Genomic DNA, 221,713 nt, shown 5'->3' on the forward strand with positions numbered 1-221,713 from the left:
TCGCCGGCAGGCGTTGCGTTGAGGGGTGGCGGCAGTTGGGGTGAAAGCGCAGGGTGTCGGGTAGCGCGCAGGTAATGCCCCTTGCCCGAAGGTATGTCTCTGCAATCGTGCCACGAATGGGGAGAGTTTCCTTCCAGCATTCCAGGGCATGGGCCTCGATCTTCCTGGCCCGCGCTTCCTCCTCGGCACGGACCTTCTGCATGTCCTCTTCCGAGGGGCGAGCGAACCGGCTTTCTCCGCCGACGCCGATTAGATCGGCAACATGGTCCCGGCAATCCTTCCAGTCGTCGGCCGAAAAGGAATGGACGAGATACCCGTCACCAACGATGGTGACTGACAGGCTGCGGTCTTTAGCGGAGTGGCCGGGACCAGGTGCAAGCACCCGATCCCTGCCAGCTACGTCGCCGCCGAGCAGTTTTGCGAGGGTGGAGATATTCATTCGCCACCTCGCATTTGCGGGCCACCCTGATTGCGATAGGTCGCTGCAAGCCCCTCAAGACCAAGCGGCAGGAACTTCTCATGAGCTGCCGCCAGGGCTCTAGTGTAGGCGAGGTTCGCCGGCCCAACATTCCATTCGTCTTGATCCAGTTCGACGTGCCCGTTTTCATGGTCGATGAATGCGCAGAAGCCTTGCGCCATAGGGTGGGGAACGATTGTTACAATCTTGTCGCCCCGCACGGCCGTCGTAGTCGGTCGGTTGACCATCCCGAAGTTGTGAGTGTGCTTGACCATGCGGATCGCCGCGTCTTCGGAAAGGAAGGCCTTCGCCAATTCCTCCAAGTCCACCCATAGGAAGTCCGGCTCCTCGTGCGGGGGAGAGAAAAACGACACCTCATTGTCTTTTACTTGGGCCCTACCGAGGAAGCGGGCCTTGATAGGAAAATGCACATTCGCCATTACGCGGCCTCCTGCTGATCGGAAGCGCGCAGGATCTCCACCTTGGAACGCAGAACGTAGCGAGCATGGGTTCCCGCGAACGGGCCGCCGTGGTTTTCGTTGATGGTCTCGATCAGGAAGCCAAACCCGCGCAGCTTGAACACGTAATGTGCCCATCGCGGCCCGGGATGGTTGATCGGGGTGCATCCAGCCAAGCCGGCGTTGACGAGATTGCGCAAAGCCCATGCATCGCGGCCAACGACCGTGATGGGCGTTTCATCGGGAAGAATGCGGGCGGTGATGGTGAGCTTTTTCATACTGCCGTACCTCCGAGGCCGGAAAGGCGGCAGATGGTCAAAGCGTGCCAGTAGGACACGCGGCAACGGCGCATGACGGCGCGGGCTGCGAGCATTTCCGATTGAGTTTTCAGGGTGAATTCGGTAGAGTCCAGTTTGTCGATGCTGCTGCGAAATGCTTTGACATTCTGGACCCGGTTGGCGCTTGCCCGCGCCGCCGGGTTTATCGTTTTCATGATCGCCCCCTTACGCCGCGCGCTTCTGCTTGGCGGCTTCGAGAGCTGCAACAATTTCAGATTGGGGAAATCGGGTTATGCTGCCGATGCGAATGGGCTGAGGGAGCGTGCCGTCTTTTACCCGACGCCAGATGGTCCCGCGGTGCACCTGGAAGATATCGGCCACTTCCTGATCGGTAAGCAGACGCTCAACCGAAGGTGACTGCGACAAGGTGTTGTCCATTTGTGTTGCCTTCCGTGATTTGGTTCACGTGGCAACGGTGCGCGACTGCTAAGCCCTGATCAAATACATTGAAGCCGGAAATTAATGGAAACGAGCCAGATTAAGGTGCCTTTGCCGCTGTATTTTCCGGCGTAAATAGACCGCTATTTTCCGGCATAATTTCCGGCATCCGTTTTAGCATGTGACTGCGCGTCTTATACTCCGGTAGGTCGAGCGCCCTTTAGGTATTCCTGGGCGGTACTGCGGCTGATCTTTTCGCCGGGAAATGTCACAGCCACAAAATCGATGACCTCCTGAATAAGCGCCTCGCCCTTGATGCTCTCTCCCTTCCTAAGCCGGTAACCGAAGTAGTTCTGAACAACCGATCGGATCACGCCCCCCGCCTTCGCGGATCGGCCTGGCGGGCGCGGTAAAGAATGGGCACCTTCAGGCATATCGTCGCTGATTAACAAGCCGTGCGGATATGCGAGCACGGTGTAAGTGAGCGGCTCTATGGCAGGCTTAGGGAACAGGGCTAACAGATTTTGGGTTTTGATTTGTACGGCGAGAAACTCATCGGCGTTTGAGCGGAGCGTGCTCTTCTCCCAATCAAAGTGTCGTAAAGACCAGCGACGCGGCTCTATGTCGACAAATCGCCCGAATGGCCCGTCTTTGCTCCGCTCGCCTTCAGGAAAGCGAAGCCACCCAATCGCTTTGAGATCACCTTTCGATAACGACCGATATATCTCTGCCCTTGCGTCATCAACGCATGCATCGAAAGCACGCTCTTGTTCATCGTGCCACGCTGCTTCGAGCCGTTCGGCCTCGAACTTCTCTCGCGTTTCTTTCCTCCATGCCTCGCGCTCTTCCACGCTTTCACCCTCCAACGGGGGGGATTCCAATATCCGTTTAACGAATTCCTCGTCAGAAGCGGTCGGAGCGTTCTCATACCTCTTGTAATCAAGGCGGTGTCCGATCCAGGCGAATTCGGACTCGCTAAAGCCGCAGTCATAGATCGGCACATCACCGCTCCATTTGCTCTCCTCATCGAGCCGACCATCAACGTCTTCATCGCCGTAGTAAAACCGCGGAACTCGTCCAAGCGCCCGCCAATATGCTCCTTCCTGGATATAGCAGGTAGGAGGCCAATCGATCGCTGCGAACATCATGCTATTCAGCCCTTTACTATTTTGAGGATCTAACCGTTTTTCCCGGTGACGTGGTTCGTCCATCGCTCTAAGAGCTTCCGGCGCTGCTCGATGAAATCCGTCCGCCGATAGGCGCGTTCGACCTTCCCGCCGACTGTATGGCCAAGCATGGTCTCCGCTACGTCAAACGGGGTGTCGGTAGTCTCGGCTATCCAGTCGCGAAGGCTCGATCGGAAGCCATGCGGGCGGGCGTCCGTTTTCCGTCGCTCCATAAGCCGCGCCATGGTGGCGTCTGAAAGCACACCCTTCCGCACGCTCGGAAATAGGAAGCCGTCGCGGGCATGAGGCCGTGCCGCGTCGATGACGGCCAGCGCCTCGGGGACAAGCGGCACGCGGAAATCTGGCGTCCGATCCTTCCGCCCCTTCTGCGCTTCGCCGGGGATCGTCCAGACGTCGCCGTCGATCTGATCTTCATGAAGGAAGCGAAGCGGGCCGGAGCGAACGCCGGTAAGGATCAGGAGGCGCAAAGCGAGGTGGGTAATGGTCGGTTCGGCGAGCGAGACATAAAAGGCTGGCACCTCGATCCATGGCAACGCGGGGATGTTCTCCGCCTTGTGCCGCTGCTGACCAAGAAGAGCACGGGCTTTGTCTGTTGCCTGAAGGTCTACCTCCAGCCCGAGGGCCGCGGCATGGCGCATGACGATGGCGAGCCGGTTGAGCGCCTTTCGTGCCGTCTCCGCCTTCGCATGCCATATGGGGGCTATCACGTCTCGGATGGTGGTTTGGTCGATCTCAGCGACAGGGGTCTTGCCGAGCCGGGGCAGGATATGCAGCTCCAGAGGGCTAAACCAGCGCCCTGCCTTACCGTCACCCTTCAATTCAGCCTTGCGGCTTTCAAAGGCATCCTCGGCAACCTCTCGGAGAATATGGAGGCGCTTTTCTGCCTCCCGTCGCTCGCGCTCCCGTTCCTTGATCGGGTCCAGGCCCTTGGCCGCAACGCCCCGCCATTTGTCGGCCGCCTCTCGCGCATCCTTCAACGAAACGTCATTTGTCGATCCGAGACCCATTTCCCGGCGCCGGCCATAGATCGTGAACCGGAAGACCCACTTGCCTCCCCCGTCCGCCTTATGCAGCCAGAGACCGCCACCATCAGCGTATTTGCCTGGCGCGGCATTCTTCACCGAAAGAGCGGAAAGTTTGTTGAGCAAGCGCGCCAAGCTGGTCCCCCCTTCGGTCCACCTTTGGCCGAACGACGTAATGCGACACGATGCTACTCAGAATTCGAGAATGAAGCAAGAACACGCCGGGAGAGCCAGGCGGTTTGCGACGTAAAGTTAGAACGTGTTTTCGTGAGCTACGGCGCTTCAATGCCCGTAAGCGGCACCATTCACTCTCCATTGGTCAGTTTCGGTCCAAGCCTCCGCCCGTCAGGGCATGCGGCCTCACCCTTGTGTGCCTGTCTCAAGCGGCGTGGCGGAGATCTGTTTCTTCAGGCGCGTGGCGGCCATGGCGTAGCCGCCGGCGGCGCCGTCGATGAAATGCATGTGGTCGCGCTTGAGCGCTGTCGGCACGATGCAGGTCATCAATGCCGAATCCTGGCGGTGCAGGCCGAAGCGGCAGATGCCGGCGCTTGCGGCTTGCTCAAGCCGTGTCTCGATCTCGCGAAGCCTTTTCGGATCGATGTCGATGGTCATTTTCAGGCCGTCGTCGAACTTGCGGAAATCTGCGTTGCGGGCGACATCCTGCCGGTAGACCCGCGCATCGAAACCGCCAAGCTTCATGCCGAAACGATAGAGCGCGACCGTCAGAAAATATTGCCCCAGAATGAACAGCCGGTGCGAAAAGCGCTTGTCCTTCGGCGCAGTTTTCGTTTCCGCCGACAGGCCGGCCATCGACAGCCCGATCTGCGGCCCCTCCTGCGCGACGGGATGGCCCTCCCGCTCCTCGCCGGCGGCGAGCGCGACGATGTCGACGATCAGCGTCTGAAACGGCTCCAGGTTGCCGGGTGCGACGGGGACCGCGATGATCGAGACGATGTCGCCGTGGCGGGACCGGATCGGGTTCCAGCGGCAGGACAGGCCCGTCAGGTCCGGACGGGCGCCGGGCGACGCTGGCGGAACGGCGAAGAGGCCTTCCTTCATGCGCGCTTCGGCCCAGCTCGACCCACCGCCGGCAAACATCGCATAGGAAAGGTCCGGCGTGACCTGAAATCGGGCAATGCCGACTTCCCGACCGGCTGCGTTGATATCGGCCACGGGAACAAGCGCGGCGCGCAGCGTCAGCTTCAGTTCCTCGCCTACCCAGGCCTGCACCGCCGAAAGCGCGTCGTGCGCCTTCTCCACCCCCGATGGCGGCACGGCGACCACGGCGCCATCGCCACCGAAGACGAAGGGAAGGTCGCTGTTGCCCAGCGCATTCAGGATGGCCGAGATGACGCTGGCGCCGGCCATGTTGACCGCCTTGTAGCGGCCGGCCTCGATCGTGCCGGTGGAATCGACGATATCGGCCGTCGCCAAGGCCCAGTCGGCCGGCAAAGCCCGGTAGTTCCTGCTATCGGCAACGCCGGCGAAATCGACGAAAACGGGAAGCGTGCTGAAAAATGTTTCGCTGGACAGACTGGTCATGGTTTGAGGCTACCATATTCGCGCATGGCAGGCGACGGCTCGTGTCTTCGAGAATCGTGCCGAGGCAGTCACGAGCTTCCCCTTTCGACGTAGGCATTTGGAGTACTACCGACAATGGCCACAGGCAGGTGTACCATCGATGGAAGCGCACCCAATTGAGCGGATCGATCCCCTCCCAATGCTCAAGTATGCGGCACTTTTTGCTTCGCTAGCCTGTTTCGCTTGGAGAGGGTTTGACACATGCCAAGACATGGGGTTGCCAGGCTGACAGAGGATGGAGGCCGCATAGATGCGCTGGATGGACTGCGTGGCCTTGCGATACTGCTGGTCATGATATTCCATCTCACGCTCGTCTACCCATTCGGAGCAGCGGAGAAGTCCATTTTATATATGGCCGGAGGGATCGGATGGATCGGGGTAGACCTGTTTTTCGTCCTGTCCGGCTTCCTGATCACCGGTATTCTGATCGACACCAAGGATAACAGGAATTTCTTCAGCAACTTTTTCGCACGCCGTACCTTGCGGATATTCCCGCTCTATTACGCCACGCTAATCGTTGTCTTCCTGGTCATGCCGGCGGCAGGATACTTCAACACGCCGGAACTGAATTTTATCCGAGAGCATCAGGTGTTTTCCTGGACCTACATGACGAACTGGGGTTTCGTCGCTGCAGGCGGCGCCCGCTTTTTCAACGTCGAGTGGTTGACGCTGATACACTTCTGGTCTCTCGCCATCGAAGAGCAGTTCTATCTTATCTGGCCCTTTGCGGTCTATTTTCTCAACCGCAGAAAATTTGTCGGACTGTGCATCCTGCTGATGGGCGGCGCCGTTTGTGGGCGGCTTGCGGTGGCAGCGTTCGGGATCCCGCAGGGCGCGGCCTACACGCTCACGCCCTTCCGCATTGACACTTTGGTCACCGGTGCGCTCATCGCTGTGGCCATGAGAGACCGGACAGCGAAACAGCGTGTTTTTGCGGCGGCCCCATGGGCGGCGGTGATAGCGGCGACGTTGGTTCTTTTGGTTTTCATGCTGCGCGACGGCGTATGGTTCGCCGACCGCTGGATGCACACGCTGGGCTTTTCGGTTCTTGCCATCGGCTGGGGCGGTCTATTGGTTATGTGCCTCCCAGACTATCGAGGCGGGAGCATGGGACTGCTGTTCAAACCCCATTGGCTGCGCTTTTTCGGAAAATACAGCTACGGCCTCTACGTCATTCACCCCTTCGTGCTGGCACATTTTTCTCCGGCCCCCTTTGCGCGGCTTGGAATGCCGGAGCCGATTGCGGCCTGCCTCTACATCACGTGCGGCATTATCGCATTCGTCATTCCGGCCTGGCTTTCCTGGCACCTTCTCGAAAAACATTTCTTGAAACTGAAACGCTTCTTCGCAAGTGCGTCCGACACGGCCAGCCCGAAGAGAAACCTGGTGAGAACGTAGCGATCGAGAGTCGGCCCCGCTTTCCGCGAACAGGATCAGGTGCGGAAGCCCGCCCACGGGGCGGGCTCCTCTTGCTTATTCGCTTTCGTCGCATTCGGTGATTTCGCAGACGGATTCTTCCGTTGTGCGGTTGGCGCATTCGGTCAGTGCCTTTTCCCGGGCAGACCCTTCGTTGTCGTAGCTGTAGCTGTAGCCGTAGCTGCCCTCTTCGGAGACTGCGATGCAGCCCCAGGCGAGCGCCGGTGTGGTGGATGTGGCGAAAACGGTCGCCAGGACGAGGGCGGCGAGCCCTGTCCGCTGAACGGATGTCATGTTTTAGTCCCCCAAGAAACTGCGCAAGACGCGCAAGCGGAGACTATGGTTGCGGCCGTAAAATTTGCAAGCGGATGCAGGGGCTTCGCGCACGCAATCTGCTCTAAGTAGCCGGCTCAGCCGACATTGCGCTCCTGCTCGATGCGCGTCGCGGCCTCGGTGGTCGGGTCGAGGATGATCGGCGACGGCGGCGCCTCGGCGGCGTCGACTTCGCGAATCCATTCACGCCAGATGGCGACGAGGAGCGCCATGAGGACCGGGCCGATGAAGAGGCCGAGGAAGCCCATGGTCTTCACGCCGCCGATGAGGCCGAAGAAGGTGGGCAGGAAGGGCAGCTTGATCGGGCCGCCGACGAGGCGGGGGCGCAGCGTCTTGTCGACGATGAAGAGTTCCACCGAGCCCCAGATGAAGAGCGCGAGGCCGGCAACGGGCGAGCCGCTGGAGACCAGGTAGACCGAGACGAGGGTGAAGGAGAGCGGAGCGCCGCCGGGGAAGAGCGCCATGATGCCGGTGATCACGCCGAGCGTGACGGCGGACGGCACGCCGGCGATCCAGTAGGCGACGCCGAGCACGATGCCTTCGCCGATGGCGATCAGCGTCATGCCGGTCACAGTGGAGCTGATCGTCGCCGGCACGATGCGCGAAATGCGCTCCCAGCGCATCGGCAGGATGCGCTCGCCGAGGCGATCGACCTGGCCGGCGAAGGACTGGCCATCGCGGTAGATGAAGAACAGCGCGATCAGCATGAAGAGCATGGCGAGCAGCAGGCCGAAGGCCTTGCCGCCGGCGGCGAGCGCCACCCGGTAGATGTTGCCGATATTGGCGCCGCTGACGATCTGCGTCAGTTCGCCGATCGCGCCCGGATGATCGAGGAAGCGCGTCCATTGCATGTCGAGCCACCCACCGATGACCGGCAGCGCGCGGATCCAGTCCGGCGTCACGGCCCCGGTGCGGTTCGTCTCCACCGCCCAGCCGATCCAGTCGCGGATCTCGTGGAAGGCATAGGTCGAGGCGATCATGATCGGCCCGACGATGAAGGCGAGGATCAGCAGGATGGCGATGGAGGCCGCCAGCGTGCGGTTGCCGCCCACCTGCGCGAGCAGGCGCGCATAGAGCGGCCAGCTGGCAAAGGCGATGACGAGGGCGGCCAGCACCGGCACGACGAAGCCATGGAAGAAATAGATGCCGGCGAAGACGATGAGGACGAGGAGCCAGCGCGCCGCCGAGATCGGAGATATGAGCGCGACGCTGCTCGGGCGCGCCGCGCCGAGAAACCGGGGCTCACTTTTGCGATGTTCCGAATGCAGCAAACTCGTCCACTCCCATGAGGCCGGCAAGCGGCCGGACCATCTAGATAAGGTCTACTAGAAGAATGTTAAACATATACGCGGTTTTTAGGGCCGGGGCGCGATGAGACGCCGCAGTCCGCCGCAATTACCCGCCTTGTAAAAAAGCTGTGTGACGTTGCGCCGACTGATTGTTGACGTTTACGTCAATGTAAGTTAGCGATAGCCCTTGATGGCGCCCGCCAAAAGCATCATCTTGTCCGCATCGGATGGTTGGAGGAACCTTCGGTGCCGGCGGGACGGATGATGCCCGCGCGCAAGAGGAGGAGCATGCATGTCGGCCACAGTCCAGGACACTTCCACGCAACCGACCGGCCGTTTCTGGCTTGCCTCCTATCCGGAGGGCATGGCGGGCGAGATCGCGCCGCTCGGCCATGCGTCGATCGGCGCCCTCGTCGAAAGCTGCTGCGCCCGTTATGCCGATCGCCCCGCCTTTACCAGCATGGGCAAGACGCTGAGCTTCAAGGATTTCGAAGCGGCGTCGGCAAAGATCGCCGTCTGGCTGCAGGCGCAGGGATTGGAAAAGGGCGACCGCGTGGCGGTCATGATGCCGAACATCCTGCAGAACCCGGTGATCATCTTCGGCATCCTGCGCGCCGGCCTCGTCGTGGTCAACGTCAACCCGCTCTACACGCCGCGCGAGCTCGAACACCAGCTGAAGGATGCGGGCGCCAAGGCGCTGTTCGTGCTGGAGAATTTCGCAAGCACGGTGGCGCAAGTGGTTTCGCGCACGGCGGTGAAACATGTGGTTGTCACCACGATGGGCGACATGCTGGGGCTCAAGGGACTGATCGTCAATTTCGTCGTGCGCCGGGTGAAGAAACTGGTGCCGGCCTGGTCGCTGCCGGGGCATATTCCCTTCACGCAGGTGATGGCGGAGGGCGCACGCGGCGTGCTGAAGCCGGTCAGCGTTGCGCCCGACGACACGGCCTTCCTGCAATATACCGGCGGCACGACGGGCATTTCCAAGGGTGCCACGCTGACCCATTCCAATCTGCTCTCCAACATGGAGCAGATCAAGCTTTGGATCGAGCCGACCTTCCGGGTGAAGGCGCGGCCGGACCAACTCGTCTTCATCTGTGCGCTGCCGCTCTACCATATCTTCGCATTGACGGTGAACGGGCTGATGGGCATCGCGCTGGGCGGCCATAACGTGCTGATCGCCAATCCGCGCGATATACCGGCCTTCGTGAAGGAGCTGTCGAAGTATCGTGTCCACATCTTCCCCGGCCTCAACACGCTGTTCAACGCGCTGATGAACAATCCGGATTTTTCCAAGCTCGACCTCTCCGAACTGGTGCTGACGCTCGGCGGCGGCATGGCGGTGCAGCGGCCGGTCGCCGAACGCTGGCAGGCGATGACAGGCTGCGCCATCACCGAAGGCTACGGGCTGTCGGAAACCTCGCCGGTCGCCACGGCCAACCGCTTCGACAAGCCGGAATTTACCGGCACGATCGGCCTGCCGCTGCCCTCGACGGATATCGAGATTCGCGACGACGACGGCAACACGCTGGCGCTTGGTGGGATCGGCGAGATCTGCATTCGCGGGCCGCAGGTCATGGCCGGCTACTGGCAACGGCCGGACGAGACGGCGAAGGTGATGACGCCGGACGGCTTCTTCCGCTCCGGCGACATCGGCTTCATGTCGGCGGACGGTTTCACCAAGATCGTCGACCGCAAGAAGGACATGATCCTGGTCTCCGGCTTCAACGTCTTCCCGAACGAGGTGGAGGAAGTGGCGATGTCGCTGGCCGGCATCCTCGAATGCGCGGCGATCGGCGTGCCGGACGAACATTCCGGCGAGGCAGTGAAACTCTTCGTGGTGCGCCGCGACCCGGCGCTGACGGAGGCCGACGTGAAGGCGCATTGCGCGGCCAACCTCACCAACTACAAGCGGCCGCGCTTCATCGAGTTCCGCACCGAACTGCCGAAATCCAACGTCGGCAAGATTCTCCGCAAGGACCTTCGCGGCTAAACGGCGACGTGGGTTAAATCGATTTAGTTTTTTCGGGCAAGCCGCGTTTTCGGTCTTGATTTGCGCATGCCAAAGCGACTAGCTAACCGGCATCGTCCAAAGCCAAGGAAGACGCCGATGAACGCGCTTGTCGAAAAGCTGAAATCCATCGTTCGCGATACCAACGCCACAGACATAAGGGCCGCCTTTGCGGCCGATCCTGAGCGGTTCTCCCGCTACAACGCCAAACTCGACGACTTCCTCTTCGACTATTCGAAATGCGCGGTGAACGACGCCGTGCTCGACGGGCTGGAGGCGCTCGCCCGCAATGCCGGCGTCGAGACGAAGCGCGACGCGATGTTTGCCGGCGCGATCATCAACATCACGGAAGAGCGCGCGGTGCTACACACGGCGCTCCGCAACCGTTCCAACACGCCCGTGCTCGTCGAGGGCAAGGATGTGATGCCGGATGTGAACGGCGTGCTCGACGCCATGGGCGCGTTTGCAGATGGCATCCGCTCGGGTGTCCTGAAGGGTGCAACAGGCAAGAAGATCACCGACGTCGTCAATATCGGCATCGGCGGCTCGGATCTCGGCCCGGTCATGGCGACGCTGGCGCTCGCCCCCTTCCATGACGGCCCGCGGCTGCATTTCGTCTCCAACATCGATGGCGCGCATATTGCCGATACGCTGAAGCTGCTTGAGGCCGAGACGACGCTCGTCATCGTCGCCTCGAAGACCTTCACGACGATCGAGACGATGACCAATGCGGCGACGGCGCGCAAATTCATCGCCGATGCGCTGGGCGACGCCGCCGTCGGCAGCCATTTCTGCGCGGTTTCCACGGCGCTCGACAAGGTTTCGGCCTTCGGCATCGACGGGACACGCGTCTTCGGCTTCTGGGACTGGGTCGGCGGGCGTTATTCCATCTGGTCGGCGATCGGCCTGCCGCTGATGATCGCGATCGGCAAGGAAAACTTTGCCGAGTTCCTGGCCGGCGGCCATGCTATCGACAATCATTTCCGCGAGGCGCCGTTCCGCGAAAACATCCCGATGCTGCTCGGCCTCATCGGTTACTATCATCGCAACGTGCTCGGTTATCCGTCGCGCGCCATCCTGCCCTATGACCAGCGCCTGTCGCGTTTCCCGGCCTATCTCCAGCAGCTCGACATGGAATCGAACGGCAAGTCCGTGACGATGGATTCGACGCCGGTCGAGGGCCAGACCGGTCCGGTCGTCTGGGGCGAGCCCGGCACCAATGGCCAGCACGCCTTCTACCAGCTCATCCACCAGGGCACGACGGTCATTCCGGCCGAGTTCATGATTGCGGCGAACGGCCACGAGAAGGACCTGCGCCACCAGCACCAGCTGCTCATCGCCAATTGCCTGGCGCAGTCGGAAGCCCTGATGAAGGGCCGCACGCTGGCCGAGGCCAAGGCGCAGCTCACCTCCAAGGGCATGGACGAGACGAAGGCGGACAGGATCGCACCGCACCGCGTCTTCTCCGGCAACCGCCCGTCGATCACCATGGTCTATGACAGCCTGACGCCCTTTGCGCTCGGCCGGCTGATCGCGCTCTACGAGCACCGCGTCTTCGTGGAAGGCGCGCTGTTCAACATCAACTCGTTCGACCAGTGGGGCGTGGAACTCGGCAAGGAACTGGCGACGGGCCTGCTGCCGGTCGTCGAGGGCAAGGAAAGCGCGGAAGGCCACGATTCGTCGACGGCGGGCCTCGTTGCGGCCCTGCTGAAGGCCGCGAGCTAAAGCTCGTCAGGAGCGAAGGCTGAGACGACGTGCCGCGAATGCACCGCGCGGCACGCGGGTGAGGTTTCCGAGGAATTCGCGCGCGCAGGCGCTCCAGCTATAGGTCATGGCGCGGCCGCGGGCGACATCCTTCGGGATATCGAGCGCGGCCAGGGCCGCTTCCCGCAGGTTCTCCGACAGCGCGCCGCCTTCGCCGAGAACGTCCTTCGGGGCGGTGACCGGAAAGGCTGCGACCGGGACGCCGCTCGCCAGTGCTTCCAGCATGACATTGCCGAACGTATCCGTGCGGCTCGGGAAGACGAAGACGTCGGCCGAGGCATAGACGCTTGCCAGGTCCTCGCCGGTCTTGCGGCCGAGGAAATGCACGTCCGGATACCGCTGGCGCAGCATGGCAAGGTCCGGCCCGTCGCCGACGACGACCTTGCTGCCCGGCAGGTCGAGGCTGAGGAAGGCCGGCAGGTTCTTTTCCACCGCGACGCGGCCGACATTGAGGAAGATCGGCCGCGGCAGGCCGAGATCGCGGCGTTTTGCCGGATCGAACAGTTTCGTATCGACGCCGCGCGACCAGCGCTTGATGCGCACGAAGCCGCGCGCCGCCATTTCCGCGCCGAGCGACTTGGTCGCCACCATCATGCCGTCGCCAGCATTGTGGAAGCGGCGCAGCCACCAGTAGCTGACGCTTTCCGGAATGGGCAGGCGCGCGCTGATGAATTCGGGAAAACGCGTGTGATAGGCCGTGGTAAAGGGCAGCCGGCGCTCAAGGCAGGCGCTGCGCGCCGCCATACCGAGCGGGCCTTCGGTGGCGATGTGAATATAGTCGGGTGCGATCTTCTCGATCTCGGCCAGCACGCGGCGCTTCGAAGTGATGGCGAGCCGGATTTCCGGATAGGACGGCAGCGGCACCGTGGTGAATTCCTGCGGCGTCAGGAAGACGACGTCGATGCCCTCCTCCGCCATAGAGCGGGCGAGCTCTTCGAGCGTATGCACGACGCCGTTCAATTGCGGGCGCCAGGCATCCGTCACGACAAGAATGGTGGGAGCCCGGCCATTCGACCGGGCGGCGGCAAGCGAATCTGGAGCGGTGTGGTCGAGCATGGCCCCTTTGACCATGCTGCGATGACAGGCGAATGAAAGGGCACTTTCAGCCTGTTTTCGCCACCTTGCCCCACCCTCTGTCGTCATGCTCGGGCTTGACCCGAGGATCCATGCGGCACGCGCGGCGCTTGTGGCGTGGGTGCTCGGGTCAAGCCCGAGCATGACGGAGGAGAGGTTGCGGCCTGTGTCCTGCCGGCTCAGGCGAGCCCGATTTCCTTTGCCCAGGGCGGGTTTGCGCCAGCGCGCGAGACGGTGACGGCCGCGGCCTTGGCGCCGAGCACCAGCACCTTGGCGATCTGGTCCTGGTCGAGCTTCGCCACCTGTTCTTTGGTCAAGAGGTTCTGCATCTTCAGCGAGGCGAGCACGCCGGCATCGAACGTATCGCCGGCGCCGACCGTGTCGACCACGCTGACGCGCTCGCTCGGCACCGTGACCTTGTGGCTCGCGGTATAGCCGACGGCGCCTTCCGCGCCGCGCGTCACGACGACGAGTTTCGCGCCGTGGTGCAGCCAGTGGCGGGCGAGCGTCTCCTCGTCACCTTCGAGCCCGAACCAGGCGAGGTCCTCGTCGGAGAACTTCACGATGTCGGACATCGCCGCCATACGGCGGATGCGGGCCATATGGGCATCCTTGTCCTTGATGAAGCCGGGCCGGATGTTCGGGTCGAGCGAGATGACGCGTTTTTCGTGTTCGCGCGCCAGAAGCGCCTCGTAGGTCGAGCCGCAGGGTTCGGGGATCAGGCTGATCGCGCCAAAATGCAGCGCCTCGCAATCGTCGCCGAGGGCGGGAAGCTCGGCCTCGGTGATCATGCGGCCGGCGGTGCCCTCGTCGTAGAAGGCGTAGGTCGCATGGCCGTCGACGAGCTTGACGAAGGCGACGGTGGTCGGGCGCGACAGCGTTGCGCAATAGCTATAGTCGACGCCGCTTTCCTTCAGCGTGCCGCGCAGGATATCGCCCATCATGTCGTCGGAAAGGCCGGTGAAGAAGCCCGTCGGCACGCCGAGGCGGCCGAGCGCAATCGCCGTGTTGAAGATCGCCCCGCCGGCATAGGGGGCATAAGCATCCTCGCCGAGCGTCGACGTGCGCGGCAGCATGTCGATCAGCGCTTCACCACAACACAGGATCATCAGACTTCCTCCAACCGAACTTTCAATCGATTTAAACGATCATGGCGGAAAGCGCCAGAGCCTTTTCGCGAGCGCCTTTCAAGAGGTCGGCAGCTCCGCGACGCCGCCATGGGCGGCCGACCAGACGAGCGGCGCATCAAAGAAGGCGGCGACGGAGGCGAGCGTCGCGTCGTCGAACAGCTTTTCCTCGCGCGCGACCGCCAGCACGTCGCGCCAGGTGCCGATATGGTGCAGCTTGACGCCGCCATTGGCATAACGGGCTTCCGCTTCCTGGAAGATGCCGTAGTAGAACAGCGCCATGCCGTGATCCACCACGCCGCCGGCCGCGCGGATTGCGTCGATGAAGGTGAACATCGAGCCGCCGACGGTGACGAGGTCCTCGATGACCAGCACGCGCGCACCCTCCGGCATCACGCCCTCGATCTGCGCATTGCGGCCATGGCCCTTCGGCTTCTTGCGCACATAGACCATTGGCAGGCCAAGACGGTCTGCCAGCAGCGCGGCAAAGGGAATGCCCGCCGTCTCGCCGCCGGCGATCACGTCGAAGCGCTCGAAGCCGGCATCGCGGGTGATGGTGGCGGCCGCGAAATCCATGATGGCCGAGCGGATGCGCGGATAGGAGAGCAGCTTGCGGCAATCCATGTAGACCGGGGAGGCCATGCCGGAGGCGAGCTTGTAGGGCTCTTCCGGGCGGAAATGCACCGCCTTGATCTCCCACAGCATGCGGGCCATCAGCCCCGCCATCACGTTTTTGTCCGGAAAGGAATTGGAAAACATCGGCATCTCCCCACATGGCTGTCTTACCGTGCGCATAGCAGCAAGAGACGCGGCTTTCCAGCATGCTAGGCACGAAAAACCCTCCCCGGAGGCCGGGGAGGGTTTTTCTGGAGGATCAGAGTATGGTGGATGCTTAGGCGGCGACGGTCTTGCCGGCGGCCGAACGGGCGTCCAGCGAATAGGCGCCGGGGCCAAAGGCGGCGAGCACGAGGAAGCCGCCGGCGATCGTGATGTTCTTCCACATCATCAGGCCGTTGAAGAGGGTGAGCAGGCCGTTCGCGCCTTCCGGAAAGTCCGGAACGTTGATCGCACCGCTGTGGAACACGAGGGCCGTGAACACGCTGAAGGCGGCGAGAAGGTAAGCGGCGATGCGCGTCTGGAAGCCGACGAGCACGAAGAGGCCAGCGACGACTTCGAAGAGACCGGCGAGGTAGGCAAGCGCGGTCGCGGCCGGCAGGCCTGCACCGGCGATCATGCCGGCGGTGCCCGACGGATCGAGCAGCTTCGGATAACCGGCAGTGATGAACATGAGGGCGAGAAGAATGCGTCCGACGAGGACGACGACGTTCTGTTGCATGGAAAGCTCCTGAGGCTTTGGTCGTTTGCGTTGGCAGAGAGATATCAGTTTTCCGTCGTCAAACTAGACGGGCGATCGGGATACAGATCGTTCGCTTTTTGTGAACGATGCCTTGTTCCCGCCGGAACAGAACCCTCGCCCCGGCCATGCAACAAACGAGGCACGACACCCCGCCTCAGAAATCTCCAGCCGGAGCCCCGCATGCGCCACTATCTCCTCGCCCTCGCGCTCGCCGCCGCTTCCCTCGCCTTCACCGCGCCCGGCCATGCCGGCACGGCCTATGCGGACGGCTATTACGGCCACTACCAGCAGACCTGCATCACCAAGCGCATCCGCACGGAAGGCGCCTATGGCAAGACCGTCACCAAACGCGTGCGCATCTGCCAGTAGAAGACGGGACCGCCCCGGAACTCTCCGTTCTTTTCTGTTGCATGCGCCCCGCGGCTGGGCGAAGATTTGAGCCGAGCGGCGCGTCTTCGTTTCGTCAGCGGCGGTCGGGGGAAACCGGATATGAACGAGATCAACAAAAGCGGCGCGTTCTGGCGTTCCTTCCCGATTTTCGAGGGTTTTGGCAAGGATACGATCGGCGAGATCGCGGCCATCGCTTCGCTCCGCAAATGGACGGCGGGCACGGTGATCTTCCAGCGCGGCGACGAGGGCACCTACCTCATCGCTCTGGTTTCCGGCCGCATCAAGCTTTCGCTCATCACGCCGCAGGGCAAGGAACTGTCGCTGCGCCAGCTGGAGGCCGGCTCGGTGCTCGGCGAAATGGCGATCCTCGACGGCCAGCCGCGCTCTGCCGATGCCACCGCCGTCGTCGCGACCGAGGGCTACGTCATCTCCAAGCGCGATTTCCTGGAAGTCCTCACCCGCAACCCGACGGCTGCCCAGGCGATCATCCACTATCTCTGCACCAAGCTGCGCGAGACCACGGAGCAGCTCGAAACCATCGCGCTCTACGATCTCGAAGCCCGCGTTGCGCGCTTCTTCCTTGCGACGCTGCGCAACATCCATGGCGAGGACCTGCCGGAGAGCGCCAATCTCCAGCTTTCGCTGAGCCAGACGGAGATCGCAAGCATCGTCGGCGCCAGCCGGCCGAAGATCAACCGGTCGATCCTCGCGCTTCAGGAGGCGGGCGCCATCCGCCGCAACGAAGGCATCATCCATTGCCATATCGGCCGGTTGCAAACCATCGCCGAGCCGGATGACGACTAGGGGCATGATCGCCAAGAGATACAGACCGCTTGCCGCCGGCCTCGTGGCGAGCCTTGCCGGTGCGCTGGCGCTCTTCCTACTTGGCGAAACGGCGCTGGAGCGGCAGCGCGAATTCTATTTCGATGCGCTGACCCAGACCGTTCCGGTGGAGACGAGCGACCGGATCGTCGTCGTCGATATCGACCGCAAGGCCTTCCAGAGCGCGCCGGAAAAGGACTGGACGCGCACGCAGACGGCGACGCTGATCGAGCGGCTGGCCGCCGCCAAGCCGACGGCGATCGCCTTCGATTTCGTCTTCAGCACCGATTGCGCTGCAGACGAACCGGCGAATGCCGCGCTGGCGGGTGCCATCGGCAAGACGCCGACCATATTGGGTTTCCTTATCGGCGAAACACTCGACGGCGCGCCGCATCCGGTGCCGGCGCTCGCCTTGCAGCGGCCTGTCGATGTGCCGGAACTCTGGTTCATCGACGGCACGGAAAGCTCCTGCCCCTTCCTCCAGGACAAGGCGGCCGCCGCCGCCGCATCCTTCCTGGTCGGCGATGAAGACGCGGTGGTGCGCCGCGTGCAGGCCTATGCGATCGTCGGCAATGCGGCCTATCCGGCGCTCGGCGTCGAGGCGGCGCGGCTGGCGGCGGGCGCGCGCACGCCGGTGCTCGGCGGCACGCCGGCCTGGCTGCGCCACGATTCGCGCATCATGCGGCTTGATGAGGACGGCAGCCTGCGCTTCGTTGCGAGCAGCGCCGGCACCATTGGCGCGCGCACCTTTTCTGCGGCGGATATCGTGGCGGGCCGGGTGCCGGCGGACAAGATCGCCGGCAAGGTCGTGCTGATCGGCAGCAGCCTGCCCAATCTCGGCGGGCTGCGCACCAGCGCCTCCATGCCGCTGGAACCCTCCGTGCAGATCCATGCGGATGTGGCGAACGCCATCCTGACCGACCATATCCCGATGCGCGATGCCGGCCTCATACCGATCGAGGCGGGCTTCGCCTTTATCGCCGGCGCGGCGGTGGCACTCGCGGCGGCGCGGCTGCGCCCGCTCTGGGCGGCACTTGCTGGTCTCGGGCTGGTCGGCATCGTCTTCGGCGCGTCGGTCCTGCTTTATATGCGAACGGCGCTTTTGTCGGATGCGGTCGGCGTCACGCTGATCGTGGCGACGGCGGCGCTTGTCACCGGCCTCCTGCAGTTCACCCATGTGCGTAGGGCCGAAGCGACGGCCCGCCAGCGCTTTGCGCAATACCTGCCGCAGTCGGTCGTCTCGCGCTACATCGACAATCCGGACCTCGGTCGCGTGGCGGGCGAGGAGCGGCAAGTGACGGCTTTGTTCACCGATATCGAAGGCTTTTCCACGCTTGCGCAGAAGATCGGCCCGCATGACCTCGTCAGGCTGCTCGACATCTATTTTTCCGAGGTGAACGCGCTGGTCGCGCGCCATGGCGGCATGGTGGACAAGGTGGTGGGTGATGCCGTGCATGCGCTGTTCAACGCGCCGGACGATCTCGACCGCCATGTCGACAAGGCGCTCGCCTGCGCCGATGAAATCCGCACGTTGACGGAGGAGATGCGCCGCCGCCCGACCTTCCTCGACCGGGACTTCGGCCGCACGCGCATCGGCGTTGAGACGGGCATGGCGGTGCTGGGGGAAGTCGGCATCGGCGGCAAGCTCGACTATACCGCGCATGGCGATGCGGTGAATCTCGCCGCACGGCTACAGGATGCCAACAAGTTCCTGGGCACGCAGATCTGCGTTGGCCCGAATGCAGCCGGCGAAACCAGCCGGCCGCTGCGCCCCATCGGCAGCCACGAAATCCGTGGCTTCGGCACGATGGAACTCTTTACGTTGGATTAACGGATACCGGCGCTCGCATAGGCCTCGCGGATGCGGGCTTCGCCCCATTGCGTGATCTCGCCGGGTGCGGCCCCTACCGAGGCAATCTCGACGCCCTGGCCGGGTGCGACCTGCCGCGTGACGCCGCCGCCGGTGACGTCCACGAGGCCATGCTCGACGAAGACCGCGAAGGCGCTGCGGCTGGGACCTGCAAAGAATTTCGTGCCGCGCACGCCGATCATCCCGAAGGCGGTGCGCACCGTGAGGTCGATCTTGGCGAGACCTTCCGGACGGTCGAAGACCATCTGGCCGGTGCCGAGCTCGATGACGCCGCCCTGCCCGGCGATGAAAGTGTCGATCAGCAGTTCCGTCTCACTGCCGAGCAGCAGGCTCGTGTCGTCGCCGAGTTCGAGCGAGGCAAAGCTCTCCTTGCCGGTCTTCACGAAATCATGGTCCATCAGGCTCGCGCCGGCCTTCAGGCCTTCGAGGCGCTCCGCCTGCTTGCGCGTGACCTCGCCGGTGATCTGCACCGCCTTGCCGATGATCGCATTGGCCTGCGTGGCGCGAACGCCGATGCCGGTCAGCGCAAGCGCCGCGCCGGCGATGAAGAACCGGCGGCTGAGGGTGACCGGAGAGAAAGCGTTGAGCGTTCGCATGACATGCCTTTCGCGCGAGCACAAACCCGACGGATGGAATTGAACCAATACAGGCCGACGCGTCAATCGCGTTTGCCGCCTGACCTGCGAACCTTATGCGCCGCCCTGCCCCTCTCCCACTGTTCCCGCGGAAACAGCCTTGTTTCGCCGGTCCACTAAGGTGCGGTCATCCAACGAAGGGAGACGGATCATGATTTCGCGATCCACAGGAGTAAAGACGGCTGGCCGCGCCCTTTTCTTCGCGGTCCTGCTTTCGGGCGCCGCAGGCAGCGTCCAGGCCGACACGCTTTCGATCGAGGCCCGCTGCGATGCCAGCGCCGGCAGCCGCTACGACATGACCCGCAACACGGCCTTCGCGCCGGTTGCGCTAGAAGATATCGAGATCGGCGCGGCCCTTTCCGCCTGCCGCGAAGCCTATAATGCCGGCGGCGGTGCCCGCATGGCCTTCCAGCTCGCCCGCGCCTTGGAGCGCGCCGGCCAGGATCTCGAAGCCATGAAGCTCTATGCCGAGGCGTCGGCCCTCGGCCACACCGTTGCGATGGTGAACTACGGCGCCATGCTCGGCAAACGCGGCGATCCCACCGCTGAATTCAGCCATTACAAAAAGGCCGCGGAACTGGGCGACATGCTCGGCGCCTACAATCTCGGCGTCGCCTATCGCGACGGCATCGGCACAGAGATCAACGGCGCGGAAGCGGCCCGCTGGTTCGACAAGGCGGCGGCTGCCGGCGACGAGACGGCGGCCTTCAATCTCGGCGTGCTGCTCGACGATGGCAGCCTCGTCTCCGAGGACAATGCCCGGGCGGCGGCCTTCTACCGGCTGGCCGTCGAGGGCGGCAGCGTCGATGCGATGATCAATCTCGGCCTCATGTTGGAATCCGGCGAGGGCGTTTCGCAGGACCTTTCCGCCGCCGCCGGCTACTTCAAGCAGGCGGCCGACCGTGGCGACAGCTACGGCAAGCTGAAATTCGGCCTGATGCAGCAGAGCGGCACCGGCATCGTGAAGAATGTCGAGCAGGCCGTGAACAGCCTCGTCGCCGCCTTCGAGATGCGCGACGTCGATCTCGAAGTGATCCTGCGCGACGCGCCGGAAAAGCTCAGCGCCGATGCCCGCCTTGCCATCAAGCAGGTGCTGGCCCAGCGCAAGCTGATCGCCGGCGCCGAGAATGCCGAGATCGATCCGATCACGCTCGGCGCGATCGAGAAGCACTATGCCGAGAAATAAGGGTCAGCCGATCTCGCCCGCCTGCGGCCCCCAGGTGTCCGTCATCGCAAAACCGTTGGCGAGCGGGTCGGTCGGGTCGAGCGCGATCTGGTGCAGGCCGAAGGTCCAGCCGCGGCCGGTGATGGTGGGGATGATCGCCTTGCGGCCGGCAACCTCGGTTTCGGCCGCAAGCCCCACCTCGAATTCGGACCCGATGATCGAGCGCGAGCGGAACGTATCGCCCACTTTCGCAAGGCCACGGGCGTGCAGCGTGGCGAGGTTGGCGGAATTGCCGGTGCCGCAGGGCGAGCGGTCGACGCGGCCCGGCCACATCGTCGTGGCGGTGCGCACCAGGCCGTCCGGGTCGCGATCGCGGAACATCACATAGGCGATGCCGCTGATTTCCGGGATTTCCGGATGCACGACCTTCATCGATTTGTTGATCAGATCCTTCAGCGCCATGCCGGCATCGACGAGCGCGCGGGCATTGGCCTTCTCGATCTTCGTGCCGATCTGGTCGACATCGACCAGCGCATAGAAAATGCCGCCATAGGAAATGTCGAAGCGAACGCGGCCCCAGTGCGGCGTGTCGATCTCGACGTCCAGCGCCTCGACGAAGGAGGGCACCATGGTGAGCTTGACCTTCTCGCAGCGCCCGTCGCGGCAGGTCGCCGTCGCCTTGACGAGGCCGGCGGCGGTATCGAGGATCACCACCGTCTCCGGCTCCTTCATCTCGACGATGCCGGATTCGAGAAGCGCCGTGGTGACGCAGATGGAGTTGGAGCCGGACGAGGCGTGCGCCTGGTCCGCCTGCAGGATGATGAAGCCGGCATCGGCCTCCGGGCGCTTGGCCGGCACCAGCAGGTTGACCGAGCCGGTCGCCGCCGCCCGCGGCTCCAGGCAGAGGAAGCGGCGCAGGCTGTCATCGACCGTGTTGATATGGTTGAGCTGCTCGGCGATCGTGTTGCCAGGGATTTTCGGCACGCCGCCGATCGCCACCTTGCCGATCTCGCCTTCGCAATGAACGTCCAGCAACTGGATCGTGCGCTTCCATCTCATGTCGTCTCGCTCCGTCTTTGCCGGCCCGCCGGCGCTGTCGACTCTCTGATATATCAGATCGTCATCTGTTCCAACTGCTTTTCATGCGACAGCATTGCGCGCTACGAAATAGCGCCCGCAACGAGATCCTTTTCATGACCAAGCTCATTGTTTTCACCGACCTGCACATGGTGCCCGAGGGCACGACGATCATTGGCCTCGATCCTTACCAGCGGCTGCTCGCCGGCATCGAGCATGTCAACCGATACCATGCCGATGCCCACCGGGTCATCTTCACCGGCGACCTGACGCACCGCGCCGATACGATGTCCTACGAGCGGTTGCGCGAACTCATCTCCCTGCTCGTGCCGCCCGCCGCCATCACCATCGGCAACCATGATTATCGCGAGCGTTTCCTGGAAACCTTCACCTATGTGACGCCGGACGAAAACGGCTTCGTGCAGCAGGCGATCGACTTTGCCGATTGCCGCGTCGTGCTGCTCGACACGCTGTTCGCGCCGCCTTACGACTACCCCATGAGCCATGCCGGTTATCTCTGCGAGACGCGCCTCGCCTGGCTCGACCGCACGCTTTCCAGCGCTAACGGCCGACCGGTGCTCATCTTCATGCACCACCCGCCGCACAAGACGGGTTTTACCGGCATGGACGCGATCCGGCTCGGCAACGAGGACGCCTTCTACGAGCTCGTGCTGAAACACGGCAATGTCCGCCACATCTTCGCCGGCCATGTGCACCGCACGATCGGCGGCTCGCATCGCGGCATTCCCTTCTCGATCTTCAAGAGCCCGGTGCACCAGCAGCCGATGCCCTTCGACGCGCCGAACGCCTCGCTCTCGGTGGACGAGCCGGCCGCCTATGGCATCGTCGTGGTGACGGAAGAGGGGTTGCAGGTGCACCACGAGGATTACGAGATCGCGCGGCGCGATTCCGAGATTGCCTGAGGGCGCCGGTTAACGCGCGTTACACAATGTGAGACGCCCCGGCGCGGCCCTTGCGGAACCGCGCAGGGCCTATGCCGTTCTCTCCGCCGAAGGGGTGGGAAACCCAACTTTCGAAGGAGAAAGACATGCGCAAGATTCTCATGGCCGGTGCCGCCCTGGCACTCATCGGCGCCACGGTCGCCCATGCGGACGACGGCGACAAGGAAGTTCTCGGCGGTGCTGCCGGTGGCGCTGCGGGTGCTGCCGTCGGTGCCGTCGTCGGCGGCCCGGTCGGCGCCATCGTCGGCGGTGTGGCTGGCGTGGCGATCGGCGCGGAAGCCGCCGTTCCGGACGATGCCCGCGTCTATGTGATGGAAAACCCGACGCCGCCGGTGGTGCTGGAAGGCCAGGTCACCGCCGATACGCGTTTCGACGACACCGTGACGCTGACGCCGATCCCCGATCACCCGGACCTCGCCTATGTCTATGTCGACAACCGCCCGGTGATCGTGCGCACGGACAGCCGCCAGGTCGTCTACGCGCCTGAGGTCGAGACGACGGCGAGCATTTCGAGCGACATTCCGGAAGCGACCATCACCTATGTCGAGCGCCATCCACTCGATCCCGTCCTGCTGGAAGGCCCGGTCGAGGCCGGCGTCGTGATCCCTGAAACCGTGCAGATCGTCGAAGTGCCGGAAAACCCGAACTACGGCTACATCTATGTCGACGAGCGCCCTGTTCTCGTCGACCGCGGCACCCGCGAGGTCATCTGGGTCCGCTGATCCTTGCGGGATGAGTGGAGGGCGGCCCTTGCGGGGGCCGCCTTTTCCATGCGCGCTATTTATTGGCCCGTAGCGGTGACCGCCGTGTTTTCCACCGAGCTGCCGAAGCGCAGCCATTGGTCGTTGTAATTCTTGCGCGTCACCGGATCGAAGACGGCGATCGGCGTCGAGACCGCGATGCTGGCCGCACTGCCGACCGTCTGCGCCGTTCCGAGCGCCACGGCGCCCAGCCGGTCGCCGATGCCGACCTCGGAATCCGTGACGGTCTGGCCGGCGATCAGGCGATTGCCGATGAGCTGCACGACCTCCGGGCTTTCTGCAAACTTGCCGTGGTTCAGACTGTCGCCGGATTTCAACGCCGTCAGGTCGAGCACCGTGATGCCCTGCTTTTCCAGCATGGAGCGATAGGGCTCCTTCGACGGATCGATCTGGCCGAGCCGGTCGACATTGCCGGAAATGCGGCGCGACAGCGTCAGCGCCCGGTCGTCCTGCGAGACGAACAGTGTGAAGTTCGGCCGGTCGTTGCCGATCGCACGCAGCTGCTGGCCGAAGACGTCGACGTCGAGATCGGGTGACGCAAGGATGACCTGCTGGATCTTCTTCGGCACGCGCCCGTCGCGGATCGCCATCTGGCGCAGCGTCTCCACCGCAAGCCAAGTGCCCATGGAATGAGCCATGATCGTGATTTCACCCACCTGGGGCGAGTTCACGGCGGCACGCAGCAACTCCTCCAAAGCATCGCGCGAATAGTTGGTGCTTTCCTTGTCGTAGGAATAATCGAAGATGCTGGCGCGCGACGGCCAGGTGAAGATGATCGGTGCCGCATCGGTCTTCGAATCGTGCACGATCTGCGCGAAACGGTAAACGGCATCCTCATAACGATTGTTGAAGCCGTGCACGAAGATGAGCACGCGCCGGCTCTTCGGCAGGTTCGCACCGAGCCAGGCCTTGCCGGCCTTGGCGCTGTCGATCGGCGTCACGCTGACGGTGGTAAAATCCTTCAGTGGATCGGCGGGCAGTTTTTCCGGCCATTGCACCTGGCCGACCTTGCGCTTGTCATCCGCCGGAATGGAGACCGTGATCTCGCGCATCTGGAGATCGGAGCCGCGCTCACCGGAAAACAGCACGCCCGGCTGTTTCGACGGCGCGCGTGTGGTGGCGACGAGCAGGTCGACCTTCGAGACCCCCGCCGGCGGCTCGCCGCCCGGCAGCAGCACGCCTTCCGGCCGGCCGGCACAACCCGCCAACGCCAGCAGCCCGGCAATGATTACGCGACGCAATACGCGCGGCCTTTCGCGGTTCGTCATGCCCCGCTTCCTTCCGCTTTCCAGGTTTCGCCTGTGCGGCCTCAACCATTCGCCCCTGCTTAGCGGAGCGGCGGGCGGTTTTGAAGCGAAGCGATGCGGCGGCGGCCTTGCGGGCGGCATGAGCACGACAGGCCGTGGCATATCGGTCACGGCCGGCGACCTTTTCAGGCCTCTGGCGCCCCCAAAGCCCCCATCATCGGCCCCGGCCGACGCGGATGACGTTTTCCATGGCGCGCCGCGCACCGTCCTCGTCGCGACGGCGGATTTCCTCGACGATGCGCATGTGGCTGGCCGCGACATCGCCGATCTTGCCGCGATCGGCGGCCGGTGAGCTCAGCTTGAAGACGCCGGCCAGCGCCGCCTCGATAAGGCTGCCGATGGTGCGCATGAACGGATTGCGCGAGGCCTCCATGACGGCGAGATGGAAGCGCAGGTCGGCGAGCGCCAGGGTTTCCGGCGTGTGATCCGGATCGCCCATGGCGACGGCGAGCAGCATCATCTGATTGATATCCGCTTCCACCGCATGGCGGGCGGCAAGGGCGGCGGCATGCGGCTCGAAACCAAGGCGAATGTCGTTCAGGTGGATGAGGAAACCGTCATCGACGCCGACGGCGAAATGCCAGGTGAGGATGTCGCCGTCGAACAGGTTCCACTCGGCCTTCGGCATCACCCGCGTGCCGATGCGCGCCCGCGGCACGATGAGCCCCTTGGCGGCCAGCGTCTTCATCGCTTCGCGGAGCACCGTACGCGACACGCCGAAGCGCGCCTCCAGCTCCGCATCACCCGGCAGCGTCGCCCCGACCGCGAATTCGCCGGAAACGATCGCCTTGCCGAGCGCATCGACGACCTGCGAATGGCTGGAATGCGCCGCCGCACCGTTCATCATGGTTTCGAGCAGGCCCTTTTTGCGCACAGGTCCGCCCTCTTCGATGAAGGAAACTCCTCAGCAGTCCGCGTAAAACATCATATTATATTACTATCGTAAACCGCCAAATTCGCCCCCGTCCGCTTTCCGCCCTTGCGACAGACAAGCCTCAGGTAAGTCGGCGCCCGTAAGGAGGAGTGAAAGATTGCCGTCGCCTTGAGCGCAACGGGAACTCGCCAGGACAAAGGAACCATGCATGCTCAAGACCGTACGGCACGTCTTCCAGAACCCGTTCATCGCCAACGAATGCAATACGTTCGGCATCAATCCCGCACCGATTCCGACGAACATCTACGAGACCTACGGGCAATGTAACGAGGACTTCATCGTCGAATCGGTTCTGCGCGCGCAGATGCGCCGGGCCGGCCGGTCGATGGACTCGATCCGCTACATCGAAATCGGCGCCAACCACCCGTTCCAGACGAGCGCGACCTACCTACTCTACAAGCTCTACGGCGCCACGGGCGTGCTGGTGGAGGCGATCCCGTCGCTCGCCGAAACGCTGCAAAAGGCGCGCCCCAACGACACCGTTGTGAACTGCGCCATCAGCGTCTCGCACGAAAAAACGATCAAGCTGCACATCCACGAAAAGAACGAGCTGTCCTCCATTTCGACGGACCACATCTCGATGTTCCAGAATTTCGGCGGCACCGACAATATCGTCGAGTCGATCGAATGCGAGAACATGCACATCAACGACTTCCTGAAGAAGCACTACGGCACCCATTGCGACTATCTCTCGGTGGATGTGGAGGGCCTCGACGCCGCCGTGCTATCGGAAATGGACCACGTCTTCCAGCCCACCATCATCCAGTGCGAACACGAGGGCCGCTTCGAGGAATTCGTGCAGATCCTCAAGCCCCGCGGCTACGGCTTCCTCGCCCACACGGACGTGAACTCGATCTTCATCAAGACCACGGTGATCTGACACTCAACGCGACCAGCAATCGCGAGCGAGAACTGAGAAGGGTCCGGATTTCGGGCCCTTTTTCTTTTCTGCGTGACGTGGAGGCGCTGGCCAATATCAACATCGCGGGCATTCGGTGATTGTGGTGGGAAGGATCTAAGACCGGATTGTCCGATCTGGAAAAGAAATGGCGCACCCGAAGAGATTCGAACTCCTGACCCCCAGATTCGTAGTCTGGTGCTCTATCCAGCTGAGCTACGGGTGCGCTGGCAACAAGGCGTCTACTGCCCGGCTGCGAGGCGGTTCCTAAAGGGATCGCCGGCTTATTGCAAGCGGATTTCTGAGAAAAGATGTACTTTTTTCATCGTGCCGTCACATGCCGCCCGCAACGCCCGGGGGATCAGGCCCGGTGGCGGAAGGCGTCGAGGGGGACGGGGCGGTCGGGCAGCTCGATGCGGAACAGCGTGCCGGGCGTCGCCTTTTCCACAAGCGCGATCGTGCCGCCGTGGGCGAGCACCAGCTCGCGGGCGATCGCAAGGCCAAGGCCGGTGCCGCCCGAGCGCACGGAGCCGCGGAAGGCGGCGAAGAGGTTGTCGCGCGCCTTCGCGGGCATGCCGGGGCCGTTGTCGTCGATGGCGATCGACACCACGCTGCCGGTGCGAAGCCCCGTGACGAGCACGGTGCGGCGGTCGGCGGCGGTATCCTGCGCCAGAGCCTCCACCGCGTTGCGGCAGAGATTGTGGATGACGCGGAAGAGCTGCTCGCTATCGGCATCGACCTGCAGGCCGGGCTCGACCTGGAGCACGAATTCGATGTCGCCGCGCGCATCGATCGCCAGCACCTCGGAGACCTCCTGTACCAGCGGGCGCAGCGCTACGAAGCGGCGGCGCGGCTCCGGCTCGCGCATGCGGCCGTAGGAGAGCACCTCGTTCGTGTAACCCACCGCCCGGTCGATGCTGCGCAAGAGTTTTGGCGCGACGCGCTTAACCACCGGGTCGTCGACATCCGACAGGCGGTCGGACATCAGCTGGGCGGAGGACAGGATGTTGCGCATGTCGTGGTTGATCTTCGACACGGCGAGGCCGAGGTCGGCGAGGTTCTTCTGTTCCTTCAGCGTGCGTTGCAGCGTCTGCTGCATGGCCGCGAGGTGAATACCGGCCACCGCGATCTCGTCGCGCCCGCCGGAGGGTTTCAGCACACGGGCGGGGTTGGAAGGATCGGCAGCGAATTCCTGGATGTTCGCCGTCATGCGACGCATCGGGCGGATCAGCAGGCGGTTGAGCGCGAAGAAGATCGGGCTGGCGGTGACCAGCGAGATGATCATCGACAGGATGAAGACGTTGCGTGCATAGCCGAGCATGGCGCGGCGCAGCGCGCGTTCGTCGAGCAAGAGTTCGATGCGCGTGCTCGATTCGCCGACGGGGCCGTAGAAGCGGATGACGCGGTCGCCGCCGAAGATCAGCGTGTCGAAGGCGTCGTAGACGGCCGTCAGCGTCGAGACGTCGGAGAGGTCGTATTCCGCATCGATGCTCGGCGGCATCTCGACGGCGGCGACCATGCGCGAGGCGTCCTGCTTCTTCAGGATGATTGCCTTGGCGCCGGTCGCCATCAGCGTCTCCTGCTGCACGGCGCGCGGCAGTTCCTGGTCCGGCAGGCCTTCGATGACGACGCTGGCGGCTGCCGCCGTGTTCAGCCGGTCGCGCAGCCATTGCAGGCGCATATTGGCGACCGAGGGCACGAAGATCAGCACTTCGGCGATCATGACGAAGACGGCGGTCAGGAGGAGCAGCCTGCCCGAAAGCCCGGACAGGAAGCCGACCGCCGGCACCGGCGTCTCGGTCAAGGACGGCGTCCCGTCTCTGTCCACCATGACTCAACTCCTGGACACGCCGCAGAACGGCAAACGGCGTCGCCATCCGAGGATCGACGACGCATTTTCGGCATCAGCCAATAGCCAATCATAGGAGATTACGGCAATTTTTCCAACGCCGTTGCAGGCCGCAACAAAAAGCGCGGCGATCCAACGACCGCCGCGCCTGCGGTTCTACGGATCCCGCCAGGGAATCCGGCTATCGATCAGAATTCTTCCCAGTTCTCCTGGGCGACGGCCGCCGTTGCGGTGGCGCGGCTGCCGCCGAAGGCGCGGGTGACATTGCCGATCATGCGGCGGGCCGGTGATTCGACCGGGCGGGTATCGGCCCGGACCGGCGCCATGCGCTGCACGGTGTCGCCGGTGCGGAAGCGCCCCATGAGATCGGCCAGGCTATCGGCCTCGCTCTTCAGCTTGTGCGTGGCGGCGGAGGTTTCCTCCACCATCGCTGCATTGTGCTGGGTGACCTGGTCCATCTGGTTGATGGCGGTGCTGATTTCCTGCAGGCCCGTCGCCTGTTCGCGGGCGGCGGTGGCGATGGCGTGGATGCGGTCGTTGATGGTGACGACGCGGTTTTCGATGTCCGAAAGCGCCAAACCGGTTTCCTGCACATATTTCACGCCGACGGCCACTTCGCTGCCGGACTTGGTGATGAGACCCTTGATGTCCTTCGCCGCACTTGCGGCGCGCTGCGCCAGTTCGCGCACTTCCTGCGCGACGACGGCAAAGCCCTTGCCGGCCTCACCCGCGCGGGCTGCCTCGACGCCGGCGTTGAGCGCCAGCAGGTTGGTCTGGAAGGCGATCTCGTCGATGACCGAAATGATCTGGCTGATTTCGTTCGAGGCCTGCTCGATGCGGCTCATCGCGCCGATGGCGTTGCGCACGATATCTCCGGATTGCTTGGCGCTCTGCGTCGCCTCGCCGACCATGCTGGTCGCCTCGTTCGCCCGCTCCGTCGAATTCTTGACGGCGGCGGTGATCTCTTCCAGCGCGGCGGAGGTTTCTTCCAGGGCTGCGGCCTGCTGCTCGGTGCGCTTGGAGAGGTCGTCGGAAGCGGTGCGCAACTCGCCGGAATTGGCGTTGATCGCATCCGTCGAGGCGCGCACCTCGCGCATGGTGCGCTGGAGGGTGGCGAAGGTGGCGTTGACGTTCTGCTGCAACTCGGCGAAGGCGCCGCGGAACGAACCGTCCATGGTCTGCGTCAGGTCGCCTTCGGCCAGCGCGCCGATGACGCGGCGGGTTTCGGCAATGCCCTCCTCGACGCCGGCGACGAGCTCGTTGACGCTGCGGGCGAAGCGGTTGAGGTCTTCGTTCTGGTAGTCCTTGCCGATGCGCGAGGAGAAGTCGCCGGCGGCGGCGGCATGCACGACGGTGGCGATGGACGACTGGAGGTCGGCGCTCTTTTCGCGCAACACCTGTTCCTGGGCGTTGAGGTCGCGCACGGTGATAGCGTTCTGGCGGAAGATCGCGACGGCGCCGGCCATTTCGCCGATCTCGTCCTTGCGGCCGGCATAGGGCACTTCCGTGTCCAGGTCGCCGCCGGCAAGACGGTTCATCGTGTGTGTGACGTTCTGGATCGGGCGGCTCAGCTCGTTGGTCGCGATGTAGAAGGCCGCGCCGCCGCCGATGAGCAGGCCGGCGCCGACCGTGCCGAGCACCAGCGTCAGCATGAGGGTCTCGAAGGCGGCGATATCGGCCTTGATCGCGGTCAGGTTCTCGTTGTCCGTCTGGACGACGGCGTCGATTTCCTTCTGGAAGGCCTTGCGGTTGGCGCGGTTGAGCTCGTTGTTGCCCTGCTCGTTGGCAGCGGCGATCGAGACCGTCGTGCCGAGGCGGGCGGTTTCCGTGCGGAAGGTGCGGAATTCGGCGGAGCGCGCCACGACGGCGTCGAAGGCGGGCTTCTGCTCGGCGGGCACGATCGGCTGCCACTCCTTCAGCGTCTCGTCGATGCCGTTCAGTTCCTTGGCGATGCCTTCGGCGAATTTCTGCGCGCCTTCCATATCCTTGGAGGCGTAGATGCCGCGGGCTTCCATCACCACGGCAGTGACCTGGCGGTTCAGGTGCTCGCCGAGGAAGGCGCGGTCGGCGGCGTTCTCATACTGGTGGAGCTTCTCGCTGAATTCCGAGACCACATGCACGGCGATACCGCCGATGCAGACGGAGATGAGGCCCATCACGCCCACGATGAGGTAAATCTTGCCGCGTATCTTCACGTCGAACTCCAAAAGGCACGGATACAGGATCGACAAAACGGCACGCCCGTTCTGTCCGTGGATATGAACGGTAAACGCTAAAGGTTAATTAGATTTTGAGGGAACCCGCTCAAACAGGAGGCGAGTGAATTTCCGCTAATATTCTGAAGTACGGAATTCCTCAAGAAAATCAGGCGATTTTCCTTACGTAAGGTGAGGCAAACATGACGATCTGCACGTTGCGCTCAACCGCAGGTGGCTGGCGTTTTAACGATTGTGACAGTTAAGGCCGTGGTCCGCCGGCAATTGACTTTCCACCGGCTTTGCCCTTATAAGCCGCGCACGTCTGGAAACTGCCTTCCCGCGAGGGCCGGGCTGTGCCGGACTTTGAACGCTGCTTGCGTTAACGCAAACCCAAGAAGGGCCGCACACCGCGGTATTAAATAAATGACCAAGCGTACCTACCAACCCTCCAAGCTTGTTCGCAAGCGTCGTCACGGCTTCCGTGCCCGCATGGCTACCAAGGGCGGCCGCAAGGTTCTGTCCGCACGCCGTGCACGCGGCCGCGCAAGCCTCTCGGCCTAAGGCCGTGAATGCCCGGAACCGAGGCGACGGGCAATGACGAAAACTGTTAGACAATCTGCTGTCGGACGGCTGAAAAGCCGTCCGCAGTTTCTTTTTGTGCGCGAGGGAGAGAAGCGCAGGGGATCGCTGTTCCTTCTCGAAGTGCGCGACCGGCAGATGCCGGACGAACAGCCCCGCGTCGGCTTTACCGTTACCAAGAAACACGGCAATGCCGTGGAACGCAATCGCATGCGGCGGCGCCTGAAAGAGGCGGTGCGGCTATCCGCCGGGTTTGCAATGGAGCCCGGACACGACTATGTGGTTGTCGCCAGACGGGACGTGTTGCACGCGCCGTTCAAAACCCTTGTGGCCGGTCTCAAGGAGAGGATCGCGACAAGGCAGAAACAGAAGCAGCAGCAGCGCCCTGCTGCTCCCGGGAAAGAGTGATGGAAAACAACCGCAATTATTTCGTGGCGATCGCGCTGTCCGTGCTGATCCTCGTTGCCTGGCAGTTCCTCTATGTGAACCCGAAGCTTGAAAAGGACCGCGCCGCGCTCGAAGCGCAGCAGGCCCAGAGCGGGCAGACGACCACCGCCGGCGGCACGACCACGACGGGTACGGGCACGGCGACCGGAACGGGCACGGCGACGAGCGGCGCGCTGCCGGGCGGTGCCGCGACGGCCACCACGACCGAGACGCGCGAGGCAGCCCTTGCCAAGTCCGCCCGCGTCGAGATCGACACGCCTTCGCTTTCCGGCTCCATCGCGCTCACCGGTTCCCGCTTCGACGACTTGAAGCTCAAGGGCTTCCACCAGACTGTCGACAAGTCGAGCCCGATCATCACCCTGCTCAGCCCGGCCGAAGCCGAACACGGCTACTTTGCCGAAATCGGCTATGTCGGCAGCGAAACGACCGGCCAGGTTCCCGGCCCGCAGACGGTCTGGACGCAGGACGGCACCGGCAAGCTGACGCAGACCACCCCGGTCAAGCTCACCTATACCAACGACAAGAACATCACCTTCACCCGCACGATCTCGGTCGACGAACATTACATGTTCACGATCGCCGACAGCATCGAGAACCGCACGGAAGCGGCGATCGCGCTGTCGCCCTACGGCCGCTCGACGCGCTTCTTCAAGCCGACCGAACCCTCCGTCTACGTGCTGCACGAAGGCTTCATCGGCGTGCTCGGCAATCTCGGCCTGCATGAGGTGAAGTACACCACGACCGAGGAAGACACGACGGTAGCACCCGGCAAGGCGACCGGCGGTTGGCTCGGCATCACCGACAAATATTGGGCGACGGCCATCGTGCCGCCGCAGGCGACCCCCTACGAGACGCGCTTCTCCTACTTCAAGGACGGCCGCCCACGCTACCAGGCGGATTACCGCCAGGACGACATTTCCATTGCGCCCGGCCAGACGATCGAGGTGAAGAACCTGTTCTTCGGCGGCGCAAAGGAAGTGCCGATCATCGACCAGTACGAGACCTCCTATTCCATTCCGCAATTCGACCTGATGATCGACTGGGGCTGGTTCTGGTTCTTCACCAAGCCGATGTTCCAGCTGATGGACTTCTTCTTCCGCTACTTCGGCAATTTCGGCATCGCGATCCTGATCACCACGATCGTCGTCAAGGGCCTGTTCTTCCCGCTTGCCAACAAGCAGTACGCTTCCATGGCGAACATGAAGAAGATGCAGCCGAAGATGGAGGAGCTGAAGGCCAAGCACGGCGACGACCGCATGGCGCTGCAGCAGGCGACGATGCAGCTCTACAAGGAAGAGAAGATCAATCCGCTTGCGGGCTGCTGGCCGATCCTCCTGCAGATCCCGGTCTTCTTCGCGCTCTACAAGGTCATCTACGTCACGATCGAGATGCGGCATGCGCCGTTCTTCGGCTGGATCCAGGATCTTTCCGCGCCCGATCCGACGTCGCTGTTCAACCTGTTCGGCCTGCTGCCCTACGACGTGCCGCACTTCCTGATGATCGGCGTCTGGCCCATCATCATGGGCATCACGATGTTCCTGCAGATGCGCATGAACCCGACGCCGCCGGATCCGACCCAAGCGATGATCTTCACCTGGATGCCGCTGATCTTCACCTTCATGCTGGCGACCTTCCCGGCCGGCCTCGTGATCTACTGGGCCTGGAACAACACGCTTTCGATCATCCAGCAGGCGATCATCATGAAGCGCCAGGGCGTGAAGATCGAGCTCTTCGACAATCTCAAGGGATTGTTCGGGAAAAAAGCCGGATCACCCTGACGGCCCTTCCGACGTAACATCAGAAACCCCGGCCTCGCTCCGGGGTTTTCTTTTGCCGTTTTTTTATGCACGGCCCGCTTGCGACATCGCCTCGTCGCTGGCATGGAAGCGCCGCAGGCGCGGCTTCTGGCATGCTTGCGACAATCCCGAACCTGCGAGCGCCCCATGTCCGCCTCATCGCTTCCGCTCACCCCCACCGTTCCGGACAGCCGGGGGCAGGGGTATGGCGCCGCCCTGGTGCTCGGCTCCGCCGTCGTGTGGAGTTTCGGCGGCACGCTGGCGCGGTTTCTCACCATCGAGGACGGCTGGATCGTCGTCTTCTGGCGTTCGCTCTTCGCCGCCCTCTTCCTGCTCGGCTTCATGCTGGTGCGCGACGGGCCGCGCGGCACGGTGCAGCTCTTCAAGGGCATGGGCCTTGCCGGCGTCGCCGTCGGCGTCTGTTTCGCCGTCGCCTCCACCGCTTTCATCCTGGCGCTCGCCTATACGACGGTCGCAAACGTCGTGCTGATCCAGGCCGGCGTGCCGCTGATCGCGGCGCTGATGGCCTGGCTGCTCTTTCGTGAGCGGATCGCCCTCCACACCTGGATCGCGATTGCGGCCGTGATCGGCGGCGTCGCCATCATGGTCTCGGAATCGCTCGGCGGCAGTGTGTCGATGATGGGCGACGCGCTCGCCATCCTCATCGCCTTCGCCTTTGCCACGGCGACCATCATCACCCGCCGCTTCGCCCATGTGCGCATGACGCCCGCCGTCTTCCTCGGCACGGTCATCGCCTGCCTGACGGCGGCAAGCCAGGCCTCCGGCTTTGCCGTAACAGCAAGCGAGCTCGGCATCCTCATCGTCTTCGGCGCGCTCAATTTCGGCCTCGGTCTCGCGCTCTTCGTCACCGGCGCGCGCCTCATCCCGTCCGCCCTTGCGGCCCTGCTGGGCACGGCGGAGACCGTGCTGGGGCCTCTCTGGGTGGCCGTCATCCACGGCGAGATCCCTGGTCTGAGGACCGTCATCGGCGGCGTGATCGTGCTTGCGGCGCTGCTGTGTTATCTCGGCGTGGAACTCTGGCGCCAGCGCCGCGCTTGACTTTCGCGGCCAAAACCCGGAAGCGGGGGGCTGACAACAAAGGCGAGATTTATGACCGAGACGACATCCCCGGACGACAAGCCGCTGTTCGGCAGGCCGTGGATCTTCATCCGCGGCGTGCCGGCCATGAAGTTCCTGCCGCCGGAAGGCCCAGCCGAGGTCGCCTTTGCCGGGCGGTCGAATGTCGGGAAATCGTCGCTGATCAACGCGCTCGTCGGCCACAAGGGCCTGGCGCGCACCTCGAACACGCCCGGCCGTACGCAGGAACTCAACTATTTCGTCCCGGATGGCTTTTCGGGTGCGGAAGGCGACCTGCCGCCGATGGCGCTCGTCGACATGCCCGGCTACGGCTATGCGCAGGCGCCGAAGGAACAGGTCGACAACTGGACAAAGCTCGTCTTCGATTACCTGCGCGGACGCTCGACGCTGAAGCGCGTCTATGTGCTGATCGACAGCCGCCACGGCGTCAAGCCGAACGACGAGGAGGTCTTCGCGCTGCTCGACAAGGCCGCCGTCTCCTACCAGCTCGTGCTGACCAAGACCGACAAGACCAAGGATGTCGGCGTGCCGCGCCTCGTCGAGGAAACGCTGCTGAAGATCAAGAAGCGCCCGGCCGCCTATCCAGAGGTGCTGGCCACCTCATCAGAAAAGGGCCGCGGGCTCGATAGCCTGCGCAGCGCCATCATCACCGCCATCCAGCGCTAAGCTCAATCAAAACGAGCTGCACCAGAAGCAATAACCGGGCCGGTAACGCTGCCGGTCTGCGAGCCGCCGAAAGGTTCGACGCTGACGGCAAGCTGGGCGCCCTGCACGAGGCGGGTGCGCATCTCCGCCGGCACCGCGAGCTCGCCCTCGCCGGTCTGCGGCAGCACGCCGAGCGAGACCGGTGCCCTGCCCTCCTGCGTCAGCCAGAGTTCCAGCGACTTTTCCTTCTCCTTGCCGCCCGCGACGGGGGTGACGCGGATCGCGCCGCTCGTGTCGTCGTAGCGCGCCACCAGATTGACCGCGGCCCCCTCGCCCGTGAGATCCGCGACCAGCCGGCCGCCGCTCATCGGGCGCGGCGCCAGCAGCGCGCTCATCGAAAAGGCGAGCCCCGCGGTCACGGCGAAGGAGGCCAGGGCAAAGGCCCGCCAGAAGGCGAGCGAGCCCCAGCAGCCGCCGGCGACCTTGCCGGAAAACGCGGCATCGCGCATATCCGCGCCGAGCAGGCGCTGCTCCATCGGGGAGCGGGCGCGCGGCGGCAGGTGCAGCGCCTCGTAGTCATCGTTGAAGGTGGAGAGGTTTTCCTCCCAGCGGTTGACCATGGCGGCGAACTGGCGATCCTTCGCCAGCCGCGCCTCGACCTTGCGGCGGTCTTCGGCGGAAAGCACCCCGAGCACATATTCGCCGGCGATCACCTCGTCGCGGCGGGGGTCTCTCATGTCTTTGTCAGGCGCCGTCATCGGCTCGTGCACTCTCTCGATTTCGACCGGTTCAAGTCAGGCGCGGTCCTCGTCTTGCCTATATAAGCATGCAGGCGCGGTTTTGCTCATGAAACGAACGAGCAGCGCATCATATTCCCCATCGGCTTTCGTTGCCACCGATCCGGCATTGCGACGGGCCATCCATTCTTCTTTTTCTCCCCCTTGGCCGCAATGTGGCCGACGGATCATTCCATCGTCACAAAACATGCGTTAAACAGGCGCCCACCCATTCCCACGAGGCCGCCATGTCCCTATCCGAAAGCGAAACCCAAGCCCGCCTTCTCGCGCAAGCCCTGCCCTACATGCAGCGCTACGAGAACAAGACCATCGTGGTGAAATATGGCGGCCACGCCATGGGCAATGCGGAACTCGGCAAGGCTTTTGCGAGCGACGTGGCGCTGCTCAAGCAATCCGGCGTCAACCCGATCGTCGTGCATGGCGGCGGCCCGCAGATCGGCGCCATGCTGACCAAGATGGGCATCGAATCGAAATTCGAAGGGGGCCTGCGCGTCACCGACCAGAAGACAGTCGAGATCGTCGAGATGGTGCTCGCCGGTTCAATCAACAAGGAGATCGTGGCGCTCATCAACCAGACGGGCGAATGGGCGATCGGCCTTTGCGGCAAGGACGGCAACATGGTCTTCGCGGAGAAGGCCAAGAAGACCGTCATCGACCCGGACAGCAACATCGAGCGCATCCTCGATCTCGGCTTCGTCGGCGAAGTGGTGGAAGTCGACCGCACGCTGATCGACCTGCTCGCCAAATCCGAGATGATCCCGGTCATCGCTCCGGTCGCCCCCGGCCGTGACGGCCACACCTACAATATCAACGCCGATACCTTTGCGGGTGCCATTGCCGGCGCGCTGAACGCCACGCGCCTGCTGTTCCTCACCGATGTGCCGGGCGTGCTCGACAAAAACGGCCAGCTCATCAAGGAGCTTTCGGTCGCCCAGGCCCGCGAACTCATCAAGGACGGCACGATTTCCGGCGGCATGATCCCCAAGGTCGAGACCTGCATCGACGCCATCAAGGCAGGCGTTCAGGGCGTCGTCATCCTCAACGGCAAGACCGCCCATTCCGTGCTGCTCGAAATCTTCACCGAACACGGCGCCGGCACGCTGATCGTGCCCTGATCTACCAGAATAAGAGCCCGAGGATGCCGCAGACGATCAGCAGGCATCCCACCACTTCCGTGCGGTTCACCCGCTCGTGGAAGAGGAAATACGAGGCCATGAAGGTGAAGACCAGCTCGATCTGGCCGAGTGCCCGCACATAGGCGACCTGCTGGAGGCTCATCGCGGTGAACCAGCAGGCCGAACCCAGCACGCCGGCAATGCCGACCAGTGCCGACGAGCGCCAGCTTCTCAAGACCTGAACGATCTCGTTCTTGTCCTTCCACAACATCCAGACCAGCATGAAGGCGGTCTGGAAGGTCGTGACGCAGGCGAGCGTGACGGCGGCGTTCATGATCGGGCCGGGGCCATCCAGCGACAGGGACGCGCTGCGGTAAGCGACCGCCGAGACGCCGAAGACGGCGCCGGAGGCGATGCCGATCAGCGCGGTGCGGCTGCTCAGCGCCGCGAATGTATTGCGCCAGGAGAGCGGCGCGCGGGCGACCGAGATCAGCATCACGCCGATAACGCCGACCACGATGGCGATGACGGCGCCGAAAGTGATGCGCTCGCCGAGCAGCACGAAGCCGAAGATTGCCGCCTGCACCGGTTCCGTCTTGGAATAGGCCGTGCCGACGGCGAAATTCCGGAGCGAGAACAGGTAGACCAGCAGCATGGTGGCGAAGATCTGCGCGAGGCCGCCGATCACCGCCCAGAATGCGAAGGTCCAGTTGAGCACCGGGAAGGCGAAACCGACGATCCAGTGCAGCACCACCACATAGAGAATCGCCAGCGGAAAGCCGTAGCCGAAGCGCACGAAGCTCGCGCCGCGCGTACCGAGCTTGCCCTGAAGGTGCTTTTGCAGGGCCGAGCGCAGGTTTTGCAGGAAGGCGGCGGCGATGGTGATGGGGATCCAGAGTTCCATGTCCTGCCGCTAGCATGCGGGCCGGGCCAAATCCATCGCCAGCGCCGTCCGCCACGGAAAATTCCGTTTCCCTCGGCGGTGGCCCGTGTCATAAGACGGCCCATGACCGACCTTCCGAGCAAAGCCGACTTCGCCCATGTGCGTGACTGGGTCTTCGACCTGGACAACACGCTCTATCCGCATCACGTCGATCTCTTCGCCCAGATCGACAAGAACATGACGGCTTACGTCTCGGCGCTGCTCGGGCTTTCGCGCGAAGACGCGCGGGCCTTGCAGAAGCAATATTATTTCGAGCATGGCACGACGCTGCAGGGCCTGATGCTGCATCATGGCGTCGACCCGACGGACTTCCTCGAAAAGGCGCATGCCATCAACTATGAGGTCCTGGCGCCGGACGTCGACCTCGGCGAGGCGATCAAGTCCCTGCCGGGCCGCAAGTTCATCTTCACCAATGGCAGCGTGAAACATGCCGAGATGGCGGCGCGCGCGCTCGGCATCTTCGACCATTTCGACGACGTCTTCGATATCGTGGCGGCGGAATATGTGCCGAAGCCGGCGGGTGCGACCTATGACAAGTTCATGGCGCTGCACCGGGTGGACACGAACCATGCCGTGATGTTCGAGGACCTGCCGCGCAACCTGCTCGTGCCCAAGACGCTCGGCATGAAGACCGTGCTTTTGACCCCGCGCGACGAGCATCATGAATTCGCCGATGCCTGGGAAAAGCGCTCCGACGCGGACCAGCACATCGACTACATAACCTCGGACCTGACGGGTTTCCTCAAGGCGCTGCTCTAAATTTTTTGCCGCATTATCCGACGCCGAAGCGATGCCGCTTCGGCTGGAAATGCTCTAGACCGCCACATTCCGGACACGGAAAAAACCCTTATTCGTCAAAAGGTTGAATTACCAATTTGTAACTGGCGCAAGCCGGCGTTCTCCCTATCCTGCCATCAGGGACAAGATGGATAAAAGGAAACGACCATGGCTAGAAAAGAACTTCTTCTTAGCGCCGTTGCCGCCGGCTTTCTTCTTTCGGGCCTCACCGCCCCCGCTTTTGCCGCCAAGGGTGAAGGCAAGCATGGCCAGCGCGGCGCTGCCATGATCGAGCGCCTCGACGGCAACAAGGACGGCAAGGTCTCGCTCGACGAGTTCAAGACGAATGTTTCGGCGACCTTCAAGACCTTCGATGCCGACGGCAATGGCCAGGTGACGAAGGATGAGATCAAGGCCCGCCGCGATGCTTTCAAGCAGGCCCGCAAGGCCGTCCGCGATGCGGCCGATGCCGACAAGGACAAGGCGATCGAGGCGCTGCGCGCCGCAGGCCCCATCATGCTGCCGGGCGCCGGGCGCATGTTCGACCGGGCTGACACGAACAAGAACGGCACGCTCTCCGAGGCGGAGGTTCTTGCTTCCGCGCAAACCATCTTCGAACGCCGCGATCGCAACAAGGATGGCGCCCTCGATATGGCCGATGCCGGTCAGCAAAAGGGCAAGGGCCATCACGGCAAGAACCGCGAGGATCGCGCCGAACGCATGCTGAAGCGCCTCGACGCCAACAGCGACGGCAAGCTTTCGCAGGACGAGATGCTGACACGCGCCTCGCAGACCTTCGAGCGCTTCGACACGGACAAGAACGGCGAGGTGACGAAGGCCGAGGTCGATGCGAAGCGTGACGCCTTCCGCGATGCCCGCAAGGCATTCCGCGAGATCAAGATGACCGATGGCGAAGCCCGGCAGGAAGCCCGCAAGGCACTGCGCGACGCCCGCATGGACCGCATGGGCAGCCGCATGTTCGAGCGGGCCGATGCCGACAAGAACGGCACGCTGACCAAGGCGGAAATGGAAACCGCCGCGGTCACCATGTTCAAGCAGCGCGACGCCAACGGCGACGGTTTCATCACCGCCGACGAAATGGGCAGGCGCGGCAAATAATCAGCACGACCAACTCAAAACGCCCCGGTTGATTGCCGGGGCGTTTTTTTTGGAGGCCGTCCTCCCCACCACGTCATCCTCGGGCTTGACCCGAGGATCTATCGGCGTCTGCGGCGTGGATGCTCGGGTCAAGCCCGAGCATGACGGAGGAGAGGTGGCGGTCCGGCCAAGGCCGGTTCGTCTGTCTCAGCCGTGCGCCGCAGCGACGGCGACGCTTTCGGCTTCCAGCTTCTCGTAGAAATCCACGATGATGTTCCAGGCCTCGTCGGCCGTCTCGACGAACTGCATCAATTCGACATCCCCCGGCGCGATCGTGCCGAAGGCGGCGAGCGCGTCGAAATCGATGATCTTGTGCCAGAATTCCTTGCCGAACAGGATGAGCGGCACCAGCGCCATGCGCCCCGTCTGCATCAGCGTCACCGTCTCGAACAGCTCGTCCAGCGTGCCGAAGCCGCCGGGGAACACCGTAACCGCCTTGGCGCGCAGCAGGAAATGCATCTTGCGGATCGCGAAGTAGTGGAAGTTGAAGCTGAGCTCCGGCGTGACATAGGGGTTCGGCGCCTGCTCGTGCGGCAGCACGATGTTAAGGCCGATCGAGGGTGCGCCGACATCGGCCGCGCCCCTGTTGCCCGCCTCCATGACGCCCGGCCCGCCGCCGGTGACGACGACATATTCCTTGTAGTCCAGCTCGGCCGAGCGCTCGGAACACATGCGCGCGAATTTGCGGGCTTCCTCGTAGTAGACCGAGGCGGCTTCGAGATTGGCGCGCTGGGTCTCGTTGCGCGCCGCCCAGGCGTCCTGGCCGGGGGCGGGAATGCGCGCGCCGCCAAACATCACGACGGTCGACTTGATGCCGCGCTCGGCGAGCATCATCTCGACCTTGAGCAGTTCGAGCTGGAGGCGCACCGGGCGCAGCTCCTCGCGGCAGAGGAAATCGTCGTCGACATAGGCGAGGCGGTAAGCGGGGTTCGCCGATTGCGGCGTCTGCGGCACAACGGAGGCGCGGTGCTTGTCCTGCGCGCTGTCGGCCAACGGGTCCCAGACGCCGTCCTTGCGGCGCAGGTTCTTCTTCTTCAGTTTTGCCATGTCACTTTCCTGCTTTTCCGTCCTACGGGATTACCATTTCGCCCGTGCGACAGTATCTGCCGGAAAGGGGCTTCATCTTTCCCGGCACTTGCTCTAGAGCATTTTTTAGATTGATGAAATCAACCTTCCGGCATCCCGACCATCGAAAATAAGCGTCGAAGTTTAAGGAATTCCGATGAGCACGTCCAACCTGTCCGCCCTTTCCGCAACCATCGACCGCGCCTTCGAGGAACGGGACGGCATTTCCACCGGCACGCGCGGCGAAATCCGCGATGCGGTGGAGACCGCGCTGAACCTGCTCGACACCGGCAAGGTGCGCGTCGCCGAGCGTGGCGAGGATGGCAACTGGACGGTCAACCAGTGGCTCAAGAAGGCCGTGCTGCTCTCCTTCCGCCTCAACCCGATGGAGATCGTCAAGGGCGGCCCGGGCGAATCCTCCTGGTGGGACAAGGTGCCCTCCAAGTTCGACGGCTGGAGCGTCAACGAATTCGAGAAGGCCGGCTTCCGCGCCGTGCCGAACTGCGTCGTGCGCCGCTCGGCCTATATCGCGCCGAACGCCATCCTGATGCCCTCCTTCGTCAATCTCGGCGCCTATGTCGGCGAGGGCACGATGGTCGATACCTGGGCGACGGTCGGTTCCTGCGCGCAGATCGGCAAGCATGTGCACCTGTCCGGCGGCGTCGGCATCGGCGGCGTGCTGGAGCCGATGCAGGCCGGCCCGACCATCATCGAGGACAATTGCTTCATCGGCGCCCGCTCGGAAGTCGTCGAGGGCTGCATCGTGCGCGAAGGCTCCGTGCTCGGCATGGGCGTCTTCATCGGCAAGTCGACCAAGATCGTCGATCGCGCGACGGGCGACGTCAGCTACGGCGAAGTGCCGCCCTATTCCGTCGTCGTTGCGGGCTCCATGCCTTCGGATAAGACCATGCCGAACGGTCTGCCGGCCCCCGGCCTCTACTGCGCCGTCATCGTCAAGCGCGTCGATGCGCAGACCCGCTCGAAGACGGGCATCAACGAACTTCTGAGGGACTGAGCCATGGCAGCCGTCGAAGAGCAGAGGCCGAGCCTCGCCTGGCTCTTCTTCGGCTGGTCCGGCCGGGTGAGCCGGGCGCCCTTCGCGCTCGGCTGGGCCTTCTGGCTCATGCTGCTTTCGGCTTCGCTTGCCCGCATCATCATCGTGCCGAAGGAGGATCCGTCCTTCCTCCTTTGGTCCTTCGTCTTCATCGGCACGGCGATCGTCTCCACCGTTTCCTCCGTCCTGCTGACGGTCAAGCGGCTGCACGACATGAACCTGCCGGTGCCGCTGATCATCTGCCTGTTCATCCCCGCCATCTCCTTCTTCGCGCTCATCGCCTTCCTGGTCTGGCCCGGCACGAACGGGCCGAACGAATATGGCGACCAACCCAACCGCCCGAAGGACTGAGTGCGGCTCGTGACAGGTCCCGAGCGATCGGCTAAACCTCAAACCCACGTCTCCCCTCTCGCGTTGTGACCGCATGCCCATGACCTCTGCCGATCCGATCGCCAATCTCGCCACGCTCATCCGCTGCCCCTCCGTGACGCCCGCCGAAGGCGGCGCGCTGACGGCGCTTGCCGCCATGCTGGCGCCGCTCGGCTTCACCGTGGAGCGCATGACGGCCAGCGAGCCCGGCATGCCGGATATCGAGAACCTCTACGCCCGTATCGGCACGGAAGGCCCGCACCTGATGTTCGCCGGCCATACGGATGTCGTGCCCGTGGGCGATGCCGCCGCCTGGACGCATGACCCGTTCGGCGCCGATATTGCCGGTGGCGAGATGTTCGGCCGCGGTGCCGTCGACATGAAGGGCGGCATTGCCTGCTTCGTCGCGGCCGTCGCGCGCCAGATCGCGAAGAACGGGCCGCCGAAAGGTTCCGTCTCCTTCCTCATCACCGGCGACGAGGAAGGCCCGGCCGTCAACGGCACGATCAAGCTCTTGCAATGGGCGGCGACGCGCGGCGAACGCTGGGATGCCTGCCTGGTCGGCGAGCCGACCAATCCGGACCAGCTCGGCGACATGATCAAGATCGGCCGGCGCGGCTCCGTCTCCGGCACGATCGTCGTGCATGGCGTGCAGGGCCACGCCGCCTATCCGCATCTCGCCGACAATGCCGTGCGCGGCGTGATCGCGCTCACCGGCGCGCTGATGCATCCGCCCTTCGATGCCGGCACCGAAAGCTTCCAGCCGTCGAACCTCGAAGTGACGACGATCGACGTCGGCAATCGCGCCACCAACGTCGTCCCGTCGCAGGCAAGCGCCAGCTTCAACATCCGCTTCAACGACACATGGACCGCCGGTACCGTGATGGAGGAGATCGTGCGCCGGCTCGATGCCGCCGCGCTCGACGAGACGTTGCGCCCTGGTCGTGAACCCGTGCGATACGATATCAGATGGGCAGAGCGGCCGAGCCACGTCTTCCTGACGCGCAACAATCAGCTGATCGCCTCCATGTCCGGCGCCATCGAAGCTATTACCGGCCGCGCGCCAAAACTGTCGACCACCGGCGGCACCTCGGATGCACGCTATATCAAGGATTATTGCCCGGTGGTGGAATTCGGCCTTGTCGGCCAGACCATGCACATGGTGGACGAACGGGTGGCCGTCGCCGACCTCGAAACGCTGACCGTGATCTACCAGACCTTCATCGAACGCTGGTTCGGCGATGCCCGGGCTTGACGAGGTCCTGCACTACCTGACCGGTGTCTTCCTGCTTGTGCGACAAAAGCAGGACGGTTTCGGCTGGCTGGACCTGACGTTGCCCGGGCTTACGCGCTCCTTCTGGGCGATCGTCTGGTGTCTGCCGGCCTTCGCCGTCATCTGGGCCTCCTGGCGGCTCTATTATCTCGGCAGCATGCCGGCGGGAACGCCGGCGGGCGTCGCCTTCTTCGTCAAGCTGCTGGTGATCGACCTTGCGGGCTGGCTGCTGCCGCTGGTGCTGCTCGCCGCTGGCGCCCGGCCGCTCGGCTACGGCAAACAGCTCGGCGTCGTGGTGACGGCGAGCAACTGGATCGCCGTGCCCTTCGCCTACGCCGCCGCCGTCCCCTTCGCGATGACGCTCCTGCTGCCCGAAAGCGCGCCCTTTGCCGGCCTGCTGCTCTATGCGGTGTTCGGCGCCAGCGTCGTGCTGCAATTCCGCCTGGTCTGGATGTGCGTCGGCAAGCAGACGCTGCTCGCCGCCGCCATCACGGCGATCTTCGTGCTGCCGCCGATGATCGCCGGGCAGGAGTTGCAACGCATTCTGGGCACGCTGCCGGCTTAGTAGTCCACGGCCATGAAATAGAGCCCGTCCGGCGGCGCCACGGGGCCGCAGGCCTTGCGGTCGCGCGCTTCGAGGGCGGTGCGCACATCGTCCACCGTCCACTTGCCCTCGCCCGCGAGCTTCAGCGTGCCGGCGAAGGAGCGGATTTGGTTGTGCAGGAAACTCTGCGCCGAGACGCGCATCTCGATCAGATCGCCGCTGCGCGTCACTTCCAGCCTGTCAATGGTGCGGATCGGGCTGTTCGCCTGGCACTGGGCGGCGCGGAAGGTGGTGAAATCATGTTTGCCGACCAGCACCTGCCCCGCCGCATGCATCGCCTCGTGATCGAGGTCCTTCGCGACGAACCAGGCTCGGTTCGCCTCCAGCGCCAGCGGCGCCTTGCGCGAAATGATGCGGTAGAGATAGTGCCGCCGCTTGGCCGAGAACCGCGCGTCGAAATCCTCCGGCACCTCCGCCGCATCGAGGATCGCGACGCGCTCGCGCGCCATGCCGAGATGGGCGTTCAGCGCATTGCGCAACGTGTGTTCCTTCCACGAGCGCGAGAGGTCCGCATGAGCGACCTGTCCCATGGCATGCACGCCGGAATCCGTGCGCCCGGCGCCGCGGATCGAGACGGTCTCGCCCGTCAGCGACAGGATCGCCGCCTCGATGGCGCCCTGCACGGAGTGGCCGTTGTCCTGCCGCTGCCAGCCGACATAGGGCGTGCCGTCATATTCGACCAAGAGCCGATAGCGTGGCATCAGGCGATGACCTGACCGGGCGGGACCGGCGTGCCGCGCAGGAAATCCGCCGCATCCAGCGGCTTGCCGCCGGCCTTCTGCAAGCGCACGAGCCGTACCGCGTTACCGTCGCCGCAAACAATCGTCAGCCGGTCGTCAAGCACCGTGCCGGTGGCCTTGGTGGAGGTTTCATCCGCCCGCTCGCTCGCCAGAACCTTGACGCGCTCCGGCTTGCCGGCAACCGGCAGCTCGAACCAGGCGCCGGGGAACGGCGAGAGGCCGCGGATATGGTTGTGCACGTCGCGCGCGGCCCGCGAAAAATCGATGCGCGTCTCCGTCTTGTCGATCTTGGCGGCGTAGAGCACGCCCTCCTGCGCCTGCTCCGTCAGCGGCAGGTCGCCGGCTTCCAGCTTCGCCATGGCCTCCGCCATCAGCGCGCCGCCCGCCTGCATCAGCGCGTCGTGCAATTCACCGGCGGTCATGGTCTCGACGATCGCCACACGGGCCGTCAGCGCGACGGGGCCGGTGTCGAGGCCCTTGTCCATCTTCATGACCATCATGCCGGTTTCGCCATCGCCGGCCATGATCGCGCGCTGGATGGGGGCCGCACCCCGCCAACGCGGCAAAAGCGAGGCATGGCCGTTGTAGCAGCCGAGCCGCGTGCCATTGAGGATCGCCTCCGGCAGCAGCAGCCCGTAGGCGACGACGACCGCGACATCCGCGTTCAGCGCGCGAAAAGCGGCGCGATCGGTCTCTTCGCGAAAATTAACCGGCGTGAAGACGGGAATGCCGAGCCGTTCGGCGGCCTGGTGGACCGGAGACTTCACCAACTCCAGGCCACGGCGGCCGGCCGGGCGCGGCGGCTGCGAGTAGACGGCGACGACCTCTTGGCCAGCGCCGGCCAGCGCCTCAAGCGTGGCGACGGAGAAATCCGGTGTGCCCATGAAAATGATGCGTAGGGCCATCGGTCAGCCTCCGTGTGAAATGGTGCGAACCGGACCGTGATGCCCGGTCAGATCGCCTTGCTGCCGCGCAGCTTCGCCGCCTTGGTGAACTTGCGGATCACGATCTCGCGCTTCAGCTTGGAAATGTGGTCGATGAACAGCACGCCGTTCAGGTGGTCGATCTCATGTTGCAGGCAGGTGGCGAGCAGGCCGTCGGCTTCGGTCAGTTGTTCCTTGCCGTCGCGGTCCAGGTGCTTGACCGTGATCGCCGCGGGACGCTCGACCTCGGCATAATAATCCGGGATCGACAGGCAGCCTTCCTCGTAAACGGAACGCGCATCGGAGGACGCCACGACCTCCGGGTTGATGAAGACGAGCGGCGCCTTGTCCTCGCCGTCCTTCGACACGTCCAGCACGAGCATGCGGCGCGCGACGCCGATCTGGATCGCGGCAAGGCCGATGCCCGGCGCATCATACATGGTTTCCAGCATGTCGTCGGCGAGCTTCTTCACCTCGCTGTCCACGGTCTCGATAGGCTTCGAGACCTGGCGGAGGATCGGATCGGGGAGGATAATCAGCGGCTTGATGGTCATGCGCCTCCTTAGCGCGGTTTTTTTGCGCTTTCAATCGGATTTGCCCGCCTATACGCGCGCGACGCCGCCAATTTGTTCACGGTATGATCTGGTTTTCGCCGGAAAGCGTGCTATGGTCCGGGCATGATCGATCCCGCCTTTGACACGATGCTGACCTCCTTCCTCGCCCGCCTCGGCGGCACCGGGCCGGCGCTCGTGCTGCTGGCAGCGGTTCTTCTCTCCGTCTTCGGCCTGATCTCGGCCCGCCGCAGCCAGACGCGCCAGCGGGAAGCGGCGGTGATGGCGGAGTTGCGCTTTGCCGAGTTGATGAAGGCTCAGACGGAAATGCAGGGCCGCGTCGCCGCCATGGCGGAGGTTTTCGGCAGCAAACAGTCCGAGACCAACCAGGCGATCAATTCCCGCCTCGACGGGCTGACGCAGCGCCTCGGCCAGTCGATTTCCGAACAGACGCGCTCGACCCATGAAAACCTGCGGCGCCTGCAGGAGCGTCTCGCTGTCATCGACACGGCGCAGACCAACATCCAGTCGCTCGCCAAGGACGTGGTCGGCCTCCAGGCGATCCTCTCCAACAAGCAGACGCGCGGCGCCTTCGGCCAGTCGCGCATGGAGACGATCGTCGCGGATGCCATGCCGCACGGCGCCTATCAGTTCCAGGCGCAGCTTTCCAACGGCGTGCGCCCGGACTGCACGATCCGCATGCCGAACGGCCAGCCGCCGCTCGTGATCGATGCGAAATTCCCCCTGGAGGCCTGGAACGCCATGGCGGACGGACGCGCGCCGGAAGCCGCCAAGATCGCCGCCCAGCAGTTTCGCCGCGACATGGAGACCCATATCCGCGATATCGCCGAAAAATACCTGCTGCCCGGCGAAACGCAGGACACCGCCTTCCTCTTCGTGCCATCGGAATCGATCTTTGCCAGCATCCACGAGAATTTCGAAGGCGTGGTGCAGCGGGCGCACCGCGCGCGCATCGTCATCGTCTCGCCATCGCTGCTGATGCTCTCCGTGCAGGTGCTCCAGGCGCTGCTGAAGGACCAGCGCATGCGCGAGCAGGCCCATGTCATCCAGGGCGAGGTCGTGCGCCTGATGGACGACCTGACGCGGCTCGACGACCGGGTGCGCAAGCTGCACGGGCACTTCACATCGGCGCAGAAGGATGTCGACCTTATCCTCACCTCGACCGAAAAGCTCGCGCGGCGCGGTGCGCGCATCGGCGACATGGAATTCGAGGCGGTTTCGGGCGTTTCCCCGCCCGCGGAGAAGACTGTCGAGAGCCGGACGGGCCAACTGCGCCTGAGGGTAGTTGACGAGGACTGACCGCCTCGGGCAGTGTCCGGCGGAAACGACAAGGGGCACTTCTCATGATCACCGTCTTCGGCTCCATCAACATGGACCTCATCGCCACGCCAGACCGCCTGCCGAAGCCCGGCGAAACGGTGATGGGCACGAGCTTCACCACGGCTGCCGGCGGCAAGGGCGCCAACCAGGCGCTTGCCGCGCGCCGCGCCGGCGCCATCGTGCGCATGGCGGGTGCGGTCGGCGACGACCGGCTGGCGAGCCAGGCGCTCGCCCTTCTGGCCGATGCCGCCGTCGACCAAAACGGCGTGCGCGTCGCTGCGGAAGCGACCGGCACCGCGCATATCCTCGTTGCCGGCGATGGCGAGAACGTCATCGTGGTCGTGCCCGGTGCCAATGGCACGGTAACCGGCGAGGATGCCAAGCGGACGATCGGCGCGATGTCGCGCGGCGACTACCTGATGCTCCAGTTCGAAATCCCCGCAAGCGCCATCGAAGCGGCCCTCGTGGGCGCCAAGCAGAAGGGCGTCACCTCGATCATCAACATCGCGCCCTTTACCGGCGACGCCAAGCGCCTCGGCGCCATCGCGGATATTCTCGTGGCCAACGAGACGGAGTTCGACCTCTTCATCGGCAAGGGCGAGCTTTCGGACGAGGAACGGGAGGCGACGATGCGCGCGCTGCACGCCCAGAGCGGCCAGACGATCATCGTCACCCTTGGGGCCGACGGCGTCGTCGCCATCCGCAAGGGGGAAATCCACCGCGCCAAGGGCCTGGCCATAGAGCCGGTCGACACGGTGGGTGCGGGCGACACGTTCTGCGGCTATCTTGCCGCCTCGCTCGATGCCGGCCTCGCCTTCAAGGACGCGCTGCGCCGCGCGGCCGTCGCCGGCTCGCTCGCCTGCCTGAAGCCCGGCGCCCAGCCTTCCATCCCCTTCGCAAGCGCCGTCGACGCAGAAATCTAGGCCTTAGATTTCGCAAATGGCACAGCAGGCGTCGCATCCTTGCGACGCCTGCAAATTCAGCCGGTTGGGCCGATTTGTTGCCGGGAAATTTGGCTCTTTATTAATATTTTATGGGTTACTGAAGTCTTAGACAGCGTGCCTCGAAAGGCGCGTTCCGTCTCTGGCGCTGGTCGCGCGCCCCGCCCTCCATGATGGAGACCACCCCGCTTTCGAATGTGCTCCTTCGCGGCTGCCCGCGCCGCGGACGTTTCTGCTCGTGAGGATTTCATGTTCAATTTCAAGGCCAAGTCGCTCGCGACCAAGCTTATCGCCGTCACCGGCGGCACGATCGCCCTGGTGATGCTCGCCTCCAACACCGTGCTCATCAGCGAGACCCAGAGCCGTGTGGCCGATCTCGTCTATTCCGAAGCCGACACCCAGGCCAAGGCGATCGCCGCCGACATCGCCGCCGATATCGGCGCGCTGGCAGGTGCTGCCCGCGCCATGGGCGGCGTGATTGAGCAAGGCCATTCCTCCGGCCTGATGGACCGCAGGGAAGTCGTCAACATCCTCAAGGCGAACACCGAAAAGAACAGTTTTGCGCTCGGCAGCTGGTTTGCGGAAGAGCCAAACGCCTTCGACGGCAAGTCGAAGGAGACGCCCGCGCAGCTTGAAACCGGCACGTTCAAGGACGGTACGTTCAACCCCTACTGGACGAAACGCCAGGACGGCTCGATTTTGCTGTCGACCTTCGAATCCGACTACAAGGCCGAATGGTATTCGCTGGCCGCCAAGAGCGGCAAGGGCGCCATGAGCTCGCCTTATGCCGAAACCACGACGGGTGAAAACTTCACGATGGCGTCGATTGCCTACCCGGTCGTTTCCGGCGGCAAGTTCATCGGCGTCACGGGTGTCGATGTCTCGCTGAAGACGCTCTATGAGAAGCTCAGCAAGATGAACCCGTTCGGCACCGGCCGCGTCATGCTGCTTTCGCAGACCGGCAACTGGATCGTCGCGCCCAATGCCGATCTCCTCATGAAGCCCTATGAGGGTGAGGGTGTCGACATCGTCAAGGAGGCCCTTGCCACCGGTAAGGCCGGCCGCATCGAAAACCTCTCCTTCGACGAACTCGCCTCCTTCGACCGGCTGGTCTACCCGTTCGCGCTTCCCGACATCAACACGACCTGGCTCGTGCTGCTCGACGTTCCGCGCGCGGCGATCAACGCGCCGGTCAACGACCAGACCTATATGATGATCCTCGGCGGCCTGATTGTTCTCGGCGCCGTGCTGCTCGGCCTCTATTTCGCCGTGCGCATCTTCGTGCAGAAGCCGCTCGCCGGCCTCGTCTCGGATGTCGCGACGCTCAGCAACGGTGTCTACACCCAGCCGATCGCCGGCCAGGACCGTTCGGACGAAACGGGCTCCGTCGCCAAGGCGCTCGAAGGGTTCCGTCACCAGCTCGCCGATACCAAGCGCCTGGAAGCGGAAGCCAACAGCCAGCGCCAGCTCACGGAAGCCGAGCGTGGCCGTTCGGAAGCCGAACGCGCGGAATCGAGCGCCCTCCAGCGCGATATCGTCGGCCGCCTCGCCGATGGCCTCGCCCAGCTCTCCTCGGGCAACCTGAACTTCCGCCTCTCCGGCGATTTCCCCGGCGAGTACGGCAAGCTCAAGACCGACTTCAACTCGGCGATCGCCAGCCTCGAAGAGACGATCCAGACGGTCAACGCCTCGGTCGGCAATATCGGCGGCGGCACCGGTGAAATTTCCAAGGGCGCGGCCGATCTCTCGCACCGCACCGAGCAGCAGGCGGCAAGCCTCGAAGAGACCGCGGCGGCACTCGACCAGCTCACCTCGCAGGTCAATTCGAGCGCTGAAAACGCCCGCGTCGCCGCCAAGTCGGTGGAGACGGCGAGCAACGACGCAAGCAAGTCCGGCGAAGTGGTGCAGAAGGCGATCGACGCCATGCGCGGCATCGAAAAGTCCTCGACCGAGATTTCCAACATCATCGGCGTGATCGACGACATCGCCTTCCAGACCAACCTCTTGGCGCTCAACGCCGGCGTGGAAGCGGCGCGTGCCGGTGAAGCCGGCAAGGGCTTTGCCGTCGTCGCCCAGGAAGTGCGCGAGCTCGCCCAGCGCTCGGCCAATGCCGCCAAGGAGATCAAGACGCTGATCAACACCTCCGAGGTGCAGGTCCGCGAGGGTGTCGATCTCGTCGGGAAGGCCGGTGGCGCGCTTGAAAACATCGCCGACCAGGTCATCCAGATCAACGGCCTGATCCGCCAGATTTCCGGATCGGCCTCCGAACAGGCCGTCGGCCTCAAGGAGATCAACGCGGCCGTCAACCAGATGGACCAGGTGACCCAGCAGAACGCCGCGATGGTGGAAGAAACCACCGCCGCCAGCATGGCGCTGAACGACGAGGCCCAGATGCTGAAGTCGCTCGTCGCCCGCTTCCGCGCCGGTAATGGCGGCATGGCCGCCAGCCAGCCCATGCAGCAGTCGGTGCGACGCGACGTCCAGCCGCAGCGCGCCGCTTACCAGGCACCGCGCACAACGGCCCGTGCCGTGCCTCAGGTCGCCGGCAACACGGCGCTTGCACAGGACGACTGGCAAGAGTTCTGATCTTCACGACAGAGAAACGAAAGGCCGGCGTATCCGCCGGCCTTTTCGTTTGAAACGCTATTTCCGCTCGGTCGGCTGCGCCTGCAATCGTCCGCGGGAGCGCGAGCGGCTGGCGCTTGCCAGGCGCTGCGTGGCCTCCTTCAGTTCCAGTTCGGAAAAGAGGGCCTGGTATTCCGGCCGCAGCATCAACGCCTCCATCGAGAGCTCCGCCTTACCGGAGTCGAGCAGGCGTTCGAGGCCGGTCGTGCCGGGCTTGAAGACCAGTTCCTTCGCCGCCGCCACGCCGCCATTGAGCAGCACGAAGCGGCGCAGCAGCACCGGGCGGAAGCCGAGCGCGGAGAAACGGTCGTAGAGGCCCATCATCTCATTGTGGAAGCGGCCCTCTGCACCCGGCGCGGCATTGCGGGGACCGGGCATCAGAGGCGGCCGACGCGCTCGGTGAGCAGCGCGAAGAAGCCGTCGGCGTCGATGTCCTTCATGACACGGGCATTGTGCTTGCGGCCGGTGACCTGCCACCAGTCGACGACGGTCATGCCGACGGTAAGCGGCGAGACCACTTCCACCTCGACATTGCAGTCGCGGCCGGAGAAGAGTTCCGGCTTCAGGAGATAGGCGACGACCGTCGGATCGTGCAGCGGGCCGCCGTCGGAGCCGTATTTCTCGATGTCGAAGCGCTCGAAGAAATCGAGCATTTCGACCAGCGCTATCGCCGGACGGCTGCCGATGGCGCGCAGCTTGGCCACCCGGCTCTTCAGCGTCAGCACCTTGTGGGTCACGTCGAGCGGCATCATGACGATCGGGATGCCGGACTTGAAGACTGCGGCGGCGGCCTCGGGGTCGACATAGATGTTGAACTCGGCGGCCGGCGTGATGTTGCCGCCCTCGAAGAAGCCGCCGCCCATCATGACGAGTTCGCGCACGCGGCCGGCAATCTCCGGCGCCCGCTCAAGCGCGGTGGCAATGTTGGTGAGCGGACCGAGCGTGCAGAGCGTCACGGTGCCGGCGGGCTCGCGCTTCAGCGTCTCGATGAGGAAATCGACGGCATGCTGCTCCTGCAGCGGCATCTGCGGCTCATGCAGCTCCGGGCCGTCGAGGCCGGTCTTGCCGTGCACATGCTCGGCGGTGACGAGCGGGCGGGCGATCGGCTTGTCGGCGCCTGCGAAGACCTTGATGTCCGAACGAGAGCAGAATTCCAGGATGATGCGGGCATTGGTGGAGGTCCGCGAAAGCGGCACGTTGCCGGCGACGGTCGTGATGCCGAGGATCTCAAGTTCGGGGCTGCCGAGCGCCAGCATGATCGCGGCGGCGTCGTCCTGGCCGGGATCGGTGTCGATGATGATTTTGCGTGGCTCAGACATGCCGCTTGCGTCCCTTGTCTCTTCCTTTTTCCCGCCGACATTCGGCAGGCGAAGCGGCGACTATATTTGCGAAATCGCCGATCGCAAGCGTCTTGCGCCCCCGCGCCGCAATCACCATATTGCACCCGAAGGGATGCCGAGGTCGGGTCCCCTCACGGTCGCTTGAAGCCAAGGACTAGACGATGTCACGCATGACCCCTTTCACGAGCCCGCTGCTCCTGGGTTTCGACGCCATGGAAAAGACCCTTGAGCGTATCGCCAAGGGCAACGATGGCTATCCCCCCTACAATATCGAACGGCTGCGGCCGAACGGTGATACGGGCGCGCCGGAGCTTCTGCGCATCACACTCGCCGTCGCGGGTTTTTCGGAAGAAGAACTCGACGTGACGACGGAGGAAAACCAGCTCGTCATCCGCGGCCGCCAGGTCGACAGCGGCGAGCGGGATTATCTTTACCGCGGCATCGCGGCCCGCCAGTTCCAGCGCACCTTCGTGCTTGCCGACGGCATGCGCGTTTCGGGCGCCGAGCTGAAGAACGGCCTGCTCTCGGTCGATCTCGTGCGGCCGGAGCCGATCCGAATGGTAAAGAAAATTAACATTTCCGTATCAGACTAGATCATGAGCCGTTCCCGCGGGAACACCCGCCGGATCGTCTCGAGCGTAACCTGATCGCCTGACGCACCGATGGGCCATTGTGGCCGTGGGCGTCCGGTGGCCGGCAAGTGCCGGTATTGCCATGGAGGCAAAGATGGGACTGAAGACTGTAACCCCCAGTGTTTCGAAGGCAGATCTTGCGCATCTCGGCGCAGGCGAAGTCGGCTATATTCGCAAGATGAAGGCGGACGAAGTGTCGCGCGTCTTCCCGGAAGCCCCGGAAATCGACCCGAGCCTCGACCTCTGGGCGCTGTTCGGCGCCGACGGCACGCCGATCCTCTTGACCGACAACCGTTCGAGCACCTTCTACAAGGCGGCCGAGGACGACCTGCGCACCGTCAGCCTGCACTGATACCGGATTGAAACCTTCCGTCAGGACCGACGGAAGGTGAGATAGGCCGATCCGCGGCCCTCGCGCTTGGCTTTCGCCTCGTAGCGCGTGCCCGGCCAGCCGGCAAACGGCGTCAGCCAGTCGACCGCGTTTTCGGCGGTCCACACGAAAGCGGGATGCGCCCCGCAATGCATCAGCGTCCAGTTGACATAGGTGTCGATGTCGGACGCAAAGCAGAAGAGCCCGCCGGGCTTCAGCACCCGGGCAAAGCGGTCCAGATTGACCCTGGACACGAAGCGCCGCTTCCAATGTTTCTTCTTCGGCCACGGGTCCGGATAGAGCAGGTCGATCTGGTCGACAGACGCCGCCGGCAGCCAATCCAGAAGCACCGTCGCATCGTCATCATAGAGCCGGATGTTCTTCGCGCCCGTGTCCTCGACGCGGCCGATCAGCTTCGCCATGGAATTGACGAAGGGCTCGACGCCGATGAAGCCGGTCTCCGGCTGTTCCTGCGCGCGATGGATGAGGTGCTCGCCGCCGCCGAAGCCGATTTCGAGGCGCATGCGGGTCGGCTTGAAATCGTAAAGCGTCGTGATGTCCGCCGGGGCCGGGGTCGAAAGATCGACCTTCAGCTCCGGCAGCAATGTTTCGAGATGCTGCGCCTGCCGCTCCCGCAACGGTTTGCCCTTGCGGCGACCGAAGAAGGCTTCGCTCGCGCGGCTGGGGCGCTCTGCATCGCTCATGGTCGCCTCAGTGCTTCAGCGCATCCTTGAGGGCCTTGACGAGGTCGAGGCGCTCCCAGGAGAAGGAACCGTCACGGCCGGCCTTGCGACCGAAATGGCCATAGGCGGAGGTGCGGGCGTAGATCGGCTTGTTGAGGTCGAGATGGCGGCGGATACCCGACGGCGAGAGGTCCATGACCTTGCGGATCGCATCCTCGACGGCGTCTTCGCTGACCTTGCCCGTGCCGTGCAGGTCGACATAGACCGAGAGCGGCTGGGCGACGCCGATGGCGTAGGAGAGCTGGATCGTGCAGCGGTCGGCAAGGCCGGCGGCAACGACGTTCTTGGCGAGGTAGCGCGCGGCATAGGCGGCCGAACGGTCGACCTTGGTCGTGTCCTTGCCGGAGAAGGCGCCACCGCCGTGGGGTGCCGCACCGCCATAGGTGTCGACGATGATCTTGCGGCCGGTGAGGCCGGCGTCGCCATCCGGGCCGCCGATGACGAACTTGCCCGTCGGGTTGATGTACCAGACGCAGTCGTCGGCGATCTTCAGGTCGTGCAGCGCTTCGCGGATATAGGGTTCGACGACTTCGCGGACCTTCTTCGAATCCCAGCTTTCATCCAGATGCTGGGTGGACAGAACGATCGAGGCAACGTCGGCCGGCTTGCCGTCGACGTAGCGCACGGTGACCTGGCTCTTGGCGTCCGGGCCGAGCTTGCCGGCATCGCCCTCGCCCTTCTTGCGGGCGGTGGCGAGCAGCTGGAGGATGCGGTGCGAATAATAGAGCGGCGCCGGCATGAGTTCCGACGTTTCGCGGCAGGCGTAGCCGAACATGATGCCCTGATCGCCGGCACCCTCGTCGCCCTGCTTGTCGGAGGCGTTGTCGACGCCCTGGGCGATGTCGGCGGACTGCGAGTGCAGCAGCACGTCGATCTTCGCCGTCTTCCAGTGGAAGCCGTCCTGCTCGTAGCCGATGTCGCGGATCGCCTTGCGGGCGGCCGACTTGAACTTCGAGGGGTTGATGACGTCGTTGCCGTCCTTGTCCTTCTTGAGCAGGCTCGGCGGCAGGCGCACTTCACCGGCGATCACCACGCGGTTGGTCGTCGCAAGCGTCTCGCAGGCAATGCGGACCGACCACGGATCGACCTTCGACTTCACGGCTTCGCGGTAGACCAGATCGACGATTTCGTCGGAGATACGGTCGCACACCTTGTCCGGATGCCCCTCGGCGACGGACTCGCTGGTGAACAGATAGCTGCTGCGCATGCGGGAATTCCCCTCAAAGAAAATGGACTTCGACGTTGTTATTCAGTTCGCAGGGGAAAAACAAGCACAGAAGGACATAAGAATATGTTTATGTCTTGAACTTTCAGGCGCTATTCCGCCTGGGATACGCCAAAAATATGATGCCCCCTACGCACAAAAAGCGGCCCCGAAGGACCGCTCTTTCATCCACCGCCAGGAGAAACCGATTATTCGATCTCGGCTTCAGCGGCGAGTGCCTTGACCAGATCGACAAGCTTGCGGCGCACCTTGGGATCGCCGATCTTGACGAAAGCCCGGTTGAGCTGCAGGCCCTCGGAGGACGACAGGAAGTCGACCACGTAGTTGGAACTCGATGCCTCGGCGAAGCCGACCTGCGTGTCCGCGTGGTCGCCCGGCGCGTCCTCGAAGAAGAACGCGACCGGCACATTGAGAATGCTGGAAATGTTCTGCAGGCGGCTGGCGCCGACACGGTTCGTGCCCTTCTCGTATTTCTGGATCTGCTGGAAGGTGATGCCGAGGCTTTCGCCCAGCTTCTCCTGGCTCATGCCGAGCATGGTCCTGCGAAGCCTGATCCGGCTGCCGACATGAATATCGATCGGATTCGGCTTCTTTTTGTTTTCCATCATCACTGTGTGTCCTAACGCGCGGAAATGGCCCCACCCTGCCGGCAGCCTTAACGAAGACTTAACGTCACGTTGTATGCGCAACCCCTGAAGGTCGCGACAATACAGGAAAACGGCCGGCGGCGTGCACTATGCTATTTTAGGGGTTTTGGGTCAATTCACCCTGTTTCTAAAACCAATGCGAGAAATGCTCGCCGTCGCAAAGAGCATCGCCACTACAACCAGAAACGACCAGTTCTGCCACTTTGCCCGCTCGCCGGCGGCAAACCTGCCCGGAAGGGTTGCATCCACAAAGCCCGGGACATCATGCGCCATGCCCGAAAGCACCTGTCCCTTGGCATCGACGATGGCCGAAATGCCGTTGTTGGCCGCGCGAATCAGTGGCAGCCCCCTTTCGACGGCACGAAGGCGGGCCTGGTGGAAGTGCTGGTAAGGGCCTGGTGAGTTGCCGAACCAGCCGTCATTGGTGACGTTGAGCAGGGCGGCGGCCGTGTCAGCCGAGCCGTTGATCTCGGACGGGAAGATCGCCTCATAGCAGATCAGCGGATAAAAGCCCTTGCCGAGCGCCGTCAAGAGCGGGTGCTCGCGGGCCGCCGAGAAGCCGCCCGGCATGGCGACGGCGCTCACGCCGAGGCCCTCGAAGAAATCGGCAAACGGCATGTATTCGCCGAAGGGCACCAGATGCACCTTGTCGGCCGCCCCGATGATCTGGCCCTTGCCGTCGATCGTGTAGATCGAATTGTAGTAGCGCGGCGCCTTGCCGGTGCCGGCACTTTCCGTGCGCACTGCGCCGGCGATCAGCACCTGGTCGTCCTCCAGCACCTCGGCAATGCGCACCAGCGCATCCGGATTGTCCGTCAGGATGAAGGGGATCGAGGTTTCCGGCCAGACGACGATGCCGGGCCGCTTGCCGCCCTCTTCGGGTGCGGCGGCACTCAGCGACAGGTGGCGCTCGAAGATCTGCGCGCGCGCGGAATCGTCGAGCTTCATCGCCTGGTCGATCACCGGCTGGACGAGGCGGATGACGGTCGTCTCGTTCTCCGGCGTGGGCACCACATTGAGCGCATAGTAGCCGTAGCCGACATGGGCCGCGAAGAGCAGCGTGGCGAGCGTCAGCCCGACGACGCGGCCGCGCCGCGTGCCGAGAAGTGCAGGTGCTGCGAAGACGAAGACCGCGAGGGCATTGATGCCGGCAATGCCCAGAAAGCCGGCGGACTGCATGAGGAGCGGAACGGGCATGGCGCCATAACCGACGGCGTTCCAGGGAAAGCCGGTGAAAAGCGTGCCGCGCAGCCACTCGCCGATGCCGAAAGCGAAGGCGAGTGCCGCGATGCGCCCGATGCCATCCGACCAGAACAGGCGGGCGAGTGCGGCGGCGAAACCGTAATAGAGCGCGAGAAAGGCCGGCAGACCGAAGACGGCCAGCGGCAGCGCCCAGGCGAAATCGTCCGCCTCGACGAGCAGCGCATTGCCGAGCCACCACAGGCCGCCGACGAAATAACCGAAGCCGAAGAACCAGCCGATGCGGAAAGCGGGCGTCAGGCGCCGGATAAAGCCTGCGCCGGGAGCCGCGGTTGCGCCATCGAGCAGCCAGACGAACAGCGTGAAAGACACGAAAAGGGCGGCGAAGAAGCCGAAGGGCGGCAGCGCCAGAACCCCGATCAAGCCCGCAAGAAATGCCGCAAGCGCCCGTCTCGTCCCAGACAGGAGCATGACCGTGCCCGCGAGCCGCTCCATGCCGTCCCCTTTTTTTCCCCGAATCAGCCGGCGCCAGTCTTCCAAAAAATCAACGCCTTGTCCCGTTTTACGACGGAGCAAGGCGTGGGTCATTTCAAAAGACAGGATCGGGGCTGCCTATTCGGCATTCGCCCCATCGTTTTGTTGTTCCGGCACCTTCGGCCGATCGGCGCCAAGGGCCAGCGCCTCGCCCTCCGGCTTGCGCTCGCGGCGGCGGACGGAGCCGGCGCGCTTGCGCGTGACGCGCACCCGCTTGACGCGGCGCGGATCGGCATCGAGGACGTGGAATTCGAAGCCCGGCACCGCCTGCACCACCTCGCCGCGCACCGGAATGCGGCCGAGCGAGGCGAAGATCAGGCCGCCCAGCGTATCGGCGTCTTCGAGTTGATCGCGGATATCGAAATCCGAACCGATTACTTCGGCTAGCTCTTCGAGCTCGACACGGGCATCGGCGATGAACACATCGTCGCTGACGCGCTGGATCATCGCCTCGTCGTCGTCGTGTTCGTCCTCGATATCGCCGACGACCATCTCGACGATGTCCTCCAGTGAGGCAAGGCCGTCCGTGCCGCCATATTCGTCGATGACGAGAGCCATCTGCGTGCGGTCGGCCTGCATGCGCGCCATCAGGTCGGCGGCGAGCATGGAGGGCGGCACGAAGAGGACCTGGCGGATGATGCCGGCTTCGGCGACCGTCTTCGACAGGTCGACGCGGCCGAGGTCGAATTCCGCTTTCGGCGTGCGCGGCGGCTTTTCGCCATTGGCGGGCGCAGCCTTTACGCCGGTGCGGCGCTTGTTGCGGGCCTGTTTGGTGACATAGGCGAGAAGGTCGCGGATATGGACCATGCCGCGCGGATCGTCGAGGCTCTCATTATAGACCGGCATGCGCGAGCGGCCGGAATCCTCGAAGATCACCATCAGCTCGGCGATCGTGATGTCCTGGTCGACGGCCTCGATATCGGCACGCGGCACCATGACGTCCTCGACCCGCACCTCACGGAAACGAAGAATGTTGTGCAACATCGCCCGCTCTTCGGGCGCGAAGGCAGGTTCGCCTCCTTCGTCCTCCGTCATCAGGGCTGCTGCAAGGTCCTTGCGCAGGCTGGAGGCGCCGGTCATGCGCCAAAGCCGGGCGGCGCGGGACCAGAAGGATGATCGGCCCCCGCTTTCCTGCTTCGGCGCGCTGCTACTACTGCCCGCCTCGTCGCTTGAGGCGTCAGCCTCGGTCTTTTCCGTCGCTACCGACTGGTTTCTGAAGTCGCTCATTGGTCCAAACTATTCATCGGGGCCATCCCCGTATGGGTCAGATAGGCCAAGCTCGGCAAGAATGCGAGTCTCGAGCCCTTCCATTTTTTCCGCCTCGTCGTCTTCCATGTGATCATAGCCGAAGAGATGCAGAAATCCATGCACCAAGAGATGCGTGAGATGATCGTCGAAAGATTTGCCGAGTTCGCCCGCTTCGCGGCTCAGCGTCTCCTGCGCAAAGATGATGTCGCCGAGCATCGGCCCCGGCATTTTGCCGGGCGTCAGCGGGAAGGCAGGGAAGGACAGCACGTTGGTCGGCTTGTCCTGGCTGCGCCATTCGGCATTGATGCCGCGGATTTCGGCGTCGCTGGTGAAGACCAGCGAGACTTCCGGCGCGCCTGTCTTCGGGAATGGCTGCTTTTCCTCGCGCACTAGAAAGCTCGCCGCAGTGCCGAGCACACGTTCACTGGTCGCGCGCAAAACCTCTTCAGAGGGCCATGTGCCCTCTTCTATGGAAATCTGGATGTCGAGTTCGCTCATCGGACTTTTGGACCGCCTCAGCGGTCCATCTGCTCGCTTTCGTCCTGCACGGCCGTCTGGGCTTCATAGGCCCGGACGATGCGGGCGACCATCGGGTGGCGCACGACGTCGGCATCCTTGAAGCGGATGACCGAGACGCCCTCGACGCCCTTGAGGATCTGCAGGGCTTCGACGAGGCCGGACTTGACGCCGCGCGGCAGGTCGACCTGGCTCGGATCGCCGGTGACGATCATACGGCCGTTTTCGCCGAGACGCGTCAGGAACATCTTCATCTGCATCGAGGTCGTGTTCTGCGCCTCATCGAGGATGACGGCTGCGTTGGCGAGCGTACGGCCGCGCATGAAGGCGAGCGGTGCGATTTCGATGACGCCGGCGGTGATCGCCCGCTCCACCTTGTCGCCGGGCATCATGTCGTAGAGCGCGTCGTAGAGCGGCCGCAGATACGGATCGACCTTCTCCTTCATGTCGCCCGGCAGGAAGCCGAGGCGCTCGCCGGCTTCGACGGCCGGACGGGAGAGGACGATGCGGTCGACGGCGCCACGCTCCAGAAGCTGGGCGGCATGCGCCACGGCGAGATAGGTCTTGCCCGTGCCGGCCGGCCCGACGCCGAAGACCAGCTCCGAACGCTCCAGCGCGCGGATATAGGCATCCTGCATGGGCGTGCGGGCGGCGATGGTCTTCTTGCGGGTCGAAATCTGCGCCATGGTAAGCTTGGCCTTGCGCTCCATCGTCGGCAGCGAAAGCTGGTCGTCGGCTGCGATCGCCATGCGGATGGCGCCCTCGACATCGGAAAGCTCGATCGAGCCGCCGCTCTGCAGGCGTCCATAGAGGTAATCCAGCGCGCGGCGGGCCTGGTTGGTCGCCACCACGTCGCCGGAGATCGAGACGGAATTGCCGCGGGCGCGGGCATCGATGCCGAGGCGCTGCTCGATGAGCTTGAGATGCTGGTCGAACTGGCCGAAGAGCTCGCTTGCGTATCGATTGTTCTCGAAAGTCAGCACGAAGTGATTGGCGTCGGTCTGGGTCTTCGACTGGCGCGGCGATGACGTCATCAGTTCGTGTCCGTTCAAGCGGTCGTGCTCCTTGCGGTTAAGCCCGTCACCTCGATCGCTTCGGCGAAGAGGCTGTTGGGGCCGGCATCCGTGATTCGTACCCTGATAATGTCACCGATTTCCGACGCTTTTGCATCAACATTCACAGGCTGCAGCCAGGGCGACCGGCCGACGAGCTGTCCGGGCATGCGTCCGGGCTTCTCCAGGAGCAGGTCGATCTCCTTGCCGATGCAGGCGCGGGCGAAGTCGCGCTGCTGGCGAAACAGCAAAGCCTGCAATCTTTCAAGGCGTTCCGACTTCACGTCCTCCGCGACATGACCGTCCATCTCCGCGCCCGGCGTGCCGGGGCGGATGGAATATTTGAACGAAAATGCCTGTGCATAACCGACCGTCTCGATGAGGCGCATCGTGTCTTCGAAGTCCTGGTCGGTCTCGCCGGGGAAGCCGACGATGAAATCGCCCGAGATCGCAAGCTCCGGCTGGATGGCACGGATCCGCTCGATGAGGGCGATATATTCGGCCGCCGTATGGCGCCGGTTCATGGCCTTGAGGATGCGGTCGGAGCCGGACTGCACCGGCAGATGCAGGTAGGGCATCAGCTTGGGCAGGTCGCGATGCGCCTCGACGAGCCGGTCGTCCATGTCGCGCGGGTGGCTCGTCGTATAACGTAGCCGGGCGAGGCCCTCGATCGCGGCGAGGCGATAGAGCAGGTCGCCAAGGCCCCATTCGGCGCCGTCCGGGCCGAGGCCGTGCCAGGCGTTGACGTTCTGGCCGAGCAGCGTGATCTCGCGCACGCCGCCATCCACCAGGCGTTCCGCCTCCGCGACGATCTGCGAGACGGGGCGGGAGACTTCGGAGCCGCGCGTATAGGGCACGACGCAGAAGGTGCAGAACTTGTCGCAACCTTCCTGCACGGTGAGGAAGGCGGTGACGCCGCGGGCGCGGGTCTTCGCCTTTTCCGGCGGGGGCAGGTGCTCGAACTTGTCCTCGATTGCATAATCCGTCTCGACGACGCGCTCGCCGGCCTTGGCACGGCGCAGCGCGTCCGGCAGGCGGTGATAGGTCTGCGGGCCGATAACGAGATCGACGGCCGGCGCGCGGCGCAGGATTTCCTTGCCCTCGGCCTGGGCGACGCAGCCGGTGACACCGATCACCATCTCGAGGCCGTCCTTCGCGCGCGCCTTCTTCATGTCGCGCAGGCGCCCGAGCTCGGAATAGACCTTTTCCGCCGCCTTCTCGCGGATGTGACAGGTGTTGAGGAGGACGAGGTCCGCCTCTTCCAGCACGTCCGTCGCCTGGTAGCCGTCCTTCGAGAGCGCATCCGTCATGCGCTCGCTGTCATAGACGTTCATCTGACAGCCGTAGGTCTTCACGAAGACCTTGCGGGTGTTGCTCATGACAGGCGGAGAAAGGGTTTGTTCGCTCATGGCCGCTTCCATAGGGCAAAAAGCCCGGAAAATGAAGCCCCGTTGGCTCAGCGGCCGCGCAGGCGCGCGCCCAGCATGGCGCGGATGCGCGCCTCGACTTCGCGGCTCACCTGCTTGCGGTTGCTCGCCCGCGTGTAATCGACGCGCTCGCCGAAATCGACGTCGACATCCACCGCCCCTTCCCGCGCCACGCCGAGCAGATGCGGCAGGAGTTCGATATCGCCCGGCCAGGCGGCAAGCGGCCGGTGGAAGCGGCCCATCGCCATGCCGTGCACACCGGTATAGGCGATGGAGACCGGCTGGATATGCACGACGCCATTGGGAGCGTGCGGCACGGCGGAGGCGGCTGCGCCGAACAGCGAGGTCTTGATTTCCAGCAGGCGGTTGCCATCCGAGGTCGTGCCTTCCGGAAAGAGCACGACGATCTCGCCATCCGTCATGCGCCGCGCGATCTCGTTCACCTGGTCGCCGGTCTTCTGGCGCTGCTCGCGCTCCACGAAGATCGTCGCCTGCAAGCGCGCGAGCAAACCGAAGACCGGCCAGTCGCGCACCTCGGCCTTCGCAATATAGACGACGTCGGCGACCGAACCGAGCACCATGATGTCCTTCCACGAGGCGTGGTTTGCGGCGATCAGCAGCGGACGGCTGGGCTCCATCGTGCCATGCACGCGCACCTTCAGGCCGAGCACGCGGCAGGCGACGCGGTGCCAGAGGCGCGGGATGCGGCGGCGGATCTTCAGATTGAAGCGCAGGCCGACCAGCTGGATCGGCAGCAGGACCAGCGTGACCACGACGAGGGTTATGAGCGCGATGGCGAGGCGGAGCCAGGTGATCAAAGGATCACCGGCGCACGATCGGAAGCGGGCGTCACTCGCCCTCCTTGAGCGGCACGCCGTAGAGTTCCAGGCGGTGGTCGACGAGTCGGAAACCGTGCTCGCGCGCGATGCGCTCCTGCAAGGCCTCGATTTCCGGCGAATGGAACTCGATGACCTGGCCGTTCTTGAGGTCGATCAGGTGGTCGTGGTGTTCGTCCGGAACCGTCTCGTAGCGCGAGCGACCATCGCGAAAATCATGCCGCTCGATGATGCCGGCATCCTCGAACAGCTTGACCGTGCGGTAGACGGTCGAGATGGAGATGCGCGCATCGACCGCGGACGACCGGCGATAGAGCTCTTCCACGTCCGGATGGTCGGCCGAGCCCTCCAGCACGCGCGCGATGACGCGGCGCTGCTCGGTCATGCGCATGCCGCGCTCGACACAAAGTTCTTCCAGCGATTTCTCGACTTCCGTCATCGGACCCGCCCTTATTCGTTCAGCCGTCGGTACGGGAACTAGCGAAGATCGCGCCGCAAGACAAGCGCCGTGGACCGGCGGCCATCGGCCGCGGCATAATAGGCCTTGCGCTCGCCGACCTTGGCGAAGCCGAGCTTGGCATAGAGCCCGCGGGCAGCGACATTGCCCTCGTCGACTTCCAGGAAAATATCCTCCGCGCCGCGCATCTTCGCCTCGCGCAACGCCGCCTGCATCAGCCGCCAGCCAAGGCCGGCGCGCTCGAAACGCTGGTCGACGCCGATGGTCAGGATTTCCGCCTCGCCGGCCGTGGCGCGCACCAGCACGAAGCCGCCGGCCACGCGGCCGAGCGCACCTTCCTTCAGCGCCAGGAAGCCGAAGACCGGCTCCTGCGACAGCAGGGAATGGAATTCGCCATCGTTCCACGGCTGGGAAAAACGGGCGCGGTGCAGCACCGCGGCAAGGCCGGCATCGGCCGTTTCCAGCGGAAAGATGTCGAAGGCGGGTTTGCGGGTGAAATAGTCGGTGAGCGCCATGGCTCACGCCCTCCGGATCGCGAAACCTGCCTGCGGCTTGGCATCGGGACCGCGCAGATAAAGTGGCTTCGGCAGGTTTTCTGCCGGGTCGAGACGGGCGCCGAGCCGGGCAACGGTGGCGATGGACACGTTGTCAGCCCCTTGCTCGACGCCATCGCGCAGCAGGGCGGCGGCAGAGCCGGCAATCGCGCCGTCATGGCCGGCCGCCAGGCGACGCGCCTCCTCCACGGAGGCAATCGACGGCGGTGAAACCGCAGCGCCATCGGCGGCAAAAGCCTGCCAATAGACCTCGTCGCGCTTGGCATCCATCGCGACCAGCAGGGGCGTTCCCGCTCCCCGGTCGGCGGCAAGCGCCGCGAGGGTCGAGACGCCGACTGCGGGCACGCCGAGCGCCAGCGCCAGGCCGCGCGCGGCGGCCACGCCGACGCGGATGCCGGTGAAGGAGCCGGGACCGACGGTGACCGCGATGCGGTCGATGTCCTGCAAGGTCATGCCGGCGGCATCGAGCGCCGCATCGACGAAGTCCATCAGCCGCTCGGCATGGCCACGGCCGATATCGGCGCCGGCTGCGCCGAGGATCCTGTTCTCATCGGAATGATAAAGCGCCGCGTAACATCCTGTGCCCGCCGTATCGATCGCCAGAACGATCATGCCGGGCATCCAGGGTTCGCGGGGCAGGCTTTACATGACGGCTTCAACTTCCTGCACTTCCGGTACGAAATGGCGGAGAAGGTTCTGCACGCCGTGCTTCAACGTCGCCGTCGAGGATGGGCAACCCGAGCAGGCACCCTTCATGTTGAGGTAGACGACACCGTCGCGGAACCCCTTGAAGGTAATATCGCCGCCATCCTGCGCCACGGCCGGGCGCACGCGGGTGTCGAGCAGTTCCTTGATCGTCGCGACGATCGTCTCGTCGCCAGCCTCGAAGAACTCGCCCTCTTCCGGATCATCGCTGGCGCCGAGCGCGCCGCTCGCTACGACCGGCTGGCCGGACATGAAATGTTCCATGATGTTGCCGAGGATCGCCGGCTTCATATGCTGCCAGTCGGCATCGTCCTTGGTGACGGTGATGAAATCATAGCCGAGGAAAACGCCCTTGACGCCCGGCACGCCGAACAGGCGGGCGGCGAGCGGTGAAGCGGCGCGCGCTTCCGTCTCGTCGCGGAACTCGGCTGTGCCGCTCTCCAGCACCACCTTGCCCGGCAGGAACTTCAGGGTCGACGGGTTCGGCGTCGCTTCGGTCTGGATGAACATCTTTCTCTCCGTGCGGCCCGGCACTTCGGTCGGCCAGAATACTTAGAATGGTTCAAAAGAAGATAGGCGTTTCCGCACCCTTCTTCAAGACCAAAGGATCAGCTCAGAGCGTCCAGTTCCTCGTCGGATAGCTGGTCCGGAATGACCGTCACCGGGATCGGGAAGGCCTGTCCGCGGCTTGCCAGCGACGAGACCAGTGGCCCCGGCCCTTCCTTGGCGGACCCTGCGGCAAGAACGAGGATCGCGATGTCGCGGTCTTCCTCGATCAACCCGTTGATGGCTTCGCTCGCGACGCCCTCGCGGATGACCATTTCCGGCTCGATGCCGATCGATTCCCGCAGCGCCTGCGCCGCCTTCGTGAGCACGGATTCTGCTTCCTCGCGGGCTTCCGCCCGCATGATCTCCTCGACGCCCAGCCATTGCTGGAAGTCGCCGTTGGCGATCACATAGAGCAGGACCACGCCGCCATTGGAGTTCTTCGCCCGGCTTCCCGCATAGTGGACGGCGCGCTGGCATTCCGGCGTGTCGTCGATAACCGCCAGAAACTTCCGGCGGTGGCCTTCAAGGCGGGAAAGTCGTCGAGAAACCATGCGGCCCCCTTCTCTCAAAGACGTTTCAGGGCGACCTTACTGCACAAAACCGATGATGTCGCGAACTTCCTTCATCGTCTTTTCAGCGCGCGCACGCGCCCGTTCGCCGCCATCGCGCAGGATGCCGTCGATGTGGGTCGTGTCGTCCATGAGGCGGCGCATCTCGTCGGTGATCGGCGAGAGAACGGTGACCGAGAGGTCGATGAGCGCCGGCTTGAAGACGGAGAACTGCTGGCCGCCATATTCGGCAAGCACGTCCGCCTTGTTCTTGTCGGAGAGCGCGGCATAGATGCCGACGAGGTTGTCCGCCTCCGGCCGGCCCTTCAGTCCTTCGACTTCGCTCGGCAAGGCGTCCGGATCGGTCTTCGCCTTGCGGATCTTCTTGGAGATCGTATCGGCATCGTCGGTGAGGTTGATGCGCGAGAGATCGGAGGCGTCCGACTTCGACATCTTCTTCGTGCCGTCGCGCAGGCTCATGACGCGGGGCGCCGGGCCGCCGATCAGGGGCTCGACCATCGGGAAATAGGCGTGCACCGGCTCCTCGCCAACGACGGTATCGACGCCGGTGCCGGCCTTGCGGATATGGTCGCCGAAATCGATGTTGAACTTCTGCGCGATGTCGCGGGTCAGTTCCAGATGCTGCTTCTGGTCGTCGCCGACAGGCACATGGGTGGCGCGGTAGACGAGGATGTCGGCGGCCATCAGGCTCGGATAGGCGAGCAGGCCGAGCGAGACCTGTTCGGCATTCTTGCCGCCGGTCTTGTCCTTGAACTGGGTCATGCGCTCCATCCAGCCGATGCGCGCCACGCAGTTGAAGATCCAGGCGAGCTCGGAATGCTGCGGCACGGCCGACTGGTTGAAGACGATGTGCTTGGTCGGGTCGATGCCGGAGGCAATGAAGGCGGCGGCGATCGAGCGGATCTGGCCGCGCATGTCCTCATGCACGAGCTGTGCCGTCAGCGCATGCAGGTCGACAACGCAGTAGATGCAGTCGTTGTCGGCCTGCAACGCCACGAACTTGCGGATCGCGCCGAGATAGTTGCCGAGGTGGAGATTGCCGGTCGGCTGGACGCCGGAGAAGACGAGAGGCTTGAATGCGCTCATGACGGTGTTCCTTCAGGCGGGTGGAGGGCCTGATCCTGTTGCTGATCTGGTGGCGCTTATGCACGGCACCGCGGCATGGATCAAGAGGGGGAAACCCGCGCGTCCGCGCTCATCAGAAAGTCCTTATAAAAGACATGTTCCGGTCGTTCTGTCCCTGCGGGGATTTGAGGGGAGGCCGGTCCCGACCGGCCGTTTTGTGACGAAGGGGCGCAAAACGGGGAGAGCACCGTGCAAAAGAACGGTTCCATTCTGCTTGCCTGCGTGGTCGCGCTGACATCGATATTTGCGACCGAAACCCTGGCCAGCCGCATCCACAAACATGTCCTGCGAAACGACAAGGGGAGCGTGGCGAAGATCTACACCGTCCAGACCACGCGCGTGCGGCACCGATGTTTTCCAGGCAAGCTGAGAGCCGTGCTGTCCCATATCGCCCGCCAAGTCGGACGCCGGCCGCTCGTCACGTCAGGCCATCGCTCGAACGGCCGCCGCGGCTCCTACCACCGCAAATGCCTCGCCGCCGATATCCGCATTCCCGGTGTCTCCGTGAAGCGGATCATCGCCGCCGCACGCTCGGCGCCGGCCATCGGCGGCATCGGTACCTATTGCAACGGCATCGTCCATGTCGACGTGGGACCGCGGCGCAGCTGGCACTATTGCGGCGGGCTGGCGCGCCTCACGAAGCGCGCAAGACTCGCTACGCGCTGATTATTCCGGCGAGCCTTCTTCCGGTGGTGCGGCTTTCGCCTTGCGCTTGAGATTGCGCCGAAGCATGCCGAGATCCGCGCCGCCGATCAGGAAAGCGACGGAGAAGTAGACGACCATCGCGAAGGCCACGAGCAGGCCGAGCGCCAGAACCTGCTCATAGAGCGGCGAGGTCGGGGCGAGACGGTCGGCGAGATAGAGCGAGGCGTAGTTAAGCGCGACCGCCATGACGACGGTGGCGATCAGGAGCCGCGCGATGCGCCAGGCGAGCGCCTTTTCCAGCGGCCAGTGGCCGCGGCGAACCAGCGTCACGAAGAGCAGCAGCGCCGTCACCCATCCGGAGACGGCCTCCGCGGTGGCGATGCCGCGCTCGTGGAACAGCGGGAAAAGCGTGACGGCAAGAATACAGTTGAGGACGACCGAAAGCAGCGTAATGCGCATCGGCGTCTTGGTGTCCTCGCGGGCGAAGAAGCCGGGGTTCAACGCCTTGATCATCACGAAGCCCGGCAGGCCGAGGCCGTAGATGGCGAGCGTGCCTGCCACGATCGCCGTCGTCTCCGTGCCGAAGGCGCCGCGCTCGTAGAGCACGCGCACGATCTCGTCGGAGATGACCCAGAGGGCACCGGCGGCGGGCAGCGTCAGGAACAGCACGAATTCCATCGAGCGGTTCTGCAGGTTGCCGGCTTCGCGCTCCTGCCCGCCCTTCAGCGCGCGCGCAAGCTCCGGCAGCAGCACCACGCCCACGGCGATGCCGACGACGCCGAGGGGAAGCTGGTAGACGCGGTCGGCATATTGCAGCACGGAGATCGCGCCATCCTTGGTGGAGGCGATCATCTGGCCAATGATCTGGTTGATCTGGGTGATACCGCCGGTCACCGCCGCGGGAAAGGCGAGCCACAGCAGGCGCTTGACGTTCGGCGTCATGCGCGGGCGGCGAAAGCCGATCCTGATGCCGGCGTGACGCACGCCGGCGTAGAGCACGGCCATCTGAAGGAGGCCCGCGCCCAGCACGCCCCAGGAGAGATACCACGCCGTATCGAGCGGCGAGGCGCCTTGCCAGAGCGCCAGCCCAAGCGCGCCGATCAGCATGACATTGAGGAAAACGGGCGCCACGGCGGCGGCGAAGTAATGGTGCAGCGAATTCAGCATGCCCGACAGCATCGCCGTCAGCGACATGCACATGAGATAGGGGAACATGACGACGGCGAGCTTGACCGTGATGTCGAATTTTTCCGTGTCGCCCACGAAGCCCGGCGCGATGATCCAGGCGACGATGAACGGCATCATCAGCTCCATCGCGATGGTCAGCAACAGGAGCACGGAGAACAGCACGCCGAAAACCTCTTCGGAAAACCGCTTGGCGCCCTCGATGCCGCCGGCCTCGATCTCCTTGGCGAAGAGCGGCACGAAGGCGGCATTGAAGGCGCCCTCGGCGAAGAGGCGGCGAAACAGGTTCGGAAAGCGGAAGGCGGCGTAGAAGGCGTCGGCCATCGGCCCGGTGCCGAGCGCCGCCGCCATCAGCGTTTCGCGGGCGAAGCCGAGCACGCGGCTGCCGAGCGTCGCGCCGCCCACGGTCGCGAATTTCCTGACGAGACTCATTGTTCTGCCCTGATCCTTTTCGGCGTGGCCGCGGCGGCGGGCGCGATCATGCCGGGCGGCATGCGGTCGCGCACCTCGTCCGCCTCGTCCGCCATCACGGCCTTCAGCCGCGCGGCGATATTGGCGTGCCGGTTGTCATTGGTGACCTTCTGGCCGACCAGGTCGGTAACATAGAAGGTATCGATGACCTTCTCGCCGAAGGTGGTGATATGCGCGGACGTGATGTCGAGCGACAGGTCGGACAGCACCGCCGTCACCTCGGAGAGCAGGCCCGGACGGTCGAGGCACTCGATCTCGATGACGGTGAACTTGTTCGACAGCGTGTTGGAGATGGTGACGGCCGGCGATACGGTGAAGGTGCGGTTGCGCTTGCGGCTCTTGGTTCGCGTGGCGATGACTTCCGGCAGGCGCTTGCGGCCGGACAGCACGTCCTCGATCATCCGGCCGATCGTGCCGGCGCGGCGCGTTTCGTCCGCATCGTTCAGGAATTCGCGGTTGACGAGGATGGTGTCGAGCGCGCGGCCATCGGAGGTGGTGAAGATCTGTGCGTCGACGATGTTGGCCCCTGCCGCCGCGCAGGCGCCGGCAATCACGGTCAAAAGCCGCGGATGGTCGGGCGACAGCACGGTGATCTCGGTGATGGCGTGGAAGGAGTGCGTGCGCACCATGGTCGCGAGCGGCTTGCCCGCCTTGTCCGCCTCGCGGATGAAGGCCGCATGGCGCACCTGATCCTCCAGCGATACCGTCAGGAGGTAGGGGTCATAGTGCAGCTTGGTGGAGGCCTTGCGATCCTTCTGGCTCCATTCGGCGGGCAGCGCGTTGAACAGGATATCGCGCGCGGCCTGGGCACGCTCCTTGCGCGACAGTTCGGAGAAACCGCCGGAAATCAGCAGTTCCGTTTCGTAGTAGAGCGTGCGCAGCAACTGGCCCTTCCAGCCGTTCCACACGCCGGGGCCGACCGCGCGGATATCGCAGACCGTCAGCACCAAGAGCATCTTCAGCCGCTCCATCGACTGCACCTTTTCGGCGAAGTCGACGATGGTCTTGCGATCGTTGAGGTCGCGGGTCTGGGCGACCATCGACATGGTGAGGTGTTCCTCGATCAGCCAGACGACCAGCTCCGTCTGCTTCGGCGAAAGCCCGAAGCGCGGGCAGAGTTTGCGCGCGACCTTGGCGCCCGCCTCGGAATGGTCCTCCGGCCGGCCCTTGGCGATGTCGTGCAGGAGCACGGCGACATAGAGCGGGATGCGATCCTCGATGCCCGGCATGATCTGATGGGTCAGCGGATGCGCTTCTTTCTCGCGACCCTGGTCGATATTCGCGAGCACGCCCACGGCGCGGATCAGGTGTTCGTCGACCGTGTAGTGATGATACATGTTGAACTGCATCATCGCGACGATCTTGCCGAAATCCGGGATGAAGCGGCCGAGCACGCCCGCCTCGTTCATGCGGCGAAGGATCAGCGCCGGGTCGCGCGGCGAGGTGAGGATCGACAGGAAGAGCCGGTTCGCCTCCTCGTTTTCACGCAGCGCCGCATTGATCAGCTTCAGCGAACGCGTCATCTGCTTCAAGGCGTCGGGATGGAATTCCAGCCCGTTGATATCGGCGATGTGGAAGAGCCGGATGAGGTTCACCGGATCGCGCTTGAACACCTCCGGATCGGCGATGGTGATGCGGCCGCGATCCTCCAGGAAATCCAGCGTGCCGGCGATCTTGCGCGTGCGGCGGGTGAAGCGGCTGATGACGGCCGAAATGCCGGGCGCCTCCTTGGCCTGCTGGTCCTCCAGCGTGGCGCAGAAGATGCGCGTGAGGTCGCCCACGTCCTTCGCGACGAGGAAATAGTGCTTCATGAAGCGCTCGACGGCGGAGAGGCCCGGATGCGGCTGATAGCCGAGGCATTCGGCGATCTCGCGCTGGATGTCGAAGGACAGCCGCTCCTCCGCCTTGCCCGTCAGGAAGTGCATGTGGCAGCGCACGGCCCAGAGGAAATCGTCCGCCTTCTGGAACAGCTTGTATTCCTGGCGCGACAGCACGCCGAGCTTCACCAGCTCGGCCGGGTCGCGGATGTGGTAGAAATATTTGGCGATCCAGAACAGCGTGTGCAGGTCGCGAAGCCCGCCCTTGCCTTCCTTGACGTTCGGCTCGACGAGGTAGCGCGTATCGCCGGCCTTGCGGTGGCGCTCATCGCGTTCGGCGAGTTTCGCGGCGATGAATTCCGGGCCGGTGCCGCGCATGATCTCGCGGTCGAAGCGCACGCCGAGTTCCTCGAACAGCGCGACCGAGCCGCAGATATAGCGGGCTTCGAGGATCGCGGTGCGGATCGTCATGTCGCCCTTGGAGAGCTGGATGCACTCCTCCAGATTGCGCGTCGCGTGGCCGACTTTGAAGCCGAGATCCCACAGGATATAGAGCATGAATTCGATGGCCGGCTCGCTCCAGGCGGCCGGTTTTGCCGGCAAAAGGAAGAGCAGGTCGATATCCGAGCCCGGCGCCAGCGTGCCGCGGCCATAACCGCCGACGGCCGTCACCGTGATGCGCGCTCCGGGCGGTGCCTGGCCGGCGCTGAAGACGTGGTTCAGCGCAAAATCGTGCAGCACGGCGATCAACTGGTCCTGCAGCCAGGAAATGCGCGCGGCGCATTGCAGGCCGCTGCCATCGGCAAAGAGCAATTCGCGCGCCCGTTCGCGGCCGGCGGCGTTGACCACCTTGAATTCGGCCAGAAGCTCGCGGCGCAGGCGGTCGCGGTAATCGGCATTGGTGCTGGCGATGAATTCGCATTTGGCGCGCAGCGCCGGCACGTCGAGTAGGCCGGAATCGGCCGGTGCCAAGAGCTTGTGTTCCATCGGATGCCGGCCTGCGTCCCGCTTGTCCTCGATCGCCCGTTCGGTTCGCATGCGCTATAAACCCTTTCAGCGCGAGAAGACAGCCATCCTACACGCTAGCGATTGCCAAGTTCTTTCTTCAGCGCGTAGAGCGCATCGAGCGCCTCGCGCGGTGTCATATCGTCCGGGTTGAGGTCCTTCACAAGCCCCTCGACCTTGGACGGGGCGGAGCTGCGCTGAACCTCCTCGCGACGCACCGCGACCTGGAAGAGCGGCAGATCATCTATCAGCTGGCTTGCCGGATTCTTGCGGTCCGCATCTTCCAGCTTGGCGAGCACGTCTTTTGCACGCGCCACCACCGAGGCCGGCAGGCCGGCAAGCCGCGCCACCTGGATGCCGTAGGAGCGATCCGCGGCACCGGGGCCGACTTCATGCAGGAAGATCACGTCGCCGTCCCACTCCTTGACGCGCATTGTGGCGTTGGAAAGGCGGCCAAGCTTCTCCGAAAGCACGGTCAATTCATGGAAATGCGTGGCGAAAAGCCCGCGGCAGCGGTTCGCCTCGTGCAGGTGTTCCACGGCGGCCCAGGCGATGGAGAGGCCGTCGAAGGTCGCGGTTCCGCGGCCGATTTCGTCGAGGATGACGAGCGAACGATCGGTCGCCTGGTTGAGGATCGCCGCCGTCTCGACCATCTCCACCATGAAGGTCGAGCGGCCGCGGGCGAGATCGTCCGATGCACCGACGCGGGAGAACAGGCGATCGACGATGCCGATATGCGCGCTTTCGGCGGGCACATAGGCGCCCATCTGCGCGAGAATGGCGATGAGGGCGTTCTGGCGCAGGAAGGTCGACTTACCGCCCATGTTCGGGCCGGTGAGCAGCCAGATCGCGCCATGGCCTTTGCCGTCCGCCGGCGAGAGATCGCAGGAATTGGCGACGAAGGCGGCGGCCTGCTGGCGGCGCAGCGCCTGCTCGACGACCGGATGGCGCCCGCCGACGATGGCAAACATGGTGGAGCGGTCGACGATCGGCCGGCAATAGGCCTGCTCTTCGGCAAGCGCCGCAAGCCCCACCGACACATCCACGACCGCGAGCGCCCGCGCCGCCGCCTTGATGGGCTCCGCCTCCGCCACGACCGCCTCGACAAGGCCGTCGAAGGCGGCAAGCTCGATGGCGAGCGCCCGGTCGGCGGCGTTGGCGATCTTGGTTTCCAGTTCGGAGAGCACGGTCGTCGTGAAGCGCATGGCGCCGGCCATGGTCTGGCGGTGGATGAAACGCGCCTTCGCCTCGTCGCCATCGGTGAGCGCGGAAGCATTGCCGGCGGAAACCTCGATGAAATAGCCGAGCACATTGTTGTGCTTGATCTTCAGCGACTTGACGCCCGTCTCCTCGGTATATTGCAGCTGGAGCCCGGCAATGACGCGCCGCGACTGGTCGCGCAGCGCCCGCATCTCGTCGAGTTCGGCATTCGCCCCCTCGCGGATGAAGCCGCCGTCGCGCTTCAGGAGCGGCAACTCGTCGGCAAGCATCACCGCGAGGCGGTGCGAAAGATCGAGCGGCAGGTCGGCCACGGCCGTGCGGGCGGTGGCCAGTTCACCGTCAAGCGCCTCGGCTGCCATCGTCCGCGCGATTTCGGCGGAGGTGGACAGGCCTTGCAGGATCGCACCGAGATCGCGCGGGCCGCCGCGGCCGAGCGCAATACGGGACAGTGCGCGCGGCATGTCGGGAAGCCGCTTCAGCGTGGAACGCAGGTCCTCGCAAAAGGACGGGCGGTCGGCAAGGGTCGCAATCGAATCGAGCCGGGCGTTGATCGTGTCCGGATCGGTCAGCGGCGACATCAGCCGTTCGGCAAGCAGGCGCGCGCCGCCGCTCGTCACCGTGCGGTCGATGGCCTTCAAAAGGGTGCCGCTGCGCTCGCCGGAGAGCGTGCGCACCAGTTCGAGATTGGCGCGCGTGGCAGGGTCGATGAAGAGGGTGGAGGCCGAGCTTTCCCGCTCCGGCCGGCCGAGCGGCGGGCGTTCTGCGATCTGCGTCTTTTCCACATAGGCGACGGCGGCGGACGCCGCGGCCAGCTCGGCGCGCGAAAAGGTGCCGAAACCATCCAGCGTCGAAACGCCGAAATAGCGGGCGATGCGGCCTTCCGCGGTCGCACTGTCGAATAGCACCGCCGGCTGCGGCACCGCCACGCGGCCGACGACATCCAATACAGGCCGGAATTCCGGATCGTGGAAGAGCGTGTCCGGCACGATCAGCTCACGCGGGTCGATGCGCAGGATATCGGCGAGGAGCTGGCTCTGCGCGGTCTCCGACAGACGGAAAATGCCGGTCGAAATGTCGATCCAGGCGAGCGCCATGGCGGGTTCCGCCCCGCCGCGAATGCGGGCGACGGCCATCAGGTAATTGGCGTCCGACGGCGAGAGCAGCTTTTCTTCCGTCAGCGTGCCGGGCGTCACCAGCCGCACGACATCGCGCCGCACGACGGATTTCGAGCCGCGCTTCTTCGCCTCCGCCGGGTCCTCGACCTGTTCGCAGACCGCGACGCGGAAGCCGAGCGAAATCAGCCGTTGCAGGTAGTCGTCGGCGGCGTGGACGGGCACCCCGCACATGGGAATGTCGAGCCCCATATGCTGGCCGCGCCTTGTGAGCGTGATGCCGAGCGCGCGGGATGCCTCCACGGCGTCCTGGAAGAACAGCTCGTAGAAATCGCCCATGCGATAGAACAGCATGCTGTCCGGGTTGGCCGCCTTGATTTCGATATACTGCTCCATCATCGGCGTGGCCGATGCGCGGCTTTGGTCGGTGGCAAGGTCGGCCGTCGACAGGATATCGTTCTGGCGCGCGATCTGATCGTTCACGGAGAGTCTGTTCTTCCTAAAAAAGAGGTGTCACCCTAGCCATGCAGCGATATAGAAAACAACAGCTGTGAGCAGCTATGGGTCTATCGCCCACAGGAGTGTAAGGGGGGAGCATGCCGGGTACCGACAAAACCGATCGCCAGAGGGCAAGTGTCACGGACCAGGAGGCACTGGATTTCCACTCGTCCGGACGTCCGGGCAAGCTGGAAATCACGCCGACCAAGCCGATGGCGACGCAACGCGACCTTTCGCTCGCCTATTCGCCCGGCGTCGCGGTGCCGGTAAAGGCCATCGCCGCCGATCCGTCGACCGCCTATGACTACACAACGCGCGGCAACATGGTCGCCGTCATCTCGAACGGCACCGCCATCCTCGGCCTCGGCAATCTGGGCGCACTGGCTTCGAAGCCGGTGATGGAAGGCAAGTCCGTCCTCTTCAAGCGCTTCGCCGACGTCGATTCGATCGACCTCGAAGTCGACACGGAAAATGTCGACGAATTCATCAATTGCGTGCGCTACCTCGGCCCCTCCTTCGGCGGCATCAACCTCGAGGACATCAAGGCGCCCGACTGTTTCATCATCGAGCAGCGCCTGCGCGAGCTGATGGACATCCCCGTCTTCCACGACGACCAGCACGGCACCGCCATCATCGCCGCCGCCGGCCTGATCAACGCGCTGGCGCTGACCGGCCGCGACTTCAAGACGACCAAGCTCGTCTGCAACGGTGCCGGCGCTGCCGCCATCGCCTGCATCGAGCTCATCAAGTCGATGGGCTTTTCGCCGGAAAACGTCATCCTCTGCGATACCAAGGGCGTCATCTACCAGGGCCGCGAAGAGGGCATGAACCAGTGGAAATCGGCCCACGCCGTCAAGACTGACCGCCGCACGCTGACGGAGGCGATGGACGGCGCCGACGTGGTGTTCGGCCTTTCGGCCAAGGGTGCGCTGTCGGAAGAGATGATCCGCTCGATGGCGCCGCGGCCGATCATCTTCGCCATGGCCAATCCCGACCCGGAAATCACCCCGGAAGAGGTCGCCCGCATCCGTGACGACGCGATCGTCGCGACCGGCCGTTCGGACTATCCGAACCAGGTCAACAACGTGCTCGGCTTCCCCTATATCTTCCGCGGTGCGCTCGACGTGCGGGCCTCGACGATCAACGACGCGATGAAGATCGCGGCGGCCGAAGCCCTCGCCCACCTTGCCAAGGAAGATGTGCCGGACGACGTGGCGGCCGCCTATCAGGGCGTGCGCCCGCGCTTTGGCGCGCAGTACATCATCCCCGTGCCGTTCGATCCGCGGCTGATCTCGGCGATCCCGGTCGCCGTCGCCAAGGCGGCGATGGAGACGGGCGTCGCGCGCAAGCAGATCCCGGATCTCGACGCCTATGCCCGCGATCTTCGCGCCCGCCGCGACCCGATCGCCTCGACGCTCCAGCAGATCTATGCCCGGGTGCGCCGCCAGCCGAAGCGCGTCGTCTTCGCCGAGGGCGAAGAAGAGCAGATGATGCGCGCCGCCGTTTCCTATGCCAACCAGCAGCTCGGCACCGCCATCCTGCTCGGCCGCGAGGAGACCATCCGCGAAACGGCGGAACGGGCCGGCATCGATATCGACCGGGCAGGCATCGAGGTGCTGAATGCCCGCATCTCGAAGCGCAACAATGTCTATATCGACTATCTCTATGCCCGGCTTCAGCGGAAGGGTTTCCTCTTCCGTGATGCCCAGCGCCTGATCCACAACGACCGCAACCACTTCGCGGCCTGCATGGTGGCGCTCGGCGATGCGGACGGCATGGTGACGGGTCTCACCCGCAACTATTCCACCGCGCTGGAAGACGTGCGCCGCTGCATCGACGCCAAGCCCGGTCACCGGGTCATCGGCGCGTCGCTCGCGCTCTGCCGCGGCCGCGCCGTGTTGGTCGCCGATACCGCCGTGCACGACATGCCCTCCTCGGAGGAGCTGGCGGATATCGCGGAAGAAGCCGCCGGCCTCGCGCGCCGCCTCGGCTACGAGCCGCGTGTCGCCATGCTCGCCTATTCGACCTTCGGCCATCCCTCGGGCGAACGCTCCGAGCGGGTGCGCGAAGCGGTCAAGATCCTCGATCGCCGCCGCGTCGATTTCGAATATGACGGCGAGATGGCCGCCGATGTGGCGCTCAACCCGCGCATCATGGAGCAATATCCGTTCTGCCGCCTTTCCGGCCCCGGCAACGTGCTCGTCATGCCGGCGTTCCACTCGGCGGCGATCTCCACCAAGATGCTGCAGGAACTCGGCGGCGCCATGGTCATCGGCCCGCTGCTCGTCGGCCTCGACAAGTCGGTGCAGATCGTCTCGATGGGCGCGAAGGATTCCGACATCGTCAACATGGCGGCCCTTGCCGCCTACAATTCCGGCGTCTGACTGGAACGTGAAAAAGCCGCCCGTCCCGGAGGTCGGGAACGGGCGGCAAAATCAGACTATACTGATCTTCATCGAAATAGGTTTGAGCTTCCCGGATTGCTTAGCTGGCGAAACGTCCGGCATCCGCACCGTAATAATTGAGGTAGCGGCCGGAAATCTTGCCGATCGGCAGCACGATCAGCACATCCGTCGTGTTGAAGCCGTGGTCGACGACGGCACCCTCACCGACCGTCGCGCCAAGGCGCAGATAGCCCTTGACCAGCGGCGGCATGGCAGAGAGCGCACGGCGCGCATCGATGCCTTCCGACGGCATCAGGTCCATGGTGCGGAACAGTTCCGGCCGGGCGAACACGCTCCACTCTTCCTTCGCCAGCACATTGTGATGCAGGAAGGAGAGCGCCAGCGCATGTTCCTCCGGCACCGTGCCGTGGAACGAGGCGCAGCCGAACATCACGTCGATGCGGTGCCTCAGCGAATAGGCCCAGTTGCCCTGCCAAAGCAGCTCCACCGTGCGCTTGGTGCGGTAGGCGGGCAGCACGCAGGAGCGGCCGAGCTCCATGAAGCGTTTTCCGGGGTGACGCGCGATCAGCGAATCGACGTCGAATTCCGACTGGGAATAGAAGCCGCCCGAAACGGCCGCCACATCCTGGCGCAGCAGGCGGTAGGTGCCGACGATCTGCTCTTCCGCGTCGCCCTCGATCGAGGTGTCAAGCACGAGAAGGTGGTCGCAGACCATGTCCCAGGCATCGATGTCGCGCTTGCGGCGCACCGCATCCGGCGAGAGCTTTGCGTTCATCTCTTCCGCGAAGACCCGGTAGCGCACGGCCTGCGCCGCGTCGATTTCGGTGACCGAGCGGGCGATGCGCGTCTCGAGATTGCCGATGCGGCCGAGCACGTCCGTTCCCGACCGTCCCGCGACTGTAACGGTCTTCTGCGGGATCTCTGCCGGAGTGATGGTCTGGGCGAGGTCGAGCGTCATGGCAGTGTATCCGTTGGCGAAACTTCTGGGTTTTAACCACGATTCTGCAACAGGATAATGACGCAAGGCCCGCTTGAACAGATACCCCGGCCGCGGCAAGGTGACGTCATATAGCAGCGCGATGCGCGAGCCGGGCGATTTCCGCAATCAGAACAACGGGATCGGCGGGTTTCGCCAGAACGGCGTCGGCGCCGACCGAAAGCAGCTCCTCGCGCAGGCCGGCGCGGCTGTCGGCCGTCAGTACGACGACCGGCAGACGGGCATTGCCGTAGTCGCGCTGGACGATTCGCGCGATCATTTCCCTGCCGTCACCGCCGGGCATGCCGAGGTCGGTGACGAGAAGATCGGCCGCGAAGGGTCCGGCATCCGTGGCGCCGGCAAGCGCGGAAACGAGGCTCGGATAGTCGTGCACATGGCGCACGGTGTGGCCCGCGCGCTCCAGCACGGAACGCACCAGCATGGCGTTCACCGGGTCGTCTTCGGCGAGCAGGATGCGCGCACCCGTCGCGGCGGCGGGTGTCGCCTCGGGCGCCGGCTGCGGCGGTTCCTTCAGGATCGGGCGGTTGTCGTTGATCGCGTCGCGCACCTCGATGCCCTTCATGCGGCCGCGCAGCACCTCGACCAGCGAACGCTCGCGCAGCGGCCGGATGAGCCAGGAATCATACCCTTCGCCATTGCCGATCGCCCTGCCGCTGCGCTCTTCCGGATTGACGAGATAGATGCGGCGCGCGCGGCTGTCACGGAAATAGCCGAGATCGGCGAGTTCGCGGCGGAAGATGCCGGCAAGGCGATTGTCGACGATGATGTCGGTGAGCTCGGCCCTGCGGCCGGCGAGCCCCTGCGCGAGATCGAGCGCCTCGTCGACGGAGGTGGCGAGATGGCAGGCGCCGCCCAGGGCATCGATGGTGCGCACCAGCGCCTTGGCGGCCGGGCCGGCCGGCGCCAGCAGGAAGACCAGGCTGCCCTTCAGCACACCCTTGCGCGAGCCGCCATTGCCCGCCGTCTTGCGCGGATCGGCCGGCATGCGGATGGTGAAGGTGCTACCCTTGCCCTGCGTGCTTTCGAGCGTCAGCCCGCCGCCGGCCTCGTTCAGGATGCGCGCCGAGATGGCAAGGCCGAGGCCGGTTCCGCCGCTGCGCTGCGCGGCGCTGCCCGTCTGTTCGAATTCCTGGAAGATGCGCGCTTGTTCTTCGGCATTCATGCCGGGGCCGCTATCGGTGACGCGGATGACGATGACGCCACGGTCCATCGTGGTTTCGAGCGAGACGCCGCCCGTATGGGTGAATTTCACGGCATTGCCGACGACATTATAGAGCACCTGGCGCAGGCGCGGCGCGTCGTAGAGCATCAGGCCAGGCACCTCCGGCGAGACGAAGGAGCCGATCTCGATGCCCTTTTCATGGGCGCGCGGCGAGAGCATTTCGACGACGCTTTCCAGCATCGGCCGCACCGGCTCCTCCGACGGGCGCAGCTGGAATCGGCCGGCCTCTATGGTCGAGAAATCGAGCAGGTCGTCGACGAGCTGCACCAGCGCATGGCCGGACTGGCGCATGCCGGAAAGATAGTTCTTCTGCTCGGCCGTCAGCCGCGTCTGGCCGATCAGGTGCGACATGCCGAGAATGCCGGAGAGCGGGGTACGGATCTCGTGGCTGACGGTGGCGAGCAGGCGGGACTTCGCGGCGCTCGCCTCCTCGGCACGCTGGCGGGCACGCTCGCGCTCGCCTTCGGCGCGACGTTCTTCCGTCACGTCGCGGGCGATGGAATGCACCACGAGCTCGCCGGAAGCGGGATCGCGCACGGTGACGTCGTGCCAGGAATAGATGCGCTTACCCGCCGGGCGTTCCACGTCGACATCGTAGCGATGCGCCATCGCCTGCGAGCGGAAGGTGAGGCCGATCGCCTCGCAGGTCCGGCCTTCGACATCGGCGACTCCGGTCAACTCGCCGAGCACGGCATTGGCGCGCAGGATGCGGCCGTCGAGCGAGCGCATGACGACGATGTCGCCGAGCACGTCATGGATGGCGGAGAGGATTTCGGAGGTTTCGCTGCGCTCCCAGCTGCGGTCGCGATCGGCCTCGATGCCGGGAGCCGGATGGCGCGTCCAGAGGAGGAAAGCGGCACCGGCAAGGCCCGCAAGGCCGAGGCCGACGGCGGCGATGTAGAAGCCGGCCGTCATGCCGGTTGCCAGCACCAGCGCGCCCAGAAGCAGGCCGACGCCCCCGATCACGCTGCGGATCGTCGCGTGGTTTTCCGGCTCGGCGCGCTGTGCGGGGGCCTCCTGGCGAAGAAGATCCTGCGCCGCGTCCTGCTCGGAACGGACGTCGGCGGACCGGCGCGGTGCATCGGCAAATTCGGCCTTGAGCCGATCTTGTAGCTTGACGGGTTCGCTCATGAGGAACCGCTTACCACATGGACCGTTCAAATCGGCTTCAGCAAGTCGTTCGAATTTTAACGTTTCGCGCGGCGCAGCAGCAGGAGCTCGTCGAGGATGACCAGGGCGGCGCCGATGGTGATGAAACTGTCGGCGAGGTTGAACACCGCGAAGGACCAGGTCTCCGTGTAGAACAGGACATAGTCGATCACGTAGCCGAACAGCGCCCGGTCTATGAGATTGCCGAAGGCGCCGGCGATGATGAAGGCGTAGCCGGCATGGGCGAAGCCGCGCGCCTTGGGCGTCTGGCGCCAGAGCCAGACGACGAAGCCGACGACGAAGAGCCGGAGCGTGACGATGAACCAGCCCTCCATGCCCGACAGCATGGAGAAGGCGACGCCGTAATTGTAGGTGCGGTAGAGCGCCAGCATCGGCACGACATGCACCGCCTCCTGGAAGGGCAGCCAGGCCTCGACGGCGAATTTCACCGCCTGGTCAAGCAGAAGCGCCAGCACGATGACGACGATCACCGGCACCGGCCGGGACATCAGCGGAATGCGTTCTTCGTTCATGCGCGCGCATCCAGCGTCAGCAGATGGCGGCGCGCCTCGAAGAGCATAATGCCGGTGGCGATCGCGAGATTGAGCGAATCGGCACGGCCGGCCTGCGGGATGCGGGCGAGCGCATCGGCCTCGCGGGCAAGCTCTTCCGGCAGGCCGGATTGCTCGTTGCCCATGAGGAGCACGACAGGCTTCTTCTTGTAATCGATGGTGCGGTAGTCGACAGCACCGGCGAGATGGGTCGCGACGACCTGAACGCCGGCCGTCTTCTTCCAGGCGAGGAAATCGGAGGGGCTCGCTTTCACCAGCGGCACGGCGAAGACCGAGCCCATGGTGGCGCGCACGGTTTCCATCGAGAAGGGATCGGTGCTCTCGCCGACGAGGATGACGCCGCTGGCGCCGGCCGCATCCGCGGTGCGGATGATCGTGCCGAGATTGCCGGGGTCGCGCACGCGGTCGAGCGCGACATAGGTTTCGCCGGTCTGGGGCTTCAGGTCGCGAAGGCTCGTCCAGCGCTGGGCAAAGATGCCGACGACCATCTGCGGATTGTCGCGCCGGGTGATCGAGGAGAGCACCTTTTCGCTGACTTCCAGCACCAACCCGCCGCGCGCCACGGTCTTCGTCGCGCATTGCACGACCTGCGGCTTGTCCTTGACGTTCTTGGCATAGACCAGCATCTTGATCTCGAAGCCGAGTTCCAGCGCGTCGATGACGAGCTTCAGGCCTTCCGCCATGAAGCTCTTCGTCTCGTCGCGGTCCTTCTTGTTGGCGAGCGCCTTGATGTCCTTGATGATCGGGTTTGCGAGGCTCGTGACCTCCTTCACCTGCCCGACGCGGCGCGTTCCGTGCTGTTCGTGGCTCATGCGCTGATCCATCGGCTGAAAAGGGAGGTGGAGAGCGCGCGGCCGGTATTCTTGCCGTCGATGCCGCTCTCACGGATAACGAGTTCGCCGGATTCCACCGTGCCGCCGGCGCCGCGCATCGTCTCGCGCATCAGCTCGTGGATGGAATAGAAACTCGCTCGGATCGAATAGGCGGTCAGGACGAGGCCGATCGCCTTGGGCGACAGAATTTCGCGGCAGACATCGAGCATTAGCGGCAGGTGGTCGAAGAGATGCCAGACCTCGCCATTCGGGCCGCGGCCGAATTTCGGCGGGTCCGTCAGGATGATGTCGTATTTGCTGCCGCGGCGCTCCTCGCGCTGGATGAACTTCATCGCGTCTTCGCAGATCCAACGGATCGGAAGCTTTTCCATGCGCCCGAGTGCCTGGTTTTCCCGCCCCCAGCCGATCGCCTTCTTGGACGCATCGACATGGGTTACTTCCGCGCCGGCCGCGGCGGCGACCAGCGAGGCGACACCGGTATAACCGAAGAGGTTCAGTACCTTGACCGGCCGACCGGCCGTCTCGACCTTGTCCCTCATCCAGCTCCAGTGGGCGAGCTGTTCCGGAAAGACGCCGACATGGCGGAAGGCGGTGAAGCGGCCGTGAAAATCGACGTCGAGCAGCTTCATCGGCCAGGTCTCGCCGAGCGCTGCCTTGGGAAACCTCCAGCGCCCCATGCCGTCCTCTTCCGTATCGCCGGTGAAGAGGGCGTCGGCCTTGTCCCAGGCGCTGTCGGGCAGGCTGCGCTGCCAGAGCGCCTGCGCTTCCGGCCGCACGATGCGGTAGGGGCCGTATTGTTCGAGCTTCTCGCCGGCACCGCTGTCGATCAGGCGGTACTGGTCGGAGCCTGCGGTCTCCAGGATGACGGGCAGGCGCTCGGCCGGCTTCTCGCCCTCGCGGCGCATCAGCGGGCGGGCGGGCGCTTCCGGTGCCGGTCGCGGCTCCTTCTTGGGGGCGGGGGCCTTCATGGCCGGAGCCCTTTGCGCCTGCGCCTTGGCGGGCGCGGCGGAGCCGATCTTCGGCCGGCGGTGTCTGTCCTTCACGATGGATCGTCCGTCGTCGGTTGAAAACTTGCCGGCAGCGCCGGAAAACGAGCGGTCCCCATACCATCCCTCCCCCACTTGGCAAAGCGCTTTCCGATCTGCGATAAGTTGAGGCTATTCCTGGGAGGATCGATCATGGACATGTCCGGCGAAGAACGCATTGCGGCCCCGCGCGACGCCGTCTGGGCGGCACTGAACGATCCGGAGATCCTGAAGGCCTGCATTCCGGGCTGTCAGTCGCTCACCATGAAATCGCCGACCGAGCTGGAAGCGACCGTCAAGATCAAGATAGGCCCGGTTTCGGCAACCTTCAGCGGCGAAGTGACGCTTTCCAACCTCAACCCGCCGATGGGCTATACGATCTCCGGCGAGGGCAAGGGCGGCATTGCGGGTTTTGCCAAGGGCGGCGCGGATGTGCGGCTCATCGAGGACGGCGACGGCACGATCCTCGCTTATGACGTCAAGGCGCAGATCGGCGGCAAGCTCGCCCAGCTCGGCTCGCGGCTCATCGATTCGACGTCGAAGAAGCTTGCGACGCAGTTCTTCGCCGATCTCGGCGAGAAGCTGAACGGCGCCGCAGCCTAAGAGTTATTTCCCGGAAACCGGCACCACGGCCTGTGCGGCGATCGCCTTGTGCTTTTCCGCCTCGCTGTGCCACTTCACGGCTTCGCTCGCCTCGATGCGGGCGCGCTTGCGGTATTTGCCCTGGGTGAACCAGGTGGCGAACGAGCCGATCACCAGGCCCAGGATCACCGCGAGGAAGAGGTAGACGAAGAACGGCGCGGTGACGGAGAGCACGCTGTCCTCGGGCCGGAACGGATTGAGCGCCAGCGTCACCGCTTGCCGGTTCGCCACCGACAGCACGATCAGCACGATGGCGATCGGGATGAGGACGAGGATGTTGACTACTCTCTTGATCATGGCATCACCTGCTTTGGCGCGCGGCGCCGATCAGGCGCCTGCGCTTTAGAGTGTTTCCGCAATTCCTGAGGCAAAATCGCGGCACTCTTTTGCTGGACTTGCTTTAATCGTCCTGGTCGGCCTGGCCGGGATTAAGACGCTCGCGCAGCTCCTTGCCGGTCTTGAAGAAGGGAACCCACTTCTCCTCGACGAAAACCGCGTCGCCCGTGCGCGGGTTGCGCCCCGAACGCGAGGGGCGGTTCTTGACGGAGAAGGCGCCGAAGCCGCGCAGCTCCACCCGGTTTCCGCCGGCCAGCGCATCGGTGATCTCATCGAGCACCGCGTTGACGATGTTCTCGACATCACGGTGGTAGAGGTGGGGATTGCGCGCGGCGACAATCTGAACCAATTCCGACTTGATCACTGTGTCCCCCTCAAAAATTCTTGTTTTTCAATCACGATCAACCTGCCAAACCGAAACAAGACCGTCAAGAAACAACTTTTCGCCGGTCAGCTTTTCGATCGTCGGTTGAAGATCGAGCGGCAGCCCGAAGACGGAACGTGCAAAATCACGCGCGCTGCTGCCGATCCACGAAATCCCCGAGCGCTTCACCGCCTCGTAGTCGACGAAGGGCAGATCGGCGGGCACCTTGCGCTCATCGAGATAGGCGCGAATCTCCTCCGGGCCGCCGAGCTTGTCGACGAGCTTGGCGGCCAGCGCCTGGCGGCCGGTGAAGATGCTGCCGTCGGCAAGGCGCAGCACTTGGTCGCGCGGCAGCTTGCGGCGTTCGACGACGAGATCGACGAACCAGTCGTAGCTGTCCATCACCATCGCGCGGATCATCGTCTTCGCCTCTTCGCTTGCCGGGTGGAACGGCGAGGGCTCGGCCTTCAGCGGCGCCGATTTGATCTCTTCGAGCGAGACGCCGATCTTGTCCATCAGCTCCTTCATCTGCGGATACTGGAAGAGCACGCCGATCGAGCCGGTGATCGAACTTTCGCCGGCTATGATCGTGTCGCCGGCGGTCGCGATCATATAGCCGGCGGAGGCTGCGAGCGTGCGCACGTCCGAGACGACCGGCTTCTTTTCCGCCACCTTGCGCAGCGCTTTGAAGATGACCTCGCCGCCGTATGTGGTGCCGCCCGGCGACGAGATCGTCACGACGAGCGCTTTCGCCCGGTCGTTGCGGGCGATGCGGTCGAGGCGCTCCAGCAGCTCGGCATCGTCCTGGATGATGCCGGAAATGCTGACCCGCGCGATATGGTCGCGTGCGCCGCTGCCCGGCCAGCGCCAAGCGGCAGCCGCAAGAATGACGGCAAGCGCGATCAGGACGGCGACGACCCGCCAGAAGGTGAGCTTGCGGCGCAGTTGCCGGCGGTCGGCGATGGCGGAGTGATCCATTCCCTGTCCTCGATGCTGGCGCCCCTAGACTTTCAGGTGGCTTGCCGAAGGCCCTATCGATATGGCATTCCAGAAGCAAATGGCAATTCGTCGCTGAACTTTCTTGGGCAGACATTGTTTGTTCAGGAATAATCGCCATATGGGGCCCGTTATCCGAGGGTCCCTCGTTTCGCAGCGAAGGCCATATCGGCAAGATATTTAGCAGGTACAATGCTGGACACCGTGGCAGAAGCACCGATGGGTGCACAGGGCACAGGCGTATCCGCCGCGGCTTATCGCCTCGCGACGCGGCATTCCGCGCGCGTGCGCTTCCTGAAAGTCGCGCTGCCGGTCGCCGCCATCATCGTTGCGGTTGTCTTCGTGATCGTCTCGATCGTGCGCACCTATCTGCCCACCGAATTGCAGGTCGAAAGTGCCTCCATCGAAGACGGCAAGATCGTGATGCGCAATCCGGCAATCTCCGGGCGCAACAATGACGGCATCAGCTATTCGATGAAGGCCGAGCGGGCGCTGCAGGACATGAAGCAGCCGGACGTGCTGACACTGGAAAACATCAAGGCCAAGGTGCCGGTCAACGAGAGCACGATTGCCGAGGTCGTGGCCGCCACCGGCGTCTACGATCGGGGCAAGAACCTGCTCGACATGATCGCCCCCTTCACCATCAGCCTCAACACCGGCCTCGAAGCCGCCTTCCGCTCCGCCCATCTCGATATCGACGGCGGCAACATGTCGACGCAGGAGCCGGTTTCCATCCGCTCGCGCGAAGCATCCATTGTTGCGCAGTCGCTGAGAATGACGGATAAAGGCCGGATCGTCGTCTTCGAGGGCAAGGTCGTCGTCGACGTCGATCCTGCCGCCATCCGCAACCGAGAAAAGTAAGAGCGCCATGTTCGCCACTCTCTCCGCCCCGCTCCGGGCCGCCAGCATCTTCGTTCTTGCCACAAGCCTCACGCTGATCTCGGTTCCCGCGGGCGCCCAGCAGACGTCGAGCCGCATGAAGGGCATGCAGCTATCGAACGACCAGCCGATCCAGATCCAGAGCGACAAGCTTGAGATCCGCGACCAGGAGAACAAGGCCGAATTTTCCGGCAATGTGAAGGTCGTGCAGGGCACGACGACGCTTCAGGCGGGCAAGATGATCGTCTACTACGCCGCCGGCGGACAGGGTTCCGTGGCGAGCGGCGATGCGGATATCGAGAAGATCGACGTTTCGGAAAAGGTCTATCTCAAGTCCGGCACGCAGGAAGCGACCGCCGATACCGGCACGTTCAATCTCGTCAACGAGACGCTTCTGCTGAAGGGCGAGAAGGTCGTGCTGTCGGAAGGCAAGAACGTCTTCGTCGGCTGCCAGCTGCTCGTCACCATGCGCACCGGCGAGGCCAAGCTCGATGCCTGCGGCGGCCGCGTCATGATCCAGCTCGACCCGAAGTCGCGCAAGACCACGAATTGAGATAGCGTTCCCAGGTGTCTTCCTCTTTGCTCAACCGCCTGACGCGCCGTCCCAAGAAGGCTGCGCAGGAGCCCCAGCGTACCGCCGATCTTTCGCGCTACGAAGGGACCCTCATTGCCCGCGGGTTGACCAAGACCTATCGCGACCGGCGCGTCGTCAACGGCGTGTCGCTCGTCGTGCGCCGCGGCGAGGCTGTCGGCCTGCTCGGCCCGAACGGTGCGGGCAAGACGACCTGTTTCTACATGATCACCGGCCTCGTACCGGTCGATGAAGGCTCGATCGAGATCAACGGCAACGACGTCACGACCATGCCGATGTATCGCCGCGCCCGGCTCGGCGTCGGCTACCTGCCGCAGGAAGCCTCGATCTTTCGCGGGCTAACGGTCGAGGAGAACATCCGCGCGGTGCTCGAAGTGCACGACAAGGACAAGGCGCAGCGCGAGAAGAAGCTCGACAGCCTGCTTGCCGAATTCTCGATCTCGCATCTGAGAAAAGCGCCGGCCATCTCGCTGTCCGGCGGTGAACGCCGCCGCCTGGAAATCGCCCGCGCGCTCGCCACCGACCCGACCTTCATGCTGCTCGACGAACCCTTTGCCGGCGTCGATCCCATCTCGGTCGCCGACATCCAGGCGCTGGTGCGCCATCTCACCTCGCGCGGCATCGGCGTTCTCATCACCGACCACAATGTGCGCGAGACGCTCGGCCTCATCGACCGGGCCTATATCATCCATGCCGGCGAAGTGCTCACGCATGGCCGGGCGAACGATATCGTCGCCAATCCGGATGTACGCCGCCTCTATCTCGGCGACAATTTCAGCCTCTGACGCATAAAGCGCGGCTGGCGCTTGACCAAACTCCTCAAAAAAGCAATTTTTGGGCCAGTTGGAATTTGCACCCGTCCTGGACGGGTTTCCCGGGGAGTAGAGCGTCCGCATGGCACTCGCAGCCAGCCTTTTCCTGCGCCAAAGCCAGTCGCTGGTGATGACACCGCAGCTGATGCAGTCGATCCAGCTGTTGCAGATGACGCATCTGGAGCTGAACCAGTTCATCGAGCAGGAGCTGGAGAAAAATCCGCTGCTCGAAGTGGTTTCCGGCGACGAGGGCGCACGCGACGACGAGCGCGGCGCCGATGCCTATTCCTTGCCCAACGAGGACCGAACGCGTGCCGAAGATGTGGGCGGCGAGGAGGGCTTTCAGCCCGACCTCTACGATTCGGCGACGGCGAGTGCCGGAAGCGCATCCGACACGAGCGACGCCGGCCTCGACAACATGTTTCCCGACGATGCCGGGCCGCGCGCGGCCGATGCGCCGGAACTGCTCGGCCAGTGGAAATCCATGCCCGGCAGCGAGGGCGGCGAAGGTTATGACCTCGACGACTTCGTGGCGGGCCGCGAGACGCTGCGCGACGTTCTTGGCGCGCAGATCCCCTTCCTGCTTGCCGATCCGATCGACCGGCTGGTCGCCCAGCATCTCGTCGACCAGCTCGACGAAGCCGGCTACCTGCAAGGCAGCACCGCCGAGACGGCGCTCAGGCTCGGCAAGCCAGTGGCCGAGGTCGACCGTGTGCTCTACAGGCTCCAGGAGCTCGATCCGCCCGGCGTCTTCGCCCGCTCGCTCAGCGAATGCCTCGCCATCCAGCTGCGCGCCCGCGACCGCTTCGATCCGGCCATGGCGACGCTCATCGACAATCTCGAACTTCTCGCCCGGCGCGATTTCGCGACGCTGAAGAAGCTGTGCGGCGTCAACGAGGAAGACCTGCTCGACATGCTAGCGGAGATCCGCAAGCTCGACCCGAAGCCCGGCACGCGCTACGAGACGAGCGCTTCGGAGGCCGTGGTGCCGGATATCGTCGTGCGCGCAGCACCTGACGGCACCTGGCATGTCGAACTCAATGCCGACACCCTGCCGCGCGTGCTCGTCAACCGGGAATACTACGCCGCCGTCTCCAGCCGCACGAGCCGCGACAGCGAGGACCAGGGTTTCCTCAACGAATGCCTGCAGACGGCCAACTGGCTGACGCGCAGCCTCGACCAGCGCGCCCGCACCATCATGAAGGTGGCGACCGAGATCGTGCGCCAGCAGGACGCCTTCCTGATGCACGGCGTCGACCACCTGCGGCCGTTGAACCTGAAGACGATCGCCGAGGCGATCAAGATGCACGAATCGACGGTGAGCCGCGTCACCTCGAACAAGTTCATGCTGACGCCGCGCGGCCTGTTCGAGCTCAAATATTTCTTCACCGTGTCGATCGGCTCGGCCGAGGGCGGCGATTCGCATTCGGCCGAGAGCGTGCGCCACCGCATCCGCACGATGATTGCCCAGGAGCAGCCGGATGCCGTGCTGTCGGACGACGACATCGTCGACGTGCTGCGCAAGGGCGGCGTCGATCTCGCCCGCCGCACGGTCGCGAAATATCGCGAGGCGATGAACATCCCCTCCTCCGTGCAGCGCCGGCGCGAAAAACGGGCGCATGCGAAAGCGGCCGCCTCCTGAAACAAAGCCGGGAGAACCGGCGTTTCAGGACATGAGAAGTTAAGAATGCCTGAATCCGCCAATTGACTTCGCAGCTGGAACGGGCTAATGCGCGGCCCAATTCTGAAGAGAAGAAGGCCGGAATTCCAGATATATCCCCACTTTTCTGCCGTATGCGAGGCAAATTGCATCGCCTGCGTGAAACGCTTGGAACGTGGGTAAGGTTGGAATAGACTGTTGCGCGCAAATCACGAACGAGAGGAAACCTCCATGAGTGTGCGTGTATCCGGTAAACATATGGAAATCGGCGAAACTTTCCGTCAACGCATTGAAGACCAGGTCGGAGAGGCCGTAACCAAATATTTCGACGGAGGATATTCGAGCCAGGTCACCGTAGAGAAAGCGGGATCGCGGTATAGCGCCGACTGCAAGATCCACCTTGATACGGGAATGGCCTTGCAGGCGAATGGCGAAGCAAACGATCCCCTGGTGGCCTTCCAATCGGCTTCCGAACGGATCGAGAAACGCCTGCGCCGCTACAAGCGCAAACTCAAGGCACACCACAACGGCAATGGTCACGATGCCTTTGCAGAAGTGGCCTACACGGTGATGGATTCGGTCCCCGACGAAGAGGATGAACTTCCCGAGGACTACGCGCCGACCATCGTCGCGGAAAGCACGAAGAAACTGAGGACGATGTCCGTCGCAAGCGCCGTCATGGCGCTCGACATGACCGACGAACCGGTTCTTCTCTTCCGCAGCGCCGGATCGGAGCAGCTCAATATCGTCTACCGACGCAACGACGGAAATATTGGCTGGATCGATGCAGCCAATATCAAAGGCTGAGTGACGGGAGCGTGGTGCCGGAAAACGGCACCACGTTTCTTCAACCCCTTCACCCGCCTCACGAGGACAAAAGCATGGCATTGGCAGGTTTGCTGCAGCAAAGTGCGATTATTCCGGCGATGAAGGCCAATTCCAAGAAGCAGCTGCTTCAGGAACTGGCGACAAAAGCGGCAAAGATCACCGGGATTCCGGAGCGCGAGATCTTCGACGTCATTCTTCAGCGCGAGCGACTGGGCTCCACCGGCGTGGGCAATGGCATCGCCATCCCGCACGGCAAGCTGAAGGAGCTTTCGCAGATCACCGGCCTCTTCGCGAGGCTCGAGACCCCTGTGGACTTCGAGGCGTTGGACGACCAGCCGGTCGACCTCGTCTTCCTGCTTCTGGCCCCGGAAGGTGCCGGTGCGGACCATCTGAAGGCGCTGTCGCGCATCGCCCGCGTGCTGCGCGACCCGGCGATGGTGGCGAAGCTGCGCGCCTCCGACAGCGAGAGCGCCATCTACGCGTGCCTGAGCGAGGAACAGGCGTCGAACGCCGCCTGAACGATCTTCATCAATTCGCATAAAAAAACCGGCGGTTTTGCGACCGCCGGTTTTTCTTTTTGCGAAAGGGAACGATCAGGCCTGGGCGGCACTGGTCTCGCCTGCGGGCGCCTTGGGGCCGCCCTTGGAGACGCCGACCATGGCGGGGCGCAGCACGCGCTCGCCGATGACGAAACCGGCCTGCACGACCTGCACGACCGTGTTGTTGGCAATCTCCGGGTTCGGCACCTCGAACATCGCCTGGTGGAAGTTCGGATCGAACTTCTCGCCGACCGGTTCGAGCTTGCGCACGCCGTGGCGTTCGAGGGCTGCGAGCATGGAGCGCTCGGTCATCTCGACGCCTTCCACCAACGCCTTGAAGCCGGCATCGCCGCTTTCCAGCGCATCGGCCGGAATGGCGTCCAGCGCGCGGCGCAGGTTGTCGGACACGGCCAGCATGTCACGCGCAAAACCGGCGACGGAATAGGATTTTGCATCCTTCACGTCGCGCTCGGTGCGGCGGCGCAGGTTGTCCATCTCGGCGGCGAGGCGGAGATACCGGTCCCTGAGGTCGGCATTTTCCGTGCGCAGCGCGTCCACCGGATCTGGCTCCGCCGGGGCATCGGCCTCGATGGTCAGCTCTTCCAGGGCGGACGCTTCTGCGGTGACGTTGTCTTCTACCGCTTCGTCAGGTCCGTGTTTCTTGTTCTCGTCGGTCATGACGTACTCCGAATTGTATTTTAAGGTTTGCGCCCGATATCGAGCTTTGAGCCCGAAAAATCAAGGGCCGATGGCCGGATTGCCGGGGTTCAGCGCGAAAGCCGCGACATGAGCTGGGCCGTATAGTCCACCATCGGCACGATACGGGAATAGTTGAGCCGCGTTGGTCCGATGACGCCGACGGCGCCGACGATCTTTTCCTCGCTGTCGCGATAGGGCGCGACGATGAGCGAGGAGCCGGACAGCGAGAAGAGCTTGTTTTCCGAGCCGATGAAGATGCGCACGCCCGGGCCGGTCTCGGCCAGGTTGAGAAGCTCGATCAGACCGTCCTTGCGCTCCAGGTCGTCGAAGAGCATGCGCAGGCGATCGATATCTTCTGCGCCTGCAAGCCCTTCGAGCAGGTTCGCCCGGCCGCGCACGATGAGCCGTGTCGGCTTGCCCTCGTCGAAACCGCCGGACCAGACCATCAGCCCGCGCTCGACGAGGTCCTGCGACAGCTTGTCGAGCTCGACGCTGATCTCGCCGCGCAGGCGCTCCAGTTGCGCGCGCGCCTCGACCAGCGTGTTGCCGGCGAGATGGGCGTTGAGGAAATTGGCGGCCTCGGTGAGCTGCGAGCCGGTGACGCCCGCCGGCAGCTCGATGATGCGGTTTTCCACCTGGTCGTGATCGCCGACGAGCACGACGAGCGCCTTGGTCGGCTCCAGCCGGATGAACTCGACATGCTTGAGCACGGCGTCGTTCTTGGTGGTGATGACGAGGCCCGCGCCGCGCGACATGCCGGACAGCGCCTGGCTCGCCTCATTCATCAGGGTCTCGACGGCCGAATGTTTCTGGCCGTGCGGGCGCACATGGCGCTCGATCGAGGCGCGATCCTCCGCCGAAATATTGCCCACCTGCATGAAGGCATCGACGAAAAAGCGCAGACCCAGCTGCGTTGGCAGGCGCCCGGCGCTGATATGCGGCGAGTAGATAAGGCCGAGTTCTTCCAGGTCGCTCATCACATTGCGCACGGAGGCGGGCGAGAGCGACATCGGCAGGATGCGCGACAGGTTGCGCGAGCCGAGCGGCTCGCCGCTTTCCAGATAGCTTTCGACGATGCGACGGAAGATCTCACCCGAACGCTCGTCGAGCGCCGCCTGACTTTCAGGACCCGGAGATCTATTCAAAACCATCTTCTCGCTGCAAACCCTGTTATCCGACTGGAATATAGTGATTTCGCGGGTAAGCGCAAAACGGATTTTCCCTGGCGTCGCGGCATCGGCATTCCCTCGCCTGACGAACTGGTCTAAAGCACTTCCCACATATCTCAATGAGGAGTTCGCAATGCGGCCGTCCGGCAGAAAAACCGATCAGATGCGCAAGGTTTCCTTCGAGCGCAACATCTCCAAACATGCCGAAGGCTCCTGTCTCGTCAAGTTCGGCGACACGCATGTGCTCGTCACCGCCAGCCTGGAAGACAAGACGCCGCCGTGGCTGCGCAACAGCGGCAAGGGCTGGGTGACGGCCGAATACGGCATGCTGCCGCGCGCCACCGGCGACCGCATGCGCCGCGAAGCCGCCGCCGGCAAGCAGGGCGGCCGCACGCAGGAAATCCAGCGCCTCATCGGCCGGTCGCTGCGCGCCATCGTCGATCTCGAAGCGCTCGGCGAACGCCAGATCACCGTCGACTGCGACGTCATCCAGGCAGACGGCGGCACCCGCACCGCCTCCATCACCGGCGCCTTCATCGCGCTGCACGACTGCCTGAAGTGGATGGAAGCGCGCAACATGATCAAGGTCGAGAAGGTCCTGAAGGACCATGTCGCCGCGATCTCCTGCGGCATCTTCGCCGCTCAGTCGGTGATCGACCTCGATTATCTCGAGGATTCCGCCGCTGAGACGGATGCCAACTTCGTCATGACCGGCTCCGGCGGCATCGTCGAGATCCAGGGCACCGCCGAGGGCAAGCCGTTCACGGAAGAGGAATTCTCCTCCCTGATGGTGCTCGCCCGCAACGGCATTGCCGAACTGGTCGAGATGCAGAAGCAGGCGATCGCCTGAGATAGGTTTGCCCATGGCCGCCGCGCTCGAAGGGATACTCGAAACCGCGCTTTACGCGGACGACCTCGACGCGGCGGAAGCCTTTTACGGCGGCCTGCTGGGGCTGGAAAAGATCACGCGGCAGGCGAACCGCCACGTCTTCTTCCGCTGCGGCCCCGGCGTTCTGCTGATCTTCAATCCGCAGGAGACCGTCGTGCCGCCACCAGCCCATGCCTTTCCCGTGCCGGTGCACGGGGCGACGGGGCCTGGCCATGTCTGCTTCCGCGTTCCCGGGCCGGAGCTTGATTTCTGGGTGGAAAAGCTCGTAGAAGCCGGCATCACCATCGAAGCGGACTTCTGTTGGCCGAACGGCGCCCGCTCCATCTATTTCCGCGACCCCGCCGGCAACAGCCTCGAATGTGCCGAGCCCGGCCTCTGGAACATCGCTTAGGACCCTTATGCGCAAGCTCGACACCAAGACGATCGTCGTCGCCAGCCACAATGCGGGAAAGATCCGCGAGATCGAGGACCTGATCGGCCCCTTCGGCTTCTCCGCCAAGTCGGCCGCCGAATTGAACTTCGAGGAGCCGGACGAGACCGGCACGACCTTCGAGGAAAACGCGACAATCAAGGCCCTCGCCTCGGCCAAGGCCTCCGGCCTGCCCGCCCTTTCGGATGATTCCGGCCTCGTGGTCGATGCGCTCGACGGCGCGCCAGGCGTCTACACGGCGAACTGGGCGGAGACGGCGAACGGCACGCGCGACTTCGCCATGGCCATGGAGAAGGTGGAGAAGGCGCTGGCCGAAAAGGGCGTGAGCGAAGCCAAGGACCGCACGGCGCGTTTCGTCTCCGTGCTCTGCCTTGCCTGGCCGGACGGCCATACGGAACTCTTCCGCGGCGAGGTCGAAGGCCAGGTCGTCTGGCCACCGCGCGGGACGCAGGGTTTCGGTTATGACCCGGTCTTCCAGCCCGAGGGTTACGAGACGACCTTCGGCGAGATGAGCGCTGAGCAAAAACATGGCTGGAAGCCGGGTGACGCGGCAGCGCTGTCGCACCGCGCCCGCGCCTTCAAGATCTTCGTCGAAACCTGCCTGACGGCCTGAGGCGGGATGACGGCGGTGCCCCTCGACATCAGGCAGAGCTTTGGGCCGGACCTCGCCGAGCCCGGCTTCGGCATCTATGTGCACTGGCCGTTCTGTGCCGCCAAATGCCCCTATTGCGACTTCAACAGCCATGTGCGCCACCAGCCGGTCGACCAGCCGCGCTTCGTGCAGGCTTTTCTCACGGAAATGGCGACGATGCGCCGCCTCACCGGCTCACGCACGGTCACCAGCATCTTCATGGGCGGCGGCACGCCCTCGCTGATGGCGCCCGAGACGGTCGACGCGATCCTCAACGGCATCGCCCGCCACTGGCATGTGCCTGACGGCATCGAGATCACCATGGAGGCCAACCCGTCGAGCGTCGAGGCCGAACGTTTTCGCGGCTATCGGGCTGCCGGCGTCAACCGCGTCTCGCTCGGCGTGCAGGCGCTGAACGACCGGGATCTGAAATTCCTCGGCCGGCTGCATGACGTCGCCGATGCGCTGAAGGCGATCCGGCTGGCGCGCGACATCTTCCCGCGCATGTCTTTCGACCTCATCTATGCCCGCCCGAACCAGACGGTGGAGGAATGGGACCGCGAGCTCAAGGAGGCGGTCTCCTACGCCGTCGACCATCTCTCGCTCTACCAGCTCACGATCGAGGAGGGCACGCCCTTCTACGGCCTGCACAAGGCCGGCAAGCTTATCGTGCCGGACGGCGAACAGTCCGCCGTGCTTTACGAGGCGACGCAGGAGATCACCGAGCGCGAGGGCATGCCGGCCTACGAGGTCTCCAACCATGCCCGCCCCGGCTCCGAAAGCCGCCATAACCTCACCTACTGGCGTTATGGCGACTATGTCGGCATTGGCCCCGGCGCGCATGGGCGCCTGACGACCAGCGGTTCGAAGATCGCGACCGCGACGGAACGCAAGCCGGAAGGCTGGCTGTCCCTGGTCGAGGCCGGGGGCCACGGCATGGTCGACCAGGAATTGCTGGAGCGCGAGGCACAGTCGGACGAGCTGCTGCTGATGGGCCTGCGCCTGAAGGAGGGTGTTGACCTCGCCCGCTGGCAGAGCCTTTCCGGCCGCGACCTGGACCCGGACCGCGAACAGTTCCTCATCGAACACGGTTTCATCGAGCGGCTCGGCAATTCGCGGCTGCGCTGTACGCCGGCCGGCATGCTGATCCTCGACGCCGTCGTTGCCGATCTCGCCTGCTGATCAGAGCAATTCCAGCAAAAGTGCGCAGCGGTTTTGCGTCCGGAATTGCGTAAAAACAATGAGCTAGAGCGTTTTCGCGATTCGAAGAGAAGCGGAAACGCTCTAGCTTCCGGCATCCGAGCCGAGCGGCCGGCGCTTTTCCATGAAGAACCGAAAGAGACGTCCGTCGATCGCCGCAAGGCCGACGGCGATCAGCGCCATGCCGGCAAAGTGTTTTGGCGCCAGCATCTCGCCCAGCACCAGCGCGCCGAGCAGGATGGCGCTGACCGGAATCAGGAAGGTGACGAGCATCAGGTTCGTGGCGCCCGCCGTCGCGAGGATGCGGAAGAAGATGACATAGGCGAGTGCTGTGGCGAGGAAGGCGAGGCCGAACAGCGCCATCCAGGCTTCCGCCGAGGGCATGGCGAGCGTCCATGGCCGGTCGACGATCAAGGCGACCGGCAGCATCAGAGCCGCCGAGGTGGTGACCTGCCCGGCGGCCGGCAGCAGCGGCGGCAGGCCCATCCGGCGGAAGCGGCGCCCGAAAATGCCGGCGATCGAATAGGAGACGGCGCCGCCGAGCACGGCGAGCTGTGCCAGCACGTTCGTGCCGAGATCGGACAGCACCGAGGGGCCGATCATCAGGGCCACGCCCGCAAAACCCACCAGCACGCCGATGAGCCGGCTACCGGTCATCTTCTCGTCCTGCGTCAGCAGATGGGCGGCGATCACCGCGAAGAGCGGGGTCGTGGCGTTGAGGATCGAGGCGAGGCCGCTCGCAATATGCGTCTGGCCCCAGACGATCAGCGAAAAAGGGATGATGTTGTTGAGCACGCCCATGCCGAGAAAGGCGAGCCAGACTTCACGGCTCTTCGGAATGGCATGGCCGGAGAGCCGCACGATCGTCCAGAGCGCTATTGCCGCAAGCGCCACGCGCAGCGCGACGATGGTGAGCGTCGGCAGTTCGCGCACGAGGATGCCGTTGAACAGGAACGAGCCGCCCCAGAGCAGCGACAGGGCGATGAGCAAGGCCCATTCGCGGGCGGACATTTGATGGCTAGCCATGGCGGCCTCCTACGGGATTTTTTCTAAACCGAACGATGGGACCGAGTGCAAGAACTCGGCAGTTGCGCTATCATTCCGGTTATTTCCCTTTGGTACAAACGATCATATTTCGACAATTCAGCGAGGAAAACTAAACCATGAGCGGCCGTCTTCCCTCCCTGTCCGGCCTGCGCGCCTTCGAGGCGGCAGCGCGCCACCTGAGCGTGACGCTTGCCGCCGGCGAGCTCAACGTGACGCCCGGCGCCGTGAGCCTGCAGATCCGCGACCTCGAACAAGCGCTCGGCGTGCAGCTCTTCGAGCGGCGGCCGCGGCGGCTTTCGCTGACGGAGGATGGTGAGGGTTATTTCAAGGCGATGCGCTCGGCCTTCCGGCTGATGCGCGAGGCGACTGACGAGCTTCTCGCCCGCGCGCGTCCGGCGACGCTCTCGATCAGCTGTACGCCGACCTTCGCCGCCCAATGGCTCGTGCCGCGGCTGCCGCATTTCGAAGAACGATTTCCCGGTCTCGACATCCGCATCAGCGCCTCGAACCGCCTGGTCGATTTCGTGCGCGACGGGGTCGATATCGCGATCCGGCACGGGTTCGGCCGTTACGAGGGCCTCGTCAGCGAACGGCTGCTCGACGACAACCTCGTGCCCGTCATCGCGCCTGCGCTGCGCGAAACCCTGCCGCTCGACGAGCCCGCCGATCTCGCCAACCATATATTGATCCACGACGTGCACCGGCAGGACTGGCGGCTCTGGCTGGAGGCGATGGGGGTCACCGGCATCGACGCGATGCGCGGCCCCGTCTTCACCGACAGCAATGGCGCGATCGAGGCGGCCAAGGCGGGCGACGGGGTGGCGCTGGTGCGGCTTTCGCTGGTGGCCCGGGAAATCCAGGAGCGGCGGCTGGTCGCGCCCTTCTCGCGCGGCGTGTCGACGGGGCTTGCCTATTACATCGTCTATCCGCCGGGCGCGCTCGACCGGCCGGCCGTCACGGCGCTGCGCCAATGGCTGACCGACGAGGCACGGGCCGTGCGCGGAAGCTGACGCGCGGCGTCAATCCGGAAAGGTTTCCATCTGTTGCAGGTAGGGCGTGAAGCCCGCCCGCGCATAGGTGGCCTGCGCCTTCGCATGGTCGTTCGTATCGGTGTGCAGCCAGATACGCCGCGTCACCTTCCGCCACGCCGCCTTGAGCGCCGTATCCAGCAGGAATGGGCCGAGCCGCCGGCCATAGGCCGCCGGAAAGAGGCCGAAATGCACGAGTTCGATGTCCTGCTCGTTGGCGGCGTCGAATTCGCAGAGGCCGACTGGTTGCCCCTCCTCGCGCAGCACGAAGATGATCGTCGATGGGGCGGACAGGAGTTGCGCCAAGGCATCCTGCGGCATGCGCAGGCGCTGGTCCCAGGTCAACGGATCGCCGATAGCGCGATAGAGCGACAGATAGTCCTCTAGCGAAAGGCGCTCTGCGCGGACTTCCAGATTAGCGCCTGGGGCCGGTAGCGCCGGCCGGTCCGCTGGCGGCGTGCAAAGTTCCATATAGGTGACGAGCAGGTCCATGCCGGCGGTCTCATCCGTTCTGCCAAAAGCAGAACGCCGTGCGCGACCCGGAGGACGGCACAGCGTTCAGAGATGTCGAAGGGGCGTGAAGAACGCCCTATTCGTTGATCAGGCGCTTCAGGAGCTCGATCTCGTGGCTGAGCTTGGTGTCACCCGAGATCAGTTCCTCGATCTTGCGCACGGCGTGCAGCACGGTCGTGTGGTCGCGACCGCCGAAGCGGCGGCCGATCTCCGGGAAGGAGCGCGGCGTCAGCGTCTTGGACAGATACATGGCGATCTGGCGCGGCTTGACGATGACGCGCGTGCGGCGGTTCGAGACCAGTTCCTGGCGCGAGACATTGTAGTGTTTCGCCACCACGCGCTGGATGTCCTCGATGCGCACGCGGCGCGGTTCGCCGGCGGCGACAAGATGGCCGAGCAGTTCGTCGACGCGCTCGATCGTCAGGTTCGGCTCGAAGGAGCGACGGAAGAGCAGCTGGTTGAAGGCGCCTTCCAGCTCGCGGCCGCTGGCCGTGATGTTGCGCGCGACGTGGCTGAGGATCTCGACCGGAATATCGAGCGACTGGTCTTCCTGCTGGGCGGCCGCAAGGCGGCGCTTGAGGATTTCCAGGCGCATTTCGTAATCCGGCGCTTCCATTTCGATGGCGACGCCGCCCTGAAGACGCGAGCGAACCCGCGGATCGAGCGATTCCAACTCCCAGGGCGCGCGGTCGGCAGCCACCACGACCTGCTTGGCGGAATCGAGCAGCATGTTGAGCAGGTGGCAGAACTCGTTCTGGATCGAATTGCCCTGCAGGAACTGCATGTCGTCGATGATCAGGAGATCGATGTTGCGCAGCGTTTCCTTCAGCGACAGCGCGTCGTTGTCGCGGATGGCAGTCGCGAAGCGCCACATGAAATATTCGGCCGTCAGGTAGACGACGCGCGGATTGCGGGCGCTGGACAGCGCGCCGAGCGCGATCGCCTGGAGAAGGTGCGTCTTGCCGAGGCCGACGCTCGAATGCACGAAGAGCGGGTTGAAGCGCACGGCACCGGCGCCGGCTTCCGCGATCGTGCGGGCTGCGGCAAGGGCGACGCGGTTCGAGGTGCCCTCGACGAAGGCATCGAACGTATAACGCTGGTCGAGCGGCGAGCCGAAGAGCGGACCGGAATGCTGGCGCGGCTGGGCCGCGGCGGCAACGGAAGCGGCCGCACTGGCGACAGGCTGCGGGCCACCGGCCGGACGGCGCGACGACTGTACCTGCGGCGCGGGCTCGACGGCAATGGCCTCATCGACGGAACCCGGGCGAACGCCACGGGTCGCGGTGCGCACCAGGATCTCCACCTTGAGGATTTCGGCATCCTCCTGCTGGAACAGGCTGGTGATGAGATCGAGATAACGATTGTTGATCCACGACTTCAGGAACGTCGTCGGCACCGAAAGGCGCACCACGCTCTTGGAAACGGAATGGATCTTCAACCGGCCGAACCAGCTCGCGAAGACGTCCGGACCAACCTGCGCTTTGAGGCGCGCACTGACCCGTTCGAAAATCGCGTCCTGCTTCATATCGGATGGAACCCCCGCCGCCTGCACCCCTTCTGGTGGGAGCGCCTTTAGTGCATTTTCCCCGTTTGCGAATGCACCAGCTGTTCTGGTGGCCGTATTCACCTGCATCTTGCCGCCTTTCATGCTCAATTCGCCACGTCGGCATTCCTGCCGGCGCCTTTCATGTTTGCCATCTCCCGGCCGTGCCGAGCCAATCGCCCGGTCCGGGATCTGGTGCCCCGATTGAACCGGCCCCCTGCTCCGGCACAATCCTGTTTCCCAAACACAATTCAGGTCGGCACGATCCGGTGTCATACCCGATCCCGCGTTCCCGTCTGTGGCCTCGCCGTGCGCCCCCTCGTAGAGCGTCCAGCGGGCATGCCCTCCTCATCGGCAGCCGTCCTCACAGCTGCAACCGGCACAATCAATAGTCGCAAATACTCACTGCCAGAGTGCCAGGGGCACCTGGGGCAAGCGTTGCCGGTTTGATGATTTTACGAAGCGGAGCCGCTCCGTCACAGGGAACAAACAACCACCGCTGCCTTGTGAGACAGTCTTGTCGGCGATCATTTTCAGGCTTGTTTCCGTGCCCCCTGTGGAAAGCATTTAGGCAGGATCAGGTAGCAAGATCAATCACGAATTTTACGCAAAATTAAGGGGCGGGCGTTGACTCGCAGAGGGCTTCCTGACTCGGAATCAGCTTTCCCGTGGAGAATCTGTTAGGAATCAATGGCTTTGTTTTCGGGTTGTTTTCGGAAGGGCTGGAAAACGAAAAAAATAAAAATTCGCTTGACTCAAATTGCTGTCAAACTCCCGCAACGAAAGGGGGAGTAAGACCACCCAACCTCCCGCAAGTAACTGAATTTAAAGGAATTTTTTCGTCACTGTTTTGACAAGATCGAGCCTTGCACATTAACCATAGCAGGGTCGAAAAACCAAAGAAAAAGCCCGGTGCAAGCACCGGGCTTTTTCTAATATTGCATAGCTCGACGGGTCGATCAGGCCGACATCGTCTTTACGCGGCTCGCCAGACGCGAAACCTTGCGGGATGCTGTGTTGGAATGGAGCACCCCGCGGGTCGCGGCGCGCATCAGTTCCGGCTGGGCTGCCTTGAGGGCGGCGGCGGCCTGAACCTGGTCACCGGAGGCGATTGCCTCCTCGACCTTGCGGATGAAGTTGCGGACGCGCGAGCGGCGCGACTTGTTGACTGCGGTGCGCGCGGCGATCTTGCGGGTCGCCTTCTTTGCCGAGGTTGTATTGGCCATCTATGCCTCTCTTCAGAAATCTGACACAAACTCCGCCCTCGCCGTGCCGGGTCACTGCGACCTGTCATCAAAGCAATTCGGGAGCAATATCGGAAAACCTCAGAATTCGGCTTTCCAAACTGTGGGCGGCGTATAGCTGGAAACCGCGAAGACGTCAACGCGGATTCTGCAAGAAACGCCGGATCGCCCGATCAGCGGTGCTTGAACGCCGGCTTGCGCTTCTCCATGAAGGCCGCCATGCCCTCCTTCTGGTCCTCCGTTGCGAAGAGCGCGTGGAACAGCCGGCGCTCCGCGCGCATGCCTTCCGACAGCACCGTCTCATAGGCGCGGCTGACGGCCTCCTTGGCGATCATGACCGAGGGCAGCGAGAAGCTGGCGATCTTTTCCGCAGCGGCGAGCGCCTCCTCCAGAAGCTTCTCCGGCGCCACCACGCGGGCGACCAGGCCGGAGCGTTCGGCTTCCGCGGCATCCATCAGCCGGCCCGTCAGGCAGAGGTCCATCGCCTTCGCCTTGCCGATCGCGCGCGTCAGCCGCTGCGTGCCACCCATGCCGGGAATGACGGCAAGCGTGATTTCCGGCTGGCCGAACTTTGCCGTCTCCGAGGCGATGATGAAGTCGCACATCATGGCGAGCTCGCAGCCGCCGCCGAGCGCGAAGCCGCTGACGGCAGCGATCATCGGCTTGCGGCAACCGGCCACATCGTCCCAGCCGGCGGCGAGATCGGCCAGCACGGCCTCCGCAAAGCCGTAGGGCTGCATTTCCTTGATGTCCGCGCCGGCGGCGAAGGCCTTTTCCGAGCCGGTGATGACGATCGCGCCGATGCCTTCATCCGCCTCGAAGCCGGCGAGCACGCCCTTCAGCTCGCCGAGCAACTGGCTGTTCAGCGCGTTCAGCGCCTGCGGCCGGTTGAGCGTGATGAGGCCGACGCGCCCGCGCGTCTCCACCAGCAGGGTTTCGTAAGCCATGTCTCTCTCCTCTTATTGTATTATGATTTATTTCTGTCGCGCAACGCCGGACGGAAAACCGCTGCACACTTTTCCTGGCGTTGCTTTATTTCTGGCAGGCCGCGCAGTGGAAGGTCGACCGGCCGCTCTGCACGATGCGGCCGATAGTGCCTGTGCAGCCGGGGGTGCGGCAAGGCTCCTTCTCGCGGTCGTAAACGGAGAAGGAATGCTGGAAGTAACCGAGCGAGCCATCGGCACGGATATGGTCGCGCAGGGTGGAACCGCCGGCCGCGATCGCATCGGCGATCACCTCGCGGATCGCCTGCGTCAGCACGACGAGTTCCTTCTTCGGCTTGCCCGCCGCCGTCACCAGCGAACCGGCGAGCCGCTCCGGCGAAAGATGCGCGCGCCACAGCGCCTCGCAGACATAGATATTGCCGAGGCCGGCAATGTTCTTCTGGTCGAGCAGCGCCGCCTTCAGCGGCGTCTGGCGGCCGCGGAATTTTGCCGCGATATAATCGGCGTCCAGCGTGTTGCCGGTCGGCTCGGCGCCGAGATCGCGGAAGAAGGCATGGGCGGAAAGGTTTTCCCGGCGGGCGAGGTCCATGAAGCCGAAACGGCGCGGGTCGTTGTAGACGACGCGTCGCTCGCCCTCCGGCGTTTCCAGATGGAAGACGACGTGGTCGTGGCGCACATCCTTGCTGCGCGGCATGTGGAAATCGCCGGGCGCGTCCGTCTCCAGCGCCGGCCCCTCCACCCGGAACGAGCCGGACATGCCGAGATGGGCGATCACCACGTCGCCGCCGTCAAGGTCGATCAGCAGATATTTGGCACGCCGGCCGAGCGAGACGACGCGGCGATCCTTCAGCGCCTCGGAAAAGGCCGGCGGGAAGGGAAAGCGCAGATCCGGACGGCGCAGTTCCGCCTGGCGGATCAGTGCCCCTTCCATGACGGGCGCTAGACCGCGCCTCACCGTTTCCACTTCCGGCAATTCCGGCATATCTGTCTCCTTCGACTTAACCTTGAGCGCATTTGCCGCGGCCCGGCATTTCCCTCTCGGCAATCTATGTCCTATATACCCGGCAAAGCGGCGGACGCGGTGTTCAGATAGCGCGGCCCTTGCCAATTCGCTATGGTCTTTGCGGCAATTCGGCTGCGACAGACCGCCCATGGAGACGACGATGACGGAACAGCGCACATCCGCGGACGGCGGCATGGAAACCTCCTACGGCTTCCGCCAGGTGGCCGAAGGTGAAAAGCAGGCGCTGGTCAACGACGTCTTCCACAAGGTCGCCAAGCGCTACGACATCATGAACGACGTCATGTCCGCCGGCCTGCACCGGGCCTGGAAGGACGCGATGATCGCGAGCCTGAACCCGCGCAAGAATTCCTCTTACAAAGTGCTCGACGTTGCCGGCGGCACGGGCGACATCGCGTTCCGCATCGTGGAAGCCTCCGACCGCCTCGCGCACGCGACCGTGCTCGACATCAACGGCTCAATGCTGGGCGTCGGCGCCGACCGCGCGGCGAAGAAGGGACTTTCCGCCAATCTCGATTTCGTGGAAGCCAATGCCGAGGAACTGCCCTTCGAAAGCGGCAGCTTCGACGCCTATACGATCGCCTTCGGCATCCGCAACGTGCCGCGCATCGACGTGGCGCTGTCGGAAGCCTACCGCGTGCTGAAGCGTGGCGGGCGGCTGCTCGTGCTGGAATTCTCGGAGGTGGAGATGCCGCTGCTCGACAAATTCTACGAGACCTGGTCGTTCAAGGCGATCCCGCAATTCGGCAAGATGATCACCGGCGAGGCGGAGCCCTATCAGTATCTCGTGGAATCGATCCGCAAGTTCCCGAACCAGCAGGACTTTGCGACGATGATCCGCACGGCGGGCTTCTCCCGCGTCAGTTTCACCAATTATACCGGCGGTATCGCCGCGCTGCATTCGGGCTGGAAGCTCTGAGCATGAACCCGGTCTCTTCCAAGAATAGCCTTCCCGCATGAGCGTTTTCGGCGCCTATCTTCGCCTCGCCCGCGTGGGCTGGGTCCTCGTGCGCGAGGGTGTCGTCTCGGCGCTGCCGACGGAGGACATGCCGCCGCTTGCGCGCACGGCGCACGCCTTTGCTGGCCTGCTCGCCCGCCGCAAGGCGACGAAGGAAGAGCGCGGCGATCGCCTTGCCCGCGCCATCGAGCGCCTCGGCCCCTCCTATGTGAAGATGGGCCAGTTCCTGGCGACCCGTCCGGACGTCGTCGGCGCCGAGATCGCCGTTGACCTTTCGGCGCTGCAGGACCGCATGGCGACCTTTCCGCGCGTTGCCGCCGTGGCCACGGTCGAAGGCTCGCTCGGCCGCAAGCTCGACGACCTCTATGTCAGTTTCGACGACCCGATCGCCGCCGCCTCCATCGCGCAGGTCCATCCCGCGACGGTGCGCGATGCGAACGGCGAGCGCCGTGTCGCCGTAAAGGTCATCCGCCCCGGCGTGCGCCAGCGTTTTGCGCATGATCTCGAAGCGATGTACGCGGCCGCGCACCTTCAGGAAACGATCCTGCCCAACACGCGCCGGCTGAAGCCCATCGAGGTGACGCGCACGCTGGAGCAGACGACAAAGATCGAGATGGACCTTCGGCTGGAGGCGGCAGCACTCTCCGAACTCGGCGAGAACACCGGCGACGATCCCGGCTTCCGCGTGCCGACCGTCGACTGGGAGCGCACCGGCCGCGACGTCGTCACCATGGAGTGGATCGACGGCATCAAGATGTCGGATGTGGATGGCCTGCGCGCCGCCGGCCACGACCTGAACAAGCTCGCCGATACGCTGATCCAGTCGTTCCTGCGTCACACGCTGCGCGACGGCTTCTTCCACGCCGACATGCACCAGGGCAATCTCTTCGTCGACCCGCAAGGCGTCATCGTCGCGGTCGACATGGGCATCGTCGGACGGCTCGGCAAGAAGGAACGCCGCTTCCTCGCCGAGATCCTCTACGGCTTCATCACCCGCGACTACCAGCGCGTCGCCAACGTGCATTTCGAAGCGGGCTACGTGCCCTCGCACCATGACACGGCGAGCTTCGCCCAGGCGATCCGCGCCATCGGCGAGCCGATCCACGGGCAACCAGCCGAGACGATCTCGATGGCGAAGCTCCTGACGCTGCTCTTCGAGGTGACGGAACTCTTCGACATGGAGACCCGCACCGAGCTCGTCATGCTGCAAAAGACAATGGTGGTGGTGGAGGGCGTGTCGCGCACGCTCAATCCGCGCTTCAACATGTGGAAGGCCTCCGAGGGTGTCGTCGGCGACTGGATCCGGGACAATTTGGGGCCGAAACGCCTCCTGACGGACCTGCGCGACGGCGCCCATGCCGCCCTTCGACTTGCCGAGGCTGCACCGGAAATCGCCGCCAAGGCGGAGAAATTCTCGCAGGAACTCACGGCCATGACCGAAAAAGGCCTGCGTTTCGATGCGGAAACCGCCGAGGCGATCGGCCGTTCCGAGGCCCGCCACAGCCGATCCGGCCGGCTGGCGCTCTGGGTCATCGCCGCCACGCTCGTCTACATCGCCTGGAAACTCGGCTGATCCGGTTGCCTCCTTCGCGTTGACAACACCGGGAAATTGCATCCATATCGTCGCCTCCGAGGGTGGACGAAACCAGATCACATGCGTGCGTTGCAGCTGGGCGTGAGCGCCCTTGCGATCGTTGGAAGCTTTTTGCCGGCGTCCGCCGAGGTTTTTCCGCGCGGCTCCGTGGCGGACGGTGCCGTCGTCGACCGGAAATCCGGCGAGGAGGTTCGTTTCGTCGACATCGAGGCGTGGCGCGGCGTCGAGGTCAACCAGGACCTCATTGCCGGCGATACGCTGCGCACCAATGCCGTCGGCAGCCTTGCCATCCGTTTTTCCGACAACACGCTGGTGCGCATGGCGCGCGAGACGATCCTGCGCGTGCGCAAGATCGGCAGCACCTCCGACAGCGAACTCAACCTCGAAGGCGGCACGATCTGGGGCCGCGCGGAACGCGGCGGCACCGGCCTGACGGTTGACACGCCGGCAGCCGCCGCCGCCATTCGCGGGACCGACTGGACGCTGCGCGCCGAGGGCGACCGCACGGTACTGACGGTGCTCGAAGGCACGGTCGAGCTTTCCAACGCGCAAGGCACAGTGACCGTCGGCCAGGGCGAAGGCGCCGTCTCCACGATCGGCCAGGCGCCGCGCAAATATATCCTCGTCAATCTGGAAGAGCGCGAGCAGGTCCTGCTCTATGGCGAAATCCGCGGCGTCTTCAACGGCCTGCCGATCAGCGGCGAGGGAACGCGTGACGCGCGCGGCGAGCGGCTCGGCATTCTCGCCAGGCCCGAAGCCGGCCGCAGCCGCGAGGACTGGCTGAAGCTCGCGGAAACCGCGCTCGCCTATGACGGACGGGCAGCGGCAGCCGCCGCCCTCGCGCACCTGCCGCGCCCGCTGCCGGCAGCACTAGAGGCCCGTGCAACGCTGGTCGAGGCGATGATCGCCGGCCAGGCCACGCAGTATGACGAAGCAATCCGGCTCTTCCGCAAGGCCCTGCCGCAGCTTTCCGGCGAGCGGCGCACCATGGCGCGCTACGGCGAATGGATCGCGATCTCGCTGAAAGACCCGGACGCCCGGGTGAAGACCCCTTCGCTGAACCGCACGCCGGCAACCATCGGCGAGGCGATCGCGCAGGCGACCGTCGTCGCCCATATGCAGGGCCAGGTCGAGGCGATCGAGATCCTGAAAAATGCCGAACGGCGGTTTCCCGAAGAGGCCAGCCTGCCGGCGATGCGCGCCAGCCTCGCCTATGAACTCGATCGGCGCGACGAGGTGCGCGAGGCGCTGGCGCGCGCCCGGTCGCTCGATCCGAGCGACCCGTCCCACCTGCTGGTCAGCGCCCGCTTCCGCGCCACCGTTTCAAGCGATCTCGACGGCGCGCTGGCCGATCTGACGCAGGCCGTGGAGGCCGCGCCGGGCGACGACGCGGTCTGGAACGAGATCGGCATCATCCAGAGCGACCGCAACGCCATCGTCGAGGCGGATGCGGCGCACCGGCGCGCGATCGGCCTCAACCCGGAAAATGCCGTGCTGCATGCCAACCATGCGCGCTTCCTGATGGATCACGACCAGATGGCCGCCGCAAAGCGGGCGATCGATGCCGGCGAGGCTCTCGACCCGACCTCCTATGCCGTGCTCGCCGCCAAGGGCCGCTACCTCCTGCGCATGGGCAAGACGGCCGAGGGCGAAAAGACCCTGCAGGAGGCCGCCGCCGTCAACCCGACCGCCGGCGACGCGCTGATCGGCCTTGCGATCGCCAACTTTCAAAGCGGGGCGACAGAAGAGGCCGCACAGGCACTCGACAATGCCGATCGCTTCGACCGCGACAATCCGAGCGTCTCGCTGATGCGCGCCGGCATCGCCGTCGAGGAGTTCCGCGCCGACGACGCCATCCTCAACGCCCGCGAAGCGCTCCGCCGCCGCCACGCCCGCGGCGGGTATTACACCGGTTATGATGCCAACCGGCAGGTTTCGTCGGTGCTGGGCTCGACCCTCGACAATCTCGGCCTCAATGAGTGGAGCCAATATTACAAGGACCGCGCCTTCGACCCGTTCATCGCGACAAGCTATGACGACGAGCAAAGGGCGGGCCAGCTCAGCCCCTTCATCAGCGTTCCGCCGCTGGGGTTGTCCCGCTATCCTGCGGGCTCGATCTACCTGCCGACGAACCTGCAAAGCCTGATGCTCGACCCTTTGGCCGTCGCCGCCGAGGAACGCGTCAACTCCCTCGAACGCCGCAGCTTCATCGAGACGGCCCTGACCGCCGGTCTTTCCTCCGAAAGCGCGGAACTGGGCTGGAACGGCGACATCAACGTCAAGGGCACCAGCTACGGCGCCATTCCGCTGAGCTACAATCTCCAGGGCCAGATCGCCCGACCGGAGGGCGAGCGCGACAACGACACGAACGATTTCGAGGGCGGGGTCTTCGAACTGGGCCTGCGGCCGACCCTCGTCGACAATATCTACCTGTTCGGAAGCTCTTCACGTTCCGTGACGGGCTATCCCGGCCCCCTCTTCTCTCCCACGCCGGCAGACCAAAGCACCGGCAGAAACACGATGCTCGGCGGGGCCTGGAGCCATACGATCTCGGACAAGAACGTCATACAGGCCTTCGGCATGTTCGAGCATTCCAACACGTCCGACTATTTCGAAACGGCCGACGAGGTCGGTCCCTATAGTGTCGAAACCCCCTCACGCGGCGACACGAAGAGTTTTGGCCTCAGCCATCTCTTCGGCATCGGATCGCTCACCGTGCGCTATGGCGCGGAGGCGGTCGACTACAAGTCACGCACCGCCCAGATCTTTACCGACCTGACCAACGGCGAGATCTTCCGCCGGGACGACTATGCATCCGACGGCAAGGCGGCCCGCCTCTACGCCGATGCCACCTATGATTTTTCTCCCGACCTGCAAGCGCAGGGCGGTGCCTATTATTCGTGGTTCGATTCCGCCAGCGGCGTCTTCGAAACGGTGGATCCCCGCATCGGCATTGCCTGGGCGCCTGTCGAAAACCATTGGCTGCGCGCCTATTACCGGCGGGATACGCAATATCCCGTGACGCAGACCCTCTCTCCGGTCTCGACCGTGGGGCTCGTGCCGCTGCAACTGCCATCCTTCTACCAGGGGCAGGCGCGCACCGCGGCCGTGCGATGGGATGCGGAATGGAGCGAGCGGTTCTTCACCTCGCTCGAATACCAGAACCTCCACTTCGACAGCGTTTCGATCGGCATTCCCGGCTTCTTCAACTGGTTCGAGACCAGCCAAGGCGAAATCGACAGGATCAGCCTCAGCGCGAACTACTGGGTCGGCAACGGCCTTGGAATTTTCGGCTCCTTCACCTGGAACGAGAACAAGGACACGACGCCGGGGATCGGCAGCGACACCACGCTGCCGCTGGTGCCCGACTATGTCGGCCAGGTGGGCTTCACCTATGTCCACCCCTCGCGGTTCACGCTGAGCGTCGCACAGACATTCGTCGGGGAAAGGCTCGGCGGTCAGATCAGGGACGAAGCAGGGAATCTCCACCTGTTTGATCTCGACAGCTACTCGACGACGGACGCCGCCGTGACCTGGAAATCCGAGAGCGGCCATCTCGAAGTCGCCCTCCAGCTGCTCAATGCCTTCGATACCGATATCGACATGGCCTTCGATACGCCCGCCCCCGGCCGCACCTTCCTTGCCACGATGAAGGCGCGGTTCTGATCTCTCCCGCTTGACCGGGGCGGGGCCGGCGCTAGTCTTTCGGTCATGGCCGATGAACCGCTGAGCGTGACCCCACCGCAACCCTTTCTCGAACGGGCGCGCCGGCAGTTGCGCGGGCTCTATTTCGGGCGGGACCGGGAGGCGATCCGCTTCCAGGTCGCGATGCTGCTGATCGATATCGCGATCCTCTGCTTCTTCATCGCGGGTCCCTATCTCCGCACCGGGCCAGCCTATATCATCGTCGACTATGCCATTGCCCTGGTCATCGCCTTCGAACTCGCCGCGCGGGCGCTGATCGCGCCGAACCTGCGCTATTTTGCGATGCGCCCGATGACCTGGGTGGACATCATCGTGCTCGGCACGTTGCTCTTTCCGGGCCAGCTGCACAATTTCGCCTTCCTGCGCGTGCTGCGCATCTGGGCGATCAGCCAGAGCAAGCTCGTGACACTGCTGCTGCGCCGCTTCGGCTATGGCGACCTGGAAGATATCATCCAGGCCTGCGTGAACTTCCTCGTCTTCCTCTTCCTCGTCACCGGCTTCGTCTACAGCAACTTCTTCTACGGCGCGGATGGCTTCGAGGGCTTCGTCGACGCACTCTATTTCTCGGTCGCGACCGTCACGACGACCGGTTTCGGCGATATCGTGCTGCCCGGCACGCTCGGCAAGCTCACCTCCATCGTCACGATGATCATCGGTATTTCGCTCTTCGTGCGCCTCGCGCAGGCGATCTTCCGGCCATTCAAAGTGACCTTTCCCTGCCCTGAATGCGGCCTCTCGCGCCATGAAGCGGATGCCGTGCACTGCAAGGCCTGCGGCCATGTGCTGAACATTCCCGACGAAGGCGCATGAAATCGAAAACCACCCCGTCTTGGCCCGTTGCAGGCAGTTCACCTCCTGCCGTTAAGATGGTAATTTAGAAAAGCCGGAATAAACGGCGCAGTGCAGAGCAGACCGAATTCTCCAAGGGCCAGAGGGGAACGTCCCATGCGCAATATCATTCTATCCGCAGCCATCGCAGTCTTTTCCTTCGGCGCTTTCGCCGCACCGTCGCTCGCCGGCATCATGCCGGATGCAGCAGGCCTGCGGTCGATAAGCCTCGTCGAACCCGTGACGCACTATTACGGCCACAAGCCGAAGTGCTTCTGGAAGAAAATCAAGAAGTACGACTACTACGGCAATCTCGTCATCAAGAAGGTGAAGGTCTGCCATTAAGCCGCGTCTCTTGGCGAGGTAAGCCACGTCTCTTGACGTGGTGAGGCGGTATCCGGGGGGATCCGCCGCCGGGGCAGACTTGGAAATGCTGCTGCAACGGGGTAGGACGGGGTGACCGTCCTCGCCGGGGATGGTCGTGCGCTTTAAAAGCCCGGGACCCGCCATGCCGCTTGCAGGAAAACGCATCCTCCTCGTCATCTCCGGCGGCATCGCCGCCTACAAGAGCCTCGACCTGATCCGCCGCCTGCGCGAGCGCGGCGCGGAGGTTCGCCCGGTCATGACATCAGGCGCGCGCGAATTCGTGACGCCGCTCGCCGTCGGCGCGCTTTCGGCTGGCCATGTCTATACCGACCTCTTTTCGCGGGAGGACGAGCAGGATGTCGGGCATATCCGGCTGGCGCGCGATTGCGACCTCATCGTGATCGCCCCCGCCACGGCCGACCTGATGGCCAAGATGGCGAACGGCCTTGCCGACGACCTCGCCTCCACCGTGCTGCTCGCCACCGATCGCCCGGTGCTGCTGGCGCCCGCCATGAATCCGAAAATGTGGGCGCATCCGGCAACCCGGCGCAATGTCGAGACGCTGCGCAAGGACGGTCTGTCCTTCATCGGCCCCAATGCCGGTGAGATGGCGGAAGGCGGCGAGGCCGGTTTCGGCCGCATGGCGGAGCCGCTGGAAATCGTTGCGGCGGTGGAAGCCCTGTTCGACGGCGGCAAGAAGCCGCTCGCCGGCCGCACCGCCATCGTCACCTCCGGCCCGACCCATGAGCCGATCGACCCGGTGCGCTACATCGCCAACCGCTCCTCCGGCCGGCAGGGTCATGCCATTGCCGCAGCGCTCGCCCGGCTGGGTGCAAAGGTGACGCTCGTCTCCGGCCCCGTCACGCTGCCCGATCCAACGGGCGTCACGGTCGTCAAGGTGGAGCGGGCGGACGACATGTTGCAGGCGGTGCTGACCGCACTGCCGGCGGATATCGCGGTGATGGTCGCGGCCGTTGCCGACTGGCGGGTGGCGACGCCGAATGCGGAAAAGATCAAGAAGCAGCCAGGCGAAGGCCCGCCGCCGCTGATGCTCACGGAAAACCCGGATATCCTGAAGACCGTCGGCCACCACGCGAAACGGCCGAAAGTCGTCGTCGGCTTTGCTGCGGAGACGCAGGACGTCGAGAACAATGGCCGGGTGAAACTTCAGAAGAAGGGCGCCGACCTCATCGTCGCCAATGACGTTTCGCCGGAAACCGGCATCATGGGCGGCACGCGCAACAGCGTGAAGCTGATCACCGCCGCCGGCATCGAGGAATGGCCGGAGCTTTCCAAGGAAGACGTCGCCGGCCGCCTGGCCGACTGGATTGCCGAAAAGCTTACCTGACGAGGGCGAGCTTGGTGTCCATGCCGCTTGCCGGACGACCGGCGGGCGAGAAGATGCGCACGTCGACGCCGTTTTCGCCCAGCACCACAGCGCTACCGTCCGGAATTTCCACCCAGGCTTCCGTGTCGTCGTTCAGCGGCTCGGAGACAAGGCAGTAGCCGCCGGTCGCGCCCATCGGGGCGGCGTAGAGCGTGGGGGCCGCGTAGTCCGTCGCGTAGCGCACGGCATAGAGCTGGTCGCCATCGGTGAAGGCGGCCGTGAAGCGCACGAGCACGCGGCGCTCCAGATGGGCGGCCAGCCGCTCGACGAAGGCGATCGTCTCGGCCATGGCGCCGAGCGGGTCGCGCGCCAAGCCGAATTGCAGGGCGAGCAGGAAGAGCAGCTCCGAATCCGTCGAGCCCGTGCGGGCATTGTAGAGATCGTTGTCGAGCATGGTTTCGAGCGGCCGGCGCAGGTGCTCGAAATCGGCGATCTGGCCATTGTGCATGAAGGACCAGATGCCGTTGACGAAGGGATGGCAATTGTCGCGCCGCGTGCCGCCGCCGGTGGCGGCGCGCACATGGGCGAGGAACAGCGGCGAGCGCACCTGGCGGGCGATGCTGCGCAGGTTGCAATCGGACCAGGCGGGCAGGATATCGCGGTAGCGGCCGGGCTCCGGGCGCTCGCCATACCAGGCGATGCCGAAACCGTCGCCATTGGTCGCCGTCTTGGCGCGGGTGGCGCAATGGGATTGTTCGATCAGCGAGTGGGCGGGCGAGGACACCAGTTCCTCGAGGTACAGCGGTTCTCCGCGATAGGCTGCCCAACGGCACATGAGGCTATTCTCGCTTTCGAAGACCGGCGACGAACCGGCGTTTGACCAGACGCATTAACCATGGCACTGCCCTGATTTTCAACGCAAATGGGTAAAAATGCGTTAACGAATGTAAACGGGCCGAAACCATGCGTGTCATTCTGATGACAGGGCGCGAGGTTGGCAGTTTCTTGCGGAACAGGATGCCCTTGCGGTTGACGCTGCGGCATCGCGGCCTATCCTTTCCGATGAGAGAAGGATGCAGCATGAAAATCGACGGGCAGTGCCATTGCGGCTTCGTGACCTATGAGGCCGAGATCGACCCGGACAAGGTGGCGATCTGTCATTGCACGGATTGCCAGAGGCTGACCGGCTCGCCCTATCGCGTCACCGCCAGCGTGCCGCGCGACGCCCTGCGCCTCACCGCAAACCCGCCGAAACTCTACACCAAGAGCGCCGAAAGCGGCCGCAAGCGCCTGCTCTATTTCTGCCCGGAATGCGGCACGCCGCTCTTTTCGACCGGAACGGGCGAAGCGGCCGAGACCTGGGGCATCCGCTGGGGCAGCATCAACCAGCGCGCCGGCCTGAAACCGGTGCGCCAGATCTGGTGCACCTCCGCCACCGACTGGTTCGGCGAGACGGCCGCCCTTCCCGGCGTGCTGCGGGATTGATCATGGCAGCCGAGCGCTTCCAGATCTTCAGGACGGGCATCGACGGCATCGAGGCCGTCATCGCCGACAGCCGCCTGAGTTTTGCGCGCCACACGCATGAGACCTACGGCATCGGCGTGGTCGAACGCGGCGCGCAGAAATCGGCAAGCGGGCGCGGCATGGTCGAGGCCGAAGCCGGCAACACCATCACCGTCAACCCCGGCGAGGTGCATGACGGCGCGCCGCTGGGCGATGCCCCGCGCGCCTGGCGCATGCTCTACATGCAGCCGGCGATCGTTGCAGCTGCGGCGGAGCATATTTTCGAGGGCCGGCCGCGCGAGGAATTTTACGCGCCGGTGCTGGAGGACGGCCGCATTGCCGGGCTCGTTTCGGCGCTGCTCGCCTCCCTGCTCGACAAGCGTGCCGCTGCCCTCGCCCGGGACGAACGCCTCCTCCTGTTGCTCGCCGCCGCCTTGCAGGAGCGGGTGCCGCAGCGGGAAACCATCGCCTCATCGGCCATTGCGCAAGCCCGCAGCCGGCTGGACGAAGACCCAGCCGCCGCCGTCACGCTGGACGATCTTGCGGCGGATTGCGGGCTCGGCCGCTTCCGGCTGGTGCGCGATTTCGCCCGCAGCACGGGCCTGACGCCGCATGCCTATCTGCTCCAGCGCAGGACCGAGCGCGCGCGGCGGCTGATCGCGACGGGCACCTCGCTCGCCGAGGCCGCCATCGACGCGGGTTTTGCCGACCAGAGCCACATGACGCGCAATTTCACGCGCCGCTACGGCTATACGCCGGGCGCCTATCTCGCTGCGCGCGGCTGACTGCAATTTCGTTCAAGACCACGGCCTGCCTTCCGGTGTTCCCTGCCGCCTCTGGCGCATTATCCGACGCCGAAGCGATGCCGCTTCGGCTGGAAATGCTCTAGCCGCATGGAAACCGGACATGACCACAGAATTCCTCATCACCTCGCTCGTCGTCATCCTCCTGCCGGGCACCGGCGTGATCTATACGCTGGCGCTCGGCATCAGCGGCGGCTTTCGCGCCGGCCTGCTTGCCGCCTTCGGCTGCACGCTCGGCATCATCCCGCACATCGTCGCCTCCGTCGTCGGCCTGGCCGCGGTGCTGCATGCGAGCGCGCTCGCCTTCGAGGTGCTGCGTTATGTCGGTGTCGCCTACCTGCTGTTCATCGCCTGGAGCATGCTGAAGGACAGCAACGCGCTGGATTTCGGGCCGGACCAGGCGCCCGCCGAAAAGGCGCTTCGCATCGTTCGCAAGGGCATCCTCACCAATATCTTCAACCCGAAACTCTCGCTGTTCTTCCTCGCCTTCCTGCCGCAATTCGTGCCGGCGGAGGCGCCCGACGCCACGGCGCAGATGCTCTATCTCGGCGGCGTCTTCATGCTGCTGACCTTCCTCGTCTTCGCCCTCTATGGCGCGCTTGCCGCAGGGCTGCGCCAGCAGGTGCTGAGCCGGCCAAGGATCATGGTCTGGACGCAGCGCAGCTTCGCCGCCGCCCTCGGCCTGATGGGCTTGCGGCTGGCGCTGGCGGATCGCTAGTTCCAGAGCGCGTGGAAATGGTGCAGTGGTCCGTGGCCGGAGCCGACGGAGAGCGCATCGGACGTGCGCACCGCGCCGGCGATGAAACTCTTCGCCACCGCCGCGGCATCGGCAAGCGTGCGCCCCTTGCCGAGCTCCGCGGCAATCGCGCTCGACAGCGAGCAGCCGGTGCCGTGGGTGTTGCGCGTGAGCACGCGCACGCCCTCGAACCAGTGCAGCCGGTCTGGCGTTGCCAGCACATCCGGGCTTTCGGTTCCCGGCAGGTGCCCGCCCTTGAGCAGCACTGCCTTTGGCCCGAGCGCGAGGAGCCGCTTCGCTTGGTCCTCCATGCCCGCCCGGTCGGTCGCCTCGGCTTCGCCCAAGAGGGCGGCGGCTTCCGGCAGGTTGGGGGTCAGCACGGTGGCGCGCGGCAGCAGCCGGCGCGTGAGCGCTTCCACCGCCTCCCGTGCCAGCAGCGACGCACCGCCCTTGGCGACCATCACCGGATCGAGCACGACCGGCAGGCCGCGGCGCGACGACAGGCTGTTGGCAACAGCTTCCGCGATCTCCGCCGAGGCGATCATGCCGATCTTCACGGCATCGACGCGCACATCGCTGAACACATCCGCGACCTGCGCCGCGACGAAGGCCGGCGGCACGAGATGCACGCCGGAGACCCCTTGCGTGTTCTGCGCCGTCAGCGCGGTCAGAACAGCCATGCCATAGGTGCCGCGGGCCGCAAAGGTCTTGAGGTCGGCCTGGATGCCGGCGCCGCCCGAAGGGTCGGACCCTGCGATCGAGAGAATGTTTGCAATCGTGTCGGCCATCTCGCCTCCCTGCGACGGAGGCGGCCAACGGGCGGCAGCAAGCCGGCACCCGTTCGACTCCCTCCGCCGGCATGATCCGGTTCAGGTTCAAAGGGTGCTTCTCAGCCCGCTTGCGCGGACGCCCCCGTCTCGGGGCGGTTTTCGCAAATGATGTGGCACCTGTCACGCCGAAAGTGACAGGTGCGCGATCCGATCACGCCTTGGTGACGTGATACTCCTTGATGGCGACCATCTTGATGGCCGGATAGCGCTCCGACTCGTAGCGCAGCGAGAAGGAATCCTGCGCCAGGAACACCGGGTCGCCATCGAGGTCGCGGGCGATATCGCCCCGGCGCTGGGTGACGAACTTCTCGAGTTCGGCCGCGCTATCCGACGAAATCCAGCGGCAGACGGAGAAGCGCGACATTTCGAAGGAGACCGGCAGGCCGTATTCCCCCTGGAGCCGCTCCTTCAAGACGTCGAGCTGCAGCGCGCCGACGACGCCGACGATGGCGGGCGAACCATCTTCCGGCGAGAAGAGCTGCACGACGCCCTCTTCCGCCATCTGCTGGAGCGCTTCCTTCAGCTTCTTCGCCTTCATCGCGTCTTCCAGCCGCACGCGGCGCAGAATTTCCGGCGCGAAGTTCGGCACGCCTTCAAAGACCAGCGCCTCGCCTTCCGTCAACGTGTCGCCGATGCGGAGCGTGCCGTGGTTCGGGATGCCCACCACGTCGCCGGCATAGGCCGTATCGGCGAGCTGGCGCTGCGAGGCGAAGAAGAACTGCGGCGCGGACAGGCCGATCTGCTTGCCGGTGCGGGCGAGGCGCACCTTCATGCCGCGCTCCAGCATGCCGGAGCAGACACGGGCAAAGGCGATGCGGTCGCGGTGGTTCGGGTCCATGTTCGCCTGGATCTTGAAGACGAAGGCCGTCATCTTGTCCTCGGACGCATGGACCTTGCGCACATCCGCCACCTGGTCGCGCGGCGGCGGTGCGACGGCGCCGAGCGCGTTGATCAGATCGCGAACGCCGAAATTACGCAGCGCCGAGCCGAAGAAGACCGGCGTCAGGTGACCTTCGAGGAAAGCCTCGCGGTCGAACGGCCGGCAGGCCTCGCGGGCCAGCTCCAGCTCCTCGATGAATGCGGTGCGTTCGTTTTCCGGCAGGTTTTTCGCCACCACCGTCGCATCGTCGATCTTCGTCGGCTGCACCTGCGTATCCGAGCCACGGAAGGTGCGGTCGGCGAGATGATAGGAGCCGCAGAACGACTTCGACCGGCCGACGGGCCAGGTGATCGGCGCGGTATCGAGCGCCAGCTTCTCTTCCACCTCGTCCAAAATCTCGAACGGGTCGCGGCTCTCGCGGTCCATCTTGTTGACGAAGGTGATGATCGGGATGTCGCGCAGGCGGCAGACCTCGAACAGTTTCAACGTCCGCGGCTCGATACCCTTGGCGGCGTCGATGACCATGACCGCCGCATCCACCGCCGTCAACGTGCGGTAGGTGTCGTCCGCGAAGTCCTCGTGGCCGGGGGTGTCGAGAATGTTGAAGACGTTGCCGTCATATTCGAAGGTCATCACGGAGGTCACGACCGAGATGCCGCGTTCGCGTTCGATCTTCATCCAGTCCGAGCGGGTCTGGATGCGGTCCTTCTTCGCCTTCACTTCACCGGCGAGCTGGATGGCGCCGCCGAACAGAAGCAGCTTTTCGGTGAGGGTGGTTTTACCGGCGTCCGGGTGCGCGATGATCGCGAAGGTGCGGCGGCGGGAGACCGCCTCGGCAAGGGTTTCGGCCATTTTCTGCAATATCCTGTGAGTTGCCGCGGTCTTTACAGGCTCCGCCCGGAAGATGCAATTGACGGGATTGTGCGGTGGCCGGCTTATGGGCGCATGAACGCGCACGCCCCCACCCAGCCCACCCTTTCGCTCGTCCGCCTGCCGCATGGTGAGGGCATCGAGCTTCCCGCCTATGAGACATCGGGTGCCGCCGGCATGGACCTGCGCGCCGGCGTGGCCATGGATACGCCGCTGACGCTGGCACCGGGAAAACGCGCGCTCGTGCCGACCGGTTTTATCTTCGAAATCCCGCACGGCTACGAGGGGCAGATCCGCCCCCGCTCCGGCCTCGCCTTCAAGCACGGCATCACCTGCCTCAACACGCCGGGCACCGTGGACAGCGATTATCGCGGCGAGGTGAAGGTGCTGCTTGCCAATCTCGGTGAAGAGCCCTTCGTCATCGAGCGCGGCATGCGCATCGCGCAGATGGTGATTGCGCCAGTCACGCAAGTCGCCGTGCGCGAGACGACGGAAACCAGCGAAACCACCCGCGGCGCCGGCGGCTTCGGCTCCACGGGCGTGCGCTAACACCATGCCTGCCGACCGGCCGGGGCTGGTCTTCCGCTCCGACTATCTTGGCGACACCGCCGCCTGGCGCGCGCTTGCCGACCTGCTGGAAGACACATTCGGCATCGGGATCACCGCGCTCGACCGGCTGGGCGGGCCGGACCCGACCAGCGTGCCCTTCGCGTGGTTCGATGCGAACGGCACCTGCATCGCCAATATCAGCGTCTTCTCGCTGCCGCTCGTCATCAACGGCACCTTCGTGCGCGCCGCCGGCCTGCAATCCGGAGCCGTGCGGCCAAGCCATCGCGGCCAGGGGCTTTTTCGCGATGTGATGGAGGCGGCGCTCGACCATTGCGATGCGGAAGGGTTCGAAGCCGTCGCGCTGTTGACCGACAAGCCGGACCTCTACACGCGCCTTGGTTTCCGCACGCTGGCGCAGCATCGTTTTGCCGGCGCTGCACCCGTGGGTGGGCGCGTCAGCCCGGTTCGGCGGCTCGACATCGAGAGCGAAGCCGACATTGCCTTGCTTAGCCGGCTACTGGGTGCCCGCCGGCCGGTTTCCGACCGTTTCGCGCCGCTGCGGCAGCGGGAAATGTTCCTCTTCAACGCATCGCTGATGCCGGACCTGCGTCTCGACCTGATGGAAAAGCACGATGCCGTCATTGCCTGGCAGGCGGGCGAGGACGGTGGCTTTGAACTGCTGGATGTGGTCGGCGCAGGCATTCCCGCACTTGCCGATATTCTGGCGAGCCTGCGGGTCTCGCCGCCCCGGGTCACCGTGCACTTTGCCGCCGATCATCTGGGATGGGACGGCGAGGCCGTTGCGGATGGCGGCGACATGGTGCTCATGCTGCGCGCCGCGCCCGATCTGCGACCGGAGCGGTCCTTCGCATTGTCGCCGATGGCGGAGTTCTGATCAGCGGCGGGCTTCCATCGCCATGCGCAGCGCGAGCCCGGCCAGCACCGTCCCCATCAGCCAGCGCTGTATCAAAAGCCAGCGCGGGCGAGCGGCGAGGAGCGCGGCAATCGAGCCGGCCGAAACGGCGATCAGCGCGTTGACGCTGACGCTGATGGCAATCTGCGTGCCGCCGAGCACGAGCGATTGCAGGAAGACGCTGCCCTTTGCCGGGTCGATGAACTGCGGCAGCAGGGAGAGGTAGAGCACCGCGATCTTCGGGTTGAGCAGGCTCGTCAAAAGCCCCATCAGGAAGAGTTTCCGGTTGCCGTCGCGCGGCAGGGCCTTGACCTCGAAGGCGGAGCGGCCACCGGGGCGCAGCGCCTGCCAGGCGAGCCAGGCCAGGTAGAGCACGCCGGCAAGCCGCAGCGCATCATAGGCATAGGGCACCGCCATCACGAGTGCGGTGATGCCGAGCGCCGCCGACAGCATGTAGAAGACGAAGCCGAGCGCCACGCCGCAGAGCGACACGAGGCCGGCCGCCGGCCCCTGGCAGATCGAGCGAGAGACGAGATAGATCATGTTCGGCCCGGGGGTGAGCACCATGCCGAGCGCGATGAGGGCGAAGGCGGCAAGGCCGGTCAGGTCTGGCATGGCATGCTCTCCTTGGACGATCTGAAGAAGGACTATCCCGCAGCCGCGCTTGCGGCAAGGCGTCGGCCGCAAAACCATTGCCGCAGGATATCGGCAGCGCTAAAAGAGCGTCAGCCCAAGGAGCCTGCCATGACCATTGCCGTGCTGATCGCCTATTGCGGTGCGCTGTTCATCGCCGCCATCATTCCCGGTCCCGGGATCACGGCGATCGTCGCCCGCGCGCTCGGCTCCGGCTTCCGGCCGACCCTCTTCATGGGGCTCGGCCTCATCCTCGGCGACATGATCTATCTCACCGCGGTCATCCTCGGCCTCGCCTTCATCGCGCAGACCTTCACCACGACCTTCATGCTGATCAAGATCGCCGGCGCCCTCTATCTCGGCTATATCGCCTGGAAGCTCTGGACGACCGGCCTCTTGCCACAGAATATCGAGGCACGACGCTCGACCAGCATGACCATGTCCTTCCTGTCCGGCCTGTTCGTGACGCTCGGCAATCCGAAGACCATGCTGTTCTACGTGGCGCTCGTGCCGACGCTGGTCGACCTCGAAGCGATCGGCCTTGAGGAATATGGCGTGCTGCTCGCCGCGACCTTCGTCGTGCTGCTGATCGTGCTGGTGCCCTATATCGCGCTCGCCTCGCGCGCCCGGCTTCTGCTCAAGCAGCCGAAGGCGTTGCAGCGGATGAACCGCGTGGCTGCCGGCATTCTCGCCGGCACCGCCGCCTATATCGCGACCCGCGCGGCCTGAGGTTATCGATCCGGCTTTTCCCGGATCGGTATCCGAATATTCCGCTTCCAACGCTTTTGTCGCGAAATCCGGACTCGTCTCCGGCGGCATTCGCTCCTATCTTCTCCGGTAACGAGAACCGAGGGAGCCCCCGATGACCGACACCCGCAAGCCCGGCCGTGGCCGAATCTACGCCTCCATCACCGAGACGATTGGCGATACGCCCATCGTGCGGCTCGACAAGTTTGCCAAGGAGAAGGGCGTCGTCGCCAACCTTCTCGCCAAGCTCGAATTCTTCAACCCGATCGCTTCCGTCAAGGACCGCATCGGCGTCGCGATGATCGAGGCGCTGGAAGCGCAGGGCAAGATCACGCCCGGCAAGTCGACGCTGGTCGAGCCGACCTCGGGCAATACGGGCATCGCACTTGCCTTCGCCGCCGCCGCAAAGGGCTATCGCCTCATCCTCACCATGCCGGAGACCATGTCCGTCGAGCGCCGCAAGATGCTGGCGCTGCTCGGCGCCGAACTGGTGCTGACCGAGGGGCCGAAGGGCATGAAGGGCGCGATCGCCAAAGCCGAGGAACTGGCCGCAAGCATTCCGGACGCAATCATTCCCCAGCAGTTCGAAAACCCGGCCAACCCCGAAATCCACCGGAAGACGACGGCCGAAGAGATCTGGAACGACACGGAGGGCGCCGTCGACATCCTCGTTTCCGGCATCGGCACCGGCGGCACGATCACCGGCGCCGGCCAGGTGCTGAAGGCGAAGAAGCCCGGCTTCAAGGTCATCGCGGTCGAGCCGGCCGACAGCCCGGTCCTCTCCGGCGGCAATCCCGGTCCGCACAAGATCCAGGGTATCGGTGCCGGTTTTGCCCCGGCGATCCTCGATACCTCCGTCTATGACGAGGTCGTGCCCGTCACCAATGACGAGGCCTTCGAAAATGCCCGCCTCGTTGCGCGGCTCGAAGGCGTGCCGGTCGGAATCTCTTCCGGTGCCGCGCTGGCCGCCGCCGTAAAGGTGGGCAGCCGTCCGGAAAACGCCGGCAAGACCATCGTCGTCATCATCCCTTCCTTCGCCGAGCGCTATCTTTCGACGGCGCTTTTCGAAGGCCTCGGCGGCTGAGATCGGGCGGCCCGTTGCACCAGCGCGCAGCGGGCCTTTTCCCGTACGGGACAGCATGATCCATCACCTCTCCCTCGGCGTTTCCGACATTTTGCGCGCAGCGGCCTTCTATGACGCCGCGCTCGCGCCGCTCGGCTATGGCCGGGTCTGGTCGGATATCCGGCCCGGCGAAGCGGGCCAAGCCGTCGGCTACGGACCGCCCGGCGGTGGCGACAAGCTCGCCTTCAAGGAGCATGGCGATGCCGCCGTGGCACCGGGCGCCGGCTTCCATGTCGCCTTCGCCGCGCCGGACCGGCAGGCCGTGGATGCTTTCCACCAAGCAGCCCTTGCGGCCGGTGGGCGCGACAATGGTGCTCCGGGGCTTCGGCCCGACTATGGACCATCCTATTATGCTGCCTTCGTCGTCGATCCGGACGGGCACCGGATCGAAGCGGTTTTCAAAGGTCCCGCCTAGACGCTGCTCTTAGCGGTTGGCTGCGCTACTCAGCCGCCGCCGCGCAATCACGCCATTGCCGCCATTCGATCCCCGACAATGCGATAGGAAATCGCTTCCGCCAGGTGGATGCGGCCGACGATCGCGGCTTCGTCGAGATCGGCCAGCGTGCGGGCAACCTTGAGGATGCGATGGTAGCCGCGGGCGGAAAAGCGCATCTTTTCCGCGGCGTCGCGCAAGAGCTGGAGGCCGCCGGGGTCGGGTTCGGCGACCTTTTCGACGAGGGCCGTCGAGGCGCGGGCATTGCTCGTTACGCCACCCATGCCGAGGCGGGCGAAACGATCGATCTGCAAGGCCCGGGCGCGGGCGATGCGGCGGGCGACGGTGGCACTCGTCTCGGCCGCCATCGGGCGGATGAGGTCCGTCGCGGAGACGGCCGGCACGTCGATGCGGATATCGATGCGGTCCATCAGCGGGCCGGAGACGCGGGCCTGGTAGTCGCTCACGCAGCGCGGGCCGCGAGCGCATTGGCGGCCGGGTTCGCCTGCCATGCCGCAGCGGCAGGGGTTCATGGCGGCGACGAGCTGAACGGCGGCGGGGTAGCTGACGCGATGGTTGGCGCGGGCGATAATGCATTCGCCGGTCTCGAGCGGCTGGCGCAGCGCATCGAGTGCCTGCGGCGAGAATTCCGGCAGTTCGTCGAGAAAGAGCACGCCATTATGGGCAAGCGAGGCCTCTCCCGGCCGTGCCCGGGCGCCGCCGCCGACAAGAGCGGCCATGGTGGCGGAGTGGTGCGGCGTGCGGAAGGGCCGGCGATCCGACAGGCGGCCGCCGGAGAGCTGGCCGGCGATGGAATGGATCATCGAGACTTCGAGGAGCTCCGCCGGCGAGAGCGGCGGCAGGATGGCGGCAAGGCGCGCGGCGAGCATGGATTTTCCCGAACCGGGCGGACCGACCATCAGGAGATTGTGGTTGCCGGCGGCCGCCACTTCCAGTGCCCGCTTGGCGCTTTCCTGGCCGCGGATATCGGCGAGATCCGGCAGGTCGCCGGCCGGCGCCCGAATGGCAGGCGCGGGGCGCGACAGGACCTGCGTGCCCTTGAAGTGATTGACGAGCGCGATCAGGCTGCGCGGCGCGAGAATATCGAGGCCGCCGCCGGCCCAGGCGGCTTCCGCACCGTTTTCCGCCGGGCAGATTACGCCCTTGCCGAGTGCGTTTGCGCCCATGGCGGCGGGCAGCGCTCCGGCGACCGCGGCAATCGTGCCGTCAAGATTGAGTTCGCCGATGACGACATAGTCGTCCAGCGCGTCACCCGGCAGGGCGCCGAGCGCCATCATGAGGCCGAGCGCGATGGCGAGATCGTAGTGGCTGCCCTCTTTCGGCAGATCGGCGGGCGCGAGATTGACCGTCACCCGCTTCGGCGGCAGCGACAGGCCGGAGGCGTGCAGCGCGGCCTGCACCCGTTCCCGGCTTTCGGCGACCGCCTTGTCCGCCAGCCCGACGATCTGCATGCCGACCTTGCCGGGCGCCACCATGACCTGCACATCGACGGGCACGCCCTCGATGCCCTGAAACGCAATCGTACTGACCCGCGCCACCATGATGGACTCCGCTCGCCCTGGCCGAAAACGACCCTCGCAACCGCCCCTGGGTTGCAGCTGGAAATCTGGCATGGAATTCGGAATGAAACAAGAACAATTATAGAACTTACGAGAAGATTTTCCGCGTGCTGGTTGTGCGCGGTTGCATTTGCGGAACGAAGGCGGGACGTTCGCGAACGGAACGTCCCGCGCGCACCATTAGCGCTTCTTTTCGATGGCGTCCCAGAGCAGGGCGGCGATGTCGGCGCCGCCGAATTTCTTCACCTCGCGGATGCCGGTGGGCGAGGTGACGTTGATCTCGGTCATGTAATCGCCGATGACGTCGATGCCGACGAGGAGGAAGCCGCGCTCGCGCAGCGCGGGGCCGATGCGGGTGCAGATTTCCTTTTCGCGCGCCGTCAGCTCCGTCGGCTCGGGGCGGCCGCCGGCATGCATGTTGGAGCGCGCGTCGTGTTCGGCGGGCACGCGGTTGATGGCGCCGACGGGCTCGCCATCGACGAGGATGATGCGCTTGTCGCCCTTGCGCACGTCCGGCAGATATTGCTGGGCGATGAAGGGCTCGCGGAACATCTGGCCGAACATTTCCAGGAGCGACGAGAGGTTGCGGTCGTCCTTCGTCGAATGGAAGACGCCGGCGCCGCCATTGCCATAGAGCGGCTTCAGGATCATGTCGCCCATCTCGTCGCGGAAGCGGCGAATTTCGGCCGGATCACGGGTGATCAGCGTTGCCGGCATCAGGTCGGCGAATTCGGTGACGAAGATCTTCTCCGGCGAGTTGCGCACCCAGGCCGGATCGTTGACGACCAGCGTCTTGGGGTGGATGCGCTCGAGCAGGTGCGTCGAAGTGATGTAGGACATGTCGAAAGGCGGGTCCTGGCGCAGCAGCACCACATCCATGGTCGAGAGATCGACGCGCTCCGGGGTGCCGAGCGTGTAGTGGTCGCCCTTGACGTCGCGCAGCTCCATCGGCTCGACCGTGGCATAGACCGTGCCGTCGCGCAGGCTCAGGCGATCCGGCGTGTAGTGGAAGAGCTTGTAGCCGCGGCTTTGCGCCTCGATGCTCATGGCGAAGGTGGAATCGCCGGCGATATTGATGGTCGACACATGGTCCATCTGGACCGCGACGTTCTTGATCTTTGCCATGAAAAGTCCCCTCAGGAATGCCCGACACATTTAAGGTGCCCGAGGGGCGAGCGCAACGGGCGCGCAGCGCTCAGGCGAAACTGTCGATGCGGCAGGTGATGAGGTCGTGGTCGGATAGCGGCCGGCCGGCCGGCGAGAGCGAGGAGACGATGCGCGTATCCGACACCGAAAGGCCGCGCGACAGGAACCAGTCGAGCTTCATCGAACGCTCGGGCCATCGGGTGATGAGGCTGCGGCGCGTCGTCATGACGTCGAGCGGGCCGCCGTGGCGGGTGAAGCCGCGCTCGGCCGCGCGGGCGAAAAGGCCCTCGGCCTCGAAATCGCCGTCGGCGTGGTTGCCGGTGTTGAGATCGCCGCCGATGAGCATGGGGCGGCCGGGGAAGGCTTCTTCCAGCGCATCGATGAGGCCGACCATCTGGCGCTCGCGATAGGCGGCGGTGGTGGCGCTTTCGAAATGGGTGGAGGCCAGCACGAGCGGGCCGGATTCCGTGTTGATCACCGCGCCGATCGCCATGCGCTCGCCGAGCCGCGGCTGGTCGACCTCGCCCGTGAACCACAGGCGCTCGCCCGGGAGGCGCAGCAGGAAGGCCTCGTGCAGCGGCACGGTGGAGAGCAGGCTGTTGCCGTGCAGGCCGCGACGGTTGAACTGGTCCTTGCAGAATTCCAGCTCGGTATCGGAGCCGAGGCCGAGCTCGACGAATTCGACGCCGTAGAGATAGGCCATGCCGAGCTCTTCGGCGACTTCCGCGGTCGTGTGGCGCTGGCGGGTGCGGGCCATGCCGTCGTCCATCTCGGAGAGCAGCACGATCTCCGCGCCGGTGGCACCCAGATGTTCGGCGCTTTCCATTGGAAACAGGCAGCGCTCCAGGTTCCAGGCGGCGACCGTGAAGGGGAAGGGCAGCGGCTCGGCGCGCTCGGCGCTGCCGCCGGCCTCCACCGCATTCATGCAGGCGAGATCGGCCATATGGGCGTCATGCGCGGCGATGGATTTTTCGAGGCCTGCAATGGCGGCGCGTTCCATGCTGGTGGGAGCAGCAAGTCGATCGACGGTTTCGCGGATCATGATGCGGCGACCTCCATGGCGGGAATGCTGGCTGCGACGGCGCCCTCGCCCGACCAGTCGATGCGCTGGCCGCTCTTGCTGTCGAAGAAGTGCAGCTTGGCTGTGGCGATGGAGAGCGAGGCGGTTTCCGGCAGCGGGATTTCCGACGGGATGGCCGCGACGAGCGGCTGGTCGCCGACGACGCCGTGCACGAGGCGCTGCGAGCCCAGTTCCTCGACATAGTCGATGCGGAAAGGCAGGTCGCCCTTTGCGCCGTCGTGGATGTGCAGGTCTTCGGCGCGCAGACCCACGGTCACCGCGCCCTGCGTCGGCACCGTTGCACCGAGATCGATGAGGGCGGGGCCAAGCGCGAGCTTGCCGCCGTGCAGCTCGCCGCTGACGAGGTTCATGGCGGGCGAGCCGATGAAGCTCGCGACGAAGGTTGTGGCCGGGCGATGGTAGACGTCGAGCGGGCGGCCGATCTGCTCGATTTTCCCGCCGGAAAGCACGACGAGCCGGTCGGCGAGCGTCATGGCTTCGAGCTGGTCGTGGGTGACGTAGATCGACGTCGTGCCGACGCGGCGTTGCAGGCGCTTGATCTCGCCGCGCATGGAGACGCGCAGCTTGGCATCGAGGTTCGACAGCGGCTCGTCGAACAGGAAGGCCGAGGGCTTGCGCACGATGGCGCGGCCCATGGCAACACGTTGGCGCTGGCCGCCGGACAGCGCGCGAGGCTTTCGCTCCAGATAGGGCTGGAGTTCCAGCATGCGGGCGGCTTCCGCAACGCGGGCGTCGATCTCGGCCTTCGGCGTGCGGCGGTTTTTCAGGCCGTAGGCGAGGTTTTCGTAGACCGACATATGTGGGTAGAGCGCGTAGTTCTGGAAGACCATGGCGATGTCGCGGTCGGCCGGGTCGACCTCGTTGACGACGCGGTCGCCGATCGTCACGCTGCCCTCGCTGATCGCCTCCAACCCGGCGACCATGCGCAGGAGCGTCGACTTTCCGCAGCCGGACGGGCCGACGAGCACGATGAACTCGCCGTCGGCGATGTCGATCGAGACGGAACTGACCGCGGTCACGCCGCCATTGTAGATCTTGGATACGTCCTTGATACCGATCGATGCCATGGGACAGGCTCCTTATTTGTCGCTTTCGGTGAGGCCCTTGATGAACCACCGCTGGAAGATCATCACGATCATCACCGGCGGCAGCATGGCGAGGATCGCCAGCGCAAAGGCCTCGTTATAGTCGGGAATGTTGGAGCCGACCCAGACGAGCAGGATCTGCTTGATGCCGCGCACCAGCGTGAAGAAGCGCTCGTCCGTGGTCATCAGCGTGGGCCAGAGATACTGGTTCCAGCCATAGACGAACATGATGATGAAGATCGCCGCGATCATGGTGCGCGACAGCGGCACGAGAATGTCGATGAAGAACTTGAACGGCCCCGCACCATCGATGCGCGCGGCCTCCAGCAGTTCCTCCGGCACGGACTTGAAGAACTGGCGGAAGTAGAAGGTGCCGGTGGCAGACGCGAGCAGCGGCACGATGAGGCCGGTATAGGTGTTGGTGAGCGAAAGCTTGTTCATCACTTCATAGGAGGGAAGGATGCGCACTTCGAGCGGTAGCAGCAGCGTGGTGAAGATCATCCAGAAGAACAGCGTGCCGAGCTTGAAGCGGAAATAGACGATGGCGTAGGCGGCAAGCATCGACAGGATGATCTTGCCGGCGGCAAAGCCGACGCCGAGGATCAGCGAGTTCCAGATCATGCGCGCGCCGGTGATCTCGCCGGTAAAGCCGCCCTTGCGGGTGAGCACGGTGTTGTAGGTCTCGGTGAAATAGCCGCCCCAGGTGAGAGACAGGCCGTTGCGGTGGATGTCGGCCGCCTCGTGGGTAGAGGTCATGAAGGCCACCACCACGGGGGCCACCATGATGAAGACGCCGATCAGGAGAATGACGTGGTCGAGCAAACGGGTGCGGTACATGGCGGGCGCCCTCTCAATTGTAATGGACGCGCCGCTCGATGAAGCGGAACTGGAAGATGGTGAGCACGAAGACGACGATCATCAGGATGACGGATTGCGCCGAGGAACCACCGAGGTCGTTGCCGCGGAAGCCGTCCATGTAGACCTTGTAGACGAGCGTGATCGGGTTGTTGGCCGCCTTGTCCTTCACCATCACGTCGATGACGCCGAAGGTGTCGAACAGCGAATAGGTCATGTTGATGATGAGCAGGAAGAAGGCGGTGGGAGCGAGCAGCGGCAGCGTCATCGTCCAGAAGCGGCGCATGCCGGAGCGGCAATCGATGGCGGCGGCCTCGCGGATCGAGACCGGGATGCCCTGAAGGCCCGAGAGGATGAAGATGAAATTGTAGGGGATCTGCTTCCAGACCGACACGATGATCATGGCGATTGCCGTGTCGTTGTAGTTGAGCCCGACCTTCATGTCCCAGCCGAAGAAGGCCGCGAGCTTGACGAGCGGGCCGATATGCTGGTCGAAGAACATCATGCCCATGAGGCCGGCGACCGGCGGGGCGATGGCATAGACCCATATCAGCAGCGTCTTGTAGGTCGAGCTGCCCTTCAACACCGCATCCGCCTTCACCGCGAGCAGCATGCCGATGCCCAGCGACAGGAAGGTGACGAGCACCGTGAAGAGCACGGTGAAGCGGGCAATCGACTGGTACTGCACGGAGCCCAGCGCATCGGAGTAGTTGGAAAGGCCCACGAAGGTGGAGCCGAAGCCGAACGGGTCTTCGAGATAGAAGGACGACTGGATCGCCTGCACGGACGGCCAGTAGAAGAACACGAAGATGATCGCCATCTGCGGCGCGATAAAGAGATAGGGCAGATAGGGCGACGAGAATTGCACGCGCTTCATGGAGCCACCTTCATAGCGGCGTGCCGGGAGCAGGACGCCCCCGGCACGAATTTCAGCGGATGGCAGTATCAGCCGGCGGTCTTGGCGAAGCGGGCGAGCAGTTCGTTCGCTTCGGTCTCGATCGTCTTCAGGGCTTCTTCGACCGTGGTTTCGCCGGCGAAGATGCGGCCGTATTCACGCTCCATGATCTCGCGGATCTGCGGGTAGAAGCCGAGGCGGTAGCCCTTCGACCATTCGCCCGACGGCAGCATGAGCTGCTGGATGCCGACTTCGGCCGCCGGCTTCTCCTTGTAGTAGCCTTCGGACTTGGTGAGTTCGTAGGCAGCCGTGGTGATGGCGACGTAGCCGGTTGCCTCGTGGTAGAACTTCTGGATTTCCGGCGAGGTCAGGAACTGGAAGAAGTCGGCCGTGCACTTGTTTTCGGCTTCCGGCTTGCCGGACATGGCGAAGAGAGCAGCGCCGCCGATGAAGGTGTTGGTGCCAGCACCCTGGATGCTGTTCCAATAGGGCAGGAAGGTTGCCGAGAACGGCTTCTGCGCGGTCTTCTGGAGGCCGCCGAACGAACCCGAGGAGCCGATCCAGAAGGCGGCCTTGCCCTCTTCGAAGAGCTTCTGGTTGTCGTTCCAGCCGGCGCCGTAATAGCCGAAGTAGCCTTCGTCAGCCCAGGCCTTGAGCTTGGTGAACATCATGACGAGGTTCGGGTCCGTCATGTTGATCTTGGTGTCGACGACCGTGTCGTAACCGTTGTTGTTCGTCGCGAACTGGATGTTGTGGCGCGAGAAGAAGTTTTCCGTGAACTGCCAGGTCAGCTGCGACTGGACGAGCGGCAGGTAGCCGGCTTCCTTGAGCTTCGGCGCGATGGCCTCGAACTCTTCCCAGGTCTTCGGGGCTTCGACGCCGACCTTTTCGAGGGCTTCGGTGTTGACATACATGATCGGCGCCGAGGAGTTGAACGGCATGCCGACGAACTTGCCATCCGGCGCGGCGTAGAAGTAGCGCACGCCCTCGATGAAGGCTTCGCGGTCGAACTTGTAGCCGGCACCGTTGATCAGGTCTTCAGCCGGGATGACGGCGCCAGGCGCGTTGATGATCGTCGCCGCACCGGCGTCGAAGACCTGGAGGATGTTCGGCTGTTCGCCCGAACGGAAGGCGGCGATGCCGGAAGCCAGCGCCTCTTCGTAAGTGCCCTTGGAAACCGGCGTCAGCGCGCAGGCGGACTGCGCAGCGTTGAACTTCTGGGCGACTTCGTTGATGACTTCGCCATTGCGGCCGGCCATGCCGTGCCACCAGGTGATGTTGGTGGCGGCCATCGAGGCCGAAGCGGAAACGGCGAGTGCGAAACCTGCGAGGGAAAGCGGCTTGAACATGGGTTGCTCCTCTTCACCGGATTTGGTGTGAGGGGTGCACTAATGAGCGACCGTGACGGGCGCGTTACGGTTTCGTGTCAGTTTCGTTACATTTTCCTTTTGCTCAGAACGCATCCACAAGGTGTTTGGGAAAACGCCAGGGCCGCACGGCGACGATGTCATAGCGCAGCGACAGGCGATGGCCGTCCGGCTGGCGGGAAAGCCAGACTTCGCTCGCCGCACGGATGCGGTTCTGGGTGGTTGCGGTGACGGCGAAGACGGCGCTGTCGACATCGCGCCGGGCTTTCACTTCCACGCAGACGACGAGATCGCCGCGCCGCGCGATGATGTCGATCTCGCCGATCTTCGTTCTGTAGCGGATGGCGCGGATGCGATAGCCCTTGGCCATCAGGCAGAGCGCGGCGATATATTCGGAGACATGTCCGCGGCGGAAGGCTTTGAGCCGGTTCGGATCGGCCGCCTTATCCCGCATCGCCACCCTTCAGGTCGATGAGGCGCTGGTAGAGATCGCGGCGCGGCAGGCCGGTCTGGCGCGCCGCCTCGGTCGCCGCCTTGCCGGCCGACATGTCCTTCACGAGCGCCGTAAGCAGCCGGTCGACATCCGCAGCCTCGGGTGCGGCCGCCTCGCCCGGCGGGGCGATGACGAAGACGATCTCGCCCTTGACGGTGTGGCCGTCGCCATAGAAGGCGGCGAGGTCGCCGAGCGGGCCACGCCGGAATTCCTCGAAGGTCTTGGTGAGTTCGCGGCACACGCAGGCCGCCCGTCCCTCGCCCAGCACGTCAGCCGCGGCAGCGACGGTCGCCGCTATACGGTGCGGCGATTCAAAGAAGAGGAGCGTTGCCGGGACGCTTGCCAGCTCGGCGAGACGATCGCGTCGCGCCTTGTCCTTCGAGGGCAGGAATCCGGCGAAGAAAAAGGCATCGTTCGGCAGGCCGGAACCGACGAGGGCGGCGAGCGGGGCGGAGGCGCCGGGGATCGGCACGACACGGTGGCCGGCGTCGATGGCCATCAGCGCCAGGCGATAACCGGGATCGGAGACCAGCGGCGTACCGGCATCGGAGACTAGAGCCACGGATTTACCGGCTTCGAGCGCCGCAATGAGGCGCGGGCCGGCCTCGTCCGCATTGTGCTCGTGATAGGCATAGGGCCGGTTGACGATGCCGTAGCGATCGAGCAGCACGCGGGTAACGCGGGTGTCCTCGCAGGCGAGAACATCCGCACCGGCGAGCGTTTCCAGCGCGCGCAGCGTGATGTCCGAGAGATTGCCGATGGGGGTGGCGACCAGATAGAGCGCCGGCTCCTGCGGCCGGGCGGGGATCACGGCATTGTGCAGGCGAAAGGTTTTCGCACTTGCACCCGTCCCGCTTGCCGCACCTTCATCCCGCATCGTCCGTCACCTTTCCAGCCGCTGGACGGCCGCATTTCCCCTCCTTATGGGCGAGCGCCGATGCCCTCGCAAGGTCCGGCGGTTGACTATCCTGTGTCCGGCGCCGTTAGCACTTGCAATCGTCCGCCTGTTTCTGCCATTTTGCCCGTCCACATCCATCCGGCGCCTGCCGGAATTCCAAGGCAATGCCGCGCCGGTGCTCCGGCGTGCAAGCGGTCGAAAGCGATACATCCATGCGCATTACTCTCGAGCGGTCCAATCTCCTGAAGTCGCTGAACCACGTTCACCGCGTGGTCGAGCGCCGCAACACGATCCCGATCCTCTCGAACGTGCTCCTGCGCTCGGACGGCGCCAGCCTCGACATGAAGGCGACCGACCTCGACCTGGAAATCACCGAGGCGACGCCGGCGCAGGTCGAGCAGGCGGGTGCCACGACTGTTCCCGCGCATCTCCTCTACGACATCGTGCGCAAACTCTCCGACGGTTCGGAAGTGGCGCTCGCCACCAACGCCGATGGCTCCTCGATGACGGTCACCTCCGGCCGCTCGAAATTCTCGCTGCAATGCCTGCCGCAATCTGACTTCCCGGACCTCACCGCCGGCAGCTTTTCCCACACGTTCCGCCTCAAGGCGACGGACCTGAAGATGTTGATCGATCGCACGCAGTTCGCGATCTCGACGGAAGAGACCCGCTATTACCTGAACGGCATCTTCATCCACACGATCGAGAGCAACGGCGCGCTGAAGCTGCGGGCCGTCGCCACCGACGGCCACCGCCTCGCCCGCGCCGATGTCGAAGCGCCCTCGGGCTCGGAAGGCATGCCGGGCATAATCATTCCGCGCAAGACGGTCGGCGAACTCCAGAAGCTGGTCGACAATCCGGAGCTCGTCGTCACGGTCGAAGTGTCCGATGCGAAGATCCGCTTCACCATCGGCTCGATCGTGCTGACCTCGAAGCTCATCGACGGCACCTTTCCGGATTACCAGCGCGTGATCCCGACCAACAACGACAAGGAACTGAAGATCGATTGCCAGTCCTTCGCGCAGGCCGTCGACCGCGTTTCCACCATTTCCTCCGAGCGCGGCCGCGCCGTGAAGCTGGCGCTTGGCGAAGGTCAGCTGACGCTCACCGTCAACAACCCGGATTCGGGCAGTGCGACGGAAGAACTGGCGGTCGGCTACGACAACGATCCGCTAGAAATCGGCTTCAACGCCAAATACCTGCTCGACATCACCTCGCAGCTTTCCGGCACGGAAGCCGTGTTCATGCTGGCCGATCCGGGCTCGCCGACGCTGGTGCGCGATCTCGCCGGCGACGACGCGCTCTATGTGCTCATGCCGATGCGCGTATAGGCGGCCGGCAGCATCGGGAAACCGTTGTGGAACCCGCCGGCTATCCGGCGGGTTCTTTTTTACCTGGCAACGCCGCCTTCTTTGTTTTTACGCAATTCCGGACGCAAAACCGCTTCGCACTTTTGCTGGAACTGCTCTAGAAACTTGCGGGCGACGGCGCAATCAGACTTGTTTTTGACGCAAACCGCGTCACATATTCGCCATGGTCGAATGCGCGGACGGGAATGACGCCCGCCGCCGGCCGGAAAAGCGATACCATGAAGGGGGACGGCATGACGCTGCGTGTGAAGGTCAAGGAACGGCTCGGCAAGAAATTCGACGACGAGATTCGCTTCTTCAAGGGCTGGATGAGCAATACGCGGGCGGTCGGCTCGATCATTCCCACCTCCTCCATCACTGCGCGCCGCATGGCGAGCGTCGTCAATCCCGCCTCCGGCCTTCCCGTGCTGGAACTCGGTCCCGGCACAGGCGTCATCACCAAGGCGATCCTCGGCACCGGACTTGCCCCGGAAAAGCTGACTTCGGTCGAATTCTCCACGGATTTCTACAATCACCTCGTCGAGCGCTTCCATGGTGTGAACTTCATCAACGGCGACGCCTTCGATCTCGACAAGACGCTCGGCGACCTGCGCGAGACGACCTTCGACAGCGTCGTTTCCGCCGTGCCGCTGCTGAACTTCCCGATGCACAAGCGCGTTTCGATGATCGAGGACCTGCTGACGCGTATTCCCGTCGGCCGCCCCGTCGTGCAGATCTCCTACGGTCCGCTCTCCCCCGTCATCGCCATGCCGGACCGCTACCAGATCAGCCATCTCGACTTCGTCGTGCGCAACATCCCGCCGGCGCAGCTGTGGACCTACCGCCGCACGCACTGAGCGGCGGCGATGTTCGCGCTCTATATTACCCATCCGCAGGTGCTGATCGACCCGGCCGTGCCCGTGCCCGACTGGGCGCTTTCCGAGCGCGGCCGCGAGCGGGCCTTGCTTGCTGCCGACGCCGACTGGGCTCGGCAGATCGGCCGCTTCGTCGCCAGCACCGAGCGCAAGGCGATCGAGACGGCAAACATTCTTGCCGGCGGCCGCATCCCGGTCGAGACCGACCATGCCATGGGTGAGAACGACCGCTCCGCCACGGGTTTTCTGCCGCCTCCCGCCTTCGAGGCGGCGGCGGATGAATTCTTCGCCCATCCGGAAACGAGCTTTCGCGGTTGGGAGCGGGCGGTGGATGCGCAGGCGCGCATCGTTGCCGCCGTCGAGCGCGTGCTGGCCGGCCACGACCCGACCGTCCCCATCGCCTTCGTCGGCCATGGTGGCGTCGGCACGCTGCTGAAGTGCCATCTGAAAGGCACGCCGATCCGTCGCGACGGCGACCAGCCGGGCGGGGGCGGCAATCTTTTCGCTTTCCGGCTTGCAGACCGCGCTGTCACATGCGACTGGACGCCAATCGAATCTTGGAAAGGGTTTTGACCATGTCCGCGCGCGACCGCCTGATCGTTGGCCTCGATGTTCCAACCATCGCGGAGGCGGAAAAGGTGGTTCGCACCCTCGGCAGCACCGCCCTCTTCTACAAGATCGGCTACCAGCTGGTCTTCGCCGGCGGCCTCGAATTCGCCCGCGACCTTGCCAAGGACGGCAAGAAGGTCTTCCTCGACATGAAGCTGCTCGACATCGACAACACGGTGGCCAAGGGCGTGGAAAACATCGTCAAGATGGGCATGTCCATGCTCACCCTGCATGCCTATCCGAAGGCCATGGCCGCCGCGGTTTCCGCCGCCAGGGGATCCGACCTCTGCCTGCTCGGCGTCACGGTCCTCACCTCCATGGATGCCAAGGACGTCATCGACGCCGGCTATGAATATGATCCGCACACGCTGGTGCTGCGCCGCGCCGAACAGGCGCGCATCGCCGGCATGGGTGGCGTCGTCTGCTCCGCCGAGGAGGCGAATGCGGTGCGCAAGATCGTCGGCGCCGACATGGCGATCGTCACCCCCGGCATCCGCCCCGCGGGCGCAGAGCTTGGCGACCAGAAGCGCGTGATGACGCCGGCCGATGCGCTGAAGGCCGGTTCCAGCCACCTCGTCGTCGCCCGGCCGATCGTCAACGCCGCCGACCCGCTTGCCGCCACCAGGGCGATCCTCGCCGAAATGGACGGCGCGCTGAACGCCTGAAACCAAGGGAGAGAGACATGCCGAAGGGCTACTGGATTGCACGGGTCGATGTGCGTGATACCGAGCGCTACAAGGACTATGTCGCCGCCGCCAAGCCGGCCTTCGAAAAATACGGCGCAAATTTCATCGCCCGCGGCGGTGCATTCGAGCGTCTCGAAGGCGAGGTTCGCGCCCGCAACGTGATCATCGAGTTCCCCTCGCTGCAAGCCGCCGTCGACTGTTACAACTCGCCGGAATACCAGATCGCCGCCGCCATCCGCCAGGAAGTGGCGGATGCGGAAATGGTGGTCGTCGAAGGCATCTGAGTTACCGCGAAAACCCCGGCAGGAGAGACGCTTCGCCGCGCTTCACCTTGCCGGCGCTTTGGGCTATGTAGGCCCTACCCACCTTTCCTACTCTTCAGGAGCTGCCCGCATGACCTTGTCCAACCTTCCGCCGCTCGTCACCGTCTTCGGCGGCTCGGGCTTCGTCGGGCGTCATGTGGTGCGCGCGCTGGCGCGCCGCGGCTACCGCATCCGCGTGGCGGTCCGCCGCCCGGATCTCGCCGGCTTCCTCCAGCCGATCGGCGGCGTCGGCCAGATTTCCTTCGTCCAGGCGAACCTGCGTTACCGCCAGTCCGTCGACCGCGCCGTCGAGGGCTCCGACCACGTCGTCAACTGCGTCGGCGTGCTCTTCGAGGCCGGCCGCAACACCTTCGACGCCGTCCAGGATTTTGGCGCCCGCGCCGTGGCGGAGGCTGCCCGGGCTGCCGGCGCCAAGCTCACCCATATTTCCGCGATCGGCGCCAACGAGAAGTCGGAATCGTCCTACGGCCGCACCAAGGGCCGCGGTGAAGCCGCCGTGCTGCGTACCGTGCCGGATGCCGTCATCCTGCGCCCCTCCATCATCTTCGGGCCGGAGGACGGCTTCTTCAACAAGTTCGCCACCATGGCACGCTATGCGCCGGTCCTGCCGCTGATCGGCGGCGGTCACACGAAGTTCCAGCCGGTCTATGTCGCCGACGTCGCCGAAGCCGTCGCCCGCTCCGTGGACGGCACGATCGAACGCGGCCGCATCTACGAACTCGGCGGCCCGGAAGTGCTGACCTTCCGCCAGTGTCTGGAATTGATGCTGCGCGTCGTCGACCGCAAGAACCCGCTCGTGTCGCTGCCCTTCGGCATCGCCTCGCTGATCGGTTCCATCGCCTCGCTGGTGCCCTTCATCGCACCGCCGCTGACCTCCGACCAGGTGACGCTGCTGCGCTCGGACACCATCGTCTCCGAGGCGGCCCGCAGCGAAGGCCGCACCCTTGAGGCCATCGGCATCCAGCCGACCCTCGTCGAAGCGATCCTGCCGAGCTATCTCGTGCGCTACCGCCAGCAGGGCCAGTTCACCAAGATCGACAAGACGGCCTGACGCATCCGTCGCCGCAATGAAAACCGGCCGCCGCGAGGGAAAACCCCGCGGCGGCCGGTTCTTTTTCGAAAGCGCTTTGAGCACTCTGTTGCACTTATGCAGCGGTTAAAAAAAGCTGCGTGGCATTTACCCGTGATTCAGCATGACGCGATATTGATTGTCGTCGGACCAGCGAATAAACACCGCCCCCGTCGCGTCGTACTGATGACAGTTCTGCGGCGTATTTTCAGGACTTTGAGAGGCTCCCGGCCCATGGGCAAGGCAATTGCAATCTTCTTCGGATTTTCGGCTCTGATCATCGTAGCCGGATCCTTTGCCGCGCCGGGAACGGTGTCTGCCGGCAAGCACGGCTGTTCGCCGGCCTACGGCGTCGACCCCTGCACGACCGCATCGGTCAAGTAAGCTTCGGCCGGTCCTAGACCGGCCAAAGCAAAACATCTTTAGCCGAAAACGAGAAGGCCGATCAGGCCGAGCGTGCCCACGACGATTCGCCAGATGGCGAACAGCGTGAAGCCGCGGCGAGAGACGAAGTCGAGCAGCTTGCGCACGACGAAGAGGCCCGCGACGAAAGCGGCCGCGAAGCCCACCCCGATCACCACGAGGTCATCCGAGGACAGCGCATCGCGGTTCTTGTAGAGATCGAGCGTGAAGGCGCCGACCATAGTCGGCATGGCGAGGAAGAACGAGAACTCCGCCGCCGAACGCTTGTCGGTGCCGAGCAGCAGGGCGCCGGCGATCGTCGCACCCGAGCGCGAGGTGCCGGGAATCATCGCCAGGCACTGGCAGAGGCCGATCTTGAAGGCAAGCGACGGCGGGTAGGTCATCGCATCCGTATAACGCGGCGTCAGCGGCAGGCGATCGACCACATAGAGGATGACGCCGCCGATGATCAGCACAATGCAGATCAGCATCGGCGTCTCGAAGAGCACCGTCTTGATGAAATCATGCGCGATGGCGCCGATGACGGCCGCCGGCAGGAAGGCCAAGAGCACGCTGATGACGAAGCGGCGCGCTTCCGGGCGCGATGGCAGATCGAAGGCGATGCGCAGCAGCTTGGCCGCATAGACGGACAGGATCGCCAAGATGGCGCCGAGCTGGATGAGGACGGCAAAACTGTTGCCCGGCGACTTGAAGCCGAGAAAGTGCCCGGCAAGCAGGATATGGGCGGTGGAGGACACCGGGATGAATTCGGTCAGGCCCTCGATGAGACCGAGAATGAGGGCGCTGACAATCGATTGGTCTGCCATGAAAGTTCCTTGATGCTGGAAAAGGAAAGCATGAAAACGAAGCGGCCTTACGGCAAAAAGCCCGATTCGCTTGTGTTTGTACCACCAAATTTCTATAGGTTCGTCAAATCAGCCGTCGCCAAATCAGCTCCGCGTCAAGCGGCAGGCCCGGCATCGCCCCTTCCGCAAGACGAGTAAAAGCAGCGTTCATGCCCACACTCTATCATCACCCGATGTCTTCCGCCTCGCGCTTTGTCCGCCTGATTCTGGCCGAATACGGCTTCCAGACGGAGCTTGCCGAAGAGGCGCCGTGGGAAAACCGACGCGATTTCCTGGCCCTCAACCCGGCCGGGACCTTGCCCGTCTATGTCGATGACAGCATGCGGGCGCTCTGTGGCGCGAGCATCATTTCCGAATATCTCGACGAGACCCACGGCGTGCTGAAGCGCGATCGCCGGCTGCTCGCCGAAGACCCTTTTCAGCGCGCGGAGATCCGGCGGCTCACTGAATGGTTCCTGCAGAAGATGGAGCAGGACGTGACGCGCCCGCTGGTGCGCGAGCGTGTCTTCAAATTGCAGATGACGCCGGACCAGGGCGGCGGCCCGCCGGACAGCAAGATCCTGCGCAACTCGCGCGCCAATATCCGACAGCACATGAAATACCTCTCCTGGCTTGCGGGCTCGCGCACCTATCTCGCTGGCGATCGCCTGAGCTACGCCGACCTCGCCGCCGCCGCGATGATCTCGGTGCTCGACTATATGGGGGAGATAAACTGGGCGGATGCACCGCAGGCCAAGGACTGGTATCAGCGGCTGAAATCCCGCCCCTCCTTCCGCCCGCTGCTGGCCGAGCGCGTGCGCGGCGTCACCCCGGTCTCGCACTACGCGGACCTCGATTTCTGAGGACGGACACATGTCGGGCGACGAGAGGATCCGGCGCCGCCTGACCGATTTCGTCAAGGCGGAGGCCGCCGACAAGGGCTTCGATCTCTGTCGCATCACCGGCCCCGATTCCATTCCACAGGCGCCGGCCCGGCTCGCCGATTTTCTCGCCGCCGGCTATCACGGCACCATGGACTGGATGGCGGAGACGGAAGCCCGCCGCGCCGATCCGCGTGTGCTGTGGAGCGACGTGCGCTCCGTCATCCTCTTCGGCATGAATTACGGCCCGGAGCATGATCCGCGCGAAGTGCTCGCCATGCCGGACCGGGCGGCGATCTCCGTCTACGCGCAGAACCGCGACTATCACGACATCATCAAGGGCAAGCTCAAGGAAGTGGCGACGCGGTTTGCCGCGCGCGGCGGGGCGGATGTGAAGGTCTTCGTCGATACGGCGCCGGTGATGGAAAAGCCGCTGGCAGCCGCTGCCGGGCTTGGCTGGCAGGGCAAGCACACCAACCTCGTCAGCCGCTCGCACGGCTCCTGGCTCTTTCTCGGCAGCCTGTTCACCACCGCCGACCTCTTCCGCGACGCGCCGGAGCGCGACCATTGCGGCTCCTGCCGCGCCTGCCTCGACGCCTGCCCGACGGATGCCTTTCCGGCGCCCTACAAGATCGACGCGCGGCGCTGCATTTCCTACCTCACCATCGAGCACAAGGGCACGATCGAGCCAGAATTCCGCGAAAAAATCGGTAACCGCATCTATGGCTGCGACGATTGCCTGGCCGCCTGCCCCTGGAACAAGTTCGCCGCCAGCGCCTCCGAAATGAAGCTCAAGGCGCGCGATGAGCTGAAGGCGCCGGCGATTGCCGACCTGCTGACGCTCGACGATCCCGGCTTTCGCGCGCATTTCTCCGGCTCGCCCGTCAAGCGCATCGGCCGCGACCGCTTCGTCCGCAACGTGCTGATCGCCGCCGGCAATTCCGGCGACCGCGGCCTGATTGCTCGATGCGCCCAACTCGCCGAGGATGCCGCGCCGGTGGTGCGGGGCATGGCCGCATGGGCGCTCTCCCGGCTGATGACCGCTGGCGAATTCGAAGAATTTGCGGCAGGAAGGGCGGACGACGCGGACGCGGATGTGCGCGCGGAATATGAAAGAGCGAAGGCGGACTGTCGATGACGCATCTCCTGATCCTCGGCGCCGGTTTTTCCGGCAAGGCCATCGGCGACGTTTTCAAGGAGGCCGGCTTTTCCGTCTCCGGCACGACGCGCTCTGCCGAAAAAGCGGAGAGCCTGCGCGCGCTCGGGATCGAGCCTCTTCTTTATGATGGCGGTACGATCTCGGAAGCGCTTGCTGCGGACATGGCGCGCGCCACCCATGTCGTGCAGTCGATCGCGCCCGGCAAGGATGGCGATCCGCTGTTTCGCGCCGGAAGCCCCGCGCTTTCCGTCCTGATGCCCAAGCTCGAATGGGCCGGCTATCTCTCCACCGTCGGCGTCTATGGCGACCACAAGGGCGCCTGGGTGGACGAGGAGACGGTGCTGAACCCGGTGTCCGCCCGTTCGGTCGAACGGGTCGAGGCGGAGGACCATTGGCTCGATTTCGGCAAGGCCTCCGGCCTGCCCGTCGCCGTGCTGCGCCTTTCCGGCATCTATGGGCCGGGACGCAATGCGCTGCGCAACATGGAGGACGGCACCGCCCGCCGCCTTATCAAGCCGGAGCAGGTGTTCAACCGCATTCGTGTGGAAGACATCGGCCGCTCGGCACCGTTCCTTGCGGGCAAGCGCCTGGGCGGCGTCTGGAACATCACCGACCACGAGCCCGGCCCGCCGCAGGACGTGGTTGCCGAGGCCGCCCGGCTGATGGGTGTGCCGGTGCCGCCGGATATTCCGTTCGAGACGGCGGAACTTTCCCCCATGGCTCGGTCTTTCTACGGAGAGAATAAGCGCGTTTCGAACGCAAAGCTGCGTGCTGCCGGCTTCGAATTCCGCTTCCCGAACTACCGTCAATCGCTCGCCGACCTATGGTCTTCCGGGCGCTGGCGGGGCTGAGGGCGGCGTGCCGGCAGCGTTGCCTTTTGCGCTTTCATACAACCATAAATTTATCTGCCCCAATTTCGCCGCCAGATTCATGCGCAGCGATTGCTAATATTGAAAGTTTTTTCCGAAAATTTGCACGAATGCCGCACGGCCATTCCAGCTTTACAGTCGATCCAGTTTAGCAACTGATTCCGAAGAACTTTTCCTGTCATCTTAACGAAGATTAAAAATCCATCGCGGGCGATGGACTGTATAGCCACACGGGTTTTGACAGAATTGCGGCCGGTTGAGGCACGTTTTCGCCACTTTTGCTTCCTCATAGGGCAAGCATAGCAGCGGAAATTCACAACTCGCCCGGAAGGTCATCCGAACATGGTGCTCAAACTCTCCAGTGTGGCTCTTGCCTCCCTCGTCGCCGCCTCCTCCACCTTCGTTACATTCACCGATGCTCAGGCAGCCGGTTGCGGCCGCGCCTCGTGGTATGCGCTGCACTCGCGCACGGCCTCCGGTGAACGCATGAACCCCAGCCTCATGACGGCCGCCCACCGCAGCCTGCGCTTCGGCACCAAGGTGAAGGTCACCAACGCGAACAACGGCAAGAGCGTCGTGGTGCGCATCAACGATCGTGGCCCGTTCATCCGCGGCCGCGTGCTCGATCTGTCCAAGGCCGCCGCCTCCAACATCGGCATGATCCGCTCCGGCCACGCCAAGATCTGTTACGAGGTCATCGGCTGATCAGCCGCTAATCTGACCGCGCCGGCTTGCCCTCGGCGCGTTCCGCCGCTACCACGACGCAAAACGGAGTAAACGTATGCGATTGGGTGGGCGGCTTTCCGGAGCCATCGAGGTTCTGACGGATATCGAGACGCGGCGGCGCCCCGTCGCCGATGCGCTCAAGGACTGGGGTCTCTCCCATCGCTTCGCCGGCTCCGGCGACCGTGCCGCGATCGGCAACATCGTCTATGACGCGCTGCGCATGAAACTGTCGCACGCCTATCTGATGGACGACGACAGCCCCACCGCCCTTGGCCACGCCGTGCTGCTGCGCCAATGGGGCCTGACGCCCGAGGCGATCGCCGCCGAACTCGACGGCGACCGGTTTGCCCCGGAGCTGCTGTCCGAAGAGACGCTTGCCGCCTTCCGCGCCCGCAACCTCGACGAGGCGGCACCGCATGTGCAGGGCGACATCCCGGAATGGATCCAGCCTTCCTTCGAGGAAAACTTTTCCGACAAATGGCTGGACGAGGCCAAGGCGCTTGCCGGCCGGCCGACGCTGGACCTGCGCGCCAACACGCTGAAGGCGGGCCGCGACAAGGTGCTGAAGGCGCTGGAACGCAACGCCGCCGTCGCCTCCCCCATCGCCCGCCAGGGCATCCGCATTCCCGCCGGCGAAGGCCCGTCGCGCCTGCCGAACGTCACCGCCGACCTCGCCTTCCAGAAGGGCTGGTTCGAGGTGCAGGACGAAGGCTCGCAGATCGTCGCCGATCTCGTGCTGCCGCAGGAGGACGAGCAGGTGCTCGATTTCTGTGCCGGCGGCGGCGGCAAGACGCTCGCCATGGCGGCCGCGATGAACAACAAGGGCCAGGTGCACGCCTACGACACCGACCGCAAGCGCCTCGCCCCGATCATCGAGCGGCTGAAACGCGCCGGCACCCGCAATGTCCAGGTCCACCAGGACATCACGAGCCTTGCCGCCCTCACCGGCCGTTTCGACCGCGTGCTGGTCGACGCGCCCTGCACCGGCACCGGCACCTGGCGCCGCAGGCCGGACACCAAATGGCGCCTTACCGAAAAGAACCTGGAAGAACGCCTCGGCCAGCAGCAGGAGGCGCTTGCCAATGCCAGCGCCTATGTGCGCCCCGGCGGCTCGCTGCTCTACGTTACCTGTTCGATCCTGCCGCAGGAAAACGAGAACCAGGTCCACGCCTTCTGCGAGAACAACCCGGAATTCGAGATCCTTTCGGCCGCCAAGGCCTGGCAGGGCCTGTTCGGCACCGACAAGCCGCAGCCCTGGTCGACGGACATGAAGACGGTGACGCTGACGCCCGCGTCCACCGATACGGACGGCTTCTTCTTCTGCGCCATGGGCCGCCGGGCCTGACGGCTGCGACGCCGCACCTCTTGCGCTCTGTCAAATGTGTGGAACAGCTTGAAACCGTTCTAAACTATACACTTTGACACCAGTTTTTATTTGGTCCATGACAATAACGCCTGAATAAACCCGGGTCCGGCCTGCCTGCCGGGCCATCCGGGCGACGGTCGCCAAGGGAGGCGCACCGCCACGTCCGGTGTCGGGGGACACATCGAACAGGACACCAGGAGACGTCATGACCACTTCCTTCCTTCGCGCGGCTGCCTTCGTGCTCGCTGCCGCGACGTCGAGCCTTGCCATCGGCACCGCCCATGCGGCGGCCGATCCGGCTGCGATCGTCAAGCACTATGCTGAAATTGCCCATGCCAAATATTCCGACTCGCTGGCGGCCGCCAAGGCGCTCGACGCTGCAGTCGACGCGCTCATCGCCACGCCGAACGACGAGACGCTGAAGGCTGCGCGCGAAGCGTGGCTGAAGTCGCGCGTGCCCTACCAGCAGACGGAAGCCTATCGCTTCGGCAACCCGCTCGTCGACGACTGGGAAGGCAAGGTCAATGCCTGGCCGCTCGACGAAGGCCTGATCGACTATGTCGACCCGAGCTACGGCACGGAAAGCGACGAGAACGCGCTCTTCGTCGGCAATGTCATTGCCAATCCAAAGCTTGAGATCGGCGGCAAGACGATCGACGCGACCACGATCACCCCGGCCGTGCTGCAGGAACTGCACGAGGCGGGCGAAGTCGAGGCGAACGTCGCCACCGGCTACCACGCCATCGAATTCCTGCTGTGGGGCCAGGACCTGAACGGCACCGGCAAGGGTGCTGGCAACCGCCAGGCTTCGGACTATGACAAGGCCAATTGCACCAACGGCAATTGCGACCGCCGCGGCGCCTACCTGAAGGCCGCCTCGTCGCTGCTCGTCACCGACCTCGAAGAGATGGTCGCCGCCTGGGCGCCGGAAGGCGACGCCACGAAGAACGTGACCGCCGACCCGAAGGCCGGCATCACCGCCATGCTGACCGGCATGGGCTCGCTCTCCTATGGCGAACTTGCCGGCGAGCGCATGAAGCTTGGCCTGCTGCTGCATGATCCGGAAGAAGAGCACGATTGCTTCTCCGACAACACGCACAACTCGCACTACTACGACGTCGTCGGCATCCAGACCGTCTATACGGGCGAATATACCCGTGCGGACGGCTCCAAGCTGACCGGCCCGTCGCTCTCGGAGCTGGTCGCGGAAAAGGACGCCGCGCTCGACACCGAGATGAAGGGCAAGCTCGATGCAAGCCATGCAGCCTTCAAGGCGCTGGTGGACCGTGCCGAAGGCGGCGAGGCCTATGACCAGATGATCGGCGAAGGCAATGCCGAGGGCAACAAGGTGGTGCAGACCGCCGTCGACAGCCTGATCGACCAGACCAAGACGATCGAGCGCGTCATTGCGTCGCTCGATATCGGCAAGATCGAGCTTGAAGGCTCCGACAGCCTGGATAATCCTAACGCTGTCTTCCAATGATAGAAGGCGGGCCGCGTCCTCGCGATAGCGGCCCGATTTCGCAATGACAGAACGCCCCGCCCGTCGCCTGCTCGCGGTTTTCGCCGCGGTGTCCGTCGTGGCGGGCGTTTTTGTTCTTGGGAAAGCCTATTCCGCCGGCCAGGGCCGGGACGACCTCTCGGAAAAGGACCGCAAGCGCGTGGCTGCCGTGACGCGGCTCACCACGGATTTTTCGGCCGCCGAACAGTATGAGGCGATGTCCGGGGGGGCGGCGACCTCGCTTGCCTCGGTCAACCTGAACAGCTTTTCGCATTTTTCCGAAAACATCAGCTTTGCCGAGGAAGAGACGTTCAAGCTCGGCAATGCGCTGTTCCAGAAACTCTGGGTGTCCTCGCCCTCCTCGACACAGGCCTCCGATGGGCTTGGGCCGTTCTACAATGCGCGCTCCTGCCAATCCTGCCACATCAAGGACGGACGCGGCCATCCGCCGGAGGGCGCCGATGACGCAACCTCGATGTTCCTGCGCCTCGCCCGTGCCGCGGTGACGCCGGAGGAAGAGGCGGCGCTCAAAGATTTCAGCGAAATGAGCCTGCCGGACCCGGTCTATGGCCGCCAGTTGCAGGACCTCGCCGTCCCCGGCCTCAAGGCGGAGGGGCGCATGGTGGTAGACTATACCGAGGAAGCGGTGACGCTGGCCGGCGGCGAAGTCGCGATGCTGCGCCGGCCGACCTATTCCGTCGCTGATCTCGCCTATGGCGACCTCGACAGGACGACGACGCTCTCGCCGCGCGTCACCCAGCCCATGCTCGGTCTCGGCCTCGTCCAGGCGATACATGAGGCGGATATTCTGGCGCTTGCCGACCCGGACGATGCGGACGAGGACGGCATCAGCGGCAAGGCGGCCGTGGCGATCGATCCGAAGACCGGCAAAAAGACGCTCGGCCGCTTCGGCTGGAAGGCGCAGTCCGCCTCCGTGCGTCAGCAGAGCGCCGACGCCTTCGCCCACGATATCGGCATCTCGACGCCCGAAGTGCCGCTGCACCAGGGGGACTGCATGGCCGCGGAAGCCGCCTGCCTGGAGCGCCCGAATGGCGTGCAGGCCCGCCTCGGCGATGTGGAAGCGCCGCCGCCGATCATGGACCTCGTGACCTTCTACGCGGAAAATCTTGCCGTGCCGGCGCGGCGCAAGGCGAGTTTCGCCGAGACGCTGGCGGGAAAACGCGTGTTCTACGAGACAGGCTGCACGAGCTGTCATCAACCGAAATTCGTGACCCGGCGCGATGCCGCAAACAAGGCCCATGCCTTCCAGCTCATCTGGCCCTATTCCGATTTCCTGCTGCACGACATGGGCGAAGGCCTTGCCGATGGACAGGCGGTTGGGGTTGCGACCGGCCGGGAGTGGCGCACGCCGCCGCTCTGGGGCATCGGCCTTACAAAAACCGTCAACGGCCATACGTTCTTCCTGCATGACGGGCGCGCCCGCAACCTCACCGAGGCCATCCTCTGGCACGGTGGTGAGGCAAAAGCGGCGCGCGACCGCTTCACCACGCTGGAAAAACAGGACCGCGACGCCCTTCTGACCTTCCTGGAGAGCCTCTGATGCAGACCCGGCGCCACCCCTTCCGTTTTGTCTCCCTCATTGCCGCTGGCCTGATGCTTTCGGCGAGCCCGCCGGTCTTCGCCCAGGAGAGCAGCACGCCCGTGCCGCCGGAGCTGACGGAACAGATCGTCACCGGCATCATGACGCGCGCCGTCGATGACGTCATCCGCCCTGGCTACCGCGCCTTCCAGGCCTCCGCGGGCAAGCTGGCGGAGGCGACCGGCGCCTTCTGCAAGGCCCCGTCCGACGCCAGCCGCAAGGCCGTCGACGAAGCGTTCCGCCAGGCGGTCACCGACTGGGGGCATATCGAGATCGTGCGCATCGGCCCGGTAATCGACGACAACCGCTTCGAGCGCATCCTGTTCTACCCGGACCGCAAGGGCACCGGCCTGAAACAGGTGCAGGCGCTGCTCCAGAAGCAGGACGACAAAGACACCGATGCTGCGACGATGGGCGGCAAGAGCGTGGCGATCCAGGGTTTTGGCGCGATCGAATTCGCGCTCTACGGCACGGGCGCCGAAACGCTGATGGACAAGCCGGACGGCTTCCGCTGCCGCTACGCCGCCGCCGTCGCCACCCATATCGAGACGACGGCCGGCCAACTCGTGGCGGCCTGGGACGCGCCGGACGGCGTGCAGGACGACTGGAAACATCCAGGCCCTCAGAACCCCGTCTTCCGCACCGGCCGCGAGGCGATCACCGCGCTGCTCGGCATTCTCGTGCATGGTGCTGAGGCCGTGCGCGACCAGCGCATCGAGACCTTCTACCGCAATGGCGGCATCGCGCGGCCGAAATCGGCGGTGTTCTGGCGCTCCGGCAACACCTGGACGTCGATTTCCGCCAATATCGAAGGCCTGCAAGTGCTGTTCGACAGATCCGGCATGCGGGAGCTGGTCGATCCGAATTTCGCGTCGATCAACGAGAATATCGACTTCGTGTTGAAATCGCTCGGCCATATCGCGCCGATGGTGGATCCGGACGTGGAAAAGGCCGTCTCGACGCCTGAGGAGCAGCAGAAGATCACCTTCCTCCTCGTCAACACGCGCGACCTGATCCTGCGCCTCGACGCCGGTTATGGCGGCGCCATCGGGCTCGGCTCCGGCTTCTCCTTCTCGGACGGCGACTGATGCGCGGCGCTGGCGTCCATAGCGCGCTTCTCGACCGGCGCAGCTTCCTGCGCATGGCGGGGGCTGCATGGGTCGCATCGCTCGGTGCCCGCCAGTCCTTTGCGCTGTCACGCACCGACGCCGTCTTCGCCTCCGGCTACCGGGATCGCGACGGCAGTTTCGGCATTGCCGTGCTTGCGGAAGACGGGTCGATCATCGACAGGACGCCGCTGCCGGCCCGAAGCCACGGCATGGCCTTTTCGCCCGCCACCGGCCATCTCGTCGCCTTCGCGCGCCGCCCCGGCACCTTCGCACTGGTGGTCGACCAGACTGGCAAGGCCGCGCCCGTGACGATCGCCGCCGCCGAAGACCGGCATTTCTTCGGCCATGGCTGCTTCTCGCCGGACGGCCGGCTGCTCTATGCCAGCGAGAACGATTTCGACGCCAATCGCGGGGTCATTGGCCTCTACGACGCCCGCGAAAACTACCGCCGGATCGGCGAATATGCGACCTACGGCATCGGCACGCACGATCTCTCCGTCAGCGACGACGGCCGGACGCTGATCGCCGCCAATGGCGGCATCGAGACCCATCCGGATTTCGGCCGCACCAAGCTCAATCTCGACCACATGGAGCCGTCGCTGGCGCTCATCGATGCCGCGACCGGTGCGCTCATCGAGCGCCACACGCTGCCGGAAAAACTTCGCCAGCTTTCCACCCGCCATATCGACCTCGACGACAAGGGCCGCATCTGGTTCGCCTGCCAATATGAAGGCCCGCGCAACGATTTGCCGCCGCTCGTCGGCTCTTTCGGCAAGGGCGAGGACCTGCGCTTCCTGTCGCTCCCCGAGGAAACCACCATCGGCCTTGCCAACTATGTCGGCGCCATCGCCGTCAACCGCCGCGAAAACCTCGTCGGCCTAACCTCGCCGAATGGCGGCCGCTTCGTTGTGCTCGACGCGAAGACGGGCCGCGTGCTGCGCGAAGAGACCGTCGCGGATGCCGCCGGTATCGCGGCCGCACCGCACGGTTTTGCCGTCTCCTCCTATGACGGCCGCTTTGCCGGACACCGCGAGGATATCGCCTGGGACCAGCATATCGCCAGCCTGCGCCGATGACCGCACCCTCTGGACGGCGGCGCGCGGCGCGCTAGTTGCAGGCAACATGAACAACAAGCCCCTCGTCTATCTCGCCTTCATCATCCTCGTCCTCGGTGGCGGCCTCGTTATCGGCGCCAACAACGTGCCTGGCGACTGGTATCAGTCGCTGGCAAAACCATCGTTCAATCCGCCGAACTGGGTTTTCGCGCCGGTCTGGAGCATCCTCTACGTCATCATCGGCGTGGTCGGTGCGCGCACCTGGCTTTCGCCCCTTCGCCGCTCGATCGCGATGCGCCTGTGGTTTGCGCAACTCGTCTTCAACTTCGCCTGGTCGCCGGCCTTCTTCGGCCTTCAGGACCCGCTGTCGGCGATGATCATCATCCTCGGCCTGCTGGTCTCCGTCGCGGGCTTCATCCTGGTCTCCTGGCGGCAGGATCGCACGGCGGCGCTGCTCTTCCTGCCCTATCTCGCCTGGGTCGCCTTCGCGACGGCGCTCAACGCGGCAATTCTTGCGCTGAACTGAAAGACGCTTGCAGTGCAGCAAGCGCCATGCAAACGTCGGCCACCCTCGTTCCAGGCCGGCGCGCCGGCAGACATGTGTGCACCATGACCGATTTCCCGCCGGCCGATTTCGCCGGCCGCATCACCCGAAGTTTTGCGCGCCAGCCCGCGATGGCGCTGATCGGCGCCGAGCTGACCCGCGTCGAGCACGGCACGGTGGAAATCGAGCTGCCCTTCGACGAGAAGCTGACGCAGCAGCACGGTTTCCTCCATGCCGGCATCATCTCCGCGGCCCTCGACGCCGCCTGCGGCTATGCGGCCTATTCGGTGATCGATGCCGATGCCTCGATCCTGACGATCGAGTTCAAAGTCAATTTGATGTCGCCGGGGCGCGGCGAGCGTTTCCTGTTCCGCGGCGAGGTCACCAAGCCGGGCTCCAACATCATCGTCGCCGATGGGCGCGGCTATGCGATCTCCGACGGCCCGGCAAAGCTCATCGCCTCCATGACGGGCACGATGATGGTGGTGCGCGGCCGCCAGGACATCGCCGAATGAGCGTCACCCTCAAGACCGTCGGCAGCCACCGCATCCTCTATGTCATGGCCGTCGATGCCGAATATGGCCCGCATCTGAAAGCCCGCATCACGCCCTTCATGACCGGCGTCGGCCCCGTGGAGGCGGCCGTGCAGCTCACGCTGGCGCTCAGCCATCTGGAATCCGAGGCGCAGCTGCCCGATTTCGTCGTCTCGCTCGGCTCTGCCGGATCGGCGACGCTGGAACAGACCGGTGTCTACCAGGCGATATCCGTCTCCTACCGCGACATGGATGCCTCGCCGCTCGGTTTCACCAAGGGTGCCACGCCCTTCCTCGATCTGCCCGTGGAGGTGAAACTGCCCGTCCGCATTCCCGGCATCCCGGAAGCCCGGCTTTCGACCGGCGCCAACATCGTCTCCGGCCCCGCCTATGCCGATATCGACGCGGACATGGTGGAGATGGAGACCTTTTCCGAACTGCGCGCCTGCCAGGCTTTTGGCGTGCGGCTGATCGGGCTGCGCGGCATTTCCGACGGCAAGGCCGAGCTCACCCATATCGGCGACTGGACGGAATACCTGCATGTGATCGACGAGAAGCTCGCCGCCGCCGTCGACATTCTGGAAGCAGCCATCGCCAGCGGCACGATCGTGCGCAACGGCTGAAAATCCGGCCGTCCCCGGTTGCGCGGCGCGAGGTTTTTCATTAAAGGCTCGCCATGACCCAGACAGCTCATCCCGACAGCGTTCTCATCATCGATTTCGGCAGCCAGGTGACCCAGCTCATCGGGCGGCGCGTGCGCGAAGCAGGCGTCTATTGCGAGATCATCCCCTTCCAGTCGGCGGAAGAAGCCTTCCACCGCATGCAGCCGAAGGCGATCATCTTCTCCGGCGGCCCCGCCTCGGTTCTGGACCAGGGCAGCCCCCGCGCACCGCAGATCGCCTTCGATTCGGGTCTCCCGATCCTCGGCATCTGCTACGGCCAGCAGACGCTCGCGACCCAGCTCGGCGGCACCGTCGAGGGCGGCCATGCCCGCGAATTCGGCCGCGCAGACGTGGAAATCCTTAAAAGCAGCCCGCTGTTCGACGGTTTCTGGGAGGTCGGCCAAAAATATCCGGTCTGGATGAGCCACGGCGACCGCGTCACCGTCGCGCCCGAGGGCTTCGAGATCATCGGCACCTCGGAAAACGCCCCCTTCGCCATCTGCGTCAACGAGGCGAAGCGCTACTACACCACCATGTTCCACCCGGAAGTCGTTCACACGCCTGATGGCGCCAAGCTGCTCTCCAACTTTGTGCACAAGATCGCCGGTATCAAGGGCGACTGGTCGATGTCGGCCTACCGCGCGCGCGCCGTGGAGGCCATCCGCGAGCAGGTCGGTGACAAGCGCGTCATCTGCGCCCTGTCGGGCGGCGTAGACAGCTCCGTCGCGGCGCTCCTTATCCATGAAGCGGTCGGCGCGCAGCTCACCTGCATCCTCGTCGACCATGGCCTGATGCGCAAGAACGAGGCGGCCGACGTCGTCGCCATGTTCCGCGAGCACTACAACCTGCACCTCATCCATGTCGATGCCGTCGATCGTTTCGTCGGCGAGCTGGAAGGCGTCTCCGACCCGGAGACCAAGCGCAAGATCATCGGCCGCCTGTTCATCGAGGTGTTCGAGGACGAGGCGAAGAAGCTCGGCGGCGCGGAATTCCTCGCCCAGGGCACGCTCTATCCGGACGTCATCGAAAGCGTCTCGTTCACCGGCGGCCCCTCGGTCACCATCAAGTCGCACCACAATGTCGGCGGCCTGCCCGACCGCATGAACATGAAGCTGGTGGAGCCGCTGCGCGAACTCTTCAAGGATGAAGTGCGCGTGCTCGGCCGCGAACTCGGCCTGCCCGACTCGTTCATCGGCCGCCACCCCTTCCCGGGTCCGGGCCTCGCCATCCGCTGCCCTGGCGGCATCACCCGCGACAAGCTGGAAATTCTCCGCGAGGCCGACGCCATCTATCTCGACGAAATCCGCAAGGCCGGCCTCTACGACAAGATCTGGCAGGCCTTCGCCGTGCTGCTGCCGGTCCAGACCGTCGGCGTCATGGGCGACGGCCGCACCTACGAATTCGTCTGCGCGCTGCGCGCCGTCACCTCCGTCGACGGCATGACCGCCGACTTCTACCACTACGACATGAACTTCCTCGGCCGCGCCGCCACCCGCATCATCAACGAAGTCCGCGGCATCAACCGCGTCGTGTATGACGTGACGAGCAAGCCGCCCGGCACGATCGAGTGGGAATAGGAGACCTCGATGACGGGAGCCAAGAAGGCAGACAGATAAGCCGCAACGACAGCCTGTTGTTGCGGCGCTCTGCTCAAAGCCAATCCTGATCTTCAACGGCAGACGCCGCCGAATGCCTCTCATTCAGCGGATGATTTGTTATCTCTATTCCACGCCCGTGGACCTACAGCCTGCCCTCAGCTCTTCTGCTGCTGGCCCCCTTTAACATTCTCGCCTCGCTCGGCATGGATATTTACCTGCCGATCGTGCCGGCCATGCCGGCAACCCTGCGCACCACTCCGGACGTGGTGCAGCTCACGCTCACCGTCTATATGATCGTGCTCGGCGTCGGGCAGGTGTTGTTCGGCCCACTCTCCGACCGCATCGGCCGGCGACCGGTGCTTATCGCCGGGACGGCGATCTTTGCTGTTGCCTCTTTCGGTCTTGCGACCACGACCTCCGCGACACTCTTCTTGTCGCTGCGGCTGTTGCAGGCGATTGGCGCCTCGGCGACGCTGGTCGCGCTCTTCGCAACAATCCGCGATGTCTATGCGGAGCGGCCGGAGAGCGCCATCGTCTACAGCCTGATGAATGCCATGCTGGCCTTCGTTCCGGCTCTCGGGCCGATCGCCGGGGCGGTGCTGGCGCATGCGTTCGGCTGGCAGTCGCTCTTCGTTGCGCTGGGGCTGCCGGCGGTGGCGATGCTATTCTGGGCGCTGCTGAAATGGCATGAAACGCGGCCGACCGGAACAGGGAGCGAGCGTTGCACCTTCGGCCCGGTGCTGGCAAGCCTGCCGTTCTGGACCTATACGCTCGCCTTTAGCGCCGCCATGGGGACGTTCTTCGTCTTCTTTTCGACGGCGCCACGCATCCTGATGGATGGCGCCGACTTTTCGCAACTCGGCTTCAGCCTGTCCTTCGCCACCGCCGCCCTGGTGATGATCGCGACGACGCGGTTTGCCAAACGCTTTGTCGAACGCTGGGGCATTGCAGGCAGCATGGTCCGCGGGATGCTGCTGCTGCTCATGAGCGCCGGCCTACTGGCGCTCGGGCAGCTTTGGGCGGTGCCGTCCTTCTGGACCTTCATGGCGCCCGTATGGCTGATGGCCGTCGGCATCGTCCTCACGGTCTCCGTCTCGGCAAATGGCGCGTTGCAGGGCTTTGCCAGCACGGCTGGAACGGCCGTTGCTCTGCATTTCTGCGTGCAGAGCCTCATCACCGGGCTGGCGGGAACGGCTTTCGTTGTACTTTTGGACGGCACGACAGCATGGCCGCTCGCCGGCTATGCGGCCTGCATGGCGACCATCACGCTTGCTGCCTATACCCGCCTGAAGCGGAACTGAAAATTAGACACGGGCGGTCGTGGCGCCGCCCGTGCTCAAAACCCGAACGATTGCTGCGCCGGCTCGGATTGCTCGAAGGAAATGCCTTCCAGCGCCAGCATCTTCAGCTTGGAGGAGGCGCCGCCGGGCGCGGAGAAGCCGCCGACCTTGCCACCGGCGGCGAGCACGCGGTGGCAGGGGATGATGAGGGCGACGGGGTTTTTCGCCATGGCCTGGCCGACCTCGCGCGCCATTTCGGGGCCTGCGCCGAGGTCGCGGGCGATCGTGCCGTAGGTGGTCGTCTCGCCCCAGGAGACGCGACGCGCGGCATCGTAGATCGCGCGGAAGAACGCGCTCTGGCCGGCAAGGTCGAGCGGGACTTTCGAAAAATCCGCCTGCTCGCCGGCGAAGTAGCGTTTGACGGCCTCGACCGTCTCGGCGATCGCCGGCGGCGGTTCGGCGGCCTCCGCCTCGGGCAGGTGGCGCAGCAGGAGGCGGCGGGTTGTGGCCGCATCGTCGCCGGGCAGTTGGAAGCGCACGACGCCGGCGGCGGTCCAGGCAATGCCGCAGGGGCCGCCCTCGGTGTCGAAGATCAGAAAATGGGTCTTGCCGGGCATGATCGGCTCCTCCGTTCCCGTTTTGTCACAAGATCGGGCTTTGCCCGGCCGCTTTCAACCCGTTTCTTGCCGGGACTTGCGTCATCCGCCGCCAATTCGCATAAACCGTCGCAAAATATATCAGCGAGGAAACGACGTGGAGCATTCGGAGATCATCATCGGCGGCGATACCGCGGGCATCGAGTGGCGCGTGCCCGTCTTCCGCTTCAAGGGCAGCGATGCCAAGGCGCCGTCCGTCTACATCCAGGCGGCGCTGCATGCCAACGAGCTGCCGGGCACGGCGCTCGCGCACTTTCTGCTGGAAACGCTGCGCGAGGCGGAAGCCGACGGCGCGATCCTCGGCGACATCACCGTGGTTCCGCAGGCCAACCCGATCGGGCTTGCGCAATCGCATTTTGGCGAGATGCAAGGCCGGTTCGAGCTTGGTTCGCGCACCAATTTCAACCGCGACTTCCCACTGATCGCACTTGCCGAGCGCGAGACGCTGCTGGAAAATCTCGACCGCCGCAGCGCCGCCGACCGGCTGAAGCGCACGCTGCTGCACACGGCACTCGGCGCCGATCTCGTGATCGACCTGCACTGCGACGACGAATCCCTGCAATATGCCTATATCGACGATGCCTTCTGGCCGGAGGCGACCGACCTTGCGGCTGCGCTCGACATGCAGGCCGTGTTCCTCTCCGATGGTGAAAGCAGCGCCTTCGAGGAGGCGGTCGGCCATGCCTTCAAGCACCAGGGCGGCGACAAGCTCTCATCTGTACCGGGCCGCCTTGCGGTGACCGTCGAGTTGCGCGGCCGGCGCGATGTCTATCCGGAGATGGCAAAGGCGGATGCGGCGGGCCTTTGGCAGTTCCTTGCCGGCCGTGGCGTCGTCTCCGATTCCGCTCACCGGGCCAAGGACTATGCCGGCCCGGCCATTCCGCTCGACAATATCGAGATGGTGCGGGCGCCGGAGCCGGGCACCGTGCTCTTCCACCGCGACATCGGCGACACGGTGAAGGCCGGCGACCTGCTGGCGACGCTGATCACGCGGCCCGGCGAGCCGGATGGCACGCTTCCCGTGAAGGCGGGCCATGACGGGCTGATCGCCACCCGCACCTCCGCGCGCTATGCGCGCCGCGGCGAGGACCTGATGAAGATCGCCTGCCACGAGGCGACCCGGAAGGACCGCAAGCCGGGCACGCTGGAGGACTGAGCGATAATCTTCCAAATGGGGTCCGTTACCCCTCGCATTCGCATCGTCCGAAGCAATATATAGTGGCGGCAGAATAGGTTGCCGCCTCTGGATGGTCCGTACGCAGCATGATTGAGACGTTCTCCACCTACTGGCCGCATATCCTCGTCGCGCTCTCGATCATCCTCGGCGTGCCGGCCGCCATCCACGCCACCATGACGAAGGAAGAGGTGCGTGCGGCAATCGGCTGGGTCGGCGTCATCGTGCTGTCGCCCGTGGTGGGCGCGCTCATCTATGCCATCGGCGGGGTCAACCGCATCCGCCGCAAGACGCTGAACCTCAGCCGCGAGGGGCTGCTCGCCGCCGGCTGGCACCATATGGCGGAATACGACGTTTCGAACGAGCACATGCAGGTGACCTATGGCGGGGCGCTTGCCGCCATGCAGCGGCTCGGCGATACGGTGGGGCGCTGCAAGCTCACCTCCGGCAACCGCATCAAGCTTCTCTCGACCGGCGACGAGGCCTATGCGGCCATGCTCGACGCCATCGACGCCGCGGAACGCTCCATCCTGCTGGAAACCTATATTTTCGACCGCGACCAGGCGGGCGAGCGCTTCGTGGCGGCGCTGTCGGCGGCAGTGCGCCGCGGTGTCGAGGTGCGCGTGCTGATCGATGCGGTCGGCGCCCGTTATTCCATTCCCTCGATCGTTTCCGAGCTGCAGCGGGCGAATGTGCCGACGGATGTGTTCAACGGCAATATCGTCATGGGCCTGCGCCTGCCCTATGCGAACCTGCGCACCCACCGCAAGATCATCATCGTCGACGGCAGCGTCGCCTTCACCGGCGGGCTCAACATCCGCGCCGGCTTCTGCGCCGAATTTTCGGGCGACGCGGCGGCGCTGGACACGCATTTCCGCATCACCGGGCCGATCGTAAGCGATCTCTTCCGCATCGCCTATGAAGACTGGCGCTTTTCCGGTGGCGAGGATCTCGCCGGCGAGGTCTGGCAGATCGCCGGGCCGCCGGATGCGCCGGACAGCGGCATGCTCGCCCGCGTCGTGCCCTCCGGACCGGACAAGAGCCTGGAAACCAACCACCGCATGCTGATGGGCGCCGTCTCGGTCGCCAAGAAGCATATCCGCATCATGTCGCCCTATTTCCTGCCCGACCGGGAGCTGATCAGCGCCATCGTCACGGCGGCCCGGCGCGGGGTGGAGATCGACATCGTCGTGCCGTCGGCCAACAACCTGAAGCTCGTCGACCTCGCCATGACGGCGCAATTCGACCAGATGCTGAAATATGGCTGCCGCATCTGGCGGGCGTCCGGCGCCTTCAACCATTCCAAGCTAGCCGTCATCGACGATGCCTGGTCCTATATCGGCTCGTCGAACATCGATCCGCGCTCGCTGCGGCTGAATTTCGAGGTGGATATCGAGGTGATCGATGCGGAGTTCGCCGATCTCATCGGCGAGCGCATCGCGGCTGCCCTCTCGGAGGCGGTGGAGGTGAAGCTCGACGAGCTCCGGGCGCGGCCCTTTGCGCAGCGCCTCGTCGAGCGCGTCACATGGCTTGGTTCGCCCTATCTGTGACGCCGAACGAACGCTCCCAGACGACCTTCAGGTCGATATGCGCCTTGATCGGCAGGTGATCGGAGGCGACACGGGCAAGCGGCGTATCGTGCACCTCGACGGAGGTGACGAGATCGTGCGGATGGCCGAGCGCCCGGTCGAGCGCCAGCACCGGGAACCGTGAGGGAAAGCTCGGCACCGCGCCGGAGGCCGGATCGAAGGTCGGCTGGAGGCGGGAGAGCGACGAGCGGCGGCCGACGCGCCATTCGTTGAGGTCGCCGACGAGCAAGGTCGGCATCTGCTCTTCTTCCGCAACCGAGGCGAGGATCGCCATGGCCTGCTGCTCGCGCGAGCGCTTCAGCAGACCGAAATGCGCCGCGACGAGGCGGAGCTTGCCCATCGGCAGGTCGAGCGTCACGACCAGCGCGCCGCGCGGCTCCACGCCTGGCAGCTTCAACTGGCGGACGGCGCCGACGGCGCCCTTGCGCATCATGATCATGTTGCCGTGCCAGCCGTGACCGGTGGAGGACAGCGCCGTGATCGGTACGGGCACGAGGCCGCAATCGCGCTCCAGAATTTCGAGATTGAGCAGGCCCGAGCGCTCGCCGAAGCGCTTGTCCGCCTCCTGGATCGCGATGATATCCGCGTCGATCTCGGCGATCACGCTCGCCGTGCGTTCCGGATCGAACCGCCGGTCGACGCCCACGCATTTGTGCACGTTGTAGGACGCGATGACGGTATCGCCGGGGCGATTGTCTTCCGGCGGCCGGTGGCCGCGACGGTTTCGGATGGCCGACAGCAGCGCGGCCGACATGAGCTTGTCGTTCAGCTTTCTGTCCACTCGTCCTTCCTTCGCGGCATAGCGCATCATATGGGCGCTTTCCCCCGGTCGGCAACCTCTGTCGCGCCAGAAGGTTCCGCAAAGACTGTCAGGGCAGTGCGCTGACCTGCATCTTCGGGCTGTCGAGCAGGATGGTCGAGCGCAGCGTCTTGATCTCGCCGATGCGTTCGAACTCACTCCAGAGCAGGCGCCGGTAGTCGGCGACGTCCTTCACCGCGATCTTCAGCAAAAAATCGAAATCGCCCGCCACCGTGTGGCACTCCACCACCTCCGGCATGCGGCGCACCAGATCGATGAAGCGCTCGCCGACCTTGGGGGCGGTGCGCTCCAGCGTCACCTCCAGGAAGGCCTGGAAGCCGATGCCGGCGGCGCGCGGATCAACGATCACCGTGTGGCGGATGACGCCCGTCGCCTCCAGCCGCGCCAGCCGGCGTGACAGCGGGGCCGGCGAGAGCCCCACCTTCTCCGCAAGCTGGTTGTTGGAGAGCCCGGCATCCTCGACGAGCAGGCGGATGATGCGCCGATCCGTCTGGTCGAGCGCCACCTCGCCGTCCGCCTTTTTGTCCATGATCGCCCCTTGCGCAAAAACACGCATCAATCTAGCGCCATCCTGCAATAATACAAAAGCTTCTTGCGCCTTCTCCGCAATATCATGGTCGATTTTGCCAAGGCTTTGGCCTAAACCGGACTGATCTTCACGCCACCAAGGAACCGGCCATGTTCGACGCCCTCACCCGCCAGCCCGATGATCCGTTGCTTGCCCTGATCGGGCTTTACCGGGCGGATGAACGCGCCGGCAAGGTGGATCTCGGCGTCGGCGTCTATCGCGACGAGACGGGGGCGACGCCGATCTTTCGCGCAGTAAAGGAGGCCGAGCGGCGCCTCGTCGAGACGCAGCCGACCAAGGCCTATGTCGGCCCCGAGGGCGACCCCGTCTTCCTCGACCGTCTCTGGGCGCTGACGACGGGAGACGCCGGTCGCGGCCGCGCCACCGCCGCGCTCCAGACGCCGGGTGGTTCCGGCGCGCTGCGGCTTGCCGCCGACCTGATGGCGCGCATGGGCACCAAGGGCATCTGGCTCGGCCTGCCGAGCTGGCCGAACCATGCCAGCATCTTCAAGGCCGCGGGCCTCGAAGTCATCACCTATCCCTTCTTCGACATCCCGTCGCAGACTGTGCAGTTCGACCGCATGATGGAGGCGCTTACAGGCGCCGCACCCGGCGATGCCGTGCTGCTGCATGCAAGCTGCCACAACCCGACCGGCGCCGGCCTCACCGCAGAACAGTGGCGCGCCGTCTCCGACCTCATCGCGGCGCGCGGCCTGCTGCCGCTCATCGACATCGCCTACCAGGGTTACGGCCGCGGCCTCGACGAGGACGCCGCGGGGCTTCGCACCCTGCTGACCGCCGTGCCGGAAGCGCTCGTCGCCGTCTCCTGCTCGAAATCCTTCGGCCTCTATCGCGAGCGCACCGGTGCTATCTATGCCGCCTGCGCCAATGCCGAGACCGCGCTTTCCGTGCGCACCAACCTCGCGGCCCTCGCCCGCACCAGCTATTCCATGCCGCCGGACCATGGCGCCGCCATTGTCAGCACGATCCTCAGCGACGCGGCATTGACGGCCGACTGGATGGAGGAGATCGAGACTATGCGGCTGCGCATCACCTCGATCCGCGAGCGGCTCTCCGCCGGGCTTTCCCGCCGCTGGCAGGTGCTGACGGCGGTGCGCGAGCAGGAAGGCATGTTCTCGCTGCTGCCGCTCGAAGAGGCCGACGTGCTGAAGCTGCGCGCCGAACACGCGATCTACATGCCGACCTCCGGCCGCATCAACATTGCCGGTCTCAAGACCGCGGAAGTCGATGCCGTCATCGAGAAATTCCTGAGCCTCTGAGGAAAACATGTCGGCCGAGACCACGACACAGAACGAGCGCCATTCCGCCTATGAGGACGCCATCGCCATCGTCGTCGGCACCATGTTCATGGCGCTCGGCATCGTGATCTACACGAAAACCGTGCTGCTCGCCGGCAGCACGGCGGGTCTCGCGCTGCTCCTGCAATATGCGACCGGCATCGGCTTCTGGTGGCTGTTCTTCGCCATCAACCTGCCCTTCTACATCCTGGCCGTCAGAAAGCTCGGCTGGGCTTTCACGCTGCGCACCTTCGCCGCAGTCACGCTGGTCTCGATCTTTACCCGGCTTACATTCGAGCTGGTTTCCTTCTCCCATCTCGATCCGCTCTATGCGGCGGTCATGGGCGGGGCGCTGTCCGGCACGGGTCTGCTCATCCTCTTTCGGCACCGCACCGGGCTTGGCGGCATCAATGTGCTGGCGATCTACCTTCAGGACCATTTCGGTATCCGCGCCGGCTATTTCCAGCTTGCCGTCGATCTCGCCATCCTCGCCGCCGCCTTTTTCGTTATCCCGCTCGATCGCCTCGCCCTCTCCGTCGTCGGCGCCGTGGTGGTCAACATGACGCTTGCGATCAATCATCGCCCCGGCCGCTATCTCGGGGTGACGTGACGGCGAAGGCGCTCTAAAAAAGCGCCACAAGGCGAATCGAGGAGAGACGCGTGACCGTCACGATCTACGGCATCAAGAACTGCGACACGATGAAGAAGGCCCGCACCTGGCTCGACGCCAAGGGCGTCGCCTACCGCTTCCACGACTACAAGGCCGAAGGCATCGACGAAGCGAGCCTCAAGCGCTGGGTCGAGGCGCTCGGCTGGGAAACCGTGCTGAACCGCGCCGGCACCACCTTCCGCGCACTGCCGGATGCCGACAAGCAGGACCTCGACGCGACGAAGGCGATCACGCTGATGCTCGCCCAGCCCTCGATGATCAAGCGCCCGATGCTGGAGCGCGACGGCGCGTTGACGGCCGGCTTCAAGCCGGACATCTACGAAACGCTGTTCTGATCCTTAGGTCCTGACGCTCAGACTGCCTCCCAGCCGTCCTTCTCGCTGGCGCGATAGATGGCGTCGATGAGCTTCTGGTTGCTGGCGGAGCTTTCCAGCGACACCACTTCCTCATTCTCGCCAAGGGCGGCCTTGGTGAAGGCCTCCACCTGGCATCGGTACTGGCGGGCGTCCTGGAAGCGGAAGTGCTGGCTTTCGGTGTGGCTCTGGTTGGTGAGCTCGATTTCCTCCGCGCCGTAGCGGTCGGCATTAAAGGGCGATTTCACCTCGATGAAGCCCTTGTCGCCGTGGAAGACCATGATCTGGCGCTGGGCGAGCTGGGTGGAGATGTAGAAGGACAGTTCGAAATCGCCAAAATCGGCGCGCACGCTGGAATAGATGTCCGTGCCGAAATCCGGATCGCGATCGGTGCTCGCCTGCACGCGGACCGGCTCCTTGCCGGTGACGAAGCGCGTGGTGATCGTCGGGTAGACACCGATATCCGGCAGGCCGCCGCCGCCGAGCGCCGGCACGTTGCGCATGTTGCCGGGATCGCGGTTGAAATAGGTGAAGGCGCCTTGCACATGGCGCAGCCTGCCGATCGCGCCTTCCGCCAGAAGCGAGCGCACCTTGCGCCAGACGGGGCTGTAGGTGACCATGAAGGCTTCCGAGATCAGCACCTTGTTGCGCTCGCGCGCCTCGATCAGCGTGGCGATCTCGCCGGCGTTGAGCGCAATCGGCTTTTCGCAGAGCACATGTTTGCCGGCATCCGCCGCCTTGATCGACCATTCGACATGCTGCGAGGTCGGCAGCGGGATGTAGACGGCGTCGATCACGTCGGAGGCGAGCATCTCCTCATAGGACCCGAAGGCGTGCGGCACGGAAAAGCGGTCCGCCAGGGCGCGCGCCTTGGCAAGGTCGCGGCTGGCGATGGCGGTGACGACGCAGTTTTCCGCATCCTGGATGGCCGGCACGACGAGCTCGCGACCGATCTTGGCCGTCGACAGAATTCCGAAACGCAGCATGGTGATCTCTCCCTGGATTGCGCGCAGAGACTAGTCGCGAGGTACGTTCCTCGCAAGCGCGGATGCCGGCAAAAAATCGGACGAACAGCGTGCAAAGCGCTTTGCCGAGTCCTATGTTGCCTTCGACCGTTTTCAGCACGAACCCTTTGGAGGATCACCCATGCAGCTTCGTCCCCTCGGCAAGACCGGCCTTTCCATCGCGCCTCTCGTCTTCGGCGGCAATGTCTTCGGCTGGACCGCCGACGAGAAGACTTCCTTCGACCTTCTGGATACCTTCACCGGCGCCGGCTTCAACGCCATCGACACGGCGGATGTTTATTCGCGCTGGGTGCCGGGCAACGAAGGCGGCGAGTCCGAGGCGATCATCGGCAAGTGGCTGAAGCGCTCCGGCATCGCGCGCGACAAGGTGGTTATCATCACCAAGGTCGGCTCCGACATGGGCCAGGGCCGGCGGGACCTGCGCAAGTCGTGGATCGTCGGGGCGGTCGAAAACTCGCTGAAGCGGCTCCAGACGGACCATATCGACCTCTACCTCTCGCATTGGCCGGATCCGGAAACGCCCTATGAGGAAACGCTGGAAGCCCACGCCGCTCTGGTGAAATCGGGCAAGGTGCGCGCCTTCGGCGCCTCGAACCTCGATGCCGGCCAGCTGCAGACCTCGTTCGACGCCTCCGACAAGGCGGGCTTGCCGCGTTACGGCGCGCTCCAGCCGGAATACAATCTCTACGACCGCGCCGGCTTCGAAGGCGCGCTTGCAGACCTTTGCCAAAAGGAAGAGATCGGCGTCATTACCTATTACAGCCTCGCCTCCGGCTTCCTCACGGGCAAGTACCGCTCGGCAGAGGATACCAAGGGCAAGGCCCGCGGCGAGGGCGTCGTACACTATCTGGATGAGAAGGGCCTTCGCATTCTCGCAGCGCTCGACCAGGTGGCCGCCGAGACCGACGCCAAGCCGGCGGAAATCGCGCTCGCCTGGCTGATGGCGAAGCCGGCCGTCACCGCGCCGATTGCCAGCGCCACCAGCCTTGCCCAGCTTGCGAGCCTGACGAAGGCGGCATCGCTGTCGCTTTCCCCGGAACAGATGGCCGCGCTCGACGCGGCGGGAGCCTCGACATGACCGTGACGATCCGCGATGCCGTGGAACGCGACGAGGCGGCCTGGAGGAAACTCTGGGCCGGCTACCTCGCCTTTTACGAGACCGAGCTTTCGGACGAGGTGACGGCCTTCACCTGGGCGCGCATCCTCGATGCGGGCTCGCGCGTGACGATGCGCGTCGCCGTGGAGGACGAGGACATGCTCGGCTTCGCCATCCACCACTATCACGATTCCACCTGGGACATCGCGCCGGAAGGGTATCTCGAAGACCTCTTCGTCGACGAGACGATCCGCGGCAAGGGCGTCGGGCGGGCGCTGATCGACGATCTCGTCAAGATCTCCAAGCGCAACGGCTGGCGCGGCATCTACTGGCACACCAACCACGACAATGCCCGCGCCCGCAAACTCTACGACACCTATGTCGAGACCGACGGCCACATCCGCTACCGGCTCAAGACCTAGCCGCGATATCGAAAGAAATCGAGAAAGGCGCGCAGCGCCGGGCGCATCTGCCGGCGCGAGGGATAGTAGATCGAAAAACCATCGAAGGCCGGGCACCAGTCCTCCAGCACCGGAATGAGCCGGCCGGCGCGAATATCCTCGTCGACCCGCTGGTCGAACACATAGGCGAGGCCAGCGCCGTCCATCGCCGCGGCGCGCATCAGCCGCTGGTCCGAGACGATCAGCGGACCTGTGACATCCACCGTCACCAGCCGGCCGTCCTTTTCCAACTCCCAGCGATAGAGCCGGCCACTCGAAAACCGCCGGCGGATGCAGCGATGCTGCATGAGATCGCGGGGCTGCATGGGTTTTGGATGCGCCTCGAAATAGGAGGGCGCGCCGACGATGAGGCCGCGCCACGGGCCGCTTGCCCTCACCGCGATCATGTCGGCCTCCAGGTGCTCCCCGAGCCGCAGCCCGGCGTCAAAACCCTTTTCGACGATATCCTCGAAGCGGTCGTCGGTTCTCAGTTCCAGTTCGATATCCGGGTAAGCAAGCAGGAAGGCGCCGAGGCGCGGCATGACGATGTCTTCCGCGGCGATCAGCGGCATGGTGATGCGCAGCGGGCCGGCGGGGCGGCCCTGCCGGTCGGACAGCGCTTCCATGACGGAACCGATATCGGCAAGCGCCGGCGCCAAAGTGTCGAGCAGCAGGCGGCCCTCCTCCGTCGGCGCGACGCTGCGGGTGGTGCGGGCGATCAGGCGCACGCCGAGGCTCGCCTCCAGCGCCGAGACCGCATGGCTGACGGCGGACGGCGCGATGCCGAGTTCGGCGGCGGCCTTGCGGAAACTGCGCGCCTCCGCGACGATGGCGAGCACGGCGAGTTGGGAAAGCTGGGTCCGGTTCATTGTTCCAATAGATAGAACAACCCGTTGGCGTTTGCAGCAATTTTCAGATGAAGGGCCGCGCCCTAGATTGGTCATGTCCGGATGACGGCGAAGCGCTGCCCGGACCCCAGGAAAAGGATTTTGCTATGCATCACAGAAAACTCGGCAGCCTCGACGTTTCCGCCCTCGGCCTCGGCTGCATGGGCATGAGCCACGCCTATGGCCCGGCGCACGACGAGACGGCGGCGATCAACACGTTGCACCGCGCCATCGATCTCGGCATCACGCTGTTCGACACGGCCGAGGTCTACGGCCCCTACAAGAACGAGATCCTCGTCGGCAAGGCGCTGAAGCCGGTGCGCGACAAGGTGGTGATTGCCACCAAGTTCGGTTTCCGCATCGATCCGTCAAAGCCATCGGCCGAAATGATCACCGGCACCGACAGCCGGCCGGAAAACGTCAAGGCCGTCGCCGAGGCCTCGCTGAAGCGGCTCGGCATCGAGGTTATCGACCTGTTCTACCAGCACCGCGTCGATCCCAACGTGCCGATCGAGGAGACGGTGGGCGCCATGGCGGAGCTGGTCAGCGCGGGCAAGGTGAAGGCGCTCGGCCTTTCGGAGGCCGGCGCCGATACGGTTCGTCGGGCGCATGCCGTACATCCAATCGCCGCCCTCCAGAGCGAATATTCGCTGTGGACCCGCGACGTGGAGGAAAACGGCGTGCTCGACACCTGCCGGGAGCTCGGCATCGGCTTCGTGCCCTTCAGCCCGCTCGGCCGCGGCGTGCTGACCGGCGCGCTGAAGAATATCGACCGCCTTTCCGCCGACGACTTCCGCCGCTCGCTGCCGCGTTTTGCGGCAGAAAATTTCGACGCCAACCTGGCGCTGGTGACGGCGCTGGAGGAGATGGCCAAGGAAAAGGGCGTGGCGCCGGCCCAACTGGCGCTGGCCTGGGTCCTGGCGCAGGGCGATTTCATCGTGCCGATCCCCGGCGCGAGCAAGGTGCCGCATCTGGAGCAGAACGCCGCTGCGGCCGACGTGGCGCTGACCACTGAGGAGGCCGCCCGCCTCGGCGACCTGCTGTCGCCGGCGAAGGTTGCCGGCGGGCGCTATTCGCAGCGCATGGCCTCGATGACCAGCCGTTAAAACAGAAACGCCGCGGATCGCTCCGCGGCCTTTTCAAATCCGGTCTGCGGCCTACTTACTGGCCGACCGACGACACCATGACGGCATCGCCGTTTTCGATCGAGACCCAGCGGCCGGCGTGGAAAGAGGCCTGGCGCTTCAGGTAGCGGTAGGGCGTCGCCGTCCAGGGCTTCACTTCGGTGTTGAGGTTGTCGAGGATGAAATCGCCCTGGGTGGTGCGCACGGTCAGCACGGCATGGCCTTCGCCGTCCGGCTTGCGCACCACGGTGATCAGCAGGTCACCGGCGGCAAAACCCTTTTCCATCAGCTTCTTGCGCTTGAGGAGAACGAAATCCTCGCAGTCGCCGGCACCGTCGGGATAGGACCAGTATTCGTCCTTGCCGTGCAGTTCCTTGTCGGTCATCGGCGTGATGTCGCGGTTGACGCTGGCATTGATCTGGCGAACCACCGACCAGCCGAACTCCGTGACCTTGGCGGGCGCCTGGTTGCGCACGCCGGCGCGGCATTCGGACTTGTAGGTCTGACAGAATTCGTAATGGCCGATCGGCTGGGACGTGACGCCGCCGGTCTGCATGGAAAGCGCCGATGCCGGTGCCGTGAAAGCCGAGGAAGAAGAAACGAGGAGCGCGAAAAACGCCGCAGCCCCAGCCTTCGCACCAATCATTCGTGCCATGAAACGTCCCCTAATCGTTAACAAAGAGTTAACGGTCAGGAGGGCATCTCGTCAATCGTCAGAATTGGCGATGCAGCATTATGGTTAAAATGCGATCCCGGCAGCCGCCAAAACCTCATTCCGCCCGGGCGAAAACCTCTGCTGCCTCAAGGATTTTCGCGATATCCTGCGGCCGCGACAGGCGGTGGTCGCCGTCGCGGATCATCGTTAAGACCACGTCGTCGCCGGACAGATGCTCCATGAGGCGCACGGCATGGCTATAGGGCACGTCCGGATCGGCCATGCCCTGCAGGATATGCACGGGGCAGCCGGTCTCGATGGCCCCTGTGAGAACGCGGTTGTCGCGACCGTCCTCGATGAGCTTCAGCGTATAGATGTTCGGATCGGGACCATAGGGCGTCGGCTCCTCGAACTGGCCGCGCTCGGCAAGGGCCGCGCGTTCAGCGTCCGTCAGGTTCGGCTCGATCAGCTCCGAGGTGAAATCGGGCGCCGGCGCGATCAGCACGAGGCCGGCGATCGCGATCCCCTTGCGCCCGGCAAGCTCCGCCACCGCGCGCAGCGCGATCCAGCCGCCCATGGACGAGCCGACGAGCACCATGCGGCGCGTGCCGAGCACCTCGGCCGCATGATCGATCACCGCAAGCGTCTCTTCCAGCCAGCGCGAGATCGTGCCATCGATGAAGGCGCCGCCGGAGATGCCGTGGCCGGAATAGTCGAAGCGCACGCAGCCGGTGCCGAGTCTCGCGGCCAATGCGGCAAGCTCCACCGCCTTGGTGCCGGTCATGTCGGAACGGTAGCCGCCGAGCCAGACGAAATGGGCAAGCCCGTTGCCGGCGGCTTCCGGCTGCAGCGCGATCGCGATCTGCCGCGCCTCGTCGCCGGTCCCGACGGTGATGAAATCCTTGGGCCACCCATTGCCGTTCGTCGCCGTCATACCTATCTCCCTGATCTGCACGTTCCAGCCGCGAAAAGCCGCCAGCCAGCCGGTCTTTGGCCGAGAGCTAGACCAGATTCGCGCACGCAAGGACAGGTGGTGATTTTTTCCACGCGCCGTGCTATTGACTTCGCAAGCCCGATCAACACATTGCCGAAAAACGCTGCGAGGCGGGCAAACGGCCCGATCGACGCACCAAATTCATACCCAGTCGAAACAGTTCGAGGAGAACACGACCATTCGCAGACCCTTCAAAGCGGAAGCCCCCGTCAAGGACGGCCCGCGCTCCAACAAGGAAATCCGGATTCCCCGGGTTCAGCTTATCGATGCCGAAGGCACCAACCACGGCACCGTTCCTACCGATCAGGCACTCCGCATGGCCGAAGAAGCCGGCCTTGATCTCGTGGAGATTTCGCCGAACTCGGAGCCCCCCGTCTGCAAGATCCTTGACCTGGGCAAGCTGAAATACGCCAACCAGAAGAAGGCGGCCGAAGCGCGCAAGAAGCAGAAGATCGTCGAGATCAAGGAAATCAAGATGCGCCCGAACATCGACACCCATGACTATGAGGTGAAGATGAAGGCGATGAACCGCTTCTTTGAAGAGGGCGACAAGGTCAAGGTGACCCTGAAGTTCCGCGGCCGCGAAATGGCCCACCAGGAACTCGGTATGAAGCTCCTGATGCAGGTCAAGGAAGACACCGTGACCATCGCCAAGGTCGAAGCCGAGCCGAAGCTCGAAGGCCGCCAGATGATGATGGTGCTCGCTCCGAAGTGAGCCCGTCTCTCGCGCGGCTTTGCTTTTATACGCAATTCCGGACGCAAAACCGCGACACACTTTTGCTGGAATTGCTTTAGCCCGCACGGATCGAAGCCGCCTTTCGGGGCGGCTTTTCCTTTTCTGCACCGGAAATCCCCGACTTCGAGGAATCCGGTTGCGCTTTTAAGGCACTTCGGTTACAAGCCGCCGTCCGAACGGTCCGGCAGGGCATGCCGTGGCCGTTCTTTACGCTGGAGCCGTGCATCGTCACGCGGCTCGAATTCAAGAAGAATGGAGTAGCAAAATGCCCAAGATGAAGACGAAATCGTCTGCCAAGAAGCGGTTCAAGATCACCGCGACCGGCAAGGTCGTAGCGGCCGCCGCCGGCAAGCGCCATGGCATGATCAAGCGTAGCAACAAGTTCATTCGCGACGCGCGCGGCACCATGGTGCTGGCCGAAGCCGATGGCAAGAAAGTCATCAAGAACTACCTGCCCAACGGTCTCTGAGACTTATCCGGCACTTTTGATACGTTTAAGGAGATCATGAAATGGCACGTGTAAAACGCGGCGTTACCTCGCACGCCAAGCACAAGAAGACGCTGAAGGCAGCCAAGGGTTTCTACGGCCGCCGCAAGAACACCATCCGCGCCGCCAAGGCCGCGGTTGACCGTTCGAAGCAGTTCGCCTACCGCGACCGCAAGGTCAACAAGCGCAATTTCCGCGCGCTCTGGATCCAGCGCATCAACGCTGCCGTCCGCGAGCATGGCCTGACCTACGGCCGCTTCATCGACGGCCTCAACAAGGCCGGCATCGAAGTGGACCGCAAGGTGCTGTCCGACATGGCAATCCATGAGACCGAAGCTTTCGGCGCGCTGGTCGCTGCCTCCAAGAAGGCTCTCGAATACCTCAAGGACGCTGGTACGAAGAACGAGTTTGAAGCCGCCGTAAACTAACCGGCGCTTCCACAACCAAAACTTCGTTTCGTTGTGAAACCCGCGCCGGGGAACCGGTGCGGGTTTTTGCTTGATGGATACCGCCACGAAGGCGCCGCCTGCCCGTGGCGGTCCTCGCCAAGTTTTTCTGGCCCACCCGATTGATCGGGCGCGTGCACATGGGTAGTGATCTGCGGCGCTTCCTCGCCGCAACCGGCTATCCGTCCGAGGGTCTCCTGGCCCCCCGCCCGGCCGACGCAAGCAAAGCAGGTAAAGATGATTGAACTCGACACTTTGGAACAGCAGCTCCTCTCCGACGTTGCCGCGGCCTCCGACGAAGCGGCGATCGAGGCCGTGCGCGTGGGCGCACTCGGCAAGAAGGGTTCCGTCTCGGACCTCCTGAAGACGCTTGGCACCATGTCGCCGGAAGAGCGCCAGACGCGGGGTGCGGCGATCAACGCGCTGAAGACCCGCGTGACGGATGCGATTACCGAGCGCAAGACGGCGCTGCGCGATGCCGCGATCGAAGCGCGCCTTGCGGCCGAGACGGTCGATGTCAGCCTGCCGGTGCGCTCCTCGCCCGCCGAGCGCGGCCGCATCCATCCGATCAGCCAGATTGTCGATGAAATCACCGCGATCTTCGGCGATATGGGCTTTTCCATCGCCGAAGGTCCGGACGTCGAGACCGACTACTATAACTTCACGGCTCTGAACTTCCCCGAGGGCCACCCGGCCCGCGAGATGCACGACACGTTCTTCTTCCCCGCGGACGAGAACGGCGAGCGCAAGGTGCTGCGCACGCACACCTCGCCCGTGCAGATCCGCACCATGGAAGCGCAAAAGCCGCCGATCCGCATCATCATTCCCGGCAAGACCTATCGCCAGGACAGCGACGCCACCCATTCGCCGATGTTCCACCAGGTCGAAGGCCTCGTGGTCGACAAAAAGGCGAATGTCGCCAACATGCGCTGGGTGCTGGAAGAGTTCTGCAAGGCCTTCTTCGAGGTCGACAGCGTCACCATGCGCTTCCGTCCGTCCTACTTCCCGTTCACCGAGCCGTCCTTCGAGGTCGATATCCAGTGCGACCGCTCGTCCGGCCCGATCGTCAAGTTCGGCGAGGGCACCGACTGGATGGAAATCCTCGGCTGCGGCATGGTTCACCCGAACGTGCTGCGCGCCGGCGATCTCGATCCGGACGAGTACCAGGGCTTTGCCTGGGGCATGGGCCTCGACCGCATCGCCATGCTGAAATACGGCATGCCGGACCTGCGCGACTTCTTCAACGCCGACGTCCGCTGGCTGAACCACTACGGCTTCCGCCCGCTCGACATGCCGACCCTGTTCGGCGGCCTCAGCGCGTAACCGGCACCAAGGAGAAATCTCATGAAATTCACGCTCTCCTGGCTGAAGGACCATCTCGACACCGACGCCTCGCTGGAAGACATCTGCGCGAAGTTGACGGCGATCGGCCTCGAAGTGGAAGACGTCGACGACAAGGCGGCCTTCAAACCCTTCGTCATCGCCAAGGTCGTCTCCGCCGAACAGCACCCCAACGCCGACAAGCTGCGCGTGCTGATGGTCGATACCGGCAAGGGTGATCCGATCCAGGTCGTTTGCGGCGCGCCGAATGCGCGCACCGGCCTCGTCGGCGCCTTTGCCGCGCCCGGCACCTATGTGCCCGGCATCGACGTGACGCTTGCCGTCGGCACCATTCGCGGCGTCGAGAGCCGCGGCATGATGTGCTCGGAGAAGGAACTGGAAATCTCCGACAACCATGACGGCATCATCGACCTGCCGGCCGATGCGCCGGTCGGCCAGAGCTATGCCGCCTATGCCGGTCTCGACGATCCGGTCATCGAGATCAACCTGACGCCGAACCGGCCGGACTGCACCAGCATTTTCGGCATCGCCCGCGACCTCGCCGCCGCCGGCCTCGGTACGCTGAAGACGCCGAAGGCGCCGTCCTTCAAGGTGGAAGGTGAGACGTCGGTCAAGGTGACGCTCGATCTCGGCGGTGACGATCATCTCTGCCCGGGCTTTGCGCTCCGCCTCGTGCGCGGCGTCAAGAACGGCCCGAGCCCGCGCTGGATGCAGCAGCGGCTCATCGCCATCGGCCTTCGCCCGATCAATGCGCTGGTCGACATCACCAACTACATGACCTTCGACCAGGGCCGCCCGTTGCACGTCTTCGACGCGGCCAAGGTGAAGGGCAATCTCGTCGTGCGCCGGGCGGCGGAAGGCGAGAAGGTTCTGGCGCTCGATACGCGCGAATACACGCTGAACCCGTCCAACGTCGTCATCGCCGACGATAATGGCGTGGAATCGATCGGCGGCATCATGGGCGGCGAGCACTCGGGCTGCGATGCCGATACCACGGACGTGCTGATCGAATCCGCACTCTGGGATCCGATGAACATCGCCAAGTCCGGCCGCTCGCACGGCATCATCACGGATGCACGCTACCGCTTCGAGCGCGGCGTGGACCCGGAATACATGGTGCCGGGCCTGGAGCGCGCCACCGAACTGGTGCTGGAGCTCTGCGGCGGGACGGCGGCGAAGACCGACGTCGTCGGCTACAAGGGCTATGACGCCAAGGTCGTCGATTTCCCGTTCACGGACGTCAAGCGCCTCACCGGCCTCGACGTCTCGTCGGAAGAGAGCGTCGACATCCTGACCCGCCTCGGCTTCAAGGTTTCGGGCTCGGGCGAGCGCGTCTCCGTCGCGGTCCCCTCCTGGCGTCCGGATGTCGATGGCAAGGCGGACCTCGTGGAAGAGGTCATGCGCATCCACGGCGTCGACAATATCAAGCCGGCGCCGCTGGAAAGCCATGGCGCGGTGAACGGCCGCATCCTCACCACGCTGCAGATCCGTTCGCGTCTTGCCAAGCGCGCGCTCGCCTCGCGCGGCATGATGGAGGCCGTCACCTGGTCGTTCATCCCCAAGGCGCATGCCGAGCTCTTCGGCGGTGGCGCCGCGTCGCTCGCGCTGTCGAACCCGATTGCTGCCGATATGTCCGACATGCGGCCCTCGCTGCTGCCGGGCCTGCTGGCGGCTGCGCAGCGCAATGCCGACAAGGGGTATGGCGACGTCGCGCTGTTCGAAGTCTCCGGCACCTACGAGAACGACAGGCCTGAAGGCCAGCGCCGCGTTGCCGGTGGTGTGCGCCGCGGCACGGCCTCGCTTGCCGGCTCTGGCCGTCTCTGGTCGAATGCCGCCAAGGGCGGTGGCAAGCCGGTCGACGTCTATGACGCAAAGGCCGATGCGCTCGCCGTGATCGAGGCCTGCGGCCTGCCGATGGGCAATGTGCAGATCGAGGCGGGTGCGCCCGCCTGGTATCATCCGGGCCGCTCCGGCACGATCAAGATGGGTCCGAAGATCGTTCTGGGCTACTTCGGCGAGTTCCACCCGAAGGCGCTCGGCGCGCTCGACGTGTCCGGCGCGCTCGCCGGCTTCGAGATCTATGTCGATGCCATGCCGGACCCGAAGAAGAAGGCAACCCGCACCAAGCCGGCGCTCGACCTCTCGCCCTTCCAGGCCGTCAAGCGCGACTTCGCCTTCGTCGTCGACAAGACGGTGGACGCCGGCGCCATCGTGCGCGCCGCTACCGGCGCCGACCGCAAGCTGATCGCAGGCGTGACCGTCTTCGACGTCTTCGAGGGCGCCTCGCTCGGCGAAGGCAAGAAGTCGATCGCCATCGAAGTCGTCATCCAGCCGACCGACAAGACGCTGACGGACGAGGATTTCGAAGCGCTGACGGCCAAGATCGTCGGCAACGTGGTCAAGACGACGGGCGGCACGCTGCGGGCGTAATTGTGTAAAGGCGGGGCGATAACAACGCCCCGCTCGTACCAATTCAAGGCCTGCCGACCTCTCCACCGTCATCCTCGGGCTTGACCCGAGGATCCACGCATCACGGTACGCCCTCACTTGTGGCATGGATCCTCGGGTCAAGCCCGAGGATGACGCAGTGGGTGGGGTGGGCCTTTTGCGTTTCAGGCATTGCCAATCAGCACACCCGCCGCCAGCACGAGGCTGCCGCCGAGCACGACCTGCATGGCGGCGCGCAGGAACGGTGTTTCCATGTAGCGGTTCTGGATGAAGGCGATGGCCCAGAGTTCGATGAACACGACGATCACGGCGATGGTCGTCGCCAGCAGGAAATTCGGAATGAGATAGGGCAGCGCGTGGCCGAGGCCGCCGAGCGCCGTCATGATGCCGGAGGCGAGGCCGCGTTTGACGGGCGAACCACGGCCGGAGAGTTTTCCGTCGTCATGGGCTGCCTCCGTGAAGCCCATGGAGATACCGGCGCCGACGGAGGCGGAGAGGCCGACGAGAAACGTCTGCCAGGTATCCTGCGTGGCGAAGGCAGCGGCGAAGATCGGCGCGAGCGTCGAGACAGAGCCATCCATCAGGCCGGCAAGGCCCGGCTGCACATAGGTCAGCACGAATTGCCGCCGCGACGTCTGGTCCTCCTCGGCCTTCACATCCGTTGGCGTGTGCTCCTCGCCGAGCCTGCGGGCGAGCGATTCATGCGACTTTTCCGCCAGCGCCAAGTCGCCGAGCAGTTTTCGCGTGGCGGCGTCCTGCGTGCGCGAGGCGGCGGTCAGGTAGAAGCGGTGGGCGGCGTCCTCCATGGCTTCCGCCTGCTCGCGGATCTTCTCGACCGACATGTTGCCGATCAGCCAGTCGGGCTTCCGCTCCGGGAAGTCGCGCACATATTCACGCCGCACCAGCGGGATGCGGTCGCCGAAGCGGGCGACATGCCGATCGATCAGCATCTGGCGGTGATGGCTTTCCTCCTCCGCCATCTCCTCGAAGACGCGGGCGGAATGCGGATAGGCGTCACGCAGCGCATCGGCATAGGCGAGATAGATGCGGCCGTCGTCCTCTTCGGAGGAAATGGCGAGCGCCAGGATTTCCTGTTCGCTGAGCGATTCGAGGCTGCGTTTGCCGGGGCGGAGAAGGCGGGAGAACATCGGCGAAAATCCAGTTTAGAATTATTCTAAATATAGGATCGCATTCGCTCCGGTCAACCTCGACAGAGTGTCGCGGCTAACGCTAGAGTGGTGGCGACAGAGACTGCAAAGGACGCAATGTGACCGCCGCACTGAAGCCGCTTTCTGCAAGCCGCGACACATTGCTGGACCATCTCGGCCGCCGCCTCGCAGACCGCCTGCAAAGCCAGGCTTCGGGCTACGAGCCCTACACGCCCTCCGACCCGGAAACGCTGGCGCGCACGCTGCGGCCCGGCGACGTGCTGCTCGTCGAGGGCAACCAGAAGGTCTCGGCGGCGATCAAATACCTCACGCAATCGACCTGGTCGCATGCGGCGCTCTTCGTCGGCGACGAGATCCCGCTGACGCTCGACCAGGCGGCGCTGCCCTCGATCGACCGGCCGCAGCTCATCGAGGTCAATCTCGGCGAGGGCTGCGTGGCGGTGCCGCTCACCAAATACCGCACCTACAACACGCGCATCTGCCGGCCTGTCGGCCTGACCCCGGAGGATCGCAACATGCTGGTCTCCTTCATGGTCTCGCGCCTCGGCCTCAAATACGACCTGAAGAACATCATCGACATGCTGCGCTTCTTCCTGCCGGCGCCGCCCGTGCCGGTGCGCTGGCGCCGCCGCATGCTGGCCTTCGGCTCGGGTGATCCGACGCGGGCGATCTGCTCCACGCTGATCGCGGAAGCCTTCGAGCGGATCCGCTACCCGATCCTGCCGGATATCGTCCGCTCGCCGGGCCATGCAGCGGCGACCTCGACCTATTCGCGCGAAGAGATCCTGCACATCCGCCACCACTCGCTCTACACGCCGCGCGATTTCGACCTCTCGCCCTATTTCGAGGTGGTCAAGCCCACGCTGAAATACGGGTTTGATTACAAGCGGCTGGAATGGGCGCTGGATCGCGAGGGACCCTGACCTGCCTGCGGCGATCGGCCGGATTGTATGCGGCCGGCCGGCATCCTATCTTCGGCCCATGACCGAAGATGCTCCCGACCGCCTCTCCCATTTCGCCGCCATCCGTGCCCGTGCGGAGGCAGAGATGCTGGCGATCGGTGTTACCGCCGACTTCATTCCGCTGCTGGTGGAGACGTTTTACGGCCGCGTGCGGGCGCATCCGGAGCTTGGCCCGGTGTTCGACGGCCGGCTTCAAGGCCGCTGGCCGGAGCATATGGCGAAGATGAACCGCTTCTGGTCCGCCGTCGCCTTCAAGGACGGCGGCTATGGCGGCAAGCCGGTGATGGCGCATCAGGGCGTTCAGGGCATGAACCCGCCGCTTTTCCAGACCTGGCTCGGCCTGTTTTCCGCGACGCTCGACGACATCGCGCCCTCGCCAGAGGCGAAGGCGTGGTTCATGGCGACGGCCGAGCGGATCGCGAAGAGCCTGGTGCTCTCCCTCTTCTACAACCCGGCCGACGACGACCCGGGGCTCAAGCGCGCTTAGCTCTTCAGCGGCGAGATCGCGATTTCGACGCGACGGTTCTGCGCGCGGCCCATTTCCGAGGCATTGGAGGCGATCGGACGCTCCAGGCCGTACCCCATCGCCGACATGCGGCGCGGATCGACACCGCGCGAGGCGAGGTAGTTGGCGACCGAATTGGCGCGGCGGTTGGAGAGATCCATGTTGTAGCCGGCATTGCCGACCGAGTCGGTGTGGCCGTCGACGTCGATCAGCGTCTTGTCGAACTTGCGCAGCACGATCGCCACCGAATCGAGCGTCGGATAGAACGGCGGGATCACCTGGTCCTGGTCGGTCGAGAAGGTGACGTTCGACGGCATGTTCAGAACGATGCGGTCGCCCACGCGGGTAACCGAGACGCCGGTGCCCTGGAGCTGCGCGCGCAGTTCGGATTCCTGCGTGTCCATGTAATTGCCGATCGCGCCGCCGGCGAGCGCGCCGACACCGGCGCCGATCAGCGCGGCATTGCGGCGCTGCACCGGGTTGTTGCCGATCAGCAGGCCGGCCACGGCGCCCACGCCGGCGCCGATCGCGGCACCGCCAGCGGTGTTCGAGACCTTCTGTTCGCCCGTATAGGGGTCAGTCGTCGTGCAGGCAGAAAGATAGACCGCGGCAACCGCGATAACAGCGCATTTCTTGTACATCTAGGCGTCCCCGAGGATTCGATGAATCTGCTTCAACCTAGCGATTGCGGCAGGAACATGAAAGAGGCGGCAGTTTTGCCCAAAGCATGTCGCGCAAAAGTGTGCAGCGGTTTTGCACCAACGACATGCGAAGAAACAAAAAGCTAAAGCGCAAGGAGCGAATCTGAAAGATTGCGACGCGCTTTAGGCGTCGCCATTTCCGCCGGAGGTGACGCCGGCACTCGCCGCGACGACCAAGGCGGTGCCGAGCATCTGGAAGGGCGTCATCGGCTGGCTGAGCACCAGGAAGCCGGCCAGCGCGCCGAGTGCGGGTTCCAGGCTCATCAGGATGCCGAAGGCGGACATCGGCATGCGGCGCAGCGCAATCATTTCCAGCGCATAGGGGAAGAGCGGCACGAGGATGGCGAGGCCGAGCATCATGCCGAGCCCTTCCGGGCTCATCGCCTCGTGTGCGCGAATGAGGCCGAAGGGTGCAGCGGCGACTGCCGCCACGATCAGCGACATGGAGAGCCCTTCCAGCCCCTTGAAGAGCTTTCCCGACTTCTTCATCAGCACGATATAGGTGCCCCAGCCGACACCGGCGCCGCAGGCGAAGAGCACGCCGACGGGATCGCCAACCCAGCCTTCGCCGTCATGGGAGAGCAGAACGACGCCGATGAAGGCCGCGAGCGGCCAGATCAGCCGCCAGCCGCCGCCAAGCCCCCAGGTCGCGACGGCGAGCGGACCGAGAAACTCGATCGCCACGACCAGGCCGAGCGGAATGCGGTCGATGGCGGCGAAGAAACAGAGCGTCATGGCCGCCATGGTGGTGCCGAGCGTCAGCGCGCTTTTCCACTGCTCGCGGCTGTAGGAGCGCATGGGCGGGCGCACGATGAGCGCCAGCACGGCGGCCGCCATGACCAAGCGGAGGAACGTCGTGGTCGATGGCCCATAGGCGTCGATCGCGGTGGCGGAAAACGCCGAGCCGAACTGGATGCTCGACATGGAGGCGAGACAGAGCAGCACGCCCGAAAAAAGCCCCGCATTGCCGGAGCCGGAAAGCTTGCCGTCCGCTGCCACCTGTTGATCTGCCATGTGAGATGCTCCTCCAGGCACCCAGTCCTAGAGGAGGGTCTGCCAGCCGACAAATGGATAATCGTGACGCCTTGCTTCAGGAAAATTGATGCAAGCCGTCAGCCGGTGATGCCTTTTAGCGTGTTCGCGACGTTGGGGCCGATTTCCGGCACGCCGTAGCCGCCTTCCATGACGACGAGCACGGGCAGGCCGCTTGCCGCCACCGCCCGGCCCATCGTTATATAGTCCGGCGAGGTGAGCTTGAAGAAGGAGATCGGGTCCTTCTCGAACGTGTCGACGCCGAGCGACAGCACGATCACCTCCGCACCGAAGGCGGCGATACGCTTCAGTGCGTCGTGAAGGGCGGCCTCCCAGACGGAATAGGGCGTGCCGGGCGGCAGCGGGTAGTTCTGCGTCGTGCCTTCGCCGGCACCCTTGCCGGTCTCTTCCGCATAGCCGAGGAAGTGCGGGAAGGCTTCGGCCGGATCGCCATGCAGCGAGGCGAAATAGACGTCTCCGCGCTCGTAGAAGATATCCTGCGTGCCGTTGCCGTGGTGGAAATCGACATCGAGCACCGCGACCTTCTTCGCGCCCTTGTCGAGGAAGCGCTGGGCGGCGACGGCGGCGTTGTTGATGAAGCAATAGCCGCCGAAACTGTCGATGCCGGCATGGTGGCCGGGCGGGCGGCAGAGCGCGAAGGCGGCCTTGTCGCCGCCGGCCACGATGTCGGCTGCCGTCAGCGCGGTCTGCATGGAGGAGACGGCGGCTTCCCAGGTGCCGGGGGTGATCGCGGTTTCCGTGGCGTTGCAATAGTAGCCGAGCAGGCCATCGATCTGGGTGGGGATGCGCGGCGAGGTGCGGCGCACCGGGAAGGAGGTGGCGATCGCCTCGCCCCGGTAGCCGGCGGCCTTCCACTTTTCCCAAGCCACTTCCAGAAAGGCGAGGTAGCCGGCATCGTGGACCTTCAGCGCGGTTTCGAGCCCGTGGCGTTCCGGTGCGGAAACATCTGTGAAACCGGCATCCTTGACCGCCGCCAAGATCCACTCCGCCCGAAACGGTGCCTCGAAGGGCGGTACGAGTTCGCCACCGTAAAGCTCGGTGCGAGCGTTCCTGAGCTTGTGGTCCTCGGAAAAGATAACGCGCATGAAGGGCTCCCCGTGTTCATTCGGGCGCGACGGTAGTGCATTTTCCGGGCAAGGGGAATCTCTCCCGCGGGGTAGGTCGACGCTTTCTGAACGGCAATCGCCCCCGCTTTCACGGAGGCGATTGGAACAATGTCGGCGTGTTCAGGCGAGGGCTGCGCGCTGCTGCCGGCCGAGGCCGATCTGCTTGATCAGCAGGATATCGGCAACCGCCACGGCCACGACGGCGATGAGGCCGATGCCGGTCAGCGTCAGCCCGCTGCGGGCGAAGAGCAGCACGGCCACGCTGCCGATGACCCAGAGCGCATCGCCGGCAATGGCGAAGCGGACTGCGGCGGGCGACGGCCGCTCCTGCCGGCCGACGGCGAGGTGGAAGGCGCCCCAGACGAGGAAGAAGGCGGCGAAACCGTTGAGGACGGCCTGTGTGGCGAGCGGGCCGATGAGGCTGCCGATGGGACCGGAGAGGGCGAAGAGGCCGGCGGCGGCGACGAGCGAGAAGACGCCGTCGGCAAGCATGATGGACTTCAGGAGATTGCGGTTGAGGGTAGCGAACATGGTGGGCTCCTTTCGTTTCGATGGGCTGATCCTGCCGGGAGCGCTGCGGCAAACCAATTACCTTGGAGGTAATGGAAATGATGTCCCGCCTGCTGTTTAGTGCGTGCGACAGCAGGAATGGGAGACAGGCATGGAATTCGGCGAACATCTCAAGGAATGGCGCGGCCACCGGCGCATGAGCCAGCTGGAGCTTGCGACCGAGGCCGGCATCTCCTCCCGCCACCTGTCCTTCCTGGAGACCGGGCGCTCGCGCCCCTCCGAAGGCATGATCCTCCGGCTTTCCGCCGTGCTGGATATCCCGGCGCGCGACCAGGGAATGCTGTTTTCCGCTGCCGGTTTTCGCCCGCGCTTCGCGACGTCGCCGGCCGCAAGCCTGTCGGCCTTCCCGCCGGCCGTGGCGGAGGCGATCGGCCTCATCCTCGGCCGGCACGATCCCTATCCGGGCGTCGTCTTCGATCACGAATACAATGTGCTGACGGCCAACCAGGCCTTTCTCGGCCTCGCCGGCATGGCCGGGATCGCGGTGTCGCCGGGCGACAATTTCCTCGATGCCTATCTCGGGCCGACGCCGCTGCGCGATATCGTCGTCAACTGGGCGCAATCGGCCGCCGACCTCGTGCACCGCATCCGGGCCGAGGCCTGGTTGCAGGGGCCGCGAAGCCCCCTTCTCAAACGCATCGAGCGGCTGGCCGCGGCGGACGACATTCAGGCAGCACTTCAAGCCTTTCCGGAGACGGACAGGCTGCCGATCCTGCCGATCGAGATGGCGATCGGCGCGAAACGGTTCAACTGGATCACCACGCTCACCTCCTTCGGCTCGGCTCAGGATGCGCTGGTGCAGGGCGTGCTGATCGAGAGCTTCTTCCCGGCGGATGCCGAGACGCGGGCGCATTTCGAGGGGTGATTTCAGCCGTTGATGACGAGCATGCCGCCGACGATGAGGACGGCGCCGAGCGCGTAGCGCAGGGTCAGCGCCTCGCCGAGGAAGAGGCTGGCGAGCAGCGGCACGAAGCAGAAGGTCAGCGCCATGAACGAATAGCCTATGGTCAGCGGCACCGCCTTCAGCACAAAAATCCAGACGATCGTGCCGGCGCCGTAGATCGCGAGCGCCAACAACAGCAGTGGATTGAGCGCCAGCGCGACGAGGCCCTTCACGCCGAATTCGCCGGTCGTGCCGCTCGTCAGCTTGAACAGCACCTGCCCCGCTGCAATCAAGAGCGGCGTGCCGAGCAGGCCGGCCCAGATGGTCGGGCTATAGCCGCCTGTGGTCACGCGTCGGGCTCCGCGCGGTCTTCCATGTAAAAAATGTCGCGGCCGATATCGACGCAGACATGGCGCGGCGGCACGGGATGCACGGCGCGCAGGAAGGAATGCGTGTAGGGGAAGAAGTTAAAATGCGGGTTGAAGCTGTAGCGGTATTCCCGCTCGCGCGGCACGACGATGATCAGCCGGCGGCGGGCGATGCGGCGCAGCTCGGCGATGGCCTGGCGATATTCCAGCACATGCTCGATGACATGGGTACAGACAACCGTGTCGAACTCGCCATCGGCAAAGGGCAAAGACTCGATCATGGCGGCGACATATTCGACGCCTGTGATGCTCGCCGCATCGTCGACGACGAAATCGACGCCGGTCAGCCGCTTGAGGCCGGGATTGCCCGCCTTGATAAAGTTCAACAGCGCACCGGTGCCGCAGCCGACATCGCAGACGCTTTCGCCGACGATGGAGGCGACGATACGGTCGATGCAGGCCTGCGAATTGTCCGTGCCGGCATGCACGCGCGGGTGCTCGCGGTAGAGATCCTCATATTCCGCGGGGGTGAGGAAGGGCGCGCGCTCGCGGAATTTCGCCAGCTTGCCGATATGCTTGCCCCAGACCAGGCTCGCCGCCTGCTTGAACAGCGCGGAATCGCGCAGGATCGGCGGCAGCACGTCCTCGATCACGAAGCGGATGCGGTTGGTGGTTTCCCTGTTCATGGTGCTGTCCCGTTCGGTCAGGCCGCAAGATGCCGCGTCGCCTTTTCCGCCCTGCGGGCGGTGCGGGCATGCCGGCCGGCGGATTGGTTCATGTAATGGATGCGCAGCTGCTCGGCGCGGGCGCGGGCCAGCGAATCGAGGATCATGCCGGCGGAGAAGACCAGGAACGAGATCATCATCAGCGCCAGCGAGAAGACCCAGGTCGGCATACGCTCGACGAGCCCCGTGCGAAAATATTCGCCCAGCACCGGCGCCATGAAGCTGAGGCTCAGGATCATGAAGAACCCGCTGATCGCGCCGAAGAACACAAAGGGCCGCGTCTCCTTCATCAGCATGGCGAACATCCAGAGGATCTTTGCGCCATCCTTGAAGGTGGAGAGCTTGGAATGGGAACCTTCCGGCCGGCGGCCGTAGTCGAGCTCCAGCTCGGCGATGGGCATGCGCAGGCGCGAGGCATGCACGGACATTTCCGTTTCGATCTCGAAACCGCCGGACACGGCCGGGAAGCTTTTGGCGAAGCGGCGGGAGAAGGCCCGGTAGCCGGAGAAGATATCGGAGAAATCGTTGCCGAACAGCGAGCGGAACAGCGTGTTGAAGATGCGGTTGCCGAAGGCGTGGCCCTGGCGTCCGGCATCCGCATGCACGCCGCGGCGCGTGCCGACGACCATGTCGGCGCCCTCGGTGATCAGCGTGCGGATGAGTTCCGGCGCGTCGGAGGCCGCATAGGTGCCGTCGCCGTCGGCCATGATATAGATATCCGCCTCGATATCGGAGAACATGCGGCGCACCACATTGCCCTTGCCCTGGCGGCGCTCGCGCACGACGGTCGCGCCCGCAAGGGCTGCGCGCAGTGCGGTCGAGTCGGTGGAATTGTTGTCGTAGACATAGACGCGGGCGGAGGGCAGCGCTGCGCGGAAATTCGTCACGACATCGCCGATCGTCTGCGCCTCGTTGTAGCAGGGCAGCAGCACGGCAATCTCAAGGTCTTCCAGCAAGGCTTCCGTCATGACGACGCGGTCTCCGTTGCGGGCCGCCTCATGCGTCCCACCGGTTTTACTATTTCTTGAGAAGGTTAAGGCTAGGTTTTCGCCAGAGTTGAATGGGCAGACAAAGAGGCGAAACGTGTCGAAATCCATGCCTGCAGCCCTGCCGATCGCACAGCAGGAGACGTTCGCCCCGCGCACCGGGATGACCTGGCGCGTGCTCGCCTTTTATTCCGCCATCACCATCGCCCTGCTGCTGGCCCTTTCGCTGCCCTTCACCACCGATTATGTCGGCTCCGACAATGACGATGCGATGCGGCTCGTCATGGTGCGCGACCTGCTCGCCGGCCAGGGCTGGTTCGACACGACGCAGTATCGCCTGGGGCTTTCGGGCGGCACGCCGATGCACTGGTCGCGCTTCATCGACCTGCCCATCGCCAACCTGATCAGTTTCTTCTCGCTTTTTGCCGGGCAGCAGCAGGCCGAGGCGCTGGCGCTTGCCGTCTGGCCATCCATTCTCGTCGTCGCGGTGCTCTTCAGCGCGGGCGTCGCCAGCTATCGGCTGGGCGGCACGATGGCGATGCATGCGACGCTGATCCTGACCTCCATCCTCATCCTCTCGCTGAACCGCTTCCAGCCCGGCTCGATCGATCACCACAACGTGCAGATCCTGCTGGTGACCGCCATCACGGCCATGCTGCTTTCGCCCACAAGACGACCGCGCGACCATGCCATCGCGGGCGTGCTGGCCGGCTTTGCCATCGCCATCGGCGTGGAGACGACGCCGCTGATCGGCGCGGTCTGCCTGATCGTCGCCCTTCGCTGGGCGTGGCATGGCAGTAGCTTCCGGGACGCGGCCACCGCCTATGGCCTTGCGCTGGCGCTGACGACGACCGGCGCCTTCTTCGCCACCGTCGCGCCGTCGCATTACACCCAGGTCACCTGCGACAGCCTGTCCTACGGCTTCTATGCGCTCGCCACGCTCGGCGGCGGCACGCTTTTCCTGACGGCGTCGCTCGCCAGCGCCTGGTCGTTCCGCGGCCGGGTTTTTGCGCTCGCCGGTGCCGGCGCCGTGCTTGCCGCGGCCGTGCTGCTGATCGCGCCCGGCTGCCTGTCGAACCCGCTCGATGCGCTCGATCCGCTGCTGAAAACCTTCTGGCTCGACATGGTCATCGAGGCGCAATCGGCAATCGCGCAGTTCCACCTCGACCCCACGTCGATCGCCGGCTTCTACGCCACCGGCGTGATCGCGATCGTCGCCTGCCTGCGCTGCGTCTATCGCCGCGAGGCGACGGAACAGCATCTCATCCTGCTCGCGCTGCTGACGGTCGCCTTCGCGATCTCCATTCTCCAGATCCGCGGCTCGATCTTCGTCTATGTGCTTGCCGCCATCCCGCTCGGTCGCATGGTCGCCAGGCTGCGCCAGGCATCCAACGCCGCGCCGAAGAACCTGAAGCTCGGCGCCGCTTTCGCCGGCCTGACGCTTGCCTCGACGCCCGCCAGCTGGGCGCTCGGCGGCGCCCTCCTGCCCGGCCAGTCCGGCGATGTGCTGCGCTCCGAACTTTCGAGCAAGCCGAAGCTGCCCGCCTGCAAGGACCAGTCCGTGCTGGCGCCGCTTACCCACGAGCCGATCGGCGTCGTCGCTGCCGTTTCGGATCTCGGCGCGCCGATCCTGCGCTTTACCGGCCACCGCGTGCTGTCCGCGCCCTACCACCGCAACCAGGGCGGCATGCTGACGGAGCTGCATATCGGCCTTTCCAACCCGCGCCAGGCGGAAGCATTCTTGCGCGGGGCCAAGGTGACGTTGCTTGCCTTCTGCCCGGGCAATTCGCAGATCAAGATGATCGCCAAGGCCGAGCCGGACGGTCTCTATGCCAACCTCCTGAAAGGCAAGGTGCCGGACTATCTGGAGCCGGTCGAGGGCGCGCAGGGGCCGGTGCTAAAGCTCTACCGGGTGAAACCCGAATAGGTCGCTTTTTTTGGGGGTGCGACAGCTGGGGATGCCGGCTGCGGCACCCTGTCATCCGCCGACAAACGCACTACACTTTGCCGCATGAGCTTCTTTTCCGACAGTGATTCGCCCAGCAACCTCGCCGAATATTCGGTGTCGGAACTTTCCGGCTCCATCAAGCGCACGGTCGAGCAGGCCTTCGACCAGGTGCGCGTGCGCGGCGAGATTTCCGGCTATCGCGGCCCGCATTCTTCCGGCCACGCCTATTTCTCGCTGAAGGACGATCGGGCGCGCATCGACGCGGTGATCTGGAAGGGCAGTTTCTCAAAACTGCGCTTCAAGCCGGAAGAGGGCATGGAGGTGATCGCCACCGGCAAGGTCACCACCTTCCCGGGCTCCTCGAAATACCAGATCGTCATCGAGACGCTGGAGCCCGCCGGTGCCGGCGCGCTGATGGCGCTGCTGGAGGAACGCCGCCGCAAGCTTGCCGCCGAGGGGCTGTTCGATACGGAGCGCAAGAAGCCGCTCCCCTTCCTGCCCAAGGTGATCGGCGTGGTCACCTCGCCGACCGGTGCCGTCATCCGCGACATCCTGCACCGCATCGCCGACCGGTTTCCGGTCCACGTCATCGTCTGGCCGGTCAAGGTGCAGGGCGAAGGGTCCGGGCAGGAGGTGGCGGCGGCGATCGATGGTTTCAATGCGTTTCAGCCCGGCGGGCCGATGCCGCGACCGGACGTGCTGATCGTCGCGCGCGGCGGCGGCAGCCTGGAGGACCTCTGGAGTTTCAACGACGAGATCGTCGTGCGCGCCGCCGCCGCCTCGAAAATCCCGCTGATCTCCGCCGTCGGCCACGAGACGGACTGGACGCTGATCGACCATGCGGCCGACCGGCGCGCGCCGACGCCGACGGGGGCGGCCGAAATGGCTGTGCCCGTCAAAGCCGACCTCGACGCGGAAATCGCCTCGCTCACGGCCCGCCTTCGCGGCGCCGTGGCCCGCCAGATGGACAATCGCCGCCAGGGAGTGCGCGCACTCGCGCGGGCACTGCCCTCGCTCGACCAGCTTCTCGCGCTCCCCCGCCGCCGCTTCGACGAGGCGGCCACCGGGCTTGGCCGCGGCCTGCAGATGAACACGGTCAACAAGCGCCGCACCTTCGAGCGCGCGGCGGCGCATCTTCGGCCCGACGTGCTCCTCACCCGCATTGCCGAGCGCCGCCAGCGGGTCACCGACCGCGTGCAACGCGCCGAGCGTATCATCGAGCGCCGGCTCGACCAGTTCCGCGCCCGCCTCTCCGCCTTCGACGTGTCGCTGCGCGCGACACCCGCCCGCATCGCCGCGCAGACCGGCCGGTCGCGCGACCGGCTGACGGGCTTGGCGCTGCGCGCCGAAAGCGCGCTTGCCGGCAATCTCGCCCGCCGCCGCGCGCTGCTTCAGGCGCAGGACCGCGTGCTGCAATCGCTCTCCTACCGCAACGTGCTGAAGCGCGGTTACGCGCTGGTGCGCGATGAGGAGGGTGCGCCCATAAACGCCGCAGCGGAACTGGGGCCGGGCCGGGCGATCGCCATCGAATTCGCCGATGGCACCGTCGATGCCGTCACGGGCTCGGGCGGCGGCACACCGCCACGCAAGAAGGGCGCGAAGGCGGAGCCGGAGAAACCGGCGCCGCGCCAGGGCTCGCTGTTCTGATGCGCATCCTGCTCGTGCTCGCCCATCCGCTGGAAGAGAGTTTTGCCGCTAGCGTCGCCGAGACGGTGCGGCGGAAACTGGTGGCGAACGGCCATACGGTCGATCTTCTCGACCTCTATCGCGAGGATTTCGATCCTCGGCTGACGCCCTCCGAACGCGCCCGCTTTTTCGAGCCGGGTTACGACCCCTCGGAAGCGGAGCCGTTCGTTTCGCGGCTGAAGGCGGCGGACGGGCTTGTGCTGGTCTTTCCGCAGTGGTGGTTCAATTTCCCGGCCATCCTGAAAGGCTTCTTCGACCGGGTGTTTGCCCCCGGCGTCGCCTATGAAAACGATCCCGCGGGCGGGCGCATCCAGCCGCGCCTCCACAATATCCACCTGTTCTGGGCCTTCACCACGACCGGTTCACCCTGGTGGATCGTGCATCTCTACATGGGCAACCCGGTGAAACGGCTCTTGAAGCGCGCCATCGCCGCCTTCTGCGCCAAGGGCCTCGATTTCAAGCTGGTCAATCTCTACGACATCGATCGCAGCAGCGAGGCCAAGCGCAAGGCGTATATCGCACGGGTCGAAAAGCTGGTCGACCGCATCTGACTATTCGAATTCGCCGAGGAATTTCCGCAGCAAGCCGTCGAGCGCCGCGCGTTCCCCGTCATCCAGGCCTTCCAGCAGCCGGTGCTGGTTCCCGACATGGGCGGTCACCGTCGCATCCACCACGGAAAACCCCTTCGGCGTCAGCGCGATGATCACGCCGCGCCGGTCTTCCGGATTGTGCGAGCGTTCGATCAGTCCGGCTTTTTCCAGCTGATCCAGGCGATTGGTCATTGTGCCGGAGGTGACCATGGTGGCCGCCAGCAGGTCGCCCGGGGAGAGCCGATAGGGCGGCCCGGACCGGCGAAGCGTCGCCAGCACGTCGAAACTCGCGGCGTTGAGCCCGTTGTCGGCGAGCGTCTTGTCGATTTCCCGCGCAAGATGGGTGCGCAGCCGCGCGATGCGGCCGAGCAGGCCCATCGGCCCGACATCGAGATCGGGCCGTTCGCGGTTCCACTGGGCTAAAATTCTGTCGACATGATCCATGCGCGGACTTAAGGGCGAAATTAACTTGACGTCAAGATAATCCCCTATATCTTGACGTCAAGATTCTTTATATGGAGATAATTATGTCTCGCAGTGCCGATATCCTCCTCACCGCCGCCGCACCTGCCATCTGGGGCAGCACCTATATCGTCACCACCGAGCTGCTGCCGGCCGGCTATCCGCTGACCGTCGCCATGCTGCGCGCGCTGCCGGCGGGTCTTCTCCTGCTCGCCGTCGTGCGGCAATTGCCGCGGGGCATCTGGTGGAGGCGGACCTTCCTGCTCGGCGCGCTGAACTTTTCGTTCTTCTGGGCGATGCTCTTCGTTTCGGCCTATCGCCTGCCGGGCGGCGTGGCGGCCACGGTCGGCGCCATCCAGCCGCTGATCGTGCTCGGCCTGTCGCGCGCCGTGATGGGCACGGCGATCCGGCCGCTTTCGGTCGTCGCGGGTCTTGCCGGCATTGGCGGTGTCGCGTTGCTCGTACTGACACCGGCCGCCCATCTCGACCCGATCGGCATCGCCGCAGGCCTTGCCGGCGCCGTGTCCATGGCCTTCGGCACCGTACTGTCGCGTCATTGGCAGCCGCCGGTGCCGCCGCTCACCTTCACCGCGTGGCAGCTGACGGCGGGTGGGCTGCTGCTGGTGCCCGTCGCGCTGTTCTTCGAGCCGGCGCTGCCGGTTCCGACAGCCGAAAACCTCGTCGGCTTCTTCTATCTCGGCGTCATTGGCGCGGCGCTCACCTATATCGTCTGGTTCCGCGGCCTTGCCCGGCTCGACCCGGCAACGATCTCGCCGCTCGGATTCCTGAGCCCGCTCATCGCCGTCGTGCTCGGCTGGGCGCTGCTCAGGCAGGATCTCAGCGTTCTGCAGGTCGCCGGCATGGTCGTGGTGCTGGGAAGTGTCTGGCTCAGCCAGTGGGCGCAGGCGCAGGGTGCCGTGCGGATCAGTCTGCGCCCTGCATCGCCCGCCGCCGCGCGGCCGTCAGCCCCATGAAGACGGCGTGCGCCAGATCGGCGTCGATCATCGCGGAAAGGCCGGCCGCCGTAGTGCCGCGATATTCCATGAAGAGTTCGACGATATCGGCCGGCGTATCGCTGATGCTCGCCATCTGCGTCGCGGCGCCGAGGAAAAGCTGGCGCACGGCAAGATCGGCCGTCTCGGGATCGATGCCCGCCTCGATCGCATGGCGGATCATCGCATCCGCCACCAGCGCCGGGAAGGCGGCGCCCGAGCCGGTGAGCGCGGTGAAATAATCGAGCTCGTGTTCGTTGGTGATGAAATGCGCGCGGCCCGAGGCGGAGAAGAAGCTTTGCGCGAACTCCGCCTCGGACTTGCGCACGTCATCCGTCGCAAACCACGGCGTGAAGGATTGCCGCTGCTCGGCGCAGGCATTCGGCATGGCGCGCACGATGCGCCTTGCGCCAAACCGGTCGGTGATCTCGTCCACCGAGACGCTCGCCATGACGGAAATGACGAAACGGCCGCGAAGATCGAGGTCGATCTCATCGAGATCCGACGGGCGGACGGAGAAGACGATGACGTCGGACGCATCCACCAGGATGGAATTGTCCGTCGTCATATGCACGCCCGGCCAGGCTTCGAAGCCGGAAATATTGCCCGAACGAGAAGACAGCACGAGATCGGCCGGTTTGACGATGCGATCGGTGAGCACAGGCCGGAGCAGAGCCCCGGCCAGCCATCCGCCACCGCCGATCACGCCGATATGGGTCATGCCCACTCGCCGCGTCGCATGACGGGCATGCGGCTGCCGTCGGCACGGATGCCGTCAATATCCACCTTGTCGGAACCGATCATCCAATCGATATGGATGAGGCTTTCATTGCCGCCCTGCGCGCGAATCTGCTCCGGCGAAAGGCTCGCGCCGTCGAGGAAGCATTTCGAATAGCACTGGCCGAGCGCGATATGGCAGGAAGCATTCTCGTCGAACAGCGTGTTGTAGAACAGGATGCCGCTCGCCGAAATCGGCGACGAATGCGGCACCAGCGCTACTTCGCCGAGACGGCGCGCGCCCTCGTCGGTGTCCAGCACCTTGTTCAGCACCGCCTCGCCCTTCGAGGCCTTCGCCTCGACGATGCGGCCGCCCTCGAAACGTACCTGGATATCGTCGATCAGTGTACCCTGGTGGGAAAGCGGCTTGGTGGAGGAGACATGGCCCTCGACACGCAACGCATGCGGCGTGGTGAAAACCTCTTCCGTCGGGATGTTGGGATTGCAGGTGATGCCGTTCTTCGCCGTCGCGGCACCGCCATGCCATTCATGGCCATCGGCGAGGCCGACCCTCAGGTCCGTGCCTGGCCCCGTGAAATGCAGTGCGGAAAAGCGCTCGCCATTGAGCCAGGCCGAACGGCTGGCAAGATTGGCATTGTGCGCTCGCCAGGCACCGACCGGATCGGCGACATCGACGCGGGACGCGGCAAAGATGGCGTTGGCGAGCTTTTCGACCGCCACGTCCTCCGGATCGTTCGGGAAGACCTGCTTGGCCCAAGAGGGGTTCGGGTAGGAGACGATATTCCAGTTGATGTCGAAGTTGGCGATCTTTTCCAGCGCCGGCTTGTAAGCGGTGGAGTTCGCCTTGTTGGCGCGGGCGACCTTGGCCGGGTCCTCGCCGGAGAGCAGCATCGGGTTGTCGCCGGAGATCGCGAGGCGCGCCGCGCCATTGGCATAGGCCTTGGCCATGCCCTCGTAGAGCCAGTCGCCGGCGCGGTCGAAGCTCTCGTCCGGCGCGTGATGATAGCGGGCGAGCGTCGTCTCTTCGTCGGAATAGAAGGTACTGACGAGACCCGCGCCGGCCATATAGGCGTGTTTGGTGATGAGGCGGGCGAGCGGCAGGGCGGCGACCGGCGCCGTCACCACGAGATCCTGCCCCTTCTGGAGCTGAAGGCCCACGCGCACCGCGACTTCGGCGAGCTTGTCGAGCTTTTGTGGATCGATGGCGGGGGCGGAATTTTCGGGATAGGTCATGGCATGCCTGTCTGTTCTCAAAATGGATAAAGGAAACTTAGTGTGCTTGTCGCCGGAAGAGAAGGCGCAATCAGGCAATGACCGGCGCCGAAATGGCCTTCAGTGCCGCAAGCGCATCGCGCGGCGCCAGCCGCACCTGCAAACCGCGCTGGCCGCCATTGATATAGACCGCCTCATGCACGAGTGCCGCTTCCTCGATTGCCGTCGGCACCTGCTTCTTCTGGCCGAAGGGGCTGATGCCGCCGACCACGAATCCGGTCAGCCGCTCCGCATCCGCCGGCTTCATCATGTTTGCCGACTTGCCCTTGAAGGCGGCGGCCAGCTTCTTCATGCTGATCTCGCAATCCGACGGCACGATGACACAGACCGGCTTGCCATCCACCTCCGCCATCAGCGTCTTGAGAACCCGTGACGGATCCTCCCCCAGCGCCTCGGCGGCCTGGATGCCGACGCGGTCAGCGGTCGGGTCATAGTCGTAGGTATGGACGGTGAAGGAAGTGCCGGACTTGGCGAGCGCCAGGGTTGCGCGGGTGGTCTTGGACATGGCAGGCCGTCATCGAAGCGGATTGGTTGATCCGCATGGGTGCCGGAGCGGCGGGGCCGTGTCAATGCGGTGGGCGAAGCAGCCCCTCATCCGGCTGCCGCCACCTTCTCCCCGTTAGCGGGGAGAAAGTTAGAATGAGGGGTTATCGCAGCCTCAAGCCCGCTCCAGCGCTACGGCAATCCCCTGCCCCACGCCGATGCACATGGTGGAGAGCGAGCGCGTCTTGCCGGTCAGCTGCAGCTCCAGCGCCGCGGTGCCGGAGATGCGGGCGCCGGACATGCCGAGCGGGTGGCCGAGCGAGATGGCGCCGCCGTTCGGGTTGACGTGATCCGCATCATCGGCGATGCCGAGTTCGCGAAGCGTCGCCAGGCCCTGCGAGGCAAAGGCTTCGTTGAGTTCGACGACGTCGAAATCGGATGGCTTCAGGCCGAGGCGGGCGCAGAGGCGCTGCGTCGCATAGACGGGGCCGATGCCCATGATGCGCGGCGGAACACCCGCCATGGCGCCGCCGAGAATGCGGGCGATCGGCGTCAGGCCGTATTTTTTTATCGCCGACTCCGAGGCGATGATCAGCGCGGCGGCGCCATCGTTGACGCCGGAAGCATTGCCGGCCGTCACCGTGCCGCCCTCCTTCTTGAAGGGCGTGCCGAGCTTGGCGAGCGCTTCCATCGTGGTCGCGCGCGGATGTTCATCCTTCTCGACGACCACCGGATCGCCCTTGCGCTGCGGGATGGTGATGGGCGTGATTTCCTTCGCCAGCCGCCCGTTCGCCTGCGCTTCGGCGGCTTTCGCCTGCGAGCGCACCGCAAAGGCGTCCTGGTCCTCGCGCGACACCTTGAAATCCTCGGCGACGTTCTCGCCGGTCTCCGGCATGGAATCGACGCCGTACTGCTTCTTCATCAGCGGGTTGACGAAGCGCCAGCCGATGGTGGTGTCGTAGATTTCCGCATTGCGCGAAAAGGCTGTCTCGGCCTTGGGCATCACGAAGGGCGCGCGGCTCATGCTTTCGACCCCGCCGGCGACAATCATCTCCGCCTCGCCGGCCTTGATGGCGCGGGCGGCGGCGATGACGGCATCCATGCCGGAGCCGCAAAGCCGGTTGATCGTCGTGCCGGACACCGATACGGGAAGGCCGGCGAGCAGCGAGGACATGCGCGCGACGTTACGATTGTCCTCGCCCGCCTGGTTGGCGCAGCCGAAGATGACGTCGTCGACCGCTTCCCAGTCGATGCCGGTATTCTTCGCCATCAGCGCCTTCAGCGGGATGGCGCCGAGATCGTCGGCGCGTACCGACGAGAGCGAGCCGCCGAAACGGCCGATGGGCGTGCGGATATAGTCGCAGATATAGGCTTCGCTCATGGTCTTTCCTCAAATTTCCGGCACGACGAGATCGGCGACGGAGCCGTCGACATGGAGTTTCGCGCCCGTCATAGCCTGCAACTCTTCGATCGTCATGCCCGCCAGCTTTTCGCGCAAAACGAAGCGGCCGCCGGTCACGTCGATTACGGCGTGGCTCGTATAGATGCGGGTGATGCAGCCGACGCCGGTGAGCGGGAAGGTGCATTTTTCGACGAGCTTCGGCTCGCCGTTCTTGGTGACATGCTCGGTAATGACGACGACCGATTTGGCGCCATGCACGAGGTCCATCGCGCCGCCGACGGCCGGTACGCCCTTGGAGCCGACGCGCCAGTTGGCGAGGTCGCCGTTCTCCGCCACCTGGTAGGCGCCGAGGATCGCGACGTCGAGATGGCCGCCGCGCACCATGGCAAAACTGTCGGCATGGTGAAAGAAGGCGGAGCCGGGCTTCAGCGTGACGGCCTTCTTGCCCGCATTGATCAGGTCCCAGTCCTCCTCGCCGGCCGGCGGCGCCTCGCCGAAGTCCAACAGGCCGTTTTCTGTGTGAAAAATCGCCTCGCGGCCCGCCGGCTGGTAGCGCGCCACCATTTCGGGAAAGCCGATGCCGAGGTTCACATAGGCGCCGTCGGCAATGTCCTGCGCCGCGCGCCAGGCGATCTGGGCGTTGGAAAGCTTGATGTCTTCGCGTGTATCGACAGTCATGCGTAGGCCACTCCTGCGCGGATGAGATCTTCTTCCTGCCGGGCATCCGTCACTTCCACGACGCCATCGACGAAGATGCCGGGGGTGACGACGTGTTCCGGCTCGATGCCGCCCGGCTTTACCAGTTGCCCGACCTGTACGATGGTCTTTGCCGCCGCCATGCACATGAGCGGGCCGAAATTGCGGGCGGCCTTGTTGTAGGTGAGGTTGCCGTGCGTATCGCCGATATGCGCCTTCACCAGCGCGAAATCCGCCTTCAGCCAGCGTTCCTGCACATACATGCGGCCATCGAATTCGGCGGTCGGCTTGCCCTTGGCGAGCTCGGTTCCATAGCTCGTCGGCGTGTAGAAGGCGGGGATGCCGGCGCCGCCGGCGCGGATGCGCTCGGCAAGCGTGCCCTGCGGCACCAGTTCCAGCTCGATCTCGCCGGCCAGATATCGATCGGTGAAGGCGCGCGGATCGGTCGAGCGCGGAAAGGAGCAGATCATCTTGCGCACCAGCCCGGCATCGATCATCGCGGCAATGCCGATGCGGCCATTGCCGGCATTGTTGTTGATGACGGTCAGGTCCTTCGCGCCCTTGTCGATGAGCGCGTGGATCAGCTCGATCGGCGCGCCCGACCCACCGAAGCCGCCGATCATGACCGTGGCGCCATCGCCGATGCCGGCCACCGCCTCCGCCAGACTTTTGATGGTCTTGTCCATGCAAAATCTCCCGTTGTTGCAGCAGAGGTAAATCCGAAGGGAAAAAGCGGCAAGGTATTTTGTGCGTTATTTGACTTTTGTTCAATGACCGCACAAACTAGAGGAAAGAGAGGTGACAATGCGCGAAACGGATTTCATCGGCGGGTTTGCAAAGGGTCTCAGGGTCATCGAGGCCTTTGGCGAGACGAAACCGCGGCTCACCATCACCGATGTCTCGAAGGAAACCGACCTCGACCGGGCGACGGCGCGGCGCTGTCTGCTGACGCTCGCCGAACTGGGCTATGCCGCCTATGACGGAAAATTCTTCGAGCTCACGCCAAAGATCCTGCGGCTCGGCCACACCTATCTTTCTGCGACGCCGCTGCCGCGGCTCGTGCAGCCCTATCTCGACCAGCTCTCCGAAAAGGTCGGCCAGAGCGCATCGGCCTCGGTGCTCGATGGCACGGAGATCGTCTATGTAGCGCGTGCGGCGCAAAAACGCGTCATGTCGATCAACCTGATGCCGGGCTCGCGGCTGCCCGCCTATTGCGCCTCGATGGGCCGCGTGCTGCTTGCAGCCCTGCCCGAGGCTGAGGCGCGGGCGATCGTCGAGGCGTCCGAGCGGCCGGCGAACACGCCGTTCACGAAGACCGACCCGGACGACCTGATGGCGGAATTTGCCAGCGTGCGCCGGCAAGGCTATGCCGTCATCGACCAGGAGCTGGAAATCGGCCTCTGCTCCATCGCCGTGCCGCTGGAAAATGCCCGTGGCCGGGTCGTCGCGGCGCTCAATGTCGGCGCGCCGGCAGCACTTGTGACCGCCGGCGAGATGGTCGAGCGCTACCTGCCGGCGATGCGCGAGGTACAGGCGGCGCTGCGGCAGATGCTCGCCTGAGCCGGCCTTGACAGAGGTCAGGGGCCGACCCCACCTGTTGCAGTGCAGCAGGAGACCGCCATGCGCGACGACGACAGCAAGCTCACCCGCACCAAACGCAAATGGGCCGACGAGGGGAAATTCCTCACCGGCCGCATCACAAGGCCGGAGACCGACCGCCTGCCGCCCGGCCAGCATCTGGTGAAAAACTGGCCGGTGCTCGATCTCGGCCAGCAGCCGGTGATCCGCCCGGAAAGCTGGCGGCTCGATGTGAAGGGCGGGGCCGAAAACCCGACATCCTTCGGCTGGACGGATTTTCTGGCGTTGCCGCAGAGCCAGAAGCTCTCGGACATCCATTGCGTGACGACATGGTCGCGCTACGACAATCGTTGGGAGGGCGTTTCCACCCGCGACCTGCTCGACCTCGTCATGCCGCGGCCGGAGGCGGATTTCGTGCTGCTGACGAGCTATGACGGCTATACGACCAACCTGCCGCTTGCCGATTTCGCGGCGGAAGACGCCATTCTCGCCACCCATTGGGAAGGCAAGCCGATTTCCACCGAACATGGCGGGCCGATGCGCCTCGTCGTGCCGCATCTCTATTTCTGGAAAAGCGCCAAGTGGCTGACGCGCATCGATTTCCTTCCCGGCGACCAGGCCGGTTTCTGGGAGCGCAACGGCTATCACATGCGCGGTGACCCCTGGCGCGAGGAGCGTTATTCCGACGACTGAGCGGCGAGCCGCGCCCGTTCGCGCAGCCGCCAGGCACGCGGCGTCTCCCCGGTCTCACGCAGGAAATAGCGCGAGAAATAGGCGGGGTCGGCAAAGCCGAGGCGCAGGCCGATTTCCTGCGCCGGCATTTCGGTGAAGACCAGTTCGCGCTTCGCCTCGTCGATCATCTTGCGGCCGATATAGGCATGCGCCGACAGCCCCGTCGCGACTTTCAAGATACGGTTGAGGTGCGTCGGCGAAATACCGAGCTTTTCCGCGTAGAAACCGGCGGGCCGTTGCGCGCGAAAATGCTGCTGGATCAGGCCGTTCAGGTGCTCCATACGTCGCGCCGCAGCACCCTCCGGCGGCGCATCGGCACGGCCTGAAAGCCGCGCCGTCAGCGTCAGCACCGAGGAGAGATAAGCTTCCATCAGGTCCGTGCGGCCGTTGCGCCGGGCCGCCCATTCGGCGGCGAGCCGTTCCAGCGTCGCGATGACGAAGGCGCCATCCGGATCGTCGCCATCGAGGGACGTCACACGCGGCTCCGCCACGAAGCGCCCCACCTCGCCGGCCAGGCGCAGATGCGAGGCGAGCGTGGTGAAGACGTGGCCGTCCACATCGCGCGAGAAGCGGAAGCCGTGGTCGACGCTAGGCGGCACGGTGACGACGGCGGGCGGCGTCAGCTTCACCTGCCCGGTGCCGAACAGCGCATCGCCCGATCCGGCAGAAATGTACAGGATCTGGAAAAAGTTGCCGTGCCGGTGCAGGCCGATTTCATAGCGATGCAGGCTGCTGCGCGACGGGATCGTTTCGCAGTGCAGCCAGAAGTCCGGCGCATTGCCGGTGCGTTCGCCGTAGAGATCATAGGTCGGGACGTGTCTGGTCATGCCGGCACCGTCGGTTCGCGATGTTCGATTTGTACAAGTTCGGGACCGATCCGTCCATTGCCCGCACCCGCCCTCCTCCCCGACAATTTGCGCAATGCCAGTTCGGGAGGATGTCATGCGTGTTCAGATCGCCATTATCGGCTCGGGTCCATCGGGCCTGCTGCTCGGGCAACTGCTCGGCAATGCCGGCATCGAGACCGTCATCCTTGACCGCTCCAGCAAGGTTCATATCCTGAGCCGCGTACGCGCCGGCGTTCTGGAGGAAGGCACGGTCGGGCTGATGGAAAAGGCGGGCGTCGGCCGCCGTATGCGGGCCGAGGGGCTGCCGCATGACGGGTTTTCGCTGGCCTTCGACGGCCGCGACCACCGTATCGACCTCTTCGATCTCACCGGCGGCAAGCGCGTGATGGTCTATGGCCAGACGGAGCTGACACGCGACCTGATCGAACAGCGCGAAGCCGATAGCCGGCTTACGATCTACGAAGCGGCGAATGTCACGCCGCACGATTTCAATGGCGCCGCGCCCTATGTGACCTATGAAAAGGATGGTCTCACGCATCGTATCGACTGCGATTTCATCGCCGGCTGCGACGGGTTTCATGGCGCGAGCCGCAAAGCGGTGCCGGAGACGGCGATCCGCACCTTCGAAAAGGTCTATCCCTTCGGCTGGCTCGGCATTCTCGCCGAAGTGCCGCCGGTGAGCGAGGAGCTGATCTACGCCAACCATCCGCGTGGCTTCGCGCTCTGTTCCATGCGGTCGCAAACGCGCAGCCGCTACTATATCCAGGCCGCGCTGGAGGACAAGATCGAGGCGTGGTCCGACACCCGATTCTGGGACGAGCTGCGCCGCCGGCTTCCCGCCCATCATGCAGACGCGATGATCACCGGTCCGAGCTTCGAGAAATCGATCGCGCCCTTGCGCTCCTTCGTCGCCGAACCGATGCGGTTCGGACGGCTGTTCCTCGTCGGAGACGCTGCTCACATCGTGCCGCCCACCGGCGCCAAGGGTCTGAACCTCGCGACGAGCGACGTGCACTACCTGTTTTCCGGCCTGATGGAGCATTATCAGGACCGCTCCAACGCTGGCCTCGACGCCTATTCGGCGCGCGCACTTGCCCGGGTCTGGAAGGCCGTTCGTTTCTCCTGGTGGATGACGACCATGCTGCACCGCTTTCCCGAAACCGGCGATTTCGACCAGAAAATCCAGGAAGCTGAGCTCGATTATCTCACCCATTCAAGGGCGGCGGAGACGGTGCTGGCAGAAAATTACGTCGGCCTGCCTTACTGACGCGTGGCCCAGGCGGAGACCGAGACGATCATCGTCGCGTGATGTTCCGGCGCGTCCGCAAGGGCGGCCAGTTCCCAGAGGCGGTGCACGCCGGTGAGGAGATGGATGCGGGCACGGTCGAGCGTGCGGCCGGTCAGGCGCTCGTAGCCGTCGATAATGCGCGCGGTCAAGTCCGGGCTGATGAAGTTCGAATAGATGAAATCCTGGTGCAGCGGGCCGAAGCCGGAATCAGCGAAATCGTAAATCCCGTTCAGCCGGCCGGCGGCATGATCGAAGGCCATATTCCAGCCGTGGCCGTCGAAGAAGCCGTAGGTTTCGCCATGGGGGTCCGGCGGCAGGGCGCGCCAGCCGGCTATCGTTTTCGCGGCGAAGCCGTGCAGCGCCTCCGGCAGAAGCGGCAGGGCACCGGCGGCGATTGCGTTCGCATCGAGCCAGCGCTCGACAGGCCGCGCGCCGGCCGTAGCCATCACGTCGCGATCGAGGGAATGGAGCTCAGCGTAGAAGCGGGCGAGCGAGTCGGCGAGTTGCTGCTGCGCGGATTCCGGCAACGCCTCATATTGCGCCGTCTCCAGATGCTCGCCGGGAATGATCGCGTGCTCGGAGAAGAGCGGTTCACCCTGATGCAGGTGAAGATCCGGAACGCGCAGCGTCACATGCGGGCGGACGGCGGCGAGGATCGAGGCCTCGCGGCGCAGCGCCTGCTCCGCTTCCGCACCCTGCGGGAATTTGAAGACGAGACGCTCGTCCACTGCGACCGCGCGCGAATGCCAGCCGCCCGGCAACAGCCGGAAGGAGGCCATCGCGAGATGGGGATGGCGCGCGACGATTGCGGCGCGAAACGGATCGAGTTCGTTTGCCATAACCCCTTCTAGCGGAGGCGCGGCGGCGTCTCAACCCGCCGGCGACACCGTGCCCGCCACCTCGCGGATCGTCTGCGTCAGGATGGCGAGCGGCAGGGAGGGCACGGCGTCGGTGCGCATGGTGAGGCCGACGGGGCCTTTCGTGCCGCTAGTATCGATGGGCAGGGCGGCAAGCGCGCCTTCAGCGATATCCGCCGCAACGACGCCTTCCGAAATGATCCAGATCGCATCGGTCTCCCGCACGAAGGCGCGGCCGAAGGCGTCGGAGACGGTCTCGATCTGGTTCGGTAGACCGGCAATGCCGTGAGTGATCAAAAAACTTTCGACGAAGGGGCGGATGATCGAGGCGCGCGTCGGCATCAGAACGGGATAGGCATCGAGCCCGGCAAAGACGGCGCTGCTGGCGGCAAGCAGCGGATGGCTGGCGCGCACGCAGAACACCACCTGTTCGGAATAGAGGTGCTCGAAGGAAAACCCCGCCATCTTCTCCGGCGCCGCAAGCCGGCCGACGACAAGGTCGAGATCGCCGACGCGCAACTGTTCGAGCAGAACGGCATTCTCCCCCGTGACGATCTTGATGCGCGCGCCGGTGCCCTCCTCCAGGAAGAGCCGCATCGCCTTCGGCATGATGCGCGTCGAGACCGTCGGCAGCGCGCCGATGCGGATGGGCGGGGCATCGCCGGAAAGCGCCTGCGAGACGGAATCGAAACCCTGGCGGAGCGCCGTCAGCGCCGCGCCGGCGTGCTTCAAAAAAACCTCGCCGTAGCGGGTGATCTTGATGCCGCGGCCGTCGCGCTCGAAGACGGCGACGCCCAGAACCTCCTCCAGCTCGCGGATCGTCTTGGTCACGGCGGGCTGGCTGACATGCAGGAGCTGGGCCGCCTTCATCACGCTCTTCTGGCGCGCCACCTCGACAAAGGTTTGCAGATGGCGGAACTTGATACGGCTATCGACCACAGTTTTCATAACCCCCAAGTTAACGAAACGGCATGAAATATCATTTTACCTAACCAGATCAAGGGATCAATCTGTAAAGATCGGAGGAGAGAGCCTTGCAATTCGCGACAGTCAACGACGTCATCCTGCACCATCAGCTGATCGGCGGCCCCGCCGGACGGCCGGTCATCGTCTTTGCCAATTCGCTCGGTACCGATTTCCGCATCTGGCGCGACGTCGTGGTGCGGCTTGCCGGCGACTTCCCGATCATCACCTATGACAAGCGCGGGCACGGCCTCTCCGACCTCGGCCAGGTGCCCTATTCGATCGACGATCATGTGCTCGATCTCGCAGCGCTGCTCGACCGGCTTGCCGTGAAGGACGCGATCATCTGCGGCCTCTCCGTCGGCGGCATGATCGCGCAGGGGCTTGCCGCAAAGCGGCCGGATCTCGTCAAGGCGCTGATCCTCTGCGACACGGCGCACAAGATCGGCACCCCGGAGATGTGGAACGCCCGTATCGAAAGCGTCGAGACGAAGGGCATCGAGAGCCTTGCCGACCAGATCATGGAGCGCTGGTTCACGCCGGCCTTCCGCCGCCCGGAGAACGCCGCCTACCACGGCTACCGCACCATGCTGATCCGCCAGTCCGCTGTCGGCTACGCCGCCACCTGCGCTTCGGTGCGCGATGCGGATCTTACCGAAACCACCAAGCGCATCTCTGTCCCGACCCTTTGCGTCGTCGGCGACCAGGACGGTTCGACGCCGCCGGATCTCGTGCTGTCCATGGCAAAGCTCATCCCCGGCGCCCGCTACGAAGTCATCAAGGATGCCGGGCACATTCCCTGCGTCGAGCAGCCGGAAATGCTGACCGAGATGATCCGCGCCTTCATCGCCACCCTACCTGCCGGAGACGAGCCAAATGGCTGATGCCCATACCTTTTCCGATCGCTACCGCCAGGGCATGGTGACCCGCCGCGCGGTGCTCGGCGACCATCACGTCGACCGCGCCTCGTCTGCGGCGACGGCCTTCGACCAGCCCTTCCAGGAGCTGATCACCGAAGGCGCCTGGGGCACGGTCTGGTCGCGGCCGGGCTGGTCGAAACGCGAGCGCTCCATGGTGACGATCGCGCTGCTCGCAGCCCTCGGCCATGACGAGGAGGTGGCGATGCATGTGCGGGCGACCGTCAACACCGGGGCGAGCCGCGAGGACATCGCCGAAGCACTGCTGCATGTGGCGATCTATGCCGGCGTGCCGGCGGCGAACCGGGCGATCAAGATCGCCAAGCATGTCTTCGAGGAACTGGACGCGGAAAAGGCAGCCTGACAATGACGGACCTTTCCAACAGAAAACCCGAAACGGGCGCCTTCTTCTCCCGCGATCGCCAATGGCATCCGCCGGGGCTGACGCCGGGCTACAAGACCTCCGTGCTGCGCTCGCCGCAGAAGGCGCTGCTGTCGCTCGACGGCACGGTGTCGGAAATCACCGGCCCGGTCTTCGGCCATTCGATCCTCGGCGAGCTCGACAACGACCTCATCCACAATTTCGCCAAAGCCGGCGAAAGCGCCATCGGCGAGCGCATCATCGTGCATGGCCGCGTGCTCGACGAGCGGGGGCGGCCGGTGCCGGGTGCGCTGCTCGAATTCTGGCAGGCCAATGCCGGCGGGCGCTACCGCCACAAGAAGGAAAGCTATCTGGCGCCGCTCGATCCGAATTTCGGCGGCTGCGGGCGCACCATCACCGATGAAGACGGCCATTATGCCTTCCGCACCATCAAGCCCGGCCCCTATCCCTGGCCGAACGGCGTCAACGATTGGCGCCCGGCGCATATCCATTTTTCCGTCTTCGGCCATGGTTTTGCCCAGCGGCTGATCACGCAGATGTATTTCGAAGGCGACCCGATGATCTGGAAGTGTCCCATCGTGCAGACCATTCCGGACAAGGCGGCGATCGCGCAGCTGGTCGCCGCGCTCGACTGGGGCAACACGATCCCGATGGATGCGCGCGCCTACAAGTTCGACATCGTGCTGCGCGGCCGCCGCTCGACGCTCTTCGAAAACCGGATGGAGGGCAACTGATGGTGCAGTCCCTCGGCACGCTCAAGGAAAGCGCCTCCCAGACCGCGGGGCCTTATGTGCATATCGGCCTGACGCCGAATTTCGCCGGCATCGGCGGCGTCTACGAGAGTGATCTCGGCACCACGATGGTGAACGATAAGACACTCGGCCGGCGCATCACGATTACCGGCCGCGTGCTCGACGGCACCGGCACGCCGCTGCGCGATGCGCTGATCGAGATCTGGCAGGCGGATGCCGCCGGCCTCTACAACAGCCCCTCGGAACTGCGTGGCAGCGCCGACCCCAACTTTACCGGCTGGGGACGCTGCCCGACGAACGGCGAAACCGGCGAGTACCGCTTCGAGACGATCAAGCCCGGCCGCGTGCCTTTCAGGGACGGCCGCCCGATGGCGCCGCATATCTCGCTCTGGATCGTCGCCCGTGGCATCAATCTCGGCCTCAACACGCGCCTGTATTTCGGCGATGAAGAAGCGGCCAATACAGAGGACCCCGTCCTTGCCCGCATCGAACACCGCGCGCGCGTGCCGACGCTGATCGCGACTGCCGAAGGCGATAGCTACCGGTTCGACATCCACCTGCAGGGCGAGAAGGAAACGGTGTTCTTCGATATCTGACCTCGACGGCAAAAGGCCCGGATGCAGGGGAACATCCGGGCCTTCGGGGAGGTCAGTGGGCGTGACGCTTACTTGCAGATCTTGATCTTCTTGACGATCAGGTTGCCGTAGTAGTCGTAAGAGTGGATCTTCTTGACGAAGCAATGCGGCTTGTAGCCATAGCTGTAGTAGCCGGCCTGCGACGGGGCGGCGAAGGAAACAGCGGCGACGAGGGCGATGGTGGCGGAAACGATGATCTTGCGCATGGGGGTCTCTCCTGATCTCTGTGAGGGATGAGCCTCTCTCATCCAGTGATCAGACTTTCCCACATCACCCCGACCTCCGCTGTTCCGCGCGGAACAGGCGCCTGCGGCTCAGTGCAAGCCGCCGACGCCAAGCAGGGTTTCGACCGTGTGCTGGTCTGCGGCAAGTGCCGCCGGCGTGCCGGTCCAGGCGATGCGGCCGCGTTCGAGGATGATGACCGCATCGGCGAAATCGAGCGCGCTCTGGATGCGCTGCTCGACCAGCAGGATGGTCATCTCGCCTGAAGCCGCTAGCGTCCCGAAGGCGGCCATCAACTCCTCGCAGATGACGGGGGCAAGGCCTTCCAGCGGTTCGTCGAGCAACAGCACGGACGGCTGGCCGAGGATGGTGCGTGCGGTCGTCAGCATCTGCTGTTCGCCGCCGGAAAGCTGCGAGCCTAGATTTTTGCGCCGCTCCTTGAGCCGCGGGAACATGGCATAGGCCTCCTCGATCGCCGAACGCGGCCGTGCCTTCAGGCCGACGAAGAGGTTTTCCTCCACGGTCAGCGTCGGGAAGACGTCGCGCGATTGCGGCACATAGCCGAGGCCTTTCAGGGCACGCGACGCGCTGTCGATGGCTTCGATTGCCTGGCCGCCGAGGCGAATCTCGCCGCCATAGCGCTTCGTCTGGCCGGCGAGCGTGGCGAAGAGGGTGGACTTGCCCATGCCGTTGCGGCCGAGCACGGCGAGTTTTCGGCCGGCGCCGGCGGAAAACGAAATGTCCTCCAGCACGCGCGTCGGGCCGTAGCCGGCGGAAAGGCCGGCGATTTCAAGCGACGCTGCGGGCATCGGCATAACTCCCGAGATAGGCCTGGCGGACGCGGGCATCCTTCGTCACCGCATCCGGCGATCCGTCGAAGATGATCTCGCCCGCCGCCAGCACGATGACGCGCTTGGCGAAGCGGAAGACGAGGTCCATGTCGTGTTCGATCATCAGCACGGCGAGATCGGCCGGCAGGTCGGCGATCGCCTGTTCGATGCGCGCCGTATCGCTCTGCGGCACGCCGGCGGCGGGTTCGTCGAGCAGCAGCACCTTGGGTTTCAGCGCCAGCGCCAAGGCGAGTTCCAGCAGGCGCTGCTGGCCGTAGGCGATCTCGCTGACGCGGTGGCTGGCCAGGTGCGCGATGCCGAGTTTTGCAAGCAGGGCGTGGGCCTCGTCAATGACATCCGGCATGGCGCGGTGGCTCGCAAACATTTTTCCCGAACGGCCTTCGCGCTGGAGGATGGCCAGCGACACATGCTCCTCCGGCGTCATCTCGGAGAAAAGGCGGGTGACCTGGAAGGAGCGCACGAGGCCGCGGCGCACGCGCTGGGTCGGCCCGAGGCGCGTAACATCCTCGCCGCCGAGCGTCACAGTGCCGGAATTCGGCAGGATATTGCCCGTGACGAGGTTGACGAAGGTGGTCTTGCCGGCGCCGTTCGGGCCGATCAGCGCGACGCGGTCGCCCGGCGCCATCGAGAGCGAGACATCATTGGTGACGGCCAGGCCGCCGAACATCTTTCTGAGGTTTCGGACGTCGAAGATCGCGCTCATCGGCCCTTCCTCCCGCGGCGTTCGAAATAGGCGGCGACGGAGCCATAAAGGCCCTTCGGCGCGAAGAGCACGACGGCGATCAAAAGCGCGCCGACGATGGTGAGCCAGTGGAAGGGGTTTGCCGCGGAAACGACGTCCTCGAACCACATGAAGGTGATCGTGCCGATCAGCGCGCCGTAGAGCGAGCCGGTGCCGCCGAGCACGAGCATGACGAGGGCTTCGGCCGAAAGCGTGAAGGACAGGCTGTCGAGGCCGACGACCTGCGTCGAGATGGCGTTGAGCGCGCCGCCGGCGCCAGCCACGGCGCCGGAAATGGCGTACATTTTGATCAACGTGCCGTGCACCGAGGCGCCCATGGCGCGCACGCGCACCGGGTCCTGCCGGATGCCGCGGCAGAGCATGCCGAAGGGCGAGCGCACGATCTGGCGCAGGATGACGAAGGCGGCGATGAGCAGCACGATGCCGAAGACATAGGCCGTGCGGCCCCAGAGGTCGAATTGCCACAGGCCGAAGACGGCATCGGGCATGATGCCGGCAAGGCCATCGCTGCCGCCCGTCCAGCCGGACGCCTTGTTGGCGGCTTCATGCGCGAGGTGGATGATGGCGATGGAGAGCACGAGTTGTGGCAGACCATGCGCCCGGAGCACCACCACGCCGGAGATGAGCCCGGCGATCGCGCCGGAAACGATGCCGACGGCGAGCATGGCGATCGGGTCGGTGATGCCGAAATGCGCGGCTGCGATGCCCGCGCCATAAGCGCCGGCGCCGAAGAGCGCGGCATGGCCGAGCGTCGCGACCCCGCAATAGCCCGTGACGAGGTCGAGCGAGAGGACCAGCAGGGCAATCGCGGTGATGCGGGTGAGCAGCGCCAGATTGTTCGGGAAGAGGAAATAGCCGAGGACGGCGAAGGCTGCGATGACGAGCACGCCGATCGCGTCGCGCGTAAGCCGGGCGCGGCGGTCGCCGGTGGTGGAGAGGGAGGTCGTGAGCAGCGCCATCACTTCGCCCTCCCCGCGAGGCCGCGCGGGAAAATCCAGACGATGGCGATGACCGCGAGATAGAAGAAGAACTCGCCGAATTCCGGCATGAGATAACGCCCCGTCGTGTCGATGGCGCCGAGCAGCAGGCAGGCGGCGAGCGCACCGGGAATGGAGCCCGCGCCGCCGACCGAGACGACGACGAGGAAGGTCACCATGTAGCGCAGCGCATAATAGGGCTCGATCGGCAGCAGCTCCGCGCCGACCACGCCCCCGAAAGCGGCAAGCCCGACCGCTACGGCGAAGCTGACGGCATAGACGACCTGCGTCTTGACGCCCAGTGCTGCGGCCATGGCCGCATTGTCGACGGCGGCGCGCAGTTTCACGCCGAAGGCCATCCGCTCGATGAAATACCAGAGGCCAAGCGCCACCGTGAGGCCGCAGGCAATGACGAAGAGGCGGTGCGCCGAGACGGTGCGGAAGCCAAGGCTGACGGATTGCCTAAGGGTTTCCGGCGTCGGGATGGTCTTCAGCGTCGGGCCGAAGACATAGTTGGCGATGCCGATGATGCAGAAGGTGATGCCGATCGTCATCAGCACCTGCGTCAGCTCCGGCTGGCCATAGATGCGGCGGTAGAGCAGGCGCTCGATGGGAATGGCGATGAGGATGGTGCCGACGACGGCGATGAGGACGGCAAGGGCATAAGCGAGGCCGAGGTCGCGCGCAGCATAGGAGGCGATGTAGCCGCCGATCATCGCGAAGGCGCCGTGCGCCAGGTTGACGACGCGCATCAGGCCCATGGTGACCGAAAGCCCGATGGAGATGACGAAGAGCACCATGCCATAGGCAAGGGCATCGACACCGATGCTGAAGACCGTTTGCATTTTTCCGTCCTGGTGTTGCGTACAAGGCTCGGTGGTGCCGGCCCCTCATCCGGCCGGCCGGCCACCTTCTCCCCGCAAGCGGGGCGAAGGGATATGCCGCTCAGTCTCCCCAAGCCACTACCGTCTCGCAGGGTACGTCCCCTCTCCCCGCTTGCGGGGAGAGGGTTGGGATGAGGGGCAAATCCCCAGCCTATTTCGCAGCCGCCAACCCGGGGTCGCCCTGCTTTTCAAACGTCTGGATTTCCTTGTTGTAGTAGGTCCCATCCTCCGCCTTGGCCACTTCGCGCAGATAGATGTTCTGCGTGATGTGCCGGCTTTCGGGGTCGATCGTCACCGGCCCGCGCGGGCTTTCCCAGGAGAGGCCCTTCACGGCTTCGACGGCCTTGGCCGCGTCCTGCTCGCCGCCGGTCGCCTCGATCATCTTGTAGATGACATGCATGCCATCATAGGCGCCGACCGCGGGGAAGGAGAGTTCTGCGGGGTTGCCGATCGCCTTGGCGGCGGCTTCGACGAATTTCTTGTTTTCCGCGGAATCGTGCGAGACGGCGTAGTGGAACGTGGTCTGGAGGCCAAGGGCTGCCTCGCCGAGCGCCGGCAGGTCGGATTCTTGGGTCAGGTCGCCGGGTGCGAAGAATTTGATGCCGGCATCCTTGAGGCCGTTTTCGTTGAAGGCCTTGACGAAGCCGAGCGTCGTCGGGCCGGAGGGCAGGAAGGCGAAGACGCCCTCGGCGCCCGAATCCTTGATGCGCTGCATGATCGGCGAAAAGTCATTGGTCTGGAGCGGCATGCGGATCGCCTCGACGACCGCGCCACCCGCCTTCTCGAACCCGGCCTTGAAGGCGGCTTCGGCGTCGACGCCCGGGCCGTAATCGCTGACGACCGAGATGAGCTTCTTCGTGCCGCCGTCGAAGGCGACCTTGGCGATCGGCGTGGAGGTCTGCCAGGTCGTGAACGAGGTGCGCACCACGAAGGGGCTCTTGGTAACGATGGCCGAGGTCGCGGCGTTCATCACCACCATCGGTACATTCGCCTGTTCGAGCAGCGGCGTGGCGGCCATGGCGTCCGGCGTGAAATAGAAGCCGGCTAAATATTGCACGCCTTCCTTGACAACGAGTTCCTGTGACAGCGCCTTGGACTGGGCCGGGTCGGCGGTCGGGATGTCGCGGTAGATGATCTCGATCGTATCGTCGCCGACCGTGCTGCCGTTCAGCGCCATATAGGCGTCGATGCCGGCCTTGAAATTCTTGCCCTGGAGCGCGAAGGGGCCGGAAAACGGCCCCACGACGCCGACCTTGATCGTATCGGCCTGGGCGATGCCGCCCATCAGTGCCGCCGCGAGCGCGGTGATCGCAAATTTCTTCATGTTTTCCTCCCTCAGGGCCTGGCCTCCCAGCCGTTGCCCGGTCCAGTCGCAAAAGAGCGTTTTGCCAGATTGCCAGATGAAACGGTGATGTAAAATGAAAATATCCGTAAAATTCATAACTTATAAATTATGAAGTTGACCTATACCGCCCCCAGCCGCTTGACGGAGTCGATGAGCTCGCCGGCGAGGCGAAGGGAGACGCCGGTGGCAGCGACCATCTGCGGTAGGATCAGCCATTCGAGCGTCCAGGCCGCCCCCGAGCGCTCCTGCTCGTGCACCGCGGCTTGGGCGAGCCCGCCGAGCTGGGCCGCATTGAAGCGGGCGAGCGTGACGAGCACTTCGGCGCCGACCGGGTTCTGCTTGTGCGGCATGGCGGAGGAAGCGCCGCCGCCGGCAAGCGCGATCTCGTCGCCGCGATCGGCCATCAACGCCACATCCTGGCCGAGCTTGCCGAGGCTGCCGGTGGTGGCCGCGAGGAGGCCGGCGAGATCGCCGATCCGGTCGCGCTGGCTGTGCCACTGGGGGGCATCGGCGAGGCCGAGTTCGCGGGCAAGCGCCGCGCGCACCGCCGGTCCCTTGGTGCCCAGCTTTTCCAGCGTGCCGGCCGCGCCGCCGAATTGCACCGCGAGGCCATCCTTGGCGACGTCCTTCAGCCGATCGGCATGGCGTGCGAGCGGTGACCGCCACGAATCGATGCGATCCGCCACCGTGATCTCGATTGCCGCCTGCATGCGGGTGCGGCCCATCAACGGCCGGCCGCCAAACTCGGCGGCGAGGCCGTCGAGGCTGGCGGCGAGTGCCTCCAGCCGGCTTTCGAGGATCGGCAGAACGCGCGCAAGCCGCAGCATCAGACCGCTGTCGATGACGTCCTGGCTGGTGGCGCCGACATGGGCGTGTTTGCCATGCGGCTCGCCGACGGCGGCGCGCAGCTGGCGCACCAGATCCGGAATGACGACGCCGTCGCGGGCGGTCGCTGCCCGCAGGCTCGCAATGTCGGGGGAGAAGCGGTGCGCAGCGTCCGAAATCGCCAGGGCGGCGTCCTGGGGGATGATGCCCTCTGCGGCTTCCGCTTTCGCCAGAGCCACCTCGAAGGCGAGCATGGCTTCCAGCTCGGCAGCAGCCGAAAACAGCGCGGCGATCTCGCCGTCACCCAGAAGGCCGGAAAGATAGGGGTGGTCGAAGGGAGAAAAGGTCATGGGTCCCGTGTCCATAAAAGAGGTGGAACGAGGCCTGGCGCCGAGGCTTAAGCGCCCTCCCCGATCCGCTTGTAGAAAAACGTCGTCGCACAATAGCGGCCATCGGGGTAGAGCGCATAGTCTGGAATGACGCCGGCGCGTTGCCAGCCGAGCTTCTCGTAGACGGCTTCGGCGGGGCTGCCGGTGGCGGTGTCGAGCACGAGCACGGTCTTGCCACGCCGGGCGGCCTCCGTTTCAGCGGCTGTCATGAGGGCGCGGGCAAGGCCGCGGCCGCGCTCGCTCTCCATCACTAGCAGCTTCTTCAGATCCGCCCGGTGCGGCTGGTTCGGCATCTGGCGAATGCCGACCTGCACGGTGCCGACGATGCGGCCCGCGCGCTCGGCGGCAAAGAGTAACGTTGCATCCTCGCCGACCGCGGCAGCCACGCCCTCCCAGAAAGGCAGCGCATCGGCCGGCCCATAGGGCGCCATGAAGCCGACGGAGGCGCCGCCGGTGACGCAATCCGACAGCACTTCGGCAAGTTCGCCCAGCCGGGCGCGGGTTTCCTCATGATCGAGCAGCCTTATGTCGCTCATTGTTTCCTCGACTATCTCAGTTGCGGCCGCGGTCCAGCACCACGGCATAATGGGCCGGCTCGGTGCCGGGGTTTTCGAAGACATGGCCCTCGGTGATGCTCATGTAGAGGCAATCCCCGGGAAGAAGGTCGTGCACAGTCCCGGCGATCGTCATGCGGAGCGTGCCGGAAAACAGCCAGACATGCTGCGTCATGCCCGCCTTCGCCGTCTCCGGCGGATAGGCGATGCGGGCGCCTGCCGGAAATTCCACGTCGACCACCTCGACGCGGGACGCCGTGTTCGGCGGCGAGACGGCGCGGCGCTGGTAGCCCGTCTCCGGATCGCGCCAGACCGTCTGTTTCTCGCGCCGCGACAGCGGTTCGCCGTCGCCTTGCGAAAAGGCGAAGAAAGCGGAGAGCGTCAGGTCCAGCGCGGCGCAAAGCCGTGACAGCAGCTGCGCCGTAGGGCTCGCCTCGCCGCGCTCGATGCGCGAGATCATCGCCCGGCTGACGCCGGAGGCACTTGCGAGGTCGTCCAACGTCTGGTTGCGCGCGGTGCGCAGCAGCCGCAGCCGCTCGCCAATGGCGCTTTCCAGAGGGTCGGTTTCGTTTTCCATTATTATGGAATAATTCTCTCTTATAATGGAGTCAACCGGCATGACCCGATCTGAAAATAAATTCCGCTCATGCCGCTCCGGCGACAATGCGACACCGGACGGGCGGATAAGGTGGCGCGGCAGAATCGGGAGGACGGACGGATGACAGGTGAGACGCAACGGGCATCGTCGCTCTTCTCCATCACCGCCATCGTCGTTTCGATGACCTTCGTGGCGATCGGCAACGGCATCATGCTCGCCTATGTGCCCTATGTCCTGTCGCGCGCCGTCGCACCCTCCTGGGCGCCGGGTGCCGCTGTCACGGCCATCGCCTTCGGCGGGCTCGTCGGCTGCGTCATCGCCGGTCCGGTCATCCGGCGCGTCGGCCATGCCCGCGCCTTTTCGTGCTCGCTCGCCCTCGTCATCATCGCCGCCTTCCTCGTGGCGCTCGGCGTCAACCCGCTCCTCTGGGTGCTGGCGCGCTGCATCTATGGCATGGCGGGCAATTCTAACTTCATCATCACGCAGAGCTGGCTGAACCATGCGGCCGACAACCGCTGGCGCGGCAAGGCCATGTCGTTCTTCTACATGGCCTATGTGCTCGGCCTTGGCGTCGGCGCATGGCTGTTCGGGCAGATGCCGGCGGACGGCAACCTCGCGCCGCTCGTCACCATCTTCGTCACCACCATCGCGCTGCTGCCGATCGGCCTGACGCGCCTGCCCACCCCGCCCGCACCCGCCCGCGTCAGCGTCGATTTCGCCATGACGTGGCGCAATTCGCCGGTGGCGCTGATCGGCGTTCTTGCCGCCGGCGGGCTGTCCATGGTCGTGCAGGGTTTTACGCCGATCTATGCCGCCACCAACAATGTCGGCCAGACCGATGTCGCGCTCTTGATGTTCGTCATGCAGTTCGGCCTGATCTTCGTGCAATATCCCCTCGGCACGCTGTCCGACCGCATCGACCGGCGCATCGTGCTGATCTTCACCTGCCTTTTGATCGCCGGCACGGCGGTCGTGGCGCTTTTCGTCTCCTTCCAGGCGTTTTTCATCCTGATGCTGGTCTTCGCGCTATGGGCCGGTGCGGTCGAAAGCGTCTATTCGATCGCCAATGCGCACGCCAACGACCGCACGGATCCGGAGGATTTCGTGCCGCTCGCCTCTACCCTGCTCGTCGCCTGGTCGGCTTCGGCGACGCTCGTCCCGCTGGCGGTCACGGCGCTCACCCCCATCTACGGCCCGAAGACCTTCATCTATGCCGCGATGGCCGTAGCACTCCTCTACGCCGCCTTCGTCGCCCACCGGCTGCGCCGTCGCGAGACCGTGCCGGTGGCGGCGCGGGAAAGCTTCGAAATCAGAAGTGCGCAGGTGCCGAATGCCGGTGCGCTCGTCGAGGGCGAAAACGCCCGGGAATAGCGGACATTCCGGTCATACAACGGTTCATTTACCGCTTTGCGGGAATCTCGGCCGCTGCTATATGGCGCGCATGAGCACCAATTCTTCGACGCCCCTCGACCATATCCGCAATTTTTCGATCGTGGCCCATATCGACCACGGCAAATCGACGCTTGCCGACCGTCTGATCCAGACGACCGGCGGCCTTGCCGCGCGCGAAATGTCGGAACAGGTTCTCGATAACATGGATATCGAGAAGGAACGCGGCATCACCATCAAGGCGCAGACGGTGCGCCTGCACTATGTCGCCAACAATGGCGAGACCTACGTCCTCAACCTCATCGACACGCCCGGCCACGTCGACTTCGCCTACGAAGTGTCGCGCTCGCTGTCGGCCTGCGAGGGTTCGCTTCTCGTGGTGGATGCGTCGCAGGGCGTCGAGGCGCAGACGCTCGCCAATGTCTACCAGGCGATTGACAACAACCATGAGATCGTGACCGTCCTCAACAAGATCGACCTGCCGGCGGCCGAGCCCGATCGCATCCGCGAGCAGATCGAGGAAGTCATCGGCATCGATGCATCGCAGGCCGTGCTGATTTCGGCCAAGACCGGCCTCGGCATTCCCGACGTGCTGGAGGCCATCGTCCACCAGCTTCCCGCGCCGAAGAGCGAGGGCGGCGAGACCGCGCCGCTGAAGGCGCTGCTCGTCGATAGCTGGTACGACACCTATCTCGGCGTCATCGTGCTCGTGCGCATTCTCGATGGCGTGCTAAAAAAGGGCCAGACCATCCGCATGATGGGTACGGACGCGAAATACCAGGTGGAACGCGTCGGCGTCATCACGCCCAAGATGGTCACCGTCGAGGCGCTCGGCCCCGGCGAGATCGGCTTCATCACGGCCTCCATCAAGGAAGTGGCCGATACCCGCGTCGGCGATACGATCACCGAGGACAAGCGCCCGACTGCCCATATGCTGCCGGGCTTCAAGCCGGCGCAGCCGGTGGTGTTCTGCGGCCTGTTCCCGGTCGATGCCGCCGATTTCGAGGACCTGCGCGCCGCCATGGGCAAGCTGCGCCTCAACGACGCGTCCTTCTCCTTCGAAATGGAATCCTCCGCTGCGCTCGGCTTCGGTTTCCGCTGCGGCTTCCTCGGGCTGCTGCATCTCGAAATCGTCCAGGAACGCCTCGAGCGCGAATTCGATCTCGACCTGATCGCGACCGCACCGTCGGTCGTCTACAAGCTGTTCATGACGGATGGCAGCGAGCGCGAGCTGCACAATCCGGCCGACATGCCGGATGTCGTCAAGATCTCGGAAATTCACGAGCCGTGGATCCGGGCCACCATCCTGACGCCGGACGATTATCTCGGCGGCATCCTGAAGCTTTGCCAGGACCGCCGCGGCATCCAGGTGGAGCTCACCTATGTCGGCACCCGCGCGATGCTGACGTACGACCTGCCGCTCAACGAAGTCGTCTTCGATTTCTACGACCGGCTGAAGTCGATTTCCAAGGGCTATGCCTCGTTCGACTACGCCATCACCAACCATCAGGAAGGCCATCTGGTGAAGATGTCGATCCTGGTGAATGGCGAGCCGGTCGATGCGCTGTCGATGATGGTGCACCGCATGGCCGCCGAAAAGCGCGGCCGCGACATGTGCGAGAAGCTCAAGGAGCTGATCCCCAAGCACATGTTCAAGATCCCGATCCAGGCCGCCATCGGCGGCAACGTGATTGCCCGCGAGACCATCTCGGCGTTGCGCAAGGACGTGACCGCCAAGTGCTACGGCGGCGACGCCACCCGCAAGCGCAAGCTGCTCGACAAGCAGAAGGCCGGCAAGAAGCGCATGCGCCAGTTTGGCAAGGTGGAAATCCCGCAGGAAGCGTTCATCGCGGCGCTCAAAATGGGCGACGAATAGGCCTCACATCAATAAGGCTTTGCACTTGGGAGGCTTTGCCTCCCATTTTTTTGCGCAGACGCGTACAAATGCAGATCAAAAAATGGTTAACGAATCCTTGACAAGCGGATTCGGATTCGTAATATCTTCTAAAATACGCTTTGATACAGAGAATTACATGGTTAACGAGCGAACATTGGAAGCCGACCTGGTGGAGCCGGCAATTGCTCTGATAGCGAGATTTGGAGACATCGAGAATGGCTTGGAGATTTCCGTTCTTGCAAAAAAGCTTCGCGAGATCATTCGTCCTAAACCAGCGGATTTGATACCATTAAAAGGCAGAAAAGATGATCGGCTAAGCCAAGTAATCCGAAACCTCGTTAGCCATCGCACTTTAGAAAAACGTGGGTTAGCGGCTTATAGGAAGGGTGAGGCACTCACTCGGGGATGTTACGTTCTGACTGAACTTGGACGTGCGTCCGTAAAAACTTCCTGGGCACGGAAGCTCACGTAGACGGAGCCTAGATATGGAACAGCGAGTAAGAAGAGCGATAGCCAACCGCACCATCGAACACCGTCGCGGTTGGCAGTAACAAAAAGGGCCACAAAACAGGAAGGCTGCAACCATTCCTGCAATGTGACCCGTGGTGTCAGCGGACAAGCCCCAATCCGTTGGACGGAATAACTGGGAATGCCGATATCTGAACCTTTTGCCTTTTCAGAATCGCACTTCCTGGTCTTCGTTTCAAGAGGGCATCTCTTTTGAAGTCAAGAGGTCATAATGACCAACGACAACATGCCGAGCTATACGCTCACTTTCGATGACACTGTCCAGATTTGGCTCCGCCACTGGGACGGCGAGTTTCAGAACCGGATTGCCGCCAGTTTTGACGTCAACCCGGCACGCGTGAACGAAGTTCTCAAGGAACGGAAGTTCATCGGTAGCCGCGAAGCGGCGCTTGCCAAGCGTAGTGCGTAACAATGGGCCGGTGCTTGGCGCCGGCCTTTTTCATTCTGGAAAGGATTCAAATATGTCTAAAGGACGCAACCAACATGTCGTACCGCATGCCAATGGGTGGGCCGTCAAAGGCGCCGGCACCGAGCGCGCGACCAAGGTCATCGAAACCCAGCGTGAGGCGATCGGCATCGCGCGCGGTATCGCACAGAATCAGAGTAGCGAGATGGGGATCCACGGGGAAAACGGTCGCATTCGCGAACGCAACTCCTATGGTAACGATCCCTATCCACCGAAGGGCTGAAGATGGAAAAGGGCGGCGCTTGCGCCGCCCTTTTCATGTGATCAATCCCGTTTGATGGTCGCGAGGACCTCCCAGAGGTCCGCGCCCGTCTCGAAGACGGCGGCGTTGGCGCGGAAGCCGATTTCGGCAGAGACCAGATCGAGCATATCCATTGCCGGATCGCCAGTGCCGCCGGCGATGTTGCGGGCGGCCGTGCCGGCGCGTGCGGTTTCCGTCGCCATGCCCTGGCGGGCCGTGTTCATGATGCCGGTGATCTGCATTGCGGAGGCCTCGTTGATGCGATGCCTTTTTACGGCATGGGCCTTTCCATCGCGTGAACGGGAAAATCCCGGCCCTGTGCCGTTTCGGCACGGGCCGGGTCTGTCTCAGTGGCCGGGATGCAGCGCGTCGTTCAGGTACATGCAGGTCAGCATAGTGAAAACATAGGCCTGAATGATCGCCATCAGCAGTTCCAGCGCCGTCAGCGCAACGGTCATGGCAAGCGGCAGCACCGCGCCCAGCATGCCGAGCATGCCGAGGCCGCCCATCGAGACGACAAAGCCGGCGAAGACTTTCAGCGTGATATGGCCGGCCAGCATGACGGCGAAGAGGCGCACGGAATGGCTGACGGGGCGGGAGAGATAGGAAATCACTTCGATCGGCACGATGATCGGCGTCAGGATCAGCGGGACGCCTTCCGGCACGAACAGTTTCAGGAACCCGGCACCGTGCCTGAACAGGCCGTAAAGGGTGACCGTGGCAAAGACCAGCATGGCGAGCGCGAAGGTGACGATGAGGTGGCTCGTCACCGTGAAGGCATAGGGGAACATGCCGACGAGGTTTGCGACGAGGATGAACAGGAAGAGCGAGAAGACCAGCGGGAAGAAACGCATGCCCTGCTCGCCCGCATTGGCCCGAAGCGTCGCCGCGATGAATTCGTAGACCATCTCGGCGCTAGCCTGCAATCGACCGGGCACCAGCCCGCGCCGGCGCGTGGCGAAGAGCAGGAAGGCGCTGGCGGCCACGACGGTCAGCACCATATAGGCGGCGGAATTGGTGAAGCTCAGGTCGAGCCCGCCGATCTGGAAGGGCACAAGCGGCTTGATCTCGAATTGCTCAATGGGTCCGGCCATCGGATTTCCTTGGAAAGGCATCAGGACGCACGGAAAATGCGCGCGCCGTGATCGCGGCGCGGCGATGCACGACACGCGACAGGCGTGCGGCTGATTTTGGAACGGTAGGGAGTGAAGGGTTCACGCGGGGCCATCCTATCTCGACTGCGAGATAAGGGGCCGTCCCCGGAACGAACAAGGCGCTGGTCGTCCAGCGCGCGGGTTCTCTAGCCGCTGCGCGCGCCGGTGGCAAGCCACCCTGCCACCGGCCGCGATCACGCCTGCGTCATCCCAGCCGAAACGACGCCGGTCCTACCGCCATCTCTTGGTAGCCGGCTAAGCCTCTTCGTAGGCGTCCTGGCCGGCGAGGAGCGACGTATCCAGCCGTCTGCCCGACGGGAAAAGGGCGAGCGTCTCCGGAGGTTCGACGCCCTCTACCAGCCGGGGACAGGTTTCGACGGCGCCGAGCACGGTCGTCACGGGGATGACGCCGGCCCAGATCGGTAGGGCGAAATCCGCCTCGTCGTCGCCGACGCCCTTGGCGCGCACCTTCGCGGCGGCCTCGTCGATCGGCATGGCGATGATCGTCGTGGCCTTGGCCTCCTGCGGCGTGATGGGCCGCAGCAGCGCGCTGCGGCCGGGATAGAAACGGTCGACGACGTCGCGCATCGCCTCGATCTTTTCGTCAGAATCCTCGACGAGGCGTGCAGTGCCGAAACACATGGCGGAGCGGTAATTGGCCGAATGGTTGAAGCCGGAGCGCGCCAGCACGAGCCCGTCGAGATGGGCGACGGTGAGGCAGGCGGGCGTGCCGGCCTTCAAATGCCGCAGCATGCGGCTAGCCGACGAGCCGTGCCAGTAGAGCGTATCGCCCTTGCGCCAGAACAGCGTTGGCGTCGCATAGGGCTGGCCGTCGATGACATAGGCGACGTTGCAGAGCATGGCCGCATCGAGGATGGCATGCACGGCCTGCCGGTCGTAGCTGCCGCGCTCATGCATGCGCTTGACGCGGTTGCGCGGGGTGATGGGATAGGCGGCGGTGTCGGTTTCTGCACGCATGCGGTCTTGCCTTTCAAACAGGGTGCCGTCATGGTGCGCCATGCCATTGGACCGAAAAAGCACCAATCCTGACCAAAAAATCCGGGCCAATCTGCCAGACTGGTCGTCGCTCATTCCCGTACTGCCGGCAGCGGGCAAGCGCACGCCGGCGCTTTACCGGGAGCTGCGCCGGCTGATCGAGGCGGGGACCATTCCGGCTGGCAGCAAGCTGCCGCCGTCGCGCGACCTGGCGGGACGACTGAAGATCGCGCGCGGCAGCGTGGTTGCCGCTTTTGAGACGCTGATCGCCGAAGGTTATGCCGTGGCGCGCACGGGCGCCGGCACCTTCGTCGCCGACCGGGTGCCCGTCGTGAAATCCGCTCTGCCGGTGGAAACGGAAAACACCGAGGCGAAAATGCCGCTGCCCGGCACGCTCGGTGTGGCGATGGCCGATGCGCGCACGCTGAACCTGTTTCGCACGCTGCTGGCGCGCCATCTCGCCCGCCCCGGCCCGGAACATTTCTATTATGGCGATCCGCGCGGCGGGGCGGCGCTGCGCCAGGCGGTCGCGGCCTATCTGCGGCAGGCACGCGGCGTGCGCTGCGAGGCGCGCTCCATCGTCATCACGACCGGCACGCAGCAGGGCATCGACCTCGTCATCCGCAGCGCGCTTCGGCCGGGCGATCGGGTGATGGTCGAGGACCCCTGTTATCCAAGCGCACGGGCCGCCTTTGCCGGCGCGGGCCTCGACCTTTCCGGCCTCGCGGTGGATGCCGAGGGGGCCGACATATCGCTGGCGACGGCGGGAGCGCGGGCGGTCTATGTGACGCCATCGCATCAGTTTCCGCTTGGCGTGACCATGAGCATGCGCCGCCGGCTCGCCCTGATCGACTGGGCGCGCGAGACCGGCGGCTGGATCATTGAGGACGATTACGACAGCGAGTTCCGCTTTGCCGGCCCGCCGCTCGCCGCCATGCAGGGCATGGACGACAGCGGCCGCGTCATCTATCTCGGCACCTTCTCCAAGGTGCTGTTTCCAGGGCTGCGCCTCGGTTACGCCGTCATTCCCGATCCGCTGCTCGAAACCATCATGGCGCTGCGCAGCCGCACCGATCGCAGCCCGCCGACGCTTGCCGAAGCGGCGCTGACCGATCTCCTGCGCGAAGGCCATTTCGCCGCCCATCTGCGCCGCGCCCGACGGCACGCACAGGCGGCGCGCGATGCGCTGGTCGCGGGGCTTTCGGCGGCGAAAAACCTCTCGGTCGGCGTGCCCGACCAGGGCCTGCACCTGGTCGCCGGCCTGCCTGATTCGCTTGCCGATACGGCGGCGGTGGAGATTGCGCGGGGAGCTGGGCTCGGTGTGCGGGCGCTGTCGTCCATGGCGGTCACCAACCCGCCGCGGCAGGGTCTGGTCATCGGCTTTTCCGGCTTTGCGCCGGAGGTGCTGCATGCTGCTGCGACACGCTTCGCCACGGCAATCTCAGGCAACTAGGCGACGCGGCGGGACTCGGCGGCGGCGATCGTGGCGACCCAGGCGCGGGCGATGGCGAGGCCGGTGGCATCGGCTCTGGGGCCGTTTTCGGCGGCGAGCGTCTCGCGCTGCTCGAGCCAGCCGGGCGCGAGCGTCGGAATGAGGGCGCCGAACGTGCTCACCCATTCATCGACGACCGTGCGGCTCGCTTCGAAATGGAACTGCGTGCCATAGACGGCGCGGCCGATGCGAAAGGCCTGGTTTTCGGCGGCACCGTTGGTGGCGAGCCGCATGGCGCCCTCCGGCAGCGCAAAGGTGTCGCTGTGCCACTGGAAGATCGGGAAGCTGCTTGCCGCGGCCGAGAGAACCGGGTCGCCGGCACCGTCCTTCGTCAGCGCGACCGTGCACCAGCCGAATTCCGGCGCCGTTCCGATGAGGTTTTCCGCGCCATAGGCGCGCGCCAGGAGCTGGCTGCCGAGACAGACGCCGAGCACCGATTTCTCCGCATCGCCGAAGCGGCGCATGAGGCTCGCCAGCGCCGGCAGATAGGCGTGGCGTTCGTCGTCGCGGGCGTTCTGCGGACCACCCATCACGACGATGGCGTCATGGTTCGTCTCGTCGGCGGGGATGGCGTCGCCGGCATGCGGCCGGCAGATCTCGATCTCGGCGCCCGCCTCTTCCAGCGCGACACCGATCTGACCGAGAAGGGTCACCTTGTCGTTTTCCACCACCAGCACCCGCATGTGAAACTCCTGCTTTTCGATAGGACGCGACACAATCACGCCGCTTCGCTTCGTTCAAGGGTCCAAAATAGAAAGAACCCGGCTCTTTCGAGCCGGGCAAGGCGGGGAGGATCGGCGGAAGGAAGAAATCAACGGCAAACCTTGATCTTCTTGATGATAACATTGCCGTAGTAGTCGTAGGACTTCACCTTCTTGATGAAGCAATAGGGTTCATAACCGTAGCTGTAGTAGCCGGCCTGCGAGGGAGCGGCGAAGGAAACGGCGGCGACGAGGGCAACGGTGGCGGAAACGATGAACTTGCGCATGGGGTCTCTCCTGATCTCTGTGAGGGATGAGCCTCTCTCATCCAGTGACCAGACTTTCCCACATAGCCCCGCCGCCCGCTGTTCCGGATGGAACAGGGTCAGGGATAGATGACGCCCTTGCGCAGGATCACATTTGCATAGAGCCGCGGCTCGCTCGTCTGCACCAGCGTATGCGCGGCGCGCACGCGGTTGTAGAAATCGGCGCCGACCAGCGGCACGACGGTGCGCGTCGGCTCGCGGCGGGCGCAGCAATCGATGATCTCGTGGTGCACGGGCTGCAGCGTGTCGCGCTCCTGGCGGAAGGTGGAGCGGAAGATCGCCTCGTCGACGAAATCGTCGATCGGCAGCACCGAGAGCACGGCGTTGAGCACGGGCAACAGCGGTACGCCGTCGAGGCGGATGAGGCGGCGGGCATGTTCGACGCCTGGATAATTGCCGTCGACGATGGCGATCTCGTCGCCGTGGCCCATGGCGCGCAGCGTCGACAGCAGCTCCGGGCTCAGGATGGGGTCGATACCTTTCAGCATTCAGGCAAGCTCCTTGAAGAGGACGTTCTGGTCGGGAAGATAGCGGGAGAACAGCGGCAGGCTGGCGCCGCCGATCGAGCGGGCGTGGCTGCCGACGGCGCCTTCGAGGATTTCGGGCAGGGTGACGCCTTGCAGGTCGAGGCGGGCGACGGCGGCGCGCGTCGCGGCAACCACGCGCTCGCGCACCCAGGCCGGGAAGCCGCCGTCGATGATGACGGCCGAAAAGTCGATGACGGAGGCCGACGCCACGACCGCCTGGGCGAGCGCCGCTGCCATGTCGTCGATCCAGATTTCGAGCGGCGCGCCGAATTCGATCCAGTCGTCCGGCGAATACCAGAGCGGCTTCGGATCGATGCCATGCTCGCGCAGAAGATTCTCCAGCCGGTAGATCGAGGCGATCTTCAGGAGCTGCACGGTCTCGCCGTCGCGACCCTGCACGGGCAGCGGGCCAATGGCGCCGGCCGTGCCGGTGCGACCGGTGAAGAGTGCGGAATTCAGCACCACGCCGCCGCCGATGAAGGAGCCGATGAACAGATAGAGGAAATCCGGATATTGCGGGCCGAGGCCGAAGACGAGCTCGGCGGCGCAGGCGCTGGTCGCGTCGTTCTGCAAGACGACCGGATAGGGCACGCGCCGGGCGATCTCCGCCTCCAGGTCGACGCCGCGCCATTGGTCCATGTCGGCCTGCGGCGCGCCCACCTCGCTTGCCCAGCTCCACAGCTCAAAGGGGGCAGCGACGCCGAAGCCGGCGATGCGGGCGCGCTCCTGCGGGGTGATTGCCGCCTCCAGCTCGGCGAGCCCCTCCTCCACGAAGGCGAGCAGCGGGCCGGGCATGGGATAGGCGAAGGTACGGCGCACCTGCCGGCGGATGCCGCCGACGAAATCCATCATGACGAGATCGGCGCTGCGGCGGCCGATCTTCAGGCCGAAGGAATAGACGGCATCCGGATTGAGCCGCATCGGCACGGAGGGCTGGCCGACCTTGCCGCGCATCGGCGCGCCGCGCATCAGCAGGCCTTCGGCCTCCAGCGCGCGCATGATGACCGTCACGGTCTGGGCGGAAAGGCCGCTGCGCCGGGCGATCTCGGCCTTGGAGAGGCTGCCGTGCCGGCGCACCAGCGACATGACCAGGCGCTCGTTATAGGCCCGCACGCGCACCTGGTTGGCGCCCCCGCTCGGGTCGAGGATTTCGGCCGGCGCGGCGGGTGCCGTCGCGGCATTCTTTCTCATCGTCTCCTCCCGTGCCGGTCGCGGCGTTCTTCGCCTCTCCCGTCCTCTTATCGGCTGCCGTTCCGCTCTTCCACCGGAAACGACACGCCCTTGTTTTGCTGGAGCATGACACATTGGATTAATAATTCAATTCGATTTATTTATTGACAGCGATTTCTTTTGGTGCTCTTTTCACGGTCGGAAGCGAGGTCTGCCGGCGGAGGAGCTGCTGGCCACCCTGCGACCGGATGGCCCCAGGAGAGGGGCGCATCCCGTTCTGTCCTTGGGAGGATTACCATGAAGAAAACCATCATTTCCGCCGCTCTCGGCGCGCTCGCGCTCGGCGTCGCCTTCTCCTCGCCGGCTGTCGCCGCCGACACCACCGCCTGCCTGATCACCAAGACCGACACCAACCCCTTCTTCGTCAAGATGAAGGAAGGCGCCGAAGCCAAGGCCAAGGAAATCGGCGTGACGCTGAAGGCCTATGCCGGCAAGATCGACGGCGATTCGGAAAGCCAGGTCGCGGCAATCGAGACCTGCATCGCGGACGGCGCGAAGGGCATCCTGATCGCCGCTTCCGACACGAAGGGCATCGTTCCCTCCGTGCAGAAGGCGCGTGACGCCGGCCTGCTGGTCATCGCGCTCGACACGCCGCTGGAGCCGGTCGACAGCGCCGACATGACCTTTGCCACCGACAACCTGCTCGCCGGGGAACTGATCGGCAAGTGGGCTGCCGCCACCCTCGGCGACGCCGCAAAGGACGCCAAGATCGCCTTCCTCAACCTGACGCCCTCGCAGCCTTCGGTCGACGTGCTGCGCAACCAGGGCTTCATGAAGGGCTTTGGCATCGATGTTAAGGACATCGGCAAGATCGGCGACGAGGACGATGCCCGCATCGTCGGCCATGACGTGACCAACGGCAACGAGGAAGGCGGCCGCACCGCCATGGAAAACCTTCTCCAGAAGGATCCGACCATCAATGTCGTGCACACCATCAACGAACCGGCAGCAGCCGGCGCCTATGAAGCGCTGAAGGCCGTCGGCAAGGAAGGCGACGTGCTGATCGTATCGGTCGACGGCGGTTGCCCGGGCGTGCAGAACGTCGCGGATGGCGTCATCGGCGCGACCTCGCAGCAGTACCCGCTGATGATGGCGGCACTCGGCATCGAGGCCATCAAGAAGTTCGCCGACACCGGCGAGAAGCCGAAGGCCACCGAAGGCAAGGACTTCTTCGACACGGGCGTGACGCTCGTGACCGACAAGCCGGCAGCCGGCGTCGAATCCATCGACACCAAGGCCGGCAAGGACAAGTGCTGGGGCTGATGCTCCACCACGCCGGCCCGGGCTGACCGGGCCGGCATTCCGCTACGGACGGATGGGGTCCGCGTGAAACGCACCCTGCTTTGACATTCGCACAAGACATGGGCACCCTTCTTCGGCAGGCGACGGCGACAGCCGGGACCGCTTGGGGAGGAGACCGCCCAAAAATGGCGGCAGGTGCGCGAAAAGCGCCCGATCGGTGCGTCCGTACACCATTTCATCCGGCAAGCCGCGACGGTCGGCACCCGGAAGGGGAGGAACTGGATCATGACTGAGACAACGACGGCCTCGCAGGGTTCGCAACCCTCGCAGCCATCGCAGGAATTCGAGAAGGTGCTGTCCGGCAGCGCGACGCAGGTCGCATCCTTCGACACGCACGACAAGACGCCCATCCAGAAATTCCAGCATTTCCTGCATTCGAGCCCGGCGGCCGTGCCGCTCATCGTGCTCGTTCTGTCGGTGGCCATCTTCGGCGTCATTCTCGGCGGAAAGTTCTTCTCCGCCTTCACGCTGACGCTGATCCTCCAGCAGGTGGCGATCGTCGGCATCGTCGGCGCCGCGCAGACGCTGGTCATCCTGACGGCCGGCATCGACCTTTCGGTCGGCGCCATCATGGTGCTGTCCTCGGTCGTGATGGGCCAGTTCACCTTCCGCTACGGCCTGCCGCCGACGGTCGCCGTCCTCTGCGGGCTCGCCTGCGGCGCGCTCTGCGGCTACATCAACGGCCTGCTCGTCGCCCGCATGAAGCTGCCGCCCTTCATCGTCACGCTCGGCATGTGGCAGATCATCCTCGCCTCGAACTTCCTCTATTCGGCCAACGAGACGATCCGCTCGCAGGACATTTCCTCGCAGGCGCCGCTCCTCCAGTTCTTCGGCAACAACCTCAAGCTCGGCAGCGCGGTCTTCACCTATGGCGTCATCGCCATGGTGCTGCTCGTCGCCTTGCTCTGGTACGTGCTGAACCACACCGCCTGGGGCCGCCATGTCTATGCGGTGGGCGACGACCCGGATGCGGCGGAACTCGCCGGCGTCAACGTCAAGCGCATGCTGGTCTCGATCTATACGCTGTCCGGCCTCATCTGCGCGCTCGCCGGCTGGGCGCTCATCGGCCGCATCGGTTCGGTCTCGCCGACCGCCGGCCAGTTCGCCAATATCGAATCGATCACGGCCGTGGTGATCGGCGGCATCTCGCTGTTCGGCGGGCGCGGCTCCATCCTCGGCATGATCTTCGGGGCGCTGATCGTCGGCGTCTTCTCGCTCGGCCTTCGCCTCATCGGCACGGACCCGCAATGGACCTATCTCCTGATCGGCGTCCTCATCATCTCGGCAGTCGCAATCGACCAGTGGATCAGAAAGGTAGCAGGCTGATGGAACCCATTCTCACCGCGCGCGGTCTCGTCAAGCGCTACGGCCGCGTCACCGCCCTCGACCATGCCGACTTCGACCTCTATCCCGGCGAAATCCTCGCCGTGATCGGCGACAACGGAGCCGGCAAATCCTCCATGATCAAGGCGATCTCCGGCGCCATCACGCCGGACGAGGGCGAAATCCGCCTGCAGGGCCAGGTGATCAACTTCCGCTCGCCGATCGAGGCACGCAAGGCCGGCATCGAGACCGTCTACCAGAACCTTGCGCTCTCGCCGGCGCTGTCGATCGCCGACAACATGTTCCTCGGCCGCGAATTGCGCAAACCGGGCGTCATGGGCCAATGGTTCCGCAAGCTCGACCGCTCGGCGATGGAGAAATTCGCCCGCGACAAGCTTTCGGAACTCGGGCTGATGACCATCCAGAACATCAACCAGGCGGTGGAAACGCTGTCGGGCGGCCAGCGCCAGGGGGTGGCGGTGGCGCGTGCCGCCGCCTTCGGCTCGAAGGTCATCATCCTCGATGAACCGACGGCCGCACTTGGCGTCAAGGAGAGCCGGCGCGTGCTGGAGCTCATCCTCGACGTGCGCCGGCGCGGCATTCCGATCGTGCTGATCTCGCACAACATGCCGCATGTCTTCGAGGTGGCGGACCGCATCCATATCCACCGGCTAGGCCGGCGGCTGACGGTCATCAACCCGAAGGACTACACCATGTCCGACGCCGTCGCCTTCATGACCGGCGCCAAGCTGCCGGCGGAGGCGATTGCCGCATGATCTCGCCCACCACCATCGTGGATGCACTCCAGCGGCGCGCGGGGGACGCGCGCCGCTTCCTCGTCGGCCTCGCAGGCCCGCCGGCCGCAGGAAAATCGACGTTGGCCGAAGCGTTGCGCGACGGGCTCGTCGCCCGCGGCGAAAGCGCCGAAATCCTGCCGATGGACGGGTTTCACATGGACAACGGCATTCTCGCCGAGCGTGGCCTGCTGCCGCGCAAGGGCGCGCCGGAATCCTTCGACGGCCGCGGCTTTATCGATATCGTCACGGCGCTGAAACGGGCGGAGGGC

At 64.6% G+C, this 221,713-nt stretch carries 229 protein-coding genes, 1 tRNA gene and 1 riboswitch (2 of these 231 only partly in view); of the genes, 112 read left to right on the plus strand and 118 right to left on the minus strand.

Going from position 1 to position 221,713, the window contains the following annotated elements:
* The 8 genes from J2Y63_RS14530 to J2Y63_RS14565 form a co-directional block, all read right to left on the minus strand.
* Window positions 1-439 carry the 5' end (the start) of a DUF7146 domain-containing protein gene (locus J2Y63_RS14530; RefSeq protein WP_435266671.1) on the minus strand. It extends 440 nt beyond the left edge of the window, so the window shows 439 of its 879 coding nt (coding positions 1-439); its start codon is at window positions 437-439; its stop codon lies off the left edge, out of view.
* A complete protein-coding gene (locus J2Y63_RS14535) occupies window positions 436-897 on the minus strand; it encodes a hypothetical protein (protein ID WP_435266672.1) in 462 nt (153 codons plus the stop codon). The genes J2Y63_RS14530 and J2Y63_RS14535 overlap by 4 nt, the downstream gene beginning before the upstream one ends.
* On the minus strand, window positions 897-1,193 hold the full coding sequence (locus J2Y63_RS14540) for a winged helix domain-containing protein (protein ID WP_435266673.1): 297 nt from the start codon (window positions 1,191-1,193) through the stop codon (window positions 897-899). The genes J2Y63_RS14535 and J2Y63_RS14540 overlap by 1 nt, the downstream gene beginning before the upstream one ends.
* A complete protein-coding gene (locus tag J2Y63_RS14545; protein WP_435266674.1) occupies window positions 1,190-1,408 on the minus strand; it encodes a hypothetical protein in 219 nt (72 codons plus the stop codon). The genes J2Y63_RS14540 and J2Y63_RS14545 overlap by 4 nt, the downstream gene beginning before the upstream one ends.
* Before the next feature lie 10 nt (window positions 1,409-1,418).
* Window positions 1,419-1,631, minus strand: a complete 213-nt coding sequence (locus J2Y63_RS14550; RefSeq protein WP_435266675.1) for a helix-turn-helix transcriptional regulator — start codon at window positions 1,629-1,631, stop codon at window positions 1,419-1,421.
* Window positions 1,632-1,825: 194 nt separating this feature from the next.
* Entirely contained in the window at window positions 1,826-2,842 is a 1,017-nt protein-coding gene (locus tag J2Y63_RS14555) for a hypothetical protein (RefSeq protein ID WP_435266676.1), read from the minus strand.
* Complete coding sequence (locus J2Y63_RS14560; protein ID WP_435266677.1) at window positions 2,809-3,975, minus strand: tyrosine-type recombinase/integrase; 1,167 nt, start codon at window positions 3,973-3,975, stop codon at window positions 2,809-2,811. The genes J2Y63_RS14555 and J2Y63_RS14560 overlap by 34 nt, the downstream gene beginning before the upstream one ends.
* Window positions 3,976-4,200: 225 nt before the next feature.
* Window positions 4,201-5,382, minus strand: a complete 1,182-nt coding sequence (locus J2Y63_RS14565) for a DUF3095 domain-containing protein (RefSeq protein WP_435266678.1) — start codon at window positions 5,380-5,382, stop codon at window positions 4,201-4,203.
* Between the two features lie 240 nt (window positions 5,383-5,622).
* On the opposite strand from J2Y63_RS14565, the gene J2Y63_RS14570 reads away from it, so the two are divergent.
* Window positions 5,623-6,819, plus strand: a complete 1,197-nt coding sequence (locus J2Y63_RS14570) for an acyltransferase family protein (RefSeq protein WP_435266679.1) — start codon at window positions 5,623-5,625, stop codon at window positions 6,817-6,819.
* Window positions 6,820-6,894: 75 nt separating this feature from the next.
* On the opposite strand, the gene J2Y63_RS14575 is transcribed toward J2Y63_RS14570, so the two are convergent.
* Window positions 6,895-7,131 (minus strand): DUF4189 domain-containing protein, encoded by a 237-nt coding sequence (locus tag J2Y63_RS14575; RefSeq protein WP_435266680.1) that lies wholly within the window; start codon window positions 7,129-7,131, stop codon window positions 6,895-6,897.
* Window positions 7,132-7,247: 116 nt separating this feature from the next.
* Window positions 7,248-8,369, minus strand: coding sequence for an AI-2E family transporter (locus J2Y63_RS14580; RefSeq protein WP_256118351.1), 1,122 nt, complete (start codon window positions 8,367-8,369; stop codon window positions 7,248-7,250).
* A gap of 382 nt (window positions 8,370-8,751) precedes the next feature.
* On the opposite strand from J2Y63_RS14580, the gene J2Y63_RS14585 reads away from it, so the two are divergent.
* Window positions 8,752-10,452 carry a long-chain fatty acid--CoA ligase gene (locus tag J2Y63_RS14585; protein ID WP_435266681.1) on the plus strand — a complete coding sequence of 567 codons (1,701 nt, stop codon included), beginning with the start codon at window positions 8,752-8,754 and terminating at the stop codon, window positions 10,450-10,452.
* Between the two features lie 117 nt (window positions 10,453-10,569).
* Window positions 10,570-12,195, plus strand: coding sequence for a glucose-6-phosphate isomerase (gene pgi, locus J2Y63_RS14590; RefSeq protein WP_435266682.1), 1,626 nt, complete (start codon window positions 10,570-10,572; stop codon window positions 12,193-12,195).
* 6 nt (window positions 12,196-12,201) lie between these two features.
* Here pgi and J2Y63_RS14595 read toward each other — a convergent pair whose 3' ends face one another.
* The 4 genes from J2Y63_RS14595 to J2Y63_RS14610 form a co-directional block, all read right to left on the minus strand.
* A complete protein-coding gene (locus tag J2Y63_RS14595; RefSeq protein WP_435266683.1) occupies window positions 12,202-13,290 on the minus strand; it encodes a glycosyltransferase family 4 protein in 1,089 nt (362 codons plus the stop codon).
* Window positions 13,291-13,487: 197 nt separating this feature from the next.
* Window positions 13,488-14,417, minus strand: a complete 930-nt coding sequence (locus tag J2Y63_RS14600) for a carbohydrate kinase family protein (RefSeq protein ID WP_435266684.1) — start codon at window positions 14,415-14,417, stop codon at window positions 13,488-13,490.
* Window positions 14,418-14,495: 78 nt separating this feature from the next.
* Window positions 14,496-15,194, minus strand: coding sequence for an orotate phosphoribosyltransferase (locus tag J2Y63_RS14605; RefSeq protein WP_256118006.1), 699 nt, complete (start codon window positions 15,192-15,194; stop codon window positions 14,496-14,498).
* A gap of 133 nt (window positions 15,195-15,327) precedes the next feature.
* Complete coding sequence (locus tag J2Y63_RS14610; RefSeq protein ID WP_435266685.1) at window positions 15,328-15,771, minus strand: DoxX family protein; 444 nt, start codon at window positions 15,769-15,771, stop codon at window positions 15,328-15,330.
* Between the two features lie 201 nt (window positions 15,772-15,972).
* On the opposite strand from J2Y63_RS14610, the gene J2Y63_RS14615 reads away from it, so the two are divergent.
* The 3 genes from J2Y63_RS14615 to J2Y63_RS14625 all read left to right on the plus strand — a co-directional run bounded on the left by J2Y63_RS14615 (window position 15,973) and on the right by J2Y63_RS14625 (window position 18,835).
* Complete coding sequence (locus tag J2Y63_RS14615; RefSeq protein WP_256118012.1) at window positions 15,973-16,161, plus strand: hypothetical protein; 189 nt, start codon at window positions 15,973-15,975, stop codon at window positions 16,159-16,161.
* 120 nt (window positions 16,162-16,281) lie between these two features.
* Window positions 16,282-16,986: a Crp/Fnr family transcriptional regulator gene (locus J2Y63_RS14620; RefSeq protein WP_256118013.1), complete on the plus strand. Its 705-nt coding sequence runs from the start codon at window positions 16,282-16,284 to the stop codon at window positions 16,984-16,986.
* 7 nt (window positions 16,987-16,993) lie between these two features.
* Window positions 16,994-18,835 carry a CHASE2 domain-containing protein gene (locus J2Y63_RS14625; protein WP_435266939.1) on the plus strand — a complete coding sequence of 614 codons (1,842 nt, stop codon included), beginning with the start codon at window positions 16,994-16,996 and terminating at the stop codon, window positions 18,833-18,835.
* Here the strand turns inward: J2Y63_RS14625 and J2Y63_RS14630 are convergent.
* Window positions 18,832-19,470, minus strand: coding sequence for a FecR family protein (locus J2Y63_RS14630; protein ID WP_435266686.1), 639 nt, complete (start codon window positions 19,468-19,470; stop codon window positions 18,832-18,834). The two genes, J2Y63_RS14625 and J2Y63_RS14630, sit on opposite strands and share 4 nt — an antisense overlap.
* 190 nt (window positions 19,471-19,660) lie before the next feature.
* On the opposite strand from J2Y63_RS14630, the gene J2Y63_RS14635 reads away from it, so the two are divergent.
* On the plus strand, window positions 19,661-20,695 hold the full coding sequence (locus tag J2Y63_RS14635; protein ID WP_435266687.1) for a tetratricopeptide repeat protein: 1,035 nt from the start codon (window positions 19,661-19,663) through the stop codon (window positions 20,693-20,695).
* 3 nt (window positions 20,696-20,698) lie between these two features.
* On the opposite strand, the gene J2Y63_RS14640 is transcribed toward J2Y63_RS14635, so the two are convergent.
* Window positions 20,699-21,733 (minus strand): proline racemase family protein, encoded by a 1,035-nt coding sequence (locus J2Y63_RS14640; RefSeq protein WP_435266688.1) that lies wholly within the window; start codon window positions 21,731-21,733, stop codon window positions 20,699-20,701.
* Between the two features lie 134 nt (window positions 21,734-21,867).
* Between J2Y63_RS14640 and spdA the strand changes: the two genes are divergently transcribed.
* Together spdA and J2Y63_RS14650 are read left to right on the plus strand one after the other, a co-directional pair.
* A complete protein-coding gene (spdA, locus tag J2Y63_RS14645; protein ID WP_435266689.1) occupies window positions 21,868-22,674 on the plus strand; it encodes a 2', 3'cyclic nucleotide phosphodiesterase SpdA in 807 nt (268 codons plus the stop codon).
* A 125-nt stretch (window positions 22,675-22,799) separates the two neighbouring features.
* Complete coding sequence (locus J2Y63_RS14650; protein ID WP_435266690.1) at window positions 22,800-23,435, plus strand: DUF1236 domain-containing protein; 636 nt, start codon at window positions 22,800-22,802, stop codon at window positions 23,433-23,435.
* Between the two features lie 59 nt (window positions 23,436-23,494).
* Here J2Y63_RS14650 and J2Y63_RS14655 read toward each other — a convergent pair whose 3' ends face one another.
* Both J2Y63_RS14655 and J2Y63_RS14660 read right to left on the minus strand, forming a co-directional pair.
* A complete protein-coding gene (locus J2Y63_RS14655) occupies window positions 23,495-24,742 on the minus strand; it encodes an alpha/beta hydrolase (RefSeq protein WP_435266691.1) in 1,248 nt (415 codons plus the stop codon).
* A gap of 193 nt (window positions 24,743-24,935) precedes the next feature.
* On the minus strand, window positions 24,936-25,628 hold the full coding sequence (locus J2Y63_RS14660; RefSeq protein WP_435266940.1) for a FadR/GntR family transcriptional regulator: 693 nt from the start codon (window positions 25,626-25,628) through the stop codon (window positions 24,936-24,938).
* A 235-nt stretch (window positions 25,629-25,863) separates the two neighbouring features.
* On the opposite strand from J2Y63_RS14660, the gene J2Y63_RS14665 reads away from it, so the two are divergent.
* Window positions 25,864-26,595: an FkbM family methyltransferase gene (locus J2Y63_RS14665; protein ID WP_256118022.1), complete on the plus strand. Its 732-nt coding sequence runs from the start codon at window positions 25,864-25,866 to the stop codon at window positions 26,593-26,595.
* A 167-nt stretch (window positions 26,596-26,762) separates the two neighbouring features.
* Here J2Y63_RS14665 and J2Y63_RS14670 read toward each other — a convergent pair.
* The 3 genes from J2Y63_RS14670 to J2Y63_RS14680 form a co-directional block, all read right to left on the minus strand.
* Window positions 26,763-26,839, minus strand: a tRNA-Arg gene (locus tag J2Y63_RS14670).
* 135 nt (window positions 26,840-26,974) lie between these two features.
* Entirely contained in the window at window positions 26,975-28,444 is a 1,470-nt protein-coding gene (locus tag J2Y63_RS14675; RefSeq protein WP_435266692.1) for a sensor histidine kinase, read from the minus strand.
* Window positions 28,445-28,650: 206 nt separating this feature from the next.
* A complete protein-coding gene (locus J2Y63_RS14680) occupies window positions 28,651-30,657 on the minus strand; it encodes a methyl-accepting chemotaxis protein (RefSeq protein WP_435266693.1) in 2,007 nt (668 codons plus the stop codon).
* 426 nt (window positions 30,658-31,083) lie between these two features.
* On the opposite strand from J2Y63_RS14680, the gene rpmH reads away from it, so the two are divergent.
* From rpmH to yihA, 5 genes are all read left to right on the plus strand, one after another.
* Window positions 31,084-31,221 carry a 50S ribosomal protein L34 gene (gene rpmH, locus J2Y63_RS14685; RefSeq protein WP_083242913.1) on the plus strand — a complete coding sequence of 46 codons (138 nt, stop codon included), beginning with the start codon at window positions 31,084-31,086 and terminating at the stop codon, window positions 31,219-31,221.
* A 33-nt stretch (window positions 31,222-31,254) separates the two neighbouring features.
* Complete coding sequence (rnpA, locus tag J2Y63_RS14690) at window positions 31,255-31,647, plus strand: ribonuclease P protein component (RefSeq protein WP_435266694.1); 393 nt, start codon at window positions 31,255-31,257, stop codon at window positions 31,645-31,647.
* The gene (yidC, locus tag J2Y63_RS14695) at window positions 31,647-33,464 is read left to right on the plus strand and encodes a membrane protein insertase YidC (RefSeq protein WP_435266695.1); all 1,818 of its coding nucleotides are present in this window, start codon (window positions 31,647-31,649) and stop codon (window positions 33,462-33,464) included. The genes rnpA and yidC overlap by 1 nt, the downstream gene beginning before the upstream one ends.
* A gap of 165 nt (window positions 33,465-33,629) precedes the next feature.
* Complete coding sequence (locus tag J2Y63_RS14700; protein WP_435266696.1) at window positions 33,630-34,541, plus strand: DMT family transporter; 912 nt, start codon at window positions 33,630-33,632, stop codon at window positions 34,539-34,541.
* Between the two features lie 51 nt (window positions 34,542-34,592).
* Window positions 34,593-35,246: a ribosome biogenesis GTP-binding protein YihA/YsxC gene (gene yihA, locus J2Y63_RS14705; protein ID WP_435266697.1), complete on the plus strand. Its 654-nt coding sequence runs from the start codon at window positions 34,593-34,595 to the stop codon at window positions 35,244-35,246.
* A gap of 2 nt (window positions 35,247-35,248) precedes the next feature.
* On the opposite strand, the gene J2Y63_RS14710 is transcribed toward yihA, so the two are convergent.
* Complete coding sequence (locus J2Y63_RS14710; protein WP_256118035.1) at window positions 35,249-35,983, minus strand: anti-sigma factor; 735 nt, start codon at window positions 35,981-35,983, stop codon at window positions 35,249-35,251.
* A gap of 266 nt (window positions 35,984-36,249) precedes the next feature.
* Between J2Y63_RS14710 and argB the strand changes: the two genes are divergently transcribed.
* Complete coding sequence (gene argB, locus J2Y63_RS14715) at window positions 36,250-37,137, plus strand: acetylglutamate kinase (RefSeq protein ID WP_256118036.1); 888 nt, start codon at window positions 36,250-36,252, stop codon at window positions 37,135-37,137.
* Window position 37,138: 1 nt separating this feature from the next.
* Here the strand turns inward: argB and J2Y63_RS14720 are convergent, their stop codons facing one another.
* Entirely contained in the window at window positions 37,139-38,041 is a 903-nt protein-coding gene (locus J2Y63_RS14720; RefSeq protein WP_435266698.1) for a DMT family transporter, read from the minus strand.
* Window positions 38,042-38,143: 102 nt separating this feature from the next.
* Here J2Y63_RS14720 and J2Y63_RS14725 point away from each other — a divergent pair, with 102 nt between their 5' ends.
* Both J2Y63_RS14725 and J2Y63_RS14730 read left to right on the plus strand, forming a co-directional pair.
* Window positions 38,144-38,839, plus strand: a complete 696-nt coding sequence (locus tag J2Y63_RS14725; protein ID WP_435266699.1) for a pyrimidine 5'-nucleotidase — start codon at window positions 38,144-38,146, stop codon at window positions 38,837-38,839.
* 186 nt (window positions 38,840-39,025) lie between these two features.
* Window positions 39,026-39,976 carry an EF-hand domain-containing protein gene (locus J2Y63_RS14730; protein WP_435266700.1) on the plus strand — a complete coding sequence of 317 codons (951 nt, stop codon included), beginning with the start codon at window positions 39,026-39,028 and terminating at the stop codon, window positions 39,974-39,976.
* Window positions 39,977-40,162: 186 nt separating this feature from the next.
* Here the strand turns inward: J2Y63_RS14730 and J2Y63_RS14735 are convergent, their stop codons facing one another.
* A complete protein-coding gene (locus J2Y63_RS14735; protein WP_435266701.1) occupies window positions 40,163-41,062 on the minus strand; it encodes an LOG family protein in 900 nt (299 codons plus the stop codon).
* Between the two features lie 175 nt (window positions 41,063-41,237).
* On the opposite strand from J2Y63_RS14735, the gene dapD reads away from it, so the two are divergent.
* The 4 genes from dapD (at window position 41,238) to J2Y63_RS14755 (ending at window position 44,341) form a co-directional block, all read left to right on the plus strand.
* Complete coding sequence (gene dapD, locus J2Y63_RS14740) at window positions 41,238-42,095, plus strand: 2,3,4,5-tetrahydropyridine-2,6-dicarboxylate N-succinyltransferase (RefSeq protein WP_435266702.1); 858 nt, start codon at window positions 41,238-41,240, stop codon at window positions 42,093-42,095.
* Window positions 42,096-42,098: 3 nt separating this feature from the next.
* Window positions 42,099-42,485, plus strand: coding sequence for a DUF805 domain-containing protein (locus J2Y63_RS14745; RefSeq protein ID WP_256118043.1), 387 nt, complete (start codon window positions 42,099-42,101; stop codon window positions 42,483-42,485).
* 79 nt (window positions 42,486-42,564) lie between these two features.
* On the plus strand, window positions 42,565-43,758 hold the full coding sequence (gene dapE / locus J2Y63_RS14750) for a succinyl-diaminopimelate desuccinylase (RefSeq protein WP_435266941.1): 1,194 nt from the start codon (window positions 42,565-42,567) through the stop codon (window positions 43,756-43,758).
* Entirely contained in the window at window positions 43,745-44,341 is a 597-nt protein-coding gene (locus J2Y63_RS14755; RefSeq protein WP_435266703.1) for a hypothetical protein, read from the plus strand. The genes dapE and J2Y63_RS14755 overlap by 14 nt, the downstream gene beginning before the upstream one ends.
* Here the strand turns inward: J2Y63_RS14755 and truA are convergent.
* The 3 genes from truA to def are packed head-to-tail and all read right to left on the minus strand — an operon-like array spanning window position 44,338 to window position 46,597.
* Window positions 44,338-45,081 carry a tRNA pseudouridine(38-40) synthase TruA gene (gene truA / locus J2Y63_RS14760; RefSeq protein ID WP_435266704.1) on the minus strand — a complete coding sequence of 248 codons (744 nt, stop codon included), beginning with the start codon at window positions 45,079-45,081 and terminating at the stop codon, window positions 44,338-44,340. The genes J2Y63_RS14755 and truA overlap by 4 nt on opposite strands.
* Entirely contained in the window at window positions 45,081-46,025 is a 945-nt protein-coding gene (gene fmt / locus J2Y63_RS14765; RefSeq protein WP_435266705.1) for a methionyl-tRNA formyltransferase, read from the minus strand. The genes truA and fmt overlap by 1 nt, the downstream gene beginning before the upstream one ends.
* 47 nt (window positions 46,026-46,072) lie before the next feature.
* Complete coding sequence (gene def / locus J2Y63_RS14770; RefSeq protein ID WP_435266706.1) at window positions 46,073-46,597, minus strand: peptide deformylase; 525 nt, start codon at window positions 46,595-46,597, stop codon at window positions 46,073-46,075.
* 123 nt (window positions 46,598-46,720) lie between these two features.
* Here def and J2Y63_RS14775 point away from each other — a divergent pair, with 123 nt between their 5' ends.
* The 3 genes from J2Y63_RS14775 to J2Y63_RS14785 all read left to right on the plus strand — a co-directional run bounded on the left by J2Y63_RS14775 (window position 46,721) and on the right by J2Y63_RS14785 (window position 51,462).
* The gene (locus J2Y63_RS14775) at window positions 46,721-47,914 is read left to right on the plus strand and encodes a DNA recombination protein RmuC (RefSeq protein WP_435266707.1); all 1,194 of its coding nucleotides are present in this window, start codon (window positions 46,721-46,723) and stop codon (window positions 47,912-47,914) included.
* 44 nt (window positions 47,915-47,958) lie between these two features.
* Entirely contained in the window at window positions 47,959-48,858 is a 900-nt protein-coding gene (locus J2Y63_RS14780) for a ribokinase (RefSeq protein ID WP_435266708.1), read from the plus strand.
* 267 nt (window positions 48,859-49,125) lie between these two features.
* Window positions 49,126-51,462: a methyl-accepting chemotaxis protein gene (locus J2Y63_RS14785; protein WP_435266709.1), complete on the plus strand. Its 2,337-nt coding sequence runs from the start codon at window positions 49,126-49,128 to the stop codon at window positions 51,460-51,462.
* 57 nt (window positions 51,463-51,519) lie between these two features.
* Here the strand turns inward: J2Y63_RS14785 and J2Y63_RS14790 are convergent, their stop codons facing one another.
* Both J2Y63_RS14790 and J2Y63_RS14795 read right to left on the minus strand, forming a co-directional pair.
* Window positions 51,520-51,879: a hypothetical protein gene (locus J2Y63_RS14790; protein ID WP_435266710.1), complete on the minus strand. Its 360-nt coding sequence runs from the start codon at window positions 51,877-51,879 to the stop codon at window positions 51,520-51,522.
* On the minus strand, window positions 51,879-52,820 hold the full coding sequence (locus J2Y63_RS14795; RefSeq protein WP_435266711.1) for a nucleoside hydrolase: 942 nt from the start codon (window positions 52,818-52,820) through the stop codon (window positions 51,879-51,881). Before J2Y63_RS14795 ends, J2Y63_RS14790 begins: the two co-directional genes overlap by 1 nt.
* A gap of 182 nt (window positions 52,821-53,002) precedes the next feature.
* On the opposite strand from J2Y63_RS14795, the gene J2Y63_RS14800 reads away from it, so the two are divergent.
* On the plus strand, window positions 53,003-53,434 hold the full coding sequence (locus J2Y63_RS14800) for an Hsp20 family protein (RefSeq protein ID WP_327506619.1): 432 nt from the start codon (window positions 53,003-53,005) through the stop codon (window positions 53,432-53,434).
* Between the two features lie 133 nt (window positions 53,435-53,567).
* Window positions 53,568-53,825, plus strand: a complete 258-nt coding sequence (locus J2Y63_RS14805; RefSeq protein WP_319323808.1) for a DUF1150 family protein — start codon at window positions 53,568-53,570, stop codon at window positions 53,823-53,825.
* Between the two features lie 20 nt (window positions 53,826-53,845).
* Here J2Y63_RS14805 and trmB read toward each other — a convergent pair whose 3' ends face one another.
* The 15 genes from trmB to trpS form a co-directional block, all read right to left on the minus strand.
* Window positions 53,846-54,547: a tRNA (guanosine(46)-N7)-methyltransferase TrmB gene (gene trmB, locus J2Y63_RS14810; RefSeq protein WP_435266712.1), complete on the minus strand. Its 702-nt coding sequence runs from the start codon at window positions 54,545-54,547 to the stop codon at window positions 53,846-53,848.
* Window positions 54,548-54,554: 7 nt separating this feature from the next.
* On the minus strand, window positions 54,555-55,793 hold the full coding sequence (gene metK / locus J2Y63_RS14815) for a methionine adenosyltransferase (RefSeq protein ID WP_256118056.1): 1,239 nt from the start codon (window positions 55,791-55,793) through the stop codon (window positions 54,555-54,557).
* 206 nt (window positions 55,794-55,999) lie between these two features.
* Window positions 56,000-56,419 carry a helix-turn-helix domain-containing protein gene (locus J2Y63_RS14820; RefSeq protein WP_435266713.1) on the minus strand — a complete coding sequence of 140 codons (420 nt, stop codon included), beginning with the start codon at window positions 56,417-56,419 and terminating at the stop codon, window positions 56,000-56,002.
* Window positions 56,420-56,569: 150 nt separating this feature from the next.
* The gene (lnt, locus tag J2Y63_RS14825) at window positions 56,570-58,153 is read right to left on the minus strand and encodes an apolipoprotein N-acyltransferase (RefSeq protein ID WP_435266714.1); all 1,584 of its coding nucleotides are present in this window, start codon (window positions 58,151-58,153) and stop codon (window positions 56,570-56,572) included.
* Between the two features lie 117 nt (window positions 58,154-58,270).
* Window positions 58,271-59,419 carry a hemolysin family protein gene (locus J2Y63_RS14830; protein WP_435266715.1) on the minus strand — a complete coding sequence of 383 codons (1,149 nt, stop codon included), beginning with the start codon at window positions 59,417-59,419 and terminating at the stop codon, window positions 58,271-58,273.
* A gap of 9 nt (window positions 59,420-59,428) precedes the next feature.
* Complete coding sequence (gene ybeY / locus J2Y63_RS14835) at window positions 59,429-59,938, minus strand: rRNA maturation RNase YbeY (RefSeq protein WP_435266716.1); 510 nt, start codon at window positions 59,936-59,938, stop codon at window positions 59,429-59,431.
* A gap of 17 nt (window positions 59,939-59,955) precedes the next feature.
* Complete coding sequence (locus J2Y63_RS14840) at window positions 59,956-61,008, minus strand: PhoH family protein (protein WP_256118064.1); 1,053 nt, start codon at window positions 61,006-61,008, stop codon at window positions 59,956-59,958.
* A complete protein-coding gene (gene miaB / locus J2Y63_RS14845) occupies window positions 61,005-62,417 on the minus strand; it encodes a tRNA (N6-isopentenyl adenosine(37)-C2)-methylthiotransferase MiaB (protein WP_435266717.1) in 1,413 nt (470 codons plus the stop codon). The genes J2Y63_RS14840 and miaB overlap by 4 nt, the downstream gene beginning before the upstream one ends.
* A gap of 47 nt (window positions 62,418-62,464) precedes the next feature.
* Complete coding sequence (locus tag J2Y63_RS14850) at window positions 62,465-63,253, minus strand: lysophospholipid acyltransferase family protein (protein WP_435266718.1); 789 nt, start codon at window positions 63,251-63,253, stop codon at window positions 62,465-62,467.
* Between the two features lie 31 nt (window positions 63,254-63,284).
* Complete coding sequence (locus tag J2Y63_RS14855; RefSeq protein WP_256118069.1) at window positions 63,285-63,710, minus strand: Fur family transcriptional regulator; 426 nt, start codon at window positions 63,708-63,710, stop codon at window positions 63,285-63,287.
* Window positions 63,711-63,748: 38 nt separating this feature from the next.
* A complete protein-coding gene (locus J2Y63_RS14860) occupies window positions 63,749-64,243 on the minus strand; it encodes a GNAT family N-acetyltransferase (RefSeq protein WP_256118071.1) in 495 nt (164 codons plus the stop codon).
* Between the two features lie 3 nt (window positions 64,244-64,246).
* Window positions 64,247-64,894, minus strand: a complete 648-nt coding sequence (gene tsaB, locus J2Y63_RS14865) for a tRNA (adenosine(37)-N6)-threonylcarbamoyltransferase complex dimerization subunit type 1 TsaB (protein WP_435266719.1) — start codon at window positions 64,892-64,894, stop codon at window positions 64,247-64,249.
* A gap of 30 nt (window positions 64,895-64,924) precedes the next feature.
* Complete coding sequence (locus tag J2Y63_RS14870) at window positions 64,925-65,497, minus strand: NifU family protein (protein ID WP_256118075.1); 573 nt, start codon at window positions 65,495-65,497, stop codon at window positions 64,925-64,927.
* Between the two features lie 98 nt (window positions 65,498-65,595).
* The gene (locus J2Y63_RS14875; RefSeq protein ID WP_256118076.1) at window positions 65,596-66,087 is read right to left on the minus strand and encodes a universal stress protein; all 492 of its coding nucleotides are present in this window, start codon (window positions 66,085-66,087) and stop codon (window positions 65,596-65,598) included.
* Window positions 66,088-66,123: 36 nt separating this feature from the next.
* Window positions 66,124-67,191: a tryptophan--tRNA ligase gene (gene trpS / locus J2Y63_RS14880; RefSeq protein ID WP_435266720.1), complete on the minus strand. Its 1,068-nt coding sequence runs from the start codon at window positions 67,189-67,191 to the stop codon at window positions 66,124-66,126.
* Between the two features lie 228 nt (window positions 67,192-67,419).
* Here trpS and J2Y63_RS14885 point away from each other — a divergent pair, with 228 nt between their 5' ends.
* Window positions 67,420-67,896 carry a YcbK family protein gene (locus J2Y63_RS14885; protein ID WP_256118079.1) on the plus strand — a complete coding sequence of 159 codons (477 nt, stop codon included), beginning with the start codon at window positions 67,420-67,422 and terminating at the stop codon, window positions 67,894-67,896.
* Here J2Y63_RS14885 and murJ read toward each other — a convergent pair whose 3' ends face one another.
* From murJ to mutS, 3 genes are all read right to left on the minus strand, one after another.
* Window positions 67,897-69,492: a murein biosynthesis integral membrane protein MurJ gene (gene murJ, locus J2Y63_RS14890; protein ID WP_435266721.1), complete on the minus strand. Its 1,596-nt coding sequence runs from the start codon at window positions 69,490-69,492 to the stop codon at window positions 67,897-67,899.
* On the minus strand, window positions 69,489-72,335 hold the full coding sequence (locus J2Y63_RS14895) for a [protein-PII] uridylyltransferase (protein WP_435266942.1): 2,847 nt from the start codon (window positions 72,333-72,335) through the stop codon (window positions 69,489-69,491). Before J2Y63_RS14895 ends, murJ begins: the two co-directional genes overlap by 4 nt.
* A gap of 95 nt (window positions 72,336-72,430) precedes the next feature.
* Window positions 72,431-75,169, minus strand: a complete 2,739-nt coding sequence (gene mutS, locus J2Y63_RS14900) for a DNA mismatch repair protein MutS (protein WP_435266722.1) — start codon at window positions 75,167-75,169, stop codon at window positions 72,431-72,433.
* Window positions 75,170-75,282: 113 nt separating this feature from the next.
* On the opposite strand from mutS, the gene J2Y63_RS14905 reads away from it, so the two are divergent.
* On the plus strand, window positions 75,283-77,568 hold the full coding sequence (locus tag J2Y63_RS14905) for an NADP-dependent malic enzyme (RefSeq protein WP_256118083.1): 2,286 nt from the start codon (window positions 75,283-75,285) through the stop codon (window positions 77,566-77,568).
* A gap of 100 nt (window positions 77,569-77,668) precedes the next feature.
* On the opposite strand, the gene J2Y63_RS14910 is transcribed toward J2Y63_RS14905, so the two are convergent.
* The 5 genes from J2Y63_RS14910 to J2Y63_RS14930 form a co-directional block, all read right to left on the minus strand.
* Entirely contained in the window at window positions 77,669-78,547 is an 879-nt protein-coding gene (locus J2Y63_RS14910) for a GNAT family N-acetyltransferase (protein WP_435266723.1), read from the minus strand.
* A gap of 106 nt (window positions 78,548-78,653) precedes the next feature.
* Entirely contained in the window at window positions 78,654-80,939 is a 2,286-nt protein-coding gene (locus tag J2Y63_RS14915; RefSeq protein ID WP_435266724.1) for an ATP-binding protein, read from the minus strand.
* 56 nt (window positions 80,940-80,995) lie between these two features.
* Entirely contained in the window at window positions 80,996-81,490 is a 495-nt protein-coding gene (gene lspA / locus J2Y63_RS14920) for a signal peptidase II (RefSeq protein WP_256118087.1), read from the minus strand.
* A complete protein-coding gene (locus J2Y63_RS14925) occupies window positions 81,487-82,341 on the minus strand; it encodes a TrmH family RNA methyltransferase (protein ID WP_435266725.1) in 855 nt (284 codons plus the stop codon). The genes lspA and J2Y63_RS14925 overlap by 4 nt, the downstream gene beginning before the upstream one ends.
* Entirely contained in the window at window positions 82,338-83,483 is a 1,146-nt protein-coding gene (locus tag J2Y63_RS14930; RefSeq protein WP_435266726.1) for a class I SAM-dependent methyltransferase, read from the minus strand. The genes J2Y63_RS14925 and J2Y63_RS14930 overlap by 4 nt, the downstream gene beginning before the upstream one ends.
* Window positions 83,484-83,540: 57 nt before the next feature.
* Between J2Y63_RS14930 and J2Y63_RS14935 the strand changes: the two genes are divergently transcribed.
* Complete coding sequence (locus tag J2Y63_RS14935; protein ID WP_256118090.1) at window positions 83,541-83,990, plus strand: SRPBCC family protein; 450 nt, start codon at window positions 83,541-83,543, stop codon at window positions 83,988-83,990.
* A gap of 3 nt (window positions 83,991-83,993) precedes the next feature.
* Here the strand turns inward: J2Y63_RS14935 and J2Y63_RS14940 are convergent, their stop codons facing one another.
* The 3 genes from J2Y63_RS14940 to sppA form a co-directional block, all read right to left on the minus strand.
* Window positions 83,994-84,326, minus strand: coding sequence for a DUF1049 domain-containing protein (locus tag J2Y63_RS14940; protein WP_256118092.1), 333 nt, complete (start codon window positions 84,324-84,326; stop codon window positions 83,994-83,996).
* Window positions 84,327-84,429: 103 nt separating this feature from the next.
* Complete coding sequence (locus J2Y63_RS14945) at window positions 84,430-84,747, minus strand: integration host factor subunit beta (RefSeq protein ID WP_160858077.1); 318 nt, start codon at window positions 84,745-84,747, stop codon at window positions 84,430-84,432.
* Window positions 84,748-84,756: 9 nt separating this feature from the next.
* Complete coding sequence (sppA, locus tag J2Y63_RS14950; protein ID WP_435266727.1) at window positions 84,757-85,707, minus strand: signal peptide peptidase SppA; 951 nt, start codon at window positions 85,705-85,707, stop codon at window positions 84,757-84,759.
* Between the two features lie 210 nt (window positions 85,708-85,917).
* Between sppA and lptC the strand changes: the two genes are divergently transcribed.
* The 6 genes from lptC (at window position 85,918) to ptsN (ending at window position 91,014) form a co-directional block, all read left to right on the plus strand.
* Window positions 85,918-86,586, plus strand: a complete 669-nt coding sequence (gene lptC, locus J2Y63_RS14955) for an LPS export ABC transporter periplasmic protein LptC (protein ID WP_256118094.1) — start codon at window positions 85,918-85,920, stop codon at window positions 86,584-86,586.
* 7 nt (window positions 86,587-86,593) lie between these two features.
* A complete protein-coding gene (locus J2Y63_RS14960; protein WP_435266728.1) occupies window positions 86,594-87,157 on the plus strand; it encodes an LptA/OstA family protein in 564 nt (187 codons plus the stop codon).
* A 26-nt stretch (window positions 87,158-87,183) separates the two neighbouring features.
* Window positions 87,184-87,981 (plus strand): LPS export ABC transporter ATP-binding protein, encoded by a 798-nt coding sequence (gene lptB, locus J2Y63_RS14965; protein ID WP_435266943.1) that lies wholly within the window; start codon window positions 87,184-87,186, stop codon window positions 87,979-87,981.
* 109 nt (window positions 87,982-88,090) lie between these two features.
* On the plus strand, window positions 88,091-89,650 hold the full coding sequence (rpoN, locus tag J2Y63_RS14970) for an RNA polymerase factor sigma-54 (protein ID WP_256118096.1): 1,560 nt from the start codon (window positions 88,091-88,093) through the stop codon (window positions 89,648-89,650).
* A gap of 249 nt (window positions 89,651-89,899) precedes the next feature.
* Entirely contained in the window at window positions 89,900-90,475 is a 576-nt protein-coding gene (gene hpf, locus J2Y63_RS14975) for a ribosome hibernation-promoting factor, HPF/YfiA family (RefSeq protein WP_069060208.1), read from the plus strand.
* A 74-nt stretch (window positions 90,476-90,549) separates the two neighbouring features.
* The gene (gene ptsN / locus J2Y63_RS14980) at window positions 90,550-91,014 is read left to right on the plus strand and encodes a PTS IIA-like nitrogen regulatory protein PtsN (protein WP_256118098.1); all 465 of its coding nucleotides are present in this window, start codon (window positions 90,550-90,552) and stop codon (window positions 91,012-91,014) included.
* 75 nt (window positions 91,015-91,089) lie between these two features.
* On the opposite strand, the gene grpE is transcribed toward ptsN, so the two are convergent.
* Window positions 91,090-91,713: a nucleotide exchange factor GrpE gene (gene grpE / locus J2Y63_RS14985; protein ID WP_435266729.1), complete on the minus strand. Its 624-nt coding sequence runs from the start codon at window positions 91,711-91,713 to the stop codon at window positions 91,090-91,092.
* An 89-nt stretch (window positions 91,714-91,802) separates the two neighbouring features.
* Window positions 91,803-92,879, minus strand: a complete 1,077-nt coding sequence (gene hrcA / locus J2Y63_RS14990) for a heat-inducible transcriptional repressor HrcA (RefSeq protein WP_435266730.1) — start codon at window positions 92,877-92,879, stop codon at window positions 91,803-91,805.
* A gap of 157 nt (window positions 92,880-93,036) precedes the next feature.
* On the opposite strand from hrcA, the gene rph reads away from it, so the two are divergent.
* The 4 genes from rph to hemW are packed head-to-tail and all read left to right on the plus strand — an operon-like array spanning window position 93,037 to window position 96,035.
* Window positions 93,037-93,753, plus strand: a complete 717-nt coding sequence (rph, locus tag J2Y63_RS14995; protein ID WP_256118101.1) for a ribonuclease PH — start codon at window positions 93,037-93,039, stop codon at window positions 93,751-93,753.
* Between the two features lie 13 nt (window positions 93,754-93,766).
* A complete protein-coding gene (locus J2Y63_RS15000; RefSeq protein ID WP_435266731.1) occupies window positions 93,767-94,183 on the plus strand; it encodes a VOC family protein in 417 nt (138 codons plus the stop codon).
* Between the two features lie 7 nt (window positions 94,184-94,190).
* Window positions 94,191-94,835 carry an RdgB/HAM1 family non-canonical purine NTP pyrophosphatase gene (rdgB, locus tag J2Y63_RS15005; protein WP_435266732.1) on the plus strand — a complete coding sequence of 215 codons (645 nt, stop codon included), beginning with the start codon at window positions 94,191-94,193 and terminating at the stop codon, window positions 94,833-94,835.
* Window positions 94,836-94,841: 6 nt separating this feature from the next.
* Window positions 94,842-96,035, plus strand: a complete 1,194-nt coding sequence (gene hemW / locus J2Y63_RS15010; protein ID WP_435266733.1) for a radical SAM family heme chaperone HemW — start codon at window positions 94,842-94,844, stop codon at window positions 96,033-96,035.
* Window positions 96,036-96,137: 102 nt separating this feature from the next.
* Here the strand turns inward: hemW and J2Y63_RS15015 are convergent, their stop codons facing one another.
* On the minus strand, window positions 96,138-97,079 hold the full coding sequence (locus J2Y63_RS15015; protein ID WP_435266734.1) for a DMT family transporter: 942 nt from the start codon (window positions 97,077-97,079) through the stop codon (window positions 96,138-96,140).
* Between the two features lie 137 nt (window positions 97,080-97,216).
* On the opposite strand from J2Y63_RS15015, the gene gcvA reads away from it, so the two are divergent.
* Complete coding sequence (gene gcvA, locus J2Y63_RS15020) at window positions 97,217-98,110, plus strand: transcriptional regulator GcvA (RefSeq protein ID WP_435266735.1); 894 nt, start codon at window positions 97,217-97,219, stop codon at window positions 98,108-98,110.
* A gap of 9 nt (window positions 98,111-98,119) precedes the next feature.
* On the opposite strand, the gene J2Y63_RS15025 is transcribed toward gcvA, so the two are convergent.
* From J2Y63_RS15025 to mutM, 5 genes are all read right to left on the minus strand, one after another.
* On the minus strand, window positions 98,120-98,620 hold the full coding sequence (locus tag J2Y63_RS15025) for a GNAT family N-acetyltransferase (RefSeq protein ID WP_435266736.1): 501 nt from the start codon (window positions 98,618-98,620) through the stop codon (window positions 98,120-98,122).
* Window positions 98,621-98,717: 97 nt separating this feature from the next.
* Window positions 98,718-100,166: a chromosomal replication initiator protein DnaA gene (gene dnaA / locus J2Y63_RS15030; RefSeq protein ID WP_435266737.1), complete on the minus strand. Its 1,449-nt coding sequence runs from the start codon at window positions 100,164-100,166 to the stop codon at window positions 98,718-98,720.
* Window positions 100,167-101,143: 977 nt separating this feature from the next.
* Window positions 101,144-101,410 (minus strand): 30S ribosomal protein S20, encoded by a 267-nt coding sequence (gene rpsT, locus J2Y63_RS15035; RefSeq protein WP_256118109.1) that lies wholly within the window; start codon window positions 101,408-101,410, stop codon window positions 101,144-101,146.
* Window positions 101,411-101,601: 191 nt separating this feature from the next.
* Window positions 101,602-102,375: an enoyl-CoA hydratase gene (locus J2Y63_RS15040; protein ID WP_435266738.1), complete on the minus strand. Its 774-nt coding sequence runs from the start codon at window positions 102,373-102,375 to the stop codon at window positions 101,602-101,604.
* 85 nt (window positions 102,376-102,460) lie between these two features.
* Window positions 102,461-103,354, minus strand: a complete 894-nt coding sequence (gene mutM, locus J2Y63_RS15045) for a bifunctional DNA-formamidopyrimidine glycosylase/DNA-(apurinic or apyrimidinic site) lyase (protein WP_435266739.1) — start codon at window positions 103,352-103,354, stop codon at window positions 102,461-102,463.
* Between the two features lie 181 nt (window positions 103,355-103,535).
* Between mutM and ubiE the strand changes: the two genes are divergently transcribed.
* From ubiE to coaBC, 6 genes are all read left to right on the plus strand, one after another.
* On the plus strand, window positions 103,536-104,312 hold the full coding sequence (gene ubiE / locus J2Y63_RS15050; RefSeq protein WP_435266740.1) for a bifunctional demethylmenaquinone methyltransferase/2-methoxy-6-polyprenyl-1,4-benzoquinol methylase UbiE: 777 nt from the start codon (window positions 103,536-103,538) through the stop codon (window positions 104,310-104,312).
* Window positions 104,313-104,349: 37 nt separating this feature from the next.
* Window positions 104,350-105,924 carry a 2-polyprenylphenol 6-hydroxylase gene (gene ubiB, locus J2Y63_RS15055; RefSeq protein WP_435266741.1) on the plus strand — a complete coding sequence of 525 codons (1,575 nt, stop codon included), beginning with the start codon at window positions 104,350-104,352 and terminating at the stop codon, window positions 105,922-105,924.
* 81 nt (window positions 105,925-106,005) lie between these two features.
* Window positions 106,006-109,611: a TonB-dependent receptor domain-containing protein gene (locus tag J2Y63_RS15060; RefSeq protein ID WP_435266742.1), complete on the plus strand. Its 3,606-nt coding sequence runs from the start codon at window positions 106,006-106,008 to the stop codon at window positions 109,609-109,611.
* Between the two features lie 45 nt (window positions 109,612-109,656).
* Complete coding sequence (locus J2Y63_RS15065; protein ID WP_435266743.1) at window positions 109,657-110,460, plus strand: potassium channel family protein; 804 nt, start codon at window positions 109,657-109,659, stop codon at window positions 110,458-110,460.
* 135 nt (window positions 110,461-110,595) lie between these two features.
* The gene (locus J2Y63_RS15070) at window positions 110,596-110,823 is read left to right on the plus strand and encodes a hypothetical protein (protein ID WP_435266744.1); all 228 of its coding nucleotides are present in this window, start codon (window positions 110,596-110,598) and stop codon (window positions 110,821-110,823) included.
* Window positions 110,824-110,986: 163 nt separating this feature from the next.
* Window positions 110,987-112,192: a bifunctional phosphopantothenoylcysteine decarboxylase/phosphopantothenate--cysteine ligase CoaBC gene (gene coaBC, locus J2Y63_RS15075; RefSeq protein ID WP_435266745.1), complete on the plus strand. Its 1,206-nt coding sequence runs from the start codon at window positions 110,987-110,989 to the stop codon at window positions 112,190-112,192.
* On the opposite strand, the gene J2Y63_RS15080 is transcribed toward coaBC, so the two are convergent.
* The gene (locus tag J2Y63_RS15080; protein ID WP_256118117.1) at window positions 112,185-113,006 is read right to left on the minus strand and encodes a class II glutamine amidotransferase; all 822 of its coding nucleotides are present in this window, start codon (window positions 113,004-113,006) and stop codon (window positions 112,185-112,187) included. The genes coaBC and J2Y63_RS15080 overlap by 8 nt on opposite strands.
* 245 nt (window positions 113,007-113,251) lie before the next feature.
* Between J2Y63_RS15080 and J2Y63_RS15085 the strand changes: the two genes are divergently transcribed.
* The 3 genes from J2Y63_RS15085 to J2Y63_RS15095 all read left to right on the plus strand — a co-directional run bounded on the left by J2Y63_RS15085 (window position 113,252) and on the right by J2Y63_RS15095 (window position 115,195).
* Window positions 113,252-113,656: a GFA family protein gene (locus tag J2Y63_RS15085; protein ID WP_256118118.1), complete on the plus strand. Its 405-nt coding sequence runs from the start codon at window positions 113,252-113,254 to the stop codon at window positions 113,654-113,656.
* 2 nt (window positions 113,657-113,658) lie between these two features.
* Window positions 113,659-114,459 (plus strand): AraC family transcriptional regulator, encoded by an 801-nt coding sequence (locus J2Y63_RS15090; RefSeq protein ID WP_435266746.1) that lies wholly within the window; start codon window positions 113,659-113,661, stop codon window positions 114,457-114,459.
* A gap of 121 nt (window positions 114,460-114,580) precedes the next feature.
* On the plus strand, window positions 114,581-115,195 hold the full coding sequence (locus tag J2Y63_RS15095; protein WP_435266747.1) for a LysE family translocator: 615 nt from the start codon (window positions 114,581-114,583) through the stop codon (window positions 115,193-115,195).
* Here J2Y63_RS15095 and thiD read toward each other — a convergent pair.
* Both thiD and J2Y63_RS15105 read right to left on the minus strand, forming a co-directional pair.
* Window positions 115,192-116,001, minus strand: a complete 810-nt coding sequence (gene thiD / locus J2Y63_RS15100; protein ID WP_435266748.1) for a bifunctional hydroxymethylpyrimidine kinase/phosphomethylpyrimidine kinase — start codon at window positions 115,999-116,001, stop codon at window positions 115,192-115,194. The genes J2Y63_RS15095 and thiD overlap by 4 nt on opposite strands.
* Window positions 116,002-116,056: 55 nt before the next feature.
* A riboswitch (TPP riboswitch) is annotated at window positions 116,057-116,130 on the minus strand.
* A 64-nt stretch (window positions 116,131-116,194) separates the two neighbouring features.
* Window positions 116,195-117,775 (minus strand): peptide chain release factor 3, encoded by a 1,581-nt coding sequence (locus tag J2Y63_RS15105; protein WP_256118122.1) that lies wholly within the window; start codon window positions 117,773-117,775, stop codon window positions 116,195-116,197.
* Window positions 117,776-117,868: 93 nt separating this feature from the next.
* Between J2Y63_RS15105 and dut the strand changes: the two genes are divergently transcribed.
* Window positions 117,869-118,342 carry a dUTP diphosphatase gene (dut, locus tag J2Y63_RS15110; RefSeq protein WP_435266749.1) on the plus strand — a complete coding sequence of 158 codons (474 nt, stop codon included), beginning with the start codon at window positions 117,869-117,871 and terminating at the stop codon, window positions 118,340-118,342.
* A gap of 4 nt (window positions 118,343-118,346) precedes the next feature.
* On the plus strand, window positions 118,347-119,237 hold the full coding sequence (locus tag J2Y63_RS15115; RefSeq protein ID WP_435266750.1) for a GNAT family N-acetyltransferase: 891 nt from the start codon (window positions 118,347-118,349) through the stop codon (window positions 119,235-119,237).
* Here the strand turns inward: J2Y63_RS15115 and J2Y63_RS15120 are convergent, their stop codons facing one another.
* Window positions 119,238-119,870 (minus strand): LysE family translocator, encoded by a 633-nt coding sequence (locus tag J2Y63_RS15120; RefSeq protein ID WP_435266751.1) that lies wholly within the window; start codon window positions 119,868-119,870, stop codon window positions 119,238-119,240.
* A 129-nt stretch (window positions 119,871-119,999) separates the two neighbouring features.
* Here J2Y63_RS15120 and J2Y63_RS15125 point away from each other — a divergent pair, with 129 nt between their 5' ends.
* The 3 genes from J2Y63_RS15125 (at window position 120,000) to J2Y63_RS15135 (ending at window position 122,173) form a co-directional block, all read left to right on the plus strand.
* Complete coding sequence (locus J2Y63_RS15125; protein WP_435266752.1) at window positions 120,000-120,617, plus strand: LysE family translocator; 618 nt, start codon at window positions 120,000-120,002, stop codon at window positions 120,615-120,617.
* A gap of 133 nt (window positions 120,618-120,750) precedes the next feature.
* Window positions 120,751-121,719 carry a cysteine synthase A gene (gene cysK / locus J2Y63_RS15130; protein ID WP_435266753.1) on the plus strand — a complete coding sequence of 323 codons (969 nt, stop codon included), beginning with the start codon at window positions 120,751-120,753 and terminating at the stop codon, window positions 121,717-121,719.
* 55 nt (window positions 121,720-121,774) lie between these two features.
* Complete coding sequence (locus J2Y63_RS15135; protein WP_435266754.1) at window positions 121,775-122,173, plus strand: VOC family protein; 399 nt, start codon at window positions 121,775-121,777, stop codon at window positions 122,171-122,173.
* A 47-nt stretch (window positions 122,174-122,220) separates the two neighbouring features.
* Here the strand turns inward: J2Y63_RS15135 and J2Y63_RS15140 are convergent, their stop codons facing one another.
* The 9 genes from J2Y63_RS15140 to rsmI all read right to left on the minus strand — a co-directional run bounded on the left by J2Y63_RS15140 (window position 122,221) and on the right by rsmI (window position 131,570).
* Window positions 122,221-123,753, minus strand: coding sequence for a YifB family Mg chelatase-like AAA ATPase (locus J2Y63_RS15140; protein ID WP_435266755.1), 1,533 nt, complete (start codon window positions 123,751-123,753; stop codon window positions 122,221-122,223).
* A gap of 198 nt (window positions 123,754-123,951) precedes the next feature.
* Window positions 123,952-124,896, minus strand: coding sequence for a glutathione synthase (gene gshB / locus J2Y63_RS15145; RefSeq protein WP_435266756.1), 945 nt, complete (start codon window positions 124,894-124,896; stop codon window positions 123,952-123,954).
* A 70-nt stretch (window positions 124,897-124,966) separates the two neighbouring features.
* On the minus strand, window positions 124,967-125,959 hold the full coding sequence (locus J2Y63_RS15150) for an endonuclease/exonuclease/phosphatase family protein (RefSeq protein ID WP_435266757.1): 993 nt from the start codon (window positions 125,957-125,959) through the stop codon (window positions 124,967-124,969).
* Complete coding sequence (locus J2Y63_RS15155) at window positions 125,956-127,065, minus strand: ABC transporter ATP-binding protein (RefSeq protein ID WP_435266758.1); 1,110 nt, start codon at window positions 127,063-127,065, stop codon at window positions 125,956-125,958. Before J2Y63_RS15155 ends, J2Y63_RS15150 begins: the two co-directional genes overlap by 4 nt.
* A 12-nt stretch (window positions 127,066-127,077) precedes the next feature.
* On the minus strand, window positions 127,078-127,920 hold the full coding sequence (gene ugpE, locus J2Y63_RS15160) for a sn-glycerol-3-phosphate ABC transporter permease UgpE (RefSeq protein ID WP_435266759.1): 843 nt from the start codon (window positions 127,918-127,920) through the stop codon (window positions 127,078-127,080).
* Window positions 127,921-127,933: 13 nt separating this feature from the next.
* Window positions 127,934-128,866 (minus strand): ABC transporter permease subunit, encoded by a 933-nt coding sequence (locus tag J2Y63_RS15165; protein WP_435266944.1) that lies wholly within the window; start codon window positions 128,864-128,866, stop codon window positions 127,934-127,936.
* 17 nt (window positions 128,867-128,883) lie between these two features.
* Window positions 128,884-130,182: an extracellular solute-binding protein gene (locus J2Y63_RS15170; RefSeq protein ID WP_435266760.1), complete on the minus strand. Its 1,299-nt coding sequence runs from the start codon at window positions 130,180-130,182 to the stop codon at window positions 128,884-128,886.
* 103 nt (window positions 130,183-130,285) lie between these two features.
* Window positions 130,286-130,654, minus strand: a complete 369-nt coding sequence (locus tag J2Y63_RS15175) for a YraN family protein (RefSeq protein WP_435266761.1) — start codon at window positions 130,652-130,654, stop codon at window positions 130,286-130,288.
* Window positions 130,644-131,570 (minus strand): 16S rRNA (cytidine(1402)-2'-O)-methyltransferase, encoded by a 927-nt coding sequence (gene rsmI, locus J2Y63_RS15180; protein ID WP_435266762.1) that lies wholly within the window; start codon window positions 131,568-131,570, stop codon window positions 130,644-130,646. The genes J2Y63_RS15175 and rsmI overlap by 11 nt, the downstream gene beginning before the upstream one ends.
* 233 nt (window positions 131,571-131,803) lie before the next feature.
* Here rsmI and dnaN point away from each other — a divergent pair, with 233 nt between their 5' ends.
* The 7 genes from dnaN to J2Y63_RS15215 all read left to right on the plus strand — a co-directional run bounded on the left by dnaN (window position 131,804) and on the right by J2Y63_RS15215 (window position 136,886).
* Window positions 131,804-132,922 (plus strand): DNA polymerase III subunit beta, encoded by a 1,119-nt coding sequence (gene dnaN / locus J2Y63_RS15185; protein ID WP_256118143.1) that lies wholly within the window; start codon window positions 131,804-131,806, stop codon window positions 132,920-132,922.
* Between the two features lie 272 nt (window positions 132,923-133,194).
* Window positions 133,195-133,797, plus strand: a complete 603-nt coding sequence (gene pmtA, locus J2Y63_RS15190; protein WP_256118144.1) for a phospholipid N-methyltransferase PmtA — start codon at window positions 133,195-133,197, stop codon at window positions 133,795-133,797.
* A 9-nt stretch (window positions 133,798-133,806) separates the two neighbouring features.
* On the plus strand, window positions 133,807-134,388 hold the full coding sequence (locus J2Y63_RS15195) for a histidine phosphatase family protein (protein WP_435266763.1): 582 nt from the start codon (window positions 133,807-133,809) through the stop codon (window positions 134,386-134,388).
* A gap of 2 nt (window positions 134,389-134,390) precedes the next feature.
* Entirely contained in the window at window positions 134,391-135,089 is a 699-nt protein-coding gene (pyrF, locus tag J2Y63_RS15200; RefSeq protein WP_435266764.1) for an orotidine-5'-phosphate decarboxylase, read from the plus strand.
* A gap of 17 nt (window positions 135,090-135,106) precedes the next feature.
* Entirely contained in the window at window positions 135,107-135,394 is a 288-nt protein-coding gene (locus tag J2Y63_RS15205; RefSeq protein WP_435266765.1) for a DUF1330 domain-containing protein, read from the plus strand.
* Between the two features lie 109 nt (window positions 135,395-135,503).
* Window positions 135,504-136,484 carry a complex I NDUFA9 subunit family protein gene (locus J2Y63_RS15210; RefSeq protein ID WP_435266766.1) on the plus strand — a complete coding sequence of 327 codons (981 nt, stop codon included), beginning with the start codon at window positions 135,504-135,506 and terminating at the stop codon, window positions 136,482-136,484.
* 252 nt (window positions 136,485-136,736) lie between these two features.
* On the plus strand, window positions 136,737-136,886 hold the full coding sequence (locus J2Y63_RS15215) for a hypothetical protein (protein ID WP_256118151.1): 150 nt from the start codon (window positions 136,737-136,739) through the stop codon (window positions 136,884-136,886).
* Between the two features lie 38 nt (window positions 136,887-136,924).
* Here J2Y63_RS15215 and J2Y63_RS15220 read toward each other — a convergent pair whose 3' ends face one another.
* Window positions 136,925-137,731, minus strand: coding sequence for an undecaprenyl-diphosphate phosphatase (locus J2Y63_RS15220; RefSeq protein ID WP_435266767.1), 807 nt, complete (start codon window positions 137,729-137,731; stop codon window positions 136,925-136,927).
* A 188-nt stretch (window positions 137,732-137,919) separates the two neighbouring features.
* Here J2Y63_RS15220 and J2Y63_RS15225 point away from each other — a divergent pair, with 188 nt between their 5' ends.
* The 14 genes from J2Y63_RS15225 (at window position 137,920) to cml (ending at window position 152,653) form a co-directional block, all read left to right on the plus strand.
* Window positions 137,920-138,612: a glutathione S-transferase family protein gene (locus J2Y63_RS15225; RefSeq protein WP_256118154.1), complete on the plus strand. Its 693-nt coding sequence runs from the start codon at window positions 137,920-137,922 to the stop codon at window positions 138,610-138,612.
* A 10-nt stretch (window positions 138,613-138,622) separates the two neighbouring features.
* Window positions 138,623-139,768 carry a tRNA epoxyqueuosine(34) reductase QueG gene (gene queG / locus J2Y63_RS15230; RefSeq protein WP_435266768.1) on the plus strand — a complete coding sequence of 382 codons (1,146 nt, stop codon included), beginning with the start codon at window positions 138,623-138,625 and terminating at the stop codon, window positions 139,766-139,768.
* Window positions 139,765-140,640 carry an NAD-dependent epimerase/dehydratase family protein gene (locus J2Y63_RS15235; protein ID WP_435266769.1) on the plus strand — a complete coding sequence of 292 codons (876 nt, stop codon included), beginning with the start codon at window positions 139,765-139,767 and terminating at the stop codon, window positions 140,638-140,640. Before queG ends, J2Y63_RS15235 begins: the two co-directional genes overlap by 4 nt.
* Window positions 140,641-141,000: 360 nt before the next feature.
* Window positions 141,001-141,363: a septal ring lytic transglycosylase RlpA family protein gene (locus J2Y63_RS15240; RefSeq protein WP_256118157.1), complete on the plus strand. Its 363-nt coding sequence runs from the start codon at window positions 141,001-141,003 to the stop codon at window positions 141,361-141,363.
* A 76-nt stretch (window positions 141,364-141,439) separates the two neighbouring features.
* Window positions 141,440-142,729 carry an RsmB/NOP family class I SAM-dependent RNA methyltransferase gene (locus J2Y63_RS15245; RefSeq protein WP_435266770.1) on the plus strand — a complete coding sequence of 430 codons (1,290 nt, stop codon included), beginning with the start codon at window positions 141,440-141,442 and terminating at the stop codon, window positions 142,727-142,729.
* 226 nt (window positions 142,730-142,955) lie between these two features.
* A complete protein-coding gene (locus tag J2Y63_RS15250) occupies window positions 142,956-144,233 on the plus strand; it encodes an imelysin family protein (protein ID WP_435266771.1) in 1,278 nt (425 codons plus the stop codon).
* A 43-nt stretch (window positions 144,234-144,276) separates the two neighbouring features.
* Complete coding sequence (locus tag J2Y63_RS15255) at window positions 144,277-145,812, plus strand: di-heme oxidoredictase family protein (protein WP_435266772.1); 1,536 nt, start codon at window positions 144,277-144,279, stop codon at window positions 145,810-145,812.
* Window positions 145,812-146,939: an imelysin family protein gene (locus tag J2Y63_RS15260; protein WP_435266773.1), complete on the plus strand. Its 1,128-nt coding sequence runs from the start codon at window positions 145,812-145,814 to the stop codon at window positions 146,937-146,939. Before J2Y63_RS15255 ends, J2Y63_RS15260 begins: the two co-directional genes overlap by 1 nt.
* Window positions 146,939-148,036, plus strand: a complete 1,098-nt coding sequence (locus J2Y63_RS15265) for a DUF1513 domain-containing protein (RefSeq protein WP_435266774.1) — start codon at window positions 146,939-146,941, stop codon at window positions 148,034-148,036. Before J2Y63_RS15260 ends, J2Y63_RS15265 begins: the two co-directional genes overlap by 1 nt.
* Window positions 148,037-148,082: 46 nt before the next feature.
* The gene (locus J2Y63_RS15270) at window positions 148,083-148,541 is read left to right on the plus strand and encodes a TspO/MBR family protein (protein WP_435266775.1); all 459 of its coding nucleotides are present in this window, start codon (window positions 148,083-148,085) and stop codon (window positions 148,539-148,541) included.
* Between the two features lie 83 nt (window positions 148,542-148,624).
* Window positions 148,625-149,074 (plus strand): PaaI family thioesterase, encoded by a 450-nt coding sequence (locus J2Y63_RS15275; protein ID WP_256118165.1) that lies wholly within the window; start codon window positions 148,625-148,627, stop codon window positions 149,072-149,074.
* Entirely contained in the window at window positions 149,071-149,715 is a 645-nt protein-coding gene (locus tag J2Y63_RS15280) for a 5'-methylthioadenosine/S-adenosylhomocysteine nucleosidase (RefSeq protein ID WP_435266776.1), read from the plus strand. The genes J2Y63_RS15275 and J2Y63_RS15280 overlap by 4 nt, the downstream gene beginning before the upstream one ends.
* A 53-nt stretch (window positions 149,716-149,768) precedes the next feature.
* Window positions 149,769-151,331 (plus strand): glutamine-hydrolyzing GMP synthase, encoded by a 1,563-nt coding sequence (gene guaA / locus J2Y63_RS15285; protein WP_256118168.1) that lies wholly within the window; start codon window positions 149,769-149,771, stop codon window positions 151,329-151,331.
* A 140-nt stretch (window positions 151,332-151,471) separates the two neighbouring features.
* Window positions 151,472-152,653: a CmlA/FloR family chloramphenicol efflux MFS transporter gene (gene cml, locus J2Y63_RS15290; RefSeq protein ID WP_435266945.1), complete on the plus strand. Its 1,182-nt coding sequence runs from the start codon at window positions 151,472-151,474 to the stop codon at window positions 152,651-152,653.
* A gap of 35 nt (window positions 152,654-152,688) precedes the next feature.
* On the opposite strand, the gene J2Y63_RS15295 is transcribed toward cml, so the two are convergent.
* Entirely contained in the window at window positions 152,689-153,249 is a 561-nt protein-coding gene (locus tag J2Y63_RS15295; RefSeq protein ID WP_435266777.1) for a methylated-DNA--[protein]-cysteine S-methyltransferase, read from the minus strand.
* Between the two features lie 136 nt (window positions 153,250-153,385).
* On the opposite strand from J2Y63_RS15295, the gene J2Y63_RS15300 reads away from it, so the two are divergent.
* Window positions 153,386-154,444, plus strand: coding sequence for a peptidase M14 (locus J2Y63_RS15300; RefSeq protein ID WP_435266778.1), 1,059 nt, complete (start codon window positions 153,386-153,388; stop codon window positions 154,442-154,444).
* Window positions 154,445-154,551: 107 nt separating this feature from the next.
* Window positions 154,552-156,012 (plus strand): phospholipase D-like domain-containing protein, encoded by a 1,461-nt coding sequence (locus J2Y63_RS15305; RefSeq protein WP_435266779.1) that lies wholly within the window; start codon window positions 154,552-154,554, stop codon window positions 156,010-156,012.
* Here J2Y63_RS15305 and J2Y63_RS15310 read toward each other — a convergent pair.
* Complete coding sequence (locus tag J2Y63_RS15310; RefSeq protein WP_435266946.1) at window positions 155,984-156,805, minus strand: endonuclease/exonuclease/phosphatase family protein; 822 nt, start codon at window positions 156,803-156,805, stop codon at window positions 155,984-155,986. The genes J2Y63_RS15305 and J2Y63_RS15310 overlap by 29 nt on opposite strands.
* Before the next feature lie 115 nt (window positions 156,806-156,920).
* The gene (locus J2Y63_RS15315) at window positions 156,921-157,400 is read right to left on the minus strand and encodes an Lrp/AsnC family transcriptional regulator (protein ID WP_435266780.1); all 480 of its coding nucleotides are present in this window, start codon (window positions 157,398-157,400) and stop codon (window positions 156,921-156,923) included.
* 149 nt (window positions 157,401-157,549) lie between these two features.
* Here J2Y63_RS15315 and J2Y63_RS15320 point away from each other — a divergent pair, with 149 nt between their 5' ends.
* The 3 genes from J2Y63_RS15320 to J2Y63_RS15330 are packed head-to-tail and all read left to right on the plus strand — an operon-like array spanning window position 157,550 to window position 159,742.
* Window positions 157,550-158,719 (plus strand): amino acid aminotransferase, encoded by a 1,170-nt coding sequence (locus J2Y63_RS15320; RefSeq protein WP_435266781.1) that lies wholly within the window; start codon window positions 157,550-157,552, stop codon window positions 158,717-158,719.
* Window positions 158,720-158,726: 7 nt separating this feature from the next.
* On the plus strand, window positions 158,727-159,347 hold the full coding sequence (locus J2Y63_RS15325) for a YitT family protein (protein WP_435266782.1): 621 nt from the start codon (window positions 158,727-158,729) through the stop codon (window positions 159,345-159,347).
* 50 nt (window positions 159,348-159,397) lie between these two features.
* Window positions 159,398-159,742 carry an ArsC family reductase gene (locus tag J2Y63_RS15330; protein ID WP_435266783.1) on the plus strand — a complete coding sequence of 115 codons (345 nt, stop codon included), beginning with the start codon at window positions 159,398-159,400 and terminating at the stop codon, window positions 159,740-159,742.
* A gap of 17 nt (window positions 159,743-159,759) precedes the next feature.
* On the opposite strand, the gene J2Y63_RS15335 is transcribed toward J2Y63_RS15330, so the two are convergent.
* Entirely contained in the window at window positions 159,760-160,746 is a 987-nt protein-coding gene (locus J2Y63_RS15335) for a Gfo/Idh/MocA family protein (protein ID WP_435266784.1), read from the minus strand.
* Between the two features lie 160 nt (window positions 160,747-160,906).
* Here J2Y63_RS15335 and J2Y63_RS15340 point away from each other — a divergent pair, with 160 nt between their 5' ends.
* Entirely contained in the window at window positions 160,907-161,863 is a 957-nt protein-coding gene (locus J2Y63_RS15340) for an aldo/keto reductase (RefSeq protein ID WP_435266785.1), read from the plus strand.
* On the plus strand, window positions 161,860-162,303 hold the full coding sequence (locus J2Y63_RS15345) for a GNAT family N-acetyltransferase (RefSeq protein WP_435266786.1): 444 nt from the start codon (window positions 161,860-161,862) through the stop codon (window positions 162,301-162,303). The genes J2Y63_RS15340 and J2Y63_RS15345 overlap by 4 nt, the downstream gene beginning before the upstream one ends.
* Here the strand turns inward: J2Y63_RS15345 and J2Y63_RS15350 are convergent.
* Entirely contained in the window at window positions 162,300-163,190 is an 891-nt protein-coding gene (locus J2Y63_RS15350) for a LysR substrate-binding domain-containing protein (RefSeq protein ID WP_435266787.1), read from the minus strand. The two genes, J2Y63_RS15345 and J2Y63_RS15350, sit on opposite strands and share 4 nt — an antisense overlap.
* A gap of 125 nt (window positions 163,191-163,315) precedes the next feature.
* Between J2Y63_RS15350 and J2Y63_RS15355 the strand changes: the two genes are divergently transcribed.
* Window positions 163,316-164,314 (plus strand): aldo/keto reductase, encoded by a 999-nt coding sequence (locus J2Y63_RS15355; RefSeq protein ID WP_435266788.1) that lies wholly within the window; start codon window positions 163,316-163,318, stop codon window positions 164,312-164,314.
* Window positions 164,315-164,369: 55 nt separating this feature from the next.
* Here J2Y63_RS15355 and J2Y63_RS15360 read toward each other — a convergent pair whose 3' ends face one another.
* Entirely contained in the window at window positions 164,370-164,978 is a 609-nt protein-coding gene (locus J2Y63_RS15360) for a transglutaminase-like cysteine peptidase (protein ID WP_435266947.1), read from the minus strand.
* Window positions 164,979-165,102: 124 nt separating this feature from the next.
* On the minus strand, window positions 165,103-165,921 hold the full coding sequence (locus J2Y63_RS15365) for an alpha/beta hydrolase (RefSeq protein ID WP_435266789.1): 819 nt from the start codon (window positions 165,919-165,921) through the stop codon (window positions 165,103-165,105).
* A 238-nt stretch (window positions 165,922-166,159) separates the two neighbouring features.
* On the opposite strand from J2Y63_RS15365, the gene infC reads away from it, so the two are divergent.
* From infC to pheT, 5 genes are all read left to right on the plus strand, one after another.
* Window positions 166,160-166,696, plus strand: a complete 537-nt coding sequence (infC, locus tag J2Y63_RS15370) for a translation initiation factor IF-3 (RefSeq protein ID WP_256118361.1) — start codon at window positions 166,160-166,162, stop codon at window positions 166,694-166,696.
* Between the two features lie 286 nt (window positions 166,697-166,982).
* The gene (rpmI, locus tag J2Y63_RS15375) at window positions 166,983-167,186 is read left to right on the plus strand and encodes a 50S ribosomal protein L35 (protein WP_069060326.1); all 204 of its coding nucleotides are present in this window, start codon (window positions 166,983-166,985) and stop codon (window positions 167,184-167,186) included.
* Between the two features lie 41 nt (window positions 167,187-167,227).
* Window positions 167,228-167,632: a 50S ribosomal protein L20 gene (rplT, locus tag J2Y63_RS15380; RefSeq protein ID WP_069060325.1), complete on the plus strand. Its 405-nt coding sequence runs from the start codon at window positions 167,228-167,230 to the stop codon at window positions 167,630-167,632.
* A 255-nt stretch (window positions 167,633-167,887) separates the two neighbouring features.
* Window positions 167,888-168,973 carry a phenylalanine--tRNA ligase subunit alpha gene (pheS, locus tag J2Y63_RS15385; RefSeq protein ID WP_435266790.1) on the plus strand — a complete coding sequence of 362 codons (1,086 nt, stop codon included), beginning with the start codon at window positions 167,888-167,890 and terminating at the stop codon, window positions 168,971-168,973.
* A 21-nt stretch (window positions 168,974-168,994) separates the two neighbouring features.
* Complete coding sequence (gene pheT / locus J2Y63_RS15390; RefSeq protein ID WP_435266791.1) at window positions 168,995-171,421, plus strand: phenylalanine--tRNA ligase subunit beta; 2,427 nt, start codon at window positions 168,995-168,997, stop codon at window positions 171,419-171,421.
* 182 nt (window positions 171,422-171,603) lie between these two features.
* Here the strand turns inward: pheT and mbfA are convergent, their stop codons facing one another.
* Entirely contained in the window at window positions 171,604-172,587 is a 984-nt protein-coding gene (gene mbfA, locus J2Y63_RS15395; protein WP_435266792.1) for an iron exporter MbfA, read from the minus strand.
* Between the two features lie 119 nt (window positions 172,588-172,706).
* Here mbfA and J2Y63_RS15400 point away from each other — a divergent pair, with 119 nt between their 5' ends.
* Both J2Y63_RS15400 and J2Y63_RS15405 read left to right on the plus strand, forming a co-directional pair.
* On the plus strand, window positions 172,707-173,531 hold the full coding sequence (locus tag J2Y63_RS15400; RefSeq protein ID WP_435266793.1) for a lipo-like protein: 825 nt from the start codon (window positions 172,707-172,709) through the stop codon (window positions 173,529-173,531).
* 58 nt (window positions 173,532-173,589) lie between these two features.
* Window positions 173,590-174,057, plus strand: a complete 468-nt coding sequence (locus tag J2Y63_RS15405) for a group III truncated hemoglobin (protein ID WP_435266794.1) — start codon at window positions 173,590-173,592, stop codon at window positions 174,055-174,057.
* Here the strand turns inward: J2Y63_RS15405 and J2Y63_RS15410 are convergent.
* From J2Y63_RS15410 to J2Y63_RS15425, 4 genes are all read right to left on the minus strand, one after another.
* Window positions 174,054-174,716, minus strand: coding sequence for an OmpA family protein (locus J2Y63_RS15410; RefSeq protein ID WP_256118195.1), 663 nt, complete (start codon window positions 174,714-174,716; stop codon window positions 174,054-174,056). The two genes, J2Y63_RS15405 and J2Y63_RS15410, sit on opposite strands and share 4 nt — an antisense overlap.
* Before the next feature lie 183 nt (window positions 174,717-174,899).
* On the minus strand, window positions 174,900-175,790 hold the full coding sequence (locus J2Y63_RS15415; RefSeq protein WP_435266795.1) for an EamA family transporter: 891 nt from the start codon (window positions 175,788-175,790) through the stop codon (window positions 174,900-174,902).
* A 98-nt stretch (window positions 175,791-175,888) separates the two neighbouring features.
* The gene (locus J2Y63_RS15420; protein WP_435266796.1) at window positions 175,889-176,914 is read right to left on the minus strand and encodes a histone deacetylase family protein; all 1,026 of its coding nucleotides are present in this window, start codon (window positions 176,912-176,914) and stop codon (window positions 175,889-175,891) included.
* A 141-nt stretch (window positions 176,915-177,055) separates the two neighbouring features.
* Window positions 177,056-177,466 carry a hypothetical protein gene (locus J2Y63_RS15425; RefSeq protein ID WP_435266797.1) on the minus strand — a complete coding sequence of 137 codons (411 nt, stop codon included), beginning with the start codon at window positions 177,464-177,466 and terminating at the stop codon, window positions 177,056-177,058.
* Between the two features lie 130 nt (window positions 177,467-177,596).
* On the opposite strand from J2Y63_RS15425, the gene J2Y63_RS15430 reads away from it, so the two are divergent.
* On the plus strand, window positions 177,597-178,370 hold the full coding sequence (locus J2Y63_RS15430; protein WP_435266798.1) for a helix-turn-helix domain-containing protein: 774 nt from the start codon (window positions 177,597-177,599) through the stop codon (window positions 178,368-178,370).
* A gap of 2 nt (window positions 178,371-178,372) precedes the next feature.
* Here the strand turns inward: J2Y63_RS15430 and J2Y63_RS15435 are convergent, their stop codons facing one another.
* Genes J2Y63_RS15435 through J2Y63_RS15445 form a run of 3 tightly spaced genes read right to left on the minus strand, consistent with a single transcriptional unit; the run spans window position 178,373 to window position 180,449 of the window.
* Window positions 178,373-178,738, minus strand: a complete 366-nt coding sequence (locus J2Y63_RS15435) for a transporter (RefSeq protein WP_327506704.1) — start codon at window positions 178,736-178,738, stop codon at window positions 178,373-178,375.
* Window positions 178,735-179,442 (minus strand): class I SAM-dependent methyltransferase, encoded by a 708-nt coding sequence (locus J2Y63_RS15440; protein ID WP_435266799.1) that lies wholly within the window; start codon window positions 179,440-179,442, stop codon window positions 178,735-178,737. The genes J2Y63_RS15435 and J2Y63_RS15440 overlap by 4 nt, the downstream gene beginning before the upstream one ends.
* Before the next feature lie 17 nt (window positions 179,443-179,459).
* Window positions 179,460-180,449 carry a glycosyltransferase gene (locus J2Y63_RS15445; RefSeq protein WP_435266800.1) on the minus strand — a complete coding sequence of 330 codons (990 nt, stop codon included), beginning with the start codon at window positions 180,447-180,449 and terminating at the stop codon, window positions 179,460-179,462.
* 115 nt (window positions 180,450-180,564) lie between these two features.
* Between J2Y63_RS15445 and J2Y63_RS15450 the strand changes: the two genes are divergently transcribed.
* From J2Y63_RS15450 to J2Y63_RS15460, 3 genes are all read left to right on the plus strand, one after another.
* On the plus strand, window positions 180,565-182,394 hold the full coding sequence (locus J2Y63_RS15450) for a hypothetical protein (RefSeq protein WP_435266801.1): 1,830 nt from the start codon (window positions 180,565-180,567) through the stop codon (window positions 182,392-182,394).
* A gap of 84 nt (window positions 182,395-182,478) precedes the next feature.
* Complete coding sequence (gene xseA / locus J2Y63_RS15455; RefSeq protein ID WP_435266802.1) at window positions 182,479-184,062, plus strand: exodeoxyribonuclease VII large subunit; 1,584 nt, start codon at window positions 182,479-182,481, stop codon at window positions 184,060-184,062.
* On the plus strand, window positions 184,062-184,652 hold the full coding sequence (locus J2Y63_RS15460; RefSeq protein ID WP_435266803.1) for an NAD(P)H-dependent oxidoreductase: 591 nt from the start codon (window positions 184,062-184,064) through the stop codon (window positions 184,650-184,652). Before xseA ends, J2Y63_RS15460 begins: the two co-directional genes overlap by 1 nt.
* On the opposite strand, the gene J2Y63_RS15465 is transcribed toward J2Y63_RS15460, so the two are convergent.
* Window positions 184,653-185,135, minus strand: coding sequence for a MarR family winged helix-turn-helix transcriptional regulator (locus J2Y63_RS15465; protein ID WP_435266804.1), 483 nt, complete (start codon window positions 185,133-185,135; stop codon window positions 184,653-184,655).
* Between the two features lie 83 nt (window positions 185,136-185,218).
* Between J2Y63_RS15465 and J2Y63_RS15470 the strand changes: the two genes are divergently transcribed.
* A complete protein-coding gene (locus J2Y63_RS15470; protein ID WP_435266805.1) occupies window positions 185,219-186,127 on the plus strand; it encodes an EamA family transporter in 909 nt (302 codons plus the stop codon).
* Here the strand turns inward: J2Y63_RS15470 and J2Y63_RS15475 are convergent.
* From J2Y63_RS15475 to J2Y63_RS15500, 6 genes are all read right to left on the minus strand, one after another.
* Window positions 186,078-186,866: a pyrroline-5-carboxylate reductase family protein gene (locus J2Y63_RS15475; protein ID WP_435266806.1), complete on the minus strand. Its 789-nt coding sequence runs from the start codon at window positions 186,864-186,866 to the stop codon at window positions 186,078-186,080. The two genes, J2Y63_RS15470 and J2Y63_RS15475, sit on opposite strands and share 50 nt — an antisense overlap.
* Window positions 186,863-188,116, minus strand: coding sequence for an aminopeptidase (locus tag J2Y63_RS15480; RefSeq protein ID WP_435266807.1), 1,254 nt, complete (start codon window positions 188,114-188,116; stop codon window positions 186,863-186,865). Before J2Y63_RS15480 ends, J2Y63_RS15475 begins: the two co-directional genes overlap by 4 nt.
* 70 nt (window positions 188,117-188,186) lie before the next feature.
* On the minus strand, window positions 188,187-188,660 hold the full coding sequence (ybaK, locus tag J2Y63_RS15485) for a Cys-tRNA(Pro) deacylase (protein WP_435266808.1): 474 nt from the start codon (window positions 188,658-188,660) through the stop codon (window positions 188,187-188,189).
* Window positions 188,661-188,813: 153 nt separating this feature from the next.
* The gene (gene pcaF / locus J2Y63_RS15490; RefSeq protein WP_435266809.1) at window positions 188,814-190,019 is read right to left on the minus strand and encodes a 3-oxoadipyl-CoA thiolase; all 1,206 of its coding nucleotides are present in this window, start codon (window positions 190,017-190,019) and stop codon (window positions 188,814-188,816) included.
* A gap of 9 nt (window positions 190,020-190,028) precedes the next feature.
* Window positions 190,029-190,718 (minus strand): CoA transferase subunit B, encoded by a 690-nt coding sequence (locus tag J2Y63_RS15495; RefSeq protein WP_435266810.1) that lies wholly within the window; start codon window positions 190,716-190,718, stop codon window positions 190,029-190,031.
* Window positions 190,715-191,422, minus strand: coding sequence for a 3-oxoacid CoA-transferase subunit A (locus J2Y63_RS15500; protein ID WP_435266811.1), 708 nt, complete (start codon window positions 191,420-191,422; stop codon window positions 190,715-190,717). The genes J2Y63_RS15495 and J2Y63_RS15500 overlap by 4 nt, the downstream gene beginning before the upstream one ends.
* A 118-nt stretch (window positions 191,423-191,540) precedes the next feature.
* On the opposite strand from J2Y63_RS15500, the gene J2Y63_RS15505 reads away from it, so the two are divergent.
* Window positions 191,541-192,296 carry an IclR family transcriptional regulator gene (locus J2Y63_RS15505; protein WP_435266948.1) on the plus strand — a complete coding sequence of 252 codons (756 nt, stop codon included), beginning with the start codon at window positions 191,541-191,543 and terminating at the stop codon, window positions 192,294-192,296.
* A gap of 60 nt (window positions 192,297-192,356) precedes the next feature.
* Window positions 192,357-193,007 (plus strand): sulfite oxidase-like oxidoreductase, encoded by a 651-nt coding sequence (locus J2Y63_RS15510; RefSeq protein WP_435266812.1) that lies wholly within the window; start codon window positions 192,357-192,359, stop codon window positions 193,005-193,007.
* On the opposite strand, the gene J2Y63_RS15515 is transcribed toward J2Y63_RS15510, so the two are convergent.
* Window positions 192,992-193,873 (minus strand): helix-turn-helix domain-containing protein, encoded by an 882-nt coding sequence (locus J2Y63_RS15515; protein WP_435266813.1) that lies wholly within the window; start codon window positions 193,871-193,873, stop codon window positions 192,992-192,994. The genes J2Y63_RS15510 and J2Y63_RS15515 overlap by 16 nt on opposite strands.
* Window positions 193,874-193,988: 115 nt before the next feature.
* Here J2Y63_RS15515 and pobA point away from each other — a divergent pair, with 115 nt between their 5' ends.
* Window positions 193,989-195,161 carry a 4-hydroxybenzoate 3-monooxygenase gene (gene pobA, locus J2Y63_RS15520; protein ID WP_435266814.1) on the plus strand — a complete coding sequence of 391 codons (1,173 nt, stop codon included), beginning with the start codon at window positions 193,989-193,991 and terminating at the stop codon, window positions 195,159-195,161.
* On the opposite strand, the gene J2Y63_RS15525 is transcribed toward pobA, so the two are convergent.
* Together J2Y63_RS15525 and pcaQ are read right to left on the minus strand one after the other, a co-directional pair.
* Window positions 195,155-196,021: a phosphotransferase family protein gene (locus J2Y63_RS15525; protein WP_435266815.1), complete on the minus strand. Its 867-nt coding sequence runs from the start codon at window positions 196,019-196,021 to the stop codon at window positions 195,155-195,157. The genes pobA and J2Y63_RS15525 overlap by 7 nt on opposite strands.
* Window positions 196,022-196,051: 30 nt before the next feature.
* Entirely contained in the window at window positions 196,052-196,978 is a 927-nt protein-coding gene (gene pcaQ / locus J2Y63_RS15530; protein WP_435266949.1) for a pca operon transcription factor PcaQ, read from the minus strand.
* A 95-nt stretch (window positions 196,979-197,073) separates the two neighbouring features.
* Between pcaQ and pcaD the strand changes: the two genes are divergently transcribed.
* From pcaD to pcaG, 4 genes are read left to right on the plus strand one after another with little or no spacing between them, the layout of a single operon-like run.
* Window positions 197,074-197,886, plus strand: a complete 813-nt coding sequence (gene pcaD / locus J2Y63_RS15535; protein ID WP_435266816.1) for a 3-oxoadipate enol-lactonase — start codon at window positions 197,074-197,076, stop codon at window positions 197,884-197,886.
* Window positions 197,879-198,283 carry a 4-carboxymuconolactone decarboxylase gene (pcaC, locus tag J2Y63_RS15540; RefSeq protein WP_435266817.1) on the plus strand — a complete coding sequence of 135 codons (405 nt, stop codon included), beginning with the start codon at window positions 197,879-197,881 and terminating at the stop codon, window positions 198,281-198,283. Before pcaD ends, pcaC begins: the two co-directional genes overlap by 8 nt.
* 2 nt (window positions 198,284-198,285) lie before the next feature.
* Complete coding sequence (gene pcaH / locus J2Y63_RS15545; protein ID WP_435266818.1) at window positions 198,286-199,035, plus strand: protocatechuate 3,4-dioxygenase subunit beta; 750 nt, start codon at window positions 198,286-198,288, stop codon at window positions 199,033-199,035.
* Complete coding sequence (pcaG, locus tag J2Y63_RS15550) at window positions 199,035-199,649, plus strand: protocatechuate 3,4-dioxygenase subunit alpha (protein WP_435266819.1); 615 nt, start codon at window positions 199,035-199,037, stop codon at window positions 199,647-199,649. Before pcaH ends, pcaG begins: the two co-directional genes overlap by 1 nt.
* A gap of 68 nt (window positions 199,650-199,717) precedes the next feature.
* On the opposite strand, the gene J2Y63_RS15555 is transcribed toward pcaG, so the two are convergent.
* From J2Y63_RS15555 to J2Y63_RS15595, 9 genes are all read right to left on the minus strand, one after another.
* Window positions 199,718-199,894 carry a hypothetical protein gene (locus tag J2Y63_RS15555; protein ID WP_256118222.1) on the minus strand — a complete coding sequence of 59 codons (177 nt, stop codon included), beginning with the start codon at window positions 199,892-199,894 and terminating at the stop codon, window positions 199,718-199,720.
* Between the two features lie 108 nt (window positions 199,895-200,002).
* On the minus strand, window positions 200,003-200,719 hold the full coding sequence (locus J2Y63_RS15560) for an ABC transporter ATP-binding protein (RefSeq protein ID WP_435266820.1): 717 nt from the start codon (window positions 200,717-200,719) through the stop codon (window positions 200,003-200,005).
* On the minus strand, window positions 200,700-201,464 hold the full coding sequence (locus J2Y63_RS15565) for an ABC transporter ATP-binding protein (RefSeq protein ID WP_435266821.1): 765 nt from the start codon (window positions 201,462-201,464) through the stop codon (window positions 200,700-200,702). The genes J2Y63_RS15560 and J2Y63_RS15565 overlap by 20 nt, the downstream gene beginning before the upstream one ends.
* The gene (locus tag J2Y63_RS15570) at window positions 201,461-202,462 is read right to left on the minus strand and encodes a branched-chain amino acid ABC transporter permease (RefSeq protein WP_435266822.1); all 1,002 of its coding nucleotides are present in this window, start codon (window positions 202,460-202,462) and stop codon (window positions 201,461-201,463) included. The genes J2Y63_RS15565 and J2Y63_RS15570 overlap by 4 nt, the downstream gene beginning before the upstream one ends.
* Complete coding sequence (locus J2Y63_RS15575) at window positions 202,462-203,325, minus strand: branched-chain amino acid ABC transporter permease (RefSeq protein ID WP_435266823.1); 864 nt, start codon at window positions 203,323-203,325, stop codon at window positions 202,462-202,464. Before J2Y63_RS15575 ends, J2Y63_RS15570 begins: the two co-directional genes overlap by 1 nt.
* Window positions 203,326-203,515: 190 nt before the next feature.
* Entirely contained in the window at window positions 203,516-204,688 is a 1,173-nt protein-coding gene (locus J2Y63_RS15580; RefSeq protein WP_435266824.1) for an ABC transporter substrate-binding protein, read from the minus strand.
* A 140-nt stretch (window positions 204,689-204,828) separates the two neighbouring features.
* Complete coding sequence (locus tag J2Y63_RS15585) at window positions 204,829-205,884, minus strand: 3-carboxy-cis,cis-muconate cycloisomerase (RefSeq protein WP_435266825.1); 1,056 nt, start codon at window positions 205,882-205,884, stop codon at window positions 204,829-204,831.
* Between the two features lie 47 nt (window positions 205,885-205,931).
* Window positions 205,932-206,459 carry a GNAT family N-acetyltransferase gene (locus J2Y63_RS15590; RefSeq protein ID WP_435266826.1) on the minus strand — a complete coding sequence of 176 codons (528 nt, stop codon included), beginning with the start codon at window positions 206,457-206,459 and terminating at the stop codon, window positions 205,932-205,934.
* 16 nt (window positions 206,460-206,475) lie between these two features.
* A complete protein-coding gene (locus J2Y63_RS15595; protein WP_435266827.1) occupies window positions 206,476-207,054 on the minus strand; it encodes a helix-turn-helix domain-containing protein in 579 nt (192 codons plus the stop codon).
* A gap of 141 nt (window positions 207,055-207,195) precedes the next feature.
* Between J2Y63_RS15595 and J2Y63_RS15600 the strand changes: the two genes are divergently transcribed.
* From J2Y63_RS15600 to J2Y63_RS15615, 4 genes are all read left to right on the plus strand, one after another.
* Window positions 207,196-208,446 (plus strand): MFS transporter, encoded by a 1,251-nt coding sequence (locus J2Y63_RS15600; RefSeq protein ID WP_256118231.1) that lies wholly within the window; start codon window positions 207,196-207,198, stop codon window positions 208,444-208,446.
* 61 nt (window positions 208,447-208,507) lie between these two features.
* Window positions 208,508-210,340, plus strand: a complete 1,833-nt coding sequence (lepA, locus tag J2Y63_RS15605) for a translation elongation factor 4 (RefSeq protein ID WP_435266828.1) — start codon at window positions 208,508-208,510, stop codon at window positions 210,338-210,340.
* A gap of 760 nt (window positions 210,341-211,100) precedes the next feature.
* On the plus strand, window positions 211,101-211,298 hold the full coding sequence (locus J2Y63_RS15610) for a hypothetical protein (protein ID WP_435266829.1): 198 nt from the start codon (window positions 211,101-211,103) through the stop codon (window positions 211,296-211,298).
* A 52-nt stretch (window positions 211,299-211,350) separates the two neighbouring features.
* Window positions 211,351-211,578: a DUF2188 domain-containing protein gene (locus J2Y63_RS15615; RefSeq protein WP_435266830.1), complete on the plus strand. Its 228-nt coding sequence runs from the start codon at window positions 211,351-211,353 to the stop codon at window positions 211,576-211,578.
* Window positions 211,579-211,619: 41 nt separating this feature from the next.
* Here the strand turns inward: J2Y63_RS15615 and J2Y63_RS15620 are convergent, their stop codons facing one another.
* The 3 genes from J2Y63_RS15620 to J2Y63_RS15630 form a co-directional block, all read right to left on the minus strand.
* A complete protein-coding gene (locus J2Y63_RS15620) occupies window positions 211,620-211,838 on the minus strand; it encodes a hypothetical protein (protein WP_435266831.1) in 219 nt (72 codons plus the stop codon).
* Window positions 211,839-211,943: 105 nt separating this feature from the next.
* Window positions 211,944-212,690, minus strand: coding sequence for a F0F1 ATP synthase subunit A (locus J2Y63_RS15625; RefSeq protein ID WP_435266832.1), 747 nt, complete (start codon window positions 212,688-212,690; stop codon window positions 211,944-211,946).
* Window positions 212,691-213,005: 315 nt separating this feature from the next.
* Window positions 213,006-213,728: a pyridoxamine 5'-phosphate oxidase family protein gene (locus tag J2Y63_RS15630; protein ID WP_435266833.1), complete on the minus strand. Its 723-nt coding sequence runs from the start codon at window positions 213,726-213,728 to the stop codon at window positions 213,006-213,008.
* 40 nt (window positions 213,729-213,768) lie between these two features.
* Between J2Y63_RS15630 and J2Y63_RS15635 the strand changes: the two genes are divergently transcribed.
* Window positions 213,769-215,199, plus strand: coding sequence for a PLP-dependent aminotransferase family protein (locus tag J2Y63_RS15635; RefSeq protein ID WP_435266834.1), 1,431 nt, complete (start codon window positions 213,769-213,771; stop codon window positions 215,197-215,199).
* On the opposite strand, the gene J2Y63_RS15640 is transcribed toward J2Y63_RS15635, so the two are convergent.
* The 4 genes from J2Y63_RS15640 to J2Y63_RS15655 all read right to left on the minus strand — a co-directional run bounded on the left by J2Y63_RS15640 (window position 215,196) and on the right by J2Y63_RS15655 (window position 217,983).
* Complete coding sequence (locus J2Y63_RS15640; protein WP_435266835.1) at window positions 215,196-215,921, minus strand: type 1 glutamine amidotransferase; 726 nt, start codon at window positions 215,919-215,921, stop codon at window positions 215,196-215,198. The genes J2Y63_RS15635 and J2Y63_RS15640 overlap by 4 nt on opposite strands.
* Before the next feature lie 128 nt (window positions 215,922-216,049).
* Window positions 216,050-216,226, minus strand: coding sequence for a hypothetical protein (locus J2Y63_RS15645; RefSeq protein ID WP_319322159.1), 177 nt, complete (start codon window positions 216,224-216,226; stop codon window positions 216,050-216,052).
* Window positions 216,227-216,324: 98 nt separating this feature from the next.
* Window positions 216,325-216,753: an RbsD/FucU family protein gene (locus J2Y63_RS15650; RefSeq protein WP_435266836.1), complete on the minus strand. Its 429-nt coding sequence runs from the start codon at window positions 216,751-216,753 to the stop codon at window positions 216,325-216,327.
* A complete protein-coding gene (locus J2Y63_RS15655) occupies window positions 216,754-217,983 on the minus strand; it encodes an ROK family transcriptional regulator (RefSeq protein ID WP_435266837.1) in 1,230 nt (409 codons plus the stop codon). It abuts the gene before it with no gap.
* A gap of 276 nt (window positions 217,984-218,259) precedes the next feature.
* On the opposite strand from J2Y63_RS15655, the gene J2Y63_RS15660 reads away from it, so the two are divergent.
* From J2Y63_RS15660 to J2Y63_RS15675, 4 genes are all read left to right on the plus strand, one after another.
* Window positions 218,260-219,285: a sugar ABC transporter substrate-binding protein gene (locus tag J2Y63_RS15660; protein ID WP_435266838.1), complete on the plus strand. Its 1,026-nt coding sequence runs from the start codon at window positions 218,260-218,262 to the stop codon at window positions 219,283-219,285.
* A gap of 264 nt (window positions 219,286-219,549) precedes the next feature.
* Complete coding sequence (locus J2Y63_RS15665) at window positions 219,550-220,650, plus strand: ABC transporter permease (RefSeq protein WP_256118241.1); 1,101 nt, start codon at window positions 219,550-219,552, stop codon at window positions 220,648-220,650.
* Window positions 220,650-221,423 carry an ATP-binding cassette domain-containing protein gene (locus J2Y63_RS15670; protein ID WP_435266839.1) on the plus strand — a complete coding sequence of 258 codons (774 nt, stop codon included), beginning with the start codon at window positions 220,650-220,652 and terminating at the stop codon, window positions 221,421-221,423. The genes J2Y63_RS15665 and J2Y63_RS15670 overlap by 1 nt, the downstream gene beginning before the upstream one ends.
* Window positions 221,420-221,713, plus strand: partial view of a nucleoside triphosphate hydrolase gene (locus J2Y63_RS15675; RefSeq protein WP_435266840.1) — the 5' portion only. 330 nt of this gene lie beyond the right edge of the window; only the first 294 of its 624 coding nucleotides appear in the window; its start codon is at window positions 221,420-221,422; its stop codon lies beyond the right edge, outside the window. Before J2Y63_RS15670 ends, J2Y63_RS15675 begins: the two co-directional genes overlap by 4 nt.

It is taken from the genome of Shinella sp. BE166 (genome assembly GCF_051201095.1).
GTDB classification, from domain to species: Bacteria; Pseudomonadota; Alphaproteobacteria; order Rhizobiales; family Rhizobiaceae; genus Shinella; species Shinella lacus.

Coding starts and splice junctions, on each gene's coding strand:
- lepA (WP_435266828.1), top strand. CDS start 208,508: ATGGCGCGCATGAGCACCAATTCTTCGACGCCCCTCGACCATATCCGC.
- miaB (WP_435266717.1), bottom strand. CDS start 62,417: ATGAGCGAACAAACCCTTTCTCCGCCTGTCATGAGCAACACCCGCAAG.
- J2Y63_RS15600 (WP_256118231.1), top strand. CDS start 207,196: ATGACAGGTGAGACGCAACGGGCATCGTCGCTCTTCTCCATCACCGCC.
- J2Y63_RS14820 (WP_435266713.1), bottom strand. CDS start 56,419: ATGATGGAAAACAAAAAGAAGCCGAATCCGATCGATATTCATGTCGGC.
- metK (WP_256118056.1), bottom strand. CDS start 55,793: ATGCGCAGCAGCTATCTGTTCACCAGCGAGTCCGTCGCCGAGGGGCAT.
- J2Y63_RS15495 (WP_435266810.1), bottom strand. CDS start 190,718: ATGACTGTCGATACACGCGAAGACATCAAGCTTTCCAACGCCCAGATC.
- J2Y63_RS15630 (WP_435266833.1), bottom strand. CDS start 213,728: ATGCGTGCAGAAACCGACACCGCCGCCTATCCCATCACCCCGCGCAAC.
- pcaC (WP_435266817.1), top strand. CDS start 197,879: ATGGCTGATGCCCATACCTTTTCCGATCGCTACCGCCAGGGCATGGTG.
- J2Y63_RS14935 (WP_256118090.1), top strand. CDS start 83,541: ATGGACATGTCCGGCGAAGAACGCATTGCGGCCCCGCGCGACGCCGTC.
- J2Y63_RS15275 (WP_256118165.1), top strand. CDS start 148,625: ATGACCGATTTCCCGCCGGCCGATTTCGCCGGCCGCATCACCCGAAGT.
- J2Y63_RS14735 (WP_435266701.1), bottom strand. CDS start 41,062: ATGGCAAAACTGAAGAAGAAGAACCTGCGCCGCAAGGACGGCGTCTGG.
- J2Y63_RS15265 (WP_435266774.1), top strand. CDS start 146,939: ATGCGCGGCGCTGGCGTCCATAGCGCGCTTCTCGACCGGCGCAGCTTC.
- trmB (WP_435266712.1), bottom strand. CDS start 54,547: ATGAGCGATGCAGAGCGCCCCAGCCGCGCGAGCGAAGCCTTCTTCGGT.
- J2Y63_RS15280 (WP_435266776.1), top strand. CDS start 149,071: ATGAGCGTCACCCTCAAGACCGTCGGCAGCCACCGCATCCTCTATGTC.
- J2Y63_RS15350 (WP_435266787.1), bottom strand. CDS start 163,190: ATGAACCGGACCCAGCTTTCCCAACTCGCCGTGCTCGCCATCGTCGCG.
- J2Y63_RS14860 (WP_256118071.1), bottom strand. CDS start 64,243: ATGGCGCTCACCGACTATTTCACCCGCAAACCCGCCTTCGACATCTTT.
- J2Y63_RS14780 (WP_435266708.1), top strand. CDS start 47,959: ATGATCACCGTCTTCGGCTCCATCAACATGGACCTCATCGCCACGCCA.
- J2Y63_RS15220 (WP_435266767.1), bottom strand. CDS start 137,731: ATGGCAGACCAATCGATTGTCAGCGCCCTCATTCTCGGTCTCATCGAG.
- pgi (WP_435266682.1), top strand. CDS start 10,570: ATGAACGCGCTTGTCGAAAAGCTGAAATCCATCGTTCGCGATACCAAC.
- J2Y63_RS15650 (WP_435266836.1), bottom strand. CDS start 216,753: ATGCTGAAAGGTATCGACCCCATCCTGAGCCCGGAGCTGCTGTCGACG.
- pheS (WP_435266790.1), top strand. CDS start 167,888: ATGATTGAACTCGACACTTTGGAACAGCAGCTCCTCTCCGACGTTGCC.
- lspA (WP_256118087.1), bottom strand. CDS start 81,490: ATGAACGAAGAACGCATTCCGCTGATGTCCCGGCCGGTGCCGGTGATC.
- mbfA (WP_435266792.1), bottom strand. CDS start 172,587: ATGTTCTCCCGCCTTCTCCGCCCCGGCAAACGCAGCCTCGAATCGCTC.
- J2Y63_RS15175 (WP_435266761.1), bottom strand. CDS start 130,654: ATGCGGGATAAGGCGGCCGATCCGAACCGGCTCAAAGCCTTCCGCCGC.
- J2Y63_RS15335 (WP_435266784.1), bottom strand. CDS start 160,746: ATGCTGCGTTTCGGAATTCTGTCGACGGCCAAGATCGGTCGCGAGCTC.
- J2Y63_RS15510 (WP_435266812.1), top strand. CDS start 192,357: ATGCGCGACGACGACAGCAAGCTCACCCGCACCAAACGCAAATGGGCC.
- gshB (WP_435266756.1), bottom strand. CDS start 124,896: ATGGCAAAGATCAAGAACGTCGCGGTCCAGATGGACCATGTGTCGACC.
- ubiE (WP_435266740.1), top strand. CDS start 103,536: ATGACGGAACAGCGCACATCCGCGGACGGCGGCATGGAAACCTCCTAC.
- pobA (WP_435266814.1), top strand. CDS start 193,989: ATGCGTGTTCAGATCGCCATTATCGGCTCGGGTCCATCGGGCCTGCTG.
- pyrF (WP_435266764.1), top strand. CDS start 134,391: ATGTCCGCGCGCGACCGCCTGATCGTTGGCCTCGATGTTCCAACCATC.
- J2Y63_RS14545 (WP_435266674.1), bottom strand. CDS start 1,408: ATGAAAACGATAAACCCGGCGGCGCGGGCAAGCGCCAACCGGGTCCAG.
- J2Y63_RS14575 (WP_435266680.1), bottom strand. CDS start 7,131: ATGACATCCGTTCAGCGGACAGGGCTCGCCGCCCTCGTCCTGGCGACC.
- J2Y63_RS15585 (WP_435266825.1), bottom strand. CDS start 205,884: ATGACCTTTTCTCCCTTCGACCACCCCTATCTTTCCGGCCTTCTGGGT.
- J2Y63_RS15595 (WP_435266827.1), bottom strand. CDS start 207,054: ATGGAAAACGAAACCGACCCTCTGGAAAGCGCCATTGGCGAGCGGCTG.
- trpS (WP_435266720.1), bottom strand. CDS start 67,191: ATGAGCGCATTCAAGCCTCTCGTCTTCTCCGGCGTCCAGCCGACCGGC.
- J2Y63_RS15105 (WP_256118122.1), bottom strand. CDS start 117,775: ATGGCCGAAACCCTTGCCGAGGCGGTCTCCCGCCGCCGCACCTTCGCG.
- J2Y63_RS15360 (WP_435266947.1), bottom strand. CDS start 164,978: ATGATTGGTGCGAAGGCTGGGGCTGCGGCGTTTTTCGCGCTCCTCGTT.
- thiD (WP_435266748.1), bottom strand. CDS start 116,001: ATGGCCGACACGATTGCAAACATTCTCTCGATCGCAGGGTCCGACCCT.
- J2Y63_RS14870 (WP_256118075.1), bottom strand. CDS start 65,497: ATGTTCATCCAGACCGAAGCGACGCCGAACCCGTCGACCCTGAAGTTC.
- truA (WP_435266704.1), bottom strand. CDS start 45,081: ATGCCACGCTATCGGCTCTTGGTCGAATATGACGGCACGCCCTATGTC.
- J2Y63_RS15065 (WP_435266743.1), top strand. CDS start 109,657: ATGGCCGATGAACCGCTGAGCGTGACCCCACCGCAACCCTTTCTCGAA.
- J2Y63_RS15580 (WP_435266824.1), bottom strand. CDS start 204,688: ATGAAGAAATTTGCGATCACCGCGCTCGCGGCGGCACTGATGGGCGGC.
- J2Y63_RS15665 (WP_256118241.1), top strand. CDS start 219,550: ATGACTGAGACAACGACGGCCTCGCAGGGTTCGCAACCCTCGCAGCCA.
- rsmI (WP_435266762.1), bottom strand. CDS start 131,570: ATGCGGGATGAAGGTGCGGCAAGCGGGACGGGTGCAAGTGCGAAAACC.
- J2Y63_RS14800 (WP_327506619.1), top strand. CDS start 53,003: ATGTCACGCATGACCCCTTTCACGAGCCCGCTGCTCCTGGGTTTCGAC.
- rpmI (WP_069060326.1), top strand. CDS start 166,983: ATGCCCAAGATGAAGACGAAATCGTCTGCCAAGAAGCGGTTCAAGATC.
- J2Y63_RS15240 (WP_256118157.1), top strand. CDS start 141,001: ATGGTGCTCAAACTCTCCAGTGTGGCTCTTGCCTCCCTCGTCGCCGCC.
- J2Y63_RS15640 (WP_435266835.1), bottom strand. CDS start 215,921: ATGCGGGTGCTGGTGGTGGAAAACGACAAGGTGACCCTTCTCGGTCAG.
- fmt (WP_435266705.1), bottom strand. CDS start 46,025: ATGGCCCTACGCATCATTTTCATGGGCACACCGGATTTCTCCGTCGCC.
- cysK (WP_435266753.1), top strand. CDS start 120,751: ATGACCGACACCCGCAAGCCCGGCCGTGGCCGAATCTACGCCTCCATC.
- gcvA (WP_435266735.1), top strand. CDS start 97,217: ATGAGCGGCCGTCTTCCCTCCCTGTCCGGCCTGCGCGCCTTCGAGGCG.
- J2Y63_RS14785 (WP_435266709.1), top strand. CDS start 49,126: ATGTTCAATTTCAAGGCCAAGTCGCTCGCGACCAAGCTTATCGCCGTC.
- J2Y63_RS14615 (WP_256118012.1), top strand. CDS start 15,973: ATGCGCCACTATCTCCTCGCCCTCGCGCTCGCCGCCGCTTCCCTCGCC.
- J2Y63_RS14925 (WP_435266725.1), bottom strand. CDS start 82,341: ATGAGCCACGAACAGCACGGAACGCGCCGCGTCGGGCAGGTGAAGGAG.
- J2Y63_RS14730 (WP_435266700.1), top strand. CDS start 39,026: ATGGCTAGAAAAGAACTTCTTCTTAGCGCCGTTGCCGCCGGCTTTCTT.
- J2Y63_RS15470 (WP_435266805.1), top strand. CDS start 185,219: ATGTCTCGCAGTGCCGATATCCTCCTCACCGCCGCCGCACCTGCCATC.
- J2Y63_RS15515 (WP_435266813.1), bottom strand. CDS start 193,873: ATGACCAGACACGTCCCGACCTATGATCTCTACGGCGAACGCACCGGC.
- J2Y63_RS14775 (WP_435266707.1), top strand. CDS start 46,721: ATGATCGATCCCGCCTTTGACACGATGCTGACCTCCTTCCTCGCCCGC.
- yidC (WP_435266695.1), top strand. CDS start 31,647: ATGGAAAACAACCGCAATTATTTCGTGGCGATCGCGCTGTCCGTGCTG.
- J2Y63_RS15590 (WP_435266826.1), bottom strand. CDS start 206,459: ATGAGCGACATAAGGCTGCTCGATCATGAGGAAACCCGCGCCCGGCTG.
- J2Y63_RS15125 (WP_435266752.1), top strand. CDS start 120,000: ATGACCATTGCCGTGCTGATCGCCTATTGCGGTGCGCTGTTCATCGCC.
- hpf (WP_069060208.1), top strand. CDS start 89,900: ATGAGTGTGCGTGTATCCGGTAAACATATGGAAATCGGCGAAACTTTC.
- J2Y63_RS15135 (WP_435266754.1), top strand. CDS start 121,775: ATGATCCATCACCTCTCCCTCGGCGTTTCCGACATTTTGCGCGCAGCG.
- J2Y63_RS14790 (WP_435266710.1), bottom strand. CDS start 51,879: ATGCCCGGTCCCCGCAATGCCGCGCCGGGTGCAGAGGGCCGCTTCCAC.
- J2Y63_RS15270 (WP_435266775.1), top strand. CDS start 148,083: ATGAACAACAAGCCCCTCGTCTATCTCGCCTTCATCATCCTCGTCCTC.
- J2Y63_RS15315 (WP_435266780.1), bottom strand. CDS start 157,400: ATGGACAAAAAGGCGGACGGCGAGGTGGCGCTCGACCAGACGGATCGG.
- J2Y63_RS15060 (WP_435266742.1), top strand. CDS start 106,006: ATGCGTGCGTTGCAGCTGGGCGTGAGCGCCCTTGCGATCGTTGGAAGC.
- pcaH (WP_435266818.1), top strand. CDS start 198,286: ATGACGGACCTTTCCAACAGAAAACCCGAAACGGGCGCCTTCTTCTCC.
- J2Y63_RS15260 (WP_435266773.1), top strand. CDS start 145,812: ATGCAGACCCGGCGCCACCCCTTCCGTTTTGTCTCCCTCATTGCCGCT.
- J2Y63_RS15555 (WP_256118222.1), bottom strand. CDS start 199,894: ATGCGCAAGATCATCGTTTCCGCCACCATCGCCCTCGTCGCCGCTGTT.
- J2Y63_RS15155 (WP_435266758.1), bottom strand. CDS start 127,065: ATGGCATCGATCGGTATCAAGGACGTATCCAAGATCTACAATGGCGGC.
- J2Y63_RS14665 (WP_256118022.1), top strand. CDS start 25,864: ATGCTCAAGACCGTACGGCACGTCTTCCAGAACCCGTTCATCGCCAAC.
- J2Y63_RS15090 (WP_435266746.1), top strand. CDS start 113,659: ATGGCAGCCGAGCGCTTCCAGATCTTCAGGACGGGCATCGACGGCATC.
- J2Y63_RS15140 (WP_435266755.1), bottom strand. CDS start 123,753: ATGGTGGCGCGGGTCAGTACGATTGCGTTTCAGGGCATCGAGGGCGTG.
- J2Y63_RS15615 (WP_435266830.1), top strand. CDS start 211,351: ATGTCTAAAGGACGCAACCAACATGTCGTACCGCATGCCAATGGGTGG.
- guaA (WP_256118168.1), top strand. CDS start 149,769: ATGACCCAGACAGCTCATCCCGACAGCGTTCTCATCATCGATTTCGGC.
- lptC (WP_256118094.1), top strand. CDS start 85,918: ATGCTGGACACCGTGGCAGAAGCACCGATGGGTGCACAGGGCACAGGC.
- dnaA (WP_435266737.1), bottom strand. CDS start 100,166: ATGAAGCAGGACGCGATTTTCGAACGGGTCAGTGCGCGCCTCAAAGCG.
- J2Y63_RS15355 (WP_435266788.1), top strand. CDS start 163,316: ATGCATCACAGAAAACTCGGCAGCCTCGACGTTTCCGCCCTCGGCCTC.
- ptsN (WP_256118098.1), top strand. CDS start 90,550: ATGGCATTGGCAGGTTTGCTGCAGCAAAGTGCGATTATTCCGGCGATG.
- J2Y63_RS14745 (WP_256118043.1), top strand. CDS start 42,099: ATGGCAGCCGTCGAAGAGCAGAGGCCGAGCCTCGCCTGGCTCTTCTTC.
- grpE (WP_435266729.1), bottom strand. CDS start 91,713: ATGACCGACGAGAACAAGAAACACGGACCTGACGAAGCGGTAGAAGAC.
- J2Y63_RS15660 (WP_435266838.1), top strand. CDS start 218,260: ATGAAGAAAACCATCATTTCCGCCGCTCTCGGCGCGCTCGCGCTCGGC.
- dapD (WP_435266702.1), top strand. CDS start 41,238: ATGAGCACGTCCAACCTGTCCGCCCTTTCCGCAACCATCGACCGCGCC.
- J2Y63_RS15310 (WP_435266946.1), bottom strand. CDS start 156,805: ATGTCGGCCGCGCTGCTGTCGGCCATCCGAAACCGTCGCGGCCACCGG.
- J2Y63_RS15480 (WP_435266807.1), bottom strand. CDS start 188,116: ATGACCTATCCCGAAAATTCCGCCCCCGCCATCGATCCACAAAAGCTC.
- J2Y63_RS15655 (WP_435266837.1), bottom strand. CDS start 217,983: ATGAGAAAGAATGCCGCGACGGCACCCGCCGCGCCGGCCGAAATCCTC.
- J2Y63_RS15295 (WP_435266777.1), bottom strand. CDS start 153,249: ATGCCCGGCAAGACCCATTTTCTGATCTTCGACACCGAGGGCGGCCCC.
- J2Y63_RS15500 (WP_435266811.1), bottom strand. CDS start 191,422: ATGGACAAGACCATCAAAAGTCTGGCGGAGGCGGTGGCCGGCATCGGC.
- rph (WP_256118101.1), top strand. CDS start 93,037: ATGCGGCCGTCCGGCAGAAAAACCGATCAGATGCGCAAGGTTTCCTTC.
- J2Y63_RS15150 (WP_435266757.1), bottom strand. CDS start 125,959: ATGATCCGCGAAACCGTCGATCGACTTGCTGCTCCCACCAGCATGGAA.
- J2Y63_RS14905 (WP_256118083.1), top strand. CDS start 75,283: ATGCCGGGTACCGACAAAACCGATCGCCAGAGGGCAAGTGTCACGGAC.
- J2Y63_RS14960 (WP_435266728.1), top strand. CDS start 86,594: ATGTTCGCCACTCTCTCCGCCCCGCTCCGGGCCGCCAGCATCTTCGTT.
- J2Y63_RS15425 (WP_435266797.1), bottom strand. CDS start 177,466: ATGTTCGCTACCCTCAACCGCAATCTCCTGAAGTCCATCATGCTTGCC.
- J2Y63_RS14940 (WP_256118092.1), bottom strand. CDS start 84,326: ATGATCAAGAGAGTAGTCAACATCCTCGTCCTCATCCCGATCGCCATC.
- J2Y63_RS15015 (WP_435266734.1), bottom strand. CDS start 97,079: ATGGCTAGCCATCAAATGTCCGCCCGCGAATGGGCCTTGCTCATCGCC.
- lnt (WP_435266714.1), bottom strand. CDS start 58,153: ATGGAGCGGCTCGCGGGCACGGTCATGCTCCTGTCTGGGACGAGACGG.
- J2Y63_RS14875 (WP_256118076.1), bottom strand. CDS start 66,087: ATGGTTTCTCGACGACTTTCCCGCCTTGAAGGCCACCGCCGGAAGTTT.
- J2Y63_RS15460 (WP_435266803.1), top strand. CDS start 184,062: ATGCGCATCCTGCTCGTGCTCGCCCATCCGCTGGAAGAGAGTTTTGCC.
- J2Y63_RS14915 (WP_435266724.1), bottom strand. CDS start 80,939: ATGAGCGAACCCGTCAAGCTACAAGATCGGCTCAAGGCCGAATTTGCC.
- J2Y63_RS14600 (WP_435266684.1), bottom strand. CDS start 14,417: ATGATCCTGTGTTGTGGTGAAGCGCTGATCGACATGCTGCCGCGCACG.
- rpoN (WP_256118096.1), top strand. CDS start 88,091: ATGGCACTCGCAGCCAGCCTTTTCCTGCGCCAAAGCCAGTCGCTGGTG.
- dut (WP_435266749.1), top strand. CDS start 117,869: ATGAACGCGCACGCCCCCACCCAGCCCACCCTTTCGCTCGTCCGCCTG.
- J2Y63_RS15095 (WP_435266747.1), top strand. CDS start 114,581: ATGACCACAGAATTCCTCATCACCTCGCTCGTCGTCATCCTCCTGCCG.
- rpmH (WP_083242913.1), top strand. CDS start 31,084: ATGACCAAGCGTACCTACCAACCCTCCAAGCTTGTTCGCAAGCGTCGT.
- dnaN (WP_256118143.1), top strand. CDS start 131,804: ATGCGCATTACTCTCGAGCGGTCCAATCTCCTGAAGTCGCTGAACCAC.
- J2Y63_RS14720 (WP_435266698.1), bottom strand. CDS start 38,041: ATGGAACTCTGGATCCCCATCACCATCGCCGCCGCCTTCCTGCAAAAC.
- J2Y63_RS14555 (WP_435266676.1), bottom strand. CDS start 2,842: ATGGACGAACCACGTCACCGGGAAAAACGGTTAGATCCTCAAAATAGT.
- J2Y63_RS15670 (WP_435266839.1), top strand. CDS start 220,650: ATGGAACCCATTCTCACCGCGCGCGGTCTCGTCAAGCGCTACGGCCGC.
- J2Y63_RS14640 (WP_435266688.1), bottom strand. CDS start 21,733: ATGAGATGGAAGCGCACGATCCAGTTGCTGGACGTTCATTGCGAAGGC.
- J2Y63_RS14620 (WP_256118013.1), top strand. CDS start 16,282: ATGAACGAGATCAACAAAAGCGGCGCGTTCTGGCGTTCCTTCCCGATT.
- rdgB (WP_435266732.1), top strand. CDS start 94,191: ATGCGCAAGCTCGACACCAAGACGATCGTCGTCGCCAGCCACAATGCG.
- rplT (WP_069060325.1), top strand. CDS start 167,228: ATGGCACGTGTAAAACGCGGCGTTACCTCGCACGCCAAGCACAAGAAG.
- J2Y63_RS15070 (WP_435266744.1), top strand. CDS start 110,596: ATGCGCAATATCATTCTATCCGCAGCCATCGCAGTCTTTTCCTTCGGC.
- J2Y63_RS14830 (WP_435266715.1), bottom strand. CDS start 59,419: ATGAGCGACTTCAGAAACCAGTCGGTAGCGACGGAAAAGACCGAGGCT.
- J2Y63_RS15215 (WP_256118151.1), top strand. CDS start 136,737: ATGGGCAAGGCAATTGCAATCTTCTTCGGATTTTCGGCTCTGATCATC.
- pcaG (WP_435266819.1), top strand. CDS start 199,035: ATGGTGCAGTCCCTCGGCACGCTCAAGGAAAGCGCCTCCCAGACCGCG.
- J2Y63_RS15170 (WP_435266760.1), bottom strand. CDS start 130,182: ATGTTCAAGCCGCTTTCCCTCGCAGGTTTCGCACTCGCCGTTTCCGCT.
- J2Y63_RS15575 (WP_435266823.1), bottom strand. CDS start 203,325: ATGCAAACGGTCTTCAGCATCGGTGTCGATGCCCTTGCCTATGGCATG.
- J2Y63_RS15000 (WP_435266731.1), top strand. CDS start 93,767: ATGGCCGCCGCGCTCGAAGGGATACTCGAAACCGCGCTTTACGCGGAC.
- J2Y63_RS15345 (WP_435266786.1), top strand. CDS start 161,860: ATGACCGTGACGATCCGCGATGCCGTGGAACGCGACGAGGCGGCCTGG.
- J2Y63_RS15205 (WP_435266765.1), top strand. CDS start 135,107: ATGCCGAAGGGCTACTGGATTGCACGGGTCGATGTGCGTGATACCGAG.
- J2Y63_RS14550 (WP_435266675.1), bottom strand. CDS start 1,631: ATGGACAACACCTTGTCGCAGTCACCTTCGGTTGAGCGTCTGCTTACC.
- J2Y63_RS15025 (WP_435266736.1), bottom strand. CDS start 98,620: ATGGACCTGCTCGTCACCTATATGGAACTTTGCACGCCGCCAGCGGAC.
- J2Y63_RS15040 (WP_435266738.1), bottom strand. CDS start 102,375: ATGGCTTACGAAACCCTGCTGGTGGAGACGCGCGGGCGCGTCGGCCTC.
- J2Y63_RS15565 (WP_435266821.1), bottom strand. CDS start 201,464: ATGAGCGCGATCTTCGACGTCCGAAACCTCAGAAAGATGTTCGGCGGC.
- J2Y63_RS15250 (WP_435266771.1), top strand. CDS start 142,956: ATGACCACTTCCTTCCTTCGCGCGGCTGCCTTCGTGCTCGCTGCCGCG.
- rnpA (WP_435266694.1), top strand. CDS start 31,255: ATGACGAAAACTGTTAGACAATCTGCTGTCGGACGGCTGAAAAGCCGT.
- J2Y63_RS14795 (WP_435266711.1), bottom strand. CDS start 52,820: ATGTCTGAGCCACGCAAAATCATCATCGACACCGATCCCGGCCAGGAC.
- J2Y63_RS14605 (WP_256118006.1), bottom strand. CDS start 15,194: ATGTTTTCCAATTCCTTTCCGGACAAAAACGTGATGGCGGGGCTGATG.
- pheT (WP_435266791.1), top strand. CDS start 168,995: ATGAAATTCACGCTCTCCTGGCTGAAGGACCATCTCGACACCGACGCC.
- J2Y63_RS15420 (WP_435266796.1), bottom strand. CDS start 176,914: ATGCGCGTTATCTTTTCCGAGGACCACAAGCTCAGGAACGCTCGCACC.
- J2Y63_RS14650 (WP_435266690.1), top strand. CDS start 22,800: ATGCGCAAGATTCTCATGGCCGGTGCCGCCCTGGCACTCATCGGCGCC.
- J2Y63_RS15475 (WP_435266806.1), bottom strand. CDS start 186,866: ATGACCCATATCGGCGTGATCGGCGGTGGCGGATGGCTGGCCGGGGCT.
- J2Y63_RS15235 (WP_435266769.1), top strand. CDS start 139,765: ATGACGCATCTCCTGATCCTCGGCGCCGGTTTTTCCGGCAAGGCCATC.
- pcaF (WP_435266809.1), bottom strand. CDS start 190,019: ATGAGCGAAGCCTATATCTGCGACTATATCCGCACGCCCATCGGCCGT.
- J2Y63_RS15625 (WP_435266832.1), bottom strand. CDS start 212,690: ATGGCCGGACCCATTGAGCAATTCGAGATCAAGCCGCTTGTGCCCTTC.
- spdA (WP_435266689.1), top strand. CDS start 21,868: ATGACCAAGCTCATTGTTTTCACCGACCTGCACATGGTGCCCGAGGGC.
- coaBC (WP_435266745.1), top strand. CDS start 110,987: ATGCCGCTTGCAGGAAAACGCATCCTCCTCGTCATCTCCGGCGGCATC.
- J2Y63_RS15620 (WP_435266831.1), bottom strand. CDS start 211,838: ATGCAGATCACCGGCATCATGAACACGGCCCGCCAGGGCATGGCGACG.
- J2Y63_RS14540 (WP_435266673.1), bottom strand. CDS start 1,193: ATGAAAAAGCTCACCATCACCGCCCGCATTCTTCCCGATGAAACGCCC.
- J2Y63_RS15325 (WP_435266782.1), top strand. CDS start 158,727: ATGTCGGCCGAGACCACGACACAGAACGAGCGCCATTCCGCCTATGAG.
- yihA (WP_435266697.1), top strand. CDS start 34,593: ATGACCGAGACGACATCCCCGGACGACAAGCCGCTGTTCGGCAGGCCG.
- J2Y63_RS14910 (WP_435266723.1), bottom strand. CDS start 78,547: ATGACGCTCGACCTCGCCCAGACCATCACTCCGGCAGAGATCCCGCAG.
- J2Y63_RS15255 (WP_435266772.1), top strand. CDS start 144,277: ATGACAGAACGCCCCGCCCGTCGCCTGCTCGCGGTTTTCGCCGCGGTG.
- sppA (WP_435266727.1), bottom strand. CDS start 85,707: ATGGATCACTCCGCCATCGCCGACCGCCGGCAACTGCGCCGCAAGCTC.
- J2Y63_RS14700 (WP_435266696.1), top strand. CDS start 33,630: ATGTCCGCCTCATCGCTTCCGCTCACCCCCACCGTTCCGGACAGCCGG.
- argB (WP_256118036.1), top strand. CDS start 36,250: ATGTCCCTATCCGAAAGCGAAACCCAAGCCCGCCTTCTCGCGCAAGCC.
- J2Y63_RS14710 (WP_256118035.1), bottom strand. CDS start 35,983: ATGACGGCGCCTGACAAAGACATGAGAGACCCCCGCCGCGACGAGGTG.
- J2Y63_RS14585 (WP_435266681.1), top strand. CDS start 8,752: ATGTCGGCCACAGTCCAGGACACTTCCACGCAACCGACCGGCCGTTTC.
- J2Y63_RS15465 (WP_435266804.1), bottom strand. CDS start 185,135: ATGGATCATGTCGACAGAATTTTAGCCCAGTGGAACCGCGAACGGCCC.
- J2Y63_RS14675 (WP_435266692.1), bottom strand. CDS start 28,444: ATGGTGGACAGAGACGGGACGCCGTCCTTGACCGAGACGCCGGTGCCG.
- tsaB (WP_435266719.1), bottom strand. CDS start 64,894: ATGATCGTTCTGGCGATCGATACGGCGGGCACAGGATGTTACGCGGCG.
- murJ (WP_435266721.1), bottom strand. CDS start 69,492: ATGAGTCTCGTCAGGAAATTCGCGACCGTGGGCGGCGCGACGCTCGGC.
- J2Y63_RS14610 (WP_435266685.1), bottom strand. CDS start 15,771: ATGCAACAGAACGTCGTCGTCCTCGTCGGACGCATTCTTCTCGCCCTC.
- J2Y63_RS15120 (WP_435266751.1), bottom strand. CDS start 119,870: ATGCCAGACCTGACCGGCCTTGCCGCCTTCGCCCTCATCGCGCTCGGC.
- J2Y63_RS14630 (WP_435266686.1), bottom strand. CDS start 19,470: ATGCGAACGCTCAACGCTTTCTCTCCGGTCACCCTCAGCCGCCGGTTC.
- def (WP_435266706.1), bottom strand. CDS start 46,597: ATGACCATCAAGCCGCTGATTATCCTCCCCGATCCGATCCTCCGCCAG.
- J2Y63_RS14595 (WP_435266683.1), bottom strand. CDS start 13,290: ATGCTCGACCACACCGCTCCAGATTCGCTTGCCGCCGCCCGGTCGAAT.
- mutM (WP_435266739.1), bottom strand. CDS start 103,354: ATGCCGGAATTGCCGGAAGTGGAAACGGTGAGGCGCGGTCTAGCGCCC.
- J2Y63_RS15430 (WP_435266798.1), top strand. CDS start 177,597: ATGGAATTCGGCGAACATCTCAAGGAATGGCGCGGCCACCGGCGCATG.
- J2Y63_RS15080 (WP_256118117.1), bottom strand. CDS start 113,006: ATGTGCCGTTGGGCAGCCTATCGCGGAGAACCGCTGTACCTCGAGGAA.
- J2Y63_RS15525 (WP_435266815.1), bottom strand. CDS start 196,021: ATGGCAAACGAACTCGATCCGTTTCGCGCCGCAATCGTCGCGCGCCAT.
- ybaK (WP_435266808.1), bottom strand. CDS start 188,660: ATGTCCAAGACCACCCGCGCAACCCTGGCGCTCGCCAAGTCCGGCACT.
- J2Y63_RS14635 (WP_435266687.1), top strand. CDS start 19,661: ATGATTTCGCGATCCACAGGAGTAAAGACGGCTGGCCGCGCCCTTTTC.
- J2Y63_RS15245 (WP_435266770.1), top strand. CDS start 141,440: ATGCGATTGGGTGGGCGGCTTTCCGGAGCCATCGAGGTTCTGACGGAT.
- J2Y63_RS15320 (WP_435266781.1), top strand. CDS start 157,550: ATGTTCGACGCCCTCACCCGCCAGCCCGATGATCCGTTGCTTGCCCTG.
- J2Y63_RS15635 (WP_435266834.1), top strand. CDS start 213,769: ATGCCATTGGACCGAAAAAGCACCAATCCTGACCAAAAAATCCGGGCC.
- J2Y63_RS14570 (WP_435266679.1), top strand. CDS start 5,623: ATGCCAAGACATGGGGTTGCCAGGCTGACAGAGGATGGAGGCCGCATA.
- J2Y63_RS14855 (WP_256118069.1), bottom strand. CDS start 63,710: ATGACGGAAGTCGAGAAATCGCTGGAAGAACTTTGTGTCGAGCGCGGC.
- J2Y63_RS15405 (WP_435266794.1), top strand. CDS start 173,590: ATGACCGAAGATGCTCCCGACCGCCTCTCCCATTTCGCCGCCATCCGT.
- J2Y63_RS15645 (WP_319322159.1), bottom strand. CDS start 216,226: ATGCGCAAGTTCATCGTTTCCGCCACCGTTGCCCTCGTCGCCGCCGTT.
- J2Y63_RS14755 (WP_435266703.1), top strand. CDS start 43,745: ATGCCCGGGCTTGACGAGGTCCTGCACTACCTGACCGGTGTCTTCCTG.
- J2Y63_RS15440 (WP_435266799.1), bottom strand. CDS start 179,442: ATGAACAGGGAAACCACCAACCGCATCCGCTTCGTGATCGAGGACGTG.
- J2Y63_RS14805 (WP_319323808.1), top strand. CDS start 53,568: ATGGGACTGAAGACTGTAACCCCCAGTGTTTCGAAGGCAGATCTTGCG.
- J2Y63_RS14535 (WP_435266672.1), bottom strand. CDS start 897: ATGGCGAATGTGCATTTTCCTATCAAGGCCCGCTTCCTCGGTAGGGCC.
- ugpE (WP_435266759.1), bottom strand. CDS start 127,920: ATGTACCGCACCCGTTTGCTCGACCACGTCATTCTCCTGATCGGCGTC.
- J2Y63_RS15410 (WP_256118195.1), bottom strand. CDS start 174,716: ATGTACAAGAAATGCGCTGTTATCGCGGTTGCCGCGGTCTATCTTTCT.
- J2Y63_RS15415 (WP_435266795.1), bottom strand. CDS start 175,790: ATGGCAGATCAACAGGTGGCAGCGGACGGCAAGCTTTCCGGCTCCGGC.
- pmtA (WP_256118144.1), top strand. CDS start 133,195: ATGACGCTGCGTGTGAAGGTCAAGGAACGGCTCGGCAAGAAATTCGAC.
- ybeY (WP_435266716.1), bottom strand. CDS start 59,938: ATGAGCGAACTCGACATCCAGATTTCCATAGAAGAGGGCACATGGCCC.
- rpsT (WP_256118109.1), bottom strand. CDS start 101,410: ATGGCCAATACAACCTCGGCAAAGAAGGCGACCCGCAAGATCGCCGCG.
- J2Y63_RS15365 (WP_435266789.1), bottom strand. CDS start 165,921: ATGACGGCGACGAACGGCAATGGGTGGCCCAAGGATTTCATCACCGTC.
- J2Y63_RS15305 (WP_435266779.1), top strand. CDS start 154,552: ATGATTGAGACGTTCTCCACCTACTGGCCGCATATCCTCGTCGCGCTC.
- J2Y63_RS15570 (WP_435266822.1), bottom strand. CDS start 202,462: ATGGCGCTGCTCACGACCTCCCTCTCCACCACCGGCGACCGCCGCGCC.
- J2Y63_RS15115 (WP_435266750.1), top strand. CDS start 118,347: ATGCCTGCCGACCGGCCGGGGCTGGTCTTCCGCTCCGACTATCTTGGC.
- xseA (WP_435266802.1), top strand. CDS start 182,479: ATGAGCTTCTTTTCCGACAGTGATTCGCCCAGCAACCTCGCCGAATAT.
- J2Y63_RS15195 (WP_435266763.1), top strand. CDS start 133,807: ATGTTCGCGCTCTATATTACCCATCCGCAGGTGCTGATCGACCCGGCC.
- J2Y63_RS15445 (WP_435266800.1), bottom strand. CDS start 180,449: ATGACGGAAGCCTTGCTGGAAGACCTTGAGATTGCCGTGCTGCTGCCC.
- queG (WP_435266768.1), top strand. CDS start 138,623: ATGTCGGGCGACGAGAGGATCCGGCGCCGCCTGACCGATTTCGTCAAG.
- J2Y63_RS14725 (WP_435266699.1), top strand. CDS start 38,144: ATGACCGACCTTCCGAGCAAAGCCGACTTCGCCCATGTGCGTGACTGG.
- J2Y63_RS15225 (WP_256118154.1), top strand. CDS start 137,920: ATGCCCACACTCTATCATCACCCGATGTCTTCCGCCTCGCGCTTTGTC.
- J2Y63_RS14660 (WP_435266940.1), bottom strand. CDS start 25,628: ATGATGAACGGTGCGGCGGCGCATTCCAGCCATTCGCAGGTCGTCGAT.
- J2Y63_RS15560 (WP_435266820.1), bottom strand. CDS start 200,719: ATGCCCGCAGCGTCGCTTGAAATCGCCGGCCTTTCCGCCGGCTACGGC.
- hemW (WP_435266733.1), top strand. CDS start 94,842: ATGACGGCGGTGCCCCTCGACATCAGGCAGAGCTTTGGGCCGGACCTC.
- ubiB (WP_435266741.1), top strand. CDS start 104,350: ATGAGCGTTTTCGGCGCCTATCTTCGCCTCGCCCGCGTGGGCTGGGTC.
- J2Y63_RS15610 (WP_435266829.1), top strand. CDS start 211,101: ATGACCAACGACAACATGCCGAGCTATACGCTCACTTTCGATGACACT.
- J2Y63_RS14655 (WP_435266691.1), bottom strand. CDS start 24,742: ATGACGAACCGCGAAAGGCCGCGCGTATTGCGTCGCGTAATCATTGCC.
- dapE (WP_435266941.1), top strand. CDS start 42,565: ATGACCTCTGCCGATCCGATCGCCAATCTCGCCACGCTCATCCGCTGC.
- J2Y63_RS15210 (WP_435266766.1), top strand. CDS start 135,504: ATGACCTTGTCCAACCTTCCGCCGCTCGTCACCGTCTTCGGCGGCTCG.
- J2Y63_RS14895 (WP_435266942.1), bottom strand. CDS start 72,335: ATGGAACACAAGCTCTTGGCACCGGCCGATTCCGGCCTACTCGACGTG.
- J2Y63_RS15505 (WP_435266948.1), top strand. CDS start 191,541: ATGCGCGAAACGGATTTCATCGGCGGGTTTGCAAAGGGTCTCAGGGTC.
- J2Y63_RS15340 (WP_435266785.1), top strand. CDS start 160,907: ATGCAGCTTCGTCCCCTCGGCAAGACCGGCCTTTCCATCGCGCCTCTC.
- J2Y63_RS15085 (WP_256118118.1), top strand. CDS start 113,252: ATGAAAATCGACGGGCAGTGCCATTGCGGCTTCGTGACCTATGAGGCC.
- J2Y63_RS14565 (WP_435266678.1), bottom strand. CDS start 5,382: ATGACCAGTCTGTCCAGCGAAACATTTTTCAGCACGCTTCCCGTTTTC.